Raw genomic sequence first — 230,686 nt, 5'->3', positions numbered from 1 at the left:
AGAGCGCTACCTTACACTCACACCTCAGATTGGGCAAGATTGCTACCGATACCCCCACAATCCATACAAACCACAGAGTACTAAAAGGGGCTTAAAGCTCCGCTCTATGTAAGCCTGTTAAGATCCCTAGCTATCAGCACCGGGCTCCCGCTGAACTTTGGCCTTGTCCCAAAGTCTGTCCAGTTCCTCCAGCGTTGCCTCTGATACTTGCCGACCTTCACTGTGTAAACTGGACTCAACATAACCAAAACGCCGCTCAAATTTCCTGCTACACCCCCGCAAAGCTGCCTCAGGATCAACCTTCAGGTGGCGGGATGCATTCACACAAGAGAAAAGCAGATCCCCCAGCTCCTCCTTTGCATGCTCCGTATCCCCATTTGTCACGGCCTCCCGCAACTCTGCAACCTCTTCCTCAATCTTATCGAGGACACCATCAATATTGGGCCAGTCAAAACCGACACGGGAGGCGCGCTTCTGTAATTTGGCCGCACGCGTCAAAGCCGGAAGACCCACAGCTACTCCTGCCAGGGTTCCTGCATCCCCTTTGGCAGTGCGTTCGGCCTCTTTAATCGCCTCCCAATTCCTCTTTACTTCAGCTTCATCAAGAGCTTCGACAGAGCGGTCGCCGTAGAGGGTTCCACTTGGAAAGACATGGGGATGTCTGCGCACTAGTTTGCGTACCAAAGTGTCAACAATCTGGGGGAAATCAAAGTGGTCTTTCTCACGCCCTAACTGGGCATAAAAAATGACTTGGAAGAGCAGATCTCCGAGTTCTTCGTGCAGGTGCTCAAAGTCTTCCCGCTCAATAGCCTCTGCTACCTCATAGGCCTCTTCAATCGTAGAGGGGACAATACTGGCAAAGTCCTGTTTCAGGTCCCAAGGGCAACCGCCCTCAGGGCTGCGAAGCTGAGCCATCAAGTGGAGGAGGTCCTCCACAGAGTAATTCTTTTCCACGTTATTCCTTACTCAACGTTCAGCGCAGAATTCGCCGCTTTGCCGCTGCCACATTGGGCAGTTGATTGATCCGATGTAAAACTTGGCTCAACTCTTCAAAGTTGTGGATCTCAGCAGTCACGATCATTTCTACCGTATGCTTGTTCTTATTAGAGCGGGTTTGCATAGCGGTAATATTAATTTTCTGACTGTCCAGCATCACCGTGACATCCCGCAACAGGCCCTGGCGATCGTAGGCTTCGATCATAATTTCAACGGCGTAAAGTTCACGGGGTTTTTCCGCCCAACTTACCTGGAGTACCCTTTCAGACTCCTCAACCTGCATACGCAGCATATTTGCGCAGTCTTTACGATGTATAGAAACCCCGCGCCCAAGGGTGATATACCCCATAATTTCATCGCCTGGAACGGGGTTACAACAGCCGGCAATGTGGGTAAGCAAATTACCCACTCCGTCGATATAGACATCTGCCTTGCCTTCTCCCCGGGCAACTGGAGCCGTCAGCGATGGTACCCGAGGCACATTGTCGACCTTCACCATTCGCTGGGCTGCGTTGAGAACCTGACCCACGCCTATATCACCGGCACCCACTGCCGCATAGAGGTCCTCTAGGGAATGCATGTTGAGCTTGGCTGCCAACTTATCGAAATCGAAATCACTCAGCGCCAGCTGCTTAAATTCCCGGTCGAGAATACTGCGGCCATCGGCGATATTCTGATCCCGAGCCTGCTGCTTAAACCAGTGAATAATCTTGGCTCGGGCACGGGAGGTAGTGATATAGGCCATGCCCGAAGAGAGCCAATCGCGACTCGGCGCTTCGAGTTTTCCTGTGAGGATTTCAACCTGATTGGCTGTCTCCAACCGGTGGTTGAGCGGCACGATTCGGCCATCTACTTTAGCCCCGCGACAACGGTGACCAATTTCTGTATGGATCTTGTAGGCAAAATCTAATGGAGTTGCACCCCGAGGCAGGTCTACAACATGACCGCCGGGGGTAAATACATAAATACGTGAATCTGCCTCACTAGAGCGCAAATCATCTTGTAGTGGGTTCCCCCCCACCTCTTCATGCCAGTCGAGCACCTGACGCAACCAGGATATTTTTTGCTCGTAGCTATCTTTACTCTCGCTCTTAAGATCAGTGCCCTTGTAACGCCAGTGAGCACAAACACCGTATTCCGCCTCTTCATGCATAGCAAAAGTTCGGATCTGAACCTCGAGCACCTTTCGCTCGGGGCCAATTACAGCCGTGTGCAGAGAGCGATAACCGTTTTCTTTGGGGGAGGCGATATAATCATCGAATTCATTCGGTATGTTGCGCCAGAGGTTGTGCACTATACCCAGAACCGCATAGCAATCCCTTACTGTTGGGACAAGAATACGCACTGCGCGAATATCATAAACCTGGGAGAAGCCGATATTTTTCCGGCGCATTTTCCGCCAGATACTATAGATATGCTTTGCTCGCCCGTAGACATCACCTTCAATATGGGCGCGCTCGAGTTCAGAGCGCAATAGCTCCAATACCTCGTCGATATACTGCTGCCGAGCCAGTCTTTTCTCATCCAGCAAGCGAGCAATCTGCTTGTAATCTTCCGGCTCAAGATAACGAAAAGATAGATCTTCTAATTCCCATTTGATATGACCAATTCCCAGGCGGTGGGCAAGGGGTGCATAAACATCGGCCACTTCACGAGCAACTCTCTGGCGTTTAGCCGGCTCTGAGTTTTTTGCAGCACGAATGGCACAGGTACGTTCAGCGAGTTTGATCAAAGCGACTCGCACGTCGTCGACCAATGCTACCAGCATACGACGGATATTCTCTGAATGTTCCTCTACCGCACCACTCGGGCTTTCTTCTCCGGTATCTGCGCTGCGACTGCGAATCGCAGCCATACGCAAAACACCACGAATCAACTTGGCAACTCGCTCACCAAATTCTTTTTCCACAGCTTGCAGTGGCAGGCGTTTTTCACGTACGGCACGGTACAGCACTGCCGCGACAAGTGCTTCTGAGTCTATTTGTAAGTCGGCGAGAATCTCAGCCATCTCAAGGCCTGTGGCAAAACTGCTAGCGCCCTCAGCCCAGATATTTTCCGCCTCAATTGCGCGCTGTTCTGCTTCGGCACTCACCTCAGCTGCGCGCCGCAAAGTTACTATCGCAGAACCATCCAGGCCCGCGAGCTTCTGTACATGGCGCAACCAGGATTCAAGGTCGAGTTCACCTTCTCCACCAAAGGAATGATGCTTTCTTACTTGAACCATCTTTTAACAAGAGTCATTTGTGTTATTGGCATAATTTTGTCGTTACTTGGCTTAGCAGCACATTTACTCAGTGCTCATGCTGGATTAAGCGCTTCTCTATCATAGGTTTGAACTCACCAAAGTCCATGATTTTCTGTATACATTTCAATAAGCTGCGCGAAATTCAGCAGTTTTTCGTACCAATTTGAGTGGGAGGGTATAAGTCTTGTCCAGCTTGTTGACCTTTTAACCAACAGTAAACCTGCAAAACCAATGCCTATAGAAAACTAAAATTGTGATATTGGGGAATATCGAGAGAAGTGAACAGGTTGCATTTGTTACTTAAAAGTGAATTTCTCCACCTCTACATGAACACAAAACAAGGCTTTACCGAACTTTACAAACTATCAGTTTTTTTGTATTTACCGGCTTAGTTATTGCTTTTTTAACTGGCAATACACATATAGCAAGAGGATTAGAGGCTCCCCCCAAAAAAAGGGGCAAAAGAGATGATTGTAAATTGATTGGCGAATCACTTTACAAAGCTGCGAATCTCACAAAGTTTTTGCTAGTAGATATCAGGCACAATGCTGGAGTTAAAGCACTTTATTTCCAGCATTGATCAATAAAATAAGATAAATTAGAGAATAAAAGTAAGAGCTATTTTGGGGAGGCAAAAAGTCCTGAAGATAAATAACGATCTCCACGATCACAGACAATTGCAACAATCGTCGCATTTTCTAGCTGCGCAGATAGCCTTAAAGCACCGGCTACCGCCCCTCCAGAGGAAACGCCACAAAAAATACCCTCTTCTTTCGCCAGCCTGCGAGTCATATCCTCAGCTTCTCGCTGGCCCATATCCATGACCATATCCACTTGCTCAGGAACAAAAATCTTAGGTAAGTATGCCTCCGGCCAACGGCGAATCCCCGGAATACTGGAGCCTTCAGTTGGCTGCAATCCAACGATTTGAATATCGGGATTTTGCTCCTTCAAGTAACGCCCGCATCCCATAATGGTACCGGTTGTACCCATTGAAGAGACAAAGTGAGTCACCGTTCCAGAGGTCTGCTGCCAAATCTCCGGACCGGTTCCCTCATAGTGAGCCAGGGGATTATCGCTATTGGCAAACTGGTTCAGTACCAATCCTTTTTTATCCTCTTGCATTTGCAAAGCTAAGTCCCGCGCACCCTCCATACCTTCTTCAGCGCTAACCAATATCAACTCAGCGCCATAAGCTGTCATTGAAGCCTTGCGCTCCTCGGTAGCACTGTCGGGCATAATCAATATCATTTGATAGCCCTTAATCGCTGCAGCCATTGCCAGGGCAATTCCCGTATTACCGCTGGTCGCTTCAATCAGGGTGTCTCCCGGAGAAATATATCCTGCAGCTTCCGCATGGTTGATCATTGAAAGTGCCGGGCGGTCTTTTACCGAACCCGCAGGGTTATTGCCTTCCAGCTTGAGCAAAACAGTATTACTGGTATCACCTGGCAGGCGCTGTAGTTTAACCAGCGGGGTATTGCCTACGCAGTCAGCAATTGTTGGATAATCCATAATGCAATAAATTCCAGAAAAATCTCGCGGGGTCCAAGTGTACAGCAAGCGGTACTATGCACTAAATACCGTCTACTTTGGTCTACTCCCTACCGAGGTTATTAAGGGAGATATACCTGAAGCGGTATTATTCAGATGGCTATGTCGCGCTATCTAATCTTGGCAAAGTGAATCTTTGAGCCTCTAAAACGCGCATGTTGTGACAAAAAAGAAGCGTTTTCTGATAAGTGAATGAGTGCGCTCAGATGTACATAACGGTAAAATGAGGGAAAAATAATCGTACAAGGCCCCTCTTAACATGGCCCCAGGCAACCCTATTCTCTCAATCGAGGAACCAGAGCAACCTCGATCTTTACGAACCCTGGTATTTCGCCTTACTGTAGCACCCGCACTAATTCTGTCCTTGCTCCTCGCTCTCGTTTTCACCCTGCAGCAAATGCACGATCGTCGCCAATTACTATTAAGCCACGGTCGAGCCAGCGCCGAACAGCTAGCTGAACTAATTGAGATGAGCGGGGGCCATCCAGCTGAACTCAGAATGGAATGGCTGCGTAAAAGTTTGCTGGCGCTAATGCTGGAAAAAGATATGGTCAGATCTGTTCATGTCTACTCCACCGAACCCAGCCCAAAGCTAGCCCTCAACCCCAGCACCGGACTCAGCTTGCTGGCCAGTGTCGGGCCGCGTCCACGCACCCCCATTAGCAGGGACACCCTTAACAAGCGCGAACCCTTTATTTTTGAAGATGATGAGACCCTTCAGGTTTTACAGCCATTGAAAGGCGATATCACCACCTGCTGGATAAGTATTGAGCTACATCGCCCCTATTTCCTGGTGGGAACTTACCAAGTTTTACTCGTAGGTTTGGTGGGGTTGATTCTCTGCACCCTAGCCGCGCTGGCCTGGTCGGTCATCATGTCTGAGCGCTTTGCTCACAGCCTGATTAGAATGGGGCATACTCTGGAGGCGATTGGCAGAGGTGAGTTTGATCGACGCACCCATGAAACGGAGAATCGAGAACTCGCTCAACTGGGAAACCAAATTAACGAGATGGCTGAAAACCTGTCCAGTTACCAACAGGAATACAAAGCCAACTTGCTCCAGTCTATGGATGACCTGCGCCAATCCCTGGACAGTATGGAAGAACAAAATATTGAGCTGGACTTAGCACGTAAAAGGGCGCAGGAAGCAAGCAGGATTAAATCGACGTTCCTAGCCAATACCAGTCACGAGATTCGCACACCTTTAAATGGAATTATCGGTTTTACCAACCTGTTGTTAAAAACTGGAATTGATGAGCTACAGCAGGATTACCTGCAAACCATTTTACGCTCATCGGAAAACCTGTTGACTACCATCAACGACATCCTGGACTTTTCCCGCATTGAGTCCGGCAACCTGGTCCTTGACCATATCCCTATGGACCTTGGCTTACTACTTGAAGAGACCCTGCAAATACTGGCCCCAAACGCCTATGAGCACCATCTGGAACTGGTGCCTTTGATCGATTCTCAACTCCCTCCCACTTTAATCGGAGACCCATTACGAATTAAGCAAATACTTACAAACTTGGTGGGTAACGCGGTGCGCAGCTCGGCAAATGGCAATATCCCCGTGCGCTTGTCAGTACATAGCGTTAATAACTCAGAACTTGTACTCCGTATTTCGGTTACCGGCCTGGGTAACCGTATTGACGAGGCTGGTCGCCGTGAAATTGAGAACATCCTCACCAGCAAGTCCCCACAGCTCACCCAACAAATCAGCGCAAATGGTTTAGGGATGTCTATAGCCCGCAGCCTAGTTGAGAGGATGAGCGGCTGCACAGGTATTGAAGAAACAGCCAATGACGGCAGCACCTGTTGGGTGCAAATTTCCCTCCAGGCTGAACGCAATCGAGGCATGTATCCGCGTATTCAATATCCTGGCTGCCGAATTTTACTTGCAGACCCCAACCCAGTTACACGGACCCAGGTAGCCCAGCTACTCAGCCAATGGCAAGTGGAGCCCATAGAACTCGGCGATACCGATACTCTGCAACCGGCAATCGAGCAAATGTGGCGGCACGATGCCCTACCGGATGCGGTTATTATCGATACAGCTACTGCCAAAGGTGATTTTGATAATTTCAGTAGCAAAGTGCAGTCGCTGGTTGATACCTATCAGTGCCGCGTGATCGTACTGGGCCCACCCGCTGAATTGCGTCGCTGCTACGACCAACTGCGCACCCGCACTCTCACTTTCCTTAGCAAACCCGTCACCCGAGACAATTTGCTGCGATCCCTGAAACGAGCAGTACCACAGCAGGGGCAACAGCGGGTTAGTGGCGGGGTACAGGCGCTACCGTGGCCCGCACCACCGCGTGTGCTGGCAGTGGATGACCACGCGGCAAACCGCCGACTGGTCGGCGAACTTCTGCGAGCACAAGATGTAGAAGTCGTTATTGCAGCAAGCGGCGAAGAAGCTCTACAGCTTTGGCAGCAGGGAGCTTTCGACCTGGTATTTATGGATATTCAAATGCCCGAGATGGATGGTATCGAAGCTACACGCCTGATTCGTGAGCAGGAGACCGGCCGCCGTACTCCAATCATTGCCCTCACCGCCCACGCCGGCGCCGAAGAAAAAGCACGCCTGCTGTCTGCGGGACTGGACGACTACTTAAGCAAGCCTGTTAGCGAGGCCCAGCTCTCCCATATGATCAAGCGCTGGCTTAAGATCATCACTCCCCAGGCCGCAGAAAAAGTGAAGATTGAGGAGATGCGCCTGGTAGACATTGGCGAATGCCTGACCCTCGCCAACGGCGATGCCAAGCTGGCCAGGGACATGCTGCGCATGTTGATTGACGGTCTCAGCTCAGATGAGAGAGAACTGGAAAGGTTGTACAATCTTGGGGATTACAAGGGCATGTTCGAACTCACTCATCGCATGCACGGTGGCTGCTGCTATTGCGGAGTTTCACGCTTGAGAGAATCAACTTGCGTGTTACAAGAGGCATTGCGCACTATCCAAGGCTCCGATGCCCAAGCCTTTGACCAGCGCAAACTCAATGCTGTTCTCAGGGAGATCCGGGCGCTGCGCGAGTGGGCCTCTGAACAGGACTTGGATGCGCTCTTTGGCCTGGAGGTAGTTGCCTAGCAGGATTCAAATACGACGAATGCCAGGGCCGAGTCTTTTTCATCAGACAGGCTGAGGTGGATTCTGTCCACACCAAGTTTTTCGGCCCTCTCCTCAGCTGCGCCCGCCAGCACCACCTGCGGTGCAGCTCCCTTGCGGCGACGGACATCGATGTCTTGCCAGGAAACCCCTTCACCAATCCCAGTGCCCAAGGCCTTGGCTACAGCCTCCTTCGCCGCAAATCGCTTGCACAGATATGCAGCACGGATGGGCTCAGCCATAGCATAAAAGTCCTTCCTCTCCGCACTGTTAAGAACACGCTCAACAAAGCGATCACCAAAGCGCTGCCACGCCACCTCAATACGGTCGTAGTTACAAATATCGGTGCCAATACTAACAATCATTTTTTTCCGTAAACCTGTCGAAAAAGCTCTCTGCTCTGCAAAGGCTTATCCCCCAATACTTTCCTCAACAATAATCGTGTTAGGCGCTTTGCAGGTGCTAAAGCCTCACCTGACCAGCCACCCCCATTCATAGCGCTGTCCATCCCCAATAGTTCGGCACCTGAAAAAAAACACTCTCCCAGGCTCTCATCATTGGAGCGGTGAACAGGAATTAAACCCCACTCATCATCCAGGCGATAAACCCCATCTTTACTTACAGGGTCTCCTTGCGGGTCGCAAATATTGAGGGACGGGCAGGTACCGAGCTCCAGGAACAGTTGTAACTCAAAGCGACGAAGCGGACCTTCCAGTTCAGCGTTGGAGAGTCCCTCCAGCTGAGACAGAGATTCCAGCAGGCTCTGATAAGCTGCAAACAGCGTGTAATGCGCCTCGCCCTCGGGAAGGAGCCTTACCATCAGTTCATTGGCATAAAGGCCCGCATAAACCGCTCGGCTCTTGAGCCATAGTGGTACACCAACATTTTCTACTGGACCGAGCGTTTTAAGCGAACTCGCTCCCATCAATGTGACAAGCAACGGGGTGAAGGGCTGCAACGCTTGTTGGCGGCGCTGCTTGTCACGGCGGGCCCCACGGGCGACACAGCCCAGCCGGCCGTAATCGGGAGTGAAAAGCTCCAGGATCAAACTGGAGTCTTTATAGGGCCGCGAATGGAGGATATATGCGGGTTGAGGCGGTTGAGGCGTTTTCATAGGTGCAGGGGAAATTGCCCTGATGATTACTCGTCTCTGTAACCGAGACTGCGCAGAGCCCGCTCATCATCAGACCAGCCAGATTTCACCTTCACCCACAAATTGAGCATTATCTTGCTATCAAACAAGCGCTCCATATCTTCTCTAGCCTGGCTGCCAATCTGTTTGATTCGCTCGCCCTTATTTCCAATGATGATACGTTTTTGGCCCGCCCGCTCAACCAAAATAGCAGCGCTGATATGCAAGACCTTACCCTCTTGGGCAAACTCCTCTACCTCCACAGTAACTTGGTAGGGAACCTCGGCACCCAATTGACGCATAATTTTTTCGCGAACAATTTCTGCTGCGAGAAAGCGCGAGCTGCGGTCGGTCACTTGATCTTCGGGGAAGAAATGCTGCCCCTCAGGCAAGTGCTTCAGAATAACCTCTTCCAAAGTATCCAGATTTACGTTGCGCAAGGCTGATATGGGAACAATTTCAGCTTTTGGATGCTCCTCAGCCAGGGCTTGTAGCTGGGGCAGGAGATCAGCTTTATCCTCGAGCTGATCCACCTTGTTCACGGCGATAATTAATGGGCATTTAATACCGCGCAGCTTATCTGCCACCAACTGGTCTGCCTCACTCCAACGAGTGCGCTCTACAACAAACACCACTACATCCACGTCCCGCGCAGCGCTGGCGGCAGCTCGGTTCATATAGCGGTTAATCGCTTTTTCTTGATCGGAGTGCAAACCCGGAGTATCGACAAAAATAATCTGGTTTGGACCTTCGGTTTTAATACCGAGCATATTGTGGCGGGTGGTCTGCGGCTTGCGCGAAGTAATCGCGAGTTTCTGCCCCAGCAGGTGGTTCAACAGTGTGGATTTTCCCACATTGGGGCGGCCGACAATCGCGACATAGCCACAGCGAGAAGGTTGTTCGCTCAAGAAATTTCTCCGAAAGAGTTGGAGGTCTCCGGGAATCCCCGGAGCCAGAAGCGCCCCCAGTGATACAGGAGGCTGTCATTACGATGCGGGAAATGGATCCGGCGCGTCGTTTCTATTGTAAGGTTAGTCCTGCCCGGTGAGGAGCTTATAAGCTTCCACCGCCGCAGTCTTTTCAGCATTACGGCGACTGCTGGCTTCGCCTTTTACGGGCTGCGTAAGGCCACTGACACGGCACTCCACTACAAAATGCTGTGCGTGTTCAGCGCCAGAAACATCTACGACTTTATATTCCGGCAGAGGTTTTTTACGCGCCTGCAGCCACTCCTGCAAGCGGGTTTTGGGATCCTTCACGGTCTCTAATGATAGGCCCTGCAAGCGCAATGCAAACCACTCAAGTACCCGGGAGCGTGCAGCCTCCAAACCGGCATCCAGATAGATGGCCCCAATAAGAGCCTCTACGGCATCGGCCAGAATCGATGCCCGACGAAAGCCGCCACTTTTCATTTCACCTTCACCGAGGCGCAGGCAATCACCAATTTCCAGCTCCCGCGCAAGTTTTGCCAGGGTTTCACCGCTAACCAATTGTGCCCTCAAGCGGCTCAACTGCCCCTCGCGCCCGTTGGGGAACTGCTCGTAAAGTGCCGCGCCGATAGTGAACCCGAGTATCGAGTCGCCGAGAAACTCCAGGCGCTCATTATTACGACTCCCATGGGATCGGTGAGTAAGAGCCAACTCAAGCAGCTCGGCCTGATCAAAATCATGGCCGAGGCGCTTGCAAAGGCGTTCCAATAAAAGATCAGTCACGTTTGCGGAATTGCTCCAGATCGATCAGCGCATCACAGCAAAGCTCCGGCTTCGCAGTGTCGAGCTGTTTATTAAACTTCATCACAACATCTACGTTGTATATCAGCGGCTGGCGCAGTTCGTAATTGATGCTCACAACAGAACCCTTTGCACCGCGAACTACCTGCACAGATTTAGTAGGCTCTCCGCGCACATTGTTTACCAGGAAAAAACGGTTCAGCTCTTTTTTAATCTGACCCGTGGTCATATCTTCTAGGTTTGGGTTTTGACCGAGGGTTTTTAGCCCTTCGTTAACGTAACGAGCATCTACGTAGGCCGGTGCCATCTTGGACACACAGGTCAAAGCAAATCCCAACATCGCGATAATCAGCAGCCAACCCCAGTAGCTCATACCGCGCTGCTGCTGCAGTGAAAGGTTGAGTTTACTACCCATAACTATGCCCTCTATCCTTTATAAATAACCGGGCTAACGCCCGGCTGGTTTCTTTATTGGATTGAGCCTACACGCTTAAAGCTGGGCAAACTGAGCAACTTGTCCCAGTGCATCCAAATGGCGAAAGCTTTGCCGACGATATCCTTCTCTGGGACAAAGCCCCACTCCCGGCTATCGAGGCTGTTATCGCGGTTATCGCCCATCATAAAATAATGCCCTTGCGGCACTACACCACTAAAGTTACTGTACTGCCGGGGGCGGACACTTTTCTGCATCTCGTGGCGATAGCCATCGAGATCTTCCCACATGACTTCTGTTTGCGGGTTACTCGGCGGGATGGCCCGGATCAATTCTTGGCGAGCCATCTCACCGTTGACATAGAGCACATTGTTCTTCAGCTCTATCTTGTCACCGGGTAACCCAATCACCCGTTTGATGTAGTAAGTATCGTTATTGTGGGGTGGAAAGAACACCATGACATCGCCGCGCTTGGGCTCACCCACATCCATTACCTTGGTTCGGGACACTGGCAAGCGCACACCGTAGGCATACTTGTTGACCAGAATAAAGTCCCCGACTTCCAATGTTGGAATCATTGAACCTGAAGGAATCTGGAAGGGCTCGACAATAAAAGAGCGCAGAACAAATACGATCGCCAGAATCGGGAAGAAAGACTTCGCGTACTCGACAACGATCGGATCTTCTTGCTGGTCCCCGACATTCTTCTTGCGTTGACGGGCGAAAAACAGACTGTCAACTAACCAGATTCCGCCACTAATCACAACCAACCACAGCAGAATCAGAGGTAAATTTATATCCATTACTTTTCTCTACTATCCCTTATTTTTCGTCGTGGCGCAGGGCCGAAGCCCTACTGATCCACCTTCAGTACCGCCAGGAATGCCTCCTGCGGCACTTCAACACGGCCCAACTGCTTCATTCTGCGCTTACCCGCTTTCTGCTTCTCCAGCAGCTTCTTCTTACGAGTAACATCACCACCGTAACATTTGGCCGTCACGTTTTTGCGCAGCGCCTTCACCGTGGTTCTCGAAACTACCTGACCACCAATAGCCGCCTGGATCGCCACATCAAACATCTGACGAGGAATCAGCTCTTTCATCTTTTCCGCCATTGCGCGGCCTTTCTGCTGCGCATTATCGCGGTGGACAATCAGCGCCAGAGCATCCACCCGGTCACCATTAATCAGGATATCCAGTCGCACCAACTTGGCCGCTTCAAAGCGGACAAAGCTGTAATCCAAAGAGGCAAAGCCTCGGCTTACGGATTTGAGGCGATCGAAGAAGTCCATAACCACTTCGCTCATCGGCAGTTCATAGCGCAGGGACACTTGTGAACCTACGTATTGCATGTCCTTTTGAATACCGCGTTTTTCCACACACAAAGTGATGACGTTGCCCAAATACTCCTGTGGTACAAGAATATTTACCTCGGCAATCGGCTCCCTCATCTCTTCGATGGAGCCTACATCGGGTAAGCGCGATGGATTATCTACCATCACTATCTCACCGTCTGACTGCTCAACTTCATAAACCACGGTCGGCGCTGTGGTAATCAGATCCAGGTCGTATTCCCGCTCCAGACGCTCCTGGATAATTTCCATATGCAGCATGCCGAGGAAGCCACAACGGAAACCAAAGCCCAGGGCATCGGATGTTTCTGGTTCGTAGAACAGGGAGGCATCGTTCAGCGACAGCTTCTCCAGCGCATCCCGGAAAGCCTCATAATCGTCTGAACTAACCGGGAACAAGCCTGCATAAACCTGGGGCTTAACCTTCTGGAAGCCCGGCAGCATATCAATGTCATCAGCGCCCTTAGCATGGGTCAGCGTATCGCCCACAGGAGCGCCATGAATATCCTTGATCCCTGCCACCACAAAGCCCACTTCACCTGCGCGAAGTACACCGGTTTCGTGGCGCTTGGGTGTAAAAATTCCCACGCTGTCCACAACATGGGCACGGCCGATAGATTTGGTGACAATCTTTTCTTTGGTTTTCAGGGTGCCCTGTACAACACGCACCAAGGAAACAACGCCCAGGTAACTGTCAAACCATGAGTCGATAATCAGCGCCTGTAGAGGAGCATCGACATCGCCTTCAGGCGGTGGTACCAAGCGCACCAGATCTTCCAGTACATCCTCAACACCGAGGCCAGACTTAGCGCTGCAACGAGTCGCTTCGGCGGCATCGATACCGATAATATCTTCAATTTCTTCGGCAACCTTTTCAGGGTCTGCCTGGGGCAAGTCCATCTTGTTCAAGACAGGGATAACTTCCAACCCCTGTTCAATGGCTGTATAGCAGTTGGCAACCGACTGGGCCTCAACGCCCTGGGCGGCATCTACCACCAGTAGCGCGCCTTCACAAGCTGCCAGAGAACGGGACACCTCATAGGAGAAATCCACGTGTCCGGGGGTATCAATAAAGTTCAGTTGATAGGTCTTACCATCGCGCGCTTCATAGTCGAGCGTCACACTCTGCGCCTTGATGGTAATCCCACGCTCGCGCTCGAGCTCCATGCTGTCCAGCACCTGTTCAGCCATCTCCCGATCGGAGAGGCCACCACAGTCCTGGATAAAGCGGTCAGCCAGGGTAGATTTCCCGTGGTCGATATGGGCAATAATGGAGAAATTGCGGATATGAGAGAGATCTGTGGCCACTGCGGAATAAAAACCCTTGCAAAATCAAATGATTAGCTGGCTATAGTGCCAACTGTGTGGCGCAAGTCTAACAGAACTCATGGACAGAGGTGAGAGCTAGGTGGCCCAATGGGCCACCAATCGCTGGAAAGCGGCTAGCTTTCGATCTTAATTGTACGGAAAGTGGACTGCCCGGCCCGGAAGAAGCGAATCGGCAATAGCTCATCCTCCGGCAGATCCTTGACGACAGTTTTGTAGTCACTAATGTCGCCAACTTCTTCAAAACCAAGTTGCGCGATGATATCACCACTGCGCAAACCTGCTTTGGCACCGGGCTTGCCTGGAATCACCTGCTTCACCAGCACCCCAGTTTCCACATTCCAGCGTTGCTTCAGGATATCGGGAATTTCCTCAACCACGACCCCCAGGCGCCCACCCACTCCAGAGCTGGGATTGGCTGCCACTTGCCTCGCTTCATCTTCAGAACCCGGCAGGGTGCCGACAGTGACACTCAGGCGCTCGGGTTTACGATTGCGAATCAACTCCACCTGGGCCTGTGTACCCGGTCGAATCTGGCCTACAACGTGCGGCAGGTCACCAAAAACCCCTATCTTCTGACCATGGAAGCGCAAAATGATATCACCGGGCATAATTCCCGCTTGAGCTGCGGGCGACCCAGGGCTCACCTGATCGATCAGGGCGCCGGCGGGCTTACCAAGGCCCATGGCTTCCGCCATATTGCGGTCGACATTACTGATTCCCACTCCGAGCCACCCGCGATCCACCCGCCCTTTTTCTTTTAACTGGGCAACCACATCCTGGGCAAGGCTTGCGGGAATAGCGAAGGAGAGCCCGATAGATCCGCCACTGCGGGTATAGATCTGAGAGTTGATACCCACTACCTCGCCATCCAGGTTAAACAGCGGGCCTCCGGAATTTCCGGGGTTAATTGCAACATCTGTCTGGATAAAAGGAACGTAATTCTCGCGGCTCTCATTGGGGATACTGCGCCCCATCGCACTGACGATCCCGGCGCTTGCGGAGTAGTCCAAGCCGAAGGGAGAGCCAATAGCGACAACCCATTCTCCCACCTGCAGTTCTTCGGAATCCCCCCAGCGTACTGACGACAGGTCTTCCGCGTCGATCTTTAACAGGGCCAGGTCGGAGCGCACATCCTTGCCGATAACCTGCGCCTCGTATTCGCGACGATCAGTCAATGTAACGGTTACCTGGTCCGCACCATCGACCACGTGATTATTGGTTACGATATAACCGTCTTCAGAGATGATAAAGCCGGACCCCATACTCGCTACCGGGCGCTGCTGGCGCTGGCGCGGCTCGAAAAGGTGGCGGAAGATATCGGGAATTTCCTGTTGAAGCTGCGGCTGGCTACTGCGACTAGTGCGGTTGCGATCAACCGTGTTGATTTTGACGACTGCCGGAGAGTTATCTTCGATTAACTCCGTAAGTTCAGGCAGTCCGCGGGCACTGGCAGCCCCGGAAACCAGCAGACAAAGAACCAGTAGATATTGTGTACAACGTTTAACCATAGGTTTGTTACCCCTAGTGATCCCTTCTAATATGAAACCATTGGATTTTCGAGTCCTTTCAAGGGCGAGCCTTGGCTTGTCCAGCCCCTTAGGGACTCTCAGTAACGACTTAGTGGCGATCTAGTCACCAAAGTTCTACAACAGACTGTAAAACTGTGTAAAGAGTTAACGATGTCCGAAATGCGCCCGCGTCCAGAACGCGGTCAGTTTCACCTGCCCACTGAGCTCTACGGCCAAAGTGTTTTGGGCGCCCCCCTACTCTATTTTCCCGCGCAAACCGGTACCCACCACGGCCTCATTATGGCCGGTACCCACGGAGATGAAGTCGCCGCAGTCGTCGCTCTATCCTGCGCGTTGCGGGCCCTCTCCACCAATTCATTGAGGCATCACGTAATCCTCGCTGTCAATCCGGATGGCTGCCAGCTGGGCACCAGGGCCAACGCACGCGGCGTAGATCTCAACCGCAACTTTGCCACTGCAAATTGGGATGGCAGTGGCAATGTCTACCGGTGGAACAGTGCTGCGGAAAAACGCGATGTTCGGTTAAGTACAGGTGATAGCGCCGCCTCTGAACCCGAGACCTCTGCACTTTGCCAGCTGCTTGCAAAGCTGGGACCGACCTGGACCGTTTCCATTCACGAGCCCCTTGCCTGTGTCGAGGACCCCAGCAACAGCCCTCTGGGAATGCAGCTTGCCAGCGATTTTAAGCTCCCTCTGGTTGGGGATGTGGGTTACCAGACCCCTGGATCATTCGGCACCTGGTGCGCAGAACAAACACTGCCCTGTATTACCCTTGAATTCCCCCCAATATCAGCTGATGCGGCAAGTGAAGACTACCTGCAAGCACTAATTGATCTGCTGACTTACGACCAATAAACTCTTCCTGCCTCGAAACGCAGAGGGGGCTCCACATCGCGGGCCAGCCAGGTGGGCCCATCCAGGTCCAGAAAGCTCGCTCGACTTCCCAAGAGCCAGGCTGCTCGGATAGCCCGAGAGGTACAAAGCATACATCCCAACATAATTTCCAGGCCGAGATCAGTCGCTTCATCTGTCAGTGCCAGGGCCTCGGTAATCCCGCCAGTTTTGTCCAACTTGATATTGACCATCTCATAGCGTTTGAGCAACTTCGGCAGATCTTCCCGAGTATGGCAACTCTCGTCCGCACAAATCGTCAGCGGGTGCTCAAAGCTCTCCAAAAATTCATCTTCACTCGCAGGAAGTGGCTGCTCAAGCATCGCCACCCCCAGCTCGCTTAAATCATGACATCTCTGTAACAAGGTCTCTTTTCGCCATGCCTCATTGGCATCAATCACCAACCTGGCATCCGGTGCTGCAGAGCGTACTGCCGACACCCTTTCTTGCACATGTTGGTCATCGAGTTTCAACTTGAGAACATCAGCTCCCGCCGTCACAGCAATTTTCGCAGCACTTGCCATTGCCTCGGGACTATCAACAACTAATGTCTGTACGGTAGGGAGAAAATCCGGAGCCGGATGTAGACGCCTCGCTTTTTTAACCTCCCAATCTGCCAGCGCACAATCCAATGCATTTCGCGCCGCTCCGGCAGGCATACGCAGCTGTAATTGCTCTCGGGTCAACCCATCACTCACCTCTTTGAGCATTGGCTGCAGCTGGTGCAAAACAGAGGCAGCACTTTCTCCATAGCGAGCATAAGGCGTGCACTCACCGACGCCAGAGACTTCACCATCACTAAGCTCCACCACCACAACTTGAGCCTCAGTGCGCGCGCCACGAGAGATGACAAATGCAGTACGTAGAGGCCAGCGCTCATCAAAACAGCGAGCCCTCATTGGCAGAGCCTCCAGGCAATAAAAGGAACTCTCAGTTTAGGCCAGGGAGACGAGGGCTAGCTGGCGAAGGCGGAGGCGACGGACTATTTCTTTTGGGAGGGCTCAATCTGCAGAAGTACAGGGGTGTAGGTGGGGTTTTGCGACTGGGACCTACTGTACCAGCGAACTCCCAAAGCACCGAAGACCAGACCGATCAAGGCCCCAATTACAGCACCGGGTTCAGCGAAGAGCGAATCCCCAATCAGTGCAACTAGCACCAGGGACATCAAGGGGACGAGGTAAACCAGCAAGGCACTACTGGTCAGGGCATTCTCGGTAATACCAATTACCGCCACATCATCGAGGTGGATTTTATCTGCGGAAAAACCGTTGAGAGCTACTTTAACGCGGGTCGAAGAAGAAAACAGATCGCCCAGTAATCCGGTCCCACAGCTGGACTTGGTAGAACAGCCATTACAGGCGCTACTCTGGGTGGCCTCCACCCAGATAGCATCGGACTCTATGGCCACCACCCGACCACGCTCTTGAAGCACCTATATGCTCACTTAGCTCTTTGCGGTAATTGAGCTGGCAACACGGCGCGCTGTAGTTTCGGGGATTTCACCCACCACTGTTACAGTGTAAGCAACACCTTCAATTTCCAAGCGGTCCATATAGGCTGTTGTGGCTCCGCGGATTGCGCGGCCTTTAAAACCCTCAAGTTCTGGACCGAGGCGCTGGACAAATACAGAGAACACTCCCAGCCCGTCGCTAAACACCATCATGTCGCCATCAGATAACGGCTTGACGGATACTACCCGGAAACCATCGGGCAACCAGCCCACCTGCCAGCGGCTCTGTGAAGCCGTACACTCATTCCGATTATCGATGCGCCGGGCATTATTGGAGACCGCCTGTAGTGCGGCATCCTCTACAGGGGAGAGATCCAGTTGTACAAACTGGTAACGCTCCAGTACGCGGCCCTGGGTGCTAACCAGCATGGTCTTCAACGGCAGCCCAGTCTGTTTATCGAGACTCACTACCAAGCCCAGGCGATAGCGATCCCTCGGTCGCGCCTCAATCACAATAGCATCGCGATCCGCGATTCGCTCCTCACCCCGCAAGATAAATTGGTAGGCGCGCTGAGCCTGTTGTTGGCCCGCCGAGTTCCATGCTGTAGCACGATTTCTTGGCGAAGCACTGACATCGCAATTTCCGGCACTGCCGTGGCTGATCAACTCTCTAGGCTCACCACTGAGGTAGCGCACGCGCTCTACCTGCTCACCTTCTCGAACCGCGTGAACTACCTGCAAGGTCTCCAGGAGGCCCGCATGCTCAAAGGTCACCAGACCACTGTATTCAAGCTCAGTTACTGCCTTTGCCAACTTGGCTAGCCAATGCTCAACCTCGTTATTACTCACCACACCCGGGCTTACCATGCCGCTCTGCGCTGCAGGGTTGAGATTCGCAGGATTGAGATTAACTACACCAGATGTCACCCCCTCTTGCGCCGGCACGGTACCAACAGCGCCTTCCGGAGCTGCAGTTGCTGGATCGGCCGGTACTGCGGCAGGGCTTTCCACCTTAACCGAGCCCCCATCTGTCATAGCAACCTCCACTACAGCTGGGGCTGCTGCGGGAGCAGTACTCATATCGAGATTGATGGTGGTGGGGGCACTGGGTTCGACCCCAGTGTCAACCTGGGCAAATGACATGGGTGCCAACAACGAGGAGGCCAACAGTAGACCGTTGGCCTTGAGAATCCCGCTGAAAATTCGGCGCCCCCTGGTTTCGACTTTCGTCACACTACATTCCAACCTGTTCGCCGTAAGTGGCGCGAGCAAAGGGAACCATGCCCTGACTGCCCACATGAGCGGCTTGTTCTGAGTGCTGAATCATTACGCGATTCAGGTGGCGCATCAACTCGGGAGTCGGGGCCTGCTGAATTACGGCCTGCCCCACAACACCGGTGCGTTGTTCCGGCACAAAGCGGGGAGCCGCAGTGCTCACTGAGCGCGTGGAAGGGGCGGGCACATAGAAACCGGAAGGCTGCGGTGCAGACTGAACGACCGGCTGAGCCTCCCGTTCTACCGAAGCTACCGGCTGGTTTGCCCCCTGAATAGCGCTCTGTGGAGAATCTGTCATTTGCTGCACACCCAAAATGGCAGCAAAGGCCACCGTCGCAGCAACAGCACCACGGGACAGCGGACGCCACCAGCGATTGTTGACCAAATTGCCAGCAACCGCAGATCCCCCATTGCCGTTTTGCGACAGAGGCTCTTCCTCATCGATGGCGGCAGAAATACTCGCTGCAAGGCCGATGTCGACCGGCGCGACCTGTTCGCGGCGCATAACACTCGCCGCAAGTTGGTAACGCGACCAGCGCTCACCGAACTCTTCAGAGGCCGCGCTGGCCTTCAGAAGCCGTTGCAGCTCCAGTTCGCTGACTTCGCCATCCATGAGCGCCGAGAGCGACTCGTTAAGACGTTCCTGATGATTCCCGTGGGACATAGGGGTTAACCCTCTTGTGCAATCATTTATTCGGTGCCCACAAGCACCATATTTGGTTACATGTTATGACCGGAGTCTGAGCAGTTGGTTTCCCCGACTGGGAAAATTTTCCGCAATTTTAACTCCTGTCACCCAGTGTTTCCGGCTCGCCGGCCATCACGGCCTGGACTGTCCGGTCTATCGCCTCCCGTGCGCGAAATATCCTAGAGCGCACGGTTCCCACCGGGCATCCCATAACCTCGGCGATTTCCTCGTAGCTAAGTCCCTCAAGCTCCCTCAGCGTTACCGCTGAGCGCAGATCCTCTGGCAGTGCGCGAATAGCGCGATGCACCGCCGCTTCCAGCTGGTCGCGAAACATCTGGCTCTCAGGTGTCTCGTTATCGCGCAGCAGGTCAGCACCCGAGTAAAACTCGGCATCTTCCAATTCAACATCAGAAGATGGCGGCCGACGACTGCGGGAAACCAGGTGGTTCTTGGCGGTATTGATCGCAATCCGATACATCCATGTATAAAAAGCGCTCTCGCCACGAAAATTGGCAAGAGCACGATAAGCCTTGATAAAAGCCTCTTGGGTTACATCCTGTACTTCACTGTGGTCCTTAATGAACCGACTCACTACAGCAACAATTTTGTGTTGGTACTTGAGCACAAGAAGATCAAAAGCGCGTTTGTCCCCTTTTTGTACCCGTTCCACCAACTCACGGTCACTCGTTGACGCCTGATGCGCTGTCATCCCCAACTCCCATATCCAGCCACACTGCGGGCGCCACAAAACTTGACTGCGGGGCCACCGGCGCAGGCGTTTCTTTTACTGTGTTGATGACAATGACAATAGGACATAAGTTCCACGTCAAATCGACGAATAATCAGGAGGCGCTATACTACGCGACCCTTAAACATAATTGAAATCTATGAATGCCCAGGCAAACTACGACGTTCTCGTAATTGGAAGCGGTGCAGCAGGCCTTACGCTGGCCCTGCATCTCGCCTCCCAGTATCGCGTGGCCCTGCTCTCCAAGCAGAGATTGCAAGATGGCTCCACCTGGTTCGCCCAGGGAGGCATCGCCGCAGTGCTGGATGAGATGGATTCGGTTGAGTCGCATATTGCAGACACATTAGACGCGGGTGCAGGACTCTGCCACCCCGCTTCCGTGCGCTTTACCGTAGAAGAGAGCACCGCTGCAATCCGCTGGCTGATCGATCAGGGAGTGGACTTCACCCGAGAAGAAGAGGGCTACCACCTCACCAAAGAGGGGGGGCACAGCCACCGGCGCATTATCCATAGCGCCGATGCCACCGGCCGAGCGGTGCACAGCACACTGATCACCAAGGTACTGAACAGCCCAAATATCGACTGTTTTGAGCACCATGTCGCCATTGACCTGATTCGCCAGCCCGATCCGCAGAAAGGCCGATTCCGCTGTGCAGGCGCCTACGTGCTTGATAAAAATACCGATGAAGTTGAGCTGGTACAGGCAAAAGCTGTCGTTCTGGCCACCGGTGGTGCCAGCAAAGCCTACCTCTATACCAGTAACCCGGACGGTGCCAGCGGCGATGGGATCGCGATGGCTTGGCGCGCCGGTTGCCGCGTGGCGAATATGGAGTTCAATCAATTCCACCCCACTTGCCTTTATCACCCCAAGGCCAAGGCCTTACTGGTCACAGAGGCTTTGCGCGGCGAAGGGGCGGTGCTCAAACTTCCAGACGGCAGCCGGTTTATGGACCGCTTCGACAAGCGGGGTGAGTTGGCACCAAGGGATATCGTCGCCCGCGCTATCGACCACGAGATGAAGCGACTGGGAGCAGACTGCCTTTACCTGGACATCTCCCATAAAGATCCTCAGTTTGTGCGCGATCACTTCCCAACGGTCTATAGCAACTGCCTTCGCTACGGTATTGATATCACCCGCGAGCCCATTCCGGTAGTACCAGCAGCTCACTATACCTGCGGTGGCATTATGGTCGATCGCCACGGCCGCACCGACCTGGATCAGCTCTACGCAATAGGCGAGACCACCTTTACTGGCCTGCACGGCGCCAACCGGCTCGCCAGCAACTCCCTATTGGAGTGCCTGGTCTATGCGCGCTCTGCAGCACTACATGTTGATGAGCACCTGGGCATGGTGCAAGCGCCCCGCCCCTCACCCGACTGGGATGCCTCACGGGTTACAGACTCAGACGAAGATGTCGTGATCTCCCATAACTGGGACGAACTACGGCGCTTTATGTGGGACTATGTGGGCATCGTGCGCACCCGCAAACGGCTTCTGCGGGCCGAGCACCGGGTTAAACTGCTCCAGAAGGAGATCCGCGAGTTTTATGCCAATTACCGGGTCAGCAGCGACTTGGTGGAGCTGCGCAATCTCTCTCTGGTGTCAGAGCTGATTATCCGCTCAGCCCTGGATCGGCGCGAAAGCCGGGGACTGCACTACTCGCTCGATTACCCGCAACTGCGGGAGCTGGCTATGGACACCATTCTGGTACCGGAGAATTTCGCCGGTCAACGTCAGTTCATTTAGGTGGGCTGGGGTAAGTATTCCCCCAGCCCCATTGCCCTAGCGAGAAAAGCGCAGCGCCACTTGCAGCCTGCGCCAATCCCCAGCCTCCAGCATATCCCTGGCAAGCACCAGCCGCAGGGAGTGCCCGAAAGCATCGCGTCCATTAATCACCACTAGCCAGCGCCACAGTACCAGCTCCCCAACAAATTGAAATTCACGCTTCCCTTGCCCCTCCCGACACCAAAACCACTTGCGTTCCCGAGTCGATAACACCCCTTTCAACGCCCTGACACGGCGCCACTCAATAAGCGTATACACCAGCACTAGCGCACTGAAGAACCAGGATAGAAACAGGGGTAATTCACAGAGCCAGATCAGCAGGACCGCTAAAAAGGCAGCCAGCAATAAAAGCAGCCGTAAAAGAGGGGAAGGCGCAACGACGCAGTTCAAGCGGGCGCTGCGCTCATAGACTTGAAGAGGCGCGTTATTCCTGCAAGCCGGTGTTGTCACGGATAATCTGCACAATGCGCATCAGCTCGGGATCTTCCGGGTCCTGACGGCGCAGGAACCAGGCAAACAAATCCTGATCCTGCTCATCGAGCAGGCGGATATAGCGCTGTTGATCCTCAGGCTCCAGGGTTTCGTAAACATTATCGAGAAACGGCAGCAACACCAGATCCAATTCCAACATGCCTCGGCGGCTAGCCCAAAACAGGCGGTTGCGATCCATACTTCTTTCCAACCAGGTTAAAAGCGCAGTATACCCCCTGCCCCACCAAACTTGAAAAAGACGCTAATACCCTCCCCTCCGACCCCAGAGTCTCCCCCCTGAGATCACCAGTCTCTATTTATGGCGCTGTGACTTGTGGGCCCTTGCAGACACCCCCACCTGGAGACGATCAGGCACTAGCTCTCCCCCGCAAAAAGAACCCTTACAGCACCGCAGACCGACCCGATCAGCACACCGAGACTCCCGTTAAGGGGGTTTACTTCGACTCGTGCCCGAGGCAAATGCCCCCCATGCATGCCTGAAAGTCTATGGGTCCGTATCAATATGTAGCTTGAAGCTCTTCGCGCCCACCACTAAAAAATCAGTAATTACTGCATGAAAGTCCGAATAGTCTATTGAAAATATCGAAACGCATCGACTTACAAAAACAAAGCGCTTGCAGTGAAAAATAAATTTCCTGACGGATGCCACAATGGGATATCAAGCGACACCTGATTCACGTAGAATGAATAACTGAATAAAAAAATTTCAAGTACTTTCGGTACTAATTTGGAAGCGCCCACAACTTTGGCCGCCTGATTTATTTATAACTGACAGGAAGGATAATGCTGGACAGGTTTTATTTAATGGGGACACAGAAATCCGCTGTAAGCTTTTTCTCCAAGACAATGCTACTGACAGCGGCAGTGCTTGGCGCACTGCAATTATATTTTTTCATCGGAGAAACCTCCCAAAGAGATATGCAGGCATTCTGGCTTATCTCAGCGCTGATAGGGGGCTTTGTGTTTATGTTTTGGTTGTTCTTTTTTACGGCTCATCTTATACAGCGGAAAGTCGCACTGTTTCTGTATTTGCCAAATGGGCATAAAATTACCCTGCTATTAAATATGAACACTGAACAATACTTGATTTTTGATGCGGCAACAGTGAGGGGCTTCGATTTTCCCCAGGATACTACGGACCTTGTCTTAAAGTTTGGGGAGGACAACCAAACCGTTATCGACTTGAGACATTTTGCTTACCACCAGCGGCAGGAATTGCAGTCCTTCCTTCAAAAGCTGATTGATTATAATCAGGTACAAGGCTATCGAGAACTGGAAGGGATGAACTTGCAAGGCGGTTTGGCTGGCTGGATGTAATCCAGCCCCCAGAGAAAGACAAAATAATTAAGCGGAAAGAAAAGTGTCAGAACAGTTCATTGAAATTGATGGAAAGGGCCGGTTTATTCGACGTAGCCTGATAGCAGGTTTTGCGTCTCTTTTTTTGATGGGAGCAGCAATATCTGGATTGTTTATGCTCTCAGAGGGAGCAATATCGGTAGGAATTTTTCTAGGTGTATATATACTGGGAGATATGCTTTATAAATACTGGCGGAAGGCATACCTGATACGGGACATGCCCTTTTGCTCCTATGACAGAAGCGGACAGCGTTTGCTTTTCCCAATACTGCTGGAAGAAGAGGAGCAAGAGAAAATACCAAGTGGCCATATGGCCTGGGCAGCGCTGGACTTGACCGGAATAAAGAGCTTTCAGTTCATTGGAAAGCTAGGCGTAGTCGACTATGGAGAAGGGCAAAGTGAGTACCTGATTTTTACAGAAGCCTACACCAAAGCACAACGTAGAAAGCTGGCAAGTTTTTTCGATGATTGCTGACTCACTGCAAATATGAGGTAGAACAGTTCAACCCCCAGGTATCGCATCAAAGTACCGCAAGAGTACCAACACCCGCCACCCTGGGGGGTGCAAATTGCCAGCACTTCATACTTCCACTCTAACACCAATAGAGATCGCCACTTAGGGGTGCTCCCCTGACCCCCGAGTCTCAAGGTCCAACAAACCCCCTCCTGAAACTCCAAACTTGAAATAGGCGTGAAGATCCCCAAATATTGCCCCAATACAAATATAGGTGGCAGGACTATGGACCAGCAACAGTGGCAGGAATTTCTCAGCAATGAAGGCGCCATTTGGGAGGGCGGCAAAGCCCACTTTCCCCTTACCAGTCGCGAAGACCCACAAAGCTTACACCTGCTGGACTTAGGCCCAATCGGAGCTATTTCCATTACCGGACCCGACAGCCAGAAGTTCTTACAGGGGCAGCTCACCTGTGACTTGATCAACCTTCCCGATGAACACAGCACCCTGGGAGCTCACTGCAATCCTAAGGGGCGTATGATCAGTGCTTTTAGTGCACTGAAACTTTCGCAAAGTGAGTTCATCTTCCGGTTGCCAAAGGATTTGGCCCCCATCGCCCAGCAAGCGCTGGCCAAGTACGCCGTCTTTTTCAAAACAGAGCTGCACGACATCAGTGATGAAACCCACTGGTTAGGCCTGCAGGGGCGCGATGTGGCAGAGCGCACCTCCAAACTGCTGGGCTTCGAGCAACCCTCTGTCGGCGAGGTGAAGCTATTTGACTTCGAAGGGGAGCGCTGCATTGCCCAATGTATTACCGACCTGCAGCTAGCCATCCTGGTACCCACCAGCAAGGTCCAGCAACTGTGGCAAAAGCTATCACCAGAGTGTGAAGCTACCGGCTATGACTGTTGGCAAATGCGCCAAATTGAAGCCGGCATCCCCCAGGTGGACGCAGCCACGACAGAGATGTTTATCCCGCAGATGACCAACCTGCACCTGCTCGGTGGCGTGAGCTTTAAAAAAGGCTGCTATACCGGCCAGGAAGTAATTGCCCGTATGCAATTCCGCGGCGCCGCCAAACGTCGCCTTTACCGGGCCAGCTGCGCTTCGGGTGATCTCCCTGAATCGGGCATGGAGATCTTTGGAGATGGAAAGCAAAGTATTGGCAATCTGGTGGAAGCCTGCCATAGCAAAGAAGGCATTCAGCTACTCGCCGTACTCACCATCGCCAAAGTGGCCGCAGGTGAAACCTTACACCTGAAAGATGGCCGCACTTTGGATATCGAGGAACTCCCCTATGATGCAGATGCCGACCCGCTGGCCTAAACAGAAAAATTACTTTTAATCAAAAAGGCGGCTTTTTAGTCGCCTTTTTTGTTTATGAGTTAACAACCAGAAAAAACCTCTGGAAAGCAAAAAGGTTTGCACCACTCAAAACGCAGCTTACTACCGCTACTATATTTATAGATATTCCCCTAGGCGTCAAAATTCCAGCGTAATAAAGCAGTAGAGGGAGGCAATATTGAAAGAGTTAGACCAACTAATTGTCGTTCTTGAATGCTGTATTATTTTGGCAGGCTTTGCTGCAATAGTTGGCACGCTCCAACCCAGAAAAGGCAGAAATCTTGGCAAAGGAAGAATTGTATCCCTCGCGATGATTATTTATATCAGTTTGATCAACGCATTACTGGCTGCCTTCACCCTGACTCTATCCAATTTTGATCTCGCTGATCGCACCCTGTGGTCAGTAAGCAGTTTTGCCATGAGTGTGGCTACGTCGTTTTCTATCGGCTACCTATGGATAAAGAAACGACTCAAATCTGTTTCAATTGTTGCCAAGGTTACCTATTTCCTTCTTTTCGGCATTGCCGGCTCAGTAGTTATTATCAATATCATGAATGCGCTAGGGATCGTTTTCAACAGGGAGTATGGGCCGTATTTTTTATCCTTTGTTTGCAACCTATTTGTCGTCGGTTATGCATTTTCAAGACTGCTTATGCGCCCATTATGGGTAGCTGTTAAAGAAAATGAACTAGGCCGAACCGACAAGGAGAAAACGGCGGCGTCCGGCTGATTTTCAGCTAAAAGTGTGGCACCAACCATTGGACACCTACACCTAACAAAAATTATTAACCATATAGCAAGCGGGTTAAAATAAAGCTAATTGTGAGACGGGAAACAACTTACCAGTTCTCCATTTCACTCATATACTGTTATCAACTTTCCTATTTAACCTTTCTGCTTGGGACAATAGCGGAAGATGGAAAAACTGTCGGTACAAATCGATCAATTGCTTGTCATTATTGAAATATCCATAGTGCTGGCAGGATTTGCGGCAATGGTTGCCACTTTTCAGTCAAGGAGAATAGAGAGTATCTCTAGGGGTCATGTGGTGTCCCTGGCCATGATTGTCTATATCAGCCTATTCAGCGCACTGCTCGCCGCCTTTTCTTTGGCACTTTTGAACTTCCGTATCGATGCTGGCTATGTTTGGTCTACAAGCAGCTCCTTGATGGGAATAGCCACCACAGGCTTTATTGTCTATCTGTGGAAAAAAAGACACTTCAAATTTGTGTCTATTGTAATGAAAGTTACCTACTATGGGCTTTTCAGTATCGCTACATCGGTAGTTATCGTCAGCACCCTCAACGCTACTGGCATATTTTTCGAAAGAGAGTTTGGCCCTTATTTTTTAGCCTATATCTGTAACTTGTTTTTTGTCGGCTTTGCGTTTGCCCGGCTATTAATGCGACCTCTTTGGAAGGCCGTTGAAACCAAAAAGAGGCACCCTGTGAAGGGTCGCTAATCCAAAACAGAGAAGATTATTGAGCAATTAATATATCACCACTCAACTGGAAATACTTTCTGATTTACTCAAGCCCTATATCCACAGTCAATTCCAGCACGACTTTAGCGCCATTTTTTTACGCTCAAATGATTTTTACCTATAAATACTAATTTTCTCTATTTACAATCCGGGAGAGCTGAAAACTCTTCTTTTTTTGACTCGTACCACTTCTGCATCAATTCAGGATTCTTCATCAGTTCCTGCATTTTCTTCATGGCCAGTAAGTGCTGGGCATCATTTTTACGATACATCTCGATTCCGTGCATCTTACTGAGTTCCGCCACCTCTTCAAAACTATCCCCGTGAAACTCCAAATCGCAGGCACCCCCCAACTCCTTACAAGTCATCATTTTCATAGCAATATCACCTTAGATTTCATAAGTTACATTTTATCTGACAGATAAATAACTTCAAAAGAGCCAAAAATAGATAATAGCTCTAATTGGCTTTCAAGCCTCGATAGATTTCCATCCCAAAACACTGCCGAAGCAGAGAGTAGACGCATATAACCACTGAAAAATAGAAAAATTTTTTATCTAAAAGCCAAGAGAAGGATAACAGGAATAGAATTTTTGGCGCTCTGGATAAATACAAACCCGGATAGATAATACCTATCCGGGTCAAGCCACTAAATCTCCACAGCAATCCGCTTCAATTGACCAGCCTCTGGCAAAGCCCACTCAATTGGCTTTTCTCCACGCTGTTGCAACCAGTGATTGGCCTGGGAAAAAGGACGGGTTCCAAAGAAACCCCGGTGCGCAGATAGAGGGGAGGGGTGTGGAGCACGCAACACTAAATGCTTATTGCGGTCGATAAAGCCTCCCTTCTTTTGCGCATAGCTCCCCCAAAGAACAAAGACTAACCCTTCACGCTGTTCCGCTAGCTTGTGAATCGCCGCATCCGTAAATTGCTCCCAACCCTGCCCTTGGTGGGCGCCGGCCTTGCTGTCCTCAACAGTAAGGGTGGCATTTAGCAAAAGCACGCCCTGCTCTGCCCATGGTTGCAGGCAACCGTGGTGTGCAGGAGGAATACCCATATCGGAGTGCAACTCTTTAAAAATATTTTGCAGCGATGGGGGAATGCGTACTCCGGGCATCACAGAAAAACACAGGCCATGGGCTTGGCCAACGCCATGGTATGGGTCCTGACCCAGGATAACGACTTTTACCTGATCAAAAGGTGTGGAGTTAAAGGCATTAAAGATCTGGCCACCAACTGGGTAGATCTTCTTGCCGGCAGCCTTCTCCCCCTTTAAAAACTGACGCAATTGGGTCATATAGGGTTGGTCAAACTCCCCGCCCAAAACATCGTACCAAGAGGGGTGGATCTTTATTTTGTCCGGAACCGGCATTCTTAAACCTTCAATATCTTTTTAACATAGTGTTGTAACTCGGGCACAACTTCCTCCTCAAACCAGGGCCTGCGACGCAACCACAGGGTGTTGCGCGGGCTTGGATGCGGCAAGGGAAAGTATCCCGCTGGCAGTGCATCGCGGTAATGTCGAACATTCTCGGTAATACTGCCATACCAGTGCGGGAGGTAATGGCGCTGGGCGTATTGTCCCACCAACAGCGACAGTTGCAAGTTGGGTAATTGTGCCATTAGGCGCTGATGCCAGGTGGCGGCACACTCGGGTCGCGGCGGCAGGTCACCGCCCTTGCCGCGCCCAGGGTAACAGAAGCCCATGGGAATAATGGCAATCTGGGACTCGTCGTAAAAGGTGTCCCGGTCAATCGCCAGCCAATCTCGCAGGCGATCTCCTGAGGGATCATTCCAGGGAATACTGGTCGCGTGGACCTTGGTGCCCGGGGCTTGGCCGACGATCAGTAAGCGTGCAGATACTGCAGCCCTCAAGACTGGGTTCGGCCCCAGAGGAAGCTGTTCTTCACAGAGGCGACAAGCCCGTATTTCCTCTAGCAGTGCCGGTAACTTCTCAACTACCACCTATTTTACGCCCCTATTGTTTACCGTCGGGGAAAGCCAAATGTAACAACCGCGCGCGGCGATCCTGGGGATCACGGGCACGACTGATATTATTGTTATTGAAAACCACAAATACCCCCTGGTTATTTACAGCAACTCCAGACCCCATTCCCCCCAACCGAGACACTTCATAGGCGTGCTCCGGGGATTCTTCAATCTCACGGTAAACCAAGCACCATTCAGCTTGCAAGCTCGGCAGAGCTCTTCTACATACCGCATATGCGTTGCTTTCAAGAGTAAAAAGAGCGCCGTCATGATAATCAAGTCCTCTCAGATTCTCCGGGTGGTCTCCAAAATCCAGCCCCACTACAGAAGGCAAGGAGAAAACTTGAAACTCTCCTTTATTTCCCACCTTTAACAATCCCCTGGGTTCCCGCTCTAAAGCTACCCACAAGTCATCGCCAACCTCAACTATTCCCTCCCCGCCATTGTTGAATCCCAGCGAATAACCCAGGTGTTCTATTGCTGATGACCACTTGTTATTAATCCAGCGTGAACTCCCATCTGTGTCCACTTCTGCTATTCGATTGTGACGTTCACTCAATAAAAATGTACCGTCGTCTCTACAACATATTCCACCAAAACGCATTGCGGATTTAGGCCGCAATAAATCCATAACAAAGTGAGAAACATTATCAGCTACTCCCCTTTTGGGCGGAGGCAGGCCGCTAACTTTTAGGTATTTTTCTAATGTCGCACTCTGACCGTGCAAATTGATTCTATATATTTTTTCCGATTCTTTAGGAGATATCGTTATTAATTGGCCACAAAAACTCAAACCAGATAGACCTACACCCGAGCTATTATCTATCCAGTAATCAGCAATATCTTTGGCCAAAAAAATCTCAGCAGCCATTCCCACGGATGCTAAAAATATGAAATTAATTGTGAGGAAAACTGTCTTGATCATTACATTCCCCATTAAACACAACCCAACTATTCGAACCCCAATAATAGAAAGTCTCTATTGGTATTTAGTCAGGTTGATCTGGTAGAGCCAGATGTAATAAGAGTGCTCTGCGATCCTGAGGGTCGTGAATACGGCTGATATTATCATTGTCAAACACAATAAAAACGCCCCGCTCTCCAATAGCCAAACCATCTCCCTTGCCACCGGTCCGCGATACCTCGTAGCCGAGTTCAGAGGAGTTTTCATGTTCCCAGTAATCCAGACACCACTCAGCTTTCAAGCTGGGTAATTCCCTGCGGCAAACTGCATAGGCATTCGGTTCCAGGGTCCACAAAGCCCCATCATAGTAATAGAGGCCTGCCATATTTTCCGACTCATCACGAAAATCCAGCCCTTTTACTGGCGGCGGTGTAAAAATCTGCACGCTCCCTTTGGGGCCAAGTTTTACCAAGGCGCGTGGGTCGCGCTCTATGGCCATCCAAAAATCATCGCCCACTTTCTGTAATCCCACACCGGAGAGATTGTATCCCTGCATATAGCCTTGTGCTTTAGCCGTGTTCGACCACATATTCTCCAACCAATACCCCTTCCCTTCCTTATTTATTTCGGCTATGCGGTTATAGCGTTCACTCAACAAATAGAACTTGTCATCGGCACAGGTGATGGCTTCAAAATCCATCGCTGCGGCTGGGCGAGTAAGATCCAGTAGGAAATGCCATAAATTAGTAGGCCTATCTTTTTTCGGAACCCGGAGCCCAGCCAGCTTGATATAAGGCTCCAAGGTTGCACTCCTATCTCCTAATACTATCTGGTAGATCTCCCTGGATTGCTTATCCGACACCGTAACCATTTTTCCATCGCAAAAACTCAGTCCAGATATGCTTAACCCGGCACTATCATCCACCCAGTAATGAGCTATTTTTTTGGCGGGAATAATTTCAGCTGCCAGCCCCATGGATGACAAGAGCGCACATACGATAGTTAAAAAAATACGCTTAATCACGATCCTTCCAATTTATCGCCAAAGTGATTTAAGAACCGGGAGATTCCCTGCGGCCAACAGACACTACCAAGCTGTAAGGTCCCAATAGCTATTGGTACACAGCATAGTTACCCCAATTGCTCTAAACAATTTTAGCGCTAGTGACTAGAAGATATTTTAAAAATGGAGGGAGTTGTTGAGCGGGAGAGAACTAAAAGGATGGGATTAGCGCCGACTCCCGGAAAGTACGGCGCCAGACAGAGTCAATTATTGCTGCCTACTGGCCTCATCTGGCATTGCCAGATGCAACAACAGCGCGCGCTTGTCGTCAGGCGCCAGGGCACGGCCGATACTATTGTTGTCGAGGATAACGAAAATACCCTGCTCTCCAACTGCCAGCCCCTCGCCCTTTCCATAGCGGGTTTCTTCATAAACCCGCTCGGGAGATTCTTCAAGGGCGCGATAATCCAGGCACCACTCGGCTTCCAGGCTAGGAAGTGCCCTGCGGCACACGGCGTGGGCGTTGCGCTCCAAGGTAAAGAGTGCGCCGTTGTGGTAATCCAATCCCGCCAAGTCCTCTGAACGGCCAGCAAAGTCCAGGCCATCTACTTGAGGCAGAGTCAGTGTGCTGGCCTCGCCATCTGCATTAAGCCTCAACAAACCACGGGGTTCGCGCTCCATGGCCACCCAGAAAGTATCGTCGGCTTTCACCAACCCCTCGCTGGAAGCATTGGTCTTCTTTAGAAACCCCTGGGACCTGGCTAATGCCGACCAGCTATGCTCCTGCCAGCGTACATTTCCCTCGATATCTACGATGGCAATACGGTTGTAATGCTCACTGACCAGATAAACCTGGCCATCGCTACAGGTAACACCTTCAAAGTCCAGATCTTCTGCCGGGCGGAACAACTCCTTGAAGCCTTCCCAAGCGCTGACAGGCTCATCCTGCTCCGGTATCCCAAGGCCGATTAAGCGAAGATGTGATACCAGGTCGGCACTGTCATCGCGAAGTTCAAGCGTGTAGATCTCTTCAGAATTCTTATCGGAGACTGCCAGCAGATCTCCAGAACAAAAACTTAAGCCGGAAATATCCAGGCCTGCACTACTATCAACCCAATAGCTGGCCAGCAACCTAGCCGGGGTAATTTCTGCGGCTATCGCCAGTGGCGACAACAGCACGGATAGAACACTGAAGAGAGTACGCTTGATCACTACAAAACCAATTAATCGCGGAAGTTATTAAACTGCAATGGCTGTTCCAGCTCTTTACCGCGTAACAAGGCGATCACCTGCTGCAAGTCATCGCGCTTCTTGCCAGTAACACGCACCTGCTCACCCTGAATGGCAGCCTGCACCTTGAGCTTTTCATCTTTGATCAGCTTAACAATCTTTTTTGACAGTTCTTTGTCAAGGCCATTTTTCAGGGTCACGTCCAATTTGACCTGCTTGCCGGACTGCTCTTTATCACCTACATCCATCGCCAGTGGATCGATATCGCATTTGATCAGTGCGCCGCGCAGCATATCCACCATCTGGTCTACCTGCATGTCCACTTCAGCGCGAACTACCAGGGAGAACTCACTCATCTCCACTTCCGCATCCACACCTTTAAAGTCGAAGCGGTTGGTAATAGTGCGATTCACCTGATCCACAGCATTGGTGAGTTGGTGCTTATCCACTTCAGATACAATGTCAAAAGAAGGCATTAAGTTGTCTGCTCCTATTTCCAGGTTTCCGGAGTAATCTCCGCGTTGTTGTCACTATCAGCCAGCCAGATATGGCCATCCTGAATGGTTGCACTCAGGTCCATATTGCGCTCAGCCATAGCCGCCAATTGCTCAGTGGCATCAGCGGCTAAATGGTAGACGGTAAGGTTATCAAAGCGCTCCAATTGGCTGGCCTGTTTCTGCCACCAGATTGGTGCTGCACGGCGCCCGTAACTGTATACGATAACGCGCTTCGAGCGGTTGCAGGCTTTGCGAATTCGTTCCTCAGTGGGCAACCCCACTTCGATCCAGAGATCGATTTCCCCGCTCAGGTTTTTTTGCCAGAGATCTGCTTCCTCATCGGAGGACAATCCCCGGGTAAACTCCAGCGTTTCCGCCGCATTGTGCGCAAAAGCCAGTAGGCGCACCATCATACGCTCATCTGTTTCCGAAGGATGTCGCGCCAAAGTGAGCGGATGTTCGGCGTAATAATCCCTGTCCATATCGGATATCTGGACTTTGGCCTTAAATATTGTTGCTTTTAGCGCCATTTTGGCTCCATGGTGATGCCTTCTCCAGCGCCGGGAGTCAGGCGGACTATTCTTGATGGGTTCACGTGAGAATAAGGATATTCCGCATGACCTCTGCGCTCCCCAGCGGCTGGCCCTTATGGCAGAGCTCACTGCTACTGCTGCTGGCAACCACCCTCAGCGGCTGTGGTGTCAACAATATCCCAACCTATGACGAGCAGGTTAAAGCCACCTGGGCCCAGGTTCAAAACCAATACCAGCGCCGTGCCGATCTGGTTCCCAATCTGGTGCAAACCGTAAAAGCTTACGCATCCCACGAACGGGAAACCCTACAAGCCGTCACTGAGGCCAGGGCCAAAGTCAGCTCTCTCCAGGTTGACGGCAACCTTCTCAATGACCCAGCCAAGCTGCAACAGTTCGAAGCAGCACAAGGCCAGTTAACCAGCGCGCTATCCCGCCTTATGTTGGTGGTAGAACGATACCCCGACCTCAAAGCCAACCAGAACTTCCTCACACTGCAATCTCAGTTAGAGGGCACCGAAAACCGCATCAGTGTCGCGCGCCGGGATTATATCCAGGCTGTAGAGCGCTACAACCGCGAGATTCGCACTTTTCCAGGAAGAATCTGGCATGCCGTGCTCTACAGGGATATGCCGCTTCGAGAAACTTTCGAAGCCACCAGTGAAGATGCCGACAAGGCACCTGAGGTCAACTTCCAATAGACAGGCGCCATCGACCCCAAAATGAACCGCCCCAGTCTTACCATAACCACCCTGATCGCTCTGGTCTGTGCCTTAGCAGCCTGGGCCGATGTACAGTTTCCAGCGCTGTCCGGCCGGGTAGTAGATCAGGGAGAGTTGTTAAAGGCCGATGAGAGATACCAACTTACTGAGTTGATACAGCAGTATGAGCGCGACAGCGACAATCAGCTGGTTGTCACCACCATCCCCGAGCTTCAGGGCATCACTATAGAGGAGTATGCCAACCAACTGGCACGCAAGTGGAAGCTAGGAAAGAAAGACAAAGACAATGGAGTGCTTTTCCTGATTGCGCCCAATGATAGAAAGGTCCGTATCGAAGTCGGCTACGGCCTGGAAGGAGCCCTAACCGATGCATTGGCGGCAAATATTATCCAAACCAAAGTACTGCCAGAGTTTCGCAATGGCGATTTTAGCGGCGGAATCAATGCAGGGGTTCGATCAATTATCGCCGCGACGAAAAATGAATATGTCGCTGAACCCGTAGAAACCAAAGAGGGACGCCGAATTGCTGTACTGGTCGGCCTGTTCCTTCTGCTGGTCATGCTACACCTCTTCGGCAGTGCCGCACTGGGTTCACCTGTACAGAGCCGTATTTTTAAGCGGGGGCGCTACGGCGGCTACTATGGTGGAGGCGGATTTGGCGGAGGTCTATCCGGCGGCAGCTCTGGGGGCGGGTTTAGCGGGGGCGGCGGAGGTTTTGGCGGAGGGGGCGCATCGGGAGGATGGTAATGCTTACCAATACTTATCAGCGCCAGGTAGCAGAGGCGATCAAGGAAGTAGAGTCTCGCACCGACGCTGAAGTCATGGCTGTGGTCGCCAAGGAAGCGGACAACTACCTTTATATCTCTACCCTATGGGCCGCATTCCTAACACTGTTAGTCTCCCCTCTGATCGAATTCCTGCCGTTCTGGATCAACCTCCAACAGGCGGTGACGCTTCAGTGGATTTTATTTATTGTCCTGGCAGTAATATTCCGCTGGCGCCCCATCACCATGCGCCTGGTACCAAAGAAAATAAAATTCTGGCGAGCTTCAAACTTAGCCCGCAGGCAATTTCTGGAGCAGGATTTACACGCAACCAAGGATCGACTCGGGCTACTGATATTTGTTTCAGAAGCCGAACACTATGTGGAAATACTGGCCGACAGAGGCATTGCCCAACACATCACCAATGACAACTGGCAGAGAGTAGTGGAAAATTTTGTGCAACAAATCAAGCGGGGAAAAGCAGGAGAGGCATTACTGGTATGTATTGAGCAATGCGGAGATCTACTTCACGAAGCGATACCCACCAGCACCATTAAAGATGAACTACCGAATCATCTAGTCGTCATCAATTAAATCCCCGTATCCCCCAAAACTGGCAACACCAACTTATTCAAGTTTCAAAACGAAACTCCACGCCATACCAATCTACCCTCCTATTGTGACTTGAATCATCAACTAAGCTGCCTAAAGGCATAAAACCCATAAGTAAACTCTATACAAGAAGATGATTACGACTAAAACCCTATCGCAGCTTTTCAGTATTACTCTTCTGTTACTGGTATCTGGATTCAGTGCCGCTCTCTGGTCTCAAGAACTACAAAAGAAAAATACGACTTCGGCAATCGGGGACGGTTACTTCCCGGGCACTCGTATAGTCTCCCCTCGCCCAAAGCAAGCCACCACCTACTTCCTGCCGGCATTGGGTAACAGCGATAAATTAACATTTCATGTCGAGCATCAGTGCAGCAACCACATTGGCGATCTCGTCGCTCTCAGGGTGGAATGGGCCATCAATAACCGGCAAGTGTATTTTCTGACTTGGGACCCCAGCAGTACCAAGCCGGAGTCCGAAAAGTTACCAGCTGCCCCTACTGAGGTTGTATTCGTACCTACTATTTATGGCGGAAAAGTAATTTATACAAAGCTGTTTGGGAAAATTTACGGGGAAGTCAATGCAACCTTCGGTACTGATCTTGAATCACCAGACTAAATTAATATCCCTTCAAAAATGAACAAGGTGCAACTGATAAAATCTGCTCAACCAACACATGACTCCCGAAACGAAATTTTATTTATCATTCAACAAAATACTTATCAGCCTGGCCCTGATATTATTCATCTGTGCATTATCAACAACCAGCAAGGCTGATCTCATCAGCTTAAGTGGCGCTGAGACCGCCAACAATATTGCGGAGATTGATATACAAAAAAATCTCCTAAACATTAGATTCGAGATATCAGCAAGCGATGCCAAACTATTTTGGCCAGAAATTGAAGATACACCAGATATTTATCGACTGGCACAATCAGCAAAAATCCAGAAATCTTTCGACTTTCAAGTACTCTCTGGAAATAAGAGCATTAAGCCCAAACTCATCTCAATTCGAGTAGCCCAGAGAAAACCTAGAGTTTCTCCTTTTGCTGGGCAAACCGATCCCCGCACCGGCATAAAAATGTCGGATTTCCCAGCAGATAAAAAGATTCTTTTAACTCAGCTGAAATATCCAATCGGTGGACTTTCAGACCTGCAACTAAAACCACCCATCGGTAGTGATAAGCTGGCATCCGTGACAATTGGCTTTACCAGTCGCCACGGGCAAACACCTATCAGCGGCTTTCACTACCTATCCCAACCTGAGCCACTCATTATCGACTGGAAAGACCCATGGAATACACATTTTAAGAACACCGACATTAGTCGGCATAATCGCTACCCTCTAATGTCTTTCCTCTACGTAGAGCCCCGCCAGATACGCCATGAGATACTCGTGCGCACCAAGGACTTACTGGAGTGGACCAATCACCCTTTTGATGCCTGGCAACCATTAACACCAGAAAGTAAGGCCTTCCTGCACCACACAGTACGCAGCTATCTAAATAATAAAAATCCAACTTCTATTGATCAGTCGCCCTCACAGCCAAATAGCATTGAGACTGTTTTTCTTCGCGCAAATAATAGCGGGTACTCACAGATTTCAGAGAATGACACTATTGAAATGGGCTCAGTGATGATTGGCTACCGGGAAAAATTTTCCATCGATGCACTGCCCCAGAGTGTTACCGTAGACTGGAATATATTCACCGATACGATCAACTCCATTCCCACCCTTATTCAGGACCCCACAGGCCCATTCCCCACCCATGTAATTCCCTCATTTCCTGATATTCAGTGGCACAACTACCTATACGATTACCGACCTCCAAATAGCGATCCACTCGTAATAGAAACCCCTAGCCTGGCGGTCCCTATGGCTATCCTATTTTCATTTCTTATTATTACGATAATTGTATTGACACTATCCACCAAACACTCACTTTTAGGCCGCAAGGGTTCAACTATTATCTATACCGCCATAATAATTTCAGCTGGCGCTTTGTACCTCAATCTTCCAGAAGAATACCGGGTAAACCTCCCAGGAACCGCTAAAAAACGGGACTTGGGCCAAGTAACAGAACAGCTACTGTTAAAAGTTGCAGCCGCATTTAAAGAGCCTCTACCGATCAATCTGGAATTAAAGCTAAAAAACCTGATTACCAAGGAAGGATTCGAAAGTACCTATTCAAATCTGGCACAAATTTATCGCCCCCAAACAACGAGTGGTGGCTTGGGATCAATCAGTACTATTACAAATCTTAAAGTCGAGTACTCCAGCCAAATTAACCTGAATGGCAATAAAGGGTTCCGATTGATTACAAGTTGGCAGGCGGTAGTAGAGGACCGAAGCTGGGGACACTTTGAACAAAGACCGCAAGAAACCCGGGCCAATATCGCAATTATCCAGTCTGATAACCACTGGAAAATCTCTGGATTTACGCCCCTATCCGTACGGTAAGAACAAAAGTAGAGAAATAGTTTGAGCCATGAAAAACAGCACACTCAAGTTGCCCGCAATGATCGTTCTATACCTCCTCATATCCAGCCTCAGCGGGCAAGCACAAGCGCACTTTCTTCTTAACTTCAATGTACGGATTTTCCATATCGAGCACACAGCCAGTGGTGCCAACCTATATATGAGAGTGCCTATGCCCTATTTACTGGCAGATAAAGCAGGAAAGGGTCGCGACCCCTATACTGGCAAACTCCCGCAACCCGCGCCCTATATCAAAAACTCATTGGATCAAGGCGACTTGGTCCATTATGTGGATTTCCAGCAGCTGGAGCTAGCGCCTCTAGGACTCGGTAATATTGCAGAGAGCGCCACTTTTCTCCGCCGTACTGACAAGCAAATAAAAGGCGATGTAAAAGCCGTGCGCTTGTATCGGATAGGGAATGAACCAGGTTTTGCAACGCTGGATGAGGCACAGCAGGCATTTATGCAGCAATACTTACCTGAAGATACCAATCAAAAGTTGTATGTGGGCGACACCTTGGTTGATATTCAGATCTACTACCCTCTGGAAGCTCCCCTTGGAGAATACCAACTATCCAGCTCTCTTAACCCAGGCCTCCCCAACCAGGAAGACACCGCCAACCTGGTACTGGATTACAACCCAGGTAGGACCCAGGTATTTCGCTCACGCGGTCTTATGCAAAAGCCACTACTGATTACCCACTCCTCAATAGACGCTGTGAAGACTTTTCTGGCGGAGGGCATCGCCCATATCCTGAAGGGGCTGGACCACGTGTTGTTTGTACTCTGCCTAAGCCTCGGTGCACTCAGCCTACCGCTACTCTTGTGGCGCGCTACCGGCTTTACCATCGGTCACAGTATCACCCTCTCAGCCGGATTCTTTGGCTTTGTTCCCACAGTCAGCTGGTTCGTACCAATGGTAGAAACCGGTATCGCCCTATCCATAATCTATATGGCCTGGATATCACTACACAGGGAAGACACTAAGATCACAGGCAGCGAAAGTACAATTTTTATCGGCACCTGCATGCTCGGCCTACTCCATGGCCTGGGTTTTTCATTTGTATTACATGAAATACTCCAAGTTGACTCCCCGAATATCTGGCAAAGCCTCTTGGCCTTCAACCTGGGAATAGAAGCCGGGCAAGTACTCATAATTCTTGCCATATGGCCCCTTACCTATTTGGCCAGTCGATGGAAAAAGGAGTGGGAAATCCGGATACGTTATTCTGTTGCTGGACTCTGTAGCGCAATTGCTTTTATATGGACATTAGATGGAGGATATGAGCTTGTTTCGGCAATTTTCTAAACAGGAGAATGAGTTTTCTCTCTGGTTATTACAGCCGAGATAATACACCTAAAAATGCCTTGTATTCTCAAGATCCAGAGACAAAACTCACTCCAAAATTAATCTCCCTGTCACTACACACGTAATAATGAGTAAAAATATAAAGCGCAATAAACCAGGACGTTAAATAAATTAAGACCCAAACCCCTTGGGATGCTGCTTCCCGGCGTCACCTATTACTTCCCAAGAGGCCTTTGAGTCAACCCATAAATGATGAACCACTTTTAGATTCTCGTTACCATCTACCAAGCTTCCTGCAGGAATGTAAGTATTTAAAGCATCATTATCTCCGGGCAGAGTCGAACCGCAAGTAGCGCAAAAATTTGTATGCCAATCATGCCCGGGCTTAGACCAATACTTAAGGTTCTCCTTACCTTTAACCCAACTAAACTTCTCGGTAGGCACAATAGCTACAGTAATAGCGCCACTCCCTGTGGAACGACGACAGATTGAACAGTGGCACATATATAAATCTGTGAGGGATTCTTGTATCTCATAAGCTATCTCTCCACAATTGCATTCACCTTTAGTCAAAAAGACACTCCTTTTTAGTAATATAAAGATACAAAGCCCACATATCTGAGACATCTACACCACCTTGTATAGATTTTAACCGATCATAGAGCCCCAAAAGAGCATCTATTCGCACTGAACAATCCCTCCAGCTAATTTTAACTCCGGTATTAGCTATCTGTTCTACAATAAATGTCTCAGGCTGAACTTCCGCTCCAAATAGATAAAATGTTATCAGAAAGAACAGGCTTTTGTGGTGCGCATATCTATTTGCACAAACCTTAATCTAACCTTATTTCTCTCAACATTGATTCAAGTTTTCGATAGTTAATGGCTAATAGAGGCTGAGTTGAGTAATTTATAAAAGTCAGCGCCCACACACTTAGTGTGGCGCTCACTTTCTTATCTGGTGAAAGGATTCTATACAACTTAACAGGTTGCTGCGGAATCAACCGGGGCTTCATGTATCGTGAAGACCGGAAATATCATTAAAGAATTTAAAATTTAGCAAAATAATGATAGATACAGAGAACTAGGCGTAGCTTAGTGTAAATTTTATTTAGGTCTAAGGGCCTCAATAAACTTCGCATCTACCCACATTATTTCAAAATTCGGTGGAGTACAACGCCGACAGTAGAAAAGGTAATTCCCATCAGGTGTTACATATCCACCACCATCTTCCCCTTCTGTATTGATATTATCACCGAAGTTAATCGCCGCACCCCATGAGCCATCTTGTTGGCGAAAACTGATGTACATATCGCTATCACCATATCCACCCTCTCTTTCACTATCCCAGATAATGTAGGACTCATCAGGAGCAATAAACGGGTGAGCAGTCCACTTACCTGTATTTATCTGCTTTCCAAAGGGTTTTGGCACTTCACGCTTACCATCTAACAGACGCGAATAGCGAAGAATACCATCTCCATTTGAACCTACTTCATCAAATACAAACGTTCCTTTTGCAGAAGCCGTAAGGCGCATGATACGAAAGTCTTCAAATAGTGGCCCCAGGCTTTTAGGTTCTGACCAACCATTATCAGTGCGCTCTCTGTATCGATTTCTAGAATACATTGTTTGACCATCAGGTGAGATAGAGCCACCCCAGGCCACTTCCGATTCATACCAACGATTACCCTCAAGCTTGAATACAACTTTCGAAGACTCGCCACTTTGGTGATATCTTCTTGTAACGTAGTACTCCTGCATATCAGGCGTGAAGTAACCACCCCAATCCCGATACTCTTTCGAGGGATTAGGAGCGAATAACTTTGGAGTTAACCCAGGAGGTTTCTGTCCAAGATAGGGCCCTTCAAGAGCTGTCGGTGTATCCTGACTATAACTGTTAACACTCAAAATTAGGAGTGAGAGTAGAACCATTGAAATACAAAGGTGCCTCATGACATATCCTTGCTTAAACATGAAGTAATAAGCAACCAATGTATCTATTCAGGCTTTATAACACCTGACGCCCATATGAATTTTGTCTGATTCTTGTGAGAAGAGGTGTGATCTGCCGACTATTTGTATGAAATATACACAAAAGCGACTCTATAGCGAAGGTTCAGACCTCCCTTTTGCCCTCCATATATACTGACCTTGCGGCTCATTTAGTATTGCCAATCCACACTGAGCACTCAGTTACAGAGAGAGTTATCGGGACACGACGATCTTAAATTTATAGATACACCCTCAGATATCCACCTATTCGCTGTAAGTAAATCCACAAGTCTGTCCAAAAGAATAGATGATGATGGAAACTATGGAGTAACGAGCACTATTTTCTAATATCAATCGAATGATCAATTTTTATTCTGCGGGATTAAGAATGAGCGATACTTTAGTCCCAATGGCTGCTGCATTTTCTACCAGATAGACATCAATCTGGTAGAAAGTGCAGCTCAATTAGATACATTGCCTGAAATACACTTACTTAGATCTCTACCGATTGAAGTTAAAGTATCGTCAAGTGTATTGGTTGTCGTTAGGAAGTCATAACTAACATAGATTGATATGTTCTAGGCTAAATACATCTAGCACCAAGTCCCTTAACAGCTTTCAACCAGGAACCCTGTTGATTCTTATCAGACATAATCATTGAACCAAATAAATTAACCTCTGCTTTCGAGAAGCCGCAGTATTGAAGAGTAAATCGATCAAGCTGCTCTAATACTGGCTTTGCTTGTTCTTCTAAATATTCTGTAGGGGCATCCATTGTCAAAATTATTCTTGATGTTTTGCCTTTAAGAAGCTGTATCGGTTCTGCACTACCACTCTCAAATTTAAAGGTAGTTCCGGGAAGAAAAGATCGATCAATCAAGCCTTTTAGCTTTCCTGGCAATCCGCCCCACCAAATAGGCGACACCACAACAATATGCTGTGCCCATTTAAGAGCCTCTTGAAATTCAGATAGACAATCCTCCAATACTTGATAATCATCGTACCCAAACTCTAAATTCGAATTGAAGTCCATTTCCGACAGGTTATATCGCCGAACATTAGCCTGTCTCTTTGCTTCAGACTCATAGACATCGCTCAACTGCTTAACAAAACTGTTCTTCTTTGGATTGCCATTTAAAAGTAGGATATTTTTCATCTCGTCATACTATTGCTTAAAGACATGATGAAAAGTCTACCGTCTCCCCTTAAGGGGAGGGTCAAGGCTTTTATGACAGGAATCTATAGACGCAATACATTGATCAACCTTCTCAGCTTTATTAGAAAGTGATTCCAATTCAGCCTCAATTTTTCTTTTTACTTTCTTCAGAAAAACGCTGATTCGAGCCCAATCAACCTCTCCATTATGGTACCGAATAACATCCTTCAACTCAGCCAAAGTCACCCCAAGTACTTTGGCTTCTGAGATCAAAGTAAGAATTTCAACATCTTCTGCCGTATAGACTCTATATCTGCCCTGCCTTTTAGGAACGGCAATAAGGCCTTTTTCCTCATAAAATCTTATCGCTTTTACAGTGAGATTCGTTCTTCTTGACACCTCTCCTATAAACATACAGACCTCCTACCTATGCTCAATTTCCCGTTGAGATTACAGCCTATGAAAAATATTCATCACATGAAAGGAGCCTTCCATGAGTTTGGGACCTTCGCAGCTCTTACGGGTACCTAGTAGAAACCCATAAGAGCCGGGGCTCACTTCTTACATTCTCATGCTTTCGGCACAAACATTACGTTGGAGAACGTAAATACGCAATACCGCAAATTAAGAAGAAAAGGTCCTCTAATTTCCTGTAATAAATTCAGACGGGGAACCTAACTACGTAAATAAACTACTACTAATGGCAGTAACACCTCTATGCCGCCTCATACGCATCTGGCAAGTATGGCTAGTATCTGGACTACCTCTTACTTGATTTTCAATGGTCAGTGAGAATGTCTATTCAGAGAAACCTTAGAGACTGGTAGATTTTAATTAGAGGTACTCTACTGTATACCAAAAAGCTCTAGCTAAGTAAGTCTGGAGTTGTACCGCTCGCTTTAAGCATGTGGCCTATCCCCATGTCTTTTTGTTTCAGGTTAACAAATAGCTTTGAAGTAAAAACACCAAAGGGCATTTGAGCTACACCTGTCTCTGTACCGGTCGGCGTAACAATGGCATAACTAGGTGTTTTATAAGGCTTAGCCTTTTTACCTTTGGCTTGATTAATGATAACGCTCGCTAAGATGCCTCCTTGAACATTTGCTATATAGCCGTGCTTATTTTCATCCAGAGTAGAGCAATCACCTATCGCATAAAGGTTAGAATAACCCCTAACCCGCATATATTCGTCCACTTTAATTAATCCCATCTTATCTAACACACCGGGTAATTCTGTTTTTAGAAACTCGGTATTTGGCGACATACCTACACATTCATAAATCAAGTCTGCCTTGAAAGTTTCTTGAGTATTTATAGAACGGTAAATTGCACCTTCTTTAACTAACCGGGTATTGAGATGTACGCTAACACCCTTAGCCGTAAGCTGTTCTAGCGCCTTGTTCTGAGCTTTAGGCTTAAGATGGCCAAGTAGTACATCTTTAGAATGGACTAACGTCACGGTTTTATGGGGATAAGCGCTGCTAATTTCCCCGGCCAGCTCCACACCCACGGTACCGCCTCCTACAATCAAAACTGACTGAGATTTCGCCAGTATTTTTTGCTCATTCCGCATTTCTTGCTCACGCTCGGAAATCGTATAAGCTGATGTGGATTTAGCTATCGGCAAGGTTGGGTAACGACTGCCTGTCGCGATAACTGCCTGCTTAAAGTGGATCTCTAATCCATTTGATGACCTTGCTATCCGGTCATCCATGGAAACCACATCTGCTTGAACAAAATCGCTCTGAATAAAGTCACGATAATATTTACGTGGATTAGCAGTCAGTAAGTTAGGCGCTATCGCATTACGTAATGTGGCAAAGGTCACTTCAAAATGGTCCTTTCGGTCAACCAATACCACCTGCATACCCTGCTTAGCTAACTTTTGGGCCACAGAAACACCAGCAAAGCCTCCACCAACGATTAACACGTCTGTCCGTTTGATCATAACTCGCCTCAATATCGTTCAACTGTTCGGATAAAGCGCGACCGCTCGCAATGCCTCACGAACATGTCACTTTTGGATAAGGAGATAAGGATAAAGTTAGACTTAAGCTAATGATATTAACTATAATCTAACCTCTTGTTAGCTTTTGACTAACATGTTGGTTTAGCTGATATCGGGTGATGATACCGCGCAGGTATGTAGTAAAAAGGTGTATGCAGACTCCCAGCTTCTGCTGGCAGAAGAAAAACAAATAGCTGGTTTACGTTACTCATTCAAAATGATCAGCGGTGTTGATGCTGTCCAGTTTGCAAGCACTGGCAAATGGTATCAAGTGCAGATTACTCATGTTGTCAGCACAACAGAAAAGATGCTTCACAAAAGAAAGCCAGTTAATGGCTATTTTCAGTTTAAGATCCTCAAATATGCTGCATCAGAAACTGACCTATATTTTCTCTAAGCTCACGCCACTATGACTTTGGAACAATTACGATATTTTAAGGCGATAGTTGAAGGTGGCTCGCTAAAAGCTGCTGCCCAAACACTTCACCGAACACAGCCCACTATAAGCGCCGCCATCAAGAAATTAGAGGCGGACCTCAATCTACAATTGTTTGATCGGGACCAATACAGGAGCACACTCACAGCTGACGGCAAAGCCCTGTATGAACAATCCAAACATGTACTAGCTGAAGCCCACTCGTTTGAGAGCTTAGCTAAACAGCTAGTCGCAGGAGAAGAACTGGAAGTAGGTATTGCGTTTACTTCCGCCATACCAGTCGGCCCAATACTCAGCGCAATCCGTCAGTGCAAAATTGAGTACCCAAAAACACGCTTGGAGGTCTATTCCGAAAATGGCCTTGGGCCACTGGACTTATTGAAGGGAGGCCAGGTTTCCATAGCTATTATTCCGTGGACTGAAACTTACGACCAGCTTGAATCCATTCATCTAATGAATATGAAATTCATTTCTGTGATCGCTGGCGACTCTCCCCTACTTACCCAATACGAGGAAGTCCCAAGGCAGATTATGCTACGCCATCCCCAGGTGATCATCAGTGGTAGGAAGTCATCCACTAAAACCTACGGGGTGCTTGAAGGGGGCGATCAATGGAGAGTCAACGATTTTCCAACTAAAAAAGAAATTATTCTTCAAGGTATGGGTTGGGGTACGCTACCAGAACATATGATAGAAGCGGAGCTTGAACAGGGCTTATTAGCTCCCATTGCAGTGGAAGGGATCCCAAAACCGCAAGAACTGGAAGTACGCGTGGCAAGACAAGCTTCTAATCCAATGGGCCCCGTAGCAAGTTACCTTTGGCAATTATTCCTAAAGCTTCAGGGTTTTCATTAAAAAACACTTACGATATTTCGACCAAAATTTTTCAGATTCTTTATGTTTAATATATAGATTCTAAGAATTTGAAGCTGACCTACCAGGTGCTTGTATTTTACGAGAGAAACTCTTTGGCTCCTCATTAACTAGATAGTAAGAAAATGAATCATTCCAACCAGCTACGGCAACAGGCTGATACTCGGATAGTGCTGCAATAAGATCGCAACCGCCCTCAAAATTAAACTCATCCGCTCTTCCAAGGGAAATTCCCAGATAGTTACAGAGGGCTACAGCATCAAACTTTTTTGGTGTCTCCCTGAAGAAGTACCACTCATCGTAGCTGTCCGTAAAAAGGAATGATTCGAAATTTGGCTCACTAATGATGGGCGAAACAGCTCGCCGATTACTCGTATGCCAGCCCAAACTGATATCTTCTTTAGTGAGCCTCATAGGTTTCCTTCCAAGAACACCTGAATCAAAGGAGGTATTTATAGCTCTAGAGCCTTGAATCAAAGGATAAATTTCAAGAAAAATATCTGCTAGGGAGCCTCTGAATAACTCCGTAATGCCTCTGCGGGTCTTGAAGGCTGCAGATGTTAGGCGCAGCTCGCCGTGAATGGCCGTAGTCCTTTGCAAGAGCTGCAACGCAGCAGCTGTGGCCTTTAAGGCCCGCCCTTCGGGGCTTGCAGAGCGATTCACACTCCGCGTTGCGACTTCTTGAAAGGTCTAGACATTCCTGCGAAGCCGCGCCTTGATTGTGAACCGCTCTGCATGCCAGAGGTATCACGGAGTTATTCAGAGGCTCCCTAGATATTCCTCATTATCCTCAATCCAATAATAACTTTCGAGGATTCCTTTTCTTCGCATAGTATGCCTCCCCAGCTGCCAGTAAATGGACTTAACAACATTAGAGGCTGTTTCATAACTTGAAATCTGCCATTCTCACGCAATTACAGGGAAAAAGTGCAGCAATAGTGAGCCGATTCAAGTCAGAGTTAGCCGATGGTCAATGAAAATTGATCGAACCTTGTCTTTCTAAGTTAAAACGAGAAAAGGGAGGTCCAAAACCCATTGATAATCGAGCTTGTTTTAAAGGCATCCTGTGGGTTTTGCGTTCTGGAGCACGATGGAAAGATCCTCCTTTATACTATCCATCACCGAGTACATGCTGGAGAAGGCTTCAACTTTGGGAAGAGCAAGGTGTTTGGTTACAGGCATGGAGAAGATTCCTGGGGCTGTTGGATCAATAGTCTTTGCTTAACTGAGAGGCACCATTACTTCGACCTCACCAGCAGAAGTAAAGTTATTACACCCATTACTTGATGTTACATATAAAAATTGAAAGATTCATCGTTTAGTTTATGGTAAGGCGGCGGACTCTAATCCTCTTCGAGATAGTCTATTGTGTCCTGGAATTGACCTTATCTGGTCACACAGGATAAATAGGAAAAAAGCCTCAAGGCAGGATAGTAGAAGGCTCAGAAGGTATGCCCTCCGTTGGAAAGTTAAGCAGATTTTATGTGGCTAGTAAATTACCGCCGTTTGGTTTTTTTGAGGGGAGCGATATTTGTCCATTTATCGTGCTTTTTCTATGTTGCATGTATGTTAATTACGTTAAAGAAGTCATGGAATAGCTTCTAGTTATTTTTATAGTTTTAGTTGCCTCAATTATAAACGGCTGTCAAATTAGCTAAACACGTAACAAACAGCAACAGCATGATCACTTGAAAAACATACGGACTAGACGGGCTACACTTCACTTCGAGCTCTCTTTACAGATCTTTAGGCGTAGATAGTTACGCTAATACCATTCACAGATCCATTTAACAATATGATAATAAAATGAAGAAATTGCTCTTTTTTACAATCGCTTCTTTTTCACAATTATTCCTAATTACCACTTATGCTAAGCCAATTTTTAGCAACCTTTCTGGCATCGGTGGTGTCCGAAGAGAGACGTAAATCAATCTTGGAATGAGTGCCGACAAATCAAACCTCCGATTAAAGCGATATTGAAATTCTGCCAAATAGCGCTGTGCATATTTCGGCCTAATAGCATGGTAAGTGCTACGTAGCGCACTCTTTAAATTACCAAGTACTGTATTTACCCAATAGAACTCAGGCTCTTCAACAGAAGCTCGGCCACCACCACAAACAATTTTGTCATGTACACAACCGGCCTCCTTAATGGCATTGAAGCATGGAAGACCATCTGAGATGACTGTGCTGCCACTGCAAAGGTACTTTTTACTCCAGGTTGAAATTTCACTGCTTTTGAAGCCCTTGATAATTGAGAGCTTAATACGGGTTGGGCGTCCCTCCTTGGTTGTTTCAACGGCCGCCACAAAGGGAGTTTTACCCTTGGCTCCGCGCCCGGGCTTGCATCCAGTACGCTCACCACCGAGATAGGCATCATCTAGTTCAATAAAACCGGACAGTTTGTATCGTTGGTCTCGCTCCATCATCACTTGCATGAGTTTCTGCTTCATACGCCATGCTGCGTTGTAAGAGATACCTAGATGTCGAGATAGCTCCATAGAGGAAATGCCCTTCTTATCCTGAGTAATCAGGAAAATACCGAGAAACCAGGTGGTGAGGGGGAGCTTCGTGGAGTCAAAAATTGTACGAGAGGTAATCGATGTCTGACGCCGACAATGGTTACATTGCTTAAGCTTGCGATAAGCGAGGTCGCAATGCTTGTCATGCCCGCAGTGAGGACAACTAAAGCCATTGGGCCAACGCCACTGCGACAGTGCATCGAAGCACTGTTCCTCGCTGCCGTACATTTTGAGGAATTGGGTCAAACTAATACCCTTCTGAAACTGTACCTTGTTGCGAGCCATGGCGTATTCCCTTGCAGATCAACGAGATAGCTGTATTTATATACAGTTACGCATAACTTAGCAAGAGTGGTAATTAGGCAATTATTTTGCTAAGCTATGATGCGACCTCAATCGCAAGGTCCGATCCTAAAAAGTAGACTTTGACACATATAATCTAAAAATTTTTGTTGGGGACGCTTGCTTTCCTATGACCCGATATAAATATATAGTTAGGTTCGAGCAATCCGCATATCCCAATATTTCGATATAAAATAAATAAGGCCAACCCCTATTTTTATAAGCAAGATCCATAAATAGAAAATACGAGGCATCTAACTATGAAGCTCACCAGTGCGCGAAATATCCAAATCATAGCTTTTCTGCTGTTGGCGCTAGTAGTTACACAGGCACTCTTTACCATGCTGTATGTTGCAGAGATTAACCCCTCACGGCAACTTTTCTGGGGGCTGGAGGGCTTGCTATTTACCATTCTTTCAGCTTTTGCTGGAGCGGCCATGGTGCAGACTAAAAACCACCATGTAGGGTGGTCCGCTATTGCATTCAGCTCTGTATTCAACGTGATGCAAGTGAGCATTGGCGCCACTATGTTTATGCCATTTCGGGAGGTCGCTAGCCAATTAGAGGCGCTTGGAGCTGCGGCGGGGGCCGTTGTGGCTTTTTCATTTATGATCTATTACGCGGCGAAATTTTTGCTGGGCTTTGCCGCTCTTATTTTTGGGGTTGCCAAAATGAATGGGAGCTCCAAAGTGCTGGGAGGTTTGACTGCCTCAGTTGGCGTTATTGCAATGTTTGCTAATGCTATTTCGATTACGTTTGGACGTGATTCCTATTTACCCTCATCCGTTGCTGGAGCATCGGGTGTTCTTGCAACCTTACTCTTGGCGATTTGTCTTTTGACTATTACCCGTGAGGACTAATACACGAAATTCAATCTAATAATCAAGTCGGGCGTGACTTCACAACAGATTGCTCGGCCGCCCATTTAAGACTTATAGAAAGAGACCTTTATAGTGGATGAACTAATATATAGCAAAGAAGAGATCCTGTCGGTTCTTAGAGATATCAATGAATTCGTGGTCTCACTGGATCAAATAAATAAAGTACACCACGAGTTTGGTGAAGAGGCATGGAAAGATGAAATTATTGATTATTTTCAGAGTGCAAGGGTAAGTGATAGGCTAGCGCAAGTACGCTCGATGCTTTCAAAACCGTTTCCGAGTGAGATTGGCCCCGATGATATGGATGAGCTGGAGAGAGAAATGCAGGGGGTACAGTATTGGACTTTTAAGGAGTACCTAGCAAAGAAAAATAGCAAGGGGTAGCGTAGGGCGTTTAGCAATGTGTTCGATTACCCCCCCCAGGAAAGAACAACTCACCCCACTTTCCAGAAACCGCTTATCGAAAGCGTTAAATTTCGGTAAGGTGATCGGTTATTAATATTTAAGAAAATCGTTTCCAGCCTATCATAGGCTTTCTTAAGGAGCCATCTACAAAAAAGAGGGACATGCTCGTAATGATATTCTCAAGTAGCATCGTTACACTTTACAAGACTAGTCAACGCCATTTACTATGAGGGTTGGATCTCCATTCTTGGGCTTCGAAGGCTTAAATTAAAAACTTGCCTCTCACGGAGCGCAAAATTATTGTGTTAAACGACATGAATAAAATTCGAAGAAAAATCTTAACCAAAATTACTTTAATTATTTTCCTAACAGGTATAGCTTTCTATATGTCCATTGTATTTGGGTAGAATAAACCTGTAAGTTACATAAGGAAAAATCAATTCCGAGCTTTCCCAACAGGTAACTTATTGGTAGATGAGCCAAAATTATTTGGGCGAGATGAATTGCCAGACTTTATTTATATTTCATCTGCTACAAGCGACCCTGTGGTATTGGAAGCTTCTGTTAAATATGATGACTCCGAGTACTATAGATTGATCAGATACAGATCAGGATTTTATTCAAATGGGAAGAAATATGCCTTCGTTGAGGAGGGTAAAGGTGGCTGGTTTTCTTTGGACGGAACAATAGTTTCAAATCCTGGCTGATACACGGGTAGGATAAAATCAGTGAGCTACGAAGTAAGAATGGGCAATATATATTTCGCAAGGTAAATACTTACCAAACAAAGACACTCGATATCAAAAGTACCACTTCAAACCTCTCCACTATTCAATTGTTACACACCTATCTGTAACTTTGCCTTACCACCCTTTCTTTCTGTAAAGTAATGGTTATTTATTATACGAGGGTTATCAGTGCGAAAGGAATTCTCTAAGGCTTGGCGAAGTCCGAGTCATTGCGGCATAGAGCTTTTTCACGCCTACTTCCATAAGTTTTCCTTTGCCAAGCACTGGCATGATGAACTCGCTATTGGAATCTTCCTTTCTGGCGTAGAAAAGCTCGATTATCGCGGTGAAACAGTGACTCTTCCTCAGGGAACCCTTGCTGCGCTTAATCCAGGGGAGATTCATACCGGTTTTTCCGGAAGTGACTCCGGTTGGTACTACCGTATGTTTTACTTTGACACGGCGCTCATTGAGGAAACCCTCAGGGAACACACTCTGCTGAATCAAACACCCGTACCATTTTTGAAAGGGCCACTATTGGATGATCCTGAGCTTTTTCAGCTCCTTTACAAGCTACATAGCAGTCTTGAAATGAACGCTTTATCCCTTTCAACAGACTCTCTACTCACCCTGGCAATTAGCCAGCTCTTTGCCCGTCACGGCGACCAAAAGATCTACCCGAAGTCATCGTCTAACAAACAGGGAGTCTTGAAGGCCCGTGCTTATTTACAGGAAAACTGGCAAAGAAATGTGACACTGGATGAATTGTGCCAATTAACTGGCATGAGTCGATATCAGCTAATTCGTAGTTTTAATGCGCAGTTTGGCGTTCCTCCACATCAATTCCTAATCCTCCTAAAAACCCAAAGGGCCCGAGCATTATTTCGTACGGGAGCCCAGGTGGCTGAGGTGGCTATCGACTGCGGTTTTTTTGATCAGAGCCATTTGAGTCGAAACTTCAAGCGTGCTTTCGGTATCACACCTGCTCGCTACTTAAAGTCTGCACAGCGCAATTTCGTACAAGAACCTTCCTTCTACTCCCTTTAAGCTCCCCTATCTCTGGGAAAACAAAGCGCACCGTTAAACAGTGTGAGCTACTTCTCATAGCGATATCTCTTCTATGACATGAGTAATATATATGAGCTTAGAGTTTCTATTAGCCTGGTTGGCAGTAATGTTCCCACTAATTTTTAGCCCAGGACCTGCCAATATCACCTTTGCTGCAGCCGGAGCCAGCTTGGGTATTCGTCGCTCCTTACCTTTACTGGCAGGCATAGACATTGTATTTCTAATGAAGGCCTTATTGGTTGGCTTCGGATTTATGAGCTGGCTAATTCACTACCCTATGGTAATGACCATCTTACAGTGGACTGGTGCCATCTACTTAATTTACCTTGCTTACGTTTTTATAAAGCCTAATAAAGAGCCTGGAAAAACTGCCACCAAATCGGTAAGTATTTGGCAGGGAATGCTGATTCAAAGTATGAATATTAAAGCTTGGATGATAGTAATTACTATGTTCTCTGTGTTCGCACCAAAGCAAGAGGAGAGCAATGAAAGCAGTGTTATCACCTTGATTATTATGATCACCATACTCAACTTTGTGACACACTTTTCATGGATCGCTTTTGGTCGGACCTTATCGAAAGCACTTATCAGCGATAAAAATAGAAATCTGCAAAACAAGCTTTTTGCACTCAGTCTGCTTCTTGTCGCTGTGTGGTTAATTGCTGATAACCCAACCGCTATTAGCCTAAAGGCTGTATGACTTGGAACCTTAGCTCAAAGGTTTAATTTATGAATCAAGCGGCCACTGGTAGTCCCCTGTACCAACAAGGAGAAAAGGACCACGCCAAATACCATAGATTGAATTGTCCACCAATAGGGCAATTCAACTGGAAGAGAAAGCACCAGAGCGACCGCAATAACCCCTCGCAGCCCGCCCCAACTCATTAACAGACGCCAGGATTTCGGTATCGGGGGGCCAACAAAGCGAGTCAGAGGTGCCACTAAGAATACAGATAATGCTCTAGCTCCTAAAGCAGCTGCTGTAGCAATAACCATCGCCAGCCATTGGTGGGTAAACATCTCAAAAGTAATCACCAATCCCATAATTACAAAAATAATGCCGGTAAAAAACAGCCCCATCCACTCCCAGGTTGGACCCGCATGAGTCAAATAGGTGCTATTTTGCTTACTTAAGCACGCTCGAGCAACAATTGCACATATCATTACCGAAATGATACCTGACACATGAAAAATACTTTCCGCCAAATAGAAACTACCAAATGCAGCGATTACTAGAGTCATTAAAGCTGCACTGGGAGATCGCAGAAACAATATAACAAGAGTGGTTATCAAGCCAAAAATAAGCCCAATCGCAACGCCACCGAAAAATACCATGCAAAAATATAGTGTCACTGAAGTCGCGTCCAGCGAAGGGGTTGCAGCCCCCATCGACGAGCTTTCTACAATACCATAGGTAGCTAGCCCTAACACTAACGAATAGAGCACTACAGCTGCAGCATCATTGAAGAGGCTCTCTCCATCTACCAAGGTTAAGAGATCTTCTCCTGTTTTTTCCTGACGCAACTTATTAACTACAGAAACAGGGTCAGTAGCCGCTAAAATAGCCCCGGTCAACATGGCCGCCACCCAAGGAAACCCCTCCGGATGACCAATGCCGTAATAAGTAATTGCTGCAATAAGAACTGCACAAATAACCAAACCGAGTGTAGAGAATAACAGTACAGGTCCAATCCAGCGCTTTAAGACTTTAGGTTCCAGCTGCCAGGCAGACTCAAAAATTAATACCGGTAAAATAACAAAGAATACCAGCTCTCTGATACTGGTTGCACGCAAGCCTGTATCATATTCAATAATGGGAAGTAACAAAGCCGCCAGCACTCCTGCGACAAGGCAGCCAAGTGTATTATCAATACGTAAGATCCTTGCAATGCCCAGCCCAATAACTGCAGCGGCAGCGAGATATAGCCCCTGCCCTACAACAGTGACTATATCATTCACTTATCCACTCCCATTACCAGTGCATTCTAACTTCGGATACAGACACATCCTCACTGAACACTCCCATCTACAAGTAGAGACTTTACAAGTTTTACATAGGACTCCACATACAAGTGCGCACTCTCATGGCTAGTTAAGGGCTCACAATATCCAAATACAAAAATAGTATTTCTACTGGTGGTATACGTAATTACCATTAGCGGGTGTGCGGCATGGGTTTGTACAACCATACCTGACTCAATTTCAAAGTATCGAAGCTCTCCGGCTAGCCGCTGCATATTGCCGGCATTAGAAACACAAATACCAGAAGGAAATACAGTACTTTCTGCCGTCAATGATTTTGCAAAATTTTTCACATCATAAAATTCGTAATGAGTATCACAGCTTATTGCAAATGGAGCCTCTTTATTCAAAATCAAACCTAGCTGTTTGTCTAAGTCATTAGCTAGAGACTTTAGAGTTTTAGAAAGCATTTTTTTTGTAACACATAAATTGGCCGTAGCCGAAAAGGATCCGACTTCATCCAAGCTTACTGATGGCTTGCATAATCCACGAATATCTATCGTTACAACTATTTCAGTCTCCCCTGGGAAAGTAGGCATGTTCTGCGCAGCGCAAACGGCTACAGCGCTAAATAGTGAACTTAGTGAAACTCCCCAATTTTTAGCCGTTTGTGATAGAGCTTCTGCTACTTCAGGAGGCATCAACTTAAGAATTGAGCATCCTTTTCTGTCTTCAATAGGTGCCGCTTGCTCTACTTCCCATCTTCTACAGCTATTGGATTTCTGTATGCTAAATAAATCAACATCCTTAAACCCAGCCAAGTGAAGATACTCACCCGCACTTTTTCTTAACGGCTTAGGTTCTTGGCTAATATAGCTTCCCTCCTTCTCCAGAAATCTGTCTAAATCACGAAAAAGTGTCATTATTGACCGACCATCCAATGCAGCATGGTTACTAACAATGATGACCCACTTAACTTCACCATCCACATTAACATGCAAAGTAATCCCATAGGCGCAGTTTTCTATGTCAATAAATTGATTTTGCTGCCAAAGGTATTCACTTTCGTATTCTAAAGGTTCATTTAACTGCTTTATGATTAGAGGTACTTTTTCAAAACCGACATCACAAATCCAAGAAGGCTTGGCGCCCATTTTGATTCTCGCCCGAAGCATTGGGTGTTTTCTATGCAAAAAGATAAAGCCTCTGTATAACTGTTCGACAGTAACAGAATCGCAGAGACGAACAAACGATATTAGCTGAGCTCCACCACGAGACTCATTAGTCAATTCAACAAATAGAGCCTCTTGGGGCCCCAACTCACGTGAGAGTGGCTCATTCTCCATGCAGGCCTCGCATTTACTAATGGGTACATCACATGTAATACAAGAAGCACCCTCTTCAGTATAGGAAAATAGTTAGACTGTGTTTGTTTGAGATTGTCTACTGATACAGAGAACGGATCACTAAGACAGCTAGCACAATCACAATGCAATTAATAATCGATTTGTTCCTTCGTTTAAACAGATTAAAAGGTTAAAATAAATTGCTTATGTATAGATATCTTATCATGCCTTACCTAAATAGAATTCAACTAATTTTTATATAAAAAGTGATTATTAATGACCTCTACAAGAATTTCTTTTCATCAAACTGTCATCACCACTATGGAGAAACTCACCGCAACCGAGTACGAAATAGAAAATGCGCCTAGCAATCTATGCATCTAAATTGACAACTTAAATAACACAACACAATACAAGAATAATTTAATCTTCCTTTGAAACTCTCACTTGAAAAAAGAAAGCAACCTAGAAACCCTATATAAAAATTAAGGAGTTAGACCAACCTAAAACAACCCAATCAACCCAATCAACCCAATCAACCCAATCAACCCAATCAACCCAATCAACCCAATCAACCCACCAATAATTATCAATAAACAAAATCACTAAACAGGCACAAATTTCAAGTTAAAAATTCATTTCATTAAGTAGACTTTTAATTTACATTCAAGCAATAAAATATCAGGAAATATTATATCAAAACTTCACATACAGTCCTCCTCACATCCTAGCAGGCAGCACTCTATTTAATTAAAGCTAGGCTACGCAACCTAACAAATTAAACAGCTAGAGAAGTACCGTATTCTTTATTGGTCAATTCAGAAATCGCGACTTTTAAACCTAACTGAGATAAAATAGAGCCAGTTACTTACTATAAAAAAGTTAAGAGCACTATCTCTGAGAGACAAGAATACGTATGATCTCTATAAATCGATCTGCGTAATTAACGGCACTTTTATGGCTGAGTAATGGCTCACAGTAACCAAAAATAAAACTGGAATTACGATTGGTTGTATATGATATTATTGTTAAGGGGCTCAAACCATTTGTCTGTGTAACCATTCCTTTTTCAACTTCAAATATTTTCATTTTCCCGCCCAACTTATCCAAGCTACCTAAATTTGATACACAAATTCCAGCCATAAAGGATTCATTCGCAAAAGTGGTTTTTGCAGCCATATTCTCTATGTCAGAAACCGTATAAACGGATTCTAACTTCTTAGCTAGTGGAGTCTTTTTAGATAGAGCAGAAAGCACCTGAAACTGAAAATCTTCTGCAAGGTCTAGAAAATCAATCAAGGCAGCCCCCTTGTGAACCTTCAAACAAGTGGTATATGAAAATGAGCCCACATGCTCAAAGGAAATCGGGGGATCACAAAGCCCCCTAACATCCATAGCTAAAACAATCTCCGTTTCTTTTTTGAGGCCAGGCAGCGTCTCTGCAGCAATAGAGGCAACTGCACAAAGCATCGAAGTAATTCTTATATTCCTAGGCTTACCAATTTTTGCCAGTGACCGAATAATATCTGGATTTAATAAGCGAGCTATCGCATTAGCCCTTCGCTCACCTACAGGTGCAGGTGTCTCTACAAGTCGACTATAAGAATTCTCTTCTCCCCCATGAAAAATATGTTTCTCCCCTACATATCCTGCATCCCCCAATCTATTTACTATACTTTCCTGCAATGGTAAAGATTCGACCTTTGCTTCCATATAGTTCTCAAGCAGCAGCCTATCTAATTCCAGATATATAGTCATGATAGAGCGGCCATCCATCACGGCATGGATATTATTAAATACCACCCACTCTACCAACCCCTTGTCATTTGTGAAAATCGTAAGGCTATATGCATACTTCTCACTATCCAAATAGTTCTCCGCTTGACGGGCATATTCCAACTCAAAATTTAAAGGGTTATTTAGCTGGAGAATTTTAATAGGAATGTCTGAAAATTTCACATCACATACCCATTTGTAGTGGGCATTCTTTACAACCCTCGCCCGCAATAGGGGATGGTGCTGATGGAGCACAGCAAACCCCTTACATAGTGACTCGGGGGTAAGAGGTTCACATACCTTAGTGAAGGTAATTAATTGCAATCCGCCTTTTGACTGCTTGGTCAGCTCAACGTAAAGCGCTTCTTGCCGCCCTAATTCACGAGAAAGCACTCTTGAATTCATGCTAAAAAATGTCACCTTATAGCGCGTATAAGCACTTAGTATAGGCAACATTATTTAGTAATTTGTGTATTAGAAAGCTGAAGAGCAGCCTCTACTAGAAACTTGATCCCAATTGATTTACCAAGGAAACAGTATATGGTGATATATACGATATGCAGCTTTATGGTGCCCTCAGCAGAGGGCCAAATCATCATATTTACGTCTTATCTTTTGACACAAAAGCAAAACGACAGCCCTCAGATTAGAAATATCGGGTAAGAATTATCGCTAATTTCGCAGCGACAGAACTTCAGAAACACTATTCCATAGTGTTTTATTTTTAATTTTGTACTTTTCCCGATTGATTGCTCTGAGTTTCTAATGAGTTATAATATTCATGCATCAACTTAATGAGCGAATATTAAGACTAAAACTTAATAAAGCTATATTAGCAAACATATCGATGATAATTTACTCTTCTACATAACAATCAAACTTTCTGTGACGTAGCAATAGGTACGAACGCCCCACGGTCTTTCTTGCACAGCTGAGATCAAGCTCACATTTCTTTACTGACATCAGTAGAAAAAGGGATTAAGCTCAATTCCAATATTAAGAACATTAAGAGCACGAGAGTAATAAAATCAATTAAGTATTAGCGGCAAACGTCAGCTAGTACGCTTTCGCAAAGTCCCAGCAGTTTGACTTCATACTTAAAAAGCAAGGAGATGAGCATGAAAGACAAGCTTCAAATTCAAAAAGTAGTAGATGAACTTTACAGCGGTATTTCCGGACCTGCAGGATTTCAACGCGACTGGGAAAGACAGGCATCATTATTTTCCCCTGATGCAAAAATGATACGCACATTTGAGGATAGCAATGGCAAGCCCCAGTCTACGATCCTCAGCGTCCAAGAATATCCAGAAAATTTTGAAAATCTAATTGCAGATCGTCCTTTCTATGAAACTGAAATACACAATATTATCGAGCAATTTGGAAATATTGCTCACGTCTTCAGTATTTATGAGGCCTGGAGCGATAAGGAGAAAACCCAATTCCTAAAAAGAGGGATAAATAGTATCCAGCTTTTGAACGATGGCGAATCCTGGAAGGTAGTGCATATGATTTGGGATGACGAAAGACCCGGGCTGACAATGGAATCGAAATATAACCCCGCAGTCACTGCCTAAGCAGTATTTACGAGCACAATTAGACCCTAAGAGGCATTGCCTCTTGGGGAAACCAAATCCAGACTTATTTTCCTCTCCAGGTAAATCCGCTAAGGCTTGCAATCCTTCAAAATTAAGGCGTAAACTGTACATTAATACAGTTATCGCTAAAAAAATGTCAGATCATCCTTCCACTAAAGCGCCATCCCCATGCAAGGGCCGAGGAACCGCTTCTAACCTCCCTGGGCGCTTTGCTGAACTTTCCAGCTCCCGTGAAACTGATGGCTGGCAAGTGGAGCCTGATCAGCCGGTGAGACTAATAACCTCATCCATTGAGGAAAAGGCGAAAACTATTATCTCGACTAATCAATCTCCAGATATCCCTTTCTCCCAATCGATAAACCCCTACAGGGGATGTGAGCATGGTTGTATCTATTGCTATGCCCGCCCAGCCCATGCCTACATGGATTTATCGCCAGGGCTCGATTTCGAGACCAAGATTTTCTACAAGCCAAATGCTGCTGAGCTTTTAGAGAAAGCACTACGAAAGAGCAGCTACCAGTGCAGTCCCATCGCTCTGGGAGCCAATACCGATCCCTATCAACCTCTGGAACGAGAGAAAGAGATAACCCGTAGTTTGTTGGAGCTTATGCAGGAGTTTCGCCAGCCGGTAACCATTGTCACCAAAAGCCAGCTAATCTTGCGAGACCTCCCACTGCTGGCAGAAATGGCACAAGATAACTTGGCCCAAGTCGCCATTAGTGTGACCACGCTAGATAATGCCCTTAAGCGTAAGCTTGAGCCAAGGACCGCTGGCCCTGCTGCTCGTCTGCGAACAATTGAACAGCTGAGTACAGCGGGCATTCCTACCGCAGTACTCGCTGCGCCTATGATCCCCGCTCTCAATGACTGTGAACTGGAGTCGATTCTTGCAGCTGCGCGGGAATCAGGGGCTGTAAGAGCCGCATATATCCTATTGCGCCTCCCCTATGAAGTTGCCCCTCTATTTCGGGAATGGTTAGAGGTACACTACCCAGAAAGAGCAAAGCATGTCATGAGCCTGGTGCAGCAAAGCCGTGCAGGTAAGGACTATCAAAGTGAATTTTCCCAAAGGCGAACTGGCACTGGCATATTTGCTCAACTACTCCAGAGACGCTTTCAAGTGGCAATGAAAAAGCTGGGTTTGGATCATCGGCGCCTTACCTTGGATTGCTCACAGTTCAAGCCACCGCCTCGCACTAATGAGCAGCAGGATTTATTCTCTTGAATCTATGGGCTATATAAAAAAGAAGGAAGGGCTGAGGGTGAATTGGTTTCTCTATCTTATTCGAACGGCCAGAGGAACACTCTATACCGGTATAACCAATGATTTGGAGAGGCGTTTTGCTGAGCACTGTAGTGATGGCCCAAAGGCGGCAAAAGCACTACGAGGTAAGGGGCCCCTTACGCTCGTGTTCTCTGTGGGGCTACCCGATAAATCAACCGCCTTGAAAATGGAAATAGCCATTAAGAAGTGGCCAAAATCAAAAAAGGAAAAACTAATACTTGGCTCTCATTCCCTGCCAGAAATTTAGCTTGTTGAGAAAGCCATTATCACTTTGGTGTTAACAACCATGCCTCTTCTCTTGCGGGAACCTTGCCTTTAAGCCCACCAACAACGTCTCTTGTCGCTAATACTTGTAGGCTATAATCGGCATCGTAATATTCATAAATCAAACGGCTCCCAACAGAAAAAGGTGGGCCAGGCATCTGAGCTTGTTCATACTCGAAGGATACGAGGAGTTGAGGTGCGACCTGGGTAATAGCCATTAAGTGTCTGACATATTGCTCACGAATATCTGTGGGGAGGGCTACCAGTGCAGCCCGATCATAAATCGCTACAACCGGCCCCAACTCCTCTCTACCCAAATCGAATATATTGCCAACAAAAATATCGATGTTGGCACCAGAGTAGCACTTCAGATTACCTACCTGGCTTACCTGTGGGGTTACTGCCATTTCACTGAAGAGCTGCTTCACGGCCTCCTCATTGAGTTCACAGCCAACGACTGAGATATTCTGTTCTAATAACCAAGCAATATCTTTCGTTTTGCCACATAGCGGCAAGAAAATCCGATCACCCGGAGACAGAGAGAGACTGGAAAAGAATTCGGTCAACAACGAATTGCCGGCCGCCTCGTGAAAGCCAATATCATTTCTTTTCCACTTATCGTGCCAAAATTCTTCCTTCACAACTGGCTCCTACAATCCAAGGTAAAAAAATAGATAAGAAACGAATTACATCAATGAAGAAGTGTTCTGTAGTATTCCATTTCGATACTACTTTCAGACTCATAGGGTTCAGTAAACGCCAAAGCCGCAACAAATACCATTGCTGTAGATAGCAATATACGTTTTACCATTGAACTACACCTCTATTCAATCTTACTGAACCCCTTACAACCCTTTCCCTAAAGCACTCAGATTAATCTTTCAACAAGTCCTTACTGCTCGTTGCTGACGCGGCCATAAAATATCAATCAGGCCGGCAAATACTGCACCGATAGATACCGTTGCAATCAGTTGAAAATAGGTATCCAAGGTAATGTCCAACTGCGCAAGAAACGCAATAATGATACCAATGGCATAGCTGGTGACGTTCCGAATACCGGTCACCATTCCCATTGCCCATACACTGATAATCGAGAAGAGAAGTGCAATCGGCCCAACCAGGATACTTGGGTCAATTTGCCATTTATGTGCCGCTGTTTGAGCGCCCAACCCCAACCCCAGCCCGGTCACCACACATGCGAGATTGTAGGCACCTGCCCGCCAATCACGCCCCCTGGAGTAATAGGCAATAACACCCAACACCGCTACCCATATTGGCATTCCGCCCAGATAACCGACGAGTGCCGCAACAATGAGAATTGCAAGGATTGGTGACTTCAGTAACTGGGGGGACAAGCTTTTACGCTTGGTTAAAACACTGGGCCACTTCATGATTTCCACTCCTTCGAGGACACCCTGATAAGAGGTAAGATTCCTTGCCTAAAACGTAAAACCCGCCAACACTCTGAAAGGATCTATCAGAACCATTCCTTGATATGAAGCTATTTTCAGGTAGTTCCCACTCTGGGGGATAGAAAACTTCTTCCGTATTCTTGCCCAATCTTGCAATCAGCAGGCAGTAGCACGAAGCAGACAAAACAGACTCACCCGCCGGCCATGTGCAAAAAGTTGAAATGCATAAATTCGACTGATCAAGGCTACTCAAGCGACCTCGTATTCAGGCCGGCAGAGTGTGGGAGCTGCATTCTATTAGATTCTCAAAGGAGTTTTGTCACAGCCCATTACAAGCGTTACCAGGGAATTTCTGTCCCGTCATAGTTATAAAATCGACCCGTTTTTGCTGGCGTTACTGATAAAAGCAGCTTTTTTAGTCCGCCGACACTTTCCTCAGCAGAAATCAGTGCTCCGGGGCCGCCCATAGCCGTTTTTACCCACCCCGGATGCAAAGCGAGAACCGTGATTCCTCTCGGCTCTAAATCGACAGATAAGCTTTTGACGACCTGGTTTACGGCTGTCTTTGAAGTTCGGTAGATATATCCCCCGCCAGAGCGATTATCAGCGATACTCCCAACCTTGCTGCTCATCACCGCGATTAGCTTGTGCTCGCTGGCCGCAACATTGTCACAAAAAGTTTCTGCCATCATATAGGGGGCGATAGTGTTGGACTCTAAAACTCGACGCCACTCTGCGCGGTCAACAGCGCCAAATCCCACGCCCTTCGGCCCGTAGTAACCTGCATTGTTGAGCAATATGTCTATCGGCTCTCCTTGAAAGGCCTTACCTAGAGAGATCATCTGTTCGTAGTCGGTCACATCTAGGCGAATCAACTGTATCGAGGGGTAGCGTTCTTGCAACACCGCGAGCTCAGCGGCTTTCTTCGGTTCCCGGCAACAAGCCAGGACTTTCCAGCCAATTTCGGCAAACTGGGCACACAACTCAAGTCCAATTCCCCGATTGCAGCCAGTAATTAAAATCGTGCCGGACATTGGCGCTCCTTAAATGGTATTCTTGCGGGAAAGCGATCATAGCAACTGTATAGCAATGTATTACACTCTCAGCGACATACTGTGGCTTTCCCTGTTCTTTGTGGTTCTTTGGTATATCTGGGCCAGTATGGCCGCTAAAGAGCACGTCCGGCGAGCCGCTTCTGATCACTGCCGACAGCTCGGTGTCCAACTGTTAGACGACACCGTGCTTTTGGTTCGTACTCGAATCAAAAAGGATAAGAGGGGGTTTTTCAGCCTTCACCGCAGTTACAAGTTTGAGTTTACTTCTACAGGCGAACATCGCTATTCAGGCACTGCTGTACTTCACGGGAATCGCATCCAACAGTTACAGCTTGCCCCCCACCACGTAAGTTAGAGGTACCCATGCAACGCGGCCTATATCGTCACTACAAAGGAAATCTGTACGAGGTTTTACATACCGCAAAACATAGCGAATCCGAAGAGGTTATGGTTGTGTACCGAGCCCTTTATGGAAGCTATGGCGTCTGGGTGAGACCCCAAAGAACATTTAATGAAACAGTTTCTAAAAACGGCGTTAAATCTCCACGCTTTGAATTAGTCCAGGCATTTGACATAGCTGCCTGACCTGACTGAAATATAATTAATTTTGGAGGGGCCATGCTTCCTCCAAAGTCACTTTATCTGCCTATTATTTTTTCCAATAAGATAAGCAACTTTCTTCAGTTATATCTGCACCCAATCCAACTCAATCTTTTGTCTAACTTGCTGGTACTTAGGTGTACTATCAGCTTACAACTGACCCCGAAAACCCCCAGCGTTTATTAATCGAATTACTTATAATTTTGATTTGGAATAATTTTGCGCCAACTATTCGTTGGATCTTTCAGCCTTTGAAATAAGCTCTTTCATTCTATTCTTCCCGCCTGGTCAAGATTTCATTATTGCGACATAAATCGGTCAAGTCCGTGCAATAATCGATTTGTAACTTGTCGGCATGCGAGGCTTACCGATGAATCTAAAGAGTTTTGATGTGTCCATAGTGCTGTATATGGTTGAGCGGGCATCACGCCCCAGCTCTCGCCGGCGCTATCTGTGGCTATCTAAATCTGGGGATGGGTGGGCAGCCGGGGCACTTTTATTCACCTATGTATGGCTCAATTCAGCCATTCAACTGCTGTACTTGGCATGTACCGCAGTTGCCTTGGAGCGCGGATTGTACTGGGGGATAAAAAACACGACACGGCGACTTCGCCCGCCCCAAGCAATCCCGGGCATGCGTCCCGTAATTGTGGCGCACGATCGTTTCAGCTTACCGTCGGGCCACACCTCATGCGCCTTCCTATTTATAACCGCGATGTCTATACAGGTGAGCCCCATGTGGAGCTTCGGTTATATCTGGGCCACCGGTGTCGGAGCCGCCAGGGTTGGCCTGGGAGTTCATTTCCCGTCTGATATTTGTGCCGGCGCTATTTTGGGGACCAGTGTCAGTTTAATTGTGAGTGCTGCCTTTTTATGAAGATACTTTACGGCGTTCAATCCACGGGTAATGGGCACATCAGTCGCTCCCGTGCGCTGGCTAAGCAATTCGAAAAGTATCCAAATCTCGAGGTCCAGTGGTTATTTTCAGGCCGTCCAAGAGAAAGCTTATTTGAGATGTCTTCTTTTGGAGACTATTGGTGGCGGGAGGGAATGACTTTTATCCACAGTCATGGCCGCTTGAATAGTTTCGCAACACTACGAAACATCAATGCAGTAAGGTTCATCAAGGATATAAGAACACTGCCGGTTAATAATTTTGATTTAATTATCAGTGACTATGAACCTGTTACGGCCTGGGCAGCGAAATTTAAGAAAAAACGCAGCATCGGTATCGGCCATCAATACGCCTTTGAATTCCCGATCCCTGTACCTCGCAATAAGTGGGCATCCCGCACAGTACTAAAATCATTTGCCCCAACACAAGAGAGTATCGGTTTGCATTGGCACCACTTCGGCAACCCAATACTACCGCCAATCGTCCCTCAGAAACCTGAACTCTCCCAGGAGTTGGGTGAACATATTCTAGTTTACTTGCCTTTCGAACAGCCTATTCCGATGCTGGACGAACTTTCCAGGCTGCCCTATCGGTTTATCGTCTACGGTATACCCCACAATTTACCTACCTCTAGTAATATTCAAGTTAAGGCCCCCTCAATTAATGGCTTTCAGAAGGATCTGGCAACCTCTAAAGCAGTAATCTGCAATAGCGGATTTGAATTATTGGCTGAAACCCTGGCTCTGGGAAAACCCATTCTCAGTAGGCCTCTCGCCAATCAATTTGAGCAGGAAGCCAATGCCAAAGCGCTCGATCAGCTCAAACTGGCCACAATCGTAAAACAGATAAATGCCTATACGATCGACAAGTGGCTAGCCAACTGCCCCCCTCCACTTCGGATAGTTTGGCCTGATGTGGCTCAATCACTGGGCAACTGGATTGCTTCCGGGTGCCGACAAAGCCCAGCTGAACTATCCTCCCAACTGTGGCGCAAGGTGGTACCAAAGCCCGTTGCAGAAGCAGCACCAGTATTTCAAAGAATATCCGAGTAAAAGCACTCTAATAATCGCCAAGTCTATTCATAGAATCAGTCATTGCCCAGTGCACCCTCTCCACGTTTACATATACACTTGAATCGTAGAGTTCCAGCATAAAAATATTCAATGGAAAACTACCTGGAAATTAAACGGATTACCCAAAAAGAATAATGTAAGAGGTAAACATGGCCCATCAGCTGCTCAACGAGCGTGAAATCGATTTTTTACTTTATGAATTTTTAGATACCGAAGCCCTAATCAATCGCCCTCGGTACAGTGATCATTCCCGTGAAATTTTTGATGCAACACTGAATACCGCACACACCATTGCAGAAAAATTTTTCGCTAATCACAACGCCAAAGGCGATGAGATTGAACCGAGCTTTGATGGTGAAAACGTCAGCGTTATCGAAGAAACCAAACAGTCCTGGGATGCTTTTGCCTCTGCAGGATTTCTCGCCGCTCACTGTGATGCAGAGGAAGGCGGACTACAATTGCCAGAAGTTATTCTGCGCACAGCACTCGCTTATATGGCCGCAGCAAACGTTGCCAGTGCTAGCTACCCGTTCTTGACCATTGGCGCGGCCAATCTGGTACGCACTTTCGCCAGCGAGTCGCTTAAAAAGCAATTCCTTCCACAAATGTTGGACGGACGTTTTGCCGGGACTATGGCACTAACTGAACCGGATCAGGGCTCCGCGCTGTCAGACATTCGCACTAGCGCCTTACCAGAAGAAGACGGCAGCTACCGTATTCACGGACAGAAAATGTATATTTCTGGTGGCGATCAAAACCTCACTGAGAATATCGTTCACCTGGTTCTGGCAAAAATTAAAGGCGCACCCGCAGGTGTGAAGGGAATATCACTTTTTCTGGTTCCCAAATTCCTTCTGGACGAGCAGGGGAAACCGGCAAAACGCAATGATGTAAAACTCGCAGGCCTGCTACATAAAATGGGTTACCGCAATACCACATCAACGGTATTGAGTTTTGGTGAGGACGGTGGCGCTATAGGCTACCTGATCGGTGAACCCCACCAGGGCCTGAAGTATATGTTCCAAATGATGAATGAAGCCCGTATCAGTGTGGGAGCTGGCGCTTCTGTACTTGGATACCAGGGGTACACTTACTCTCTTGAGTACGCCAAGGGCCGCCCACAAGGACGTATGCCCTCTAACCGAGATCCTGAATCCAAACAGGTCCCTATCGTCCAGCATGCCGATGTTCGCCGTATGCTACTGATGCAAAAAGCCTATGCTGAAGGTGGCTTAAGCTTGAGTGTTTATGCCACCTCACTTTACGAGGATGAGCATACAGCCCCTACAGAAGAGCAGCGCAACAATGCTGCAACACTGCTCGATCTGCTAACTCCCGTAGTAAAATCCTGGCCCTCCAAGTACTGCCTAAAAGCTAATGAGTTGGCGATTCAGGTTTTGGGGGGAGCGGGTTATATTCGTGAATACCCGGTAGAGCAGTTGTATCGAGACAATCGCCTTAACGCAATTCACGAAGGTACAGAAGGCATCCATGCCCTGGATTTACTGGCCCGGAAAGTACCGTCAAAAAATCTTGCTGGCTACCAACTGTTACAGGCAGAGATCCGCAATACGATTATGCAGGCCAGGGATAAACCTAAGCTCGAATCTATGGCCAAAATGCTGGAAGAAGCCCTGGAAAAATTGGATGAGACAAGTTTTGCATTATTCTCCCAGCTTCAGGAAGATGTGGATCGCGGCCTGGGTAATGCCACCCTATACCTGGATTTATTTGGCTGTACCGTAGTCGCCTGGTTGTGGCTGCAGCAGGCAGTTATCGCAGAAAAAGCACTGGAAAAGAATCCTAACAGTGAAGCTCAGGATTTTTACCTGGGTAAATTACACACTGCGAAATACTATTTTGAATGGGAGCTGCCAAAAACAGAGACAGCTATCGCACTGCTGAAATCAGGCAATAGCGTTCCTTTCGACATGCAGGAAAATTGGTTCTAGTTAAACGACTTGTCGAGCAAAACGGAAATTACAGTTGTACCGTAATTTCCGTACCTCCCTGAGGAAGAGGGGCTGCATGTATTTGCCCTTCATAGCTCTCAACAATATCCACTACCACGGCAAGTCCAATACCCTGCCCAGGTTGCTGTTCATCGGCGCGAACGCCCCGCTGGGTAACCGCTTGCCATTTCTCACTGTCCAGCCCTGGGCCATTGTCTTTAATTCGAATAGACAGTTTGCGAGTATCTTCCATATTCTCAACGGCAACCGATAATTTCCCGTCACCATATTTATAAGCGTTATCCAGCAAGTTACCCAGGACTTCCATCAGGTCACCTTCGTCACCATAAAACAGGGTGTTTTCAGCACAGGAACTTTCGACATCACACGGCTTACTGCGATACACCTTTTCAAGCGCATCCAGTATTTTATGGAGCAGTGGCGCGACCGGTGTCCCCCGTATAATGGATTTCGGCGAACTGGTTACTGCCCGCTGCAGTTGATAGCTGATAATACTGTCCATCCGCTGCACCTGATCCGTTAGCGTCTTGCCGGCGGTTGTTGAATCTCCAGAAAATTTGAGACCTTTCAATACCGCTAGTGGCGTCTTCAGGCTGTGGGCCAGGTCAGCTAATGTATGCCGGGTTTTTTCTCTCTGGCGGCGCTCATTTTCAATCAACAGATTTAAGTTATCTGTCAGTGGGCGCAGCTCCCGAGGAAAATTACCCTCCAATCGATCAGCACCCCCACGCTGCATTTCCTGAAGCGCATTAGCCAGGGCTGTCAGCGGAGAAAACCCCCAGCGCAGAACCAACCACTGTGCAAGGATTAATAACAATGCTCCCAACCCCAACCAGTGCCACATGGTTGAGCGAAACTGCCCCACTTGAGCCTGTAGCGGGGCCGCATCCTCGAGCACTGCAAAGGTAAACAAATTTTCATCTTCCAGCCCCCAGGCAACCCCTTGGCGGAAACTGCTATAACTTCCCTCTTCTCCCGGAACCGATACCTGCGAATAGGACTCCTGCCCCTGGGAAAGCGGATAGAACTCCAGCTGCGGCATTGCCAGGGCTGACTCCGAACGCCAGATAATCTCACCCTCCCGATCAATAACAGCGCCCACCAAACCGGAATCAGGCTGGTTGAAGCGTTGTTCGGGCAAACTCGGGGGCAGAATCAGGGTTTTGCCTTCCGGCTCAGCAACCGCCAGCAGGGTGTAAATGTAGACCTGCAGCTCCCGCTGCTTGGCTTCATTCAGGGACGTGCGGTAGGCGTGCTCGAGGACTCCAGAGATAAGAAGAATAAAGCCGACCAGCACAAGACTGGTAACCAGGGCCAGACGCCCCTTTAAGGAACCCAGAATATAAGAAAGCAGGGGGAAATTGATGGATCTCACTGCGGAATCACAAAGCGATAGCCGCGCCCGCGCAGAGTCTCGATAGGCTTAAGCTTGGCTGCCGCATCAATTTTTTTCCGCAGGCGTCCAATAAACACCTCTATCACATTGCTGTCCCGGTCACAGTCCTGTTCATAGATATGTTCTGTCAGGGTGGTTTTTGACACCACTTCATCCGGATGTAGCATCAGGTATTCAAGTACCTTGTACTCAAACGAAGTCAGGTCCAATTCAACTTCATCCACACTAACCCGTTGCGCACTGGTATCCAGAACGATAGGTCCAGCTTTAATCGTCGGTGATGAGAAACCTGCGGAACGGCGCACCAGGGCATTCAACCGTGCGAGCAGTTCTTCAGTATGGAAGGGTTTTACCAGGTAATCGTCCCCGCCAGCTTCCAGGCCGGAGACCCTTTCCTGCCAGTGTCCCCGAGCCGTTAAAATCAGAATAGGAAAATGCTTCTCTTCACGGCGCAGTGTTTCAATAACCTGGATACCATCAATTTTGGGTAAACCCAGGTCCATTACTGCCACGTCGTAGGGATATTCCCTTCCCAGATACAGTGCCTCTTCTCCATCGGGGGCTTCGTCAACGGTGTACCCGGCCGTGCGCAGGGACTCTGCCAGCTGCTGCCGCAGTAATGCTTCATCTTCAACTAATAGTGCGCGCATAGTAATTACCTTATTGCGGCTCGCAATTATTCTGCTATCGGGATATACGGCCGCTCTGTTTATCGACAAACACCACATAAACCTGGCTTTTGGCCGACAGTCCCTTCACCCGATACACGGCTCGCCCCTGTTTTTTGGTCTCAGAAATGGCGAGAATTTTTCCACCAAAGCGTTGTTTTACGATTGAAGCAGCCCGATCCCTTGAGATTTCTCCCCCTTGAACACGAAGAAAGTGGGGCTGGAAACTCTCCCGCTCATAAGCGGGGTAGCTGTGTACCGTGGCACTGCAGAGCGCCGGCAAAAACACAGCGGTAAAAGCAATAAAGCCAAGTAAGGTACGATTCAGTTTCACGGTGCGGCTCCTGTGGATATCCAATTTTCCACCCTTTATAAACTCCCTGCCGCCCTCAACCGGGCTCAAAGAGCCGGTGAGACGTCGACATGGACCCGGATTCTATCGCCCGGATGATGGTCAGTGCGAGTCAAGTAAACTTGCCCATTATACCGATAGCGGACATCGTATCCGACTAATTCCCTTCTTGTAGAGTATTCATCTACAACATGGCAACGGGACTCTGTTGCATAGTGGACTGGAGCATTGGCACGGCTGATCTGGTTACCTACCAGGGCGCCCACCAAAGCCCCTGCGATTGTGGCGCCGCCACGATTGTGACTGCGATGATAACCGTAGCGTCCACGGTGGCCGTGATCGCCTAAGTTATTGCCGATTGCAGCACCTATAAGTCCCCCCACTACAGTACCTGCAGGGGAAGTCGGCTCGCGATAGGCAACCTGTTCATCGCGACACTGAGTCGTCGGTGTAACAACCTGAACATCGGTGTAGACGGGAGTAACCTCGGTAACTCGCGCATAATCATAGCCACCCGCAGCATAGCCTCGGGGGCCCGCGCTGGCAGTAGAACTTAGACCCACCAGTGCCGCAACTGCCGCACCCGCGATTAGCTGTTTGTATAGTTGCACGATATATCTCCCGCTAGTCATCAACGGGAGCCAGATTACTTAAGATGATCTGAATAGACGCTGAATTACACTGTCGTACCAGCGTAGCAGCGAGGTAAAACGATAAGCCAGCCTCTCAGGATTGGAATTTGAATGGCAGGGCACTATTCAGGAGCCCCAGATGAACTATCAGTCTCCTCATCACCCTCTCGTCGGTCACTGGCCTCTCGATCACGCCTAGGCCGAGAATCCTGGTGCCTTCTCCCCCTTTCGTGCTCCCTTCTGGGCCTATCTCCTCTCGCCCGGTCGCCCCTTGGTCGGTCTTCTCTGTGCCGGTTTCCCCTAGGTCTATTCTCATCGGACCTATCCCTCCTAGGCCCATCTTCCCTGAGTCTATCCCCTTGCGCTCGCTCTCCCCGAGCCCTATCACCTCTGGGCCTTTGCGGTTCACTCCTATCGCCCCTAGCTTCCCGCCAGCGCTCGCGCACTTGCTCTCTCTGTTCGGGGGACATCTGCCGATATCTCTCACGAGCCTCACGGATACTCTCACGCCTGCCTTCCGGCAGGGCGCGGTACTGTCGATAAGATTCCCGCAGCTGATTACGGCGCTCCTGGGGCAGAGACTGCCATTTTTCATAGCGCTGCCGAGCATTGTCACGCTGCTCAGGGCTCATTGAGTTCCATCGACGCGCACCCCGCAACAACCTCTCCTGCTGGCTATCAGACATGTTGGGCCAGCGCTCTTCCATGCCCTGTAACAGCTTGCGATCACTATCACTTAGGTTTTTCCACTCCACAGACCACGCCATACCAGCCCAAAGCAGAGAGGCTGCCATCAAACAAGTTGCGACCAGGGTTTTAATCATGACTGTCCCCCGGCCATATATCTTTGCTTTTGGTGCCTTCTTGGGTTTGCCCGGGACCTTGAACCAACTCGGGATCTTCAGGGATAACGACATCACCTTGTTCATCGACCCACTCTTCCAGGAATAACAGGAATTCCTCCGGCAGAGGCTCAGCTTCCTCCGCCTCGGTAGTACCTGGAAATACGAGCGCACACATAGATATGATGAATAAAACACTACGAAGAGTGCCCATCCAGCTCCTCCGCCAACCACTGATAAAACTCCATATCCTCAATCATCTCGATATCCATATCTTCATCCAGCAGCCAATCACCACTCACTAGCAGCTCTGTACGACTTTCATTATTGATAACAGAACTGGGCCACCATAGAGCAAGAAATAGCACTGCGGCAGAAGCCGCTGTAACTGGAAGGTATGGATACAAGGTGTTGAGTGAAAAGTACCGTTTTTTATTATTTTGATCTTGCGCTTCGGAGCGGATTCGCCGCAACTCAGCCAGGGTTTCCGTATCGAGCGATCTCTCTCTACGTATAACAGCGGCACTGGCCGCTCCGAGTATACGCTTCTCGTTAGTCGATGAATTGTTTTCTAAATTACTCATTCCATCGCCTCCAAATGAACCCGCAGGCTGCGCAATGCTCGAGAGAGGTGAGTCTTCACACTTCCCTCGCTACAAGCCATAGCCCCTGCTGTCTCACTGACATTAAAGCCTTCAACGCAGCGCAACAAAAAAGCCTGCTGTTGACGCAGAGGTAACTTTTCAATGGCGCGGTCAATGGCATCAATCGTACGTTCACCGATTAGGACACTATCCGGGCTGCGGCCGTTGGGGTCGGGAAATTCACTCAGATCCCATTCATCGCCTTCGCTATTAATAGGAAGTTTATCTTTCAACAGCTGCCAACGGGACAGGTTTTTCTTGCGACGATGCCAATCGGTTATGCGGTTATTAAGAATGGTAAAAAATAATGGGCGCCACTCCGCACGGTCTCGGCAGCTATAGCTTTTGACGAGTGCAAGCATAGAGTCCTGAACGATATCCAGCGCATCATCACGGTCCCCTACAGCATATTTCGCCATAGTGAATGCCCGCTTTTCTACTGAAGCGAGAAACTGATCCATAAAAGCCGATTGAGGTCCCTTGACGAGGATGCAATCCTTCTACGGCTATTGCGGAGCCTCTAAATAATTCCGTGATATTTCTTTGGCTGTCAGGGCAGCTCACAGTCTAGGCGCGGCTTCACAGGAGTGTTTAAACCTTTTGAGAAGTCGCAGCACAGAGTATGAACCACTCTGAAATCCCCGTAGGACAGACTTAGAAGGCCCCAGCTACTGCATAGCTCTTGCAAAGGACTAAGCCCTTTATCAGCAGGCTGCGCCTAGCGACTGCAGTCTTCCAAGACTATAGAAATATCACGGAATTATTCAGAGGCTCCTTAGTTTGCCGCAACCCACTAGATAATGCCTGCTACAACCAACAATCACTAATCGTTATTGTTGTCACGGGATCTACGATGGTGCTTTTTTGTCCGCTCGCCGCGTTCGTTCTTCCGATCGTATCTATTATCTATTCGCTCGCCTTTTTTATCGAGGCGCTCGTTTATTTTCTCACCTTTGTTATCCAGGCGCCTATCGATACGATCACCTTTTTTATCTAAATGTGCAGCTAATTTATCTCTCCCATTAGCGGCAGCCTGCTCAGACCGCTGGTCCAGGCGCTCATTAATACGATCACCTTTATCATCAAGGCGCTCTTCAATGCGATCCCCCTTTCGATCGAGACGATTTTCAATACGGTCGCCGCGATCATGTCCATTATCCTCACTGCTTTCAGCTTGCAGCGAGAGGGGAAAACCAAGGCTAAGCGCCAGTACTGACAGTCCTATCAGTTTATTCATAAGTTGCTCCAGTTCCGTGAACAAAAAACTCAATGCATTAACAGCACTGACTATAACGTCAGGCACTGGAGCTGGTTGACAGGACTCCTATGAAAAATCAGCGAAATCAGAAGACAAAAATAATCGGTGCACAAAGTACCATTCTCTGTTCAACCCTCTACAACTTCCGGGCCGGGCACTTCATCGCCGAGCCAGCGTTGTGTCAGGGTGCCAGCAGTCATAGCGCCGTTAACATTCAGCGCTGTTCGCGCCATATCAATCAGGGGCTCAACAGAAATTAGCAGAGCCGCGATAGTAACTGGCAACCCCATTGCCGGCAGTACCACCAAGGCTGCAAAGGTCGCCCCGCCACCAACGCCCGCTATACCGAAAGAACTGATCATTACAACCGCCACTAAAGTAGCAATCCATACTGGGTCCCATACATTGATCCCCATCGGCACTGCCACCATCACTGCCAGCATGGCCGGATAAATGCCGGCGCAGCCGTTTTGCCCAATAGTCGCACCGAAAGATGCAGAGAAATTGGCAATTGCTGGAGACGTACGCAGCTGGTCCACCTGAGTCTCGACATTCAGGGGAATAGTTGCAGCACTGGAGCGGGAGCTAAAGGCAAAAACCAGCACCGGCCATACCTTGGTGAAATAGTGCAGCGGATTGATACCATTAATCAGTAGCAGCAGACCGTGCACCAGGAACATCAAACCAATAGCCGTAAAGGAGGCCAGCACAAAACTCAATAAGTTAAGAATATCTCCCATACTGGATTTAGCGATCAGGCCGGTAACCAAAGCCATCACGCCGTAAGGGGTAAAAGCCATCACTAGTCGCACCAGCTTCATAACCCAGACTTGAGCCACATGAACGAAGCGCTCAATCGCTGCGCCCTCTTCGGGAAATTCACGGCGAACCGCCAAGGCTGCCAACCCTAAAAGCACCGCGAATATAACCACCGCTATAACAGAAGTAGAGCGAGCCCCGGTCAGGTCCAGAAAAATATTGCGCGGCACAAAAGAGGTAATAATCTCAGGAATGGAAAGGTCTGTGACCTTGCCAATGCGCTCATTCAGCACTTCCACTCGCGCAGCTTCCCTGGAACCCTCAACCAATCCCGCAGCCGACAAACCAAATAGCTCGGCCATAGCCACGCCAATTAGAGCGGCCACCGCCGTTGTTCCCAATAGCACCCCCAGGACTGAAATACTGATTTTGCCCAGCGCCTGGGTATGGCTGACTTTAACTACCGCCACTAATATGGAAGTCAGCACCAGGGGCATCACGAGTAAATACAATAGATTTACGTAACTGTCCCCTATCATCTCTACCCAAGGTATCACCTCTGCGGGTGCAGCCCCCCATCCGCGAGACAGTTGCAGGGTGCCTCCAAAGATAACTCCAAGAATCAGGCCAGCCAGCACTGCTGGTGCGAGGGAGTCACGGCCTCGCTGCCAGCGAAAAAGTCCGTATAGAAAAACAATAAATAGAAGCAGGAAAGCAAATGAACTGATATGCATAAGGTCTGGGTCCCACCCGGAACAAAAGGGGAAAGTGGCGGCATGCTATCAGCGATCCGTCACAAGCCTATAGATGTGTTAGTTATAGTTTTATAAAGTTTGGGAGCTTCTAATAATCCACTGTTACCCCGCCGGCTTTTACCAGCACTCCATTAGTACTCGCTATAGATTGAGAGCCGAAATAAAGTCGTCTCTATCCTGCGGCCCAACCAATGTTTTATGCCAGCGTCCATCGGTACCAATAATGAACGTAGAAGGCAGCACCTCCGGCTTCTCCTGCCCCCAGCGCCCTTGCGGTTCGGCCACTAGAACGGGAAAAGTAATACCCAACTTATCCGCCTGTTTTTGTATTTCCGCAATCGGTAAATTGTCGAAGTTCACCCCAACAACAACGACATTGTTGTTACCGTCGGCCAGTTGGTTAAGGACCGGGATCTCCTCTCGACAGGGCTTACACCACTCTGCCCAATAGTTAACCAGCAAAACCTTACCCGATACATCCAACTCTTCCCCATCAATGGCTAGAAGCGATTTATCGTCTTTAGCGCAGGCGCTTATTCCGCATACCAACAAAAGAAAGGTGACCGCTGCTGCTCTTGTCATCTTCACTTTGACTATTTTCATCAGGCCCACTTTCTCCCCCGCTTTCAGAGTTTGTTTGCTTATCATCAGTCCCGCCGTCGTGGCCCAGCTCAAGGGGCTTACCTTCAGCCTCTTTTTGCTCGGTCTCCAGGAACAACTCCCCAACAGTAATACCTAATTGCTCCCGGGTTGACTCTCTGGCATTGGCAAAGCGTTGCTCTACCTCTCCATACCAGGGCAATCCATCCAGGCTTGCGGGAACCCCACTGGGCATCCACTCCACACTCAACCAACCCGCCAATTCAACCAGGGACACCGTATTCAGGTCCCTTAGCAAAACATAATCATTGCGATCAGTTTGGGTCACCATACGATTAACCTGAAGGATATTCCGCAACCTTCGCCACTGAACAAACTTGATTCCCATACGGGAAATATCGCGCTCCTTCAGAGGCCTCCCCTGCGCGCATTTCTTATACATCTGCCAGAGAACAATAAGGAGGGCAACCAGGTCAGAATGCTCCCGCTCCTGGGTCGCAGCGTGATAAACCGATAGTGTGCGTACCAACACACAGCCGGCCAATACCAGTATCCACATCAGATAAATCCAAAGCAGGAACAGGGGAACAACAGCGAATGCCCCATAAATTGCCTGGACTGAACTCCGCGCTACCAACAAGCCGAATAAGTACTTCATAACCTCGAAAGCAATCGAGATTATGATCCCCCCCTCTATTCCGTGGCGCAACGGGACATAGCAATTGGGCACAGCTATGAACAGTAGGGTAAAAACTATGGAGCTGAAAATAAACGGCAGAACCCTGAATAACAACGAAGTTACCTCAAAGGAATCGGCTCCACCCAAGAAAAATTTTTGTGAAAAGACAAAAGTACTTGTCGCCAGGCCCGCCCCTAATAGGATTGGACCGAGACTTAATATCGCCCAGTACAAAAGAAAACTCGAAACGCCGCTGCGGCCTTTTTGGACGTCCCAGATAGAGTTAAAGGTCCCCTCGATACCGCGAAGGGTCAAACCCGCAGTAATAATCAGCATCGCGATACCAACGCCCGTCAAACGCTGTGCCTGTTCGGAAAAACTGCTGATATATTTTTGGATCTCGCGCCCACTCTGAGGCAAAAAGTGGGTGAACAGTTGGTCCTGTAACCTACTCTGCAAGCCGGCAAAGTCGGGAAACAGTGACAACATGGCGTAGCTCACCGTCACCAGGGGAACTATGCCAAACAGTGTCAGGTAAGTGAGAGCAGCCGCGCGTTGCCGACAATCCTTTTCATCAAACAGTTTCCACAGTGACGTCGCAAAGCGCAGCCAGTGGTTTCCCCAATCCTTAACGGTGCTTCTCATTGTGATCTCTCTATGCCTGGACATCTCGCCCAGGCCGCAGTATTACTGCCCCAATTAGCCAAGGAGCTCCCGAAAACCCCGCAGAACTTTGGGAGGATTATTCAGAAGCGCCTTAGAACTCCGCAACATTCTTCGGTTAGAATACGCCAAACAGTAACAGGATGCCGCCACAATGTGGACGATTTACCACAACCCCCGCTGCTCAAAATCCCGCCAAACCCTACAGTTATTGCAGGATAACGGTATTGAACCGGAGGTGGTTCTCTATCTACAAACCCCACCTTCTGCCGAGGATATTCAGCAGTTGCTACACAAACTGAATATTGATGCACGACAGTTGTTGCGCACTGGTGAAGAACCCTACAAGCAGTTAAACCTGAAAGACAAAGATCTGGCAGAATCCCAGTTAATCGACGCAATGGCTCAAAACCCTATTTTGATCCAACGCCCGATCGTTATAAAAGGTGACAAAGCAGTGATAGGGCGGCCCCCTGAAAATGTACTGGGATTGATCTGATGGATCGGGACAACGAAGGCTATGTCCTCATCCTCTACTACAGCCGCACCGGCGCCACAGCGCGCATGGCCACCGAACTGGCTCGCGGCGTAGAGGCCAGCGGGATTACCGCTCGCCTGCGCACCGTGCCCGGCGTATCCCCAGACACCGAAGCCAGCGAGCCGCCGGTACCCACCGAAGGTGCCCCCTACTGTACAATCGAGGACCTGCGCAATTGCTCCGGTTTACTGATGGGCAGCCCCACCCGCTTTGGCAACATGGCCTCTCCGCTGCGCTATTTCCTTGACCAAACCAGTGATATTTGGCTCGATGGCAGCCTTACCGGTAAGCCGGCTGCGGTATTTACCGCAACTGGCAGTCTTCACGGTGGTCAGGAAACTACGCTGGTATCCATGATGCTGCCCCTGCTGCACCACGGCATGTTAATCGCCGGCATCCCATACTCCGAAGCCGCCTTAATGCGCACCCGCACTGGCGGCACACCCTATGGTGCCTCACACTGGTCCGGTGAACACGCCACATCGCTTTCCGATGACGAAGTAACCCTGTGCCGAGCACTGGGCAAGCGAGTCGGCAGCCTGGCACAGACGCTGGATAATGCACATAACGGCGACAACTAGAGGATAAAGTGTGAACGATTCTGTACAGCGCAAGCTCAAGATAGCGCTGCGAATTAACTGGATTTGTTATATCGGCATGCTCGTACTGTTTGTCGTCTGGAATCTATTCCTCGAAGGCGGCTCATTGTTCCTGTGGTGCTTGCAGACCATACCACTGCTGTTGGTACTACCTGGGTTACTAAAGCAGCACTATCGTAGCTATCTGTGGCTCTGTTTTATTCTTTTGCTGTATATCACTGCCAGTATTGTCGACGTAATGATGCCTACACGCGGCTGGCAGGATGGCGTACTGGTAGTCCTTAGCCTTATCCTATTCTTTTCATCAATGATGAGCAGCCGCTGGCATCGCATGCAATAGCCACCGGCACTACTCACATTGCTAATGATTTTGTAACTGATAAATAGACAACGCTTGCCCCTCAGCGCACTAAGGAGTTTTGAGGTTTGACTGATTCATCCAATGAGAAAGGACTGTTCCGCAGCTTTTTTGGTGCCATTGGCGGCTCAATTACCTGGCTGAGGCGAGTGTTTACCAACCTGGTGTTCCTGTTAATACTGGTATTCCTGGGTATCGCAATTTTTGGCAAGGACGAACAGCTGGTAGTCCCACAAGGCGCGGCCCTGCGCGTGGCTCCGAGTGGATTTCTGGTAGATGAGCTCAGCCAGCCCAGCGGATTACCGATTTTCTTCGGCGGCTCCCAGGGGCCAGCGGAAATCAGGGTTAAGGATCTTGTCGACTCTATCGACAAAGCCGCACAGGACAAACGCATTTCCGCACTGGTGCTGGAGCTCGACAATATGGTCGGCGGCAGTCTCAGCAAGTTAGACGAGATTGGCGCAGCCCTGCAGCGCTTCAAGGCTGCCGACAAGCCCATTTATGCGGTGGGTGATAACTACACCCAGGCGCAATATTTCCTCGCCAGCCACGCCGACAAGGTGTACCTGAATCCAATGGGTTCCGTGATGCTCACCGGCTTTGGCGTCTATCGGAATTACTATAAAAGCGCCCTTGAAAAGCTCAAAGTCAATTTCCACGTGTTCCGCGTTGGCGACTACAAGGATTTTATCGAACCCTATACTCGCGACGACATGTCTCCGGCTTCTCGTGAGAATAACCAGCGCTGGCTGCATGAACTCTGGAGTGAATACACCGAACAGGTGACTGGCCTTCGCAACCTGCCAACTGAAAGCATCGATCTATTTATCGACGAGTTACCCCAGAAACTGCAGCAGCATGAGGGCGACTGGGCACGTACTGCTCTGGCCAATAAACTGGTCGACCAACTCGCCAACCGCAACTTGGCTGTTCAAGAGCTACGCAAAACCATTGGTGAAGATGAGAACGATGAACGCAGTTATAAAGCCATCGATGCCCTCACCTATTTGCGCAGCCAAAAACTCAGCGAAGTCGCCGCCAAGAAAGAACCCAATAAGATTGCCTTAATCACGGCAAGCGGTTCTATTGTCGATGGCCGTGCCCCCGCCGGCAGGATCGGCAGCGAAAGCCTGGGAGAACTAATCGCACAGGCGCGCAAAAAAGAAGTTGATGCACTGGTTCTGCGCATTGACAGTGGCGGCGGCTCCGCCTTCGCGTCAGAAGCAATTCGACAAGAGTTACTCGCCACCCGCGAAGCCGATATCCCTGTCGTTATCTCCATGGGCAGTCTGGCCGCATCTGGTGGCTACTGGATTGCTACCGGTGGCGATCGAATCTGGGCCTCTCCCGCAACCCTGACAGGCTCCATTGGCGTATTTGGCGCCTTCCCGACCTTTGAGGATTCCCTCGAGGCACTGGGTATTTATACCGATGGTGTGGGCACTTCAGACCTGGCCGGCAGCATGCGCTTGGATCGTGCCCTACCCGAGGCAGCCGCCAGTATCCTGCAACAGGGAGTGGATAATACCTACGCCAGGTTCCTGAGAATTGTGGCCGAGTCCCGTGGCAGCACTCCCAAGGAAGTGCACAAAATTGCCCAGGGCCAGGTCTGGACCGGGCGCGCGGCTAAAAACCTGGGGCTGGTAGACGATCTGGGCAATCTCAACGACGCCATTGCCGACGCCGCACAGCTTGCTGAGATCGAAGAATACGATGTAATAGAGATCCAGCGCGAGCTGACTCCCGGCGAAAGATTCCTGCGCGCCCTGAGCGATAATGTGGATGCACGTATCGCCGCCAGCCTTGAGGCAAACCTGCCACTCGGCGCCTGGTTAAACAGCTTACAACCGGTTTTGGCACCAATCGGCGAACTGCAGAGCTTCCGCGACCCGCGCGGACTCTACGTGCGCTGCCTGCCCTGCCTAGCCCCCTAAAAGACTTCATCGCCTCTAGCCTGCGCCGGCTCAATGCCGACGCGGGCGCCCATAAAGCTCACGCAATTCATTTTTCGCGGCCTCCAGGATTCTGCGCCTGCGCGCAGGTAAATGGTGACCCGCACGATTGATATAAAAAGTGAGCATAGACATGGCTGAACGGAAAGGCTCTGATTTGCGCTGCTGACTGGCCTCAGCTGCACTCTTCAGGGATTTGGCTATCGCTTTTGGATCATCCAGGTTAAATACACCGGCTTCAAGGTCCAGCGCATGGCTGTTTGTCGTGACTCTCTGTGACCATTTGGCACTTTTTACTGATACCAAACCCCACCTCAATAACCGCAGTTCCCTATTAAATATATGGTGGCTCAACCGGATTTGGTCGTTGCGGGATTCCTAAGGAGCCCCTGAATAACTCCGTAATGCCTCTGCGGGTCTTGAAGGGTGCAGGTGTAAGGCGCAGCTCGCCGCGAATGGCCGTAGCCCTTTGCAAGAGCTGTAACGCAGCAGATGCGGCCTTCAAGGCCCGCCCTTCGGGGCTTGCAGAGGTATCACGGAGCTATTCAGAGGCTCCCTAAACCTCGCTATCGGAAATTTTAACCTGCCGTAGAGCCCCACTCATGGCAACCAGTGCGAATGCCAATAAGCTCAGGATTCCCGCCCACAATAGTGTCGTCAGAGGCGCTGCAACCTCACTCAAAACACCCGCTGCCAGGGCTCCCAGCGCCGCAGAGCCAAATAGGGCAAATTGATAAATGGAGATAATGCGACTGCGATAATCCGCCGGCGCCAGCAATTGCACGATGCCTCGCCCCAACCCAGCGGAGGCTGCCGCAACCGCCCCCCAACACAGACACAACAGGATCAACCCAAACTTTGTTGGCCCCAGGCTGATAGCAATCAAGAGTGCAGCGCTGTAAAGCAAGCACATCAAAATTCCCCGCCCTGGCTCCTGTCCCTGGCCCCGTCTCAACATAGTCACCGTCGCGATCACCGTGCCCGCTATAAATGCCAGCTGCAGGGTCGCGTAGTAACCGGCACCGCGACCGTAGTCCTCGGCCAGTAACGGTAAGACCACCAGGAAAACCCCGATATGCACAAAGCCATTGAATGCCATCAATGCAGTCAGCTCCCGCAAAACCGGGTGTTTCCATGCCTGACTGAGACCATCCAGAATCAGGGTGTGGGGTCGCTTCTCTGGTGCCTTTTGACGCTCTTGAGGCTGGCGCAAGGAGAAAAGCAATAATGAAGCCACTAGCACAACGGCAATCTGTACACCCAGCAAGTGCTGCAAGCCCCACTGGTCAAATCGACTCGCTAGCAACATTCCCACTGCCTGGCCGCCGTACTGCGCCAACATCATCCAGGTTACGGTTTTTTGCACGCCCCGCTCAGTGGCCTGCCCCTTGCGGTTGCGGGCACTGCGCTGCACCAAGTTATCCCGTGCCGGCTGTAAAAAAGCGCTGCACACCCCCAGGCAAATTCCGTAAACCATCAAGGTGGATAAATTCAGGACATGGAAGGTGAAATACAACAACAATGCGGTATGACAAAGCGCCAGGCCCAAACAGGCTAGAGCCGACACCAGAGCCGGGTCTCGCCTATCCGCCAAAGCACCGCCAAACAACAGGAATACCAGGTTTGGCAGCAATACTGATGCCTGAATCCACCCCAATTGCAGGGCCGGAAGATCCACGATCGTCAGCGCAATCCAGGGCAGCAATATCACCTGCAACCCGGTTGCCAGGGAGGTGCCGCTATAGCCCAACAGAAACCTTTGCAATTGGGTTGGCATTCTAGATACGAAATAACTCAATGATTAATAACCTGCCAACTCACGCTTGTGCGGCGTCATATTTGCCGAGTGCCGCAACCAGAAATACCAGCTTGATAGCTTCCGAAGTGTTCTTAGCCCAGAGCCATCACCACCATAGGCGGCAGACTCAAAAGCCTCTGTCACTGCTGCGGCATAACCAGACACCTCCGGTTTTTCCTCGGCAATCCGGCGGGCATAGGATCCTGCAGTCTCACCGGAATGCCGCTGGACCCCATTGCGGGCCATGCGCCGGCAAAAGCGCTGGTAGAGCTTCTCCGCAGGCGCCAACTTGGGTCCTCCTGCGGAGCGGGCCGCCCATAAACTGATCCCCAACAAAAGCACAAGAATCGGCGCCCCCAGTAATAGGGCGATACGCATTGGAGACAGATCACCAAATAGCCGCTGTAACAAATTCTGCTGTCGATCGGCATCAAAGCTCACTACGGTTTGATACCAACGGTAGTTGATCATATCCCACTGTAAGCGCAACTGGCTGAGAATGCCGATACGGTGCAAGGGAAATAGGGAGTCCTGCATAAACTCTTCACCCGCCGCACTCTCCAGACCGTCGCGCACCCGCTCCGGAGCTACTGCCGCTGTGGGGTCTACACGCTGCCAGCCTTGGCCGTCGAGCCAAATTTCTGCCCAGGCATGGGCGTCGTACTCTCGCACCAATAAGTACTCTTCTCCACTGACCCACTCACCGCCCTGGTAACCAGCCACTACTCGCGCCGGTATCCCCGCTGCGCGCATAGCAAACACATAACTACCGGCAAAGTGCTCGCAGAAGCCCTGCTGGCTATCGAAAAGAAACTCATCAATAGTATCGCCGCCCAGTGCTGGAGGCTTCAGGGTATAAGTGAAAGCACTGTGGAAGTGCGACAGCAGCTGGGCGGAAACCGCCTCAGCACTGAGCCCCTGATCTCGCAGGGAAGCCATCCACTGACGAGTACGGCTATTGCCGTAACTGGGAAGTTGCAAATTCCTGCGCCGCTCCGCATTGCTGAGAGTAGCACTGAGTGACAGGGTTTCTCTCGGCCAGGAACTTACTTGGTAAGAAAAGCGGTTGAAAACCGGGGTCCGTTTTACCAGGCGATCATCCGTTGTCTCTCCCACACCCGCGCTCTCTGAAGCCGGTTTTGCCATAGCGAATAGCCAGGGACTGCGGCTCGCTTCCTGGATAACCTGGTAGCGATAACGGGGACCCACTTGCGGAAGCACCTGCTCACCACTTCTCCAATACACTCGCCCGCCATTTCGAGGGTCAACACCATAGCCCTGGCGCCAGGTACGTCCATCAAATTCCGAGTACACCAAGCCCCTCCAGTAGCGCTGCTCAGGCGGGGGGACAGGTCCATCAAAGGAGATACGCAAGGTCGGCTTGCTGGATTTGGAAAGCTCAGTAAAGTCTCCCGGGGCCATCGAATCACTGACACCAGTACGCCCAGCGGAGGTATTCTGCGGCACAGACCAAAGGGGCCCCAGCCTAGGTATAACCAAAAACAACAACACCATTAACGGCGTGGCCTGTGCCACCAACCGCAGGGATAACCCCAGAGCCCGGCGCGGGCGCGCACTAAAGTGTCCCAGCTGCGCCGCCATGGCTGCAGTAATTACCAACACACTCAGTAGACCGTAAAGTGCATAGGGAATGGTCTGCTCTTGCACAAACAGAGTGGCGGCTACGAAGTAGGCCAGCAGTAGACTGACAAAGGCATCCCTGCGGCTGACCAGTTCGAGATTTTTCAGGGTGAATGACAGCGCCAAGAGTGCAATCATCGGCTCCAAAGCAAACAAGCGCCGATAGGACAGAGCCAGTCCCGCCACCGTCAATAGAATCACTGTCAGTTTAAGAGCGCGGCCGGGTAAATCTCTGCGCCCGCGAAAGACTTCCAGGCGCCAATAAACCGCAAAGGCCCAGGCAAAAGCCACCCACAGTGGCAGCATTGTGAATTGCGGCAAAAGGGCGACAAACTGGGCAGCAAAAATCCACAGCAAACTTTCCCTGGGCAATAAATCCTTATTCGCAATCATCACTGTCCTCGCCCGGGGTACAGGGCCAATGCCTGCAAGACCTGCTGCTGATGCTCGGGACCGAGCGAAGGCTCTATTGAAATGCCAGGCAGGCACAAACCATATGCAATGCCTTGCTTTTCCGCTTGTAGGGTCCAGTCACAGAGATTGCTCAGGCGCATCTCTATATCCCTACCATCGAGTAAACCCCAGTCGAGCCACAAGCGCGTGTCAGTTTTGCGCTCATAGTCCTTGCTGTAAAGATCGCGTCCGGCCGCGTATTGCTTCCAGGCTACATGGCGTAACGAGTCACCCGCTTGATAGGGTTTTAGCGCGGCAAAATCATCTCCCCCCCGCTTCACCTCACCAAACTCCCCCTCGGCAACAGTCTCTCCTAGCGGTAAAGGACCCGCAGAAATTGGACGGGGGTAAACCAAAAATTCAACATCCAGGTCAATGCGGCTCCAGCAGCGAAATAACCCGAGAGGGAAACGACTTTCAACCCTCAACCGAGGTGCCTGCACTCGCCCACGTTTTACTACCGGCATAGAGATACAAATATCCGCACTTTTCTGCTCGCACAAATCCACGCGACTGCCCTGCTCCGGTGGCCAACTCAGCTCGAGCCATTCCCGCTCCCGCTTGCCCTCACAACTGACATTAATTTCCGCCTCGGCAAAATCACCAGCAAAAGCTGCTCGGGTATCCACAAGGCGCAAGTGCACGCCACTTAAATTGGCAAAGGTGTGTAGTGGTAGCACCGCCAAAATGCTGACCAACAAAAATGTCAGAGCGAAAACCAGATTGTTTTCATAATTGGTGCCCAGCAACCACAATAATGCCACCACTATTAGGAAACCTAAGCCTGCGCGCGTGGGCAGGATAAATAATCGGCTGTGGTTCAAGGTAATCGCTCGGGCCCGCGGTGCCCGGCGACTAAGCCAGCGCTGCATAAGGTTGCGCCAATACCCCACCAGTAGGTATATCGGATTGCGGGAAGGGTTCTGACGCTGGGGGTGACTTACACTCATCGATTCAGGCCGCGATCACATCCACTTGGCGCATCAGACGCTCAACTAACTGCTCGCCGTTGCTGCCATCGCTCTGTAATCGGTGTCCTGCCACCGCCGGCAACACAGCCTGGATATCCTCAGGCAAAACATGGCCGCGATTGTGAATCAACGCCCAGGCTTTGGCTGCGCGCAAAAGGGCCAAAGCGCCTCGGGGTGATAAACCCACTGCGCAATCCGGGCTCTGGCGGGTTTGCAAAACCAGTCGCTCAAGGTAATCCAGCAGACTGTCAGAAGTTTTCACCTGCCCAACCAGGCTTTGCATTTTTCCGAGTGTGGCAATATCAATTCTGGGTTTTAGTTTCGCCAGCTGCTGCCTCGGATCGGCCCCCATAAACAAAGCCCGCTCCGCCTCCCGGGTGGGATAGCCGAGACTGATACGCATCAGGAAGCGATCCAGTTGGGATTCCGGCAATGCAAAGGTGCCCGATTGTTGCATCGGGTTTTGCGTGGCAATCACAAAAAATGGCTGGGGCAGTGTGCGGGTCTCACCATCGACACTCACCTGGCGCTCTTCCATGGCCTCTAGCAGCGCACTCTGGGTTTTTGGCGATGAGCGATTAATCTCATCCGCCAATAACACCTGGCTAAACACAGGTCCCTCGTGAAAGTGAAATTGGCTGGACTCCCGATCAAATATCGAAACACCAAGAATATCTGCCGGTAACATATCGCTGGTGAACTGCACCCGCTTATACGTTAGCCCCAGCACCTGTGCGAGTGCATGGGCCAAGGTGGTCTTACCCATACCCGGTAGATCTTCGATTAACAAGTGGCCTTTTGATAACAAACAGGCCAGCGCCAACTTCACCTGGCGCTCTTTACCCAATAAAACGCTGCCGATATCAGACACTATGGCGGAAACTATTTTTTGCACGGCAAATCCATTACTGCTCAATTTTTCTAAAGGGGGCTATTTCTGCATACCGACAGGGGCGCGACAAAATGCAAACGCTACCGGTAGCAGCGGACAGTATTTCACTGTCCGCTAATAATCATAGGTAGCTGGGCGCTTACACCAGCGCTTATAGTTGGGATAATCCACGCATCAGGTCGCGCTTGAGGTCCTCAACATTTTCCAGCCCTACCGAAACACGAATTAAATTTTCGGTAATTCCGGCGCGAGCCTTATCTTCATCACTAAGGCGGCCGTGGGTTGTCGTGGCAGGGTGCACAATAGTGGTTTTTGCATCCCCCAAGTTGGCGGTGCAGGAGAGGATTTTACAATTGTCGATCACTTTCCAGGCAGCTTCGCGACCACCGCGCACAGTAAAACTCAGCACTGCACCAAAAGCGTCTTGCTGTTCCCGCGCTAGGCGGTGTTGGGGGTGTTTAGGCAAGCCAGTGTAATTTACCTTCTCAACCATCTCCTGCTCATCGAGCCACCAAGCCAAGTCGAGTGCATTGGTGCAATGCGCCTGCATACGCAGCTTTAAAGTTTCCAGGCCTTTGAGGAATACCCAGGCATTAAACGGGCTCATACTCGGTCCGGCAGTGCGCAGGAAAACCACCAACTCATCCATTACTTCCTTGCGACCAACAGCAACACCGCCCAGGGCCCGGCCCTGGCCGTCGAGGAATTTGGTTGCGGAGTGCACCACAATATCAGCGCCCATGGATAGGGGGCGCTGCAGTGCCGGGGTACAAAAACAGTTGTCGACCACCAGCATGGCACCAGCGCTGTGGGCGACCTGTGCCAACGCGCGGATATCGGCTACTTCACACAGAGGGTTGGAAGGCGTCTCCATAAACAGCAGCTTGGTGGAACCATCTACGGCCTGCTTCCAGGCATCCATATCGGTCAAATCAACATAGCTCACCCGCACGCCGAACTTTTCCATATAGCGGCCAAATAAAGCCGTAGTTGTGCCGAAAACACTGCGGGAACAGATAACGTGGTCGCCACTTTTCAGTAACGCCATACAAATACTGAGAATGGCAGCCATGCCGCTAGCAGTGGCTACCGCAGCTTCACCACCTTCGAGAGCAGCGATGCGCTCTTCAAAAGTACGCACTGTGGGGTTGGTATAGCGGGAGTAGACGTTGCCGGAGCTTTCGCCAGAGAAGCGTGCAGCAGCCTCTGCAGCGGAGGGGAAAACATAACTGGAGGTGAGGTAAAGTGCCTCGGAGTGCTCTCCTTCCGGTGAGCGAACCTGGCCGGCGCGCACCGCCAGTGTTTCCAGAGCGTAACCGTCGTCTTCAAACATATACCGCTTCCTGGTCAGTATTTTTGGAAGCAGCCATCTTAACCGAAACGATCTTAACTGGCGCCCTCTTCTGCCGCGAGAAAAGGACGCTTACGCTTTTTTACTATTGGCAGGCTACAAAAAACGGTTTTTTGCCGCCCGCCAAATCAGGTGAGGGATATTTAGATATTCCCCCAAAGGACGAATTACAAAGCGTTGGCGTCGGCCTTTTTACGCTTGGCCGTATCATTGCGCTGAGCGTGCAGATCGTTTAGGTATTCCTCGTCCACATCACCGGTGATGTAATTGCCGTCGAATACAGAGCAATCAAAGCGATCAATTTTTTGCTTGCCACCACTGGAGCTGACTACCAGATCTTCCAGCTCCTGGTAGATCAACCAGTCTGCGCCAATCTCCTCACAGATTTCCTCGGTGGTGCGACCGTGAGCCACCAGCTCAGTGGCGGAGGGCATATCGATACCGTAGACATTCGGGTATTTTACCGCTGGTGCAGCACTGGCGAAGTACACTTTGGCAGCACCGGCATCGCGGGCCATCTGGATAATCTGCTTACAGGTAGTACCGCGCACAATGGAGTCATCTACCAGCAACACATTCTTGCCACGGAATTCCAGCTCGATGGCGTTGAGCTTCTGGCGAACCGACTTCTTGCGCTGCTTTTGACCGGGCATGATAAAGGTCCGGCCGATATAGCGGTTCTTCACCATACCTTCACGGAATTTCACCCCCAAGCGGTGGGCTACCGTCTGACCTGCCGTGCGGGCAGAATCCGGGATCGGGATAACCACGTCGATATCGTGATCCGGGCGCATGCTGAGAATTTTGTCCGCCAGATGCTCACCCTGACGCAAACGCGCCTTGTGTACCGATACGCCATCCATAATGGAGTCAGGACGGGCAAAGTACACATGCTCAAAAATACAGGGAGTCAAAGACGGGTTATCTGAACACTGCTCGGAGTGCACAGTGCCATCCAGTTCGATATAGAGCGCTTCGCCAGGAGCGACATCGCGCACCAAGGTGTAACCCAGTACGTCCAGAGCCACGGACTCGGAAGCCACCATATATTCGGTGCCCTTCTCGGTTTCACGCTTGCCGTAAACCAGTGGGCGAATTCCGTTGGGATCGCGGAAAGCAACAATGCCGTAACCGACAATCAGGGCAACGCAAGCGTAGGCGCCGCGCACGCGCTTGTGTACAGAGCGCATCGCACTGAAGATATCTTCGGCTTTCGGCTGCAGCTTGTGCAACTTGTGCAGCTCGTGGGCGAACACGTTCAGCAAAACTTCCGAATCAGAATCTGTATTGATATGGCGCAGGTCCTGCTGGAAGATCTCATCGACCACCTCGTGCACATTGGTGAGGTTGCCGTTGTGAGCCATGGCGATGCCGTAGGGAGAGTTCACGTAGAACGGCTGAGCCAGCGCCGGGCCGGAGCTACCGGCAGTGGGGTAGCGGACGTGACCAATACCAAAATTGCCTTTCAGACGCTCCATGTGGCGCGCGCGGAATACGTCGCGAACCAGACCATTGGCTTTCTGCTGGTTCAGGCGATCATCGTCACAGGTAACGATACCGGCGGCATCCTGTCCCCTGTGCTGTAGCAGAGTGAGCCCATCATAGAGCTGCAGATTGACGTCACTCTTACCGACGATACCGACGATACCACACATATATTTGACCCTATTGACTCGAGAAGAGCGCTTTTGGCGCTCTATTTAAAACAACTTTACGAAGAATTCCTTAACGGAGCCCGCCAGCTCCCGCGCACTATCCTCAAACTCGAGGAAATGGGGAATCAGAACAGACTGACTCCACCAGCTGTCCTGTTCCACCGGCACCAATGCCGGGGCCAGGATCAACAGCGCCATCACGACAATGGCTCCCCGCACCAAGCCAAACGCCATTCCCAGCACTCTATCTGTACCGGATAGCCCAGTTGCCTCAACAAAGGCAGAAAGCACCATGTTGAGACCGGCGCCAGCGAGTAAGGTGCCGATAAACAGGATGCCAAAAGCTGCAATCATTTGGAGGGAGGGGGTGTCGACGAGGTTGGATAGCATTGGCGCCAGCTGGTCGCGAAACATCATGGCGACGATAAAGGCGGCAATCCAGGTAAGCAGAGACAAGGTTTCCTTGATGAAACCTCGACTAAGGCCGATAAGCGTGGAGATACCCACAATAGCCAGAATGATCCAGTCAGCCCAATTCATTCAATCCTACCTGCGTGGCGGCTGCTGCCGCGAAGAGCGCGCATTCTAACTGAAGGGACTAAGCGCGTGAAGCCGTAGGCCAACCGATTGGAATTTATTACTTGTAGTACCGCTTTCCCTGGACGTTTGGCGCAGTGGCAATCGGTTAATTGCGAATAAAAGTGCAAAGTGGAAGTCTGCCAGCGAGTTACCACCATCCTCCTCGGACTGAAATGGTGGCAACCTGAAGCCAAAGGCCCGATCAGGCCTTGAACTGAAGCACGAGAGTCTGGGCTTTCAGAAGGGTATCCAGTTCTTTTTTCAGCTGATGGGCATCAGCCTTGTTGACCTTTGGCCCAACAAAGACCCGCACCAGGCGACCCTTGTCTGTATCCACTGCCCGAGTATAGGCACTGTAGCCCTCGTTCATCAGGCGCAAACGCAGCTTGTCCGCATTGGACTCATCCCGGTAGGAAGCCACTTGAACCACCCAGGCCACAGGCAGGCCATAGGCATCCACAAGGGGCGAGGCCCCCTTTTTCGGCGCGGCCAGTTTTTCCTCCGGCTCATCACTCTTGGCGATCTCTGACCGCTCCTCTCCCTCATCAGCTACTGGAGCCTTCGGGTTGGAGAAGTTCTCTGGCAGGTCCGGCTGGAAAGCCTCACCCGGCGCCGGTGCAGGCATAGCATCCGCTACCGGTTGCGGCTCGGCAATTTCAATAGGGCGTATATCCGGCTCCGCCGGAATCTGGCTGGTTTCACTGATATTGCCTGCGGCCTCCCGGTCCAACAGGCTGGGCAAGAAAATAACGGCAAGCGCAGCTAACACCAGCGCACCGACAATGCGCTGCTTAAATCCGTCGTTCAATCGCCCTCGGCGGGAGGGTTTACCCTCGCAATTCTCCATTACCTTCGTCTCGCATCTGCTGCAGAACCTCAGCCACAGTAAAGAAGGAACCAAATACAAGCAACCTGTCTTGTGGACCAATGGTCGGCAGCAGCTGTTGTAAACCATCGGCGACGCTTGGACAGCGGCTATCGGCGTTCGTTGCCTCAACACCTGCTGCGGCCAGACCTTCCAGCAAGGTCTCTCCGCTCGCAGCGCGGCTATTACCTGGTAACTCTGCGGGGTGCCAAGCATCCACCACATCCCGCAAAGGCGCGAAGAGTCCCACCAAATCCTTATCGGCCATAGCCGCTACCAGCGCATGGGTCTCACCATCTACAGGGTGATCTGCAAGCCATTTAGCCAAGTGTTCGGCCGCTGCCGGATTGTGCCCCACATCCAATAGCAAGTTGCGCCCCTGCCATTGAACCTGCTGACAGCGCCCGGGCAGGGCAATTTCAGCCAGTGCAGATTCTATCCCACCCTGGGGCAATACATTGAGCAGAGCCAGCGCGGTAATCCCAGCAGCGATACTTGGGCGCGGCAAGCTGATCGGGGGGATCACAAGTTCCAACTTACCAAAGCGGTAAAGTTCTTTTTTACCCTCTCCCAAATTAAGAGAGAAATCCTGACCTATAAAGTAACTGGAACTGGACAATTTTTCTGCCGCAGACAGCACAGATTGGGTGGGATTGCTATCAGCACAGACAAAAGGCGCCCCGGCACGCAGGATACCGGCTTTCTCACGGCCGATTATTTCCCGGTCACTGCCAAGCCAGTCCTCGTGATCAATGGCAACACTAGTGATAATAGCGAGATCCGCATCCACCAGGTTAACTGCATCCAGGCGTCCACCCAGGCCAACTTCCAGAAGTGCAAACTCGACGCCTACCTTTTGAAATAACCAGAGCGCCGCCAGGGTGGTATATTCAAAATAGGTCAGGCTGGTCTCACCGCGAGCAACCTCGATAGCCTCAAACGCCAGCACGAGATCTTTATCGGCAACCTCTTCACCCCCGATACGCACCCTCTCGTTAAAGCGCAGAAGGTGTGGGGAACTGTAAGCGCCTACGGAGCGCCCCCCCTTACACAGCAGCGCCTCCATAGTCGCCACGCAGGAACCCTTACCATTGGTGCCCGCCACAGTAATCACTGTCGGTGCCGGTTTCTGGATACCCAGTGCATCGGCCACAGACGCGACGCGCTCAAGACCTAATTCAATTTCGGAAGGGTGCAGCTGCTCCAGGCGGGAGAGCCAATCTTGCAGTGAAGGCATAGTTGAAAACATCGATGATGGGGGCTGCAATCAGCGGAAATTAAGCTGATCACAGCATTACCCCAAGGGAATGGAAATCAGTTGCCGGTCAGTTTACCCAATATGCGGGACACTGTAGAGCGCATTTCCTTGCGAGGAATAATCATATCAATTGCGCCGTGCTCCAGCAGGAACTCACTGCGCTGGAAACCTTTCGGCAATTTCTGGCGAATGGTCTGCTCAATAATATTCGGGCCGGCAAAACCAGCGCGCGCTCCGGGCTCCGCCGCGTTGATATCACCCAGCAGGGCCAGGGATGCGGAAACACCACCGTAAACCGGGTCAGTCATAATGGAGATATATGGCACGCCGGCCATCTTCATTTTTTCCAGCACCGCCGAGGTTTTGGCCATCTGCATCAGGGAGATCAGGGCCTCCTGCATCCGGGCACCACCGGTAGCAGAGAAACAAACCAACGGGATACGCTGCTCCAAGGCACGCTGAGCGGCACGGGTAAAGCGCTCACCGACCACATAGCCCATGGAGCCACCGTGGAAAGCGAACTCAAATGCTACCGCTACCAGGGGGGCACCATTCAGGCTGCCCTGCATGGCGATCAGGGCATCCTTCTCACCAGTGGACTTTTGTGCCTGTACCAAGCGGTCTTTATATTTTTTAACGTCTTTAAACTTCAGGCGATCAACCGGCTGCACATCGGTGGCCAGCTCTTCACGACCTTCCTCGTCGAGGAAGATATCCAGGCGGCGACGGGCGCCGATTCTAAAGTGGTGATCGCACTTGGGGCACACATCCAGATTGCGTTCCAGCTCCGGGCGATAAAGCATCGCATCGCATTTGACGCACTTCTTCCAAACCCCCTCGGGGACCTTGCTGCTGCCGGTGCGACGCTCTGTGCGAATTACCGCAGGGACAATTTTTTCTAACCAGCTCATCTCGTTTCCAAATCCGGAGGCTTTCTTTGGGCCGGCACATTTTACCGACCAGTGGGTTTCAGGCTAGGAATTAAAACACTAAGCTGAACAACAAACCCGGCCAGATCAGCCGCTATTTTTGGCTTTCTGGCCAGCTTTGTGCTTAGACCTATAGCTGCTTTTAGCGATCCAGGGCTTCGCGCATCTCGCTGACAATGGCCCCAACCGCTGCTTTAGCGGCTTCCAGGTCTGCCGCCGCATCTACTGCCGACACCAGCACGCTACCGACCACAGCACCGTCGCCATGGGCACTGACCTGGCGGGCCGAGGTACCATCTTTGATACCGAAGCCAACACACAGGGGCAGATCGGTAAACTGGCGAATATGGTCCAGATTGTCACGCACTGAATCCAAATCCAGGTGGCCTGCTCCGGTAACCCCCTTCAGGGATACATAGTAAACAAAGCCACTGGCGACATCGGTAATTTCACGAATACGCTCTTCAGTGGTGGTAGGCGTTAGCAGGAAGATATTGCGCAGGTTGCGCTCCGCCAAAAAGGCATTCAGGGAACCGGACTCTTCAGCCGGCAGATCTACGGTCAGGGCACCATCGACACCCGCAGTGGACGCCGCTTCAGCAAACTCCAATTCACCCATACGCTGAATAGGGTTGGCATAGCCCATCAGGATTACCGGGGTGTCACTATCCGACTGACGAAATTCTTTCACCAATGCCAAACATTTGCGCAGCGAAGCCCCATTGGCCAGTGCGCGCTCATGCCCTTTCTGAATTACCGGGCCCTCTGCCATGGGGTCGGAAAATGGCACCCCCAGTTCAATAACATCGGCCCCGCTGGCCACCAACTGATGCATCAACGGCACAGTATTTTCCAAGCCGCCATCGCCAGCGACAATATAAGTTACCAGCGCCTTGCGGCCCTCATCGCGCAACTTGGCAAAGCGGCGATCAATTCTATTTTGTTCTGTCACAGTTTATTCCCTGAGCTACTCCTGGCAAAAAGCCAGCTCAATTATTTGATCCTCACCCATTTTGCCCGCCTCAGAGGCGGGCGGTGATATTGCTACACCTCGATACCGTCGATAGCGGCAACGGTGAAAATATCCTTATCGCCTCGGCCGGAGAGATTCACCAGGACATTCTGCTCAGGGCTCATGGAAGCCGCCAACTTGAGCGCGTACGCGACTGCATGGCTGGATTCCAATGCCGGCAAAATACCCTCAGTGCGAGTGAGACGGCGGAAGGCATCCAGGGCTTCATCATCATCGGCCGTGACATATTCCACCCGGCCGATATCTTTCAGCCAAGAGTGCTCAGGGCCAACACCCGGGTAGTCGAGCCCCGCAGAAACCGAGTGAGTCTCGATAATCTGGCCGTCATCATCTTCCATCAGGTAGGTGCGGTTACCGTGCAGGACACCGGGAATACCATCATTCAGTGGTGCAGCATGCTTACCGGAAGCCAGGCCTTCACCGCCGGCTTCGACACCAAACATTTTCACTTCAGCGTCATTCAGGAATGGGTGGAACAGGCCGATCGCATTGGAACCACCACCGACGCAGGCCACCAGCGCATCGGGCAACTGGCCAAAGCGCTCCAGACTCTGGCGACGGGCTTCACGGCCGATAATAGAGTTGAAGTCGCGCACCAATTGCGGATAAGGGTGCGGACCAGCCACAGTGCCGATAATGTAGAAAGTATTATCGACATTGGTTACCCAATCGCGCATGGCTTCATTCATGGCGTCCTTTAGGGTCTTGGAACCGGATTCCACCGGCACCACTTCTGCCCCCAGCAGCTTCATACGGTATACGTTGGGGGATTGGCGCTTAACGTCTTCCGCACCCATATAAACCGTACACTGCAAACCGAGACGCGCCGCCACGGTTGCCGTAGCCACACCGTGTTGACCAGCGCCGGTTTCGGCAATTACGCGGGTCTTACCGCTGTGTTTGGCCAGAAGTGCCTGGCCCACCGTGTTATTTACCTTGTGCGCACCGGTATGGTTCAGGTCTTCCCTCTTAAGCCAGATTCGCGCACCGCCCGCCTGCTCAGTCAGTCGCTCAGCAAGATACAGCGGCGATGGCCTGCCTACGTAGTGCGCCAGATCGTGATCAAAGGCAGCGACAAAATCCGGATCATCTTTCAGGCGGCTATACATTGCCTGAAGCTCATCCAATGCGCTGATCAGCGTCTCCGATACAAAGCGACCGCCGTAGGGACCAAAATGTCCGCTCGCATCCGGGAAGGTGGAAAAATCGATAGCACCTGGCTTACTCACACTCATACTCCGTGGGTCACGTGGGGTTAAAACTTTCTTTCTGTTTACCTACTGTTTGAATAGTTCTTCCTGAACTATTCAAACGTCGCCAGAAAATACTGGCGCAGATGCGTCGATCTGCTGGTATTTGCTGGCTCGCGCCGGCCAGGCCGGCGGGCGGCACTTCCCTGTGCCGCTTCAATACTATTAGCCGTAGTTCTCCCTGAACTATTCAAACGTCGCCAGAAAATACTGGCGCAGATGCGTCGATCTGCTGGTATTTGCTGACTCGCGCCGGCCAAGCCGGCGAGCGGCACTTCCCTGTGCCGCTTCAATACTATTAGCCGTAGTTCTCCCTGAACTATTCAAACGTCGCCAGAAAATACTGGCGCAGATACGTCGATCTGCTGGTATTTACTGGCTCGCGCCGACCAGGCCGGCGAGCGGCACTTCCCTGTGCCGCTTCAATACTATTAGCCGTAGTTCTTCCTGAACTATTCAAACGTCGCCAGAAAATACTGGCGCAGATGCATCGATCTGCTGGTATTTACTGGCTCGCGCCGGCCAAGCCGGCGAGCGGCACTTCCCTGTGTCGCCTCAATACTATTAGCCGAGGTTCTTCCCGAACTATTCAAACGTCGCCAGAAAATACTGGCGCAGATGCGTCGATCTACTGGTATTTACTGGCTCGCGCCGGCCAAGCCGGCGGGCGGCACTTCCGGTAACGCCTCTAAATCTATCTCTTCGCCGCGCTGACAAACGCAAAAACTTTTTCTCGATCCTTGCGTCCCGGCTGACGCTCTACACCTCCGCTCACATCCACCCCTTGTGGGCGCGCAGCTTCTACTGCTGCAGTTACATTCGCGGGATTCAAGCCACCGGCAAGAACGATCGGGCGACTGCTATCCTGGGGAACCCTGTCCCAATCAAAGGTCTCTCCGGTGCCACCGGGGATACCGGGCCTGTAAGCATCCAATAGAAAACCCCGGGCTTTGGGGTGCTCAGTCATTGCGGCTTTGACATCGAGGTCATCTTTCATCCGCAACGCTTTGATATAGGGGCGCCGGAATTGTTCGCAGAAACGGGCTCTTTCATCGCCGTGGAATTGCAACAGGTTAAGCGGCACCGATTCCAGTACAGCGTCCACCTCACTCTGTGCCGCATCGACAAATAACCCCGTCAGGGTGACAAATGGGGGAACTGCTGCTGCAACTTTAGCTGCCATATCAAGATCGATATAGCGCGGGCTCGGCTTATAAAATACCAGGCCCAACGCGTCGGCACCCGCATCTACAGCCATCAGGGCATCTTCTATACAAGTGATGCCGCATATTTTTACTTGCATCGTGTAACCTGGACTCAGCCGGCTGGCCGATCAAAAGAGGGAACCACGGATACTAGCAGATAGTCAGAAGGCGCGAAATGCACGCCCTCTCCCAGATTTGCTTTAGCCTCGAAAAATTCAGCAGTCTAACTGGAAAGCAAAGCACCCAAAGGCTGTGGCACCAGCAGTGGCCCAGGCTCACATTGGGGAAGCTGGAAATGATCCGGGTAGCGCACATCAACGAGATACAAGCCAAACGGCGGCGCAGTAACACCTCCAGCGGAGCGGTCCCGCTGATCCAGCACCTCTTTTACCCAAATTGGTGGACGCTCCCCTCTCCCCACAGCCATCAAAACCCCGGTGATATTGCGCACCATATGGTGAAGGAACGCGTTAGCACTAATCTCCAAGGCAATCAGCTGACCCACTGGGGCAATATCCAGGCGGGTAATTTCACGCACCGGGCTCTTGGCCTGACACTGAGAGGCGCGGTAGCTGGTGAAGTCGTGGCGGCCGATCAAGTAGCTGGCTCCCTCACGCATCGCCTCCAAGTCCAGTGGGTGCTGGGTCCAGGTTACCTCAGCGGTGCTGTGGGCCGAGCGGGTTGGTGCACTGTGGATCAGGTAGCGATAACTGCGTGCGTGAGCGGAAAAGCGTGCATGGAACTGCGCCGGCATTTCCCGAGCCCAGCGCACCCGCACTGAATCCGGCAACTTGGTATTAACTCCCTGCACCCAGGCGCGGTCCGGGCGCTGCGCTCGGGTATCAAAATGAATGACCTGATTGGTAGCATGAACGCCCGCATCGGTACGCCCGGCACAAACCAGGGTCACAGCCTCCGCTGCAATAGTGGATAAAGCCCGCTCCAGATGAGCCTGGACAGTCTCCGATGCAGACTTCTGCTTCTGGAAACCGTGCAACTTGGCTCCGCAGTATTCAACGCCCAAGGCCATGCGGCGCAGCCCTTCGGGCAGCCCCTCACCTTCAGGGACCTCCCCATTGGGCTTGTAAATATATTCCCTCTGCGTCACCTGACTCATATCACCAAAACCACTTGCTCTCCCCGCTGCGACTGCGCCGGGTAAAAATCACTGCCGGGAACTTCCCGGTAAAAATAAAAAAACCTCGCAACCAGTGCGAGGTTTTTTCAAAAACGGAATATGCTGCTAGCTTACACCATCCGCTCCAGCATTTCCTCGGCGCGGTCTTTGTGTTCACCGCCACCATCCTGGGCGACCTCTTTGAGGATATCCTTGGCGCCCTCTTCGTCACCCATATCCATATAAGCTTGAGCCAGCTCCAACTTGGTTGCCATCTCATCGCCGCCTTCCAGCAAACTCAACTCTGAATTGAGATCGCTTTCCAGGTTGAAGTCGAGGTCACCAAAGTCAGAATCTGACGGCTTTTCGACAATCGCCTCAACCTGCTCTATCGCTTCAGGCTTAGCTTCAACCAGGGGTTCTGGCTCAAGAGTCAAATCACCCTCAGTGGATTCATCGATGAGAGCCAGCTCATCCTCCAGGGAGAACTCCTCTTCGATTGCATCCGCATTGAAGTCCAGGTCGCTAGCCCCGGCCAGCTCCATACCTGCCGCATCGAGAGTATCCAGGTCAGCATCGAGGGATAAATCTGCTGCCGGCTCACTGCTGGCCGCGGCTACCTCTGCCGAGGGCTGCTCAGTTGCGTTGAGATCCGCAGCAATATCATCCAGGTCGATACCGTCGAGATCCAGATCGGAATCCAAGTCGCCGCCGATCATCTCCAGATCGCCATCAGAGAAGTCATCCATAGATAACTCTTCTGCAGACTCCCGGGCAGAGGCGACTCCTTCTGTCAGGGAGATTTCCTCGCTCAAACCGCTGTCAACGGAATCCAGCTCCAGAGCATCATCCAATTCAAAGGCCGTATCCAGCTCAACCGAGGTCTCTTCTTCTGTCTGGGGCTGAATCTCTTCCTCCATCATGGAAAGATCCAGCTCAAAATCCAGGCCCGGAACGGAACCACCGCTGGTAGTTGCCTTTTCTTCCAGCTGGGCCTCAACTGAGGCCTCAGAGTTTTCTTCTGCCGCCGGCTCCAGGTCGAGGGAATCCAGATCCAACTCAGAGGTATCGAATTCTATTGGAGCATCGACACTCTCTTCTGTGTTATCAGAAAGCTCAAGCCCCAAATCGTCTTCAATCAAAGCGGGCTCTTGATTACTTGAGCCCAGATCACCCAGGTCCAACTCACCCAAATCAAGTTCATCAAGATTTAAGTCGTTTTCAACTTCTGGTTCCGATACTTCAGCAGTAACTTCCTGGCTGTCTCCGTCGAGAGCACTGTCCAGGTCCAAATCATCCAGATTAAACTCGGTATCCAGCGACTCGCTTTGATCTGCGCTCGCCTGCAACGGCTCTTCAATGCTGCTATCCAACTCCAGGTCCAGGGACAGCTCTTGCTCAGAACCAGAGCTCTCCTGATCCAATGACAGATCCATAGTCAGGTCATCGAGGAGAGAGGTATCGGGCTCCAGCGCGTCACCGCTACCAACCAGTCCCGGCTCGGCGCTGGTGAAGTCATCGTCCAGGGCCGCGCCGATATCGTCGAGCTGCGCCGCTTCGAAGGACTCATTGGAAAGACCCATAGCCGGGGCTTCAAAATCCGGCGCACCAGCAATGGATTCACGCAGGCGGGCGGCGCGATCGGCAGCAGGACCGTCGCTGATGCTAAGCAGCTGGCGGTAGTGATCGTCAAACTTTTCAACGTCCTGGTTGTGGGCGTAAACTTCCATCAACATCAGGCGCGCATCGACTACCTGCGGGTCCTTTTCCAGGCCCAGCAGCAGCTTGCTTTCCGCTTCCTCATACTGCCCCAGGGACAGGTGAATCTCCGCTTCAGAAATTGGGTCATCAGTGCCTACATCGCCGAGATCGCCGAGATCGAAGGTATCGTCTGCCTCCATGCTCTCAACTGCAGCGAGAGTTTCATCGGGTTCGGCAATATTCTCAGGAATATCCAGCGGCTCTTGTTCCATAGCCATCTGCTGTTCAAGTTCCTGCTGCGCCTCTTGTTCAGCCTTGCGGCGACGCCAGGTGAACAGGCCAAATATAGCGGCCAGCAGACCCGCACCACCCAGGCCAATCAGCATTCCGTTATCGGCCAGCTGCTCCATAAAGGTTGGCTTGGGCTTGGTTTGAACTTCAACTACACGGTTACGCGTCTCTGCTGGAGCCGGTTCTGCTTCAACAGTTTCTTCTTCCGTATCAGCAGCAACATCAAACTCTTCGCTGTCTTCAACAGTCAGGCTGTCATCTAAAGACTCTACTTCAACGTCATCCGCCTCAGTGGGGTCGAGCAACACGTCTGACTGCTCCGCGGCGGCCTGCACCGCAGCCAGTTCCTCATTGGAAACATCAATCAGCGTATCCATGGTATCGATCTGCTCGTCGAGCTCGGCGATACGTTCACGCAATTCAGTGTTTTCGAGCTTGGACTTATCCAGCTCTTCCTCAGCTACTGTGAGATCGCCTTCCAGCGCCTCACTGTCATCAGTGCCGACTCCAGAACCGGAAGTAACGGACTCATTGTCCCCCGGTGCAGCCAGGCTAACGCGCCCTTCAACCGTTTCGCTGACATAGGACTCCTCCTCAACCGCACGGGCATCCAGCGGTGCGCCAGTAGCCACTTCCACTTCGGAGCGCTGGCGCCAGGAGTCATTCTGTTGAGCCACCTCAGAAATCGCCTCCGTCATAGTCAGAGTGCGCAAATCCTCGGTGTTGGGCAGGCGCAGTACGGCACCTTTCTTCAACAGGTTGATATTGTCATTAATAAAGGCTTCTGGGTTCAGCCTTTGAATCGCCAGCATGGTCTGCTGAACAGAGAACTCGCGACTGGCGCGATTTTGCAGCGCGATTTCCCACAACGTATCGGAGGAACTTACCGGGCCATATACCTGGCTATTGCTTTCACTGGTGTCTGTAGTCGTATAACGTGGCTGCGGACGAGAGGGCTCGCGAGTTTCTGGGGCAGCCCTTTCAGTTGGGGCTGGTTCGGCCGGTGCCTGACGAGCAGCCGGGGCCGGTGTTGTGCGAGGCTGGGGCTGTTGAACTGGGGCAGTGCGACGCACTTGCTGCCGCTCACGCTCAGCTGCGCGCACGGGTTGCTGCGCAGCCGTTGGGGAAAACGCCGGCAGGTCCATCAGCAGCGTATATTCGCGCAGTAGACGGCCACTGGGCCAGCGAGTCTCAACCAGGAAATTCAAAAAAGGTTCGCGAATGGCGTCGCGACTGGAAATGCGAATAACCGGCTTGCCACCGGAGTAGTCCACTTCAAAACTTAAAGATGTAAGGAGGTAAGAGCGCTCGACACCAGCGCGTTCGAATTCTTCAGGACCTGCGAGGCGAACCCTAATTTCGGTATCTTCCAAACCGCGAGTCTGCAGCAGTCCGATTTCCGCATCGAGAGGCTGGTTAAGGGTCGAGTTGAGCTTGATCTCACCTAGTCCAAGCGCCAGAGCCGCGTTGCTTCCCAGTGCACCGACTAGACCAACTGCAAGTGCCAACTTACGCACACGCATATCCGATTCCCTTTATTGTTAGAACCTTCCCAGGGTTTCCGAAAAGCGCGCCTTCAGAATATCCCCATTACTGAACGGTAATCGTTCAACTAATTAGCCGCCGTTTAGGCAGCCGCCAACTATGGCGAATTTTTCGCCAGTCTCAGCCAGGCCAAAGTTAAGATTACACCTTCACTATGGCCGCTAAGTATTAAATATCAGTAGTTTTTTAGCAACAAGTGGGCAATTTGTGCACAGTTTATTGCTACATCTTTACGCAGGTTGTCAGACACCGCACAAAGATTTAACTGTCGCTTGTTGAGTAGACTTTGGCGCAAGCGGCCGATGATTGTCACGTCACTGCCCACCGCACTTTCTGCCGAGGGCTGCTCCGCCATTTTGAGGCCAGCGCCATTTGCCAGCAGCGCACGCACTTTTTCCAGATCGACATCTTCAGTTAAAGCGACGCCCAAATTAGCTAGCTGACCGTGGAAAACAGAGACCGTATTGATGCTGGCATCGACTGCTACCGCGTCTCCAAATAAGCGGCGCAGGTCGTGAACCAAAGTCAGCTCACTGAGGGTGTGGCCACTGGCGAGCAGAGCCTCGCAGGCACTGAGCTGGTTAAACGCCAATCGGTGGCCAATCTCAGGATCAATTTCTGCGTCCTGGCCACTAAACATCCGCGCGGTTTGTGCCGCCATAGCATCAATTGCGGCCTTGCCCAGAGCAGACACCGGCTGATTGAGCTGTACCTCTACCGCTTGCAGTTTATCTTTCAGGGGCGCCAGGGCTTCCGCCACCATGGAGGCGCCGGCACTTGGCAGCGCAACAACGCGGCGCTCGGCAGAAGCGAGTTCACCGCTGTTAAACATTGGGTGTACCAGGGCAACACTTTCATCGCCACGGGTGTTGTTGGCCACGTCTACAATCCAGGCGCCATTTTGTTCTGCGGCAGCCATGGCAGCTTCAATGGCATCGCCGGCGCTCAGCAGAATCACGACCTGCTTATCGTTAAATGTAAATTTCTCCAGGGACTCCACCGGAATATTGCGATTGGCAAATACCTGGGGGTCTACTTCCCGTTCGTCAGTCTCCAGCAAACTCAGCTGCTCGGCGGAAATTACTTCACGCTCTTCGAGTACTTCCAGCAGGGGACCAAAGGCAGCGTTATCAACACCGACAATGACCAGTTCGCGGGTGGCTTCGGACATGGCAAATCACTTCATTGAATTGGAAAGGGAAAATGAGGGGCGATTATACCCGTGGGGAAAATTCGAAAAAGGCGCTATGACAAACAGTAGCCGTTTTTTACGCGAAGAAGTTCACAGCTTGGCAAAAAGTCCTCCACTAAAGTGGCCTATTTCCACTCTTAGTAGAGGACTTACTCAGGTCCGTACCAGTTACAGTTTGCCGAGTAAAATCAGCAGGATTCTACGCAGGGGCTCTGCGGCGCCCCATAGCAGCTGATCCCCTACAGTAAAGGCGTTTAAGTACTCTGGACCAACGCTCAATTTACGCAGTCGACCGACAGGAATATCCAACTTTCCGGTAACTGCTGTTGGCGTCAGGTTCTGCACCGTAGCCTCACGCTCGTTGGGCACTACATTCACCCAGTCGTTGGCACCATTTAACAATTGTTTAATGTCGGCAAGTGGCAAATCTTTTTTCAATTTTATGGTGAAAGCCTGGCTGTGACAGCGCATGGCACCGATACGTACGCAAGTACCGTCCACAGGAATCGGGGTTTCGGTCTGTAAAATCTTGTTTGCTTCAACTTGCGCCTTCCACTCTTCGCGGCTCTGGCCATTCTCCAATTGAGTATCGATCCAGGGCAACAAACTGCCCGCCAGTGGCGCGCCAAATTCTGCAGTGGGGAATTCTGCTGAGCGCATATCTGCTGCTACTTTGCGATCAATCTCCAGAATGGCGCTGGCGGGGTCGGCCAGCTCTGTTGCCACACCATCGCGCAGCGCACCCATCTGCGCAATCAACTCGCGCATATTGCGCGCACCGGCACCGCTGGCGGCCTGGTAAGTCATGGCGGTAACCCACTCGACCATGCCCGCCTTAAACAGTCCACCCAGAGCCATCAACATCAGGCTCACGGTGCAGTTGCCACCGATAAAGTTTTTCTGTCCGGCATCAATCGCGCGATCAATCACATCGCGATTAACCGGGTCCAGCACAATCACAGCATCGTCCTGCATTCGCAGGCTGGAAGCCGCATCAATCCAGTAACCCTGCCAACCGGCCTCGCGCAAACGGGTAAAAACTTCCTTGGTGTAATCGCCACCCTGACAGCTGACAATCGCATCCAGCTGGATCAGTGCATCAATATCGTAAGCATCGCCCAGTGGCGGCAGGGGCCTGCCGATGTCCGGCGCCGTGCCTCCGGCGTTGGAAGTTGAGAAAAAAACCGGTTCGGCGATATGGGCAAAGTCGTCCTCTGCTCGCATGCGCTCCAGTAATACCGAGCCGACCATGCCGCGCCAGCCGATAAAACCTATTTTTTGCATTGCGGTGTCCTGTATGTGAGGTGGTCAAAGTGCGCCGCCGGGAAAGCGGCGCGATAGTGGAATCGAAACTTAAAGTGCGGCTACAACGGCAGCACCCATCTCTGCGGTAGAGACTTTCTGGCAGCCGTCGGTATAAATATCGGCAGTGCGCAACCCCTGCTCCAACACCTTGCTCACTGCTGTTTCAATCGCATCTGCGGCCTCGTTCATATCGAGGGAATAACGCAACATCATGGCAGCAGACAAAATAGTCGCCAGCGGGTTGGCGATACCCTGGCCAGCAATATCCGGAGCGGAGCCATGGCACGGCTCGTAAAGACCAAAACCGCTTTCGTTCAAGGAGGCGGAGGGCAACATACCAATGGAACCGGTAAGCATGGCGGCAGCATCGGAGAGGATATCGCCGAACATATTGCCGGTTACCATCACATCAAACTGCTTGGGCGCCCGCACCAACTGCATCGCCGCGTTGTCCACGTACATATGGGACAGCTCTACATCGGGGTATTCCGGAGCCAGACGATCCAACACCTCGCGCCAGAGCACTGTTACTTCCAGTACATTGGCTTTGTCTACAGAACAGAGTTTGCCATTGCGCTTTTGTGCCGCCTCAAAGGCAGAGCGGGCAATGCGTTCAATTTCTGATTCGCTGTACACGTAGGTGTTAAAGCCTTGGCGCTCACCATTTTCCAGTGTCTTGATACCGCGCGGCTCACCAAAGTAAATGCCGCCGGTCAATTCGCGCACAATCAGAATATCCAAGCCGGCGACCACTTCAGGCTTTAGCGAAGAGGCATCGGCCAGTTGCGGGTAGAGAATTGCCGGGCGCAGATTCGCGTAGAGGCCCAGGCCGCTGCGAATTTTTAACAGGCCTTTTTCCGGGCGAATTTCCCGCTCCAGGGTATCCCACTGGGGGCCACCTACCGCACCGAGCAGCACCGCATCGCAGTCACCCGCCGCCTTCAGAGTTTCGTCGGTCAGAGGCTCACCGTGGGCATCGATAGACGAGCCACCAATCAGGCCCTGCTCAAAACTGAGCCCCAGATTGAATTTTCCCGATGCAACTTCCAGCACCGCCATGGCTTGTTCAACAATTTCCGGACCAATGCCGTCACCCGGCAGAATCATTACTTTTTTCGTCACAGGAATTTCCTTTAATTACTGAACCGCATCAAAAAGCCAGGGGGCTTTCTCTCGGCGCGCCTGCTCATAAGCGCGAATATCGTCGGCGTGCTCCAGGGTCAGACCGATATGATCGAGACCATTTAGCAAACAGTGCTTGTAGAAGGCATCCACTTCAAATGGAATCAGCTCGCCACAGGGCTTGCGCACATGCTGCTGTTCCAGGTCGATGGTGAGCGCATAGCCCTCCTGCCCGTGTGTTTCCTCAAACAACTGATGCACGACATCTTCCGCCAGGACAATCGGCAAAAGACCATTTTTAAAACAGTTATTGAAAAAGATATCGGCAAAGCTGGGCGCGATAATTGCGCGGAAGCCGTGATCTTCCAATGCCCAGGGCGCATGCTCACGGCTGGAACCGCAGCCAAAATTCTCCCGTGCAATCAGCACTGAACCACCCTGGTAACGGGGGAAATTAAGGGGAAAGTCCGGATTGAGCGGACGGCCGGAACAGTCCTGCCCGGGAACCCCCTCATCCAGATAGCGCAACTCATCAAACAGGTTCGGGCCAAAGCCAGAGCGCTTAATGGATTTCAAAAACTGCTTGGGGATGATCAGGTCGGTATCCACATTGGCCCGATCCATCGGTACCACGAGACCTTCGTGCTGGGTAAACGCTTTCATCAGACCATCTCCTCTTCCAGCTGTACCGGTGCCATCTCCCGCACATCGACAAAGTGGCCGGCAATTGCAGCCGCTGCCGCCATACTGGGACTCACCAGATGCGTGCGACCACCGTAACCCTGGCGCCCTTCAAAGTTGCGGTTGGAGGTGGAAGCACAGTGCTCTCCCGCCCCCAGCTTGTCCGCATTCATCGCCAGACACATGGAGCAGGACGGTTCGCGCCACTCAAAACCGGCTTCAACAAAAATCTCGTGCAACCCCTCGCGCTCAGCCTGGGCTTTTACCGCCTGGGAGCCCGGAACAATCAGCACCTGCTTGACGCTATCCGCCTTGTAACGACCCTTGGCAACTTCTGCTGCTGCGCGAAGATCTTCAATCCGGGAGTTGGTGCAGGAGCCGATAAATACGCGATCCAGTTTGATATCGCTGATATTCTGCCCGGCGTTCAACCCCATATATTCCAGCGCTCGCTCCATGCCCGTACGCTTGGTGGCATCGCTCTCGTCACTGGGGGTAGGCACCTGGGCGCTGATCGGCGCCACCATCTCAGGGGAAGTGCCCCAGCTGACCTGCGGCTCAATATCCTCACCGACCAATACCACGACTTCGTCGAATACCGCATCGTCATCGGAGTGCAAGTGGCTCCAGGCCTCAACTGCCCGATCCCACATTTCGTCTTTCGGCGCGTAGGGCTTGCCTTTCACGTAATCGAGAGTGATCTGGTCTACCGCCACCATCCCCGCGCGAGCACCGCCTTCAATGGCCATATTGCACACGGTCATACGGCCTTCCATGGACATATTGCGCATCACTTCGCCACCGAATTCAATCGCGTAACCGGTACCGCCAGCAGTGCCAATTTTGCCAATGATCGCCAGCACCACATCTTTTGCAGTGACACCTGGGCGCAGCTGGCCGTCGACGCGAACCAGCATATTCTTCATTTTCTTCTGGGTAAGGCACTGGGTAGCCATCACATGCTCCACCTCAGAAGTGCCAATACCGTGGGCCAAGGCGCCGAGCGCCCCGTGGGTGGAGGTATGTGAGTCGCCACAAACCACCGTCATACCCGGCAGTGTCGCACCTGTTTCCGGGCCGATCACATGCACAATACCCTGTCCCGGCTCATTGATGCCGAACTGGACTACATCAAAGTCACGGCAGTTTTCATCCAGGGTCTGTACCTGGATTCGGGAGATATCATCGCGAATACCACTGACGCCAGCGGCGCGCTCGGCTGCCTCGGAAGGCACATTGTGGTCGGGAGTGGCGACTAGCGAATCCTTGCGCCAAGGTTTGCGACCGGCCAGACGCAGGCCTTCAAACGCCTGGGGGGAGGTCACCTCGTGAATCAGGTGGCGGTCGATATAGATAAGTGAGGAGCCATCATCACAGTTCTTGATCAGGTGGTCCTGCCAGAGTTTGTCGTAGAGTGTTTGCCCTGCCACAGCCATTCCTCTCAGTAGTTAAGAGCCTGAGTCTACCCAGACCCACCAAATAACACCAATTTATATTTATTATCTAAAGTATTCCTAAATGGAATTCGAAAGCCAAACTGAGGTAATATCCATCTTCTGGCGTCTCTGCCATTTACACAGGGGCTCAATCGGAACCTTTACTGACAAACCAGCTCAGGGGAAACAGCTTGGAACTACAGTGGCTGCGGGCATTTCTGGCGATCGCCGAACAGGGCTCTGTATCTGAAGGCGCTGAAAAACTGCACTTGACCCAGCCCGCGATGAGTAAGCGCCTGGCCGCCCTGGAACAGCAACTGGGCTCTCCGCTGTTCGATCGTATTGGACGGCGATTGCAGCTCACCGATGCCGGTCGCGCCCTGCTGCCCCGCGCCCGCCATATACTTAATGAAATCAGCGACACCGAGCGGGAATTGCGCGCTTTGAGCAACTCGGTCAGCGGCAGCTTGCGTATCGCCACCAGCCACCACGTGGGTCTACATCATCTACCCCCAGTGCTGAAAGAGTTCAGCTTTCGCTATCCACAGGTTGCATTAGACATCGATTTTGTCGACTCGGAACAAGCTTACGAAGCCCTGATGGCCGCCAAATATGAATTGGCCGTGGTCACCCTGGCACTTAAGGAGTATCCGCACCTGAATGCCGAAGTGATCTGGCCCGACCCCTGTGTTGTGGTGGCGGCCCCGGATCACCCCCTGGCAAAGCTGCCGGAACTGGAACTCACCGACCTCGCCAACTATCCCGCCATACTGCCGGATATGAATACCTATACCGGGCGCCTGATCAAAAGAGAGTTTGATGCCCAGGGGTTAAAACTCACCGCGAAGCTGGCAACCAACTATCTGGAAACCATTAAGATGATGGCCTGTGTCGGTCTCGGCTGGAGTGTTCTGCCCCACACATTGGTGGACAGCAGCTTGGCAGTGCTGCCAGTCAAAAAGCTGCAAGTACTGCGAAACCTTGGCGTGATCAGTCACCGAGGCCGAACACTGAGTAATCCCGCCAGCGCGCTACAACAGATGTTGTTCGAAGCAGCTATTTAAGAGAGGCAGGAAAAAAGCGACCAATTTACTAACAGGCAATACCCAAACGCACCATTTTTACCAGTGCAAAACGTTAAAGATTTGTAAAAATGTGCAACTTAGCCACGGCACGGGAAAAATTTATCTGTAAACTCCGCGACAAATTCATCACGGAGTGAAGTCAATGAAGAAATCCGCACTTGCCTTGAGTACCCTCCTCGCCTGCGGCACCGCAAGCGCAGATACTATCCTCGGCCTTGATGCTACTGCCGGCGCATGGCTGCCAGGCTATAGCGGTAATATCGGTACCGACGAATACAAGCTGGATAACCTGTCCCTCTCGGAAGATAACATTACCTTCCTGCAGGTTGCCCTGGAGCACCCCATTCCCCTGGTGCCCAATGTGCTTCTGGCCCACAGCAATATCGATTCCGACGGTGACGATATCCTGGCCACCTCCGTTACTTTTGATGATGAAACCTTCACTGCCAATTCGGAAATCCGCACAGATCTGAACCTCACCCATACCGACGCTACCCTTTACTACGAAATTTTGGACAACTGGGTAAACCTGGATGTCGGTTTGACCGCGCGTATGTATGACGGTGAATTTACCGCAGTGAGCGATACCCAGGCAGAGACTGTCGACCTCACTGGCTACCTGCCAATGGCCTACGGCATGGCGCGCTTTGACCTGCCATTTACCGGCTGGTCTGTAATTGCCCAAGGCAATGCAACAGCCTACCGTGGCGATACCCATACCGACCTGACAGCTAAAGTGCGCTGGGATTTTGTACCGGCTGTCGACTTTGCTATCGAAGCTGGTTACCGCGTAATGACTCTCGACCTGGAAGAGCTCGACGACTTGCAGAGCGATATTGAAATCAAAGGACCATACATCGGTTTCAACCTGCACCTGTAAGCAATCCACCTAGGATTGCTGTTCGCGCTCCCCAAAAACTTTTGCAGCAGTAACGCCTGCGAGGTATAGCTACCTCGCACAATCTGCACTAAGGTGGCCCAGAAGGGGAGCGCAACTCACAGGCAGGGCCATGAATCCATTACTCGAAAAACTCGGAATTTCCCATCCTATTTTTGCAGCACCCATGGCCGGGGTATCCACACCCGCTCTCGCCGCCGCTGTATCCAATGCAGGAGGACTCGGCTCACTTGGACTCGGCGCCTGCTCAGTAGAAAAAGCCGCAGATGAAATTCGTTGTACTCACGACCAGACCGAGCACCCCTTTAATGTAAACCTCTTTTGCCACCAGCCCCCGACAAAAGATCCCCAACGGGAACAAGCCTGGCTTTCCCATCTCGCCCCACATTTTGCCGCCTTCGATGCACCGGTTCCCAAGCTGATCAATGAACCCTACTCAACATTTATCAGCAATAAGGCCATGCTGGAAGTTTTGCTCGAGCAAAAGCCACCGGTTGTCAGCTTCCACTTTGGCCTACCGTCAGAAGAGTTTATCGCCTCACTAAAAGGTGCAGGGATTATCTTGATGGCCACGGCAACCTCTCCTCAAGAAGCCAAACTGGCTGAGGATGCTGGTATCGATGTTTTAATTGCCCAAGGTATTGAAGCTGGTGGGCATAGGGGGGTCTTCCACCCAGAGAGCGACCAGGAAATTGGAACTCTGGCCTTGGTGCGATTGCTGTGTTGCCACAGCAGCTTACCAATCGTTGCTGCGGGTGGCATTATGGATGGCGCTGGCATTCGCGCTGCACTATCTCTCGGAGCCAGCGCCGTGCAAATGGGAACCGCATTTGTCCTCTGTCCGGAATCTGCGGCCTCCGACAGCTACCGCAGCGCCTTGCAAAGTGAGCGCGCACAGCACACAGAGATCACCGCCAATATTTCCGGGCGCCCCGCTCGCGGTATCAGTAACCAATTCTATAAAGCACTAGATAAGGGCGCTCCCCCTCTGCCGGATTACCCGATCGCTTACTCCGCGGGCAAAGCCCTGGCTCAAGCAGCTGCAAAAGCGGGCAATGACGAATATGCCGTTCAATGGGCCGGACAAGGAGCCCCTCTCGCACGAGCCCTGCCCGCAGCCGGATTGGTGACAGCTTTAGTAGCAGAGCTGGAAGCGAGTAAATGAAGGGAGCTATTGGCCACTACCATTTATAGAGCTGCACAATTAAAGAGATACAATCTCCGAACACCACCCTTCATCGTCACGCTCAACGCAAACTAGTTGGCTGGCTGTATCACTCGCGCTGACAATCTCACCTTCGGGACCCCAAGCTGCACTACAGCCGGCTGTGGAATAACCACCTGTCGGCTGATTAAAGTTCGCAATAGCCACCAATAAATTGTGCTCCAAAGCATAATTTGCCAACTGTTGACTATCCTCCGGGTATCCCGTCGGAGTAATCAATACCCCCGCCACATAAACTGAAGCCCCCTGCTTTTCATAGGCGGCAACATGACCTGGGTTACACACATCTGCACAAATAGCCAGAGCTACGGTCTCACCTTCGATGTTCAGTGATAGATATTCAACTCCGGGAACAAACCACTTTTCTTCTCCAGGGTGCAAATGTATTTTCAAATAAACAGAAATCTCACCCTGAGGAGAAAATACGAGCGAACCGATCGCAATACCATTCTTCTGACGAATAGGCGCACCCACAACTAGCCAAACACCACTGTCAGCTGCCACCTCCGCTAGAGGGCTTAACTGTGGATCGTCGATCTTAAGCGCTAATTGTTCAGCCAGATCCGGCTCATAACCAGTTAAAGAAAGTTCAGGAAATACCACAATAGAGGCCTTTCTCCTTACTGCGACTTTTACAGCATGGATATGTGACTCAATATTGCGTTCTATATTTCCTTTCACTGACGGCAACTGTGCCAATGCCAGTTTAAACCTGCCCATCACCCCCCCTTCAGATCACCACTTAAATACAACATGAACCGAATAAATTACTGTATATGTTACACCACAAGTAATAAGCATCGATTCTTGATTGTGTTAATTTTTAAGTTTCTTCCAGCTATAGAATCCCTATCCTTAAATAAACAACCTAAATTTTCTTCAGGTATCTATTTAAAAAAAATAGTTGACTGAAAAAATAAAAACCAGCCAAGATAAAGATTTAGACTCTAATCTTAGAGAGTTTGCATTAAGAGCAGCGGAGACAAGAATCAATCCACAGCAGCTAGCAGTGACAATTGGGAAACGGCAGGTTACTGAGTCAGCGCTCTTTTCCAGCAAGCGTTGCATCAACCATCTCCCCGCATGATCCAAGATAGTTATGAGGGTCAAGAAGTTGATCTAACTCCGCATCAGAGAGAGCCCCCGACACCTGTTTATCTTCCTTTAACAAGTCAGAAAAAGGACGACCCGTCTCCATTGCCTGGCAGCAAATCTGGTAAACCAAATCGTGGGCATTCTCACGCCCCAGTTTCGGTCCCAGTCCCATCATTACAGCCTCAGAGAGCACTAAACCTCCTGTCATTTCCAAGTTTCGCATCATTTTTTCTGGAAATACCTGAAGTCCTTCTAGCGCAAAACGTGCCTGGGATAATATCGATGCGGTAAGGCAGAATATTTCCGGCAGAACAATCCACTCTATCTCCCACGGGCCCGTAGCCCGCTCATGGTCTTCAACCATCGCTTCCAGCAAAGAGGCAACCTGCTGTCTAACCACTGGGACAGTACCGCTGATAAGAACTGCTGATAGAGGGTTGTGCTTTTGGGGCATTGTACTAGACGCTCCCCGGCCAGATATAAGAGGCTCCGCCACCTCCCCGACTTCTGTCTGTGCCATTAGTTTTATATCGAAGGCTATTTTTCCCAAGGTGCCAGTAATCAGCCCCAATAGACAAGCCACTTCGGTAACGCGATCTCTCATCGTATGCCAGGCGATACAAGGGACTCCGAGATCGAGTTCCTGCATAATTCCTCTTTGAACTTCTAGCCCCTGATGCCCCAGGGAAGAAAGATTACCCGCCGCACCACCAAATTCCCCTACAAACGCCCGAGACTTTATCTCTTTTAAGCGCGTTTGATGGCGATGAATACCAGCCAACCAAACAGCCGCCTTGTAGCCGAACGTTATAGGTACCGCCTGTTGAAGATTACTGCGCCCAACCATAGGCGTATCCCTGAAACGCTTGGCCAGGCTCGCTAAAGCATCTGCTATCCCATTGACCTCCGTCTCAACAATTTCAAGCGCCGCCCTAATCTGTAAGACGGTTGCCGTATCCGTAATATCTTGAGTAGTAGCCCCCCAATGACACCACTGACCTAAATCTCGACTACACAGTGCCACTAGCTGCTCTACAACACCCAGCACCGGATAACCAATCAGCTCCGTTTGCTCCTTGAGCTTTACAAAATCTATCTGCTTGGCGTCACAGTGTTGAGTAATGTCCTCTGCAGCCTCTGCAGGGATTATTTTTAACCGGGCCTGTACTTTGGCCAGCGCCGCTTCAACATCGAGATAGCGCTGAACACGCTGTTCATCCGAGAAAATCTTCCGCATTGCTGAAGTACTAAAAATATCGCAAAAAACGACAGAATCAATCGCGGTTGCTCTCATATCAAATCACGCTTAACAAGATGCCTAGACGCCAACAGGATCAAAACCACAACAACATCAGATTAGCTAAGGAAGAGATATTCTAAAAAATTAACCTAAGAATCGAGGCGCCAAGAATATGGGGAACTAGAGGCGCCGCTAATCAAGCACATCAATCCAACCTAAGAGAATTGAATACAACAAGCTAAAACATACTCCTGATTACATTACCCCCTATCTAAACAGCATCCTAAAGCGAATTTAATCCATTAAATTCAACCCCAAAAAATAAGTTTTATTTGACATATATCAACTCTAAAAACATAAGTACTGCTAACCTGAGCCGGCATGAAAAGTATAAATAAAATGTGAATTATGAATATTCCACCTCAAAGAAAAGACCTTGACGCTCCTCCTCCAGCTTTGCATACTCAACTAAGCAACAAAACCAAACAATAAAAAACTGCCAGCATGCCCACCCAAAATAAGCTGCAGAATACAAAAAACTACCAAATGGACTTCCTGGTAACGACTAATTTTATATATTTAAAATGCTAGCCTTATCAAAACAGCAATTAAACTTAAATAATTAAAGCCGCAAATACCTAAAATTTCACCAGCCATGTAGTAAACACCAATACACACACCACTGCATAGCATACTTTATCCCTAAAAATTGAAGGAGCAGTTCGGGATGAACTTACCACTATCAACTGAAACCATCTATAACAAACAAGCTCGCAGCTGGAACCGCTCTGAGAAAATCCTACTCAGTGATTTCACCGCTCGCCCCAAAGTTTTGGAAGCAATCGGAGATATCTCCGGGAAAAACATATTGGATATGGGCTGCGGTGAAGGCTATGTATCCAGGATGCTACTTGATAAGGGAGCAGGTTCAATCTTTGGTGTTGACTCTTCCTCAGAGATGATTTCCCAGGCAAAGAAAACGGCTTCTGCTGGAAACTTGACGAAAGCAGAATATGCAGTTGGAAATGCCGTTACATTTACAGAATTCCCTAGAGATAAATTTGACCATGCTATCGCTGTATTTCTTTTCAACTATCTAACCATAGAAGAAATGACAAAAGTGATAAGCAAGGTCAAGAATCTACTAAATAAAGGGGGTACCTTTATTTTTACAGTGCCTCACCCTTGCCTTCCGTTCATGAGGGAAGAAGTTCCTCCATTCTACTTTCAACACGGCAACATGACTTATTTAGATGGTATAGATCAAACATTTGAAGGAAAAATATGGCGCAGAGACGGCAAGCCAGTTTCAGTACGATGCGTGCATAAAAATTTTTCACACTATTTTGAAGCTCTGGCTCAAGCTGGTTTTAAATCCCTGCCAACCGTTCAAGAACTCTCAGTGACTCAAGAGCACCTCGACCTAGATCCAGATTTTTTCTCACCACTAGCCGGCTATCCACTACACGTATTATTTAAGGTGCAAGTAAATGACTAACTTAGCCCCAAGTGAAGTAGTTCAAGCTCAAGCCTGGACTGCTAATGATATGACCGCAACTTCCAACTGGAAGTTTCTGTGGCCTTCAAACTGGAAATCTGAAGTCGAGGCTTTGGAGAGCTGGGCCAAACAACAAAACAACCCGATTGATAATCTGATCCAAGAATCAGTTGCCACACCTGAGTTCGACCAGCTTGCCAACCAGATAAAACATGAAATAGAACATGGTAGTGGTGTGGCATGGATACAGGGCGAGGAATCATTAAGCAAGCCAACGCTTAACCTACTATTTCTAAAGCTTAGCCTGGCAATGGGCAATACTATAGATACTTATGGCCGGCTTTATGGGATTCTCGACACAGGAAAAGACTACACTAGCGAAGCTATTCCTGTATCTCAGACAAATGCACCCACTGGCGTTCATACTGATAGCTCACAACGTACCGTACAACCAACGATACTTGGATTATGCTGCCTTACTCCGGCAGTTGAGGGTGGAAAATCGAAAATCGTCTCTGCGGCTCAAGTTCATGAAAACTTACGAAAAACTGCCCCACAAAAACTAGAGATCCTGTACAACAACTATATTAGGGATTTAGTTACTCCAGGCAGTGACAAAAACATAAAAAGCATACTTGAGAACTGTTTTCCTATTTTCGAATATTCAAACGAAAAGCTCAGTATTCGTTATATGCGGTACTGGATTGAGAAAGGCCATCAACGCGTGAACCAGCCTTTATCAAAAGAAGTACTTAAGGCTCTGGATATACTAGATAAGGAATTAAACAGTGCGGAGAATACATTAAGCTTCTACATGAACTCTGGAGATATGGTCTTCGTTGACAACACCAAAGTCCTACATGATCGGGATGGATTTATTGATACTCCGGATCAGAAGCGGGTTTATACCAGGGTATGGATTGATTAGGCTCCATCTAATCAACCCATAAACCATATACTCTTTAGCAGAACGCCATCACTTTGTGAGCTAATAATTTGCGAAATGCTGATTGGTAGCCTAAGAAAAACTGGAGAAGTACTTTAAACACTTCTCCAGCTTTAACGGGTGAAAGATTTCCCCGCAAAAATTTCAATTAACTTCCAATTAAACCTAACGATACCGGATACCTACTATAGGCAGGCTAGTCATTTTATTAACATCTCAAACACCGGACTTATGAAGTTGGAGGATTTTTTGGGCAAAACTAGGCCAGCTTTTCAAAGCTTCTTGTTTTAACTTACATGGCTTCCCTTGCCTGATTTTTACCCCTGCATGCAGCACTTGCTGATATGGAGCTACAAGGTATCACAAACGCTGTATTTGAACGTGCTGAATTTTACCGCCATATACAACCACATCTTCCAAGCCGGAATACTCTACTTTTTCTCCAGCATGTGTTTCACCTGTAAAGTTAAAATTGAAATGAACTATCCCGGGTTTGGTTTCTGTAACACTGCATACTTCCCACTCAAGCTTTGAAAACATACCATGATGAAGCCTCTGCATAGACATAATGTCATTCACACCTAAGAATAGATCTCCTTTTCCTGACCTGAATGTGGAGCTTTCACAAAATAGCTTTGTGATTTCATCAAAGTTACTTTCGTTTGAGAGTTTGAAATAATACTCTGCCACTTCCAAAGAACTCATCATCTTTTATTCCTCTCGATTACACATATCTGAGTTGTAGCATAGACCTACTCATAAGCGCAACGCTTTACTCAGGCCATCACCATGGTAAAGCTGCTTTGGTCTACAGCACAAAGCGAGCAGAACATAGGATTCAGCAATTTGTTATGCTTTACTCCAAATAATTGAAAAAACAACCCACATGAATATAGGAGTATTGATTCCTAGTGATAAAACACCAAAATGTTGAAAACATTTAAGCTTGGGCTTCCATCTGCTTTTGTAAATTTTACTAAATCGAAACGGTTCGTCAATTTCCTTACTTGAAATAAACATCGAAGTTATCATTATCAAAGCAGCGACAACCAATATGATTGATTTTATCAAACCACTCAGTTGAGTAAAAATCACAACCCACCAAGAAACCGGAACTACACACCCAACAAAAAAACCTAACGCAAATAATGCTCTATATTTCATCCGACCTTTTAAAAATATAACAATTCAAACACATGTGTGCGTTAGCACGTCTGTCAGATTTGATTTGATTTACTAAAGCTTGGGCAGACCTTACACACAACACCCCAATCAGCCGACTGAATTAGTGGTCGACAGCTTTAAATTGTTATGACCTTTCGCACACAGAAAATATGCCCACGCAATTAGTATGATTTGCAGTGGCGCACGTAATAACAAATAAACAGGCCCCCATTGATGCCCGCCAAGACCAATACCGTTTAATGCCGCATAAATATTTGCAGGAAAGAAAATAATGAAAACTACAATAGCAAGCCATGCAGCATGGAGTTGATATCTTGGCACAAAAAGAGCAATACCTATCAATAGCTCAATCAATCCAGTGAGATAGATTATCGCTAGGCGAAAAGGAACCCAAGACGGTAACATTTCCACCATGCCCTCCGTTTTAACAAAGTGCCCAACGCAGAAGAATATGAAGGTTATTCCCAATCCCCAATAGGCGTACTTTTTAACATTCAGAGGCATGCCGCTAAACTTTGAATAAATAAAAGAGATACCTAAGGGACTAGACAACAGTAAAAGAATAATTATTGGAGTTACCATAGTTTCCTCATAACGCTAAGCTCACCCACAGAGACGCATTCGCGCTGGAGCCGGTGACAGCGCCTTGTGTGGTTGTTCTTGCCCGATTCTGATATTGAAAGTACTTTTCGCTAACGGGTAAATTGGGAGCCATCTTCGGTGGCCACCGAAGACCTTGTTAGTCACAGTTCATTGCTAAACCGATTAGTTTATATAGACCATTAAAGAGTACGAACGTGACAGATATCCGCAAGGCACAACTAAGATAGTTATGTGTATCTCAAGCCCAAATAGCAAGGTAGAGATAGCTTATCGCATGGAACCTCAACTGATCAATATCGGAATTGATACCGGTAATAAATAACTCGATATTCATGTAAGATCTACAGGCCAATTCTTTAGTGTCACCAATATAAATTTCATTAAGTCATTAAGGACGCCTCTCAATCTCAAAGAATATTAGCAGAGTCTACAGAAAGACTCGAATTAGAGTTTATTTGCGCACGGAGAAAGCAGACTCCCCCCCTAAATACGATCGTGAAAAATAACACCTACCGGGATAAAAGTATGGCTTAAAAAATTGACGAGTAACCATAGTCATTTGCTATGAGGGCCTCTCACTGCGATGTAATCCCAATGACCGAACTGATTGAGAGTGATTGTTTACAGCTGGGGGATACTCCCTCTGAGCAGCAATACTGGATAGTTATCGCCGTATAATAACCCGATGCGGGCATATGAAGTAAAACACTGGGTTGCTCACTGCCGACTTTATAATCCATAGAAGAGCTTGAAATTTTCTTTTTATCAAGCAATAGAAAGGTTTGAACCCGTCCCGCTAAGCAACTTTCGAGTTTGTTAGCAAACTCAAGCTGATATAGAAAAGTATTAACACTTCCAGAATCTATTTTTCCAACTTAATAGACAGCAAGTCAGCATTTACTCGTGTTACTTAAGTATTTTTAGGTGGGCAGAGGCCATACATTCGCCACAAAGCGCTAAAAATAAAAATTTTAGAACATGCTTAAACATAGCTGGTTTAGCTCATAATGGCGGATTCAGGCTCGCCAGGAGCGAAGCGCCACCTGTGTATTAAGGGGAGCGCAGCAACCTTACACTCAAAAGTACGTAGCTTTGGGTGTCGACTGGAACCCCTTGTTGTGTAGGAGGATTACCATATGATACTTGTAATTACTATTACTGCTACAATATACAAAACACCATTAATCGCAGTACGAATAGTTAACGGTGGGTCAGATTCTCTAGCGCTCAATTTCTTATATAGATACTAGCGGGGCAGAAATAATCAGTACACCCTGGTAATATAAACTGCATGAAATACGATGCCAGAAAACTTAGTACTGAGGAGCAGCACCTCATACGTAAAATTGCTGTTCAGCGAGTATTTGATGGAGAATCTGCGGCGGAGGTTAGTCGTAGCTTAGGGCTGGGGAGCAGAACTATTTTCCCATGGTTAAGGACTGCTCGGGAGAAAGGTATTGAAGCGCTATCTCCAAAAATTAGACCTGGACGCGGTAGAAAACTGTCAGCTATTGAAGAAGAGGAAGTCAAACGATGGATTATTGGTGGCGATCCAAGGCAATATGGCTTTGATTTCGGATTGTGGACACGTCAGATCGTATCGGATTTGATTTTTGAGAGATTCAAAATTGAACTTAGCGTTTCTAGTGTCGGCACACTTCTACATCGACTGGGCCTGACGCCACAAAAGCCTCTACGAAGAGCTTACGAGAGAGATGAGAAGGCGGTGAATAAATGGGTAAAGGAAGTCTATCCAAAGATTAAATCTTATGCGAAAAAAACTGGTGCAGAAATATTTTGGCTGGACGAGGCTAGTATCAGATCAGACGATCCACTCCAAAGGACATGGGGAGAAAAAGGAAAAACTCCAGTGGTAAAAACGAGTGGTCAAAGACAGTCAATCAATGCGATCTCAGCTTTATCGAATAGAGGTGGCTTCTGGTATCATATTTATAGTGGAAAGTTCACGGCAGAAAAGTGCGTAGAATGCTTCAAAAATTTCCAGAGAAGTCAGAAAAGACCAGTGATTCTCATTGTTGATGGGCACCCAGTACACAAATCGAAAAAGGTATTGGAGTATGTCGATTCACAGGATGGAAAGCTTGAAATGGTGTTCTTACCGCCATATGCACCAAACCTAAATCCAGATGAGTTGGTCTGGAATCATATGAGAAATATAGGGACTTCAAAGAGGCCGCTGAAAAAAGGTGAGACACTACTGAGTCGTGCAAATGCAGATTTGCAGAGCATCAAGAAAAATAGAAAACTTGTGAAATCATTTTTTCAAGAGTCGACTGTATTCTTTGCTGCTGCCTAGGTAGTAAATACTACTTAAGCTAACAAATACACATATCGTAGCAATTACATAATCTTGAACGCTAGGCACTGTCTTGTCTGTAAGAATATATGCAAAAAAAAGCAAAATACCTGATATAGGAAGCCCTATAGCTGTATATGCACTTAGCAGTACGTTTTTTGTTTCACTATTCACTCTTCACCTCGAACAAAACACTTAAATTAGGTAGTTCTTAGGCGTCATCTGGGTTTACAGGTTGTATGAATTTACTTGATATTATTCTGCCTCTTAAACCTGCGCACCTTTGTGCGGATATTTTTCATTGGAGATGAGGTATTAAACTGGATCATCCTCCCAAGGGTGTAACTTTTATACCAACTGTGCCCATAAAGTTCATCATTGCTCAATGAGTCTACAAGCTTCAGTATTTTTTGTATTGTAAACTGGAATTCTGTCAGCAACTGTTTATAAGACCAATCCTTATAGGATGCATGAAAGTGCTGCGCTAGCTTCCCAAGCTCATTCCAGCTGTAACCTTTTTCTGGAAAATCTACTTCGAGATTATTTGCCCTAAGCTCATGCCACTTTAGGACAAGATTCCCCCAACCGATCAGGTATGAAATAGTATCAGAAACGCTTATTTCTGTATTTTTTATATTACCCTCAACACCAGTCTCTCTCGAAAGATCCTTGGGAACTCCCATATAATCAGCAAATAAATTTTCATAAGAATTTTCAATCGAGGAGATTAATTCTTCTTTATTTTTCGAAATTGAAGACATAGCTATCAATGGTTACTCGATTACAGAGTATTTACATAACATTCGCACTTGCAGCGGGGGAAGCGTAGCGTAAGCCATTCGACCGCGATAGCGGCAAATAATATGTGCTTGTTCAGTGATTTAACACCCACCATCACCATCGCCTCCATCTCCACCACCAAAATTTCCTGAATATCCACTGCCAAGGTAAGCGCCAGAGCTAGAGCCCTGAGTTATTCCAAACTTTACAATAAACCACAGCACACTGGAAATTAGGAAGCCAGTGAATACTAACGGGGCAAAAACTGAGTTAAGCAAATTTTCGGAAGTAAGATCGACTATATACCAAGATCCGACTAGGCCGAGAAAATTAATTATGAATGATTTCATTTGCTCCCCTTGTACCACTTAATACCTTGCGGAGACCCATAGGGCCGTAGACTCGCTGCCTGTGATTGTTATTTCCGTATACACTCGCCGTCCAGATTGTAGCTTATTTTGAGCTTCACGCCATGAACTGGGGCAGTTACACCTATTAATTCCCTAGGCACTAACTTGTATTTCATAAGAGCTTTTCTAGCTGCCTCATCAAATACGCCTTCAGGATAAGAATCTATGATTTTAACATTTTCAAAAAAATCACCAGGCATTACCGTCACTTCGAACTCGCCCCAACCCTCTATACAATTTTTAAGTGCCTCTAAAGGATAATTTGGCTTTACATAAATTATCCTAATTACCACTCTTGCTAAGTTATGCGTAACTGTATATAAATACAGCTATCTCGTTGATCTGCAAGGGAATACGCCATGGCTCGCAACAAGGTACAGTTTCAGAAGGGTATTAGTTTGACCCAATTCCTCAAAATGTACGGCAGCGAGGAACAGTGCTTCGATGCACTGTCGCAGTGGCGTTGGCCCAATGGCTTTAGTTGTCCTCACTGCGGGCATGACAAGCATTGCGACCTCGCTTATCGCAAGCTTAAGCAATGTAACCATTGTCGGCGTCAGACATCGATTACCTCTCGTACAATTTTTGACTCCACGAAGCTCCCCCTCACCACCTGGTTTCTCGGTATTTTCCTGATTACTCAGGATAAGAAGGGCATTTCCTCTATGGAGCTATCTCGACATCTAGGTATCTCTTACAACGCAGCATGGCGTATGAAGCAGAAACTCATGCAAGTGATGATGGAGCGAGACCAACGATACAAACTGTCCGGTTTTATTGAACTAGATGATGCCTATCTCGGTGGTGAGCGTACTGGATGCAAGCCCGGGCGCGGAGCCAAGGGTAAAACTCCCTTTGTGGCGGCCGTTGAAACAACCAAGGAGGGACGCCCAACCCGTATTAAGCTCTCAATTATCAAGGGCTTCAAAAGCAGTGAAATTTCAACCTGGAGTAAAAAGTACCTTTGCAGTGGCAGCACAGTCATCTCAGATGGTCTTCCATGCTTCAATGCCATTAAGGAGGCCGGTTGTGTACATGACAAAATTGTTTGTGGTGGTGGCCGAGCTTCTGTTGAAGAGCCTGAGTTCTATTGGGTAAATACAGTACTTGGTAATTTAAAGAGTGCGCTACGTAGCACTTACCATGCTATTAGGCCGAAATATGCACAGCGCTATTTGGCAGAATTTCAATATCGCTTTAATCGGAGGTTTGATTTGTCGGCACTCATTCCAAGATTGATTTACGTCTCTCTTCGGACACCACCGATGCCAGAAAGGTTGCTAAAAATTGGCTTAGCATAAGTGGTAATTAGGTAAATTATTGTTGCCGACGCAATTCCGGACATGAGAGAAATAGTGAGAGTGAATATTATTGGAATGCTCTTCGTGTTCTTATTCTCATAGCGCTAAGATCAGCGGCGGCTTGCTTAGTAAACATTTAACATACATATTGGAGCGCAGCAACGGTATAAAAAACGCACAAAATAAAACGTCAACTATATTGCCTTGTTAAGGCTTTTGCCTGCCAAACGTAAATTTATTGCCATTTTCTACCAGCCCTCTAAAGAAACCCTTATCAATCTCGGCAATATGAGCCTTTACCATATAAGAACCATCCAAGCGAAGAATGAGAGTGTTACCTATTAACTCCCAAGCTCCTTCAAAAGGTAAAACCAAACAGCCTAGTTTTGGATGATTTGTACACTTAAAAGTGTTGTCATATCTCAACTCACACTCGTCCCAGCCTGACTCACCACCAAATATGCCCCCACTCCTATCCTCCTAGGTGCCTAGGTGCCTACTAGATCCTGAGCTAAGCAAGTATTGTACTTAGTAACAATAGAGTGATGAGCTTATTCATGGAGAACCTTAACGCCTTTAGTATGTGCGGCCGCGTAGCAAACGTCACACGTTTAATTTTATTATGTGCATTTACCTACTGCCTTAATTGAAAAATGTACTGTACCTGCATGACTTGTCTTTTTATATAGGCACAGCTCTGAGCCTATTTTTACTTGGCCAGGAGAGCTTACCCCCACATGAGCCAAGTTGCCGTTAGCTAATTTGACCAAGAGCTTAGGCTCATTTCCAGTTTGACTGCCATCATAAACCTGAGCATGCGCGACACCTGAAACAAGCTCAGTGCTTTTAGGAAAACCGACATATAGGAAGAGCACTCCAATTCCTAGCGTAACCAAGATTGCGAACAGAATGCCTTTGTGTTCGCAATACCAGAGTTCAACTGTCGCAAATATGGCTCGTTTATCTTTCATAGTCTAGAAAATGCTGCCATTGCTTGTTAGCTTTTTTACTGAAAGTCCCCACGAGCTTTTAAAATACCATTTTTCTTCTAAAGAAACAGCTTATCGATATAGTTGCCGTAAACTACTACAGCAAAACTTCCCTCTATTTTGTAGTAAGGCTCAGAGAACTCGATCTTCACTGGCTTGATCTTCGTGTTCTTATTATATGAATGGGCATAGTCATAAGCGGCATATGGAAGCCACGCAGTGGCTGGAACGAACATCACCTACTTGTTAGCCTTTGCCACCAAGCTCGAACTTCTGATGCAACTCATAGATTTGCTCCGTAAGGATATTATTACAATTCTGAACCGAAATCCGAGCGCCTGACTTATCTCCGATAACCACATATCTTATCCCGACTTGAAAGTCGTATTTGCACGTACAGGCTGTATCAAGCTTCAGATAGATTTTTTCAATCCTATTTCCATTAAGATCTTCGACCTTATCAAATAGAACTTCAATAGACTCTATTCTTTCTTCATGCCCCTTTTCTTGCGATACGATAGCCTTTCGATATTGAACCTCTCCACGAAAGGTAAAATTCGACTCTTCTATTCTTTCAGATAATGTTTTCTTCGTATATTCAATCCAGCAGCTTGCCAGCCCACTTGGCGAGCATATCAATAGAGCTAAGACTACTAAGAATTTATTCATGACTTAGAGACTAACTTTGGGCGCTTTATGTGCAAAAATGGGAGCGTAGCGACCGCGCATAAAGTGCACAAAGTTAGACATCGGCCTGCAGCGCATTGTTAAATTTATTCTCCGCCGGCGCCTGAATCGGAGGCATCTGCACCGGCGGCCAGTATGCGCCCAGGAGCCTTACCTACCAGCCACAAAGTATTACAACAATAACAATACTGGTAAATCGGATCTCCAGGGACTTTTCCATGTGGCTCTATCTTCCCTATACGCAATCGGCAATTTGGACACTTAAATACTTTAAATCTCAAATTGTTGATTGCGACCAGTATTAAGAAGAAAGATATTAACAGAAGTATCACCCCTCCAATAAATTTTCCTGCTTTTTGTGGGCCTACATGTGTATAAAGTTGACCCAACAAGAAAAAATGCAAAGCGCCAACAATTGCTATCGCCAGGAATATGGACCCATTACTTTTATTTGCCGTTTTTATTCGTGGTTCGTTCATGGTGAAATTGGTCTTGCCCACAAAAAGTAGACACTCTAACTATGCGTATTTTCGCTCATACTCTGCTGGACTTACAAAGCCCAATGCAGAGTGCCTACGAACCCTATTGTAGAAAATCTCAATGTATTCAAACACCGCAGATTTTGCTTGCTCTTCGCTTTCGAATGCTCTGGCATAGACCATCTCGACTTTTAGCCTGCTAAAGAATGATTCCATTGCCGCATTATCCCAACAGTTAGCCTGGCGACTCATACTCGGCTTGCACTTACTTTCAGACAAGAGATCCTGATATTTCTGCGATCGATATTGCACACCCCTGTCAGAGTGAACTATTAGTCCAGACTTTATTTGTCGTCGCTCTAGGGCCATTTTCAACGCTCGATGTGTCAACTCATCGGTCATCTGGGAGTCAAATGCCCAACCTACAATACGTCGAGAGTACAGATCCATAACTACCGCGAGGTACAACCACCGCTCCAGAACCCAGATATACGTAATGTCACTGGTCCAGCGGCAATTTGGTCGATCCACATCGAAGCAACGCTTAAGTAGGTTGGCGGCGACATTGATATTCCTCTCTACTGGCTGACTATATCGAAAGCCTTTGCCGTTTCTCGCTTTAATATGCTCCTGTTGCATAAGCTTAGCGACGTAGTTCCGCGAGCATGACTCGCCTAATTCTTGAAGCTCGCAAGCGATTCTAGGCGCCCCATAACGACCTTTAAACTCAGAAAACGTCTCTCGGATTTTCTCGATTGTTCGTATCTTTCTAATCGTGCGAGCAGATGGCAATCGCCCCCGCCATCGATAATAGCCCGATCTTGAGACATCTAAGCACCGGCACATCAAGCTAACCGGGAATGACCCTACATGCTCTTGTATCAATGCGTACTTTACTCTTGGTGGTTCGCAAAGTACGCAGCTGCCTTTTTTAGAAACTCAACCTCCTGACGAGCTTCATGCAGCTCCTTCTTGAGCTTGCGAACTTCAGCGCTTTCCTGTTTGGAATAGTCGACACCGTCTAAACTATTGAACTGCTTATCAGACAGTCGATTAAATTGACGACGCCAGTTGTAGATCTGCTGTGCGCTGACGCCTAGTTCTCTTGCCACAGAAGCCGTTGTTACTCCAGGCTTTTCTGCTCTCTTAACTGCTTCTCTACGGAACTCCTCCGTATACGCCTGAGTTCTTTTCTTACCCATGATACACCTCCGTGTTAGGCATAAACCTAACTATACAGGGTGTCTACTAAACGTGGGTAAGTCTTACACAGTAGTGGTAGGACAGCCGGTTACCCTAACTGCCCCCACGCAGATCCGGACGTGCGGAACTACCGCATCCGGCTCTTCAGTAATATATTCGCTCGTGTAAAGCACGAACCCTAATACCAGTCCACAAGTATACTGCGTTTGTATACTCGCGGTGGCTTTAGCCCAAAATATCCCAGCATTTCCTTTAGACCATTCCAGTTGTAACTCTTGCGCTGACTCCGCCGGTTGAGCCATTTGTGTATGCTGTGTAAAACATAGCTGTACAAACGGGACAAGCTTCGACTGTTGTCTGGTAGACCGAAGTAGTTCTGGAACCCCTGTAGCTTGCGCTTCAGTGTGGGCAGCCATTCTCTCAGACGCTCACTGCGCTTGGCTTTGATCCAGTGGTAGAGCGCTTCCATTGCGCCCTTCTGTTTCTGTGCGGCAGTCCGGCGCCTGAGCCTGGGGCGTTTGTTGACGTCCAAGCTCCAGTAGAACTCAAAACCCAGAAACTGGAACTGCCGTTTTCGGCCCGGATGGAAGCGGCTAAAGCGCTTCAGGTGCGTTTTCTCGGGGGCTAACTGCAGGCCAAACTTGTTCAGCCGTTGCGGTAGTACCCGGTAAAAGCGCTCTGCATCCGTTTTCAATTGGAAAGCCACTACATAATCATCGGCGTACCGGATTAGCATGGCTCTGCCACGCATACGCGGCTTAACTTTCTTCTCGAACCACAAATCCAGGACGTAGTGCAGATAGATGTTCGCCAGTACCGGACTGACCACACCTCCTTGCGGGGTGCCTGCTGCCGCTTTACTGAACTTACCATCTGGAGTTTGCACGCGTACTTTCAGCCACTGCTTAATCAGTGTCAGCAGGGCTTTGTCGTCGATACGAAGGGCTAGCATCCGCAGTAACCAGTCGTGATCCAGCTGATCAAAGAAGCCTTTAATATCGGCTTCAACGATGTAGCCGTAGCCTTTGAATTGCAGATTTAAGCCAAGACTGTGTACGGCTTGGTGGGCGCTTTTCCTGGGACGGTAACCGTAGCTGAAGGGCAGAAAATCCTGCTCCCAGATACTTTGCAGTAGCTGCGCTACGCTCTGCTGCACCAGTTTGTCTTCCACCGTAGGCAGCCCCAGTGGGCGCTGCTTGCCGTTGCCTTTGGGAATCAATACCCGCTTAATCGCCTGGGTGCGGTAGCGTTTGTCACACAGCCGTTGATGTAGGCATTGAATATTTTGCGGCAGTCTTTGCCGGTAAACTTCGGTAGTTACTCCGTCGATACCGGGGCGGGCCTGCTTATTGAGCTGGCCCCAGCTTTGATACAGCAGGTTGGAATTTAGCAGTCCGTATAAATTCTGAAACCTGTGTCTGGGGTGGCTCTGTGCTTTAAATGCGATGGCGTGCAAGGCGGTTGTCATAGTGTCTCCAGCCCTACTTTGTCTGGACTATGTTTCTGTTGCACACCGATATTACTGTCAGCCCCTTCGCCATGTAAGCGGCTTTCCCGCTCTCGGACTACTATGAGCTGATCCGACTTCCGAGTGGTCTTCGTTGGTTTCGCCATTAGGCTTAACGTCTCTACCTGCTCCTTCAGGAACCTGCTCGGATCTCTCAAGTTCTCAATACTTCTCTTTCTACATGCCACGGCTTAATAACCCCGCCGATCCGCAACAACCTTACCATTACGGTTGCATTGCCTGGACTTCGATGGCGTTACACATCTCGTCAATCGGAGCTCACTTTATTATCGGAGCGATACCAGCACTTCAGGATCACGATAATCCCTATGGCCTATAGAATTCTCTGTGTACGCTTCACATAGTTTGTTCACAGTTGAAAAAAAAAGATAATTATATTTTCTTTCCCTTCTGTTCCGCCCTACGCGCAACACTCGATACAGGTGGCTGGTTAGGCCTTACCCGACAGGGACTTCCACCCTGCAAGAAGCATCAAGCTTAGCTTGACGCACTAACGCCTCAATAACCGGCAGCTGGAACGAAGCGAAGCGTAGTGTAAGCTGTCCGGCGCTGAAGGCGCGAAGTTCATTGATTTGTTAAGTATGTCTACGCCTACCATTCGCAGTAATTCTCAAAATCACTAGAATCAGGATCTAATATCTGTACATAAAAGCCTGACTCGAGATTAAGTTTTTGAATAACAGCCCTAACCTCAGATGAGGTTACTGCACTCGAAAAATCAAAAAGGAAAGGTAGAATATCATTATCTTTTTTCCATTCACTTTCGAGATCTTTAGCAACTTCCAAACCAGAGTCCCAGCCGCCCTCATACATGTTCGCATAGTCATAAAGGCCCCATGCTGCAATGTCATCGGTGGCAGCATTATCACCTGACTCGTAAAAAGATATTTCCACTTTAGCGTGCCAAGGAAACACCCCTATATCTATGAGCTTTATTTTCTTATCTGATAGGCCTTGCCTGTTTATTTCAAAATATTCCAGCAGCGCTTTCTCGATTTTCTCAATACTATATTCCATAGCCACCTTAATACTTAACGCCTTACGCAACAGAAAAACTGGAGCACTAGCGGAAGGTTTTTCTGTTGCCGTAAATTGTTAAGCATTTTTATACTCTGACACTAGCTCGAAGAAAGTTTCTACAGATGCTTTATGCTGAGCATCTGTAGCATTAGACGAATAGTTCCCCCAACTTATCTCGCCAGGGTTTAGTCCTAGTTCTATTGCAAGAATCATATTTTGCCAGCCTGCGGTTGACTCATAAAAACCATACTTTTTAGCGACCCAATTATGGAACCCCTGAAAGTTACTCAAGAAACCTTCTATTTCTGAGCCTTCATTAATAGCAAACGTGTAGCCATCTAAAAATGACCTGACATTGGAGAGTTTAGACTCACCAGTATACATTGCCGTTCTAACACGAATCTTCTCTATGAGATCGTATATATTTTCCATACTTAGTTTACGCTTAACGCCGTGCCTGTGTTTTATACACATTATTTAAATCCATTTAACACCTCCGCTGCTTCAATATAATGGAGTAACTTAGCATATCCTTGCCAAACAGTTTTAACCCCTGGCTCGCCATCCCCTTTACGTCCTAGAAATCCCCCTAGGCCTGCCAACATACGCGTTATATCTCTCATGCTTGGAGGTATATTCGGTGGGGAACTTTTATCTCGCATCATCCATACCATGCGCCATTCTTTTTCAGAATAAGCACTCGTACATGGTTCATCAGGAAGACTTCTTGCTTGTGTAGTTATCGAATGTAGTCGCCATCCAATAATCATATAGATCGCAATACAATTCAACATTCGCTGCTCTGTTCTAAAACGATTACTTTCTATCTGGCATCCGCCTTTTACCACCCGAAAATAGGTTTCAATTTCCCACCGGCTTCGATACCACTCAATGATAACTCTCGCCTGCTTAAAGTCTTCAACTGGAAGATCAGTTAACAGCATCCACTCAATGCCTTTTTCACCCTCTGGTGGGGTTAATTCTTTAGCCAATACAGCATAGAGAGAAAGTGGTCGTTTAGATTTTCCTTTTCCTAGCAACCGTATCTCAGTAGTGGATACGTTGACCTTGGCTTTTCTTCCAGGCTCTCCATTCCGTTTGGGAATATCTACCGTGTATAGACCGACAGATTTCTGCTCATTCATATGATCCCAAAGCAAAACCGTTTCTTCTCCATCGAGCTCTAAAGTGCGATTGGCCTTAGCTCGAACGATATAGCTCGCCCGCCGCTGTTCACTTTGCTCTTCAGCCAGCTGAAACCACTCATGAATATCACCCTCTCTATCAGCAATACTCACAATTGTGCTTTCAGGGCAGTGCTCTTGTATCTGACAAGCCGTTTCGTAATGGTCTAGCCAGCGTCGACTCTCCTTATCCTTTATCGACTTGGTATAGCGGGAATTAGAACTTGATTCCTTATCTCTCTGCCACATACTACCTTCAACAACACCCAAATTAACTCTGGATGGTGTTATCGCGATGGAGGTGTGCAAGAGTTGTTGGTTGGTCTCTTTACGCCTAAGTGTTCCCATCTCTTTACTTTCTAGGTCAGTGGCAAAATTTAGAAAGGTAGTATCTTGTGGGATAAGAACAACAGGCTGCACTTTGATTCTCTCAAGAGTTGCCGATTTATGACCGCTCATAATAGAGTCAAAGTTGACTTTATCATTTTCTATAAAGCGATAAGCTGCAAACGTTTCTGCCCAAGTTTTGTTTGCACAAGGAATGCTATTGTTTGGGTCTGAACTTAAATTACTGAGAATATTAGACAAGCGCTTATTCAAGCGTGTATCACCCATAACCTGATTTTTTACTTCGTCCATGACCCAGTCCTGCATAATTATCCAGCCAAATCTGTAACTCTTACTAGGCCAAACTGTAACTTATTGATTTACATAATAAAACTTAAAAAACTTGTGTATAAAACTTAGCGCCTCAAACACCGGCTTGGTGAAGTTGGCGGCTTTTTTGGAACAAAAAAGGTGACAGCTTTACCAAGTCCGCGTGCTTTGATTTGTTAGCACTAGTCCTCATCTTCAACCCATATACTCATTGCTGAATTCTTGCCTACACATAAAATGCCACCATCAAATGTAGAGCTAGTGAAAGGGCTTAAACCGAAGGAACTTGCACCATGGTATTTATGCCACTCTGCATTTGTATAGAAAGTAGATTCAGCCGGTGCCATAGAATAAACCAAATACTCTGAATATTTCTTTGCCTCTTCTCTTGGCATGATTTCACCACTATACGCGAGATCTCGCCAAAGTATTGCTTCTACGATCTCACTGGCAATATCAATTGATATCTCTATGAGGTTCTCCTCATTCGGAAAAAGCCCAAAGCCACTTAGAATTGACTTAATAGGATAATTCCAATTTGGTGAGAAATTGATTCTTAGCTCACCACAATCTCTTTTCTCGATTATTTCTGTAATGCTCATAGTACGTATAGGGTGCTAACGCCCAGGTCATCAGCGCTGAGCTGATGGTTTTTTATGTGTGAAAATGAAGCGTAGCGCAATGCACATAAAAAAGCAGCTGGTTAGCGTCTGATGCACCGCCTGGTTAAGTGCCTCACTGGCACACAATTTGACCATTGGGATATACCCCCTCCCAACCACATGGTATTTCATTTTTCGAATACAACTTGGCAGTATGCTTTATATAAAAAAGAGGAGCTCCATCAAATTTTTGAAAATAGCTTTCTATATATAGATGCAACAGATCCCACTCCAAATAAGAAGCTAAATCAGCATTTATTCCCTGTTCTTTTGCCAACACTGAAACATAAGCCTTTACCTTCGGCCTATACTCCCCAGCCAATCTGTTCCAATTATCACGATATTCATCTTTTTGATGATGAGTTAACCAGACGGTAAGATCCCCTTGCCGCTCTAATGTAAAATCATCCCATCCGCTATCAATCATTTTCGAATGTATAGATGCCCACTCTTCCGGGGATTTATGTATGGTAAATTCTTCAATCATATTGCACTTAACGCTTAGATAACCTGCACTGCAGGCGGTAAAAAAAATGACCTGGCATTGAATTTAGGCCGAACTAAAGAGGCCCATTCCTGCAGTGTCTGGTTCATCGCCATGTTGTACATTCCCGCCGGCACTATCTTGCCGAGCCGCCCCCTTTATAAAGGAAATTCCTTTTTTCGCCTTAGACCACACTCTGCCAGTCAACTTTGTAGATTCATGGCACTGCCCACACTCTACCATCAGATCTTGGATTTGCAATCCAGCTGGGAGTCGTTGATCTTTCATTAAACCCACTTGATTACTACATAGATCGTGCTTTTTCTTATTGCACCCAGCATATAATCCATAACTCCGTACCATGTGTTTTCCTATTGGAGGTATGTGCTGCAAGACACGTCTTAAGAACTCCTGAGGCTTTAACCGAAGTTGCATACGTCGCTGGTCACGGTGATCAAAATAACGAAAATCCAGCCCCTTATGATCCACGTTTAATATCTGCTTTGGCTTAAGCGGGCCACCTTTGATGTAGCGTGAAAAATACAGCAGGACGCCTTGACCATGCTCATATCGTTCTTGAATACGAACCGACCATTCCTTGCGATAGCAAGCTTTAAAGAGGATATCAAACTGGCCAATTGACCAACTGGGAGGAAGCTTGAGTAACCCGGCACGATACTGTTCTAATAAAAGCGCTTGAAATTTTCCCCTATAAAGACTCTTAACCACTCGCACAGGCAATAAATATTCACCTGTTTCTTTCCACTTTTCCCTTAAAGTCAAGCCGCCAGCAGTTATCAAACAGTGTATATGGGGATGTAAAGTTAACTGTCTTCCCCAAGTATGCAGAGCCATAAGCATCCCGGGAGTTACTCCGTGATAGTCTTTACTCGCCATTAATTCAAACAGGGTTTCTTTACTCGACAAAAAGAGTATATCTGTAAGCTTCTCTTCGTTGTATTGCCATAACGGCAGATACTCATGAGGTATAGTAAAGACCACATGAAAATGTTCTGTATCAAATAATTTACGACGCTGCTGATCAACCCACTGGAGCTTTTTTCTGCCTGAGCAGAGGGGGCAACTTCTATGCCTACAAGAATGATGCTGTTCAGTGACATGGTTGTGCTTACAACGATAATAACTGCTTCCCATCGATTTTGTACGGCATTCTTGTATCGAGGAGATAGCCTTTAAATTTTTTAGTGGTTGCGCGGTTTTAGATAAATAACCACTGTACGCAGAAAATATATTTTGCAATACCCGGTTATGCATTTTCTAAAATGCCTCTTATAATTTAAAAGTGGCACCACTCCCGCGTAGCGGGTTTGTACAACGCCGCTATCATTTGCGACAAAAAGCGCAGTGAGTGAAACGAATGAAGTTTTTTGACGTCAAATGCATAGCCTGGTTCTACTCGTTACGCGCAAAGACTTCACGTATTTTGGATTCAGATATACGATTGAAGTCATCCTCGTAATAATCTCTTCCCCATTCGATATAATTTTCTGGTGAAACTTTTATAGCCGAGAGTAACCAACCAGATCCGTCATCTTCATTATTTGTAAAAACAACTGGCCCCCTTTTCCATTCTTCGCTTTCGGAATCTCTCCATAGGCAAAATGTTACATCCTCTTTTTCAAATGCCTCATCATCTAATACTTCCAAAAGCATTGAAGGGGCGCCGTCATACATGCCGGGCCAAACGCCATATTCATCTTGAGCATGCGGACTGACTTCTGATTCATGATCAAAGCCCTTTATGAGAACACTGCCTTGATGAAACACGATGACCAAATCATCACCGCCCCCATTTTCGTATGTCGCCACTTGGATATTTTCGGACCATTCAGGATAAAACCGATAACAACGGAGATGCTCCTCCTCACAAAGCTCAATATCCAAATCGGCACAGGACTTAAAATTTGAAAGGATCTCAGCATTTGATAGGTTGTTAATATTCATAAGTTCCCGTTATTAGTGGAGTAGAACGTTGCCAGCAAGGGCAGCCGAAGCAGAGCGTAGGCTGTCCAGCCCAGCCTCCGGCTGGGCGAGCTTGCCTGGCCTGGTTATAGCTGGCGCGCTCTGAACAACCTACTTGCTCTTTGCCAGCCACCTTTGGCTGGCCACTGCCCAATAAATTTACTGGGAAAAATACCATACTTTCCCCACCAGTTAACTAACTGACTGGCACTCCACAATGCTGCTGCTAGCTTGCAGAACTTGTTGGCTTAAAACGAAGACACTTGAACGGAACTGCGGTGCCAACCTGCAGGAAAACTCTCTGGAGAAATGTGCTCAGGAAGAGATTGGTGCTTGCAGCAACTTCAAACTACCTAAAAAATGACAGCCACAATAACGCCCAGCACAGCGGCTGGCAAAGCTGGCACGTAATTGCGAAGCAATTTGAGTGACAGGTTTGACAGTCCGTTGCTGCTGCTTGTTAGGCATTTTTTACTAGACCTTTCTCGAAAGCGAACTTTTCAAGCCGATCTCCGAGTTCATCTGTATCTGTATAAAACTCATCATCTAGTTTATCTAAAGACTTTTGGATTGCATCGCTATCAGTGGCTATCTGTCTAAGCTCTCTATCAGTTGGCACAATATCTGAACCAAATACTTGAGCTTTTGCCTCACGCAACAATCTTAACGAGTTAGTAGCACCAATTTGGATAAGGCCTAGCTCTGCATATTTGTAATGCTCACCCGCTGAATTGTCGAAATATTGAACGAGACCTCCGTTGTAAACTTCGCCACTTAAACAGTTAACCGCATAATAGGTTTTTTCATCATCTGTTAATGTGTGAAAACCTAGTTTTTCATCGTACACCCTAGAAACAAGATCTCGCCAAAAAGCTCTGAACGGGCATGTTTTATCTAGTTCTCTTTGATTTTTGTAAAACTCTTTAGATTTCTCTAGGTTTTTTCGAATTCCATTTTTGCAAGCCATGCATAAGCCACTTGTTCGTTCCGCTGTACTCGGAAGAATTAGAGCTTGGCATTCTTTACAGGGTACTTTTTCGCTCATAGTAACTTTCTCGATGGTGCCTAACGCCCGCGTCAACTGCCGGAGGCTACTGGTGCCTTTTGTGCGGTTTTTTTTGCACAAAAGGTGACAGTGGCCGGAGGTCAGATTGCACGCGCTTGTTATGCATTCTACCAATCTCGTGTAGCTATTAATTCTTCTATATCAGCATCAAAGCCGTATATTGTTGTTAGATTACTAAAATCTACGCCAATACAGTCTCTAGCTGCAGTCTCGATTTCACTTTCATTTTCTTCGAACTCTTCTTGAAGCTCATTGAATTCTTCTGTTGATTGATGAGTTAACTTATAAAGCTCTTCTAGGCTATTTGGCTGTTCTTCCTCAATCTTTTGACATAAACGAACAAGAATATCTTTCCCTTTATCAACAAGGAAATTGGGGAAATATCCATCATCATACATTTCTTGTAAAAATTTATAGTCTGATGCTTCTTTATTCTTCAAATTCATACATTCTTCCTAAATTTAACTTTGCATAACGCCCCGCACAGGGGCTGACAAATAAGCGCAGCGTTTTGGCTGTCCCAGCGACCAACGAGAGCGACTGCTGCGGTTTGTTATGTGTTTGGTAGTAAGTAGACATATAAAGGGACGGTTAACCAGAAACCACCAAACATACCGTTTTTACTTAGCCTACCGAAAAGCCCACCTTGTGACCCCAAGTAGGCTGCTAAAACCAGTATCAAAGCTGCAACAAAAAGAACCCAAAACTTGCTAACGAATAAAACTGGCCAAAGAATACAGATAGTACCTAATGTTGCTTGGAGCACCCACTTAAGAGATTGAACCTTATCTTCTTTATCTTTAGTCGTAAGCCAAACCATAAGAATGTATGAGCTGACACATAGAGTCGTTAACAGCAGTAGTTTCATAGGGGATTACACATAACAGTTAATTCAAAAGCAGCGTCTATATATCACCCTTCTATATAATTCTACCGCCCTCAATCAAAGCCCGCTTAAAAACCCAATAAAATCAAAAAAATACATTGAGTGTCACGAAACGAAACAAGTAGATATAAAGCAGCGTCTTTATAATTCCGCGCTCTCCCTGCTTTATATCATTTTTCACATCCTTTAAAAATCAACAAGTTATAGAATTTTCCCCAGAAATAGGAGCAGCGTCTTTTGAATTCTGATATACGAAGCAGGACTGAGTTATCAGTACTGTATTTCATCAGCCTACTATGCACATATGTCCCAGCTGGAGGGATGCGCTACCGCGTAAAGAATTGGCTTGCTTAGTACTCGACCTTACTGAGTCAGGTATCTTTTTTGTTGAGTTCAGCAGCAGACTCATTAGAGCAAAGAAAAGTGACGGTCCTTACCTCAAAGACGAAAACGTCCCGCTTCCCTACAAGGCTCTCATAAAATCACAGGGTCGCTGCTGGCCATTCCACTTGCAGTTGATAAGCCATCCATAGTGGTTTGCCCCCCACTCTGCTATTCTGCGCCCCCTATAAAGAAGCCCTTCGAACTTTAGCCTGGACCTTTCTGTTCAGACCTATCCCGATTGCATGCTTCAAGAACATCAGGTTTGGGCTTGCCGTTCATTATTTGATCGAACGCTTCTGCTTATTAAGCCCCCGAGGAAACCTGCCCCCTACCCCAATCTGAGCCGGCCGCCACTCCTGCGGGGCTCTTGGGGTTTGCGAACACTTTTGTAACTTACTGATTTTCTTAGAAAAAATGCCAAAAACCGCAAACAAGACCAAGGCCGCGAAACCCGAACACACCCCCATGATGCAGCAATACATGCGCATCAAGGCCCAGCATCCCCAAGAGTTGGTGTTCTACCGCATGGGGGACTTTTACGAACTGTTCTTTGATGATGCCAAGAAGGCGGCTGAGCTGTTGGATGTCACCCTTACTGCCCGTGGAAAGTCCGGGGGTGAGCCTATACCCATGGCCGGTATTCCATACCATGCAGCTGAGGGCTACTTGGCGCGGCTGATTAAAGCTGGTGTTTCCGTTGCCATCTGTGAACAAATCGGTGATCCCGCCACCAGCAAGGGGCCGGTTGAACGCCAGGTAGTGCGTATTGTTACCCCTGGTACGGTTACCGACGAGGCACTTCTCAACGATCGCCGCGATAACCTCCTGGCTGCTATTTCACACTTGGGCGATGTATTTGGCCTGGCACTGCTGGACCTGGCAACCGGTCGTTTTGTGGTTCAGGAAACAGATACTCTGGAAGCCCTGACCGAGCAGGTGCAGCGCCACAATCCCGCTGAACTGCTTGCGCCGGAAGACCTTAGCCTGCCGGTTGAAATCGAGCGCCGCGCGGGCGTGCGCCGCCGCGCACCTTGGGAGTTCGAGCTGGAGAGCGCTTTGCGTCTGCTCAACCAGCAATTCGGCACCATGAACCTGGAGGCCTTTGGTTGTAGCCATATGCACGGTGCTGTTATCGCTGCCGGCTGTTTGCTGCAATACGCACGGGACACCCAGCGTACCGAGCTGCCCCATATTCGCGGCCTGCTGACGGAAAGTGGTAATGAGACAGTCGCCTTGGATGGTGCCAGCCGCCGCAATCTGGAGATTGATCTGAACCTGAACGGTGGCGATGACAATACCCTATTGTCGGTCTTCGATAGCTGTAAAACCGCTATGGGTAGCCGCTTATTGCGCCGCTGGTTCAACAACCCCCTGCGCCAGCTGACCACCTTGCGCAACCGCCAGGATGCCATCGCAGCGTTAATTGCCGATTATGGCTTTGAGCCTCTGCGTGATGCCCTCAAACCTGTAGGCGATATGGAGCGAATCCTGGGCCGTTTGGCACTGCGCTCTGCACGCCCTCGGGATTTGGCTCGCCTGGGCCAGTCCCTAGCTCAATTCCCGGAAATCCAGCAACAGTTGGCGGAATCTGACGCAACTTTATTGAGTGAGTTGTGCAGCCAGATCGGCGAGTGGCCTGAAACAGTAGAGCTTCTGCAAGATGCCATTATTGAAAACCCTCCGGTAGTAATTCGCGACGGTGGCGTTATTGCTACCGGCTACGACGAAGAACTGGACGAGCTGCGCGCTATCAGTGAAAACGCCGGCGATTACCTGGTGCAACTAGAGCAGCGGGAAAAAGAGCGCACCGGTATCCCCACCCTTAAGGTGGGTTACAACCGGGTGCACGGCTACTTTATTGAAATCAGTCGCGGGCAAAGCGATAAGGCGCCAGCTGAATATATTCGCCGCCAGACCCTGAAAAATGCAGAGCGCTTCATTACTCCCGAGCTAAAGGAGTTTGAAGACAAGGCGCTCTCCGCCAAGAGCCGCGCGCTAGCTCGTGAAAAGGCATTGTACGAAGAGCTGATCAATCAGCTGAATGAGTCCCTGGCAGAGCTCCAAGCCGCTGCTGCGGGTATCTCCGAATTAGACGTGCTGGCATGCTTGGCCGAGCGCGCTGACGATTTGCGCCTGTGCCGCCCAGAACTGGGCACTGAGCCTGGTCTGCATATTACCGGCGGGCGCCACCCGGTGGTGGAGCAGGTATTGGACGAGCCCTTTGTGGCCAACGATATTGAGTTGCACGACGACCGCCGCATGTTGGTGATTACCGGTCCAAACATGGGCGGTAAATCTACCTATATGCGCCAGACAGCATTGATTGCCCTGTTGGCCCACTGCGGCAGTTACGTGCCCGCCGACAGTGCCCAGATCGGCCTGCTCGATCGTATCTTCACTCGCATCGGCAGTGCCGATGACCTGGCCGGTGGCCGCTCCACCTTTATGGTGGAAATGACCGAGACCGCCAATATCCTGCGCAATGCCACCGAGCACAGCTTGGTACTGATGGATGAGATTGGCCGTGGTACCAGCACTTACGACGGCCTGTCCTTGGCCTGGGCCTGTGCCCACTACCTGGCAGGGGAAGTGCGCGCCTTTACACTGTTCGCCACCCATTACTTTGAACTGACTGACCTGCCCAGCCAATGCTCTGAGGCCGCCAACATCCACTTGGATGCCACCGAGCACGGCGAGGGAATTGTCTTCCTGCACCGCATCCAGGAAGGGCCCGCCTCTAAAAGTTACGGGTTGCAGGTGGCCAAACTGGCCGGTATCCCCAGTGATGTATTGACCGAGGCCCGCGCGCGCTTGGCAGCATTGGAAGCCGGCGCCCAGTCGGTAGATGTGCCAGCTCCTATTGCTACGCCTGCATCGGCCCCCAAACAGGAGCCGGAAGAAGCCGCTGTGCCAATGGCTGCGGGCCCTGGTTCCCCCCAGCAGGTAGATCTGTTTGGCAGCCCGAGCCACCCGGCCGTGGATGCCCTTGAGGAGCTTGATCCAGACGATTTGACGCCACGCCAGGCACTGGAAGCGCTCTATTCTTTACGCAAGTTACTGAAGTAAAAGACCGGGCGATCCTGGTCGCCCAATTCATCCTGTTATAAACAGTGAACTAAATCGACTGAAAAGCCACTACAATTCGCGCCAGTAATTGATAAAATCCGCTGCACGAAGAATTCAGTGGCACTATCGAGGGACAAACATGACATTCGTAATTGGGGAAAACTGCATTAAGTGTAAATACACCGACTGTGTAGAGGTTTGCCCGGTAGACTGTTTTTACGAAGGCCCCAACTTCCTGGTAATTCACCCAGACGAGTGTATCGACTGCGCCCTGTGTGAGCCGGAGTGCCCCGCCAACGCGATTTTCTCTGAGGATGAGGTTCCGGACGATCAGCAGGAGTTTATCGAGTTGAACGCAGAACTCGCCGAGGTATGGCCCAATATTACTGAAAAGAAAGACCCATTACCGGATGCCGAGGAGTGGGACGGCAAGAAGGGCAAGCTGGACCAGCTAGAGCGCTAAACAAGTTCAAAGAAAAAAGCCGTCATTGACGGCTTTTTTTCTATTTGTGGAAACCCCAAAAAATGAAAATAATAATTAATGCTATTTGCATTTGGCTTTTTGTATTTTCAACCTGTGCCCAGGCAATTACCGGCAAGGATAAATGGGTAGCGCTTATTTTTGATGAGGGGCCCTCCCCCGACAAAACCGAGCCACTGTTAAAGCGGCTCGAATCTTTGGACGTGACCGCCACTTTTTTCCCTACAGGGCAGGAAATGGAAAGGTACCCGGAGCAGACCCAGGCAATCATTCAGGCTGGACATCAGTTAGGCAACCATGGTTACTCACACACAAACCTTTCCCAGATGCCTTTGAGTAGTGCCAAGGAAGAGATTAAAAAAACCTGTCGGCTACTACAAAGTAATGGCTATACCAGCAAGCCCATGTTTCTCCCTCCTCACGGAAAGATGTCTGACGAGCTGGGCACGCTTTTAAGCGATCACCAGTTCAAGATTGCTCACTGGGATATCGATCCTACTGAGCAACTGCAAGCAGGCGGCGCTCAAGTCGCAGCTGACTATATATCCCAAAAGGCAAAAGACGGAAGTGTAGTTCTGCTGCACCCCATGTATGGTCAGCACCATCAGGTAATGGAGGCCCTGCCCCTCATTACTGCGCAACTCAGGCAAAAGGGCTTCCAGTTTGCCACACTGGAGCAACTAACCCTCATGAAAGCAGGCGACCATTTGGAACCTGTGGAGCGGGACTCTATCAATTAGCGGAACGGGAGCCCAAGGCTCCCTCCACTCTATTGGGAGCCTCTTATGTTGCGCTGGGCTGTCACCTTTCTGGTTATTGCGCTGATCGCCGCCTTCTTTGGCTTTAGTGGCATCGCTTCGACCGCAACTGAAATAGCCAAGATTCTCTTCTTTATTTTCCTTGTGATGTTTGTGCTGGCACTGATTTTCGGCAGACCCAAGTAGAACAGCCGCCTAAGGGCGCCTGTTATTACTTCTTGTGAGGCACTCGGGTCGGCGCCAGGCTGAGCACTTCAGCAATGTGATTGGCCCCCAGTACCATCTCCATTACGCCCAATGCCTCAAGAATCTCATCATCACCGGCACCGAGCTTTCGCGCAGCGGCAATCAGGTGCTCGCGATGGTCATCAGGGGCGCTGTTGGCATTGCGCGCCAAGTCAAACAGGGCGTGCTCTTTTTCAGAAAAGTGCACATGCTTGGGGTCAGTGCGAATCCGCATCACTTCATCCGTTTCCACCCCAAGCATTTGCAGGGACATACTGTGATGGTAAATGCCATAGTCACAGTGGTTATCGGCTGAGACTGCCAGGCCAATGGCTTCTTTCAGCTGAGCCGACAAACAGCCGTGAATCATCACCGTCTTAAACTTGTACCAGTTTGCCTCAAGTAATCCCGGGTGTTGGGCGTAGACACGGAACAGACTGGGGATTCCCCCCAACTCGTCATCAATCTCAGCAAAAACCCTGGCTACATCATCGGAAGCTGGGTGCTCGACCAACGGAATACTGCTCATTATTCACCTACCTGTCATCGCCGGGTGTCCAAGTGGCATAAATTACTTTCTGGCACGACATAACACTGTATATAATCACAGCATGAGAAAGATTATCCACTGTGATTGTGACTGCTTCTACGCTTCGGTCGAAATGCGTGACGACCCCAATCTCCGTGGACGCCCCTTGGCCGTTGGAGGCAGTAGCGACCGCCGCGGAGTGATCTCTACCTGCAACTATGAAGCCCGCAGCTATGGGGTTCGCTCCGCAATGCCTACCGCCCAGGCCAAGAAACTGTGCCCTGATTTGATTGTAGTACCCGGCAACATGGCTAAGTACCGAGAGGTCAGCGGGCAGATACGGGAGATATTTCTCGACTACTGCGATGATATTGAGCCCCTATCCCTGGACGAAGCCTTCCTGGATGTCACCGACAGTGGCCGCTGCCACGGCAGCGCTACCCTAATCGCTGAGGAGATCCGGCAACGGGTGCACGACACCCTGGGTATCACAATTTCTGCCGGGGTGGCCCCGAATAAATTCCTGGCCAAAATTGCCAGTGATTGGCAGAAGCCTGACGGATTGACAGTCATTACGCCGAGCGAGGTCGATCAATTTGTTTTGCGCCTGCCTATCAACAAAATACACGGCGTGGGACGGGTAACCGCAGAGAAAATGCATCGACAAGGCATTCGCACTTGCGCGGATTTACGCAATTTTTCGCAAGTTGAACTGAGTAAGAAGTTTGGCAAATTTGGCCGCCGCCTTTACGACCTTTGCCGTGGTGTTGACGATCGCCCGGTAAGCGGCGATGGCTCCCGCAAGAGTGTTAGTGTCGAGCGCACCTTTCGCGAAGACTTATCCAGTTTTGACGAATGGCTGGAACAGCTGACAGAGCTGTATATGCGTCTGCTGGAGCGGCTGGAAAAACTCGGCGATCGTTACGAAGTAAATGGTGCCACCGTTAAAGTAAAGTACGCAGATTTTACTACCAGCACCCACGAGCGCAGCAGCCGTGCCGGGCGCATTTCTGAATTCCGCCAGCTACTGCAGGAGTGTCGGGAAAAACGCCCTGCTCCCATCCGCCTTCTTGGGGTAGGCCTGCGACTCACAGACCTCCGGGCGGGGCAAGGCCCTGTTCAATTACCACTACCCTTGCCAGAGCAAGCCTCTTTTTGACGTTTGATTGCTTAATTAGGCGCATCATCACTTATTGATAAATCTGGCGTTGGCCCTTACCCGAGCAACCACCTCTCAAACCAGGGGCAACTATACTTCGCAAGCCCGAAGATTCGTATCTGTCGTACCGTGACATCGGCTGAAATTATAAGTACTGGCCAGAGAATAATTGCGACGCAGAACCATACTACAATCTTCTTTATTGACGCCGCATAAACCAGTACTCGGCCAGTGGTTCGAGGCGGGATAATTTGCGTACGGAGGCTCAAGACATTGTCTCTCAAAGAGTTACGCCAGCTATCTGACGAGGCGCTATTCCAATACTACAAGGAGTCGCGCAAACCTGCTGTGTTCCGTCAACTCTACGGCCGCCATAAAGATTCCCTGTATCGCTACTGTATGCAAATGGCGCCGTCTTCATCCACTTTACTCTTGCAAAAACTCTGGCGTGGTCTTTTGGAAAATCCGCCAGAATTGCACGGGCGTCTGCTTAAAAGTTGGCTTTACATCCAAGTCAATAAATTGCTCAAGCTTGAGGAATTTTCCAGTTCGAAGAAATCCGCGCAAGAGTCTCCCCAGCAGAATAGAATTCTCGCAGCGATTCAAAATTTACCTTCTCAATTGCGCAATGTTTTATTACTGCATATGGAATGCAAGCTGCCACTGGCAACCGTGGCCGATATCGAGCAGCTCTCTCTCAATAAATGCCGCACCCTATATCATCGCGCCCGAACCGCACTGGACGAAGCGATATACGGTTCGGAGAGAAGACCTTGGCAAGTAGAAGTTATCGAAGAGTAATCGAGTTAATGCTATGAGCAATTGGGAAAATCAATATTTTAAAGAAGCCGAGACGTTGACTTCCCCGCAGCAGCTGGATGACGATCTATATAAAACAGCCCAAACCTATAAGCCGAAAGTAAACGTCAATCATCTACTCTCTCGTGCAACAGTAAGTTGTAGCTTGGTAACCGCCTTGCTATTGCTTCTTCATCCAGCCCAACACCTAGGTGCCTTCACTCACAAGGCAAATTCCACCGAGCAGCATTTGTACGAGCCGGCGTTAAGGGATTGGAAAGAAACTGTGATGGCAGTTACCCCAGCGCCAGATCCCTGGCTCGCACTACGCAATCAGGTAAATAGTGGCGAGTATGTTGCCTTGTGCCACTTTTGGCGGACTGAACAGCAGGATGGAAGTGAAGAATCCCTGCCCGATGAATTACGTAAAAGTGCTAAGCGTCACTGCCGAATTTTATCGAGCACGGCTTCAAGGAGCTAGAAACAACTGATATCAAGTTCAAGCGGCCAGTTCGAATTCTCACTTCCTATACAGTCTCAACTTAGCCACTACACTGTGGTAGGCATCTACGGTGCCGGTGGTCCTTCTGCCGGAGAAAATCCGGTACTAAAGTCGGTAATCAACCAACTTCATGGGCGGATATTCTCCCACACTCGAAAGCCCACTATTTACCATTACCTTAAAAATGAGGTTTCGCGCAAAAAAGCAGCGATATTGTTTGGCTACAGCAGAGGGGGAAATGCTGCGGTAAAAATCGCCAATGCACTTGGTCGGCAAGGCATCTCTATACAATGCCTGGTGATATTTGATGCCCACAGCATCAATGACAAAAGAAAATTCAAACTCAAATATGACAATATCAAAAGGGCTTACAACTTCTTTCAAAGAAACCCCAGAACCGCTGGAAAATATGGCTGGTGGGGTATAAACCCCTACTGGGGATGCACCCTATTCTCACCATTTATTGAAGTCCAACAATTTGACTTTACTGGCGAGTACTACAAAAAAGGTATTCCCGCTTCTCACTTGAATATTGTTCGCATGGGTCTCAACACCCTTAAACAGGAAAAAACGTTTATATAAACTCGCCTTAAATAACTCTCAAACAGATCGAAACCACCACTTTCCACTACGGCTTAGAAAAATGGTGGTCCAACCTTATACCGACCCCACTAGGTAATCTGCAGAAAAATCCACTCTGCAACTAAAGCTGGCTTCGCCTCGCCCTCTATTTCCATAGTTACCATCAATTTAATTTGATACTGGGACTCTTTTTTCTCCGTAATATCCAGTATTTTCCCAAATACGCGCACCCGGCTACCGGTCTTTACCGGGTTGATAAAGCGGACTTTATCCAAACCATAATTCACCCCCATATAAGCACCTGTAACCGTTATCTGTAGAGCCCCTACAAAATAAGGCAGCAGTGACAATGAGAGAAAACCATGGGCAACCGTTCCCCCAAAAGGTGTTTTGGCGGCGGCCTCTGGGTCTACATGGATGAACTGTCGATCCAAGGTGCACTCAGCAAAGCTATCAACTCTCTGCTGGTCAATTTCAAACCAGTCTGTGGGCTCTGTTTCAAAGCCAATGTAATAGCCGAGGCTATCAGGTGAAATTTCTACAGGCATCGAAGGCTCCTTTTCGATTCTCTATTCGCTTTCTCAGCGACTCCCAACCTCAATAGGCCGAGAGACCGCCATCTACCGCTAATGCCTGTCCGGTAATGTAAGTCATTTTTGGGGAAACCAGCATCAACATGGCCGCTACGACTTCTTCCGGCTTGCCCAGGCGTTTCATCGGGCATCCCTCAGCGAGAAACGCTTGAACTTGTTCAGGGCTGGCATCTTCAGTTGCAATATCGGTAACCATCGGGGTGAGGCAATAGAAGGGGCAAATCGCGTTTACACGGATACCGTACTTGGCGTTTTCCATCGCTGCCGTTTTGGTCAGGCCGATCACACCATGTTTTGCCGCGGCGTAGGAGGCAATCTTGGGAGCACCGCCCAGCCCTGCCATAGAGGAAACATTCAGTACAGCTCCGCTGGTCATCTTCAATAGGGGCAACTGGTGTTTAAGCCCCAGGAAAACCCCCTTAAGGTTAACGTTGTACTGAAGATCCATCATGGCCTCATCTGTCTGCTTAAGAGACATCATCGGAGGCGCGATTCCAGCATTGTTAACAGCGATATCCAGCTGTCCAAACTCTGACTGAGCCAGTTGCGCCAGAGCAGCGCAATCAGACTCTTGGGAAACATCACAGCGCTGGGCGCGCACAGCAATATTTTGGCTTCCCAGTTTGTCCGCCAACTGCATCAAGGCCTCTTCATTGATATCTCCCAATACCAAACGAGCGCCCCGAGAATCAAGTTCCTCGGCCAATAATTTTCCAAATCCACTGGCAGCGCCGGTAATCAGTGCGACTTTATCGCTAAAATCGAGAATTGGATCATGCATGGTTAAATCCCCCCACAAGAAGTCAAACCACCATCCACAACGACACATTCTCCAGTCGTATAACTGGAGGCATCGGAGACCAAGTACAAAACTGTACCCGCCATCTCTTCCGGCTCCGCATGGCGGTGCATGGGAATATGACCAACCGCAGCTTTATAAATATCCTCGTGGGAAAACAATGCCCCGGCGAATTTGGTTTTTGTAAGCCCTGGTAGTAAAGCATTCACCCGGATATTAAATTGCGCACACTCCTTGGCAAACGCTTTGGTCATATTGACCACCGCCGCCTTGGTAATTGAGTAAATACCCTGCCCAACACCCGGCTGCAAGGCATTCACTGAGGCGGTATTTACAATAACGCCACCACCCTGCTCTCGCATCAATTTGCCGGCTTCTACCGACATAAAGAAATAACCGCGTATATTGACCTCTACCGTCTTTTCGAAGGCCGCTAGATCAGTATCAAGAATATGGCCAAAATAGGGATTAGTCGCCGCATTGTTGACCAAAATATCCAAGCGACCAAATCGCTCGCGAATATCGCCAATAACCTGCTGGATATTATCCATGTTGCCAATATGGCAGGGGATCGCATCGGCACAGCCACCAGCATCCACAATTGCATCGGCTACGGCCTGACACCCCTCAATTTTTCTGCTGGAAACCAAAACATGGGCACCCTGCTCAGCCAAAAGTTTTGCAATGGCCTCACCAATACCTCGACTGGCACCCGTCACCAGGGCAATTTTTCCCGTGAGATCAAAAATATTCTTTGCCATTTCTTATCCTTATAATTTCAGAAGTTAACCGTTAGCAGCGATATCCAATGCAGCTTGTGCGAGGGGTTCTACCAGAGCTCCCAGTTTCGCCGCATTTTTATTGGAGGCATTGCCGTCTTTTGCACGCTTTACCACCCCCTGAACAATCGCTGCCAGGCGGAAGAAGCTAAATGCCAAATAAAACGGCCAATTATCAATCCCATCAATACCCATTCGCTGGCAGTATTTGGCCACATACTCTTTTTCGGAGGGGATGCCCAAGGCCTCTATATCCAAGCCTAATAGGCCGGACATTTTGTCTTTGCCTGCAGGCATTCGCATTTGCATACACTGGTAAGCGAGGTCGGCATAGGGATGTCCCAGTGTGGAAAGTTCCCAATCCAAAAGCGCTATGACCTTGGGCTCCTGAGGATGGAAAATCATATTGTCGAGCCGGTAATCACCGTGCACCAATGCGATACGCCCATCATCATCCGGTAAAACGTCACCCAACCAGGCCATCAACTCATCCATTGCGGCAATGGGCTCCAGCTCAGAGGCTCGATATTGAGTGCTCCAGCGGTCCAACTGCCGCTGGAAGTAATTACCTGGTCGGCCGTAATCCGAAAGGCCTACGGCATTAATATCCAAACTGTGCATGGCCGCCAGTACACGATTCATTTCATCGTACATAGCGCTACGCTGCTCGGCGTCAACTTCCGGCAGTGCCGCATTCCAGAATATCCGGCCCTCACAATATTCCATTAAATAAAACATAGAACCGATCAGGTCCCGGTCCTCACAGAGGTGCAATACCCTGGGCACCGGCACATTAGTATCGGCGAGTGCTGACATTACCCGGTACTCCCGATCTACGGCATGGGCAGATTTCAATAACTTGCCGGGAGGTTGGCGCCGCAATACATAAGATCGCGCCGGGGTCTGCAACTTGAAAGTGGGGTTAGACTGGCCACCGGGAAATTTGGTGACCGTTACAGGCCCATTGAAACCGTCGACTTTGCCGGACAAATATTCTTGCAGTCGCTCAACAGGCAGCTCTTCCACAGAGCTGCGCAAATTGTTTACCGTCTCAGTCACTGAGTCCTCCATGATTTTCTGCGGCGGCATAGTGAGCTGCCAGGTTTCTGCCCAACTGCATCATATGAACTTGATCGGGACCATCCGCCAGACGGATGGTCCGAGCATAAGCATAGTGGTGGGCGAGACTGTAATCCTGCCCCAATCCCGCAGCGCCGTGAATCTGTATGGCGCGATCTATCACCTTACAAGCCATCTGTGGCGCAACAATTTTTATCATTGCGATTAAATCTTTGGCCGCCTTATTACCCAACCGATCCATTTGCGCAGCGGCCTTCAGAGTCAGCAGGCGTGCCTGCTCAATTTCGCAGGCGGATTTGGCAATATCTTCCCGCACCGATCCCTGCTTGCTCATCGGGCGACCAAAAACAATGCGCTGCTCCGCGCGTGCCGACATCATCTCCAGCGCTCTTTGAGCCTGACCAATTAAGCGCATACAGTGGTGTATCCTGCCCGGCCCCAAGCGTCCCTGGGCAATTTCAAAACCGCGCCCCTCTCCAAGAATTAAATGGCTTGCGGGCACCCGGACATTTTCAAAAATCACTTCCGCATGCCCTTCCGGTGCATCGTCATAACCGAATACCGTCATCGGGCGAACTATTTTGACTCCAGGCGTATCAGTGGGTACCAGGATTTGCGATTGCTGCTGGTGACGATTGGGATTTTCCGGGTCGGTCTTACCCATCACAATCATCACTTTACAGCGTTTATTCATCAGGCCACTGATATAAAACTTGTGGCCGTTAATAACGTAGCTATCGCCATCGCGGATAATCGACGTTTCGATATTAGTGGCATCGGAGGAGGCAACCCGGGGCTCGGTCATAGCAAAGGCAGAGCGAATTTTTCCATCCAAAAGCGGAGTTAACCATTGTTCCCGCTGGGCCTCAGAACCGTACTGAGCCAAAACTTCCATATTGCCGGTATCCGGGGCATTACAATTAAATACCTCCGATGCAAAAAGCACTTTCCCCATTTCCTCAGCCAGGGGCGCATACTCCAGGTTATTGAGCCCGGCACCGTAACGGGAATCCGGTAAAAACAGATTCCAGAGTTCCGCTTCCCGGGCTTTAATTTTTAATTCTGCCAAAATCGCCGGCTCTCCCCAGCGATCCTCCTGCAACTGCTGCATAAATATCGCTTCGGCGGGATAGATATACTCCTGCATAAAATTTTGCAGGCGTTCCAGCAGTCCTTTTACTTTGTCTGAGTATTCAAATTCCATCGCTACCTGCCCGATCAACTGTAAGTGATATGTTCGTGACGCCCATCCCGATCCAGGTGCGGCACATGATTGAAACTGTGCAGACTGATATTTTCTGCACTGAAAAATAAACGGCTAACGGCTGTGTTTTGGATTTGCATATTGAGATTGGCGACGGTGGAAATTGAGCCGCCCAATATTTGCGTCAACATCATGGCAATGGCACCACCCGAACTAACAACCAGGGTTCGGCTGCCTTTGGGGCTATCGCAAATGTTTTTAAGCGCATCTGCGATTCTGGCTTCAAAATGCGACCAGGTTTCCGGTGGACTGATCTCACCGGCGGCCCAAGCCAGCATCCCCTGCTTCAGGAATCGATAAAAATCGGCGCGACTGGCACCTGCTCCCGGTGCCCGATCCGGGTATAGTTCGCTGTAATGCTTGGCAACCGCTAGAAAATCAAATTCATTAAGCTGGGTGAGTACACTGCGGGTATTTTCACCGGGGATTTCCAGCCCCTCGCAAATGCCGTCCAAAGTTTGCCGGTGCCGGGTTAGGTTGCCACACAGCAACCGGTCGAAACGAATACCCTTATCCCGCCAGTATTCACCCAACCAGCGCGACTGTTGCCAGCCGGTATCGGAGAGATTGTCATAGTCATCGGCCCCAAATGAAGCCTGTCCGTGACGTACCAGAATAAATTCAGCCACCTATTTCCCTCCCCTTTTGATCTCCCCAACCCTATCTCCAGCATTTGAATCATCAAAGTTTATTATGCGAATATTGAATCATTCATGAGAGTGATGGTGGTGACAGCAATGCAATTACAGCGGATCGACATGAACCTCTTTCCCGTGCTGGAGGCGATATACACAACCCGAAACCTGACTCGTGCCGCTGAGCAACTGCATATCACCCAGCCGGCTGTCAGTAATGCTCTCGCGCGACTTCGCCGTACGTTAGACGACCCACTATTCACTCGCAGCCCCACCGGTATGGCACCGACGCCACTGACTGAGAGCATTATGCCGAAGGTCCAGGAAGCTCTTTCTCTACTGGGGGCAAGCCTTAGCGAGCAGCGTCATTTTGTGCCACAGGAAGCCAGAAAAACCTTGCGGCTCTCCATGAACGATATGGCGGAGACTTTCCTTTTACCTAGGCTGCTGGAAGTGCTGGAGCAGGAGGCCCCAGGTATCACTGTCGAGTCTTTCCAGGTCCCAAGGGAGCAGCTGGTCAAGGAACTGGCCGCCAACACCCTGGACTTTGCCCTGGATGTTCCCGTACCCACTTCCCCACAGATAAAACAACAGCGACTGATGAACGATCGCTACCTGTGTATGTTGCGCCAGGATCACCCCTTGGCGGATTCCGCCAGCCTTACCCTGGAACAGTACCTGAAGCTGGAACATATCCATGTCTCCAGCCGTCGGAGTGGTCCTGGCCTGGAAGATATTGCCCTGAACAAGTTAGGGCGCCGTCGCAATGTGAAATTGAGGGTCCAGCACTACCGGGTCGCACCGTTAGTGGTATTGAGAACCGACCTGGCACTGACAGTCCCCGCCAGCCTGGCGCGACAGTACTCAGCCCGATTGTTTGAGCTTCCGTTTCAAATACCGCAAATGGACTGGCACCTGCTGTGGCATAAAAATCAACACGACGACCCAGCCAATCAATGGCTGCGAAACAAGTTGGTAAGCTTGGTAGAGGAGTAAATGAGCCTCTGTATACGTCGAGACAGGGAACCCTTAAAAAACACTTTATTTATAGATGAGAATGGGACGCATCAAGGTTAGATGGGGCCCGTAATTGATCACTGAATTCGACCGGTTAAGTCACTGTTTCACAGTGGGCCGTCTTGTTATCCTGCTGGGCAACGATATGCACTTTTTTGCATATACATAAATGAACCCTAAAGGTTACAAGAAGAGAAATTTGCCATGTCCCAAGCCTACCCTAATATGCTTGCCCCCCTGGACCTGGGCTTCACCACCCTGAAAAACCGGGTGCTGATGGGCTCCATGCACACCAACCTGGAAGAACACCCCAATGGCTTCACCCGTTTGGCGGCCTTTTTTGCCGAACGTGCCCGCGGTGGCGTTGGCCTGATTGTAACCGGTGGTATTGCCCCGAACGAAGAGAGTGGCGTATTCCAGGGCGCTTCGAAGATGACCACTTCGGAAGAAGCCCAGCAGCACCGCGAAGTCACCGATGCTGTTCACGCTGAGGGCGGCAAGATCTGTATGCAGATCCTGCACACCGGCCGCTACGCCTACAACGAAAACCTGATTGCACCCTCCCCCATCCAGGCGCCGATTAACCCCTTCACCCCGCGCGAATTGACCAGCGAGGAAATCGAAGGCCAGATCGATGACTATGTTCGCTGCGCCACCCTGGCTCGCGAAGCCGGCTACGATGGTGTGGAGATCATGGGCTCCGAGGGTTACTTTATTAACCAGTTCATCGTGAAACGCACCAACAAGCGTACCGATGAATGGGGCGGTTCCTTCGAAAACCGTATCCGCCTGCCGATCGAAGTTGTGCGCCGCGTAAGGGAAGCCGTCGGTGAGAACTTTATTATTATTTACCGCCTGTCCATGTTGGACCTGGTAGAAGATGGCAGTGACTTCGATGAAGTAGTGGCTCTGGGCCAGGCTATCGAAAAAGCTGGCGCCACAATTATCAATACCGGCATCGGCTGGCACGAAGCGCGCGTTCCCACTATTGCCACCAGTGTTCCCCGCGCGGCATTTACCGATATCACCGCCAAGGTGAAAAAGCACCTGTCTATCCCGGTAGTCGCCAGTAACCGTATCAATGTGCCGGAAGTCGCCGAAGAAGTTCTGTCCTCCGGCCAGGCTGACATGATTTCCATGGCACGCCCCTTCCTGGCAGACTCTGAGTTCGTCAACAAAGCCGCCGAAGGCCGCGCCGACGAGATCAACACTTGCATTGGCTGTAACCAAGCGTGTCTGGACCACACTTTCCAGCTGAAACTGACCTCCTGCCTGGTAAACCCCCGCGCTTGTCACGAAACCGAATTGAACTACCTGCCTACCGACAACGTGAAAAAGGTAGCTGTAATCGGCGCCGGCCCTGCGGGCATGGCCGCATCTACCGTTGCCGCAGAGCGTGGACACGAAGTAACCCTGTTCGAAGGCAGCGATAAGATTGGTGGCCAGTTCAATATCGCCAAGCAGATCCCCGGCAAGGCAGAATTCCAGGAAACCCTGCGCTACTTTAAGCGCCGCCTGGAAGTCACCGGTGTTGAAGTAAAACTTAATACCATCGCCACAGCGGAAGATCTGCAATCTTTTGATGAAGTGATTATTGCTACCGGTATCGAGCCGCGCACTCCACCGATCCCCGGCATTGAGAGCGATAAAGTCCTGGGTTACCTGGATGTACTGAAGCACAAGAAGCCGGTTGGCGAGAAGGTTGCCATTATCGGAGCCGGCGGTATCGGCTTTGATGTAGCGGAGTACCTAACCCACGATGGGCCCCACTCCACAGAAGATGAAGTGGTCGCCAGCGATAAGGAAGAGTTCTTCAATGAATGGGGTGTCGATATTGCCCTGGAGAATCGCTCCGGCCTGAAGCCACGCGAAGCAGTAAGCTCTCCGCGCCAGGTATATTTGTTGCAACGCAAAACCACCAAAGTGGGTGCAGGCCTGGGTAAAACCACCGGCTGGATTCATCGCGGAAGCTTGCAGCATCGCAAGGTAGAGATGATTGCCGGTGCCCTTTACGACAAAATTGACGATAAAGGCCTGCATATCCGCGTTGGTGAAGAGGAAAAGGTACTGGAAGTCGACAATATTATTGTCTGCGCCGGTCAGGAGCCTGCACGCAAGCTATACGAAGCTCTGCAAGAACGCGGCGTAACCACCCATCTGATTGGTGGCGCTGATGAAGCCGCAGAACTCGATGCCAAGCGCGCTATCGACCAGGGCTCACGTCTCGCTGCCGAGATCTAATTTCCCGGCGATCACAAAATAAAATACCCCCGTTGACCAGAGTTGGCGGGGGTATTTTTTTGCCCTTAAATTCTGTATCCCGTGCTAGGAGACATTGGCGACTCGATCCGCGACTACCGTTCCCTCAGGCTCAGGCCACTCAGGGCGAGACAGATACTCGGTAAGGCGATAGAGCACGAACACAACTCCACATAACGCCACTAACAAGCCGTATAAGGCCGGGCCACTCCACCATTGAATAATCACTCCACCAATTAATGGCGCCATCGACCAGCCAATGGCATAAAAGGAAGAGGCCCCAAAATAGGTACCGCGTAAATGGGATGGTGCCAGCCGGTCAATTTGAATGCTCATGGTTGGAAACAAAATTGCCTCAGCCAGACTCAAAATAAAAGTCGCTCCGAGCCAACCCCAAAACCAATCTACCGGATTTAGGGCATACCAAATCTGGGAGATCGACAAAATACCCAACCCAATCACAATACGGGTGTTAATGGCCAGCGGCCCCATTAACTTCATAATGGGAAACTGCAGTAATACTATCGTCGACGCATTAACAAAGATCATGCTGGATATCAGCTCTACCAATCCCGGCGCTTCAGCGCGGGTGAGGTATTGCACCAAGCTTGAATCCATATGCGCGTAGATAAACAGCGTTAAAATATTCGCAATAATCACCACCAGAAATACCTGATCACGGCGCAATACCGAGAGCGTATTTCCCAGAGATACGCCCGCATCCCTTTGCTTACTCGCTAAACGCCCGCTCTCGGTTCTGGCAAAACCCCAAACAAAGGCCAGGGCTAAGAGTAAGTAGCTGATAGAGGTGAGCCCAAAAGTGGATTGCTGCGCACTCAAACCAGCCCAGACACCCACAATCGGCCCCAGCGCGGCCCCCACATTAATCAGGAAGTAGCGGAATTGCAGCGCCAATTCACGGCTGGCTTGATCGTCAATTAAGTCGCCTATCAGCGCACTCGCCGGCGGCTCCCACACCGCGCGACCAATAGCACACAGGGTCATCGCACAGATAAATCCTACCAAGGTTTGCGTCACAGCCAACAAGGCAAAGGAAAAAATACTCACAATACAGCCAAGCAATAGCATATTGCGACGCCCATAGCGATCCGATAGCGCACCGGTAAAGAAGCCCAGCACAGCAGCACCAACGGCAGATGCACTTAAGATCAAACCAATTTCAGCCGCGCCGAGGTGAAACTTTTCAAATAGAAGGATGGCCAGGAAAGGCCAGACCATAAAATAAGTTCCACGGCTAAAAAAACTGCCAATTAAAATAATCCAAACTAACGGAGGGAAGCTCCCCAAGCTTCTCCACCACTTCCCATTCATGGTTACTACTCCAATAGATTCACTGCCAACAATTCGATAGAGGCACCTGTCCTGTATGGTTTAAGTTGGCTGGTTCCAGATAAAAGAATGGCGCTAAGGCCACTCGGCGAGTGCCCGCAAGACATTGGTACAAATGCAAACCCGGAAGGTTCTTTCACTATTCGGCCAAGGTACCCATCTTTCAGGGGAGGGCAAGCAGCCTACCTCAGAAAATTAAGAGGTAGACAAAGAAGAGTTTCAGTAAGCAAGATGAATTTGAGACAAACAACCTTTATTTACCGACAAAAAAACCCGAGATGATAAGATCCCGGGTTTCCTTCTTGGCAGAAAATGCTCCTGCCCTACGGCTAAACCTTGGTATTAACCCACACTGTTAATTACAGGTTAATAGAGAATAATCTGAGTGAGTTGCACAACAATCATTCTGAATACGGTTACCCAATACTATCCGACAAGATTTGTTTTGAAAACCCAAATTGACAGATAAAACAAAAAAATATTTGCCACACACCACCCCAGTACAAACCACTAAAAGCAGAATCTTCCCCCCCGTCTATACTCGTTCAGGAAAAGCACCCGAGCCGACCAGCAGAAAAAATACTGCCACGCTTTTTTAATAGAGAGATAAGTCGCGACATGTCCCTATCCAACATGCTCGTTCAAGTGCGTGCTCAGGTTGAGCAGGCACTGGGTAAGCAACGCCCCCCCTATACCTTGTTTTTTTCAATTAGTGATGCCAAGCATCGCGCCATCGTGAAGCATAAAACGGCGGCGGATATTTCGGAAGCCTGGCAAGCCTTAGCAAAGACAACCCAAAGGGCAGCAAAGTCGCACAAGATGGAACCCTGTTGGTTACGTGTCGATTGGGTCACCCAAAAAAGCACAATGACATTTGCAGGCTTGGAAGAAATCCTTAAAGACACCAAGAGGTCGTATTTCCGCTATGGCCTCGCACTTGATATGGACTGCGAAATAGCATTCCTGGAGCAAGAGCTAAATGCTAATGCCATGCTCTATGGCGGAAATCAGATTGATCATGTCATTATTAATGAGAACAATTTTCTTGCCTACGCTAAGCAAAGATTCGGAATAAATACCGAGCTGGATTTTTCAGAAGAAAAGACTGTGCTTCTGCTTTCAACTCAGGGAATTTTCTGTGAATCCAAGCGCCAGCCCGTTTGCCTCTACGGACCCGGTTTAGATGCCGGCCGACGTGTCATAGAAAAATTAGATACTAATACTGTCTCTGATTTGATTAGAAACAGCAGTAACTACTTAAGCTCTCAAGTCAAAAAGAATGGCTCCTTCCACTATGGTTGGCACGCCTGTTTCGACCGGAAGATCGATACCTATAACAACTTACGACATGCCAGTAGTACTTATTCGATGATTGAAGCCTGGGAGGTTACTGGCGACAAAGCTCTAATGAGCTCCATACATCGATCACTGGAACACCTTACAACAGAGCTAATTCAGACCGCCACCCTCCCCTCAGGCGCTGAGGGAGCTTTTTTGGTAGAGGCAAATAATGAAATAAAACTAGGTGGCAACGCAGTATCACTGTTAGCCCTGGTAAAGTACTCTGAGGCAACGAAAACCGACAAGTATTCCAAACTGATGGAGCAATTAGCACTTGGGATAGAGTATATGCAGGACTCAATCACCGGGCAGTTCTCCCATGTTCTTGAATTTCCAGATCTTCAAGTTAAAGATAAACATAGGGTCATCTATTACGACGGTGAAGCTGCCTTTGGCTTGATGCGCCTCTATGGCTTTACTAAAGATTCACGCTGGCTAAATTTGGTTGAAAAGGCATTTGATTATTTCATTCAAGCCAATCACTGGCGCGCCCACGATCATTGGTTAAGCTACTGCGTTAATGAATTAACCCTTTATCGCCCCGAAGAGAAGTACTACCAGTTCGGTATTCGAAACTTCGCCAGCTATTTGGATTTTGTGGAGAATAGGATAACCACATTCCCTACTCTGCTTGAATTGATGATGGCAGCTGAAAAGATGGTAACTCGCTTGGGCAAAGAGCCCGAGTTCCAATATTTACTTGATCAGGTAGACCTAAAACACTTTTACAGAGCACTACATAAGCGTGCGATGTACCTTCTAAATGGGTATTTCTGGCCTGAATTCGCCATGTATTTCAAGAATCCCAAACGTATATTGGGAAGCTTCTTTATCCGGCACCATGCCTTCAGAATCCGTATTGATGATGTCGAGCACTATCTATCTGGTTTTGTCGCTTATCGAAAGTACCTGCTTACGCCCAAAAATGCACCCGAGGATATTGATGAGGCATACCAAGAGATGACCGTCGAGCCAACTGCCGACTCCCACAAGTCACTACCAGTGCTCGCTTGGGGAGGAGATGTTAACTTAGCCCGGAGGCAGCATTACCGTACGGCCCAATTTGGCACCGAAAAAGTACTCGGCACAATCATTGCCCTAAAAAACGCAGATATAAGCGTCGTTAACTTAGAGTGTGTAGTCGGAACTGAGGGTGAGCAAGGGATCAGTAAAGGCGAATCGTCCCCATACTATTACCGAGCCCGACCCGAAATGCTTTCGGTATTAATGGAAGCCGGTATTGATGTTGTTGTCACTGCAAATAATCACAGTGGAGACTATGGCACTGCTGCGTTAATGGAACAGCAGTATTGGCTCAACGAAACCGGTATCGGGCACACAGGCTCAGGCATCAATATCGAAGAAGCTCTGGCCCCAGTATATCGCCCGGCAGGCCGACTTAATATAGCCATTTTTTCTCTTGATGCTACACAACCCCGATTTGCAGCAGGCCCAAATACTCCCGGATGTGCACACTTGCCACTAACCATGCCCAGTCTCTGGTTCGACAATTTGAAGCCTCGAATTGAGGCCGCGCGAGAGAAAGCTCATATAGTACTTGTCGCTGTTCACTGGGGAGGCAACAGAGAACCCGAACCCAGCGAAGACGAAATCGCTATTGGTCATGCCATTATCGATGCAGGGGCAGATGGTATTCTGGGTACCAGTGCGCATAACCTACAAGGTATTGAAGTCTATAAGAATCGGCCAATCATCCATGACGCCGGGGATCTATTATTTGATGCAGTTCGGCGAAGCTTGGCAGATAGTGGAGTCTTTCGGCTTTACTTAAGTGAAAAAGGAGTAGAAAAGGTTGTCTTTGTACCTGTAGGTGTCGGATTTGGCTTTAGCAAGCAGTTGAGTGGAGATAGCGCAAAAGAGCTTACCCAACGATTTTCCAAATCCTGTTCAGCTCTGGGAACAAACCTAGTACCGAATTCAGATGGTAGCGGAACCATTTTGCTTTCGCCTCCGGATAGACAATACCGTAAATTACCACATCTCTTTAAAACCCATTACAAACGGAACCCGATTAAGCAGCAGCGTCCATTGAGTCCAAACTGGACAGTAGATCAAGTACCCCTGGATGCACAGATCCCTCCGCTTGAATGCGGACCGCTTAAGTTATTAGGTGTCAGGTTTTATCCCCGTGAAATAAAAACTCGCCAGATGCTGTGGGTAGAATCCTTCTGGACTACCGACGAGAAAGTACAGGAAGATTTTCGCCTGGACTTTCGAGCTATCCCCATTAAGGAAACATCTATGCCTTATTGGGGAAAATCGATGGACCATGATCCCTGTGATTGGCAGGTACCCACCACAAAATGGCAGCCGGGGGTAATCTACCGAGACCTGTATGGAATAAGAGCACCAGCCAAGAATGAACTTCAACCTGTACATTTACATTTAGCCGTAGGCCTAATTTCAAACACCACCCAGATTAAACCCATACTCGTAGGGGGAATGATTACCCAACTGAATCTACTGGGGAAGAAGCCCTCCACACGTCCCAGAGTCCCCAATTATATGACCGAGTTCCCATCGGTTATTTATCAACATCATCCAGGTCAAACTTGGAACGAAGAACAAATTAATGCAATTGCAGGCGGCAGATGGTTGGTCCCTCCCCCAAAGGGATGGTTTGTCCGAAGCGTAATCTCAGGGAGTAGCTTTATAGAGGAGTCTCTTGACCCTATTCTATTCGTTGCACACACTAACCTTGATCGAGCTTACCATGAACAAAGCTCAAAAAAGCCAACTAAATTTTGGGATTTCCACCAGAAGCTCCCTTCTTTTGCCGATCAAATTGCCGGAGTAATTGTATCCAAACCCGTTGCTGGACTTCCAAAAGATCTCCCTGTACTCCAGGTAAAAGACCCAATCAAAGTTATTGTCGAATTAGGTTTAGCGGCAAGAGAGCGATTTACTGGTGATGTAATAGCGATTACTGGCACTGCGGGAAAGTCAACAACATTAAAGATGATTACCCAAATGCTGGGAACAAGAGAAAAAATACTTTCCAGTATGGGAAACTATAACTCTCGAGTAGGTGCGCCGTCGATGATGGCTAGCCTGAATCAAGATCATGAAGTCGCAGTTATAGAAGTTGCTCAAAGTGCCCTATGGATGAAACGTGGCCCTATTACACATCAAGTAAAACCCACTATTGCCTTAATAACCGAAATTGGAATGTCCCAAACTAGTCACCACGTAAAATGTGTCGAAGATACTGCTCGTTGGAAGTCACGAATTTATGATGGTCTTACTGGCTCCGCTATCGCTATTGCTGGAGAGCATCTAAAGTGCTTTGACTATGTATTGAAGAAAGCCAAGAAACATGCAAAGCGAATCATCATCTTTGGGGAAAGTCCTAATGCTGAAGTTCGTATTCTGGGAGTACGTACCGATGAATCTGGTAGCTGGGTCCAACTGAAATTTCCTAAGCGGGAATTGGAACTTCGCGTTCCTGCTCCAAGTATCGGTATGCTACACAATGCTGTCGCCTCCATTTGCGCAGTCTATGCCTTGGGCAGAGATATCGATGCAGCGGCATTAAAACTACAAGAACTACAGTTAGATGACAGCCACCTACAGCGCACACGTATAAAAGTACATGGGAAATCCATTAGTCTGATCGATGATAGTTGGAATGCTACTGTTAGCTCAATGCTTAATGCTTTTTCCGTATTTGCACAAACTGAAACTCAAGATAAAGGAAGAAAGATTGCCGTTCTAGGCCGAATCGTTCATTTAGGCGAAAAAGCCAAGGAGCTTCATGAGAGCCTTGCTGGACCTCTTATTCAAAGCCAGGTAAATTGGGTAATAACCCATGGCGAGGAGATGAAGTATCTTCGCAAGGTGCTACCTGATGAATTATTGGGCCCTCACTTTTCCGAAGCTCCCGCCTTGGTAAGTTATCTAACAGACTTTTGCCAGGATTCAGACCTTATCCTTTTAAAAGGCTCAAGGCGGGATTCAGATTTTGGCTCTATTCCTGCACTGCTAGATAAACTCCAAAAAACCGGGCAGACTTTGGAAACCGAATAAAATTCAGTCTACAAAATATATCAGAACAAGTAGTCGCTATTGTAAGCTCCACTCAATAGCGACCTTTGTTTGATCTACATTCCCCCTGAATTCTTTAGGCCACAAATTGGACCACACCCAAGTAAAATCGCGGGTAAGAGTAATTTTACTGAGCTGTCCTCTACCAAATCCATATCCAAATCGAGACTCCTGAGCCAAATTAGGATCTACCGGCATCCAGCGTCCATTCATGTAGACTTCAGCAGCATGATGATTGGGTTGTTTAAATTGCTTTCTTTTGGTAAAAAGAAACTCAGAAGTGACCCTTGCTGGATAGCCCATTGAACGGGCCAAAGCAACAAAAAGAGCTGCATACTCTGTACAATCGCCCTTTCTTGACTCGAGTGCCGCAAGTGCGCCTTTTGTCGGTTGGATTTTATATTCGATAACAGCTTGGGGTAAGAGAAATGCAGCTCGCAATCGCCCCTCTTCATCAGAAAACGTATTCTGAATTTCCAAGGATAATTTTTTTATTGCCAAAGCATCTGATTCAATATACTTTGCTGGCTGAAGATATTTTTTAGCCGGATAAGGCTCACGACCTCGAGAAATCTTGGCATAATCATAAGAACTCAACAAAAGGTCAAAATGAAATTTCCGCTTAACGACCTTTCCTGCAGGTATGTCTAGCCTTACTTCTAAATACTTGGAATCTCCCTTCTTATGATCCTTGATAACTAAATTTTCAGGGTATTCGTATCTTATCTCTTTTAATGACTGCTGCAATCCAGTTTCAACTGGCATCGACAATCTGTGAATATACCCTATGACATCACGTTCAGAGTGATTTTCTATAGTAACTTCTGCGGACAAGGTAACCTTCTTGCTATCAGCTACTGCACCGCGCCAAAGACCAAAAAGGCCGAGAAAAATACAAAACACCGAAAACGCGATTTTGCTACCAAGCATCAATTCCCACCGCTATCTCTCTCGCAAAGCTTCACTTGCTCTGTTAATCGGCTTTAACAGATAATCAAAGATGGTTTTTGATCCTGTTTTGATATCCACCGTAGCAATCATCCCAGGCACAATTGGGAATTTCTTTCCAACTTTATTTATCAAGGAATCTTTTTCAGTTAGGATAAAAACCCGATAATAATACTCTCCTGGTGTAAATTCATCTTGTATTGTATCTGGAGATATAGTCGTAACCTCACCATCTAAGCCTCCATACACTGCATACTCATAAGCTGTTATTTTTACCTTGGCAGCCTGCCCAGGACGAATAAACGCCACATCTCTAGGAGATATTTTTGCCTCAATTAAGAGCTGATCGTCCAGAGGGACTATCTCCATTAATTTTCCATTGGGTGGCACAACTCCGCCTATTGTCGTAACTTCAATAGCCTTAACGATTCCCCTCACAGGAGATCGATGAGTCAACCGGGTCAAAGAGTCAGACCGCCCTTCTTTTACTGAAGAAAGTGACTCAACTTCTGCTCTGACATTGGCAAGCTCTTCTCGAGCCTTGACCATATAATCGGACTTGATTTCCAGAATTTTGGTTTCCAGCTCTGACTTCTGCCGTTGCAGACGCAACACATCGACACTACTAGCCGCCCCAGAATCAAGTAAAGAAGTTGTTATAGTTAGTTCCTTGTTAACCAACTCTAATGTTTCTTTTGAACCACGGAGGGATTCCGCCAGACCTCGCTGTCTTATGTCAAATAACTTCTTTTCTGTGGCAATAAGTTCGGTGAATTCTGTAAGTTCTTCCGGGAATTTTATTGGTGTTCCATTTACTTCGGCATTTAAACGGGAAACGCTAGCAAGTGCAGCTCTATATCTTGCTGAAATTTCATCTACATTTGAGCGAAGCTTTGTCGGATCCAGTTGTGCTAACACCTCCCCTTTCTCGACAATGTCTCCCTCAGATACTTTTAAGTCAGCAAGTATGCCCCCCTCCAAAGACTGAATAATTTGTGAACGTGAAGTTGGCACTACTTTTCCACTACCCGATGACACTTCATCCACTTTGGCGAGATATGACCAAGTCACTGACGCTGCAAGAAGTAGGAAAAATACCCAAACAATTCTTCCAGAACGAACCAGAGATGCATCATCAACATCATCGCCATACTGCTTTTCGTCATTTTGAGAGTCTATATCTAGGAGGGCAACGCGTTTTGGTTCTCGCCGAGGGTGTGATAGCAAATCGTGACCATCTGCGTTTGACATGGCTACCTCGCCAAAATTTGTCTATGAAACCTTCTCACCCTGTTGGGTATCTTTGCCTTTTTGTCGTGACAATATGGAAATCGCCTTATCTTTGGGCTCATCTAAAGCAACTCTGCCGCTATCTAAAACTATTACGCGATCCACAAAATTTAGAATACTTGTTCTATGAGTAGCGACTACAACTGTCCGCTCAGCACTCCACTGTGAAAGAGCATGAATAAACCGCTTCTCAGTAGCTTCATCCAGGGCTGACGTTGGCTCATCTAACAAAAGAACATTTGGTTGGCGTAGAAGCAGGCGGGCTAGAAGTAGAGATTGCTTTTGTCCTCCAGAGAGTCCAAACCCTCCTTCCTGGATCAAGCACCCCAACCCTTTTGGAAGCTTGTTAACAAAAGCCTTGGCGCCTGTCATATCAAGCGCCCACATAATTTCCTCATCACTGGCATACGGGGCGCCTAGCACCAGGTTTTCATAAATAGTGCCATGGAAAAGGCCTGTTTTCTGACTAAGCAGGGAAACATCACGCCTGACATCAGCAGGATCTATGTGGGCAAGGCTCACATCATCAAGCCGCAACTGCCCCCTGGCTGGCTCAATGTATCCCGATAAAGCATGTAAAAAGGTTGACTTCCCTGACCCATTTCTGCCCAGGATCGCAATTCGCTCACCTTGATGTATTTTTAGGTCGGAAATAATCAGTGCCGGTTCAGCAGCACTATCTCCGTAGTTATATACCGTTTGCTGAAAGTGATAATTGCCCTGGATAACTGATTTTTGTACTTTTTTTTCATTTTCAGGATTATCAACCGGCAGCTGCATAATTTGATCAATACCCTGCATCGCAAACCTAGCCTGCTGCCACCGACTAAGAACTTGGGTGATGTTTGCCATTGGCGCCATCATTCTGGAGCCCAGAATCGAGGCCGCTACCAAAGCACCGGTCGTCATACCCCCTTCCATTACCATCGGCGCCCCAAAAAGAACAACAACAGCAAAAACCGATGATTGAACATTGTGAGTCCAACTCAGTAACAGCCCTACCAAATACCGCAATTTAAGACTGGATTCGGCGGTAATGGCATTGAAGTGATTCCACTGCCCTTGAAATCTCTGCTCTGCCTGCATGGCTTTTATATCTTCAAGTCCCTGCACTGTCTCAATTAGCATGGCATTGCGCAGAGCACCCTCTCTGATTGATTCTTTGGAGAGAGTTGCCAATTTTGGCTGAAGTAGCAAACCAGGAATTATCAGTAGGAAGACTGCTACCAAAGGAATTAATGCCAGGCTTCCTGCAATCCACCACATAACAAACAGAAAAAGTATAAAAAATGGAAGGTCCGCGAGTGCCAGTATTGTCGAGGATGTAAACAACTCTCTTATTCTTTCAAGATCTCTAATTTGTGAAATAAAGGTCCCTGTAGACTTTGGCCTTGCCTGATCTTTGACCCGAATAGCATGGCCAAAAACTAAATCTGACATACGAATATCCGCACGTTTTCCCAACAGATCCGTTACCCTGACCCGCATGGTTCTCATAATGAAGTCAAAAACAATGGCAACCACAACACCACTAAAAAGGACATAAAGTGTTGGCAATGACTCGGCGGGGATTACTCGATCATAGACTTGCTTGGAAAAAATGATGCCTGCTAACGCCAATGAATTAGCGATTGTAGTAGCAATCATCACATGAAAGTAGGGTTTTAAGTCCCGTAATATAATACGTCGAAACCAATGTTTATCGTGGGGCTTAATATACTCATCAATTCTAGAATCAGTCGCTGTACGCCTAGGCCGGAATATTGCCAAACTTAAAATTTGACTCTTCAACTCACACAGAGGCACACTCGTTTTTAGGCCTTTATCGCCACAGTAGGTAACACTCAGTTGCTCTTGCTTGGATACAGAATCGATGACAATCAACTGTCCATCTATCGTTTGTGCTACAACAGGCAATCTCCAAGAATTAATCGCAGACTCTGTGAATGGGCAAAATTTAACCGTTAGGCCTGCTTGCCGCGACATCTGACGAATAACACCTTCTACCGAATCGCAGCCCCCCCAATTTCCCGCTATTCGTACTCTCTCAGCCGAACAGTCGATACGATAATGTCGTGCAATGGCAATAATTGCCTCACACCATGGATCAAAGTCAGATGCCATATTGGAGGCATCTAAAGATGAACCCTCACCATCATTAGTACTTTCAATTTGGTTATTATTCAAGGCAACACCTCCACGCCCTGAATTTGAATACCTTCTAGCTTGAAGGCTTCACGCATACCGCCACGACTATGTAAGCAGTCAATTTTTAATAAATGCAAATCAAAAATCGTATTATTTTTTTCCAGACGAGCAAGGTGTAATTCCTGCTCTGAATTTAGCAAATCAATTAAAGTTCTTGTTCCCAAGGTGGAGTATTGCTGCTTATAGAGATCCCTTGTTTCTGCAATTGCACTTTCCCTGGCACTAAGCGCCCCCAAACTTCGCATTAACCCTTCTGCCTCCTCTTGTGCCTCCCGATACTTTTGGGTTGCTGACAGCTGAGCTGAATCCCGAGCAGCATCCGCTGACTGTAAGGCATAATTAGCGCCTTCTCGACCAGCAGATATTTTTCCGCCTTGGTATATAGGCATGGAAACATTTAGGAAGATGGCTTTTTCATTTTCATTGAGGGCGTTGGCATCTACATAGTTTTGATCCAAATATTGATTTACATTACCGTCCAAAGTGAATGTCGGCCAAGTGTTTGCTTTTGCCAACTTTAGTTTCGCTTCTGCCTCAGCTCTATCTGCTTCGGCAACCAGAACCTCTGGAACAGAGGACAGATTAAACGATTCAACGTCACAAGCTTGGGCGACATCTTCCGGAACATACATAGCAACCCGAAAAGGGGACTGAAAACCTGTTAATTTTTGTAGCGTGCTACGCCATCGACGCAACAGGGCTTCAACCTGTTGCTTGGCGGCGTGCGCAGCATCTACTCTAGACTGAGCTTGTAAAACATCTGAGCGAGAACTCACCCCTCGTTCTTTTCGAATTTGCACAAGTCTGGCAATAGCAGATACACCTTGAACTTGTGCATCAGAAGTAATTAGAAGTGACTGGTAACGTTGAACTTCAATTGCAGCTTTTGCAGTTCTCCTTGCAACTTCATCAATAGATTGGAGAACTTCAGCTTGCGATCTTTGCACCCCTGCTTGGGCAACAGAAACGCTACTGGATACTTTGCCAAAGTCGTAAACCATCTGTGAAACATTCATCTGAAATGCGTGACCATCACCTTCACGCTTATATTCAGAATCATGTCCAGCCACAACACCAGCACTCAACTGCGGGAAATATCCTGACCTTGCGGAACGGACGCCCTGCCTCTGCTGGTAAAGACTACCTATTGCTTCTGTAATTAGGGGGTGCCAACCCACCGCTTGATGCACGACTTCAAGGATATTAAGTTCATTTCGTTTAATTCCCCTTTCATACTCACTAAACGATAACTGCCTAAGTGAATCATTCACTTCGACATCCATTTTACTTGGACTAATTACTTCAGCTGTGGGAGACGAACCAAAGAGGTCAGCTTCAGCAAGGAGAGCCCAAAATGCCAGAGCAAATAGCATTGACATTTTCCATAGTCGTTTAAACACTTCCACTATGTTCACTTTTCACTGATTATTGGAGAGATAAAACACGCACTCACCGCTAGACATCAACGGTTTCGAAGAGTGGCTACGAAAGTCTAGCCAAAAAAAACCGGGCCTTGCGGCCCGGTAAATAAGTTAATGAAAGGCTATCTGATCTAGGTGTCACTCAAGCCATTTTGTTGCCACATATCTCCAACAGGATCTTCAAACGCCGCTGCATTATCTGTCGCTGTCAGGGCATCAGTGCCACCAACCATGCCACTGGAATCTAAGGTCGGGCTCACACCCTCCTCATTTTCACTCGACTCAAATACCTGAGCATCTTCACTCGTTGACTCAAGTAGCTCATCGATTGACAGGTTAGAACCGGCACCCAGCATACCTTCGCCCGCATCTGCAGTAACGTCGATATCGAGGAACCCATCAGATCCAACGGTTGAATCAGAACCGATATTGATGATGGTGATATCAATATCAATGTCGATATCAAGGTTGATATCTATGTCGATATTTATATCGATGTCTACATCGGCATCGGCGTCTGCATCTGCGTCTGCATCTGCATCTGCATCTGCATCTGCGTCTGCGTCTGCGTCTGCGTCTGCATCAGCGTCTGCATCAGTGTCAGCGTCTGCATCTCCATCGGGCACCCAAGCGAACAACGCATCGGACGACGTTCCAGCTTCGCTATCGAGAGCTTCTACATCGCTGTCTTGCAGTTCACCAGGCTCTTGCGAATCCGATCCGATATTGATGATGATAATATCAACGTCAATATCAATATTGATGTCGATATCAATATCAATATTTATGTCGATATCGACATCTGCATCTGCATCTGCATCTGCATCTGCATCAGCATCCGCGTCAGCATCAGCATCAGCATCAGCATCAGCATCAGCATCAGCATCGGCATCCGCATCCGCATCCGCATCCGCATCCGCATCAGCATCAGCATCAGCATCAGCGTCAGCATCGGCATCGGCATCGGCATCGGCATCGGCATCGGCATCGGCATCGGCATCGGCATCGGCATCGGCATCGGCGTCGGCGTCGGCATCCGCATCCGCATCCGCGTCAGCATCGGCATCGGCATCCGCGTCGGCATCCGCGTCGGCATCGGCATCGGCATCGGCATCGGCATCCGCGTCGGCATCCGCGTCGGCATCCGCGTCGGCATCCGCGTCGGCATCCGCGTCGGCATCCGCGTCGGCATCCGCGTCGGCATCCGCGTCGGCATCCGCGTCGGCATCCGCGTCGGCATCCGCGTCGGCATCCGCGTCGGCATCCGCGTCGGCATCCGCGTCGGCATCCGCGTCGGCATCCGCGTCGGCATCCCCATCGGGCACCCAAGCGAACAACGCATCAGACGGCGTTCCGGCACCGCTATCGAGAGCTTCTACATCGCTGTCTTGAAGCTCACCAGGCTCTTGAGAATTTGATCCGATATTGATGATGATAATGTCAACGTCAATATCAATATTGATGTCAATATCAATATCAATATTTATGTCGATATCGACATCCGCATCTGCGTCGGCATCCGCATCAGCGTCGGCATCCGCATCGGCGTCGGCATCGGCGTCGGCGTCGGCATCTGCGTCAGCATCCGCATCGGCGTCGGCATCGGCATCGGCATCGGCATCGGCATCGGCATCCGCGTCAGCATCGGCATCGGCATCCGCGTCAGCATCGGCATCGGCATCGGCATCGGCATCCGCGTCAGCATCCGCGTCGGCGTCGGCATCCGCATCCGCATCCGCATCCGCGTCAGCATCGGCATCGGCATCTGCATCTGCGTCAGCATCCGCGTCGGCATCCGCGTCGGCATCCGCGTCGGCGTCGGCATCCGCATCCGCATCCGCATCCGCATCCGCATCCGCATCCGCGTCAGCATCGGCATCGGCATCTGCATCTGCGTCAGCATCCGCGTCGGCATCCGCATCGGCATCTGCGTCGGCATCCGCGTCGGCATCCGCGTCGGCATCGGCATCAGCATCAGCGTCGGCATCCGCATCAGCGTCGGCATCCGCATCAGCATCAGCATCAGCATCAGCGTCGGCATCGGCATCGGCATCCGCATCCGCATCCGCATCCGCATCGGCATCGGCGTCAGCGTCGGCATCCGCGTCAGCGTCGGCGTCGGCGTCGGCGTCGGCGTCGGCGTCGGCGTCGGCGTCGGCGTCGGCGTCGGCGTCGGCGTCAGCATCGGCATCCGCGTCGGCATCCGCATCGGCATCCGCATCGGCATCGGCATCCGCATCAGCGTCGGCATCCGCGTCGGCATCGGCATCGGCATCGGCATCGGCATCGGCATCGGCATCCGCATCGGCATCGGCATCGGCATCCGCATCAGCGTCCGCATCGGCATCGGCATCGGCGTCGGCATCGGCATCGGCATCGGCATCGGCATCGGCATCGGCATCGGCATCGGCATCCGCATCTGCGTCGGCATCGGCATCGGCATCGGCATCCGCGTCAGCATCGGCATCGGCGTCCGCATCCGCATCCGCATCCGCATCAGCATCCGCATCGGCATCGGCATCGGCATCGGCATCGGCATCCGCGTCAGCGTCGGCATCCGCATCAGCATCAGCATCAGCGTCGGCATCGGCGTCAGCGTCGGCATCGGCGTCAGCGTCGGCATCGGCATCGGCATCGGCATCGGCATCGGCATCAGCATCAGCATCAGCATCGGCATCGGCATCGGCGTCCGCATCAGCATCCGCGTCAGCATCCGCGTCGGCGTCGGCATCCGCATCCGCATCCGCGTCAGCATCGGCATCGGCATCTGCATCTGCGTCAGCATCCGCGTCGGCATCCGCGTCGGCATCCGCGTCGGCGTCGGCATCCGCATCCGCATCCGCATCCGCATCCGCATCCGCGTCAGCATCGGCATCGGCATCGGCATCGGCATCGGCATCGGCATCGGCGTCGGCATCGGCATCGGCATCCGCATCAGCGTCCGCATCGGCATCGGCATCGGCGTCGGCATCGGCATCGGCATCGGCATCGGCATCGGCATCGGCATCCGCATCTGCGTCGGCATCGGCATCGGCATCGGCATCCGCGTCAGCATCGGCATCGGCGTCCGCATCCGCATCCGCATCCGCATCAGCATCAGCATCAGCATCAGCATCAGCATCAGCATCAGCATCAGCGTCGGCATCCGCATCAGCATCGGCATCTGCGTCGGCATCGGCATCTGCGTCGGCATCGGCGTCAGCATCCGCATCAGCGTCAGCATCTGCATCGGCATCGGCATCAGCGTCGGCATCGGCATCGGCATCGGCGTCAGCATCCGCATCCGCATCCGCATCCGCATCAGCGTCGGCATCGGCATCCGCATCGGCATCCGCATCCGCATCGGCATCCGCATCCGCATCCGCATCGGCATCGGCATCGGCATCGGCATCGGCATCGGCATCGGCATCGGCATCGGCGTCAGCATCCGCGTCGGCATCGGCATCCGCATCCGCATCCGCATCCGCATCCGCATCCGCATCTGCATCTGAGTCAGCGTCGGCATCAGAATCAGGAATAAAAAAACGATCGCCGTTATTGTCATCGTCATCACTAGCCGCGACAGCTATAACAACAACTCCAAGGGCAATTAATGCTGGAATCCACCAAGAAAAACCGGGATTGGCCGGCGCTGGTGCGGGATAAGATGCACCACCAGCCGCAGCAAAGGCGGAGATTAAGTCTCCATTAGAAGCTAACATAAGAGGCTCTTCAGCCCCTGTTAGCACTAGCTCACTATGGTCACCTTCTTCATCTAACAGGTAAAACCCTGAAATAATGATGATTTGACCGGACTTTAAAACAATAACAAGGTCTACTCCGTCCTTGGAAAAAGACGCAATATCCTCAGGATCTGCGGGCATTTCGACAAGACCAGGAGAGGTCAAAGATAGCCCCTCCAGTGATCGCTCGTCGATTGAGCCCGTGGATTTGTCAAAGATTTTCGCAATCATGCTCTCACCAACTTCAAACGGTGCAACTTCCTAAATACACAGTTCATGGCCTGAGCTTAAAGACGGAAAATACCCCACTTTGAGCCCATCCGTGACTAGATTCACTAATACATAGCCTTACTAATTTCCCTCCATAAAAAAACAATTACGCCAGTACGTTTTTACGCGCACTACTTTTGTATGGACGTAATTCAAAACGTTTTCAAGGAGGAGTTAGGCAGCGGCAGGAGAAAAACAGTTTTCGTGCTAACTTCAGCAAGATTAGGAAGTTACAAATGACTACAGACCCGGAAATTGGCAGGCACTTAAACAAAAAACCTACCCCCGTTGTTGATACGCCTGCCGGGCCAATCATCGGAACCACAGATGAGGAAACTGGCGTATATAAATTCTTGGGTATTCCCTACGCTCTCCCTCCTGTAGGGAATTTACGTTGGCTACCACCGCAAGAGTTAGACCGCTGGAAAAATCCTTTCCAAGCGCATAGCTTTGGTTCACCAGCAGCGCAAAACTCATCCGCCCTAATGGAAGTTCGAGATCAAAACGGGAATCTTCCTGAAAGGGAGGAATGCCTCTATTTGAATGTATTCTCTCCCGCAATGTCGCAAGGAAAAAAGCTGCCAGTAATGTTTTGGGTTCATGGCGGCTCTTTTTACATGGGATCAGGATGCCAAGAAATTTACAATGGTAAATACTTGGCAGCTAGCGGTCGGACAATTGTTGTCACTATAAACTACCGTTTAGGCGCCCTGGGATTTCTGCGCCTAAAGGATATTAGTGATATACCATCAACCGGCAATGAAGGGCTTTTAGATCAAATAGCCGCCCTACAATGGGTTCGGAAAAATATCTCAGCATTTGGCGGAGATCCAAACAATATCACTCTTTTTGGCGAATCAGCCGGGGCAATGAGTATTGCCTCCTTACTTGAAACTCCACAATGTAAAGGCCTTATACGGCGTGCAATTGTCCAAAGTGGGCACCCAAGAGCCTCTCACTCCCAGCAAAGCGCTAACCATGTTGGTAAGACTTTCATTCAACAATTTGAGAAAATCTCTGGTGGCATCTCACTAAAAAATTGTCCGACCAAACTTCTTCTGAAAACCCAAAAAGCAATACTCTCTGACACGTCTATGACAGCAAAATGGGGGCAACTGCCATTTAAACCTGTCGCAGACAGGGAACTTTTTTCCCCTAAAAAAAAGCTCTCCCCGACACACCAAACATCCCTTTTGTTAGGGAACAATTTGGAGGAATGGAATCTCTTCAGCGCGATAAACCCTGAAAGCTTTAACATGGACTACCGGCAAATATGCACTCATCTCGAATGGCTTATCCCAGAGTCCGAGTTAAAGCCCCTACTCAGACATTACTATCAACTAGCAAAAAAAATGACAGACAATCCCTGGCCAGAGTGGAGTCGAGCCTGGAACCTTTTGCTCACTGATATGGTATTCACCTTGCCTGGGCTGAGACACCTACAAAGTCATCAGGGGGAAAACTATCACTATCACTTTGCACAACCTCTCGCTGCACAGCCTTTACTAGGGGCCTGTCACGCCGTTGAGCTTGGCTATGTATTTGGAACCCATAGCGATCAGTCCTTGAAAACACTATATGGCGCTGAAGAAAACCCCCATTTATTAAGTGCCTCAATGCAACAAGCTTGGCTGAATTTTGCTGAAACAGGGAAACCCGGCAATGATTGGCCAGAGTTTTCAGGAAAACACAGTAAGCGATTTGGCAATCATCCCTCAGCCAGGGCGTTTAACTCACCAGAGCTTCTCAGTTTATGGCAACATATACCCGACGATAGGTTGAATGGTTATCTTTAGGTTGGCATAGATGGCAAGAATTTTTTTAATCAGGCATGGAGAAGCAGCGAAAGGGGAGCACATCCCCGATCCAATACTCACAGACGAAGGTTACAAGCAGGCAGAAGAGCTAGCCCTAAAACTTTCCTCTCTCGAGAAAGTTCAATTAATAAGCAGCCCCAAACTCCGTGCACAGCAAACAGCAAAGCCCTTGGCCGAAGTTTGGGATATAGAGGTTGTAATTGAAAATGCAGTGACGGAAATACCTACACCAGAGGAAATACCCAAAGCTCAACGCCTAACCTGGTTACGAACATTACTTACTGGAGAGTGGGACCCCTGCGACAGAGAACAAAAAGGTTGGCGCGATGGCATAATCAGGTATTTGGAAAGTCTTTCAGAGGACACCTTTATCTTCTGCCATTTTATGGTCATCAATTCAGTTGTTGCACATATCCGAAACCACCAAAAAGTACAACAATTTAGGCCCGATTACACTTCAATCACTGAGCTAAAAAATGATGGAAACAAGCTACATTTAGTCCAGCTAGGCGAAGAAAAAGATAACAAAATTCTATAAGAAAATGGGGTATGTGCAGCATACCCCAAGCGGGCATTTATTTTAAATCAAGCTTTTGCTGACTACCTCAAACAAATCCTTAGATAGGTCTCCCGAATCAGCAATCCTTTGCAGGGCAACTTTCATCTTCTCACCCAGGCTACCAGAGTATTTTTTCCAACGTGTGATCGGTATAACCAGTCTTGCTGAAATTTGTGGATTTAGCTTGTCCAAGGCCAGAACCTGATCGGCAACAAACTCAAACCCGCTACCATCGCTCTTATGGAATTGCTTAAAATTACGATTAGCAAAACCACCTATTACAGACCTTACTTTATTGGGGTTTTTCATTTCAAAAGCAGGGTGATCCATAAGTGCACGAATATTTTCCAATGTACCGCGCTTGGGACTACAACTCTGCTGACTCAGCCATAGCTCTACGACTTGAGTATCGGTTTTCCAGCGCTCATAAAATTGCTCAATCAACCCCCTGGCTCGATCTTCCGGTGCATGATTAATAATAACAGCGAGAGCCGCCGCACTATCTGTCATATTACTAGCGCTCTCAAACTGAACCTGGGCTATATTTAACGCCTCCTCAGTTTCTGTTATGCACATATAGGATAAACAGGTATTTTTAAGTCGTCTTTGCGCAATATCTAACGCATTCGGTCTATAGGGCTTAGTCGTATTCAATTCTAGATAGCGCGTGCGAAATTCATCAAATAATTCACCTGCAATTACCTTCCTTACAAATTCCCTCGCAACAATTATTGCTTCCGCATCAATAGATGATGACTCTTCAGCGATAAACTGCTCGCTGGGCAACTGCAAGATCTCTGCAACCAGCGCTAGATCGAGATCAACATCCTGTAAAACCTCTTTATAAGCACTAATTAAACTTGGTTGTACCTGTAGTTCCTCACCTTTACGAAAAGCCACCTGAAGCTCACACAAAGCATTTAATGCTAGGCGCTGACTTGCATCCCAGCGGTTAAACGTGTCCTTATCCTTCCTCATTAAAAATTGAAGCTGCTCATTACTATAGTTGTACCTTATTTTTACTGGAGCGGAGAAGCCTCGTAGCAATGAGGGTAAAGGCTTCTCCGCAAGTCCGGAAAACTCAAAAGATTGCTCATCTTCTGTTAACTGTAAAACAGTTTCAGTATCACCCTGCTCATTGAGTACAAGCTCTGCGCCATCAGCCCCCAGCAATCCAATTCTTATTGGTAAGTGGAAAGGTAACTTCTCTTCCTGACCTGGCGATGAAGGGCAAGACTGGCGAATAGTTAGACTATAAGTGCCATCAGTTTCATTAAAGCTATCTGTCACATCAAGTATCGGCGTGCCTGCTTGGCTGTACCAGTTGCGGAATTGCTTCAGTTCAACCTTGTTAGCATCTTCCATCGCCTTGACGAAATCTTCACAGGTTACCGCGCAACCATCGTGCTGCTGAAAGTACAAGTCACTTCCTTTGCGGAACCCTTCTGCACCTAAGAGTGTATGAATCATCCGTACAACTTCCGCACCCTTTTCATAAATTGTCAGAGTGTAAAAGTTTGAAATTTCTATATAAGAATCTGGCCTGATAGGATGGGCCATAGGGCCGGCATCTTCAGCAAACTGGGTAGTACGCAAAAGGGATACATCTTCAATACGCTTAACCGCTCGGGAATTAAGATCAGCGGAGAACTCCGCATCACGAAATACGGTAAAACCTTCCTTCAGACTCAACTGAAACCAATCCCGGCAAGTAACCCGATTGCCGGACCAGTTGTGAAAATACTCATGTCCTACAATAGACTCAATCCGCTGAAAAGCTGAATCCGTTGCTGTTTCTGGGCTAGCGAGCACACAGGCCGAATTGAAAATATTCAATCCTTTGTTTTCCATAGCCCCCATATTGAAATGATCAACAGCAACAATCATAAAGATGTCTAGGTCATATTCCTTTCCGTAAGTTTCCTCATCCCAACGCATCGCATTTTTAAGTGAGCGCATAGCATGATCACACTTCCCAATATTTTTCGCTTCCGTAAAGATCTGTAACTTAACCTTTCTACCAGAGGCTGTTGTGAAGCTATCTTCCACATGCTCCAAGTCCCCGCCTACCAACGCAAATAAGTAAGCCGGCTTGGCGAATGGATCTTCCCAAGTTACAAACTGACGACCATCTTCATATCTACCCCTTTCAACTTCATTGCCATTTGAAAGTAGTACTGGGTGGTCCATCGGCGCGACGATGGTGGTGGTAAATTTGGACATAACATCCGGCCGGTCAGGATAGAAAGTTATTTTTCTAAACCCTTCAGCTTCGCATTGGGTGCAATACATACCATTAGAGAGATATAATCCCTCTAGAGATGTGTTTTCCTCCGGATTTATCCGATTGCGGATTTCCAGCAGAAATTCTGGTTTCTCTACAGGGATAGACAGGCCCTCAGGTAGAACCTGATAATCAGATTTAGACAACAAAACTCCATCCAAAGAAACCGAAAGTAATTCCAGCTCGACACCATCCAGCACTAAAGGCGGCAGCCCTGCACCCGCTTGCGGATTTCTGCGAATATTCAAACGAGATTTGACCAAAGTTGCCTTGGGTTCCAGCTCAAAATGTAAATCAGTAGCATCCACCAGGTAATCTGGTACTTGATAGTCTTTCAGGTAAATGGTCTTTGGCTGGCTATCTTTCATTATTGAAACACCTTCAGTCATTCTATGCCCTTCCGGGGCAGTATGAATTCGATTAATTGGACCAACAATATCGTTACCCGGGCTAATACTATTTATCACCCAAGTTAAAAACCGGACTATAGCTTCCCAGCGCGATTGGTGCCACGCATAGATAAGTTAGATTACTGCTTGCCCTTGCAGCCTTGCCCACAGCCACTCTTGGCACATCTGCCTCCACAAGCACAGAGGTAACATCGACGGAGAAGGCAAAAACTATCAGTGCACCACCTTAAATAAATTAACGCTATATAATAGTGGTCGATTATATACCCATATAGAGCACTTACTGTCTGCCCTACCCCACAGCACAGTAGATACTGACCAACATGGTGAGAAATTGCAGCCAGTATAATTATCCAATCTGGTAAACTCGTCATAAGGTAGAAGTAAGGAAATAAAGTACTCCTACTTCGCCCTTTCGTAACGAATAATAGATTTAAGTTTGAGCTAATCTCTTGCGGGAATTCCGAGGTTCAGTGTGCGTAAACTCCGTATCTCCATCATAACTCTATCTTGTTTTTTAGCTGCCCTCATAGCAGCTAGCTGGTGGAAAAAGGATATCGTTGCCTCTCAGCTAATCAATATTTTCTCAGGAGAGGTAGTTATTCAGGAGCTGACAGGACTACGACTGGGTTTTAAAGAAGTTTCTATCCAGGAAGTTCGCCTAAAGTCCAGTGTAAATAGTATTATCCTCCTCGAGGGAGTAAAAATTGTCTATCCTTTCCATATTATTTATGACCGAGATAACACTCAAAAAATTGAACTATCAATAGAAAAGCTAACCAGGAGCATGGAAGCTGAAGATATCGTTACCAAAGCCCATATCGACGAGCAGCTCCCGGAAAATAATGTCAAGACAAATAATACATTATCGTTAAGTACCCTAAGCCAAAGTCTAACCCGCTTTTTGCCAGGCAAGATATCTGTTAAGCAAATAGTACTCGATAGCCAATTGATTGGCGGTCCACTAAATATAGCTCGCGACAACACAAAAATTCATGCCGAGACTCCCCTTAAACACCCCCAGTTTGGCGAGCTTAATTTATATTTTGAGGCTTATTTAGGTTTGTCAGAAATCAAACTAAAACCCAGAATACTAACTAACAACTCAAAGATTCTGTCTGAAGCTGATATAACTATTGCTAAACTAGAAACTGACACATGGGTTTTAAACAGTGAACTTGTATCAGAGCTGGAATCTATAGCCCCACTGATAGAGATATTTGAACCTAAAGCTAGCTCCACAACTAAGCCGACAGTATCAGGCAAAATTATAGCTACCACCGCGATTAGCTTGCCAGACAATCTGCTATCCATTTCAAGCTACCGAGAAATTGACATTCAACTTAATGGCAATGATCTAAAGGCCACAATCCCATACGCTCAACCAAACTCCAATATAGAAGCCAAATTATCTATAAGCAATCCAATAAAAATAACACTTGAATCACTATTTCCGTTTAAACCTCGACATATCAAGGGGAGTGGCGAGCTTGATATAGCTTTAGGTACTGATAAAAACACCAATACCCCGCTATTAAGTGCGGACTTTAGCTCGAGCACATCGGCGACATCTCCCGAATTAGATATCGAAGGTACTTTTCATCTAACAAGTGCAAATACTATAGTTAATTCCCCCCTATATCTCAGACACTTGCCAGCACTACCTATTGATAGTGTTAATGGAGATGTGACATTTAAGGGTAAACTTCAACTAAGTTCGCTTAACAATATTAACTCTCCAGAAGTAAATAGCTTTCAATTAGAATTGATACCAAACCAAACTATTCAATTGGATATTTCAGCTTCCACTTCAGGAAAAAACTCTCCTTTAATTACTACTGGATTACATCAGAGCAAGATACAGGCAAGCATTAAAGATCTTATCTCCATTACAGGTGACCTGACCAATCCCAACCAAAGAGATATTAAGATCGAACAAGGATCTCTAACTGCAACGATACAAGGCTCCAATGGGGACTCGACAGTACAGTTAACCGCTAGCGACATACAATGTCACTTCTCTGATATCAGTGCCTGTAACTTTGAGCTGAAGACAAAAGTATCCCAACTTTATGAGCGGGCCAGAGAATTAGCAGTTACCAATCTAAGTTCAACGGCCAAGGCAAAGATTGAAAGCAATCTTAAAGGTCAAAAATTCACTCTAGAGAACATTAAAGTATCTGGAGAAAAAATAACAACCAAAACATTGGAGGCTGACAGAGTAAACTTAGATATACCAACAGTACACTGCGAAGTAACAGAACCTACAATCTGTACTCTCCCAGAAATAAGCAGTCAGTTTGGAATTATCAACACCGAGCAATTTTCCCTTTCTGGAGACCTCAATTTTCTTGATAGTATTGTTACCATCAAAAATGGTGCTACAGCGCTGGACAGTGAATTTAATAGTAACAATTTAGAGATTGAGACACCGGAAAAGTACAAGGTTAACTCTTCAGCCAAAGGCAAGCTATCCCTGCAACACAATAAGCTAACAAGTCATAGTCAAATTAAAGCAGGTGCAATTAAAATTGATTTAAGCGGCTCTTACGACTTATCAAAATCCTCAGGTGGAGTTGAATTTTCCGTTCCTGAAGTGACCTTTAGTACGGATCGCTCTCTAAACGATACGATCCAGGGCCTTCCCCTCAATATCGTCTCGGGCAGACTTTCTGCCGGTGGTTCTGTGTCTTTGCCCTCCCAGTCCAAAGATAGTATCCATGTTTTATTGGACGATATTGCAGCAACCTATAAAGATAGTTTTGCCACCGGAATCAGTGGAGATCTAAAAGTAGAAAACGAAGATGGCCACTGGATCACACCTACACCATACCCACTATCGATAGAATCTATTAACGCGGGCTTACCAGTGAAAAATATCCAGTTATCACTGCAACTGGACAAACAGAAAGATATTACATTGCATAATTTTTCTGCTGATTTTTTGCAAGGCAAGGTTACTTCATCAGCCCTTATTTGGAATCTCGCTGAAGAGACTCGAAAAAGCATTGTACATGCACAAGGTATTTCTCTAAAGGCTTTAGCTCAGGAGACGGACTCAGAGAACTTTGAGGCCAGCGGGCTAATTAATTTGGAAATCCCCATTGTAACGGGACCTGAGGGTATCACTGTGGAAGCCGGCCACCTTCAGGGTGAAGCTCCAGGCGGACGCTTACGCTACTACGGAGCCTTTTCTCCGCAGATGCTGGCAAGCAACCCCCAACTTAAGCTGATAGCCAATGCACTGGAAGATTATGAGTTTCAAACACTGGAAGGCAGCATAGACTATCCAGCCAGCGGAGATCTCCAACTACAGCTAAAGCTGGTTGGTCGAAGTGAGGCTATCGATTCTGATCGAGACCTGGTGATCAACCTGAACCTTGAAAACAATATCCCAGATATGCTGCGCTCATTGCAAGCCAGTCGTGATTTGACTGAAACCCTGGAAAAGCAGCTGGACCAATAGGTCAGGAGTGAAGTAGCCTTTATTGGTATGTACAAGCCTGCTTGGTTCATCACCGGTTAAGGTTGACTCAATAAAATACTTGGGTCTGCCGGCATCCAACTCACCTGCTGAACCAGGCAGGTAACACGGGCTAGGTACAAAAAGTAAAAGGGTACCAAAGAGGTACTGTGAGGAGTGTCAGATGAAAGCCAGCCGACTGATTCCTATGGGGCTGCTATACGCTATGGTTGCTACAGGGTGTACACCCACTGTAGCGGTCAAGGCTCCCAGTGAGCCAATTACAGTAAACCTGAATGTGAAAATTGAGCATGAAATTCGGGTCAAGGTCGACAAGGACCTGGACAACCTGTTTGAAGACAAGGAAGGGATTTTCTAAGGAGGCAAATATGAAGACATTAATGAAAGCCTTTTTGGCACTGAGCTTATTAATCGCCCTGCCTGCAATGGCAATTTCCCTGAATGAAGCCAAAAGTAAGGGCCTGGTTGGTGAAGCCAATAGCGGATACATCGCTATCGTAGATGCCAGCTCACCAGAACTGGAAAAACTGGTCAAAGAAGTGAATGCCAAGCGAAAAGCTGCTTACGCTCGAATCGCTGAACGCAATAAAATTGATATAGCCCAAGTGGCAACACGCGCCGCTGAAAAGTTGGAAGCCCGCTTGTCACCCGGAGAATACTACCAGGACAACCTGGGACGCTGGGTAAGGAAGTAACTCATAGCCCGAAGACTTCAGCTCAGTAAGAAGAGATGATAAAAAACCCCACAGCCAGAAACTGGCAGTGGGGTATTATCAAGGAGTAGAGGCTACAAATTGCCAAATAGTGAATGCCCGTCGAGCCCCTGCTTCTCCATAACCTCTCTTAAACGTTTCAGTGCATCCACCTGTATCTGCCTGACCCGCTCCCTGGTGAGACCGATTTCACGCCCTACTTCTTCCAGGGTGCTCGCTTCAAAACCGCGCAAACCAAACCGCCTAGAGACCACTTCACACTGCTTGTCAGGTAACTCTCCCAACCAGCGGTTGATGCTGTCAAAAAGGTCCCTGTCCTGTAAAAGCTCTGCTGGGTCAGATTCCTGCTGATCGGGGATGGTATCTACCAAGGTCTTCTCAGAAGAGGGCCCAATGGGAGTATCTACAGAAGTAACCCGCTCATTGAGCCCCAGCATACGCTCGACATCTTCGACTGGCTTCTCAAGGAGGGTGGCAATTTCTTCTGCAGATGGCTCGTGATCCAGCTTTTGCGCCAACTCTCGAGATGCACGCAAGTACACGTTTAACTCTTTCACGACATGGATGGGCAGGCGTATGGTCCGGGTCTGATTCATTATGGCCCGTTCTATCGTCTGACGTATCCACCAGGTGGCGTAAGTGGAAAAGCGAAAACCTCTCTCTGGATCAAACTTCTCAACTGCTCGAATCAGGCCCAGATTGCCTTCCTCAATAAGGTCCAGCAGTGCCAAACCTCGGCTAACGTAGCGGCGAGCAATCTTTACAACAAGGCGAAGATTGCTCTCGATCATTCGTTTTCTTGCCGCAGCATCTCCACGCAAAGCCTTGCGCGCGTAATACACCTCTTCTTCTGCGGTCAATAGGGGGGAGAATCCAATTTCATTGAGATAGAGTTGAGTAGCGTCGAGATTTTTCTGCAAATGGCCATCGCCATCCAATCTACAAACTCTACTTTTCTCTGCCTGGGAGGGTGCGGAACTCTTTTTAGCCGCAGATTTCCGCGTGCGACTAACACCTGCTTCAGTTGAACCTAATTTCTGCTCATCATTTTCAACGTCTAACTCAGGAGGAAAGTCTTCTGCCTGGCCAGCCATAGACTGGTCTTGCCGTTGTGCTTCCATTTCCCCTGCTCCTTGTACTTTGCCAATTTCAGCCGCACAACACACTCGGACATTGATAACACAACTATCAATGCCGCAGGTATGTGGCGACAGCCACTGAATCGGCTGACCCTGGGATGGCCACGATTACAGTGACTACCTCAAGTGGTACTAGTTAAAAGTCCATTTTTATTTGCAGAGCTTTACTGCGGCCGTGAACTTACGGTAAGTAGGCAAGAGGGTCTACTGGCTGACCGTTTTTGCGAATCTCAAAGTGGAGCTTGTTGCGGTCGGTACCACTCGAACCCAGTTCCGCTATCCTTTGCCCCGCCTTTACCCTGCTGCCCTCCTTTACGAGCAACCGGTGATTGTGTGCATAGGCACTGAGGTAAACCTCGTTGTGCTTGACGATCAGCAGCTTTCCATAACCTCTCAAGGCGCTTCCTGCGTAGATCACGGTGCCATCAGCCGCTGCCAGTACAGACTCACCCTTTTCACCCGCGATATCAACTCCCTTACGCAATGGGTCCCCAGAGCGGAAGTGACTAATCACTTTCCCCTTGGCGGGCCAGCGCCAGTTGACCGATCCGCTCCGGCGAGATGCTGTTGATTGGCGCTTTGGGCTTGGTGTTAAAGATTTTTTAGCAGTGGTCGTTTGTGTTGTTTTCGGTTTAGCTTTTGCGACTGGCACTTTTTGCTTCTTTTGCGTGCTGGCAGTGCTCTTGGTTGGCACTGAACCCGTCAGCCTGATTCTCTGCCCAGGATATATTTGATAAGGGGAGCGGATACCATTTATCGCCGCCAATTGGCGAAAATCCTTGCCGTAACGCCAGGCTATCGAATAGAGGGTATCTCCTTTACCAACTGTGTGGTGGGTAATTTTGATACTCGGGGGCTGGCGTAGGGAGCTTGAGGGGGCTTTGTGGCTGGAACAGGAGGAAACGGCCTGCAGCAGAACCAGCAAGCCTAATATTTTAAACACCCCCCACAAACAATGACCGATTTTAGGGAGTTTGTTCCGCCAACATCGGCGCTCAAGAGGTTGCAAAAGATGACATTCCATTATTCTCTTTTTACATCAGACCACGGCATTTATGGAAAAAGTGTCTAAAGAAAAGCTCCAAAAATCTCTGGAAAAGTTTGATAAAACGCTGCCATACCGAGATTTTCCAGATCTTATTGCGGAGTGGCGCAAGACTTCTCTCTGTGCACCTTGCCAAAGAAGTCTACAGCGAGAACTAAGAGCGCTGCCACTAGAGCCGCAACAATTGCGCCCCCCAAATGAGCACTGTCGCCGGTTTGCTCGACATAAGTTAGCGGAGAAGTGTTGGATAGCAAAGGGGCCAATTTGCTTGATGCTTCGATTTCCCCAGGCATAGGCAGTTTCCAGGGCCAAATAATCTTCAAACTACCCAACAAAACCCCGGCAAGAAATGCCAATGTCCTGGCTACATATTTGTGCATCAGCCAAGACAACAACCGACTGAAGAGCATCAGACCTATTGCCGCTCCTGCCGCAAAGCACAATAGGTTTGAAATTTGGAGTTCATGAACTGCAGCTAAAACCTTGGGGTATATCCCGATTAATAACAGCAGGAAAGCGCCGGAAATTCCCGGCAGTGCCATCGCACATATTGCCAAAGCACCTGATAAAAATAGTGTAAGTGGAGTTGCCGGTATCTCCGAAGGCCGCATCTCGCTCACTGTTACTGCAAGCGCAATACCCAGTACGAGAAAAACCAAAACAGATGGCGACCACCGGGGGATATTTCTCACAATGGGAACAATAGAAGCGATAACCAAACCGAAAAAGAAAGACCACACAACAATTGGATAATTTTGCAGTAAGCCACTAATCAGGTGGGCCAAGCTAAAAACGCTCAACAATACCCCAAGGAAAAGAGAGAGCAGAAAGCTCCCATTAATATAGCGCCAAGTGGATAGAAACCCCTCCTTCCGCCATACTGTAATACAATGCGGGCCTATTCGACTGAGGGAGTCCAAAAGCTCCTGGTAGATGCCGGTAATAAAGGCAATAGTTCCCCCGGAAACACCGGGTACCACATCGGCAGCCCCCATTGCCATTCCCCGCAGAAGTACTCCGGGGTAGCGACTTTTTAGAACCTCAGTAAATCTCATCGAACCACGCCACCGAGTAAAGGCACGAAACGTACCGCTTCCAACTTTTCCACATCAAACTTATTACTATCCTCACGACGAGTCACCATCGTCAGGTATTGCTGCTCAGCCCCCACCGGAATTACCAAAACCCCATTGGGAGCCAGCTGTTCTCGCAGCTCATCGGGAATCATTGCAGGTGCTGCTGCAGCCAGGATTGCATCGTAAGGACCCTCGTCTTTCCAACCAAAGCCCCCATTGCTGAGCTTGTACTCTACATTGCTATAACCCAGCTCCCCCAACCGATGGCGAGCGGTTTCCAATAGAGGTTCGACACGCTCGACGGAATAAAGTTGTTCGACCAAGCGAGCAAGAATGGCCGTTTGGTAGCCAGAGCCCGTACCCACTTCCAGAACTCGGTGTAGAGACTTGGCTCTACTCAGTAGGAGTTCAGTCATACGGGCGACAATGTATGGCTGGGAAATAGTTTGGCCATACCCTATGGGCAAAGCAGTATCTTCGTAAGCCCGAATAGCCAGGGCTTCATCCAGAAAGAGGTGTCGAGGAGTGGACGCCATTACATCCAGCACCTCCTCGTTGGATATCCCCTCTTCCCGCAATCGCTGGATCAAGCGATTACGGGTTCGCTGGGAAGTCATCCCCAGACCTTCTTGTCTCAAGCGATCCATATTCTTTTCTTGTCCATGATTTGTGCAACAGTGCCAGTCACCTAAATACAAATTTTATGTGCACTGTTTAACATTGACCAGCTGAGCTATCTCCCGTAGCAAAGCCGTAGCAAAAGTACCCGGTGGCAAGGCAAATTCGACGATTAAATGATCACCTTCCCACTCATAGCGAAACGCCTCCGGGGATAAAATCATGGCCCGGCGCTCCTGGCTAAGACCGCAGTGCTCCAGCCAGTTGCACCAAGGCTGCCACGGAGACAACACTTGCTCTTCCAACAGCCCCAGGGCATCCGTTGACAGATTTCTGCCACGCCCCCAAAGAGGCCCAGTTGGGTAATCTTCAGGTTCTCCAACGAGAGGGCTCTGCCAGGTTCCGGTGTTGATTCGTTCAGCCAAAACCTGGTTGAACAGCCAGCTTCGGGCAGCAGACATGGCGAAGGCCTTTTCGCTTTTGCGGCAGCGACCGTCCTCTTCAGCTAAGTTTTTTGCCAGGCTAAGGTTATTGCCATCAATCCCAAAGCGCTGCTCACCGAAGTAATTGGGCACCCCTTTGGGAATCAGCTGAAGTACTTCTTCTGCTTTGTCCCGATCACCTTCTACATTTCGCAGCCGAATCTTGAAGCGATTCCCCATATGCTCGCCACGACGCAACTTGCGTGGCCCCCGGAAGGCCTGGAGCAATGAAATCTCATCGCTGTTAATTTGCGACCAGTCTGCTTCTGGCTTTTGTCCGAGCCATACACTGAACCATTGAGTGGTAACAGCATGTCGGTCTTTCAAGCCATAAAAGCTGACATCCCGGCTTTGCACCCCGGCTAACTTCGCCAATTCCTTGGCAACCCAAGCGGTATTTGCCCCGCGCTTTTTAACCTGTAAGTAAACATGCTCACCATCTTTATCAGCCGGTGGCATAGCCAATTCATCGACAATAAAATCTTCTGGTTCTGTGCGAAAATCACCAGAAATTACCGCACCCCCAAGCGCTCGGGGCCAATCCAGGTTCCAAACTTCAGACATCTTTGCGCTCTAATAAAACAGTAGCTTGCGCGGCGATACCCTCACCGCGACCAGTAAATCCAAGCTTTTCTGTAGTGGTTGCTTTGACACTGATCGCATCGCAATCAACACCACAGTCAGCGGCAATATTGACTCGCATTCCATCGATATGCGGAGCCATTTTGGGGGCCTGGGCAATCAACGTCATATCCGCATTAACCAGGCGATACCCTTTACTATCGATTAATCCAACAACATGTCGAAGCAGGTTTCTACTATCCGCTCCGGCAAATTGTTCATCGTTATCGGGAAAGTGTTTACCGATATCTCCCAGGGCCAGAGCACCCAGTAAGGCATCCGATAGGGCGTGCAGTAAAACATCCCCATCAGAATGAGCTACCAAACCATACCCATAGGGGATTTGTACTCCTCCGAGCACTACATGATCACCTGGGCCAAATGCGTGCACATCAAAGCCCTGGCCTATTCGAAAACTCACTATCGCTTATCCTCGGTCGGGGAGTAGCGCAGACGTAAAATAGTTTCTGCAATTATGATATCGGCGGGGTGCGTCACTTTAATATTGTCACTTTCACCCGCAACCAATTGCGGTGAATGGCCAAAAAACTCCAGTGCACTGGCTTCATCGGTTACAGCAACCCCTTGTTCCAGGGCTTTACCAAGGCATGAGTGCAGAGTACTGAGAGGGGCCCGCTGTGGGGTTTGCGCCAACCAAATACTTTCGCGGTCAACCGTTTCTTCCACACAGGCTACACCGCCAGTCATATGACTGCGCTTTAATGTGTCGCTTGCGGGGCGCGCCAAAAGTGCCATCGGTGAGACTTCGTCACTGAGTAAAGCGCAAATATCGCGCTCAGACACACAGGGTCGTGCAGCATCGTGGACTAAAACCGGAGTATCGCCGCTTTCTCGCTCCGCCAGGAAATCCAGGGCGGACTGAACAGAGTCTGCTCTCTCAGCTCCACCAATGACGGTGTGTACCAAGGGGTGGTTTGCTTCTTTCAGGTGAGGGAAGTAGGTATCCTGCTCCGATAGCGATACTACAACGCCAGCCAAACCTGGCCACCCAAGAATATTTTTTAAAGTCAGGGATAGCAGTGGTCGCCCGAGCAATGGCAGGTACTGTTTCGGGCGATCAGCCCCCATACGTTTGCCAACGCCGGCAGCGGGTACAATGACCCAATAATCCTTAATCAATTTTCAGCCTCTTCCTTATCCAGGAAGATAAACAGTGTTTCCCCTTCCTTGATCAGTCCCAGGTCATAACGGGCTTTCGCTTCCACACCATCAGTGCCAACTTTCAAACTGCGGACTTCCCTAAACAGTTGACGGTTTTCCCGCACCAGCGCGATATTTTTTTCTTGCTGTTGGGCTAATTGACGCTTGAGACGGGTAACTTCGGCGAGACTACCTTCACCAACCCAAAGTCGGTACTGGGTGGCGAGGAGCATAATGGTGAGTATTGCCAGCAGCCATTTCATACGAGATTACGATATTTCGCTTGTTCGTATTTATAGTACTACAAAGAGGGGCTAGCCCCTCTTTGTAGTACTTGCACGCTAATTCAAATAATGGATTACTTGAATTCAGCGCGGCCGCGATAAGGAGCGGAGCCATTCAGCTCAGCTTCGATGCGCAACAGACGGTTGTACTTGGCTACGCGGTCTGAACGGCAAAGGGAACCGGTCTTGATTTGACCAGCAGCAGTCGCAACCGCCAGATCCGCAATAGTAGTATCTTCGGTCTCACCGGAGCGGTGGGAGATCACAGCGGTGTAGCCCGCATCTTTAGCCATTTTGATCGCATCCAGAGTCTCGGACAGGGAGCCGATCTGGTTGAACTTGATCAAGATAGAGTTACCGACACCTTTCTCGATACCTTCCTTCAGGATCTTGGTGTTGGTTACGAACAGGTCGTCGCCTACCAGCTGTACTTTTTCACCAATTTTATCGGTGAGTACTTTCCAACCGTCCCAATCACTCTCGTCCATACCGTCTTCGATAGACAGGATCGGATAGTTGGCGGACAGATCGGCCAGGTAGCTGGCAAAACCTTCGCTATCGAACTGCTTGCCTTCGCCAGCCAGATCGTACTTGCCATCTTTGTAGAACTCGGAAGAAGCGCAGTCCAGAGCCAGGGTAATGTCATCACCCAGGGTGTAACCGGCCTTCTCTACCGCTTCAGCAATCACTTTCAGCGCTGCTTCGTTGGAAGGCAGGTTCGGAGCAAAGCCTCCTTCATCGCCAACTGCAGTGTTCAGGCTGTTGCTGGACAGTACTTTCTTTAGGGAGTGGAAGATCTCAGCACCTTGGCGCAGAGCTTCGGCAAAAGATTCAGCCTTAACGGGCTGAACCATAAATTCCTGAATATCCACATTGTTGTCAGCGTGTTCGCCGCCATTGAGGATATTCATCATCGGTACCGGCATGGAGTACTCGCCCGGGGTGCCGTTTACCTCAGCAATGTGCTGGTACAAGGGGATTTTTTTGGAAGCGGCAGCTGCTTTAGCGGCAGCCAGGGAAACCGCCAAAATAGCGTTGGCGCCGAAGTTCGCCTTATTTTCAGTGCCGTCGGCATCAATCATCGCCTTGTCCAGGGCGCGCTGATCAGTAGCATCCATACCCTTGAGCAGGTCGGCGATAGTAGTGTTGATATTTTCAACCGCTTTCAGGACACCCTTGCCCAAGTAACGGCTTTTATCGCCATCGCGAAGTTCCAGCGCTTCACGGGAGCCTGTGGAGGCACCGGAGGGGGCGCAGGCGGAGCCAATAGAACCATCCTCCAGGATTACATCGGCTTCAACGGTAGGGTTACCGCGAGAATCCATTACTTCAAAGGCTTTAACAGCGACAATCTTGCTCATTTACAATGGGCTCCGTATTGGTACTTACTGAAAATAGGTTTTCGTAAATCAGACTTTACGCACTTTTTGCTACAGCACTCAGGCTAAATAGCAGAGGGGAAAGTGCCGCGCGCCCAATCAGGGCGCGCAAAAATATTTCTTTTTTATTTCGTATCCAGCGGCTCAAAACCTTTAATCAGGTCATCTACCGCTTTCATCTGCGCCAGGAATGGCTCCAGCTTTTCCAGTGGCAATGCACTGGGGCCATCACACAATGCTTTGTCTGGACTCGGGTGTGCTTCCAGGAACAGGCCGGCAATACCGATAGCCAGACCTGCGCGGCCCAGCTCAGTGACCTGTGCACGGCGACCACCAGAAGCTGCACCGGAAGGATCGCGCATTTGCAGTGAGTGGGTGACGTCAAAAATCAGCGGGGCACCGCCGGAGGCGTTGATCATGGTGCTAAAGCCCAGCATATCGACAACCAGGTTATCGTAGCCAAAGCAGGCACCGCGCTCACACAAAAGAATATTTTCGTTGCCACACTCAGCGAATTTCTCCACCACATTTTTAACTTGCGGCGGGCTCATAAACTGGGGCTTTTTGACGTTGATCACTGCACCAGTCGCTGCCATAGCCGCGACCAGATCAGTTTGGCGGGCCAGGAAGGCCGGCAGCTGGATAATATCCACGACTTCGGCAACCGGAGCAGCCTGGTGTACTTCGTGGACATCGGTAATCAAGGGAACCTTAAAGGTATCTTTGATTTCCTGAAAAATCTTCAGGCCTTCTTCCATTCCCGGTCCGCGATAGGAATTGATGGAAGAGCGATTGGCCTTGTCAAAAGACGCTTTAAAAACATAGGGAATACCCAGTTTTTCAGTGACTTTTACATAGTGCTCAGCCACCTGCATCGCCAGGTCGCGGGATTCCAGTACATTCATACCGCCAAACAGCGCAAAGGGCTTATCGTTGGCGACCTGAATATTTCCGACTTCAATTGTTTTCACTGTCAGCTCCCTGTCATCTCACCCCCAGTCACAGAGACCGGGGGCGGATTACTGATTAACCCTGGTTTTCACGCTGCTTCATTGCGGCGGCAACAAAGCTTTCGAACAGCGGATGGCCGTCGCGCGGGGTTGAAGTAAATTCCGGGTGGAACTGGCAAGCAACGAACCAGGGATGGTTCGGCAATTCAACCATTTCTACCAGGGTATCGTCTGCAGACCAGCCGCCAATTTTCAAACCAGCTTGCTGCAGGCGATCAACGTAGTTGTTGTTCACTTCGTAGCGGTGGCGGTGGCGTTCTACAATGACGTCTGCGCCGTAGATATCGCGAGCCTTGGTGTCTTTAGCCAAACGACACTCCTGGCCACCCAAGCGCATGGTGCCACCCAGGTCGGACTGCTCGTCGCGCTTCTCGATATTGCCTTCGCTATCGATCCACTCTGTGATCAGGCCGATAACAGGGTGCGGGGTTTTAGTATTGAATTCAGTACTGTTGGCACCTTCGAGGCCGAGCACATTGCGCGCGAACTCGATAACCACAGACTGTAAACCGAGGCAGATGCCCAGGTAAGGAATATTGTTTTCACGAGCGTAGCGAACAGATTCAAGCTTGCCCTCTAAACCGCGCTCACCAAACCCACCTGGAACCAGGATTGCATCGGCATCCTTGATCAGGTCAATGCCGTTCTCACCCTCAACGTCTTCAGCGTTGATAAAGTCGATATCCACTTTGCAGCGATGCTTGATACCCGCATGGGTCAGGGACTCGATCAGGGACTTATAGGCATCCAGCAACTCCATGTATTTGCCAACCATGGCAATTTTCACTTCGTGCTGCGGGTTCAGCTTGCCATCGACCACTTCGTCCCACTCGGAAAGGTCTGGTGCCTGGCATTCCAGCTGCAGTTTTTCCACAACGATATCGTCGAGGCCGTAACTGTGCAGAAGACGCGGTACGCCGTAGATGGTCTTGGCATCGGGCAGCGGTACAACAGCGCGCTCTTCCACATTGGTGAACAGTGCGATCTTGCGGCGGGAGTCCTCATCGATCTCGCGCTCGGAACGGCACAGCAGAATATCCGGCTGCAAGCCGATAGAACGCAACTCTTTAACAGAGTGCTGGGTCGGCTTGGTCTTGGTTTCACCAGCAGTGGCAAGGAAAGGCACATAGCTCAGGTGGATCAACAGGGCGCGATTGGTGCCCATTTCCACACGCAGCTGACGCACAGATTCCAGGAACGGTTGGGATTCGATATCACCTACGGTGCCACCGATTTCAACAATTGCGACATCGACATCGCGGCCACCTTCTACAACGCGGCGCTTGATCTCGTCGGTAATATGGGGGATCACCTGTACGGTGCCACCCAAGTAGTCACCACGGCGCTCTTTGCGCAGTACGGTTTCGTACACGCGGCCGGTGGTGAAGTTGTTACGCTTGGACATCCGGGTACGGATAAAGCGTTCGTAGTGACCCAGGTCCAGGTCAGTCTCGGCACCATCCTCGGTGACATACACCTCGCCGTGCTGGAAGGGACTCATGGTACCCGGGTCTACGTTGATGTAGGGGTCCAGTTTGAGGATGGTAACCTTGAGGCCACGGGCCTCGAGAATGGCGGCCAAAGAGGCGGAGGCGATACCTTTCCCCAACGAGGAAACCACGCCACCAGTTACAAAAATATAGCGCGTCATGCAAAACCTTGGTCAGTTGAGCGCTCGATGAATGTCGAGCTTACAGGGCTGGCCCGGGCGGATAATCCAGCTTCTCCCGGTGCCTTTTAGACGGGGCGCCAGGGTAGCAGAAACCCCCTTAACACTCAATCGAAAAACCGCCAGCCGGGTGGTTCATCCGGGATGGCGCAGCCTGCTTTGCATGAAAAGAGCCCCGCGACAGCCACCAGATCATCCCCCAAAAATACCAATGGGACACGATCCCTGAGCCAGGGCTCAAGGGCCCACTCCTGCAAGAGCTTCTTAAGCGTTTGTGACCTGGAGCGATTTACCGGGTGCGCACGCTCCCCCCCCCTGCGATAACACACTCTATAGTCGTCCACTGGCCAATCCGAAGAGGGCCGAAGAATGCCACCCGCTGGCAGAGCCAGATTAGAGCGGCCATCCCAGTGCCAACCTTTATCGGAGTTATTGGCAATTGGCGCCAGCTCAGGGGTCAGGTAAAGGCGATTCCGAAAACGCCGCACCACTTGCCCACCCAAATTAACTTCAAGCTGTGCATCCTCTGCCGCATGAGTCACCTGGGAAAGCGCCTGATTTAATAGGGCCGACTCTGGCGGCTGCCCCCCTTGGCGCAACACCCAATGCCGCACAAGGTTTTTACGGCGCCCCTCGCTAAGGCTGAAGAAGCGAGGCAGGGCCAGACTTTCGCCAAATCGCTCCACCTTTAAATCAGCCTCCTCCAGGTCTGCAAGTGCCAACTCAGACAGCAAGTCCGCAGACTCCCTCAGGTTCTCCGCTGCCCGAGCGATCTGGCGACTCACTCCCCAACGCTGGTTGAGCAGTGGCACAACTCGATGCCGCAAAAAATTACGCTCCAGGGCCTCATCCGCATTGCTGTCATCTTCAATCCAGCTCAATCCGTGAGCCTCAGCCCACTGCTCTAGCTCTTTTCGCCCCGCCCTGAGTAGAGGGCGCAGTAAGTACTTATTATCTCCGATAGTTCGACTCTCGGACATACTGGCCAATCCCAACACGCCCGCGCCCCGCATTAAGCGCAGCAGGAAAGTCTCAGCTTGGTCATCCGCGTGGTGACCGAGCAGAATTTGATCACCTTCGGACATCACCTGATTGAAGGCCGCATATCTCGCCCGGCGAGCCCCCTGCTCCAATCCGCCATCTTTGTAATCAACAGCAACCTGGATGGCTGTAAAGGGTACCGCCAGATTTTCAGCAAACTCTTTACAGTGAGCCAGCCAAATGTCCGCATTTGTATTTAGGCCATGGTGAATATGAAGCGCACGCACGGGAACCTGGCAAGTTACCAGAAGGTGCAGGAGAACAGTGGAGTCCAGACCACCAGAAAACCCCACCCACAACTGGCCGCTGGCAGGGTGGGACTTTAGTAATCCCTTTATCAGAGTTGGGAGTTTTTCTGGGGGGGCTACGGGTTTCACAAGGGGTCGAGCCAGAATCAAATTTTCAAAAGTATACCGCCAAACCCAGCAAAGGCGGCTAGAGCCCTTTAGCTGGGCTCTATAGTACCCTTCTCACTGCCAGCCCTGGCTTCGCAATTAAGCCGGCGGTACTCGGTCGGCGTCATACCCACCATTTTCTTAAAAAAGGAGTTAAATGTAGCCTTGGTGTTAAAGCCCGAGGACAACATTACCTCCATCACGGTGAGCCCCGCATTTTGCGGCTCCCGCAACATCCGTCTTGCCTCATCTATACGGTAACGGTTTACAAACTCGAAGAAGTTGCATTGAAAATGACGATTAATAGTCTGTGAAAGCAACCTGCGTGATACCTGTAACTGCCCGGACAGCTGCTCTAGTGTAAGGGCTGGAACCAAGTAAGGCTTTTCTTCCCGCATATAATTTTCAATTTGGGCTGCCAACTCCAGATCAATCTCAGGCTCCCCATTAGCATCCTGTTCCTGGTCAGAACTTACATCTTCCCCGGACTTCTCCACTTTATGCCCATCGCCCTCAAACATTGAGGAGTAACTGAGACTAAAGAAGATCATGGCGCTAACCAAAACAAATACGGCGTAGTTACTAAACAGCCCCATCGCTCCAATATCCAACTGGAGCTGCCACTCCTGCGCCAGCCCAACCGCCAGGTTAATCATCAGAGCCCAAATACGAACCAGCAAGAAGCCCCAGATCAACACCAGCAGCCAAGTCAGGTCAATTTTCTCAATACTGGAATGATTATCTCGAATCTGCCTGCGGCATCGACGCACCTCAAAAAGACACAAAACACCGAAAAGTACCCGAAGCGATTCACGAGCCAATCCCAACAAGTGATCGAACACTGAGCCAGTTGTTAAATTCTCCCCACGCAGCATGGCTGTCTTGGTTTCGCTATCAAATTGCCAGTAGGAGAAATATTCAAACACGACTGCCAGTAAAAAAGGCAGCAGGTACCAAAGGTCCCGCCTGGAAATCCTAAACCCCTCGCGAGTTAAGGAGCGGGTATACCAAAGTAACAGGGGACCTTCTAACCAGTAGGCTGCGCCAAATACAAAAAACAAGTTCGGGGAGGTCTCAATGGACCAACTGCGGAAACCCTCACCAAAATTAATCAGGATATCCAGGGGAATAGCGGCTTGCGAGAACAGAAATAGCGCCAACAAGGTATTGCTGAAACGCCGCTCACGACGAATCACTAACAACAACAGTGCAAAAAGAGCGCACTGATAACTGGTCATTATCAGAACAATATCGTGGAAATTGAATAGTAAAGCGTCCATTGATACTCAAATAGCCCTTCTACCTTCTTGAAAGGTCTAGACATTCCTGCGAAGTCGCGCCTTGATTGTGAACCGCTCTGCATGCCAGAGGTATCACGGAGTTATTCTGAGGCTCCCTAGAAAGATATTACCACTAAACCACCATCGACCCGTCCAAATGAGGGGTAAAGCTTTAGGTAATACCTGAATTTGTACGTCCAGATTTGGGTATTACCACAAATCAAGACGACGAGCTTGAGCCCCGAAGACAAAATCTCCCTACCAGTATCGATTCACCAGAAAAGAACTAACTCTTCAAGCAACAAGGGGAGACCGGGATGATAAACCGTCGGAAATTTATTCAAGGACTGGCCACTGTGGGCGGGACCTCTCTGGCCCTAACCTGCACAGAGCAGCAAGCTCTTGCGGCAGCAGATAATTTTTTCAAATCGCGAAGAACTGACGCCTACCGGGCACGGCTTTTCTCTATTGAACAACTCACCACCCTGCACAAAATCTGCTCCCACCTGATACCCGCAACGGATACTCCCGGCGCAGCTGAAACAGAGTGCCATTTATTTGTCGATCACTATTTAACCGACTGCATAGAAGAGCAGACCCAGCTAAAAACCAAAAAGCTCTTACATGAGTTGGATGAGCGTGCCACCACCCGGTATGGACACCCCTTTATTCATCTTGCCCCAGAACAATCGGTTGCTCTACTCGAATCACTCGATACCGGAATAGCCCCCTTTAACCCAGACTTACAGCAAGATTTCAGGAATCTTAAATTCCTGGTGTGCCTTGGCTACTACACCAGCTTTACCGGAGCCACCCGTGAGCTTGCTTACCAAGCAATTCCCGGTGGATTCAAAGGTTCAGTTCCATTGGATCAAACCGGGAAGGCCTGGGGTTCACTGCCACGTATTTAAAGGAAAGCACTATGCAAAATGATGAATTATTGATCCAAAAAGAAAGCCAGATATTTGACGCGATTGTTATAGGATCAGGTATTAGCGGCGGCTGGGCAGCAAAAGAACTAACCGAACGGGGATTAAATACCCTGATGATAGATCGGGGCCGGATGGTAAAACACGGTCAGGACTACCCCACAGAAAACAAGGGACCTTGGGAATTCCCGCTCCGTACTAAAATGAACCTGAAAGAGAAAAAAGAAATCTATCCGATACAAAGTCGTAGTATTTTTCTCAATGAAAGCACCAAGCATTTTTTCTGCAATGACAACGAACAACCCTACTCCACAGAGCCCGGCTCAGACTTTACCTGGATTCGCGGCAATCAAGTAGGAGGCAAAAGCCTTCTCTGGTTCCGGCAGTCATATCGATTTAGTAACCACGACTTTCTCGCAAACAAACGTGATGGCGTAGGAGTTGATTGGCCCATTCGCTACAAGGATATTGCACCCTGGTACAGCAAAGTCGAACGCTTTGCCGGAATCAGTGGCAATACGGACAATATTGAGCAACTGCCAGACTCCGAATACCAACCACCATTTGAGATGTACCAGTGTGAACTAGACATCAAGTCCAGGTTTGAAAAGCAGTATCGTGATAAGCATTTCATTATTGGAAGAGCTGCTCACCTGACCAAACCAAACCGGGAACAGGTAGCCCTAGGCCGATACAACTGCCAAGCTCGTAACCAGTGCCAACGAGGCTGCTCATTCGGCGGCTACTTTTCTACACAAAGCGCCACCATGCCAGCCGCAATGAGAACCGGCAAACTACAAATTGCCAGTAATAGCGTGGTACACAGCCTTATTTACAACTCGCAAAAGAACCGAGTAGCTGGCGTAAGGGTAATCGACAGCGAAACCCTGCAACAACGAGAGTATTTTGGCCGAATCGTTTTCCTCTGCGCATCCACATTGGGCTCAACCCAAATACTCCTCAACTCAGCCAACAAGCATTTCCCCAAGGGGCTCGCCAACAGCTCTGGTGTACTGGGCCACTACCTTATGGACCACAATTACAATGCCTCAGCCCACGGCTTTATTGATGGTTATGAAGATGAGTACTTCTCCGGGTGGAGACCAACCGGCATCCTGATTCCCAATTTCCAATATCGCCCCGAACTTTACCGAAAGCACTACAAGCGCGGCTACCAGATTTCAGGAAGCGCCTATCGGCAGGACTGGCGGACAATGGCTGCTTCCGAGGGGATTGGAAAATCTTTCAAAGAAAAACTGCAACAACCTGGGCGCTGGGGATTTTGGATCGGTGCACAGGGAGAGATGTTACCGAGGCACGAAAACCAGGTCAGCCTCCACTCCACCAAAAAAGATAAGTGGGGAATCCCGCAACTACATATCAATTGCCAATGGTCTGAAAATGAGCGCCTAATGATGGAGGATGCCTGTGAGACCATGCAAGCTATGCTTAAGAATTTGGGACTAAGTGAAGTTAGTGGACAAGTCACTAGTGATAAATACCCCCCTGGAAGTGCCATCCATGAGGTAGGCACAGCACGAATGGGTAGTGATAAAACCAACTCAGTTTTAAATGGGCACAACCAATCGCACGATATACCCAACCTTTTTGTAACCGATGGCTCCTGCTTCGCCTCTTCAGCAGTTCAAAACCCCTCTCTAACTTTTATGGCATTAACTGCTCGAGCCGCAAACTATGCAGCCAGCGAACTTTCTGCGGGGAGATTATAAAAGTGATAAGCCTACGAAATTTATCTCGCAATCTGTTTACAGCTCTTCTCTTGACAACTTTACCCACCTTAAAATCAGTCGCAATAGAAGTGAATATGACTACTGAGAAAATTGAACCCCAACTCGGGGTTCAACTATGGTCTGTTCGCCATGAGTTAAACCGGGACTTTTCAGGCACCCTAAAAAGACTAAAAGCAGCAGGTTTTAATGCGATAGAACTGGCTACGGAACTAGGGCCGTACAAAGAAAAGCCAAAGGAACTCCGCTCTCTACTGGAGCAATTAAAGCTAAAAGTGAGCGGTGCACACGTTTCTATTACCCAGCTGCTCCCGGAATCAATTGATGCAACGGCCACTTATTACCAGACCCTGGGTGCCGAATACCTAATTGTTGGCTGGGACCCGAGAAGCTGGGACCCTAACGGGGTAGACAAGTTAATATCGCAGCTTCGCAGTGCGCAATCCGTTCTTTCCAAGTACGGTTTGAAAATGGGATTTCATAATCACGATAAAGAATTTTCCACTTACCAAAACACAACTTTCTGGGACTATATATCCCAGTCTACTGATGACAATTTCATTTTGCAGTTAGACATCGGCTGGATTTCTGCGGCAGGCAAAGATCCTATCAGCTATCTAAAACGATATCCGGGGCGAACCTATACCACTCACTTTAAATCCTGGGTTCCTGATGAGAATATTAACAATAAAGCTAGGGAGCCTCTGAATAACTCCGTGATACCTCTGGCTTGCAAAGCGGTTCACAATCAAGGCGCGGCTTCGCAGGAATGTCTAGACCTTTCAAGAAGTTGCAACGCGGAGTGTGAATCGCTCTGCGAGCCCCGAAGGGCGGGCCTTGAAGGCTACAGCTGCTGCGTTGCAGCTCTTGCAAAGGGCTACGGCCATTCGCGGCGAGCTGCGCCTAACATCTGCAGCCTTCAAGGCCCGCAGAGACATTACGGAGTTATTCAGAGGCTCCCTATAATCGGCATGGATCTAATAGATTGGCCTTCAATTATTGAGGCCAGTATCGAAGTCGGCGGCAGCCAGTGGATTATTCTTGAGCAGGAGACTGCGCCAAAGGGTATGGAAACAATAGAGGCGCTTATAAAATCAAAAGCAAATCTTCAGCAATACCTTTCATCGTATATGTCCACTAGAAAGGATATAAAATCATGAAATACCTATTCCCCGCCCTATTGACTTTGATACTTCAAGCCAGCAATTGCATAGCAATGACAGCCGCCCCAGAAACTTACGACTATTTAAGAATTCCTTATCCGCTGGAAAAACAGCACACCATTCAAGAACCAAGTATCGCACCTTCAAAAATCACCATCACCGCCACAAAAGGCAGCGATTTATTCACCAATGCCGACAACTCTTATCAAATAGACAATGCCCCAAGGTTACTTTTCGCACCGAAAACTGACTTTATTTTTTCCGCAAAAGTCTCTGTAGACCTTGAGAAAAACTTTGATGGAGCCGCTTTAATTGTTTATGCAGACGAGGGAAACTGGGCAAAACTTCTACTTGAGAGGTTTAACTCTGGCAAAAATGGCATAGCGTCTACCGTCGTTTATAAAGGTGGTGACGATGCCTATCATATAGAAACCCAGAGGGAATACAGATATCTAAAAATTGCGAGGAAAGGGACTACATACTTCTTTTATCACTCAGAGGATAGCAGACACTGGTCATACCTTCGATCATTTTCCCTGCAGACCTCCAAGTCCACCAGGATTGGTTTTCTTGCCCAATCACCTACAGGCCCCGAAGTACAAGCTTTGTTTTCTGACATTAACTTTGAGGAAAAAACAATTACAGACTATATGCAGGGAACCTAACGACCCGACTATCATCTCGAAGAAAAAACTTCGCGAGAACACTAATAACAGCCTTCGAGATACATAGCTATGACAAGCGCAACTTCTGTCATAGCTATGCATCTCGAGCCACCCGGGAAATGCTTGTCATCAAGCAGTCCGCGCCAAGGGCCTGTTTATACCAAGAAGATACCCAGAGAGAAGCTGATAAAATTCTTCAGGCTTTTCCAGCATAGGGCTGTGGCCGCAATCATACACTTCACAATAATCCAAATTATCATTCTGGGAGGCCAGCGATCGCCAGGATTCAGCCGGTGTTATTTGATCGAACTCTCCCCATATTAACTTGATCGGGCATCTCACTTTCTTCAGACTGCCATAAACATCATACTTCCTACTTATATTCAGCCATTTAACCACTGATTTAAACGTTTCGTTAGTGGAGAAAATAGTATTGATATCGGCGACGCCCTTTTCGTAGTCCGGTTTCGGCAGGCGGTTAATATCTCGGAAGACCCGCTCACAAAGTATATTTGCTGCTCCAGGTACCGACCCGCGTAAATCAGAAAGGGAAACTCCTGCCTCCAATTCCTCAAGCCCCGGGGCTCCACTGATAACCACCCCAGCCACCAATTCAGGATATTTTGCGGCAAAATCTAACGTAATAAGCCCACTCATCGAGTTGCCGACCAAAATATTATTATCCATATCTCCATTTAACTGGAGACACTCTCTAATCATTTCGTGCGCCGAATCCAACTTACCCATAAAAACCTCGGGGATAGATGGCTCGATAACAGTTATTTTATGCCCCTGCTGCCGACAAGCGTCTGCAACCTGGTTCCAGATCCATCCACGCGCGAAAAGTCCTGGTAAAAAAACGATATGACAAGGTGCCATTAGTTCCTCCAATTCCATTTCAAGTTAATTTATCCGCACCATCCCCGGCACCACCATGGCCGAGGACCTCAAAATGCACAAAAATCAAATAGGGAACCAACCCACCATAACCGCCATAATTCAATGGAAGGCCAGGTCTGAAAAACAAACACTCGAAAAATAACCAGCAATAAGAATGCCAACTATCCAAGAGCCCTAATTTTGAGAGCGAAGTCATACTAACCTGAGAGGAATGGCAGCTTCATTTCAAATCAATTACCTTTCTGTTCCCGAGAAAATGGAACCTGCGCAAAGCCTACCCCACTCCAAAATTTAAATAAGATTAGAAAATAAAATTTATTGAATTATCTATTTGCCTGCACGTTTGCAGTGCCTGACAACTCAATACAGCACCAATAGCGGCAATAATTTTGTGACAAGTAATACTATGAAGGCGTGAAATAACAAAAATCAGGAGAGGTAGATTTATCGTGGGGTAACGCTATCCAATATACTAAAAATGGAGAAGGAAATAGGACCCTATGAGGCATGGATGCCGATTAGGAGCTTACAGGGATGTATTCACAGCGTGTCTCGAGTGAAGTGTATTCTTTCCTTCCACCCCAGTAGTAAATCTATGGGATAAAAGAAATAGTAATATCTGGAAAGAAGAGATTGGCGGGTAAAAAAGTGCCAAGAGGATAGAACATCACACTGGCACCGTTCCTGTGAGAACAAATTGTTTCAGCCGCTAACCGGAACCAAAAAACAGGCTCCGGTTAGAACTGAGGGTAATTAGCCCTTTAAGTGTGTTGTAACTTAACCGTCACAACGAATATCAGCAGATACTCCAGCTTCCGGGGTCAACTTAACGTTGGCAACCGCAATAGCCATCGGAGCTTCACTCTCCAAGCCAAAGGCACTAAACACCTTGCCGAAGTCCGCACCGGCTTTTACAAAGCACTGCAGATCTACAGAAACCCGAGTCCAGCTTTTCTGCTCCATGGATTTCAGCGCAGACTCCAGCGGTACCTTGGCAGAACAGCCATCACCACAGTTCATGGTAGCCACCACCGGCTTTTCAATTGGCTGATCGACACGGATATTCAGTGTCAGCGCAGATTTCTCTTCCAGGTAGACATTCAGGTCCTGCATATATTCAGCAGACAACTGAACTGCACCAGGACGCAGGCCTTTCCAGGTAATCAGTCGAGCATCTTCCTGGGAAGACATATCGATGGAGCTGACAGTGATGTTTTTATCGTCTCCGCTAACCGCGAAGTTACCGTGTACAGGTACAACCTCTGCCCCAGCTTCAGCGATATTCAACACCCAGGGAGCTTGCGGGCGGGATACCAACAGCCAGGCTTCTTCCAAACCGCCACCGGCACTGGATTCACTGGTCTCCGGCAATTCGTTACTCACCAGGGATTCCTGTTCAGCAGCCAGGCCATAGCCCAACTCAAACAGTGGCTCGTAATTGTCGTGGTATGGATTCAGGACATTCTGATAGCTGTGCATTGGCCAGCTAAATGGCAGCTTGCCGGTAAAGTCGTAACGGGCTTCCCCATTGGCGTCTTTAATCAGCACATCCGCAACACCAGCACCTTCAGAGCCAGGCAGCCAGGCGGCAACAAAGGCATCGGATGCATTCAATTCACTGTTAATCCAGAGAGGACGGCCTGAAAGGAACACACTGACTACCTGAACACCCTGCTCACGTAGTTTTTTCAGCAGTGCCAAGTCCTTCTTATTACCGCGTTGATACTCCAAGTTGGTAATATCGCCGTGCCACTCTGCATAGGGCTCTTCGCCAAATACAACAATAGCAACCTTGGGCGCCTTGCCATTGGCAAAAGTGGCATCTGAGAAACTGCCATCAGCACTCAATACAGCTTCACCGCCAGCGGCTTTAACCGCCGATGAAATGCCTTCAAAGATTGAAGTGGCACCGGGGAAATCTGCGCGCGTGTTGCCGGTACCCTGCCAGGAAATCGTCCAACCACCACTCTGCTTGGACAGGTTATCCGCACCATCGCCGGCAACCAGAATATTCTGATCCGCAGCCAATGGCAGCAGCTTGTCGTTATTTTTCAGCAATACCAGGGATTTGCGTACCGCTTCACGAGCGATTGCGCGGTGCTCCGGATTGCCCAGGATGCCGTCTTTGCCTGCCAGCGGCATATTGCGGTCAAACAGACCTGCACGGATCTTCACTCGCAAGATACGGCGAACAGCATCATCGATACGCTCTGCACCGATTTCACCGCTCTTGGCCTGGGCCAGGGTGTTGTTGTACAGGGCTTTCCAGTCCGCCGGCACCATAAACATATCGAGGCCGGCATTAATCGCCGCTGCACAGCTCTCTACGGTGCAACCGGGCACGAAACCGTGGCCATTCCAGTCGCCCACAACAAAGCCATCAAAACCGAGGCGCTCTTTCAGAACGGTGGTCAGAAGGTATTTGTGGCCGTGGAGTTTTTCACCGTTCCAGCTATTGAATGAAGCCATCACGGTCTGTACGCCAGCCGGCAGAGACGTCAGGTAACCCGCCGCATGGACCTCTGCCAGTTCTTTTTCCGGAACCGCGTTATCACCTCGGTCAATTCCTCGATTCGTACCACCGTCACCGACAAAGTGCTTGGCAGTGGCAACCAGGTTTTCGCCGCGCAGGAATTCAGCGCTGGATTTTTCGCCCTGGAGCCCCTTCACCATTGCCTCGGCATAATCCGCAACAATCTTGGGATCTTCGGAATAGCTCTCGTAAGTTCTGCCCCAGCGGTCATCGCGGACTACCGCGACGGTAGGAGCGAAAGTCCAATCGATACCGGTCACTGCTACTTCGCGGGCGGTGGCGCTGCCAATACGCTCAATCAGCTCCGGGTCTTGGGCGGCACCCAGACCAATATTATGCGGGAACAGGGTCGCACCGATCACATTGTTGTGGCCGTGAACCGCATCGGAACCCCAGATCAGGGGAATCGCAACACCGCCATCGGAAGTGTCCATAGAAGCCTTAAAGAAGGCGTCAGAAAGGGCCAACCAGTCTTGCGGCGTGGCAAACTTATCGTTGTTCGGGAAGGCGCCACCACCATTCAATACGGAACCCAGGTGATAGGTCTTCACATCTTCAGGAGTAACGCTGCGGATTTCCGCCTGGATCATCTGACCCACTTTCTCTTCCAGAGACATGCGGGACATGATTTCAGTGATTTGGGCTTCCAGCTTTTCATCGCGTGGTAAGGCTGGCTTGAGTTCAGGCCAGTTGTCGATGCCCTCGGCGGCACTGGTGCCAGTATCGGCCTGCGCTTTATCGGCTTTTGGCTCAGTTTGTTGGCTCTCGGAATGACACCCGGCGAGCACAGAAGCACAGAGCACAAAGCCCAGCGAAAATCGCTTACTAAAATTCACGAATAACTCCCAAAATTATTCCACGCTTGTTAACTGGCTCTACGAGTTGCGCTCAGACAAACTTCAGAGGAAATATCTCCAAAGCCTTACGCACAGCGCGACCTACTATCGCCATATTTATTATGCCGCACATCACCTGCCCCGGCAGTTGTGCACGGTCTGCCTCCACCGAGCTGAAATATTAGAGATAACTCCAGATCCAGCTCTCGTCGGAATCATGTTCTGCGAATGCCGTATGCACCGAACGGCCATAAAACTAAGTCATGGCTACCCTGTGGGCATAGTTCGCAATGACAACAAATTGCAGTACTTGTCTCTACAGGCCAATAGAAATCCGATGGGCTGGTCCAAATTGCAGACAAGGCGGAAAGGATAAATGAAGGTTCTACTCCACCGCGCTACCGCGCAGGGTTCGTGAAAAAGCCCCGTAATAAACGATGTAGCAGTAACACACCAGAGGCACCAAAAATGAATACTGTATACCGGCGCTATCAGCCAGCATTCCCTGGAAAAGAGGAATAATTGCACCGCCTACAATTGCCATGCATAAGATACCGCTACCCTGGCTGGTATGTTTGCCCAGCCCGCGCAAGGCCAGGCTGAATATAGTCGGGAACATGATCGAGTTGCACAGGCCCACTGCAACTATGGACCAGACCGCGATCGGGCCTGACGTCATCATCGCGATTGCTATAAGTACCACCGAACCCAGGCCACAAACCGCCAGGGTTTTTCCAGCAGAGACAAAGCGCAGCAAAAAGGCCCCGGCAAAACGCCCTATCATCGCTCCGCCCCAATAATAAGAGACATACTTTGACGCTTCAAAAGGAGCCATCTTTGCCACTGATGGTTCACCAAAGAAACTCACCAGAAAACTGCCAATAGCCACCTCTGCACCTACATAGGCAAAAATACCTACAGCCCCCAGGGTCAAGCGGGGGAAACGCCACAGAGAAAACACATCGTGACCATCCGCTCCGCCACCCTGTTGGTGCTCGGGAATAGCCGGCAACCTGATCCAGGAAAAGAAAGCGACCATCACCAGTAGTAGAACCGCTAACCAGAAATAAGGGGTCTCCACCAAAGCCGCTTCGCGGGCCCTGAACTCAATAATACTCGCCGCTGTATCCGGGTCAGCGGTAATAGTAAGTCCCGCAAAGAAAACTGCGCCGCCAATCACCGGTGCCAAGGTGGTTCCCAGGGAGTTAAAAGCCTGGGTCAGATTCAGTCGACTGGGCGCCGTGCGAGCACTGCCCAGTGCGATAACATAGGGGTTTGCGGAAACCTGCAGCAGGGTAATTCCGGAAGCCAGAACAAACAGCCCCAGCAAAAAGACTTCGTAGATTTGCAGGCGGGCAGCGGGAATAAAGACCAGGCAGCCCGCACAAGCCACCAAAAGCCCGAGCACCAGACCAAGCTGATAACCAACCCGCCTCAACAACATGCCTGCCGGCACAGATACCAGGAAATAGGCAGCAAAAAAGTAAAACTGCACCAAGACAGCCTTGGTATAACTCAGCTCAAAAACATTTTTCAGGTGTGGTACCAGCACATCGTTCAGGCCGGTAATAAATCCCCAAATTAGAAATAGGGACGTAAGTGCAATTAAATTGATATAACGCGGGGCAACACCGGCCGCTACTCCGGCACGGGCATCAGTGTCATATTTAGCCATCTCGCTCGAGGAGAACCCCGATTCGGGCAACATCTGGCTCATCGGAAACCGATCCCCAAATCTAAACTATTTCTTTCTAGCGGTTGGTCCATTCACCCGGAATTTTTTCCGCCACCACATGATTTTGCGCAAAAGTTAGTACCACCTCTGCGACTGTGGATTCATTCAAGCCGTTAAAGGCCCTGCACATTTTTACCACAATTATTGGCAACTACCTATCTACTCAACCAAATTTCAAATTACCGTTTTTGACCAGATAGACAATCTAATAGTGTCGAGCTGGATAAACAGAAGTACCACTGAACTTTAGTCTCAAAGAAGTCCGGGCTGATTAACTCGCATTTAAAAATAGAGAGGAGTTGTCTTCTGAATCGAGATTGCCGAAAATTACTCGACTATTCACCCCGAAATCAGATAAAAAGGACTTTCTCGGGGACAAGCCGGAAGCGTGGCGCTATCCCCTCTGGCGGGTCACGTTTCTGCAAGGTAATATTCTGCGGATAATAATGAACGCGACGATGAGCGTCTATCCCGTCCTTTTCACAATACTAAATATGCGGGAAATCATGCAGTACTCGACCCGTCTAGATACGAGACCGAACACTGAAATTCAGTCGACCCGCTGGTTTTGGAAACTGCAGCTGGTCAGCTGGGTTGGCATACTGCTGGTCACTTTTCTTTCACTGACCCTGTGGCACTCCCCTACCGAGTGGCCTCACTTCGAGCCTGTCAATACAGTATTCCAGTGCGCTATTGCATTTTTATTATCCCTGTTTCTAAAACCGATTTTTGATGTCGCCTGGGAATCAGAGCTCGCTTTCCGCACCGTGATCTACCTTTTGGCTGTCGCTGTTATTTCGGGAATATGGACCCTGGTTCGAATGGAGGCCTATATACGCCTCAGTGGTGAACACTCGATCTGGTCTGAGTTCGGCGGCTGGTATTACGCTTCTTTATTTGTATTTTTATTCTGGAGCGCCCTGTACTGCGGGGTAAAATATCACTTCCTACTCAATGAAGAGCACAAGAAAATGCTGGAGGTTGCAGCAGTACATGAACGGGAGCAGCTCCGCAGACTTCAAGCAGAGGCCATTGCCAATGAAGCGCAACTAAAAATGTTGCGCTACCAGCTCAACCCCCACTTTCTCTTCAATACGCTCAACTCCATTAATGCCCTAATTCGATTCCAGCAAGCTGATGAAGCGCGGGAAATGGTTGTGCGCCTCAGTGATTTTTTAAGGCTCTCCCTAAAAGAAGACCCGATGCAGAAAGTTGAGCTTGAACGAGAGATCGAGGCGGTATTGCTCTACTTGGAGATTGAAAAAACCCGCTTTGCCGACAGGTTGTCCGTAGACCTGTCGATCGATGAAACCGTACGCCGCGCACAAGTGCCCAGCATGTTGCTGCAACCACTGGTGGAAAACTCGGTAAAATATGCCATAGCCCCCAACGAAATGGGGGGCACTATCGGTATCCACGCACACAACACCGATGATCGCCTGGTGCTGGAAGTCTACGACACCGGTTGCCCAGATCACTTTGCCAGCGAATGTGACCCGGAATCCTCCTCAACAGGAGTGGGCCTCAAAAACGTACGCGAGCGGCTATCGACGCTCTACCCGCAAGATTTCAAAATAGAACAAAACAAAAACTCTGATGGCGGTATGCAAGTACTCATCAATATTCCACTGGAAATTTCCAACCAATCAACCCACCTGACACAGGGAGAAGTTCAATGAGCAAACTCAGCGTCGTACTGGTGGACGACGAGCCCCTGGCTTTACGACTACTGAAAAGTATGCTCGAAGAACGCAAGGACCTGGATATTCTCGCCTGTTGTCGCAATGGCCGGGAAGCTGTCCAAGCAGTTTCAGAGCACAACCCGGACCTACTCATTCTCGATGTGCAGATGCCGGGAATGAACGGTTTTGATGTGGTGCGCAACTTGCAGGCTGACACCATGCCCCTGGTAATCTTTGCCACAGCCTACGACCAATACGCCCTTAAGGCTTTTGAAGTCCATGCAGTTGACTATGTACTCAAACCACTGGACCCGCGCCGACTGGAAACCGCCCTCGACCGAGCCCGCCAGCGCCAGGCACAGATGATATCCAAAGGAGAGGATGGCCATCAGGAAGAGAAAAATCGCCTGATGCGATCTTTCGAAAGCAGTGCCGGCAAAGCATCAAGCGGAGAGAACGCCGCTACTTCAACCCAGCGTCTCGCCATTAAAGACCGGGGCAGTATCACCATGGTTAGCCAACCGGATATCGAGTGGATCGATGCGGCGGGTGACTATATGTGTGTGCATGCCAAAGGGGAAACCCATGTAATGCGCAGCACTATTAAAGACCTGCAAAAACAACTCTGCCCAGACACTTTTAAACGCATTCACAGGTCCACACTGGTTAACCTGAACTTTATTGTGCATATCAAGGTTTTAACCAAAGGCGAGTACTTTCTCACCCTGAGCAGCGGTGCAAAACTGAAAGTAAGTCGCAACTATCGCTTACCGATCAAAGAGTTTCTCGACTCCAACAAACAGTCTGATCTAACTGCCCCCCAAGCTTCCTAACCCCCAACCTCTCTAAAACTGGCAGGGATCGCCGGTACCCCCTCCCCCCACAATCAAATACATTTCAAATTGGCCATTTATTCCGGACACAAAAAAGCCGGCATAAAAATGCCGGCAAACGAGCTCAGAAGAGAAGAAAAGAAAACTTAAGCGCGTTTATCTGTACGGTGTCCTGAGAGACCGTAGTAGAGAATATAGAGGTAACAGAAGATCGGCAGAACGAACGCCAATTGGATACCAATTTGGTCAGCCAGAAGCCCCTGTAACAACGGCACAATGGCACCGCCTACAATGGCCAGGCATAAGATTCCGGAGCCCTGACTGGTCGATGGGCCCAGCTTGGCCAGCGCCAAACTAAAGATAGTCGGGAACATAATAGAGTTGCACAGACCCACAGCCAGTACCGCCCACATCGCCAGATAGCCGCTACCCGTAACAGTAATCAACAACAATACACAGGAGCCAATAGAGCAGATTGCGAGCACTTTGCCAGCAGAGATAAAGCGCATAATTAAAGCCCCGGCAAAGCGACCAACCATAGCGCCACCCCAATACAGGGAGATATAGAAGGCAGCTTCAGACTCTTCCAAACCGGCGATGGAATCCTCAGCGATAAAGTTCACCAGGAAGCTGCCGATAGAGACTTCGGCACCTACGTAGACAAAAATAGCGATCGCGCCCAACACCAAGTGACGGTAGCTCCAGGCGGAAGCGGCTTCAGTATTGGAAACAGACTCAGAAGTTGCACTACTGACAATTGCTGGCAAATTCAAAAATGCAAAGACGATAGCCAGGATCGCCAGCGCGGAGGCCAGGATCAGGTAGGGAACTTCAATAACAGCAGCGCTGGCAGCACCCGCTGCAACACCGGCAGCGGGTAAAATCAGCAATGCACCAAATTGGGGGGCGATAGTGGTGCCCAGGGAGTTAAAGCCTTGGGTCAGAGTCAGGCGGCTGGGCGCCGTGCGCTCATCGCCCAGTGCTGTCACATAAGGGTTGGCGGAAACCTGTAAAATAGTAATACCGGAAGCCAGAATAAACAGTGCACCGAGGAACAGTGCGTAGACTTCCATTCTTTCAGCGGGGATAAACAGCAAACAGCCAACCACCGAAATACTTAAGCCGGTCACAATCCCTTTCTGATAACCAATTTTACTGACCAGAGCACCGGCAGGCAGGGAAACGAGGAAATAAGCACCAAAAAAGCAGAACTGCACCAGCATTGCCTGGGCATAGTTCAGCTCGAAAATTCCTTTCAAGTAGGGAATCAAAATATCATTCAGGCAGGTGATAAAGCCCCACATAAAAAATAGTGAGGTCAGCGCCACCAGGGCAAACCTGTGCCCCGACTGGTCACCCGTCGGTATCTGCGCAGCATCCGTTGCTGTATTACTCTGCATTATTGCCATAATTATTAATCCTGAGACTTCAGCTCACAGGCCTCTCCGGTCGATATTTTTATCCGGGCAAACCTGTGCCTATTGCACCAATCTTTATTGTTGGTACTTTCTATCATGGAGGTAGCGCCGCCTCAGAGGGCTTTTCGATAAGGGGGTTCAAAATGGAGGCAGCGTGGACATACAGCGGCCGTCAAGCTCCAGACTGTCTGCTATCGGGCCAGCTAAACCGCTTTCTCAACGGCTTCACCCGAAAGAGGAGATCGACCTGTTTGAGTACTTTATTTCCCACTAAGACTTCCCGGGAGTCCAATAACCTATCTGTATTGACGAGACTGTCCACAAGGCAGCCCTGTAAATAGTGGTTTTTTCAGGCAGAGGGACAGCGAAAGGGAAAACTCAATCTCGCGGAAAATGATACACAAGCGCAATTATCTATGAGTAGGGAAAGAAGGGACTAGGAAGGAAACACCAACCGCGCACAAGGACAATAAGTTTATACACTTGGCACGGCAGGAAAAGGATCTAGGGAGCCTATGAACAACTCCCTATAGCAAAAAAGCAGCTTAGGAAACGATATTGCCGTAGCTCATCAGGCGCTGATAGCGCTTCTCCAGCAGCTCATCAATGGGGATGCTGCTCAGCTGGTCCAGTTGCTCACTGAGACGGTCTTTGAGGTTATTGGCCATTGCATCCGGGTCACGGTGAGCGCCACCGAGAGGTTCGGGGATGGTTTCATCCACAATACCCAACTCTTCCAACACGCTGGAAGTCACCCCCATCGCCTCAGCGGCCAAAGGCGCTTTCTCGACCGTTTTCCAGATAATGTTGGCGCAACCCTCAGGGGAAATCACAAAGTAGGTGGAGTACTGCAGCATGTTCAGCTGGTCACCCACACCGATCGCCAGTGCACCACCGGAGGAACCTTCACCAATCACGGTACAAATAATCGGCGTGCGCAGGCGGGACATCACTGCCAGATTCTGGGCGATGGCTTCACTGATACCGCGCTCTTCACTGTCGATACCCGGATAGGCTCCCGGGGTGTCGATCAGGGTCAGCACCGGCATTTTGAAGCGCTCGGCCATTTCCATAACACGCAGGGCTTTGCGGTAACCCTCCGGCTTCGGCATACCAAAGTTACGCGCAACCTTCTCGTTTACAGAGCGGCCTTTCTCTTCACCAATCACCGCTACCGGCTTGCCATTTAAGCGCGCGATACCGGCGATAATCGCCTTGTCATCACCAAAGTGACGGTCGCCGTGCAGCTCATCCCAATCGGTAAACAAGCGTTCAATATAGTCCTTTGAGTATGGACGTTGCGGATGGCGGGCTACCTGTACGACCTGCCATGGGCTCAGGTCGGAGTAGATGGACTCGGTCAAAGTTCTACTCTTCTCCCGCAACCGGGTAACTTCATCGGCGATATTCAGCTCGTTGTCATCACCCACAAGCTGCAGCTCTTTTATCTTGCCTTCCAGCTCTGCAATTGGCTGCTCAAACTCGAGAAAATTAAAATTCATGAAATCTGCGCCTTTAACTCTTTTTGTTACCACCGGGCTATCACAGCGGCATAGCTTAACTGTACAGAACCAGCCAGTCGAGCCCGGTAGATTTTAACGCCGTTGTGCGTATTGAAGCGCCACCTGCTCACGTCCCAACAGTTCCCTGAGAGACTGGACCATCTGGTCGTTTGGTTCTACGTTCCACTGCGGCGGCAGTCGGTACAAGCCCCGGGCATCGTGGCGGGAAACCTCAAGGCTGACCCCGCACTGACCACCGGTATAGGGTTGCAGGCAAGCGGCCAGCCGCTTGGCCAGCCCCGGTGCCACACTGCCGCTATCCACTCGCAAACGCACCCCGGTCACCCGGCTCTGGCGCAGCTCATCGAGCGTGGAAACGCTGTTTACTGTCATCTTCAGGCCGCCGCTGTAATCGTCAGTGGCAACCGGTCCATCCAATACCAGCAGAGCATCCTTGGCCAACTTGTCTCTATGTTCGCCAAAGGCCTCGCTGAACATGGCCGCTTCAATACGGCCACTGCGGTCATCCAGGGTAACAATAGCCATGGAATCACCGCGTTTTGTTTTCATTACCCGCATCGCCACAACCAGACCCGCAACTTTTTGCGATTCCCGGCCGGGTTTCAAATCGGCGATTCGCGCCTTCACCAGGTGTTTTAACTCACCGGCATACTCGTCAATCGGGTGCCCGGTGAGATACAGGCCCAGGGTGTTCTTTTCGCCCTCCAGGCGCTCGCGGATACTCCAGCAGCGCGTGCGGCGGAAATCCTCGTACACATCGCCTTCAGATGCCTGAGGCACCACCTCACCAAACAGGTCCATCATGCCCGCATTGGCATTGGCCTTTTGCTGCTCCGCCGCTTTTACCGCTTCATCCAGCGCGTTAAATAGCACAGCGCGGGAGTAATCCAGGCCGTCGGCACCATTGGTATCCGGGCCTATGCTATCCAGTGCCCCAGAGCGCACCAGTGCCTCCAGCGCGCGCTTGTTCACCTTGCGCGGGTCAACCCGCGAGCAGAAGTCGAACAAATCGGTAAAGGGACCGCCCTCTTCCCGCGCCGCAATAATATTTTCAATCGGACCTTCACCCAGGCCCTTAATCGCACCGAGACCGTAGATAATGCGATTGTCGATATCCACCGAGAACTGGAAGCTGCCCAGATTCACATCCGGCGGCACCAGCACCAGCTCCATGGCTCGGCACTCTTCGATAAAGGTCACCACCTTATCGGTCTTATCCATATCCGAAGACATGGTCGCCGCCATAAACTGGGCAGGATAGTGCGCTTTCAGCCAAGCGGTCTGGTATGACACCAGTGCGTAAGCCGCAGAGTGCGATTTGTTAAAACCATAGCCTGCGAACTTCTCTACCAGGTCGAAGATCTTAATCGCAAGTTCGGGGTCAATTCCTTGCTCTTTTGCCCCATTTTCAAAAGTGGCCCTCTGTTTGGCCATTTCCTCCGGTTTCTTTTTACCCATCGCCCGGCGCAACAGGTCGGCGCCACCGAGGGTATAGCCCGCCAATTCCTGGGCGATCTGCATCACCTGTTCCTGGTAGACAATAACCCCGTAAGTGGGCTCCAGGATCGGTTGCAGTTTTTCGTGCTGGTATTTGGCATCTGGGTAGGCCACCTGGGCGCGACCGTGCTTACGGTTAATAAAGTCATCAACCATGCCCGATTGCAGCGGGCCCGGACGGAACAGGGCCACCAGGGCGATCATATCTTCCAGGTTGTCCGGCTGTAGGCGCTTGATCAGGTCCTTCATACCCCGGGATTCCAGCTGGAATACCGCCGTGGTCTCTGCCCGTTTGAGCATTTTGAAGGTTTCTTCATCGTCCAGCGGCAGCGCGGCAATATCCAGGGGCTCCTCACCCTCGCGCGCACGGGTCTCGTCCACCATGCGCTTGGCCCAGTCGATAATGGTCAGCGTCCGCAGGCCGAGGAAGTCGAACTTCACCAGGCCCGCATCTTCCACATCGTTTTTATCGAACTGGGTTACCAGACCCGCACCGGTCTCGTCACAGTAGAGCGGCGCAAAGTCGGTGAGCTTGGTGGGGGCGATAACCACACCACCGGCGTGCTTGCCCACGTTACGGGACACACCTTCGAGTTGCAGGGCCATCTCCCAGATTTCCTGGCCCTCATCATCGTGATCGAGGAATTCCCGCAGGATCTCTTCCTGGTCGAAGGCCTTTTGCAGGGTCATGCCCACATCGGGGGGAATCATTTTGGACAGCTTGTCGGCGAGGCCGTAGGACTTGCCCTGCACCCGCGCCACATCTCGCACCACCGCCTTCGCGGCCATGGTTCCGAAGGTGATAATCTGGCTCACCGCTTGGCGTCCATAGTTATCCGCAACGTAGCCAATTACCCGGTCGCGCTTCTCCATACAGAAGTCGATATCGAAGTCGGGCATCGACACCCGCTCCGGGTTCAGGAATCGTTCGAACAGCAGATCGTATTGCAGCGGGTCCAGATCGGTAATATCCAGCGAGTAGGCCACCAGGGAGCCGGCACCGGAACCCCGCCCCGGGCCCACCGGGATATCGTGGTCTTTGGCCCACTGGATAAAGTCCATTACGATCAGGAAGTAACCGGGGAATCCCATCTGGATAATGATATCCAGCTCAAAGCGCAGGCGGTCTTCGTAGACCTGGCGGCGCTCGGCATAGTCTGCAGCGGATTTGTCGAGGATGGTGGCGAGACGCCGCTCCATACCTTCATAGGAGACCTTTTCGAAGAACTGGTCTTCGGTCATACCCTCGGGAATCGGGTATTCCGGCAGGAAGTATTTACCCAACTGGATCGGTGCGGAGCAGCGCTTGGCGATCTCCACGGTATTTTCCAGGGCTTCGGGGATATCGCCAAACAGCTCCCACATCTCCTCCGGTGTGCGGAAATACTGCTGCGCGGAATAGCGGCGTTCGCGGCGGGGGTCATCGAGAGCGCGGCCTTCGTGAATACAGACGCGCACCTCGTGGGCCTCGAACTCGCTCTCGTCCATAAAGCGCACGTCGTTAGTGGCGACCACTGGCAAGTTCAGGTTCTGGGCCAACTTCACCGCCGAGTGCAGGTAGTCCTCATCGCCGGCGCGACCGGTGCGCTGTAACTCCAGGTAATAGCGGCCGGGGAATAACTCCGCCCACTCCCGTGCCAGCTCCTCCGCCTGGGCGCGGCGCCCCGCTACCAATGCACGGCCCACATCGCCGTACTTGGCACCGGACAGCATCAGCACCCCTTCGCTGTACTCCTTAACCCATTCGCGCTTGATATAGGCATTACCGTGGTACTGGCCTTCCATCCAGGCGCGGGAAATCAGCTCGGTAATATTGCGATAGCCATCGGCGTTCATCGCATAGAGCGTGATCAGCGTAGGCTTGCCCTCACCGCCTTCGCTGAGCCAAAAATCCGCTGCGGTAATCGGCTTGATACCGGAACCCAAACAGGCCCGGTAGAATTTGATCTGCCCGTAGAGGTTGCACTGGTCGGTAATCGCCAGGGCCGGCATTTCCAGCTCCTGGGCGCGGGCGATGGCCGGCTTGATTCTTACCAGGCCATCGATCAGGGAAAATTCTGAGTGAATTCTTAGGTGGACAAAGGGTTGGGTCATAGTCGCATTTAGTTCCGGGCCCTGCGAGGCCCGGCCCCGACAAAGCGCTATCGATTGTTTACCAGATTCGGCCCATTTGCCGCGCGCGCTCGGTGCAGAGCTTTAACACTGCACGGCGCTCATCATTGTTCATGGAGCCCCAGCGGCTGATTTCGTTACCACTGCGAAAACAGCCCTCGCACAGGTCCTGTTCATTCAGGGCACATACGGAGATACAGGGGGATTTCACCGGGCGCTCTTTCGGCTGCACGGTTTTTACCGGTTGTTCAGACATCTTTAGCCTCAAGCGGGACCAGCTCACTGGCGAAATGTTTGCCGTTGGCCGCATAGTGATCGCTGCTGGCTTTGAGCAGCTCGTAGGTGGCGGGATCGAGAGATTTTACTACCTTGCCGGGAGAGCCCAGCACCATAGAGTAATCGGGGATTTCTGTACCCTCGGTCACCAGCGCATTGGCGCCAATGATACAGCACTTGCCGATTTTGGCCCGGTTTAAGATCACGGCATTGATACCAATCAGGCTGTAATCACCAATGTCACAGCCGTGCAGCATCACTTTATGGCCTACGGTGACACCGGTACCGATGGTTAATGGCACACCGACATCGGCATGCAGAACCGAGCCATCCTGTACATTGCTGTATTCACCGATAGTGATCGGCGCACAGTCACCGCGCACCACCGCGTTAAACCATACGGAACTGTGCGCAAGCATACGCACATCTCCAATCACATGGGCACCCGGCGCAATATAGTGGCCCTCACCTTCCAGTTGTGGCTGCTTATCCCCCAATCTGTACAGCATTTGGCCTCCGGCTCGATATGATTATGAACCGCTTATTATCTCGCGCCAAAGAGGCCGTGGCTAGGGAGAGATGATTGCGCTTTTCCCAATATTACCCGTTAGAGCAGCTCGCCCTGCTGGACAAAGTTGGCGCCCTCAAGGGTGAGCAAGCGCGCTTTCAAAGACAGGCCGCCGGCGTAGCCGGTAAGGCTGCCATTGGCTCCGATTACACGGTGGCAGGGAATAACGATAGCAATCGGATTCGCACCATTGGCCCGCGCCACCGCGCGAATAGCCCGTGGCTGGCCCAGCCACTGGGCTTGCTGGCTGTAACTGCGGGTTTCGCCAAAAGGAATTTGCAACAGCGCATCCCAAACCCGGCGCTGGAATTCAGTACCCTTTGGCGCCAGAGGCAGATCGAAACTTTTGCGCTGGCCGGCGATATATTCCCGCAACTGCTGAGCGGCCAAATCCGTCAGCTCCGAGGCGCCCCGCTGCCAACCGGCCCCCAAACGCAATGGTCGTTCCTCGTCATAAAACTGGAGTGCAACTATACCTCGGGAGAGACCCTCTCCCTCTTGCTCGCAGGCCGCGATGGCAACATCCCCCAATTCCGTGGTGTAACTCTCATAGACAATCATTTTTTCTCTCCAGATTTCAGGGACTGCCACAACAAAATGGCTCCATATGCCCGCCAGGGCCGCCACTGCTCTGCCCGCTCCAGGGCCTGCTTGGGTTTTGCCTTTTCACCATCACTGCCCAGGGCTTGCAGAATACCCAAATCCGACGCGGGGAAAGCGTCCGGCATCGACAGGCCGCGCATAGCGATATAATGCGCCGTCCAATCGCCAATACCCGGCAGTGCTGTGGCTTGGCTGCACCAATCCTCCAGGGACTGATCGGCAAAACTCACACGGCCATCCAAAGTTGCGGCGACAAACTCCTGTAGGGTTTTCATCCGAGCCCGAGTCAAGCCCAGATCGGCAAAGTCTGCCTCAGCGAGACGCTCCGCCGTTGGGAATAAAAACCGCTCCCTGCCAGCATCGTCCACAAACGACTCCCCGTAGCGGGCCACGATACGTCCGGCAATAGTGGTCGCCGCCGCGACACTGATCTGCTGACCGAGAATCGCCCGCAGTGCATATTCGAATGGGTCCCAAGCACCGGGCAAGCGCAGGCCCGGATTCTTCGCCAACTGATCCGCCAGCAGTGGATCTTCATTTAATACCGTTTGGATCTCCTCAATATCCGCATCCAGATCAAACAGCCGGCGCAGGCGCTGGTTCAGTAGATATAACCCTGCCCCACCTTCCTGGCCAAATATCTCCACCACCAGGCGATTGCGTTGCGGATCATGGGAAACTTCCATCACACCGCGACAGGCATCCAGCTCGAAGCTGCGTGAATAGACCTCCCCCTCCACCTGCTCTACCCCGGCCAAAGCGCGAGTTCCCAAAAAAGCCAGGAGCTGTTGCCAATCTAACGGCGGGCGGTAATCCAGGTACAACCGCACCCGTGTGGCACTCGCCTTTTCCGCGCGCGCTGCGTGTGCCTCCCTGCGCACCTCGGATGGAGTGCGCTGATAGATCTGTTTGAATACGCCGTTAAAGCGTCTCAAACTGTTAAAACCAGACTCGTAGGCAATTTCAGCAATAGGCAAGTCCGTATCCCGCAGTAAGCGAAAAGCAAACAGTGCCCGCTCGGTTTGCCAAACCGCCAAGGGGCTTACCCCCAGATGCTCAGAGAACAGGCGGCGCAAATAGCGGCTGCTGACCCCGAGACGCTCTGCCAGCCGCTCCACAGATTGAGGCTCGCGCTCACTGCGCATCAGTTTTAAAGCGCGCTGCACGGTAGTCGAAACCAACCCCCAAGCTGGGCTGCCCGGCGCAGAATCGGGGCGACAGCGCAGGCAGGGCCTAAAGCCCGCATTGGCCGCCTCCGCCGCAGTCTCAAAATAAGTAACATTGCGCTCCAGCGGTGGCCGAGCGGGACAGATCGGGCGGCAGAAAATGCCGGTTGTTTTCACTGCGGTATAAAAGCGCCCATCAAAGCGCCGGTCTCGGGCCAATCGCGCACTGGAGCAAACTGCTGCATCAATCTTCATAAGTCTCTCTCGTTTCTGACTACCAGTGTATGGATTGGACGGTATCGGAACTAGTCAAAAACGGAACTGACCATTTTGCTCGATAGACTTTTGAGTCAGGCAGCCGCGGCCAGAGAGAGGGAAACCAATTAGGTGCTCTTGAATACCTTACGCAAAAAGCCCCTCGGCCGATAAGTCTCAACTAAGGATTATTCTTTAAGTAAATTGATAAAACCGAGGCTTTTGACCACTCCAGGGAGGTATTCATAAGTGGATTAAACAACCCTGGAATAGCCCTACTCTCCATCAAGAACGCTAATTGATACAAACCCTGAAACGTAAATGCTCAAGGCTATCTATAACGCAAGGCAATCGCAACGGAGCCACTCATTCTATGCGCACCTTGAAGGCTACAAGTAGTAAGCGTAACTCGCCGCAAATGGACCTAATTCTTTGCAAGCCTCGTAATGCAGCGGCTATCGCCTTCAAGACACACCCTTCGACGCTTGTAGAGTTACTAGCAACCTGTACCACGACGTTGTAATGGCCCAGACATTTCCGTCGAACCGCGTCTTGATTGGGAAACGCCCGGTTAGCCAGAAGTATCATGAAATTAATCAGCAGCACTATAGATTTGAAATACCCAGGCCATAGCTGTTGCTCAATTCCAGCCCTATTTGCACTAACGGTCGCTAACAATTAATGGGCATACAGAGATATTTTTGATCATCTTGACTGTTATTTTTGAAGAATAGCTTTATCAGGAAAAAACTTGATGAAATACAACGAGTTACAAAGGTAGTCTTTTTTGGGGATAGCAGTCAAAGTGATCATTTTTACATTTGGTACGACTGACATAAAAGAAAGTAATCTTTTGATTTGAATAACATTTTTTAGCCGAGACGTAAGATTGATTCCAGGATAGTAATCAGGATAATAGTGATCATAATGATTACTATATAGCTGTTAGGCAATGATGAAGGAATACCATGGATTTTTTTGATGGCTATCCGGTAAAAGAAGGATTTAAGGGAGATGGTTGGGAGCTTGAGAATTGCAAGCTGACTCATGAGGCTAACCCGGAAAGCTTTGAAATCCCAAGTAGTGAAGAAGCATCACTGGTTAAAATTGGCGATTTACTTCGTTTGCATTTCACACTCACAGGCGCTGTTGAAAAGGGCGTTCCTCGAGCAGAAAGAATGTGGGTAGAAGTCTGTATAATTCAGGAAAATTGCTTCTACGGACATTTAACAAACGAACCTATTGCAATTGAGTCATTAACACCAGGGGATGTAATACAGTTCAATTGGAGTCATGTTGCTCAAATTTACATCAGGAGAGGCGACCCTCGACACTCCGAAAATGCCTAACAATCACGGGCAGTGAAGCTACGGCCCTTCGGGCCTTCGCGGGACGGCGTACCTCATGCACGTTTTGCGCTGGTCGCTACGCTCCCATTTTCGCGCAAATCGCGCATGAGGTAAGCCGCCCCTGCCGTGGGCGTTAAGGCTCAATTATGAAAATCGTCATTTTCCTGATACTGCCGATATTAATTGCTCTTGCGTGGAAGTATATAAGTATTGCAAGTGAGACTTTGAGGCAGCTCAAGCTGGGGAAAGATCCAGAGATTGACCCAATGCAGAGTGCGATATTGCCTGAAATAATAGCCATGCTAATTTTAAGCTTTGTGTCTTACGTAATTGTAAATATATTTAGCCCTGCAAATAGCGTTAAATTTGTCGCATCTGGGCAGCTGGTATTCTTAATATTTCTTGCTCCTTTCGCAATAAAACATTGGTGGGGGCTTAGGCGGGTTCAGTCTTAACAAAGCCAGCAACGGTGATAGCTTTTCCGTTGCTGGCTTTGTGGCTTAACGCTACCACAAGATAATCAACTGCAAAGCTGCGCATTCTGGCGGTAGGCTTTATTGATTTTTGCAGTCATTGAAGCTTTAGTGCCACTAAATAGCCCCGGTATTGAGCAACTTTACTGATTACTATTTAATCAGTTTCACTCCTAGAGTGTTCGCTCAGGTGCTGCAAAAATGGGCAGTCCGCTGCAATTTCGCGGAGTGCCAGTAAGATAGGAATCGGTTGGGGGAAGTGCGGTACTCTTCCCTCGCAAATATTGGGTAGCGGCCAGCCAAGCTGTGGCTGGCAATGTGCCAGTAGGTAGTCTCGAGCGCGCCAGCCATAACCAGGCTAGTCAAGCTCGCCCAACCCCTTCGGGGCTGGGCTGGACAGCCTACGCTCCGCTTCGGCTGCCCTTGTTAGCAACGTTAGCTCTCTACAAGCCTCCACTGAGAAAGTATTGCAATGGATGAAAAAACTTATTTCAAAGGAAAGACAGCACTCATTACTGGTGGTGCTTCCGGAATTGGAGCTTCGCTTTCTCGTCTGCTTGCAGAATACGGCTGTCACGTAATTGTCGCTGATATACAAGAAAAGCTTGCCGCTCAGGTTGTAGACGAAATCAAAGCCTCAGGGGGTGATGCTCACACAGTTACCCTGGATGTGCGAGATTTCCAAGAGTTTAACCAGATCGTAAATGATGTGGCTCATCTTGACTTTCTTTTTAATAACGCAGGAGTTGGTGTTGGTGGCTATATGTCCGATCACGAACTGGAAGACTGGAAAACAGCCATTGATATTAATTTGTATGGCGTAATTCACGGTGTTCGTTACGGTTACGAAATTATGAGAAAACAAGGTTCTGGACATATCATCAATACAGCATCGATGGCAGGTTTGGTCCCATCACCAGCGATGGCGGCGTACTCCGCATCAAAGAGTGCAGTAGTTTCACTATCCAAAACACTACGATCTGAAGCGGCTGAGTTTGGTATAAGGGTTAGTATATTATGCCCCGGTGCTGTAAATACACCGATTCTAGAAGGGGGTGGTATTAATGGCAGAATGCCAACAGCAATACCACTAGAACAGCAAGCCGCGATGTTTGAATCTCTTGGACCTATTTCATCTGAAACTTTTGCGAAGCAAGCGCTGAAGAAAATTGCAAAGAATAAAGAGGTAATTATTGTTCCCTCAAAGCTCAAGTTATTATGGTGGCTAGAACGGCTTTGGCCATCCATGCTCGTTAATGTAGCATTCAAACAAATGCAAAAAATGTTACAACCACTGAATCTGCAAAGGTAACCTTGCTTTGTGTATCAGAGCTAACAAGGGTGTGAAAAATCGCCCGCAAAAAACGCGGGCTGGACTCGCTAACGCTCGCCTTTTACACCGGCGTTAAATGCTTCTATGAATAAAGTTGAGAGTACATTCAAACTTACAAAGGAAGGTAAGCTTCCTTCCCGAAGTAATATGGAATGTGAGAAGCACGGTATTTACGCATTCCTACACAAGGGTTCAGTTATACGCTTCGGGGAGAGTGCGTCAGGGTTTGATCGGATTAGAAAAGGTTTCAATCATCAGCTTCGCAAGGCCAACGGAAAGAAGAATTACCTAGCCTACCATTTCAGAGAAGGGTTCAAAGATGAAGAAATTGAAGTTCGTTATTATTCTGTAAATCGGTTATTGGATTTACCTGAAGAACGAAGAGCAATAGAAGCCGAGCTAGCTTACCAATTTAGGGTGAAAACCGGCGCATGGCCAAGAGTAATGGTTGAAATTCATTTTTCTAATAACATGTGTAAGAACAGCACTATTTTTGTAAACCGTGTGCTGGAAGACTTATGCATTTAACAAGCAAAGGCAGCATTGCCCTGCGGGCTGGACTCGCTAACGCGCGCCGCTGCTTTGGGCGTTATGGCCCTTAAAGGATTATCGTGGATCTATCAAAATCTCTCGAAGAACTACACAAAGAAAAATGGGGCAGGCCTGACTTTGGCTCAAGTCTAGCCGCTGAATGTCGCCGTTTATGGTCAGTTCCTTTAGCGGAACTTTCGGTCGAAAACCTACGCATACTAATTGGTCAAAAAATTGGTTTAAGGTTTCTGGTTCCCGTTGCTCTTGATATTCTTGCTGTAAACCCATTGGCCGAAGGTGACATGTACAAAGGAGATTTACTGGCAAATATTGCTGTTATGCCTGATAACTTTTGGCAGCAGTATCCAGAGTTCAACAACCAACTCGTAGAAATCAAAAGCGAATTAGAAATAATAATGGGTACAATCACAGAAGAGCTTATTCCACCTTTGAACTCTCGAGTTTACAAATAAATGAGCCACAACAAGGCGCGCAATGCTCGGCCAACAAGCTGGCCTGGACTGTCACTGCTACGCAGCGCCAGCCCATTCGCTTGGCGTTAACGGCTTGAGAGAGTCATGAAACTGAACCACCCAAAAAGCGCGATGGCTTTTGAGCCAAATCCAGGATGGCTTCTCGGTCCATTTGACATTTATGATCGAGAGGAGTCTTTGGGGGAAAAGCTCAACAAGTATGATCCGCTTGAGTCCGATCAGCTACAAAGTTTATTTGATGAATACTTCTTTAAAGAATGTGGGTACACAACTAAGCATAAAGCAGCGATGGTTAAGTGTCTTGTTGAAGCACTGAGCGATGATGTATACGATTTTTCAATACACCTGCCCAACTATGAGGATGAAGAGAACTATTTTTTCCTTCCATCGAGTTGGGAGTTTTCTCGACCTAGGTATATTTTTGAACAAGCATATATAGCTTCAATTAGGCACTGGGGCAGTGAAGTAAAAAAGACAGGTATGGAGCTTCCTGACGCTGACCAGTTGGGAATCATAAAATGCAGTTAACAAGTGCAGGCACGATCGCACCTTCGGTGCTGGACCTTCGCGGCTCCGGCCCGTGCTGCAGGGCGTTAGGCATCCAAATAGAGGGAGAATAACTATGGATTCAGAGCTAAAGCAAATAGTTGAGGCGGCTCTCAGTAATGGGTTGTCTGCCGGAATTTTTGTGACTTGTATAGCAGGATTAATTGGAGCTGCAATTGGCAGCTATCTCAGCGCATATCTTAAAACGCGGGTGAACAAAAGAGAATTGCGGAAAAATACGACGAGATATTATTGCAGCTAAATACTCAAACAAAGATGACTGAATCAATAAAATTTAATTTTAACAAAGAGGTTGAAAGCATCAAGCATAAATTGGCACTAAATGCAGAAGAAATTAGAAAGATGGAGGAATTAAAGCTTGGTGCTTATGTGGATTTTGTTAGAGCTTCATCTGGTATAGCAATGGCACAACGATTTCGAGACAAAGAATCCGAGCATCAATCAATGGCACTATTACTTGATTCAAAAATAAGAATCGGTATTTACGGAGATTCTGATGTTGCTAAAGCAGTAGGTGAGTTTTTTGAAGAATATGGCAATTTTACGAAGCTTGAGGACAGAAGAGCTTTCACAAACCTAATGTTAACTATGAGAAATAACGCATTGGGATCGATCCAGGATTGTGATCGTAGATCTATTAGCCAAATTTTGTTCTCTGAAGCTATAGAGTCTGAGTTAGAAACCACTGCCTAACAATCGGTTGCTTAGGACAGTCTAAAGCTCCGCTGAACTCCACTTTAGCCTGCCTAAGAATCGGGCGTTATAGCTACACAGTAGCCAAGCAAGGAGATATAAATGGCTTATATAGAGCAACACTTCGGACACTTTTATGCCGCGATTGCTCCGTAATCACTGTAGCGATCATAAATATAGCTGACTTTTTCACAATTTCGGTCCGGGCCTAAGCTTTATGGGATCTAGATGCCAACCACTCCAATCCACCAACTCCAAATAGTGGCCCATCTGAAAGGTAAACCTTTTGGCATATTTAAGCGCTCATATCCCACAAACGGCAGCAAACTATTGGGCTGCTCAGCGGTGATTGCAGAGCGAATACGCAGTTGAATAGAGGTGAGTCGTGCAAACCGCGTAAATGCATAGGATCAAAATTCATATTGTTTTCTAAACTTTTTTAGCCCCTGTGGCGTAAATTGAATAGCTCTGGAATCTAGATCCTGTTTAGCCCATCCTGTCTTTATTGCACTTTCTAACACCCACTGCCCTAAATGCCCTGCTAGGTGACTCCGTCTTTCACTCCAATCTAAACAAGATTTGCACAAAGGTCTTTTTCCATTACTGAACAAATTAAAATCTACTCCCAACCTACTGAAGCTAGATTGCCCTCTGTCCGTTAATTCGACATACTCGTCAACTTCTTTTATCCAGCTATTATTAATTAGAGCATCAAATAATTCTACACCAAGCTCACCTGCCAAATGATCGTAACAAATTCGAGACTTTCTCAATCTATTATTAGACGGCCCTGTAACAACACTAACATCAGAAACAAGAGGGCTAAGATTTAGCAATTGTTCAATCAGATCTGCAACTTGTTTATTCTTGAGCTGGAAGTATTTGTGTCTACCTTGCTTCCTAACTTGTAGCAATTCCCCTTCAAGTAATTTGGTAAGGTGGCTGCTAGCCGTTTGAGGCGTGACGTCAGCTACAACAGAGAGTTCAGTTGCAGTAAGGGCTTTACCACTCATTAACCCAATAAGCATTTTAGAGCGAGCTACATCTCCAATTAAACTTCCTATGTATGCAATGTTGGGTTCCATGTTTTCGGTATTTTTTAAGATAGTTGTCGCCTTTCTTTGTTATGCAGCGGCCTAAATTTTCGGTTCTATTCTCTGTGGACTTACGGCCACTGATTCTACCGGCCTCCAGTTCCTTATATTTCCCGACCAGCGTGATGGATTTCTCTCACGCGCTAACAGGTAGACCTAATCGCGATTCAACAGTAGACCTGCATCCTTGCCTGCATATCGGTCTACCGGAGTGACATAGCGGATGCCATTGTGCAAATGCTCATGGTTGTACCAGCGCAATCGGGACACAATTGTCAGAGTGCAGTACTGGAGGGCTAGTAAAGCACTGCTCTCGGAGTACGGCCCTTTCGCTGTATGTTCACCAGATTCACACTCATGCATCCCCCAGGCCACTCCCTTGCCGCTTTAGATATCCCTCACCAGATACAAGTAGTAATATTGCCCCTTAACTCTCGATGACAGATAAGTTATACCCCACGACCAAACCTGGTTAGGTACTTCTGCTACATCAGCGGCGACAGTTTGCCAATCTTCTTCCGCCAGCCTATTTTTCGGCATTGGGCGTTGCGCACTGGGGCGAAGATCTTCCTCTGATGTCCCTTCGCCTCTCCAGCGCGGTAAAGTGCGCAGACTGATGCCGGCCTAATTACAAGCTGGGGCTTTACGGGCACCGGCTGCCACAGCTTCTTCGATCCAGCCCATAAGTTGACGCCGCTCTGGGGCCGGGGTCAATCGTCCCCGCTGTCTACCTCTCCCCTGAGGGCATTCAACTATTTTCTAAGTGCCAGCAGCGCCGCTGTCTCAGCTAACCCTTTCTCCTTGCGCCTGAGATCCCGCTCCAACCCCTTCGCCTCTTCCTGTTCCCCCTTGCGGCTATCTGCATCAGATAGCGTCCGCCTGTTATCCAGGCCTGTGCCAGTTCAGGGTACAACCCCTTGCTACGACAGTAGTCACTTAGCTCAGCCTCACTGAGCCTTGCAGTTTCAACGACGAGAGCAAACTTGGCTTCTACCGACAAATTTCACCCTGCTTACCACTACCCGGCACAGCCCCCCTTTTCTTTGGCTTCATGCCGCCAATTGCACAAGGTGGCTTCACTAATGCCTTCCTCCCTAGCAACTTCTGGAATAGACCGGTTATCCGGTGGCAGTAGTTTCTTAAGTACTGAAGCTTTGCGCTCTATTAAGTAACGTGGCATCTGCTCCTCTTACCATCCCCTCACTTACTTTTCCATTTTAAAGAAGCGATAGCTATCCTGACACAGCGGACTTCTTCCACGCTACGACCACCGTCGAAGTATTATCCTTTAATTAGAAATAGACTTCAAAAAACATAGGAGATTAACATTGAAAATCACTTGCTTTATTGAATACCAGATCGATCCATTCAGCCTAGATAAATTTGAAGAATATGCTGATAGGTGGGGAACAATTATCCCTGAATGTGGCGGTGAACTCTTGGGCTACTTTTTACCTCACGAAGGCACTAATGATACAGCTTATGGATTAATTAGCTTTGATTCATTAGCTCAATATGAAGCTTATAGAGTGAGATTGCGTCAGTCTGCCCTTGGTAAGGGTAATTTTGAATACGCTCAAAGGGAGGCATTTATCCTAAAAGAAAAACGTACGTTTTTGCGTGCAGTGCCGTCTACCTACATGCAACAAGCGAAGAGGTAACAATGATAGCAGTGATTTTTGAGGTCATACCAAATCCAGAAGGTAGAAATAGCTACTTTGATATTGCAGGGCTACTAAAACCAGCGCTTTCTGAGATTGAAGGGTTTATTTCAGTGGAGAGGTTCCAGAGTCTATCTAATAAGGATAAATATTTATCGCTTTCATTTTGGGAGGATGAAGCCGCAGTTACTCAATGGAAGATGAATACAGAGCATCAGTTGGCGCAAAGTAAAGGTAAGCATGAACTATTCAATAAATTCAGAATTCGCGTTGGTAGCATCCTCAGAGATTATGGAACCTAAACTGATTACATAGTGGTAATAATATAAAATGAATATTGAACTTGTTCTTGGCTATTGCGCGATCATTGCTGTATTACTGATCTCTCCCGGCCCATCAGTACTTCTATCAATTAATAATGGCATCAATTACGGAAAGAAAATCGCTGCTATTGGTGTTTTGGGCAATGTATTTGCTTTTCAGATATTAACTTTAATTGGTGCCAGCGGTCTAGGAATCGCCCTAACAACATTCACAGGCACATTGATAGCAATTCAATTAATTGGTGCCGGCTATCTTTGTTATTTGGGTTTAAAAATACTCTCATCCCCTGCGATCAAGCTGAGTGCGAAAGGGGTTAAATCTACTTTTAAGCCATCCCCTTGGAAAATATTTAGGCAGGCTTTTCTAGTCACATCATTAAACCCAAAAGCACTTATCTTTATTATTGCACTACTACCTCAATTTATAACGGATTCAGAAAAGCTCACACCACAAATTGCAATACTATGCATTATTAGTGCTTCGATTCATTTTGCAATTTATTTTGGTTATGCCCTTCTTGCCGAGAATGTTGCACAAATATCAAGCAGCGATTTAGGGAGAAAAGTATTTGATAGATTAAGTGGTATTACTTTTTTGATTTTCGGTATTGGTCTAGCATCAACCAATATTGCAAATTAAAAACATTGTAGATTTTCATTCTGCAATCAGAATGCGTGAAACTTAAATAGGCAAGCAACAAAAGGTCAGATATTCCATCTGGCCTTCACACAAGAAATAATGGGCAATCCCATACATTATGCTAAAAAGTCAATGGTGTATTGAAATAATCACAAATAGGACACCCATGTATCATGTGCCCATGAATCATGTGGGAGAGGGAGAAATCGGAAAAATAAAAAGCCATGCTCACCAGAGGAACATCGAGGCACAATTGTGCAGAGTATTTTGTCTATTTTTGGTGTCCAGGGCTTTCAGCACACAGGGCGAACGGGGATCGATCAACGGGATTAAAAATGATTCAATTTAGTTGAGATGAAGGGTAAGAGAGAAACTTCTGGCAATCATGCACACCTCGGGCCCAGCACTTATTCAATAAGTCACACGCTTTCCGTACTGCTTCAACCGACCCCACCAAACCTTTAAATCGATTTTTAAAATTTCGATTGAGGTAAAGCCAGTGCTCAGATGAAATACGCAGGCGTTCAAGTATAGGAGGGGTATTCTCAGCGATAGTGCCGCGCTTTCTGGGATCTAGATGCCGACCACTCCAATCCACCAACTCCACATAGTGGCCCAGCTGAAAAGGTAAACCTTTTTGGCATATTTAAGCGCTCATATCGCACTAACAACAGTAAATTTTTAGGTTGCTCAGCGGTGATTTCAGAGCGAATACGCAGTTGAATAAGGTGTAATCAGAGTCTTCAGGCGTTTTGGCAATATTAGCGCGGTTAAGGTTTAGGTCTACATAGGCCATACCGGATGTCATAGGACTAATATTTTTGCAGAACAGCTTCATCAGAAAAAAATTAATGAAATACAACAAGTTACAAAGGTAGCCTTTATTTGGGATAATAGTCAAATTGACTATTTTTATATTCGGTACAGTCGACCCAATATTAGGTAATTTTTTGACTTAAGTAATGCTTTCTGATCACGACGTCGGATTGATTCCAGAGTAGCAATCAGGATAATAGTGATCACGATGATTACTATATATCTGTTAAGTCTCACGAGGTAGCCTAGTGTATAAATTAATTTTAATAGTACTTTTGCTCATCTCCTCTAGCGTACTTGCCAATAAAGCAAGTGTTCATGATGAGCTGACGCTTACCCTAGAAAATATTCGGGTGAAAAATGATATCCCATCTATGTCTGTAGCAGTAATCACATCTGGCGAAGTAACTTACATCAAAGGTTTCGGCTTTATTGATGAAGAGCAGAAAAAACCTACAGACTCAGAGTCATTGTTTCGTACAGCTTCAATTTCCAAGCTATTTACTGCTCAAGCTACAATGCAATTAGTAGAGAATAATAAGATAGATCTACCTAATTACCACTCTTGCTAAGTTATGCGTAACTGTATATAAATACAGCTATCTCGTTGATCTGCAAGGGAATACGCCATGGCTCGCAACAAGGTACAGTTTCAGAAGGGTATTAGTTTGACCCAATTCCTCAAAATGTACGGCAGCGAGGAACAGTGCTTCGATGCACTGTCGCAGTGGCGTTGGCCCAATGGCTTTAGTTGTCCTCACTGCGGGCATGACAAGCATTGCGACCTCGCTTATCGCAAGCTTAAGCAATGTAACCATTGTCGGCGTCAGACATCGATTACCTCTCGTACAATTTTTGACTCCACGAAGCTCCCCCTCACCACCTGGTTTCTCGGTATTTTCCTGATTACTCAGGATAAGAAGGGCATTTCCTCTATGGAGCTATCTCGACATCTAGGTATCTCTTACAACGCAGCATGGCGTATGAAGCAGAAACTCATGCAAGTGATGATGGAGCGAGACCAACGATACAAACTGTCCGGTTTTATTGAACTAGATGATGCCTATCTCGGTGGTGAGCGTACTGGATGCAAGCCCGGGCGCGGAGCCAAGGGTAAAACTCCCTTTGTGGCGGCCGTTGAAACAACCAAGGAGGGACGCCCAACCCGTATTAAGCTCTCAATTATCAAGGGCTTCAAAAGCAGTGAAATTTCAACCTGGAGTAAAAAGTACCTTTGCAGTGGCAGCACAGTCATCTCAGATGGTCTTCCATGCTTCAATGCCATTAAGGAGGCCGGTTGTGTACATGACAAAATTGTTTGTGGTGGTGGCCGAGCTTCTGTTGAAGAGCCTGAGTTCTATTGGGTAAATACAGTACTTGGTAATTTAAAGAGTGCGCTACGTAGCACTTACCATGCTATTAGGCCGAAATATGCACAGCGCTATTTGGCAGAATTTCAATATCGCTTTAATCGGAGGTTTGATTTGTCGGCACTCATTCCAAGATTGATTTACGTCTCTCTTCGGACACCACCGATGCCAGAAAGGTTGCTAAAAATTGGCTTAGCATAAGTGGTAATTAGGTAAAATTATGCTGTTTGGTTCTCAACCATACAATGCTCCATACACTACCGAAGAGCTTGTTATTTTGTTTTTTACATGTGCCTTTAGCTATCTCTGGTCAGGCTTTATAATCTCCAAAATATCCCGAAAAGGCAAATTGCTTAATCCGATTATCGTCTCTTCAATAATATTGGTATTAGCTCTCTTTCCTGCTCGTGAAGTACCCTTTTGGTATATTTTACTATCTGGTTTTCTAGCGCCACCACTTTTCTACTATGGTGCTAATTTCCATCTGAGAAGGCTAGCCAGGTGCTCAAGCAAAGAGGTCGTAAACGGCGCTGCTTAACTTGGCGTTGGGCCTGCAGCCTTACACGGGACGACCAACGCTCCAGCTGCTCCTGTTGTGGTCATTATGCTCTGTTCAGCTCTCTAACATCAGTAAATAATAAAAAGGAATCAACGAATGATTGAAGGTGCCCAAATAATTCAGCCTGTAATTGCCTTGATAGCTTGGTCAATGGTTATGTGGTTGTGGATGTACGCAACAAGATTGCCTGCTGTAAAGAAAGCTAAATTAAAGCTTGATCCGAATGCACCTCGCGGAGAGCAAATGTCAACCCTGCCTCCCCATGTTCGTTGGAAAGCTGATAATTATAATCATCTCATGGAGCAACCAACTATTTTCTATGCTTTGGCAATATCACTTGCCCTCCTTGGTGCAGGAGATGGTATAAATTATATTCTGGCATGGGCATATGTCGCTATTCGAGTAATTCATAGCATTGTGCAAGCAACTTTCAACAAAATTGAAATCAGGTTTTTAATATTTGCACTATCAAACATTCCATTAATAGCCTTAACAGTGAGCGCTTTGCGAACCACATTTATGCAATAAAACCAGTAGGCGTCACAAAACGTCGGCGTTCGGCAGCAAGCTGCCCGGGACGCCTACGGCGCCCCACAACTTCGTGTTAGCATCGTATATGAAAGTACATATACCTTATGAAGAAAGATCTGGAAGAAATCCGGATTTTGTAGTCAAGTACAAGATAGACTTATCTGAAGAGAATAAAAATGCCAAGCCGGGACAAGGAATGAGAGTGGATTTTCTTTATAACGGGGATGATCCGCAAGTTGAAGGTATACACATGATCTGGCCAGAGATTCTTGATGAAGATGGCAGAGTCATAAGGGATACTACTCCGGGCAATATTCCCAATGAAGGCTTTGCCAATATGTGGATATTAAATGAAGAGCGCCGTGAGCATCACCATAAAAGGCTTAAGATTGGTACAAAAGGGACTTGGTGGCGCGGTGGTCGCATTGCAAATGTCACGGTAGTTCAGATCAATGCTGTTAAATAGCACTTACAAATTGTGGCACAATCGCCCACATAGGATACAGGCTGGACTCGCTACACGTCGCTCCACTCGCCTGTGTATAAGGCGTTAAAAGTTATGAAGTTAATCGCAGCATTAATTTTGACTGCTCTATCTTCTAGTGCCTTATCATATCAGGCACTTTCAACGGCCGTCAGTGCTCTATTGGAGTCAGGAAGTACAGATAGATTTGTTCACGTCGGAAACAGCACACAGTCAGAATTCAATAAGCGGCGAAGTATTGCTTCATCATGCGCCCTCAACATTCTAGAAGGTGATGGTAGCGCTAGCAATCATGCTCTTATTATCTGCCCTGGCTTTAGAGCTCTCGGCGTTCGTTTAAAACCTGAAGAGTCCGGCAAATACCATATATTGGGTTACTGGTCCCAGTGAGCTTTTAACAAGTTGCTGAATCCCACCACCTATACTCCGTTCGCTTTGTGCTATACGCTACGCTAGCACAAAGCAGCTCCATTCCAGCGACACCTGTGCAAGGCGTTATGCGTAAGGAAGAATCGTGGATGTAACTACACTGAGAGAAAAGCAGGAAGAGTTTTTTCAGTCAGGTAAAATCAACAAGGCTGAATACAATGAGCTCTCATCGATTCACCAGAGGATATCTGAAATGTCATCGAAGGCTGAAATTAGCCCAGAGGAAGCTGACAAGATAGGTGAACTATTGCAATCTAGCTCAAACATTCTATTAAAAGATGCTATCGAAATAGATACCACCTTTACTCAAAAGTTAACAAAACGAAGTAATCAAAGATTCAAACAATTTATCACTATATTACTTATATCCACATTTATTAGTATATCAATTATAATTATTAAAGGGCTTTAAACACATAATAAGTTAAGGGGAAGGACTTGCAAGCCTGTCACCTAATTTTATTTGCGATTACGTGCCAATTTCATCAGCCCATGTTCACAGCATTATGCGCCATTAAACATAGAGTATTAATTGAAAAATGAGTAAAGATCAACCAAATAATCCGCTACACGGTATTACTCTTGAGAAAGTTGTTACACGTTTGCAGGAACATTATGGCTGGGATGGTTTGGCAGATAGGATCAATATCAATTGCTTTAAGAGCGACCCATCAATTAAGTCTTCGCTCAAGTTTTTACGCAAAACCCAGTGGGCAAGAGATAAAGTCGAGGATTTGTACATCTCAACTTTTGAAAATAACTCTCCGTGGACTAATCGTAAATAAGCACTATTTGGTAACCACATAGATGTCACTGTGATTAGGCAGGGATAGGCGCATAAATCGGGTAGCCGGTAGTTTTAGCTACCGGCCCCCACACCACATATCGTGCCAGTTCGCAATGGTCGCTAGTGGGTTGGGCCTATTTATTAATCAGTGTCCACGCTGACAGCCTCATAGCAGCAGGCTAAACTGATCTCTCCAGATAAGAACGTAAACTTCACTACATAGCTGCATCATTTGCTCTACCCGTTAGGTCACCTGGCTTCAGTGTCCTTGGCCGCCTCCCCTCCAGGCTAAGCCTTATATGATTTTTCTGTTCGTTAGCTCATAGTCTTGCTAGCGACTTCCTCCCTACAAGACCTCATGGTGTTACAGTTGCCATTCGCTAGTAGTTAGCATTTAATGGTGATCTTCCTATATGGGGCTTTCACCCCATTAGTTCACGCCCATGCTGGGCGGGCGTACCAAGTCAAGGTTATCGGACGCTCCGCTCCGCAGCTTGAGGCATTAACTGCTTTATTAGCAATTTTACTTGCAAGTGGAAAGTCAAGAATACAAAAAGAGGAATTTCATTGAAAACTATATTCTCATTAGTAATATTCTTAATATTTACGACATTTGAAACTGTTGCTGAAGAAGTTGATACAAAAAAAGATTATCACACCTTTGTTTTGGTACATGGTGCTACAGGCGGTGGATGGGACTGGAAAGAGGTTGGTAAACAACTTAGCGCTAAAGGTCATACCGTCTACAGGCCAACACTGACGGGGTTAGGTGAGAGGCATCATCTTTCCTCTCCTGATATTAACTTAACCACACATATCAACGATATCGTTAACCTGATTACTTTTGAAAAATTGAAAAATGTGGTACTTGTAGGTCATAGCTATGGTGGAATGGTAATCACCGGAGTTATCGATCGTATTCCAGAGCGAATTCATCATGTTACATTTTTAGACGCGAAAGTACCTGAGGATGGCATGTCAATGATGGAGGGGCAGCCAATACCTGCGGAACATAAAGTGGTAAATGGTCAAGTTCACTTCTCATGGATTGATGTTAATTCCGAATTTCCACGAGATGTTACGCAGCCATTAAAAACACTTACGGAACCTGTATCGTATAAGAATCCTCTGGCCAAAAAACTTAATGTCACTTATGTAGCTTTTATTCCTGAGGGGGTGTCGAAAGCCGATAGAGCTAAAGATCCTTCTTGGCATCGGGCAGTAGAGCGGAAATGGACAATTCGTACATTTAATGGTGATCATGTGATTTATCGGGCCAAGCCCAAAGAATTTTCAGAGATGCTTGAAGAAACCGTAAACGATACAAATAATATTTAAATATAGTGAAGAGGATCATTTAAAGTCAAGACTGGACGAGTTGCATGAAAGAGTGGCTGAGCTTGAATCTCGTTTGGAAATATCTCTGAAGGTACAAAGGAAAGACAAAGGGTGATTGATAAAGGTTAATCAGATCTAAAGGTTTACCTCAAAGGCATATGGTATAAAACACTCTACACGAAGCTCCTTAAAACAATAAAGAAAATATTGAAGTCAAAAGAAGGTCGAGAAATGCCAGCAGATATAGCCAAGAAACTATTGCAGTAAATGTTTAACAATGTAAATTAAGCGGACAGCCTTGTCATTGTTTGTGGAGTTCAGGCTGTAGAAAACTAATGTATGTCTTTGCCTCCTCAAGCAGGATCGAATATCAACCATAAATGGTGATTCTACTTGAATTCTGATTTAGCCTTCACCGATAAGTAGGCTATTTCTCATATAAAAACAAAACACGAAAAGCGGGCTGAGTTTTCCTGCACCTTCATTAGCACTAATTTGGGACAACCAATGAAAACGACATTACTTTTACTGGTGTTACTTGTTCTTTGTGGATGCTCTAGTAACAAGGTAATTGATAGAACCGAAAACGGTGTACTCATAAATAGCCGAGAAAAAACAGATGGCGGTGTTTCGCTCATTTTTGCTTCAATCGACGGAAAAAAACTTCATCCCGGACCATGGACGGCGCCAATTGAGGCAATCTTTCCAGTTCCGCCAGGACGGAGAGATATTGGTGTAAGAGTTGTATTTACACCAGAAAAAACCACAGCGCAAAAAATAGGTTTTCAACCCCCTTTTCACTATGTCCTTGAGTCAAATACTGAGCTATTGGCCGAGGCAGGAAAATCGTACATGTTGAAAGCTAAAAGGAGTGGAAATTTAGCTACTTTCTGGATCGAGTCAGAATCTGGGGATATCGAGTCAGAGATTAAAACTGGCCCAGTGAAAAAAGTAACAATTATTCCAGTATTCTATTAAATTAGAATCTGTAGGTAACAGTGCTAACAAAGCACAACAGAAGGACAATTTTCTTTATGTGGGCAAGACCACACACAATAGGAGCATAGAGTGAAATTAAGAATTTTTATTATATGGTTCATAAGTAGTACTGCTTTCGCAAGTGAACACCTTGAACCTGAGGACTCTCAGTTTTCGAGAGAGTTCTTTGGCGGATATACGCATCTTGTCTTAAGTTATCTTGGTTCAGCATATGAAGAAGATGTAATAGTAAGGCTTATTGGATTCCCTTCCTTTTCTCCTGAATACGTCTTGGGTATAAAGCAAAATGATAAAGAAAATTATATATTTTTTGAGTCCCCTAAAATGCAATTATGGGGATACCAAATGATGCCTTTGATGGAAGAAGGTTCTGTGAAGGTTATGAATGATGAGGGTGAATTCGTTAAAGATGAAGCAGGGCTTAAAGAACTAGAGTCCCAGTACCCTAAATCTCCCCAAGAAATTCCACGAATAAGGTGTAAAAAAGAAATTCGTCAAGAGTTAGCAGATAAAATTCAGTATGTTTGGCAAGAAATGCTGTATGAAACAAGGTATCCACGAGATTTTTCTATGGGAGCAGACGGTCAAACTTACCACTTCTCAGCAAAAATGTTTGGAAACTTGAATTACGCTGGTAAGGTATGGTCACCTTCGCCAGAGAGCAAAACAGGTAAACTCGTTAGAATATCTGATTTAATGGTGGACTACTGTCTTGAAGGCAAGAGGAGAATTAGGAAAGAGCTAGAAAAAAAAGTAAGCACTTTTAAAGTAGAATTAGAAAACATTAACAAATCAATCCAATCGTCCGCTAACGCATCAGTTGATTGAAGTGTTTTAAGTATAAATAGGTGGGAAGATGTTACAGGCTGCAATAATTGCTTTGATATTGATAGGCATCTACAAGCTAATTGACAGAAACAAGGCACAAAGTAGTGATCCAGATATTGACTGGTGGGTTGCCTTTACCTTCGTTTTTGTACCTATGATTCTTATATTTATAATCAGCTTAGTAGTCATAGGAAATGCTTTTTCGGAGATCATTATTTTATCGGCCTATTCCTTATATTTTATTATTCCGTTTATCTATTTAAAGAAGATTCTAGGCTATTCAGCAAAAAAATCACTAAAGTATTCAGTATGGGTTCCAGTTACAGTGTTGGCTATAGAAATTCCATATACTTTGTTTTTCGGCCTACACAATGTTTAACAAGCTTGTGTTGTCGCCTCCGACTTGAACAGCCTACTGCATAGGTTCTCATAAAAAGGCGTTATGACCCATAGAAAATGAATATATTGCCGGGTATTGGAATAGGTAAAATTAGGTACGGCATGATAGAGAAAGAAGTCATTTCTTTCTTGGGCAAGCCAGATCGAGTTGAGGAATCCGAATATGTTGAAGGCAAAGGTGGTTGGCATAGAAAATTATGGTATTCGCATAGAAACTTAACATTTACTACCTAGGCAGCAGCAAAGAATACAGTCGACTCTTGAAAAAATGATTTCACAAGTTTTCTATTTTTCTTGATGCTCTGCAAATCTGCATTTGCACGACTCAGTAGTGTCTCACCTTTTTTCAGCGGCCTCTTTGAAGTCCCTATATTTCTCATATGATTCCAGACCAACTCATCTGGATTTAGGTTTGGTGCATATGGCGGTAAGAACACCATTTCAAGCTTTCCATCCTGTGAATCGACATACTCCAATACCTTTTTCGATTTGTGTACTGGGTGCCCATCAACAATGAGAATCACTGGTCTTTTCTGACTTCTCTGGAAATTTTTGAAGCATTCTACGCACTTTTCTGCCGTGAACTTTCCACTATAAATATGATACCAGAAGCCACCTCTATTCGATAAAGCTGAGATCGCATTGATTGACTGTCTTTGACCACTCGTTTTTACCACTGGAGTTTTTCCTTTTTCTCCCCATGTCCTTTGGAGTGGATCGTCTGATCTGATACTAGCCTCGTCCAGCCAAAATATTTCTGCACCAGTTTTTTTCGCATAAGATTTAATCTTTGGATAGACTTCCTTTACCCATTTATTCACCGCCTTCTCATCTCTCTCGTAAGCTCTTCGTAGAGGCTTTTGTGGCGTCAGGCCCAGTCGATGTAGAAGTGTGCCGACACTAGAAACGCTAAGTTCAATTTTGAATCTCTCAAAAATCAAATCCGATACGATCTGACGTGTCCACAATCCGAAATCAAAGCCATATTGCCTTGGATCGCCACCAATAATCCATCGTTTGACTTCCTCTTCTTCAATAGCTGACAGTTTTCTACCGCGTCCAGGTCTAATTTTTGGAGATAGCGCTTCAATACCTTTCTCCCGAGCAGTCCTT

General features: G+C 48.9%; 221 protein-coding genes (1 of these 221 running past the window's edge). 85 read left to right on the top strand and 136 right to left on the bottom strand.

Going from position 1 to position 230,686, the window contains the following annotated elements; all coding sequences use genetic code 11:
• Window positions 1-126: 126 nt before the first annotated feature.
• From mazG to cysM, 3 genes are all read right to left on the bottom strand, one after another.
• Window positions 127-954 (bottom strand): nucleoside triphosphate pyrophosphohydrolase, encoded by an 828-nt coding sequence (gene mazG, locus ACJJIQ_RS03760; protein WP_445363751.1) that lies wholly within the window; start codon window positions 952-954, stop codon window positions 127-129.
• A gap of 19 nt (window positions 955-973) precedes the next feature.
• A complete protein-coding gene (gene relA, locus ACJJIQ_RS03755; RefSeq protein ID WP_444911202.1) occupies window positions 974-3,220 on the bottom strand; it encodes a GTP diphosphokinase in 2,247 nt (748 codons plus the stop codon).
• 639 nt (window positions 3,221-3,859) lie between these two features.
• Entirely contained in the window at window positions 3,860-4,756 is an 897-nt protein-coding gene (cysM, locus tag ACJJIQ_RS03750) for a cysteine synthase CysM (RefSeq protein ID WP_445363750.1), read from the bottom strand.
• A gap of 298 nt (window positions 4,757-5,054) precedes the next feature.
• Between cysM and ACJJIQ_RS03745 the strand changes: the two genes are divergently transcribed.
• Entirely contained in the window at window positions 5,055-7,886 is a 2,832-nt protein-coding gene (locus ACJJIQ_RS03745; protein ID WP_413662740.1) for a response regulator, read from the top strand.
• Here ACJJIQ_RS03745 and acpS read toward each other — a convergent pair.
• The 8 genes from acpS to ACJJIQ_RS03705 all read right to left on the bottom strand — a co-directional run bounded on the left by acpS (window position 7,883) and on the right by ACJJIQ_RS03705 (window position 15,387).
• The gene (acpS, locus tag ACJJIQ_RS03740; RefSeq protein WP_282931967.1) at window positions 7,883-8,269 is read right to left on the bottom strand and encodes a holo-ACP synthase; all 387 of its coding nucleotides are present in this window, start codon (window positions 8,267-8,269) and stop codon (window positions 7,883-7,885) included. The genes ACJJIQ_RS03745 and acpS overlap by 4 nt on opposite strands.
• Window positions 8,266-8,952, bottom strand: a complete 687-nt coding sequence (gene recO / locus ACJJIQ_RS03735; protein ID WP_445363749.1) for a DNA repair protein RecO — start codon at window positions 8,950-8,952, stop codon at window positions 8,266-8,268. The genes acpS and recO overlap by 4 nt, the downstream gene beginning before the upstream one ends.
• Before the next feature lie 92 nt (window positions 8,953-9,044).
• Window positions 9,045-9,944, bottom strand: coding sequence for a GTPase Era (era, locus tag ACJJIQ_RS03730; protein WP_282931965.1), 900 nt, complete (start codon window positions 9,942-9,944; stop codon window positions 9,045-9,047).
• A 123-nt stretch (window positions 9,945-10,067) separates the two neighbouring features.
• On the bottom strand, window positions 10,068-10,748 hold the full coding sequence (gene rnc / locus ACJJIQ_RS03725) for a ribonuclease III (protein WP_413662743.1): 681 nt from the start codon (window positions 10,746-10,748) through the stop codon (window positions 10,068-10,070).
• Window positions 10,741-11,181, bottom strand: a complete 441-nt coding sequence (locus ACJJIQ_RS03720; protein WP_413662744.1) for a DUF4845 domain-containing protein — start codon at window positions 11,179-11,181, stop codon at window positions 10,741-10,743. The genes rnc and ACJJIQ_RS03720 overlap by 8 nt, the downstream gene beginning before the upstream one ends.
• A 53-nt stretch (window positions 11,182-11,234) precedes the next feature.
• A complete protein-coding gene (lepB, locus tag ACJJIQ_RS03715) occupies window positions 11,235-12,002 on the bottom strand; it encodes a signal peptidase I (protein ID WP_445363748.1) in 768 nt (255 codons plus the stop codon).
• 50 nt (window positions 12,003-12,052) lie between these two features.
• A complete protein-coding gene (gene lepA / locus ACJJIQ_RS03710) occupies window positions 12,053-13,858 on the bottom strand; it encodes a translation elongation factor 4 (protein ID WP_413662746.1) in 1,806 nt (601 codons plus the stop codon).
• 134 nt (window positions 13,859-13,992) lie between these two features.
• Entirely contained in the window at window positions 13,993-15,387 is a 1,395-nt protein-coding gene (locus ACJJIQ_RS03705; RefSeq protein WP_413662747.1) for a Do family serine endopeptidase, read from the bottom strand.
• 171 nt (window positions 15,388-15,558) lie between these two features.
• Between ACJJIQ_RS03705 and mpaA the strand changes: the two genes are divergently transcribed.
• Window positions 15,559-16,263 (top strand): murein tripeptide amidase MpaA, encoded by a 705-nt coding sequence (mpaA, locus tag ACJJIQ_RS03700; protein ID WP_445363747.1) that lies wholly within the window; start codon window positions 15,559-15,561, stop codon window positions 16,261-16,263.
• On the opposite strand, the gene ycjG is transcribed toward mpaA, so the two are convergent.
• From ycjG to rpoE, 5 genes are all read right to left on the bottom strand, one after another.
• Window positions 16,251-17,198, bottom strand: a complete 948-nt coding sequence (gene ycjG, locus ACJJIQ_RS03695) for an L-Ala-D/L-Glu epimerase (RefSeq protein ID WP_445363746.1) — start codon at window positions 17,196-17,198, stop codon at window positions 16,251-16,253. The genes mpaA and ycjG overlap by 13 nt on opposite strands.
• 83 nt (window positions 17,199-17,281) lie before the next feature.
• Window positions 17,282-17,731: a SoxR reducing system RseC family protein gene (locus tag ACJJIQ_RS03690; RefSeq protein WP_445363745.1), complete on the bottom strand. Its 450-nt coding sequence runs from the start codon at window positions 17,729-17,731 to the stop codon at window positions 17,282-17,284.
• A gap of 12 nt (window positions 17,732-17,743) precedes the next feature.
• Window positions 17,744-18,982 carry a MucB/RseB family sigma factor regulatory protein gene (locus ACJJIQ_RS03685; RefSeq protein WP_445363744.1) on the bottom strand — a complete coding sequence of 413 codons (1,239 nt, stop codon included), beginning with the start codon at window positions 18,980-18,982 and terminating at the stop codon, window positions 17,744-17,746.
• A 1-nt stretch (window position 18,983) separates the two neighbouring features.
• Window positions 18,984-19,688: a sigma-E factor negative regulatory protein gene (locus ACJJIQ_RS03680; protein WP_444898008.1), complete on the bottom strand. Its 705-nt coding sequence runs from the start codon at window positions 19,686-19,688 to the stop codon at window positions 18,984-18,986.
• Between the two features lie 118 nt (window positions 19,689-19,806).
• Window positions 19,807-20,421, bottom strand: a complete 615-nt coding sequence (gene rpoE, locus ACJJIQ_RS03675; protein ID WP_108733945.1) for an RNA polymerase sigma factor RpoE — start codon at window positions 20,419-20,421, stop codon at window positions 19,807-19,809.
• 178 nt (window positions 20,422-20,599) lie between these two features.
• Here rpoE and nadB point away from each other — a divergent pair, with 178 nt between their 5' ends.
• A complete protein-coding gene (nadB, locus tag ACJJIQ_RS03670) occupies window positions 20,600-22,207 on the top strand; it encodes an L-aspartate oxidase (RefSeq protein WP_445363743.1) in 1,608 nt (535 codons plus the stop codon).
• Window positions 22,208-22,243: 36 nt separating this feature from the next.
• On the opposite strand, the gene ACJJIQ_RS03665 is transcribed toward nadB, so the two are convergent.
• Window positions 22,244-22,696 carry a protein YgfX gene (locus ACJJIQ_RS03665; RefSeq protein WP_445363742.1) on the bottom strand — a complete coding sequence of 151 codons (453 nt, stop codon included), beginning with the start codon at window positions 22,694-22,696 and terminating at the stop codon, window positions 22,244-22,246.
• Window positions 22,671-22,916, bottom strand: a complete 246-nt coding sequence (locus ACJJIQ_RS03660; RefSeq protein ID WP_445363741.1) for an FAD assembly factor SdhE — start codon at window positions 22,914-22,916, stop codon at window positions 22,671-22,673. The genes ACJJIQ_RS03665 and ACJJIQ_RS03660 overlap by 26 nt, the downstream gene beginning before the upstream one ends.
• Window positions 22,917-23,602: 686 nt before the next feature.
• Between ACJJIQ_RS03660 and ACJJIQ_RS03655 the strand changes: the two genes are divergently transcribed.
• The 5 genes from ACJJIQ_RS03655 to ACJJIQ_RS03635 all read left to right on the top strand — a co-directional run bounded on the left by ACJJIQ_RS03655 (window position 23,603) and on the right by ACJJIQ_RS03635 (window position 27,354).
• A complete protein-coding gene (locus ACJJIQ_RS03655; protein WP_445363740.1) occupies window positions 23,603-24,055 on the top strand; it encodes a hypothetical protein in 453 nt (150 codons plus the stop codon).
• A 43-nt stretch (window positions 24,056-24,098) separates the two neighbouring features.
• Window positions 24,099-24,569: a hypothetical protein gene (locus ACJJIQ_RS03650; protein WP_445363739.1), complete on the top strand. Its 471-nt coding sequence runs from the start codon at window positions 24,099-24,101 to the stop codon at window positions 24,567-24,569.
• Between the two features lie 264 nt (window positions 24,570-24,833).
• Complete coding sequence (gene ygfZ, locus ACJJIQ_RS03645; RefSeq protein WP_445363738.1) at window positions 24,834-25,874, top strand: CAF17-like 4Fe-4S cluster assembly/insertion protein YgfZ; 1,041 nt, start codon at window positions 24,834-24,836, stop codon at window positions 25,872-25,874.
• Window positions 25,875-26,070: 196 nt separating this feature from the next.
• Window positions 26,071-26,622 carry a hypothetical protein gene (locus ACJJIQ_RS03640; RefSeq protein WP_282931950.1) on the top strand — a complete coding sequence of 184 codons (552 nt, stop codon included), beginning with the start codon at window positions 26,071-26,073 and terminating at the stop codon, window positions 26,620-26,622.
• A gap of 186 nt (window positions 26,623-26,808) precedes the next feature.
• Complete coding sequence (locus tag ACJJIQ_RS03635) at window positions 26,809-27,354, top strand: hypothetical protein (RefSeq protein ID WP_445363737.1); 546 nt, start codon at window positions 26,809-26,811, stop codon at window positions 27,352-27,354.
• A 158-nt stretch (window positions 27,355-27,512) separates the two neighbouring features.
• Here the strand turns inward: ACJJIQ_RS03635 and ACJJIQ_RS03630 are convergent, their stop codons facing one another.
• The 8 genes from ACJJIQ_RS03630 to ACJJIQ_RS03595 form a co-directional block, all read right to left on the bottom strand.
• Window positions 27,513-27,752 carry a DUF1059 domain-containing protein gene (locus tag ACJJIQ_RS03630; RefSeq protein WP_445363736.1) on the bottom strand — a complete coding sequence of 80 codons (240 nt, stop codon included), beginning with the start codon at window positions 27,750-27,752 and terminating at the stop codon, window positions 27,513-27,515.
• A 272-nt stretch (window positions 27,753-28,024) separates the two neighbouring features.
• The gene (ung, locus tag ACJJIQ_RS03625) at window positions 28,025-28,747 is read right to left on the bottom strand and encodes a uracil-DNA glycosylase (protein WP_445363735.1); all 723 of its coding nucleotides are present in this window, start codon (window positions 28,745-28,747) and stop codon (window positions 28,025-28,027) included.
• Between the two features lie 2 nt (window positions 28,748-28,749).
• On the bottom strand, window positions 28,750-29,340 hold the full coding sequence (locus ACJJIQ_RS03620) for a uracil-DNA glycosylase family protein (protein WP_445363734.1): 591 nt from the start codon (window positions 29,338-29,340) through the stop codon (window positions 28,750-28,752).
• A gap of 13 nt (window positions 29,341-29,353) precedes the next feature.
• A complete protein-coding gene (locus ACJJIQ_RS03615; RefSeq protein ID WP_445363733.1) occupies window positions 29,354-30,289 on the bottom strand; it encodes a YjiK family protein in 936 nt (311 codons plus the stop codon).
• A gap of 64 nt (window positions 30,290-30,353) precedes the next feature.
• Window positions 30,354-31,292, bottom strand: a complete 939-nt coding sequence (locus ACJJIQ_RS03610) for a hypothetical protein (protein ID WP_445363732.1) — start codon at window positions 31,290-31,292, stop codon at window positions 30,354-30,356.
• A gap of 246 nt (window positions 31,293-31,538) precedes the next feature.
• Window positions 31,539-32,483, bottom strand: coding sequence for an SdiA-regulated domain-containing protein (locus ACJJIQ_RS03605; RefSeq protein ID WP_445363731.1), 945 nt, complete (start codon window positions 32,481-32,483; stop codon window positions 31,539-31,541).
• 11 nt (window positions 32,484-32,494) lie between these two features.
• On the bottom strand, window positions 32,495-32,977 hold the full coding sequence (locus tag ACJJIQ_RS03600) for a YajQ family cyclic di-GMP-binding protein (RefSeq protein WP_108733959.1): 483 nt from the start codon (window positions 32,975-32,977) through the stop codon (window positions 32,495-32,497).
• A gap of 14 nt (window positions 32,978-32,991) precedes the next feature.
• Window positions 32,992-33,528, bottom strand: a complete 537-nt coding sequence (locus ACJJIQ_RS03595) for a YaeQ family protein (RefSeq protein ID WP_282931942.1) — start codon at window positions 33,526-33,528, stop codon at window positions 32,992-32,994.
• 86 nt (window positions 33,529-33,614) lie between these two features.
• On the opposite strand from ACJJIQ_RS03595, the gene ACJJIQ_RS03590 reads away from it, so the two are divergent.
• From ACJJIQ_RS03590 to ACJJIQ_RS03565, 6 genes are all read left to right on the top strand, one after another.
• A complete protein-coding gene (locus ACJJIQ_RS03590; RefSeq protein WP_445363730.1) occupies window positions 33,615-34,229 on the top strand; it encodes a LemA family protein in 615 nt (204 codons plus the stop codon).
• Between the two features lie 21 nt (window positions 34,230-34,250).
• Window positions 34,251-34,997: a TPM domain-containing protein gene (locus tag ACJJIQ_RS03585; RefSeq protein WP_445363729.1), complete on the top strand. Its 747-nt coding sequence runs from the start codon at window positions 34,251-34,253 to the stop codon at window positions 34,995-34,997.
• Complete coding sequence (locus ACJJIQ_RS03580) at window positions 34,997-35,608, top strand: TPM domain-containing protein (protein WP_445363728.1); 612 nt, start codon at window positions 34,997-34,999, stop codon at window positions 35,606-35,608. The genes ACJJIQ_RS03585 and ACJJIQ_RS03580 overlap by 1 nt, the downstream gene beginning before the upstream one ends.
• 151 nt (window positions 35,609-35,759) lie before the next feature.
• Window positions 35,760-36,245 (top strand): hypothetical protein, encoded by a 486-nt coding sequence (locus ACJJIQ_RS03575; protein ID WP_445363727.1) that lies wholly within the window; start codon window positions 35,760-35,762, stop codon window positions 36,243-36,245.
• A 58-nt stretch (window positions 36,246-36,303) separates the two neighbouring features.
• Window positions 36,304-38,088: a hypothetical protein gene (locus ACJJIQ_RS03570; RefSeq protein WP_445363726.1), complete on the top strand. Its 1,785-nt coding sequence runs from the start codon at window positions 36,304-36,306 to the stop codon at window positions 38,086-38,088.
• Between the two features lie 28 nt (window positions 38,089-38,116).
• Complete coding sequence (locus tag ACJJIQ_RS03565) at window positions 38,117-39,415, top strand: HupE/UreJ family protein (protein ID WP_445363725.1); 1,299 nt, start codon at window positions 38,117-38,119, stop codon at window positions 39,413-39,415.
• Window positions 39,416-39,586: 171 nt separating this feature from the next.
• On the opposite strand, the gene ACJJIQ_RS03560 is transcribed toward ACJJIQ_RS03565, so the two are convergent.
• From ACJJIQ_RS03560 to ACJJIQ_RS03540, 5 genes are all read right to left on the bottom strand, one after another.
• Window positions 39,587-39,988: a GFA family protein gene (locus ACJJIQ_RS03560; RefSeq protein ID WP_445363724.1), complete on the bottom strand. Its 402-nt coding sequence runs from the start codon at window positions 39,986-39,988 to the stop codon at window positions 39,587-39,589.
• A 534-nt stretch (window positions 39,989-40,522) separates the two neighbouring features.
• Window positions 40,523-41,410: a TolB-like translocation protein gene (locus ACJJIQ_RS03555; protein WP_445363723.1), complete on the bottom strand. Its 888-nt coding sequence runs from the start codon at window positions 41,408-41,410 to the stop codon at window positions 40,523-40,525.
• Window positions 41,411-41,993: 583 nt separating this feature from the next.
• Window positions 41,994-42,566, bottom strand: coding sequence for an NAD(P)H-dependent oxidoreductase (locus ACJJIQ_RS03550; RefSeq protein ID WP_445363722.1), 573 nt, complete (start codon window positions 42,564-42,566; stop codon window positions 41,994-41,996).
• 36 nt (window positions 42,567-42,602) lie between these two features.
• Complete coding sequence (locus ACJJIQ_RS03545) at window positions 42,603-42,980, bottom strand: MerR family transcriptional regulator (protein WP_413662780.1); 378 nt, start codon at window positions 42,978-42,980, stop codon at window positions 42,603-42,605.
• Between the two features lie 451 nt (window positions 42,981-43,431).
• Window positions 43,432-44,514 (bottom strand): NAD(P)/FAD-dependent oxidoreductase, encoded by a 1,083-nt coding sequence (locus tag ACJJIQ_RS03540; protein WP_445363721.1) that lies wholly within the window; start codon window positions 44,512-44,514, stop codon window positions 43,432-43,434.
• A gap of 208 nt (window positions 44,515-44,722) precedes the next feature.
• On the opposite strand from ACJJIQ_RS03540, the gene ACJJIQ_RS03535 reads away from it, so the two are divergent.
• On the top strand, window positions 44,723-44,971 hold the full coding sequence (locus ACJJIQ_RS03535; RefSeq protein ID WP_445363720.1) for a hypothetical protein: 249 nt from the start codon (window positions 44,723-44,725) through the stop codon (window positions 44,969-44,971).
• Window positions 44,972-44,983: 12 nt separating this feature from the next.
• The gene (locus ACJJIQ_RS03530) at window positions 44,984-45,865 is read left to right on the top strand and encodes a LysR family transcriptional regulator (protein ID WP_445363719.1); all 882 of its coding nucleotides are present in this window, start codon (window positions 44,984-44,986) and stop codon (window positions 45,863-45,865) included.
• Window positions 45,866-45,925: 60 nt separating this feature from the next.
• Here ACJJIQ_RS03530 and ACJJIQ_RS03525 read toward each other — a convergent pair whose 3' ends face one another.
• A complete protein-coding gene (locus ACJJIQ_RS03525; protein ID WP_445363718.1) occupies window positions 45,926-46,546 on the bottom strand; it encodes a hypothetical protein in 621 nt (206 codons plus the stop codon).
• Between the two features lie 317 nt (window positions 46,547-46,863).
• Between ACJJIQ_RS03525 and ACJJIQ_RS03520 the strand changes: the two genes are divergently transcribed.
• Window positions 46,864-47,097, top strand: coding sequence for a transposase (locus tag ACJJIQ_RS03520; RefSeq protein ID WP_445363717.1), 234 nt, complete (start codon window positions 46,864-46,866; stop codon window positions 47,095-47,097).
• A 651-nt stretch (window positions 47,098-47,748) separates the two neighbouring features.
• On the opposite strand, the gene ACJJIQ_RS03515 is transcribed toward ACJJIQ_RS03520, so the two are convergent.
• A complete protein-coding gene (locus ACJJIQ_RS03515) occupies window positions 47,749-48,690 on the bottom strand; it encodes an IS1595 family transposase (RefSeq protein WP_445362153.1) in 942 nt (313 codons plus the stop codon).
• A gap of 317 nt (window positions 48,691-49,007) precedes the next feature.
• Between ACJJIQ_RS03515 and ACJJIQ_RS03510 the strand changes: the two genes are divergently transcribed.
• From ACJJIQ_RS03510 to ACJJIQ_RS03490, 5 genes are all read left to right on the top strand, one after another.
• On the top strand, window positions 49,008-49,607 hold the full coding sequence (locus tag ACJJIQ_RS03510; protein ID WP_445363716.1) for a thiamine biosynthesis protein ThiC: 600 nt from the start codon (window positions 49,008-49,010) through the stop codon (window positions 49,605-49,607).
• Window positions 49,608-49,700: 93 nt separating this feature from the next.
• Window positions 49,701-50,012: a hypothetical protein gene (locus tag ACJJIQ_RS03505; RefSeq protein ID WP_445363715.1), complete on the top strand. Its 312-nt coding sequence runs from the start codon at window positions 49,701-49,703 to the stop codon at window positions 50,010-50,012.
• A 488-nt stretch (window positions 50,013-50,500) separates the two neighbouring features.
• Window positions 50,501-50,740 carry a hypothetical protein gene (locus tag ACJJIQ_RS03500; protein WP_445363714.1) on the top strand — a complete coding sequence of 80 codons (240 nt, stop codon included), beginning with the start codon at window positions 50,501-50,503 and terminating at the stop codon, window positions 50,738-50,740.
• Window positions 50,741-50,950: 210 nt separating this feature from the next.
• Window positions 50,951-51,808, top strand: coding sequence for an AraC family ligand binding domain-containing protein (locus ACJJIQ_RS03495; RefSeq protein WP_445363713.1), 858 nt, complete (start codon window positions 50,951-50,953; stop codon window positions 51,806-51,808).
• Window positions 51,809-51,899: 91 nt separating this feature from the next.
• Entirely contained in the window at window positions 51,900-52,529 is a 630-nt protein-coding gene (locus ACJJIQ_RS03490) for a LysE family translocator (protein WP_445363712.1), read from the top strand.
• 14 nt (window positions 52,530-52,543) lie between these two features.
• Here the strand turns inward: ACJJIQ_RS03490 and ACJJIQ_RS03485 are convergent, their stop codons facing one another.
• From ACJJIQ_RS03485 to ACJJIQ_RS03475, 3 genes are all read right to left on the bottom strand, one after another.
• Window positions 52,544-53,788, bottom strand: coding sequence for a cation:proton antiporter (locus tag ACJJIQ_RS03485; RefSeq protein WP_445363711.1), 1,245 nt, complete (start codon window positions 53,786-53,788; stop codon window positions 52,544-52,546).
• A gap of 50 nt (window positions 53,789-53,838) precedes the next feature.
• Complete coding sequence (locus ACJJIQ_RS03480; RefSeq protein ID WP_445363710.1) at window positions 53,839-55,137, bottom strand: hypothetical protein; 1,299 nt, start codon at window positions 55,135-55,137, stop codon at window positions 53,839-53,841.
• Between the two features lie 891 nt (window positions 55,138-56,028).
• Complete coding sequence (locus ACJJIQ_RS03475) at window positions 56,029-57,318, bottom strand: hypothetical protein (RefSeq protein ID WP_445363709.1); 1,290 nt, start codon at window positions 57,316-57,318, stop codon at window positions 56,029-56,031.
• 713 nt (window positions 57,319-58,031) lie between these two features.
• On the opposite strand from ACJJIQ_RS03475, the gene ACJJIQ_RS03470 reads away from it, so the two are divergent.
• The 3 genes from ACJJIQ_RS03470 (at window position 58,032) to ACJJIQ_RS03460 (ending at window position 60,040) form a co-directional block, all read left to right on the top strand.
• On the top strand, window positions 58,032-58,487 hold the full coding sequence (locus ACJJIQ_RS03470; protein ID WP_445363708.1) for a Cif family virulence factor: 456 nt from the start codon (window positions 58,032-58,034) through the stop codon (window positions 58,485-58,487).
• A 154-nt stretch (window positions 58,488-58,641) separates the two neighbouring features.
• Window positions 58,642-59,733: a PA0069 family radical SAM protein gene (locus tag ACJJIQ_RS03465; RefSeq protein ID WP_445360055.1), complete on the top strand. Its 1,092-nt coding sequence runs from the start codon at window positions 58,642-58,644 to the stop codon at window positions 59,731-59,733.
• Window positions 59,708-60,040 (top strand): GIY-YIG nuclease family protein, encoded by a 333-nt coding sequence (locus ACJJIQ_RS03460; protein ID WP_445363707.1) that lies wholly within the window; start codon window positions 59,708-59,710, stop codon window positions 60,038-60,040. Before ACJJIQ_RS03465 ends, ACJJIQ_RS03460 begins: the two co-directional genes overlap by 26 nt.
• 19 nt (window positions 60,041-60,059) lie before the next feature.
• Here ACJJIQ_RS03460 and tmpT read toward each other — a convergent pair whose 3' ends face one another.
• From tmpT to ACJJIQ_RS03445, 3 genes are all read right to left on the bottom strand, one after another.
• Complete coding sequence (gene tmpT / locus ACJJIQ_RS03455; RefSeq protein ID WP_445363706.1) at window positions 60,060-60,698, bottom strand: thiopurine S-methyltransferase; 639 nt, start codon at window positions 60,696-60,698, stop codon at window positions 60,060-60,062.
• A gap of 240 nt (window positions 60,699-60,938) precedes the next feature.
• Entirely contained in the window at window positions 60,939-61,448 is a 510-nt protein-coding gene (locus ACJJIQ_RS03450; RefSeq protein ID WP_445363705.1) for a DUF1097 family protein, read from the bottom strand.
• 359 nt (window positions 61,449-61,807) lie between these two features.
• Window positions 61,808-62,503, bottom strand: a complete 696-nt coding sequence (locus tag ACJJIQ_RS03445) for an SDR family oxidoreductase (protein ID WP_444905910.1) — start codon at window positions 62,501-62,503, stop codon at window positions 61,808-61,810.
• 13 nt (window positions 62,504-62,516) lie between these two features.
• Here ACJJIQ_RS03445 and ACJJIQ_RS03440 point away from each other — a divergent pair, with 13 nt between their 5' ends.
• From ACJJIQ_RS03440 to ACJJIQ_RS03420, 5 genes are all read left to right on the top strand, one after another.
• Complete coding sequence (locus ACJJIQ_RS03440; RefSeq protein ID WP_413664979.1) at window positions 62,517-62,879, top strand: DUF3301 domain-containing protein; 363 nt, start codon at window positions 62,517-62,519, stop codon at window positions 62,877-62,879.
• Window positions 62,880-62,887: 8 nt separating this feature from the next.
• On the top strand, window positions 62,888-63,109 hold the full coding sequence (locus ACJJIQ_RS03435) for a DUF1653 domain-containing protein (protein ID WP_413664978.1): 222 nt from the start codon (window positions 62,888-62,890) through the stop codon (window positions 63,107-63,109).
• A 385-nt stretch (window positions 63,110-63,494) separates the two neighbouring features.
• Window positions 63,495-64,001, top strand: coding sequence for a phosphatase PAP2 family protein (locus tag ACJJIQ_RS03430; protein WP_413664977.1), 507 nt, complete (start codon window positions 63,495-63,497; stop codon window positions 63,999-64,001).
• On the top strand, window positions 63,998-65,071 hold the full coding sequence (locus tag ACJJIQ_RS03425; RefSeq protein WP_445363704.1) for an MJ1255/VC2487 family glycosyltransferase: 1,074 nt from the start codon (window positions 63,998-64,000) through the stop codon (window positions 65,069-65,071). The genes ACJJIQ_RS03430 and ACJJIQ_RS03425 overlap by 4 nt, the downstream gene beginning before the upstream one ends.
• 170 nt (window positions 65,072-65,241) lie before the next feature.
• Complete coding sequence (locus ACJJIQ_RS03420; protein ID WP_445363703.1) at window positions 65,242-67,044, top strand: acyl-CoA dehydrogenase; 1,803 nt, start codon at window positions 65,242-65,244, stop codon at window positions 67,042-67,044.
• A 28-nt stretch (window positions 67,045-67,072) separates the two neighbouring features.
• On the opposite strand, the gene ACJJIQ_RS03415 is transcribed toward ACJJIQ_RS03420, so the two are convergent.
• The 12 genes from ACJJIQ_RS03415 to ACJJIQ_RS03360 all read right to left on the bottom strand — a co-directional run bounded on the left by ACJJIQ_RS03415 (window position 67,073) and on the right by ACJJIQ_RS03360 (window position 76,295).
• Window positions 67,073-68,440: an ATP-binding protein gene (locus tag ACJJIQ_RS03415; RefSeq protein WP_445363702.1), complete on the bottom strand. Its 1,368-nt coding sequence runs from the start codon at window positions 68,438-68,440 to the stop codon at window positions 67,073-67,075.
• Entirely contained in the window at window positions 68,437-69,111 is a 675-nt protein-coding gene (locus ACJJIQ_RS03410) for a response regulator transcription factor (protein WP_282931897.1), read from the bottom strand. Before ACJJIQ_RS03410 ends, ACJJIQ_RS03415 begins: the two co-directional genes overlap by 4 nt.
• 34 nt (window positions 69,112-69,145) lie before the next feature.
• A complete protein-coding gene (locus ACJJIQ_RS03405; protein WP_282931896.1) occupies window positions 69,146-69,463 on the bottom strand; it encodes a PepSY domain-containing protein in 318 nt (105 codons plus the stop codon).
• Between the two features lie 65 nt (window positions 69,464-69,528).
• Window positions 69,529-70,092 (bottom strand): glycine zipper 2TM domain-containing protein, encoded by a 564-nt coding sequence (locus ACJJIQ_RS03400; protein WP_413664972.1) that lies wholly within the window; start codon window positions 70,090-70,092, stop codon window positions 69,529-69,531.
• A 143-nt stretch (window positions 70,093-70,235) separates the two neighbouring features.
• Window positions 70,236-70,937, bottom strand: coding sequence for a DUF3106 domain-containing protein (locus ACJJIQ_RS03395; RefSeq protein ID WP_445363701.1), 702 nt, complete (start codon window positions 70,935-70,937; stop codon window positions 70,236-70,238).
• On the bottom strand, window positions 70,930-71,169 hold the full coding sequence (locus ACJJIQ_RS03390; RefSeq protein WP_445363700.1) for a hypothetical protein: 240 nt from the start codon (window positions 71,167-71,169) through the stop codon (window positions 70,930-70,932). The genes ACJJIQ_RS03395 and ACJJIQ_RS03390 overlap by 8 nt, the downstream gene beginning before the upstream one ends.
• Window positions 71,153-71,539: a hypothetical protein gene (locus ACJJIQ_RS03385; RefSeq protein ID WP_445363699.1), complete on the bottom strand. Its 387-nt coding sequence runs from the start codon at window positions 71,537-71,539 to the stop codon at window positions 71,153-71,155. Before ACJJIQ_RS03385 ends, ACJJIQ_RS03390 begins: the two co-directional genes overlap by 17 nt.
• Complete coding sequence (locus tag ACJJIQ_RS03380) at window positions 71,536-72,060, bottom strand: RNA polymerase sigma factor (RefSeq protein WP_444912518.1); 525 nt, start codon at window positions 72,058-72,060, stop codon at window positions 71,536-71,538. The genes ACJJIQ_RS03385 and ACJJIQ_RS03380 overlap by 4 nt, the downstream gene beginning before the upstream one ends.
• Before the next feature lie 362 nt (window positions 72,061-72,422).
• A complete protein-coding gene (locus tag ACJJIQ_RS03375; protein ID WP_444915971.1) occupies window positions 72,423-72,836 on the bottom strand; it encodes a hypothetical protein in 414 nt (137 codons plus the stop codon).
• 149 nt (window positions 72,837-72,985) lie between these two features.
• Window positions 72,986-74,350: an L-cystine transporter gene (locus ACJJIQ_RS03370; protein WP_444927243.1), complete on the bottom strand. Its 1,365-nt coding sequence runs from the start codon at window positions 74,348-74,350 to the stop codon at window positions 72,986-72,988.
• Window positions 74,351-74,512: 162 nt separating this feature from the next.
• A complete protein-coding gene (locus tag ACJJIQ_RS03365) occupies window positions 74,513-74,974 on the bottom strand; it encodes a TlpA family protein disulfide reductase (RefSeq protein ID WP_444912516.1) in 462 nt (153 codons plus the stop codon).
• Window positions 74,892-76,295, bottom strand: coding sequence for a YihY family inner membrane protein (locus tag ACJJIQ_RS03360; RefSeq protein ID WP_445363698.1), 1,404 nt, complete (start codon window positions 76,293-76,295; stop codon window positions 74,892-74,894). The genes ACJJIQ_RS03365 and ACJJIQ_RS03360 overlap by 83 nt, the downstream gene beginning before the upstream one ends.
• A 172-nt stretch (window positions 76,296-76,467) precedes the next feature.
• Between ACJJIQ_RS03360 and arsC the strand changes: the two genes are divergently transcribed.
• The 4 genes from arsC to sppA all read left to right on the top strand — a co-directional run bounded on the left by arsC (window position 76,468) and on the right by sppA (window position 79,742).
• Window positions 76,468-76,812, top strand: a complete 345-nt coding sequence (arsC, locus tag ACJJIQ_RS03355; protein WP_445363697.1) for an arsenate reductase (glutaredoxin) — start codon at window positions 76,468-76,470, stop codon at window positions 76,810-76,812.
• The gene (gene wrbA, locus ACJJIQ_RS03350) at window positions 76,812-77,432 is read left to right on the top strand and encodes an NAD(P)H:quinone oxidoreductase (protein WP_413664963.1); all 621 of its coding nucleotides are present in this window, start codon (window positions 76,812-76,814) and stop codon (window positions 77,430-77,432) included. The genes arsC and wrbA overlap by 1 nt, the downstream gene beginning before the upstream one ends.
• Before the next feature lie 10 nt (window positions 77,433-77,442).
• The gene (locus ACJJIQ_RS03345; RefSeq protein ID WP_413664962.1) at window positions 77,443-77,790 is read left to right on the top strand and encodes a DUF2069 domain-containing protein; all 348 of its coding nucleotides are present in this window, start codon (window positions 77,443-77,445) and stop codon (window positions 77,788-77,790) included.
• 86 nt (window positions 77,791-77,876) lie between these two features.
• Complete coding sequence (gene sppA, locus ACJJIQ_RS03340; protein ID WP_413664961.1) at window positions 77,877-79,742, top strand: signal peptide peptidase SppA; 1,866 nt, start codon at window positions 77,877-77,879, stop codon at window positions 79,740-79,742.
• 30 nt (window positions 79,743-79,772) lie between these two features.
• On the opposite strand, the gene ACJJIQ_RS03335 is transcribed toward sppA, so the two are convergent.
• The 13 genes from ACJJIQ_RS03335 to trpB form a co-directional block, all read right to left on the bottom strand.
• On the bottom strand, window positions 79,773-80,066 hold the full coding sequence (locus ACJJIQ_RS03335) for a DUF3175 domain-containing protein (protein ID WP_445363696.1): 294 nt from the start codon (window positions 80,064-80,066) through the stop codon (window positions 79,773-79,775).
• 250 nt (window positions 80,067-80,316) lie between these two features.
• The gene (locus tag ACJJIQ_RS03330; protein ID WP_445363695.1) at window positions 80,317-81,537 is read right to left on the bottom strand and encodes an MFS transporter; all 1,221 of its coding nucleotides are present in this window, start codon (window positions 81,535-81,537) and stop codon (window positions 80,317-80,319) included.
• Between the two features lie 24 nt (window positions 81,538-81,561).
• Window positions 81,562-83,592: a transglutaminase TgpA family protein gene (locus ACJJIQ_RS03325; RefSeq protein ID WP_445363694.1), complete on the bottom strand. Its 2,031-nt coding sequence runs from the start codon at window positions 83,590-83,592 to the stop codon at window positions 81,562-81,564.
• Window positions 83,592-84,524: a DUF58 domain-containing protein gene (locus tag ACJJIQ_RS03320; RefSeq protein WP_445363693.1), complete on the bottom strand. Its 933-nt coding sequence runs from the start codon at window positions 84,522-84,524 to the stop codon at window positions 83,592-83,594. The genes ACJJIQ_RS03325 and ACJJIQ_RS03320 overlap by 1 nt, the downstream gene beginning before the upstream one ends.
• Before the next feature lie 82 nt (window positions 84,525-84,606).
• Entirely contained in the window at window positions 84,607-85,518 is a 912-nt protein-coding gene (locus tag ACJJIQ_RS03315) for an AAA family ATPase (protein ID WP_445363692.1), read from the bottom strand.
• A 148-nt stretch (window positions 85,519-85,666) separates the two neighbouring features.
• Window positions 85,667-86,848: an O-succinylhomoserine sulfhydrylase gene (locus ACJJIQ_RS03310; protein ID WP_282931879.1), complete on the bottom strand. Its 1,182-nt coding sequence runs from the start codon at window positions 86,846-86,848 to the stop codon at window positions 85,667-85,669.
• Between the two features lie 185 nt (window positions 86,849-87,033).
• Complete coding sequence (purF, locus tag ACJJIQ_RS03305) at window positions 87,034-88,521, bottom strand: amidophosphoribosyltransferase (RefSeq protein WP_282931878.1); 1,488 nt, start codon at window positions 88,519-88,521, stop codon at window positions 87,034-87,036.
• A gap of 45 nt (window positions 88,522-88,566) precedes the next feature.
• Window positions 88,567-89,061 (bottom strand): CvpA family protein, encoded by a 495-nt coding sequence (locus tag ACJJIQ_RS03300; RefSeq protein ID WP_282931877.1) that lies wholly within the window; start codon window positions 89,059-89,061, stop codon window positions 88,567-88,569.
• 241 nt (window positions 89,062-89,302) lie between these two features.
• A complete protein-coding gene (locus ACJJIQ_RS03295; protein ID WP_444935390.1) occupies window positions 89,303-89,947 on the bottom strand; it encodes an SPOR domain-containing protein in 645 nt (214 codons plus the stop codon).
• Window positions 89,928-91,202 (bottom strand): bifunctional tetrahydrofolate synthase/dihydrofolate synthase, encoded by a 1,275-nt coding sequence (gene folC, locus ACJJIQ_RS03290; RefSeq protein ID WP_445363691.1) that lies wholly within the window; start codon window positions 91,200-91,202, stop codon window positions 89,928-89,930. The genes ACJJIQ_RS03295 and folC overlap by 20 nt, the downstream gene beginning before the upstream one ends.
• A 77-nt stretch (window positions 91,203-91,279) precedes the next feature.
• Window positions 91,280-92,134 carry an acetyl-CoA carboxylase, carboxyltransferase subunit beta gene (gene accD / locus ACJJIQ_RS03285; protein ID WP_282931874.1) on the bottom strand — a complete coding sequence of 285 codons (855 nt, stop codon included), beginning with the start codon at window positions 92,132-92,134 and terminating at the stop codon, window positions 91,280-91,282.
• Window positions 92,135-92,294: 160 nt separating this feature from the next.
• Entirely contained in the window at window positions 92,295-93,104 is an 810-nt protein-coding gene (gene trpA, locus ACJJIQ_RS03280; protein WP_445363690.1) for a tryptophan synthase subunit alpha, read from the bottom strand.
• A 92-nt stretch (window positions 93,105-93,196) separates the two neighbouring features.
• Window positions 93,197-94,420 carry a tryptophan synthase subunit beta gene (trpB, locus tag ACJJIQ_RS03275; RefSeq protein ID WP_108732438.1) on the bottom strand — a complete coding sequence of 408 codons (1,224 nt, stop codon included), beginning with the start codon at window positions 94,418-94,420 and terminating at the stop codon, window positions 93,197-93,199.
• A 500-nt stretch (window positions 94,421-94,920) separates the two neighbouring features.
• Here trpB and ACJJIQ_RS03270 point away from each other — a divergent pair, with 500 nt between their 5' ends.
• A complete protein-coding gene (locus tag ACJJIQ_RS03270; RefSeq protein ID WP_445363689.1) occupies window positions 94,921-95,118 on the top strand; it encodes a hypothetical protein in 198 nt (65 codons plus the stop codon).
• An 11-nt stretch (window positions 95,119-95,129) separates the two neighbouring features.
• Here ACJJIQ_RS03270 and ACJJIQ_RS03265 read toward each other — a convergent pair whose 3' ends face one another.
• The 8 genes from ACJJIQ_RS03265 to leuC all read right to left on the bottom strand — a co-directional run bounded on the left by ACJJIQ_RS03265 (window position 95,130) and on the right by leuC (window position 106,024).
• Window positions 95,130-95,738 carry a phosphoribosylanthranilate isomerase gene (locus ACJJIQ_RS03265; protein ID WP_444916533.1) on the bottom strand — a complete coding sequence of 203 codons (609 nt, stop codon included), beginning with the start codon at window positions 95,736-95,738 and terminating at the stop codon, window positions 95,130-95,132.
• Between the two features lie 125 nt (window positions 95,739-95,863).
• Window positions 95,864-96,757, bottom strand: a complete 894-nt coding sequence (truA, locus tag ACJJIQ_RS03260; protein WP_445363688.1) for a tRNA pseudouridine(38-40) synthase TruA — start codon at window positions 96,755-96,757, stop codon at window positions 95,864-95,866.
• A gap of 131 nt (window positions 96,758-96,888) precedes the next feature.
• Window positions 96,889-100,272, bottom strand: coding sequence for a motility hub landmark protein FimV (locus ACJJIQ_RS03255; protein ID WP_445363687.1), 3,384 nt, complete (start codon window positions 100,270-100,272; stop codon window positions 96,889-96,891).
• A gap of 197 nt (window positions 100,273-100,469) precedes the next feature.
• Window positions 100,470-101,465: an Asd/ArgC dimerization domain-containing protein gene (locus tag ACJJIQ_RS03250; protein WP_445363686.1), complete on the bottom strand. Its 996-nt coding sequence runs from the start codon at window positions 101,463-101,465 to the stop codon at window positions 100,470-100,472.
• A 189-nt stretch (window positions 101,466-101,654) separates the two neighbouring features.
• Window positions 101,655-102,770 (bottom strand): aspartate-semialdehyde dehydrogenase, encoded by a 1,116-nt coding sequence (gene asd, locus ACJJIQ_RS03245; protein ID WP_445363685.1) that lies wholly within the window; start codon window positions 102,768-102,770, stop codon window positions 101,655-101,657.
• A 69-nt stretch (window positions 102,771-102,839) separates the two neighbouring features.
• On the bottom strand, window positions 102,840-103,898 hold the full coding sequence (gene leuB, locus ACJJIQ_RS03240) for a 3-isopropylmalate dehydrogenase (protein WP_444928216.1): 1,059 nt from the start codon (window positions 103,896-103,898) through the stop codon (window positions 102,840-102,842).
• A 30-nt stretch (window positions 103,899-103,928) separates the two neighbouring features.
• Entirely contained in the window at window positions 103,929-104,576 is a 648-nt protein-coding gene (gene leuD, locus ACJJIQ_RS03235; RefSeq protein WP_108732431.1) for a 3-isopropylmalate dehydratase small subunit, read from the bottom strand.
• Entirely contained in the window at window positions 104,576-106,024 is a 1,449-nt protein-coding gene (gene leuC / locus ACJJIQ_RS03230) for a 3-isopropylmalate dehydratase large subunit (protein WP_444916529.1), read from the bottom strand. The genes leuD and leuC overlap by 1 nt, the downstream gene beginning before the upstream one ends.
• A 197-nt stretch (window positions 106,025-106,221) precedes the next feature.
• Between leuC and ACJJIQ_RS03225 the strand changes: the two genes are divergently transcribed.
• From ACJJIQ_RS03225 to ACJJIQ_RS03215, 3 genes are all read left to right on the top strand, one after another.
• A complete protein-coding gene (locus ACJJIQ_RS03225; protein ID WP_413664945.1) occupies window positions 106,222-107,094 on the top strand; it encodes a LysR family transcriptional regulator in 873 nt (290 codons plus the stop codon).
• Between the two features lie 163 nt (window positions 107,095-107,257).
• On the top strand, window positions 107,258-107,995 hold the full coding sequence (locus tag ACJJIQ_RS03220; RefSeq protein ID WP_444905933.1) for a TIGR04219 family outer membrane beta-barrel protein: 738 nt from the start codon (window positions 107,258-107,260) through the stop codon (window positions 107,993-107,995).
• A 130-nt stretch (window positions 107,996-108,125) separates the two neighbouring features.
• The gene (locus ACJJIQ_RS03215; protein WP_445363684.1) at window positions 108,126-109,178 is read left to right on the top strand and encodes an NAD(P)H-dependent flavin oxidoreductase; all 1,053 of its coding nucleotides are present in this window, start codon (window positions 108,126-108,128) and stop codon (window positions 109,176-109,178) included.
• Window positions 109,179-109,217: 39 nt separating this feature from the next.
• Here the strand turns inward: ACJJIQ_RS03215 and ACJJIQ_RS03210 are convergent, their stop codons facing one another.
• Together ACJJIQ_RS03210 and pcaB are read right to left on the bottom strand one after the other, a co-directional pair.
• Window positions 109,218-109,958 carry a carbon-nitrogen hydrolase family protein gene (locus tag ACJJIQ_RS03210; RefSeq protein ID WP_444957131.1) on the bottom strand — a complete coding sequence of 247 codons (741 nt, stop codon included), beginning with the start codon at window positions 109,956-109,958 and terminating at the stop codon, window positions 109,218-109,220.
• A gap of 319 nt (window positions 109,959-110,277) precedes the next feature.
• Window positions 110,278-111,627 (bottom strand): 3-carboxy-cis,cis-muconate cycloisomerase, encoded by a 1,350-nt coding sequence (gene pcaB, locus ACJJIQ_RS03205; protein ID WP_445363683.1) that lies wholly within the window; start codon window positions 111,625-111,627, stop codon window positions 110,278-110,280.
• 673 nt (window positions 111,628-112,300) lie between these two features.
• Here pcaB and ACJJIQ_RS03200 point away from each other — a divergent pair.
• Together ACJJIQ_RS03200 and ACJJIQ_RS03195 are read left to right on the top strand one after the other, a co-directional pair.
• On the top strand, window positions 112,301-113,071 hold the full coding sequence (locus ACJJIQ_RS03200; protein WP_445363682.1) for a class I SAM-dependent methyltransferase: 771 nt from the start codon (window positions 112,301-112,303) through the stop codon (window positions 113,069-113,071).
• Window positions 113,064-113,999, top strand: coding sequence for a TauD/TfdA family dioxygenase (locus tag ACJJIQ_RS03195; protein WP_444912506.1), 936 nt, complete (start codon window positions 113,064-113,066; stop codon window positions 113,997-113,999). Before ACJJIQ_RS03200 ends, ACJJIQ_RS03195 begins: the two co-directional genes overlap by 8 nt.
• 378 nt (window positions 114,000-114,377) lie before the next feature.
• Here the strand turns inward: ACJJIQ_RS03195 and ACJJIQ_RS03190 are convergent, their stop codons facing one another.
• Complete coding sequence (locus ACJJIQ_RS03190; protein ID WP_444898083.1) at window positions 114,378-114,725, bottom strand: hypothetical protein; 348 nt, start codon at window positions 114,723-114,725, stop codon at window positions 114,378-114,380.
• A 564-nt stretch (window positions 114,726-115,289) separates the two neighbouring features.
• Window positions 115,290-115,784, bottom strand: a complete 495-nt coding sequence (locus ACJJIQ_RS03185) for a DoxX family protein (RefSeq protein WP_444898084.1) — start codon at window positions 115,782-115,784, stop codon at window positions 115,290-115,292.
• A gap of 1,312 nt (window positions 115,785-117,096) precedes the next feature.
• On the opposite strand from ACJJIQ_RS03185, the gene ACJJIQ_RS03180 reads away from it, so the two are divergent.
• The gene (locus ACJJIQ_RS03180) at window positions 117,097-118,122 is read left to right on the top strand and encodes an IS630 family transposase (protein WP_445362554.1); all 1,026 of its coding nucleotides are present in this window, start codon (window positions 117,097-117,099) and stop codon (window positions 118,120-118,122) included.
• Between the two features lie 245 nt (window positions 118,123-118,367).
• On the opposite strand, the gene ACJJIQ_RS03175 is transcribed toward ACJJIQ_RS03180, so the two are convergent.
• From ACJJIQ_RS03175 to ACJJIQ_RS03165, 3 genes are all read right to left on the bottom strand, one after another.
• On the bottom strand, window positions 118,368-118,883 hold the full coding sequence (locus tag ACJJIQ_RS03175) for a ClbS/DfsB family four-helix bundle protein (RefSeq protein ID WP_445364787.1): 516 nt from the start codon (window positions 118,881-118,883) through the stop codon (window positions 118,368-118,370).
• Window positions 118,884-118,903: 20 nt separating this feature from the next.
• The gene (locus tag ACJJIQ_RS03170) at window positions 118,904-119,068 is read right to left on the bottom strand and encodes a hypothetical protein (protein WP_445363681.1); all 165 of its coding nucleotides are present in this window, start codon (window positions 119,066-119,068) and stop codon (window positions 118,904-118,906) included.
• Window positions 119,069-119,320: 252 nt separating this feature from the next.
• Window positions 119,321-119,605: an energy transducer TonB gene (locus ACJJIQ_RS03165; RefSeq protein WP_445363680.1), complete on the bottom strand. Its 285-nt coding sequence runs from the start codon at window positions 119,603-119,605 to the stop codon at window positions 119,321-119,323.
• A 66-nt stretch (window positions 119,606-119,671) separates the two neighbouring features.
• Here ACJJIQ_RS03165 and ACJJIQ_RS03160 point away from each other — a divergent pair, with 66 nt between their 5' ends.
• Complete coding sequence (locus ACJJIQ_RS03160) at window positions 119,672-120,613, top strand: IS1595 family transposase (protein ID WP_445362153.1); 942 nt, start codon at window positions 119,672-119,674, stop codon at window positions 120,611-120,613.
• 620 nt (window positions 120,614-121,233) lie between these two features.
• Here ACJJIQ_RS03160 and ACJJIQ_RS03155 read toward each other — a convergent pair.
• The 15 genes from ACJJIQ_RS03155 to ACJJIQ_RS03085 all read right to left on the bottom strand — a co-directional run bounded on the left by ACJJIQ_RS03155 (window position 121,234) and on the right by ACJJIQ_RS03085 (window position 133,001).
• Complete coding sequence (locus ACJJIQ_RS03155; protein WP_444915947.1) at window positions 121,234-121,584, bottom strand: hypothetical protein; 351 nt, start codon at window positions 121,582-121,584, stop codon at window positions 121,234-121,236.
• A gap of 264 nt (window positions 121,585-121,848) precedes the next feature.
• Window positions 121,849-122,271 carry a hypothetical protein gene (locus ACJJIQ_RS03150; RefSeq protein ID WP_445363679.1) on the bottom strand — a complete coding sequence of 141 codons (423 nt, stop codon included), beginning with the start codon at window positions 122,269-122,271 and terminating at the stop codon, window positions 121,849-121,851.
• A 104-nt stretch (window positions 122,272-122,375) separates the two neighbouring features.
• Window positions 122,376-122,789, bottom strand: a complete 414-nt coding sequence (locus tag ACJJIQ_RS03145; RefSeq protein ID WP_445363678.1) for a hypothetical protein — start codon at window positions 122,787-122,789, stop codon at window positions 122,376-122,378.
• A gap of 18 nt (window positions 122,790-122,807) precedes the next feature.
• Window positions 122,808-123,653 (bottom strand): IS3 family transposase, encoded by an 846-nt coding sequence (locus tag ACJJIQ_RS03140; RefSeq protein WP_445363677.1) that lies wholly within the window; start codon window positions 123,651-123,653, stop codon window positions 122,808-122,810.
• Between the two features lie 8 nt (window positions 123,654-123,661).
• Window positions 123,662-123,970 carry a transposase gene (locus ACJJIQ_RS03135; protein WP_444926030.1) on the bottom strand — a complete coding sequence of 103 codons (309 nt, stop codon included), beginning with the start codon at window positions 123,968-123,970 and terminating at the stop codon, window positions 123,662-123,664.
• Window positions 123,971-124,149: 179 nt separating this feature from the next.
• A complete protein-coding gene (gene ltrA / locus ACJJIQ_RS03130) occupies window positions 124,150-125,439 on the bottom strand; it encodes a group II intron reverse transcriptase/maturase (protein WP_444925282.1) in 1,290 nt (429 codons plus the stop codon).
• A 651-nt stretch (window positions 125,440-126,090) separates the two neighbouring features.
• Window positions 126,091-126,516: a hypothetical protein gene (locus ACJJIQ_RS03125; protein ID WP_445363676.1), complete on the bottom strand. Its 426-nt coding sequence runs from the start codon at window positions 126,514-126,516 to the stop codon at window positions 126,091-126,093.
• A 78-nt stretch (window positions 126,517-126,594) separates the two neighbouring features.
• Complete coding sequence (locus tag ACJJIQ_RS03120) at window positions 126,595-126,951, bottom strand: hypothetical protein (RefSeq protein WP_445363675.1); 357 nt, start codon at window positions 126,949-126,951, stop codon at window positions 126,595-126,597.
• 41 nt (window positions 126,952-126,992) lie between these two features.
• Window positions 126,993-128,357 (bottom strand): IS4 family transposase, encoded by a 1,365-nt coding sequence (locus ACJJIQ_RS03115; protein ID WP_445363674.1) that lies wholly within the window; start codon window positions 128,355-128,357, stop codon window positions 126,993-126,995.
• Between the two features lie 185 nt (window positions 128,358-128,542).
• Window positions 128,543-128,962 (bottom strand): hypothetical protein, encoded by a 420-nt coding sequence (locus ACJJIQ_RS03110; RefSeq protein ID WP_444896860.1) that lies wholly within the window; start codon window positions 128,960-128,962, stop codon window positions 128,543-128,545.
• Between the two features lie 133 nt (window positions 128,963-129,095).
• Complete coding sequence (locus tag ACJJIQ_RS03105) at window positions 129,096-129,509, bottom strand: hypothetical protein (RefSeq protein ID WP_445363558.1); 414 nt, start codon at window positions 129,507-129,509, stop codon at window positions 129,096-129,098.
• A 63-nt stretch (window positions 129,510-129,572) separates the two neighbouring features.
• The gene (locus ACJJIQ_RS03100) at window positions 129,573-130,781 is read right to left on the bottom strand and encodes an IS91 family transposase (RefSeq protein WP_445363673.1); all 1,209 of its coding nucleotides are present in this window, start codon (window positions 130,779-130,781) and stop codon (window positions 129,573-129,575) included.
• Window positions 130,782-130,919: 138 nt separating this feature from the next.
• Window positions 130,920-131,471, bottom strand: coding sequence for a hypothetical protein (locus tag ACJJIQ_RS03095; protein ID WP_445363672.1), 552 nt, complete (start codon window positions 131,469-131,471; stop codon window positions 130,920-130,922).
• A 478-nt stretch (window positions 131,472-131,949) separates the two neighbouring features.
• Window positions 131,950-132,534 (bottom strand): DMP19 family protein, encoded by a 585-nt coding sequence (locus ACJJIQ_RS03090; RefSeq protein WP_445363671.1) that lies wholly within the window; start codon window positions 132,532-132,534, stop codon window positions 131,950-131,952.
• A 128-nt stretch (window positions 132,535-132,662) separates the two neighbouring features.
• Entirely contained in the window at window positions 132,663-133,001 is a 339-nt protein-coding gene (locus ACJJIQ_RS03085) for a DUF5713 family protein (protein WP_445363670.1), read from the bottom strand.
• 1,238 nt (window positions 133,002-134,239) lie between these two features.
• Here ACJJIQ_RS03085 and mutS point away from each other — a divergent pair.
• From mutS to ACJJIQ_RS03065, 4 genes are all read left to right on the top strand, one after another.
• The gene (mutS, locus tag ACJJIQ_RS03080; RefSeq protein WP_445363669.1) at window positions 134,240-136,891 is read left to right on the top strand and encodes a DNA mismatch repair protein MutS; all 2,652 of its coding nucleotides are present in this window, start codon (window positions 134,240-134,242) and stop codon (window positions 136,889-136,891) included.
• Window positions 136,892-137,030: 139 nt separating this feature from the next.
• Window positions 137,031-137,354 (top strand): ferredoxin FdxA, encoded by a 324-nt coding sequence (gene fdxA, locus ACJJIQ_RS03075; protein ID WP_108732342.1) that lies wholly within the window; start codon window positions 137,031-137,033, stop codon window positions 137,352-137,354.
• A 62-nt stretch (window positions 137,355-137,416) separates the two neighbouring features.
• Entirely contained in the window at window positions 137,417-138,112 is a 696-nt protein-coding gene (locus ACJJIQ_RS03070) for a polysaccharide deacetylase family protein (protein WP_445360100.1), read from the top strand.
• Between the two features lie 45 nt (window positions 138,113-138,157).
• The gene (locus tag ACJJIQ_RS03065; RefSeq protein ID WP_282931841.1) at window positions 138,158-138,316 is read left to right on the top strand and encodes a DUF1328 domain-containing protein; all 159 of its coding nucleotides are present in this window, start codon (window positions 138,158-138,160) and stop codon (window positions 138,314-138,316) included.
• A 25-nt stretch (window positions 138,317-138,341) separates the two neighbouring features.
• Here ACJJIQ_RS03065 and ACJJIQ_RS03060 read toward each other — a convergent pair whose 3' ends face one another.
• Window positions 138,342-138,884: a carboxymuconolactone decarboxylase family protein gene (locus ACJJIQ_RS03060; protein WP_413664916.1), complete on the bottom strand. Its 543-nt coding sequence runs from the start codon at window positions 138,882-138,884 to the stop codon at window positions 138,342-138,344.
• 82 nt (window positions 138,885-138,966) lie between these two features.
• Between ACJJIQ_RS03060 and dinB the strand changes: the two genes are divergently transcribed.
• The 4 genes from dinB (at window position 138,967) to ACJJIQ_RS03040 (ending at window position 141,925) form a co-directional block, all read left to right on the top strand.
• On the top strand, window positions 138,967-140,043 hold the full coding sequence (gene dinB / locus ACJJIQ_RS03055; RefSeq protein WP_444927146.1) for a DNA polymerase IV: 1,077 nt from the start codon (window positions 138,967-138,969) through the stop codon (window positions 140,041-140,043).
• Window positions 140,044-140,316: 273 nt separating this feature from the next.
• Window positions 140,317-140,844 (top strand): RNA polymerase sigma factor, encoded by a 528-nt coding sequence (locus ACJJIQ_RS03050; RefSeq protein ID WP_444912463.1) that lies wholly within the window; start codon window positions 140,317-140,319, stop codon window positions 140,842-140,844.
• A 13-nt stretch (window positions 140,845-140,857) separates the two neighbouring features.
• On the top strand, window positions 140,858-141,322 hold the full coding sequence (locus tag ACJJIQ_RS03045) for a hypothetical protein (protein WP_445363668.1): 465 nt from the start codon (window positions 140,858-140,860) through the stop codon (window positions 141,320-141,322).
• A 75-nt stretch (window positions 141,323-141,397) separates the two neighbouring features.
• Window positions 141,398-141,925: a hypothetical protein gene (locus ACJJIQ_RS03040; protein WP_445363667.1), complete on the top strand. Its 528-nt coding sequence runs from the start codon at window positions 141,398-141,400 to the stop codon at window positions 141,923-141,925.
• 89 nt (window positions 141,926-142,014) lie between these two features.
• Here ACJJIQ_RS03040 and ACJJIQ_RS03035 read toward each other — a convergent pair whose 3' ends face one another.
• Genes ACJJIQ_RS03035 through ACJJIQ_RS03010 form a run of 6 tightly spaced genes read right to left on the bottom strand, consistent with a single transcriptional unit; the run spans window position 142,015 to window position 147,069 of the window.
• Window positions 142,015-142,473, bottom strand: a complete 459-nt coding sequence (locus ACJJIQ_RS03035; RefSeq protein ID WP_445363666.1) for a MaoC family dehydratase — start codon at window positions 142,471-142,473, stop codon at window positions 142,015-142,017.
• A 49-nt stretch (window positions 142,474-142,522) separates the two neighbouring features.
• Window positions 142,523-143,299: an SDR family NAD(P)-dependent oxidoreductase gene (locus tag ACJJIQ_RS03030; RefSeq protein WP_445363665.1), complete on the bottom strand. Its 777-nt coding sequence runs from the start codon at window positions 143,297-143,299 to the stop codon at window positions 142,523-142,525.
• A gap of 2 nt (window positions 143,300-143,301) precedes the next feature.
• Window positions 143,302-144,078 (bottom strand): SDR family oxidoreductase, encoded by a 777-nt coding sequence (locus tag ACJJIQ_RS03025; protein WP_445363664.1) that lies wholly within the window; start codon window positions 144,076-144,078, stop codon window positions 143,302-143,304.
• A gap of 24 nt (window positions 144,079-144,102) precedes the next feature.
• Window positions 144,103-145,155: a phosphotransferase gene (locus tag ACJJIQ_RS03020; RefSeq protein WP_445363663.1), complete on the bottom strand. Its 1,053-nt coding sequence runs from the start codon at window positions 145,153-145,155 to the stop codon at window positions 144,103-144,105.
• A complete protein-coding gene (locus tag ACJJIQ_RS03015; RefSeq protein WP_282931831.1) occupies window positions 145,148-146,380 on the bottom strand; it encodes an acyl-CoA dehydrogenase family protein in 1,233 nt (410 codons plus the stop codon). Before ACJJIQ_RS03015 ends, ACJJIQ_RS03020 begins: the two co-directional genes overlap by 8 nt.
• A gap of 14 nt (window positions 146,381-146,394) precedes the next feature.
• Complete coding sequence (locus ACJJIQ_RS03010; protein ID WP_444898127.1) at window positions 146,395-147,069, bottom strand: histidine phosphatase family protein; 675 nt, start codon at window positions 147,067-147,069, stop codon at window positions 146,395-146,397.
• Window positions 147,070-147,177: 108 nt separating this feature from the next.
• Here ACJJIQ_RS03010 and ACJJIQ_RS03005 point away from each other — a divergent pair, with 108 nt between their 5' ends.
• Together ACJJIQ_RS03005 and ACJJIQ_RS03000 are read left to right on the top strand one after the other, a co-directional pair.
• A complete protein-coding gene (locus ACJJIQ_RS03005) occupies window positions 147,178-148,071 on the top strand; it encodes a LysR family transcriptional regulator (RefSeq protein ID WP_444898128.1) in 894 nt (297 codons plus the stop codon).
• Window positions 148,072-148,296: 225 nt separating this feature from the next.
• On the top strand, window positions 148,297-150,333 hold the full coding sequence (locus ACJJIQ_RS03000) for an oxidoreductase (RefSeq protein ID WP_413664906.1): 2,037 nt from the start codon (window positions 148,297-148,299) through the stop codon (window positions 150,331-150,333).
• Window positions 150,334-150,417: 84 nt separating this feature from the next.
• Here the strand turns inward: ACJJIQ_RS03000 and ACJJIQ_RS02995 are convergent, their stop codons facing one another.
• On the bottom strand, window positions 150,418-151,683 hold the full coding sequence (locus ACJJIQ_RS02995) for an MDR family MFS transporter (protein WP_445363662.1): 1,266 nt from the start codon (window positions 151,681-151,683) through the stop codon (window positions 150,418-150,420).
• A 636-nt stretch (window positions 151,684-152,319) separates the two neighbouring features.
• Between ACJJIQ_RS02995 and ACJJIQ_RS02990 the strand changes: the two genes are divergently transcribed.
• A complete protein-coding gene (locus tag ACJJIQ_RS02990; RefSeq protein WP_445363661.1) occupies window positions 152,320-157,089 on the top strand; it encodes a CapA family protein in 4,770 nt (1,589 codons plus the stop codon).
• A gap of 36 nt (window positions 157,090-157,125) precedes the next feature.
• On the opposite strand, the gene ACJJIQ_RS02985 is transcribed toward ACJJIQ_RS02990, so the two are convergent.
• The 5 genes from ACJJIQ_RS02985 to ACJJIQ_RS02965 all read right to left on the bottom strand — a co-directional run bounded on the left by ACJJIQ_RS02985 (window position 157,126) and on the right by ACJJIQ_RS02965 (window position 166,927).
• A complete protein-coding gene (locus tag ACJJIQ_RS02985) occupies window positions 157,126-158,037 on the bottom strand; it encodes a transglutaminase-like domain-containing protein (protein WP_445363660.1) in 912 nt (303 codons plus the stop codon).
• Window positions 158,038-158,049: 12 nt separating this feature from the next.
• Window positions 158,050-159,306 carry an HlyD family type I secretion periplasmic adaptor subunit gene (locus ACJJIQ_RS02980; protein ID WP_445360105.1) on the bottom strand — a complete coding sequence of 419 codons (1,257 nt, stop codon included), beginning with the start codon at window positions 159,304-159,306 and terminating at the stop codon, window positions 158,050-158,052.
• 21 nt (window positions 159,307-159,327) lie between these two features.
• Window positions 159,328-161,532, bottom strand: a complete 2,205-nt coding sequence (locus tag ACJJIQ_RS02975; protein ID WP_445363659.1) for a type I secretion system permease/ATPase — start codon at window positions 161,530-161,532, stop codon at window positions 159,328-159,330.
• Window positions 161,529-162,926: a TolC family outer membrane protein gene (locus ACJJIQ_RS02970; RefSeq protein ID WP_445363658.1), complete on the bottom strand. Its 1,398-nt coding sequence runs from the start codon at window positions 162,924-162,926 to the stop codon at window positions 161,529-161,531. Before ACJJIQ_RS02970 ends, ACJJIQ_RS02975 begins: the two co-directional genes overlap by 4 nt.
• Before the next feature lie 179 nt (window positions 162,927-163,105).
• Window positions 163,106-166,927, bottom strand: a complete 3,822-nt coding sequence (locus tag ACJJIQ_RS02965) for a BapA/Bap/LapF family prefix-like domain-containing protein (protein ID WP_445363657.1) — start codon at window positions 166,925-166,927, stop codon at window positions 163,106-163,108.
• Between the two features lie 275 nt (window positions 166,928-167,202).
• Between ACJJIQ_RS02965 and ACJJIQ_RS02960 the strand changes: the two genes are divergently transcribed.
• Together ACJJIQ_RS02960 and ACJJIQ_RS02955 are read left to right on the top strand one after the other, a co-directional pair.
• Window positions 167,203-168,762 carry a carboxylesterase/lipase family protein gene (locus ACJJIQ_RS02960; RefSeq protein ID WP_445363656.1) on the top strand — a complete coding sequence of 520 codons (1,560 nt, stop codon included), beginning with the start codon at window positions 167,203-167,205 and terminating at the stop codon, window positions 168,760-168,762.
• Between the two features lie 10 nt (window positions 168,763-168,772).
• Complete coding sequence (locus ACJJIQ_RS02955) at window positions 168,773-169,321, top strand: histidine phosphatase family protein (protein ID WP_445363655.1); 549 nt, start codon at window positions 168,773-168,775, stop codon at window positions 169,319-169,321.
• A gap of 42 nt (window positions 169,322-169,363) precedes the next feature.
• Here ACJJIQ_RS02955 and pepN read toward each other — a convergent pair whose 3' ends face one another.
• Window positions 169,364-172,015, bottom strand: a complete 2,652-nt coding sequence (pepN, locus tag ACJJIQ_RS02950; protein ID WP_445363654.1) for an aminopeptidase N — start codon at window positions 172,013-172,015, stop codon at window positions 169,364-169,366.
• A 496-nt stretch (window positions 172,016-172,511) separates the two neighbouring features.
• On the opposite strand from pepN, the gene ACJJIQ_RS02945 reads away from it, so the two are divergent.
• The 3 genes from ACJJIQ_RS02945 to ACJJIQ_RS02935 all read left to right on the top strand — a co-directional run bounded on the left by ACJJIQ_RS02945 (window position 172,512) and on the right by ACJJIQ_RS02935 (window position 176,215).
• Window positions 172,512-175,502, top strand: coding sequence for an intermembrane phospholipid transport protein YdbH family protein (locus ACJJIQ_RS02945; protein WP_445363653.1), 2,991 nt, complete (start codon window positions 172,512-172,514; stop codon window positions 175,500-175,502).
• A 181-nt stretch (window positions 175,503-175,683) separates the two neighbouring features.
• The gene (locus tag ACJJIQ_RS02940) at window positions 175,684-175,878 is read left to right on the top strand and encodes a YnbE family lipoprotein (protein WP_282931815.1); all 195 of its coding nucleotides are present in this window, start codon (window positions 175,684-175,686) and stop codon (window positions 175,876-175,878) included.
• A gap of 10 nt (window positions 175,879-175,888) precedes the next feature.
• Window positions 175,889-176,215, top strand: a complete 327-nt coding sequence (locus ACJJIQ_RS02935; protein WP_282931814.1) for a YdbL family probable chaperone protein — start codon at window positions 175,889-175,891, stop codon at window positions 176,213-176,215.
• A gap of 92 nt (window positions 176,216-176,307) precedes the next feature.
• On the opposite strand, the gene rpoS is transcribed toward ACJJIQ_RS02935, so the two are convergent.
• From rpoS to ACJJIQ_RS02870, 13 genes are all read right to left on the bottom strand, one after another.
• Window positions 176,308-177,354, bottom strand: coding sequence for an RNA polymerase sigma factor RpoS (gene rpoS / locus ACJJIQ_RS02930; protein WP_413664895.1), 1,047 nt, complete (start codon window positions 177,352-177,354; stop codon window positions 176,308-176,310).
• A gap of 199 nt (window positions 177,355-177,553) precedes the next feature.
• Window positions 177,554-178,315 (bottom strand): peptidoglycan DD-metalloendopeptidase family protein, encoded by a 762-nt coding sequence (locus tag ACJJIQ_RS02925; protein WP_444915906.1) that lies wholly within the window; start codon window positions 178,313-178,315, stop codon window positions 177,554-177,556.
• A 194-nt stretch (window positions 178,316-178,509) separates the two neighbouring features.
• A complete protein-coding gene (locus ACJJIQ_RS02920; RefSeq protein WP_444898139.1) occupies window positions 178,510-179,472 on the bottom strand; it encodes a DUF368 domain-containing protein in 963 nt (320 codons plus the stop codon).
• On the bottom strand, window positions 179,469-180,140 hold the full coding sequence (locus ACJJIQ_RS02915; protein WP_444898140.1) for a protein-L-isoaspartate(D-aspartate) O-methyltransferase: 672 nt from the start codon (window positions 180,138-180,140) through the stop codon (window positions 179,469-179,471). Before ACJJIQ_RS02915 ends, ACJJIQ_RS02920 begins: the two co-directional genes overlap by 4 nt.
• A gap of 54 nt (window positions 180,141-180,194) precedes the next feature.
• The gene (gene truD, locus ACJJIQ_RS02910; RefSeq protein ID WP_445363652.1) at window positions 180,195-181,157 is read right to left on the bottom strand and encodes a tRNA pseudouridine(13) synthase TruD; all 963 of its coding nucleotides are present in this window, start codon (window positions 181,155-181,157) and stop codon (window positions 180,195-180,197) included.
• Complete coding sequence (gene ispF, locus ACJJIQ_RS02905) at window positions 181,150-181,635, bottom strand: 2-C-methyl-D-erythritol 2,4-cyclodiphosphate synthase (RefSeq protein WP_202862866.1); 486 nt, start codon at window positions 181,633-181,635, stop codon at window positions 181,150-181,152. Before ispF ends, truD begins: the two co-directional genes overlap by 8 nt.
• The gene (gene ispD / locus ACJJIQ_RS02900; protein WP_444898142.1) at window positions 181,635-182,354 is read right to left on the bottom strand and encodes a 2-C-methyl-D-erythritol 4-phosphate cytidylyltransferase; all 720 of its coding nucleotides are present in this window, start codon (window positions 182,352-182,354) and stop codon (window positions 181,635-181,637) included. Before ispD ends, ispF begins: the two co-directional genes overlap by 1 nt.
• Complete coding sequence (locus ACJJIQ_RS02895) at window positions 182,351-182,638, bottom strand: septum formation initiator family protein (RefSeq protein ID WP_282931806.1); 288 nt, start codon at window positions 182,636-182,638, stop codon at window positions 182,351-182,353. The genes ispD and ACJJIQ_RS02895 overlap by 4 nt, the downstream gene beginning before the upstream one ends.
• Before the next feature lie 95 nt (window positions 182,639-182,733).
• Entirely contained in the window at window positions 182,734-184,020 is a 1,287-nt protein-coding gene (eno, locus tag ACJJIQ_RS02890) for a phosphopyruvate hydratase (RefSeq protein WP_444898143.1), read from the bottom strand.
• A 143-nt stretch (window positions 184,021-184,163) separates the two neighbouring features.
• Window positions 184,164-185,009: a 3-deoxy-8-phosphooctulonate synthase gene (gene kdsA / locus ACJJIQ_RS02885; RefSeq protein WP_444912445.1), complete on the bottom strand. Its 846-nt coding sequence runs from the start codon at window positions 185,007-185,009 to the stop codon at window positions 184,164-184,166.
• Window positions 185,010-185,064: 55 nt separating this feature from the next.
• Complete coding sequence (gene pyrG, locus ACJJIQ_RS02880) at window positions 185,065-186,699, bottom strand: CTP synthase (protein WP_252085084.1); 1,635 nt, start codon at window positions 186,697-186,699, stop codon at window positions 185,065-185,067.
• Between the two features lie 125 nt (window positions 186,700-186,824).
• Window positions 186,825-188,135 carry a tRNA lysidine(34) synthetase TilS gene (gene tilS, locus ACJJIQ_RS02875; protein WP_445363651.1) on the bottom strand — a complete coding sequence of 437 codons (1,311 nt, stop codon included), beginning with the start codon at window positions 188,133-188,135 and terminating at the stop codon, window positions 186,825-186,827.
• Window positions 188,136-188,203: 68 nt separating this feature from the next.
• Entirely contained in the window at window positions 188,204-189,433 is a 1,230-nt protein-coding gene (locus tag ACJJIQ_RS02870; protein ID WP_445363650.1) for an AraC family transcriptional regulator, read from the bottom strand.
• 317 nt (window positions 189,434-189,750) lie between these two features.
• Between ACJJIQ_RS02870 and ACJJIQ_RS02865 the strand changes: the two genes are divergently transcribed.
• The 4 genes from ACJJIQ_RS02865 (at window position 189,751) to ACJJIQ_RS02850 (ending at window position 193,938) form a co-directional block, all read left to right on the top strand.
• On the top strand, window positions 189,751-190,344 hold the full coding sequence (locus ACJJIQ_RS02865; RefSeq protein ID WP_444927121.1) for a gluconate 2-dehydrogenase subunit 3 family protein: 594 nt from the start codon (window positions 189,751-189,753) through the stop codon (window positions 190,342-190,344).
• 11 nt (window positions 190,345-190,355) lie between these two features.
• The gene (locus ACJJIQ_RS02860; protein ID WP_445363649.1) at window positions 190,356-192,092 is read left to right on the top strand and encodes a GMC oxidoreductase; all 1,737 of its coding nucleotides are present in this window, start codon (window positions 190,356-190,358) and stop codon (window positions 192,090-192,092) included.
• A gap of 95 nt (window positions 192,093-192,187) precedes the next feature.
• The gene (locus tag ACJJIQ_RS02855; protein WP_445363648.1) at window positions 192,188-193,270 is read left to right on the top strand and encodes a sugar phosphate isomerase/epimerase family protein; all 1,083 of its coding nucleotides are present in this window, start codon (window positions 192,188-192,190) and stop codon (window positions 193,268-193,270) included.
• Window positions 193,267-193,938, top strand: a complete 672-nt coding sequence (locus ACJJIQ_RS02850; RefSeq protein ID WP_445363647.1) for a DUF1349 domain-containing protein — start codon at window positions 193,267-193,269, stop codon at window positions 193,936-193,938. Before ACJJIQ_RS02855 ends, ACJJIQ_RS02850 begins: the two co-directional genes overlap by 4 nt.
• A 129-nt stretch (window positions 193,939-194,067) precedes the next feature.
• Here ACJJIQ_RS02850 and ACJJIQ_RS02845 read toward each other — a convergent pair whose 3' ends face one another.
• The 3 genes from ACJJIQ_RS02845 to ACJJIQ_RS02835 all read right to left on the bottom strand — a co-directional run bounded on the left by ACJJIQ_RS02845 (window position 194,068) and on the right by ACJJIQ_RS02835 (window position 199,924).
• Window positions 194,068-194,817 (bottom strand): alpha/beta fold hydrolase, encoded by a 750-nt coding sequence (locus ACJJIQ_RS02845; protein ID WP_444927117.1) that lies wholly within the window; start codon window positions 194,815-194,817, stop codon window positions 194,068-194,070.
• A 798-nt stretch (window positions 194,818-195,615) separates the two neighbouring features.
• Window positions 195,616-198,207 (bottom strand): glycoside hydrolase family 3 protein, encoded by a 2,592-nt coding sequence (locus ACJJIQ_RS02840; RefSeq protein WP_445363646.1) that lies wholly within the window; start codon window positions 198,205-198,207, stop codon window positions 195,616-195,618.
• A gap of 385 nt (window positions 198,208-198,592) precedes the next feature.
• A complete protein-coding gene (locus ACJJIQ_RS02835; protein WP_413664879.1) occupies window positions 198,593-199,924 on the bottom strand; it encodes a sugar MFS transporter in 1,332 nt (443 codons plus the stop codon).
• Between the two features lie 524 nt (window positions 199,925-200,448).
• Here ACJJIQ_RS02835 and ACJJIQ_RS02830 point away from each other — a divergent pair.
• Both ACJJIQ_RS02830 and ACJJIQ_RS02825 read left to right on the top strand, forming a co-directional pair.
• Window positions 200,449-201,621 carry a sensor histidine kinase gene (locus tag ACJJIQ_RS02830; protein WP_444906000.1) on the top strand — a complete coding sequence of 391 codons (1,173 nt, stop codon included), beginning with the start codon at window positions 200,449-200,451 and terminating at the stop codon, window positions 201,619-201,621.
• Complete coding sequence (locus ACJJIQ_RS02825) at window positions 201,618-202,457, top strand: LytR/AlgR family response regulator transcription factor (protein ID WP_413664877.1); 840 nt, start codon at window positions 201,618-201,620, stop codon at window positions 202,455-202,457. Before ACJJIQ_RS02830 ends, ACJJIQ_RS02825 begins: the two co-directional genes overlap by 4 nt.
• Before the next feature lie 146 nt (window positions 202,458-202,603).
• Here ACJJIQ_RS02825 and ACJJIQ_RS02820 read toward each other — a convergent pair whose 3' ends face one another.
• The 7 genes from ACJJIQ_RS02820 to ACJJIQ_RS02790 form a co-directional block, all read right to left on the bottom strand.
• Window positions 202,604-203,866 carry a sugar MFS transporter gene (locus ACJJIQ_RS02820; RefSeq protein ID WP_413664876.1) on the bottom strand — a complete coding sequence of 421 codons (1,263 nt, stop codon included), beginning with the start codon at window positions 203,864-203,866 and terminating at the stop codon, window positions 202,604-202,606.
• Window positions 203,867-204,420: 554 nt separating this feature from the next.
• A complete protein-coding gene (locus ACJJIQ_RS02815) occupies window positions 204,421-205,377 on the bottom strand; it encodes an acetyl-CoA carboxylase carboxyltransferase subunit alpha (protein WP_282931792.1) in 957 nt (318 codons plus the stop codon).
• Between the two features lie 93 nt (window positions 205,378-205,470).
• Window positions 205,471-208,989, bottom strand: a complete 3,519-nt coding sequence (gene dnaE, locus ACJJIQ_RS02810; RefSeq protein ID WP_445363645.1) for a DNA polymerase III subunit alpha — start codon at window positions 208,987-208,989, stop codon at window positions 205,471-205,473.
• A gap of 58 nt (window positions 208,990-209,047) precedes the next feature.
• A complete protein-coding gene (locus ACJJIQ_RS02805) occupies window positions 209,048-209,263 on the bottom strand; it encodes a DUF1289 domain-containing protein (protein WP_226646208.1) in 216 nt (71 codons plus the stop codon).
• Window positions 209,256-209,792: a gamma carbonic anhydrase family protein gene (locus ACJJIQ_RS02800; protein WP_252085074.1), complete on the bottom strand. Its 537-nt coding sequence runs from the start codon at window positions 209,790-209,792 to the stop codon at window positions 209,256-209,258. The genes ACJJIQ_RS02805 and ACJJIQ_RS02800 overlap by 8 nt, the downstream gene beginning before the upstream one ends.
• A gap of 98 nt (window positions 209,793-209,890) precedes the next feature.
• A complete protein-coding gene (locus ACJJIQ_RS02795) occupies window positions 209,891-210,412 on the bottom strand; it encodes a methylated-DNA--[protein]-cysteine S-methyltransferase (RefSeq protein WP_445363644.1) in 522 nt (173 codons plus the stop codon).
• Complete coding sequence (locus ACJJIQ_RS02790) at window positions 210,409-211,875, bottom strand: AlkA N-terminal domain-containing protein (protein WP_445363643.1); 1,467 nt, start codon at window positions 211,873-211,875, stop codon at window positions 210,409-210,411. Before ACJJIQ_RS02790 ends, ACJJIQ_RS02795 begins: the two co-directional genes overlap by 4 nt.
• Window positions 211,876-212,843: 968 nt before the next feature.
• On the opposite strand from ACJJIQ_RS02790, the gene ACJJIQ_RS02785 reads away from it, so the two are divergent.
• The 5 genes from ACJJIQ_RS02785 to ACJJIQ_RS02765 all read left to right on the top strand — a co-directional run bounded on the left by ACJJIQ_RS02785 (window position 212,844) and on the right by ACJJIQ_RS02765 (window position 216,034).
• Window positions 212,844-213,224, top strand: coding sequence for a DUF2314 domain-containing protein (locus ACJJIQ_RS02785; RefSeq protein ID WP_445363642.1), 381 nt, complete (start codon window positions 212,844-212,846; stop codon window positions 213,222-213,224).
• A 146-nt stretch (window positions 213,225-213,370) separates the two neighbouring features.
• A complete protein-coding gene (locus ACJJIQ_RS02780; RefSeq protein ID WP_445363641.1) occupies window positions 213,371-213,679 on the top strand; it encodes a hypothetical protein in 309 nt (102 codons plus the stop codon).
• A 490-nt stretch (window positions 213,680-214,169) separates the two neighbouring features.
• Window positions 214,170-215,009, top strand: a complete 840-nt coding sequence (locus ACJJIQ_RS02775; RefSeq protein WP_445363640.1) for an SDR family NAD(P)-dependent oxidoreductase — start codon at window positions 214,170-214,172, stop codon at window positions 215,007-215,009.
• 105 nt (window positions 215,010-215,114) lie between these two features.
• Window positions 215,115-215,558 (top strand): hypothetical protein, encoded by a 444-nt coding sequence (locus tag ACJJIQ_RS02770; protein WP_444927111.1) that lies wholly within the window; start codon window positions 215,115-215,117, stop codon window positions 215,556-215,558.
• Window positions 215,559-215,641: 83 nt separating this feature from the next.
• Complete coding sequence (locus tag ACJJIQ_RS02765; protein WP_445363639.1) at window positions 215,642-216,034, top strand: contact-dependent growth inhibition system immunity protein; 393 nt, start codon at window positions 215,642-215,644, stop codon at window positions 216,032-216,034.
• Window positions 216,035-216,120: 86 nt separating this feature from the next.
• On the opposite strand, the gene ACJJIQ_RS02760 is transcribed toward ACJJIQ_RS02765, so the two are convergent.
• A complete protein-coding gene (locus tag ACJJIQ_RS02760) occupies window positions 216,121-216,213 on the bottom strand; it encodes a DUF2759 family protein (protein WP_445363638.1) in 93 nt (30 codons plus the stop codon).
• Between the two features lie 19 nt (window positions 216,214-216,232).
• Here ACJJIQ_RS02760 and ACJJIQ_RS02755 point away from each other — a divergent pair, with 19 nt between their 5' ends.
• From ACJJIQ_RS02755 to ACJJIQ_RS02745, 3 genes are all read left to right on the top strand, one after another.
• Window positions 216,233-216,583 (top strand): hypothetical protein, encoded by a 351-nt coding sequence (locus ACJJIQ_RS02755; protein WP_445363637.1) that lies wholly within the window; start codon window positions 216,233-216,235, stop codon window positions 216,581-216,583.
• A gap of 94 nt (window positions 216,584-216,677) precedes the next feature.
• On the top strand, window positions 216,678-216,863 hold the full coding sequence (locus ACJJIQ_RS02750) for a hypothetical protein (protein ID WP_445363636.1): 186 nt from the start codon (window positions 216,678-216,680) through the stop codon (window positions 216,861-216,863).
• Entirely contained in the window at window positions 216,854-217,315 is a 462-nt protein-coding gene (locus tag ACJJIQ_RS02745) for a hypothetical protein (RefSeq protein ID WP_445363635.1), read from the top strand. The genes ACJJIQ_RS02750 and ACJJIQ_RS02745 overlap by 10 nt, the downstream gene beginning before the upstream one ends.
• 410 nt (window positions 217,316-217,725) lie before the next feature.
• Here the strand turns inward: ACJJIQ_RS02745 and ACJJIQ_RS02740 are convergent, their stop codons facing one another.
• The 3 genes from ACJJIQ_RS02740 to ACJJIQ_RS02730 form a co-directional block, all read right to left on the bottom strand.
• Window positions 217,726-218,400: an ArsR/SmtB family transcription factor gene (locus ACJJIQ_RS02740; RefSeq protein WP_445363634.1), complete on the bottom strand. Its 675-nt coding sequence runs from the start codon at window positions 218,398-218,400 to the stop codon at window positions 217,726-217,728.
• A gap of 165 nt (window positions 218,401-218,565) precedes the next feature.
• A complete protein-coding gene (locus ACJJIQ_RS02735) occupies window positions 218,566-218,772 on the bottom strand; it encodes a hypothetical protein (RefSeq protein ID WP_445363633.1) in 207 nt (68 codons plus the stop codon).
• Between the two features lie 655 nt (window positions 218,773-219,427).
• Window positions 219,428-219,589, bottom strand: a complete 162-nt coding sequence (locus ACJJIQ_RS02730) for a transposase (RefSeq protein WP_445363632.1) — start codon at window positions 219,587-219,589, stop codon at window positions 219,428-219,430.
• Window positions 219,590-219,737: 148 nt separating this feature from the next.
• On the opposite strand from ACJJIQ_RS02730, the gene ACJJIQ_RS02725 reads away from it, so the two are divergent.
• From ACJJIQ_RS02725 to ACJJIQ_RS02665, 13 genes are all read left to right on the top strand, one after another.
• Window positions 219,738-220,070 carry an NIPSNAP family protein gene (locus ACJJIQ_RS02725; protein ID WP_444927106.1) on the top strand — a complete coding sequence of 111 codons (333 nt, stop codon included), beginning with the start codon at window positions 219,738-219,740 and terminating at the stop codon, window positions 220,068-220,070.
• Between the two features lie 2 nt (window positions 220,071-220,072).
• Window positions 220,073-220,372: an antibiotic biosynthesis monooxygenase family protein gene (locus ACJJIQ_RS02720; protein WP_444927105.1), complete on the top strand. Its 300-nt coding sequence runs from the start codon at window positions 220,073-220,075 to the stop codon at window positions 220,370-220,372.
• A 28-nt stretch (window positions 220,373-220,400) separates the two neighbouring features.
• Window positions 220,401-221,033 carry a LysE family translocator gene (locus ACJJIQ_RS02715; RefSeq protein ID WP_445363631.1) on the top strand — a complete coding sequence of 211 codons (633 nt, stop codon included), beginning with the start codon at window positions 220,401-220,403 and terminating at the stop codon, window positions 221,031-221,033.
• Between the two features lie 1,064 nt (window positions 221,034-222,097).
• Window positions 222,098-222,421, top strand: coding sequence for a serine hydrolase domain-containing protein (locus ACJJIQ_RS02710; protein ID WP_445363630.1), 324 nt, complete (start codon window positions 222,098-222,100; stop codon window positions 222,419-222,421).
• Between the two features lie 57 nt (window positions 222,422-222,478).
• Window positions 222,479-223,420, top strand: a complete 942-nt coding sequence (locus ACJJIQ_RS02705; RefSeq protein ID WP_445362153.1) for an IS1595 family transposase — start codon at window positions 222,479-222,481, stop codon at window positions 223,418-223,420.
• Between the two features lie 454 nt (window positions 223,421-223,874).
• Window positions 223,875-224,306, top strand: a complete 432-nt coding sequence (locus ACJJIQ_RS02700) for an MAPEG family protein (RefSeq protein ID WP_445363629.1) — start codon at window positions 223,875-223,877, stop codon at window positions 224,304-224,306.
• A gap of 88 nt (window positions 224,307-224,394) precedes the next feature.
• Window positions 224,395-224,775: a hypothetical protein gene (locus ACJJIQ_RS02695; protein ID WP_445363628.1), complete on the top strand. Its 381-nt coding sequence runs from the start codon at window positions 224,395-224,397 to the stop codon at window positions 224,773-224,775.
• 532 nt (window positions 224,776-225,307) lie between these two features.
• The gene (locus tag ACJJIQ_RS02690; protein ID WP_445363627.1) at window positions 225,308-225,634 is read left to right on the top strand and encodes a hypothetical protein; all 327 of its coding nucleotides are present in this window, start codon (window positions 225,308-225,310) and stop codon (window positions 225,632-225,634) included.
• A gap of 127 nt (window positions 225,635-225,761) precedes the next feature.
• Window positions 225,762-226,007 carry a VF530 family protein gene (locus ACJJIQ_RS02685; protein WP_445363626.1) on the top strand — a complete coding sequence of 82 codons (246 nt, stop codon included), beginning with the start codon at window positions 225,762-225,764 and terminating at the stop codon, window positions 226,005-226,007.
• 569 nt (window positions 226,008-226,576) lie between these two features.
• A complete protein-coding gene (locus ACJJIQ_RS02680; protein ID WP_445363625.1) occupies window positions 226,577-227,347 on the top strand; it encodes an alpha/beta hydrolase in 771 nt (256 codons plus the stop codon).
• Window positions 227,348-227,854: 507 nt separating this feature from the next.
• Window positions 227,855-228,325, top strand: a complete 471-nt coding sequence (locus ACJJIQ_RS02675) for a hypothetical protein (RefSeq protein ID WP_445363624.1) — start codon at window positions 227,855-227,857, stop codon at window positions 228,323-228,325.
• A gap of 90 nt (window positions 228,326-228,415) precedes the next feature.
• Window positions 228,416-229,174 (top strand): hypothetical protein, encoded by a 759-nt coding sequence (locus ACJJIQ_RS02670; protein ID WP_445363623.1) that lies wholly within the window; start codon window positions 228,416-228,418, stop codon window positions 229,172-229,174.
• Window positions 229,175-229,202: 28 nt separating this feature from the next.
• Entirely contained in the window at window positions 229,203-229,553 is a 351-nt protein-coding gene (locus ACJJIQ_RS02665; RefSeq protein ID WP_445363622.1) for a hypothetical protein, read from the top strand.
• 250 nt (window positions 229,554-229,803) lie between these two features.
• Here ACJJIQ_RS02665 and ACJJIQ_RS02660 read toward each other — a convergent pair whose 3' ends face one another.
• Window positions 229,804-230,686, bottom strand: the 3' portion of a protein-coding gene (locus tag ACJJIQ_RS02660; RefSeq protein ID WP_445362554.1) for an IS630 family transposase. Its footprint extends 143 nt past the window's final position; 883 of the gene's 1,026 nt are visible here — the last part of the coding sequence; its start codon lies beyond the right edge, outside the window; its stop codon occupies window positions 229,804-229,806.

The organism is Microbulbifer maximicatervae (SeqCode) (genome assembly GCF_052468295.1).
Note: the sequence above shows the minus strand (reverse complement) of the source record. Positions and strands in the feature narration are given on the sequence as shown.

What these genes read in the sequence shown, in the direction of transcription:
- ACJJIQ_RS03210 (WP_444957131.1), bottom strand. Translation starts at nt 109,958, where the DNA reads ATGGGCAGGTTTAAACTGGCATTGGCACAGTTGCCGTCAGTGAAAGGA.
- ACJJIQ_RS03070 (WP_445360100.1), top strand. Translation starts at nt 137,417, where the DNA reads ATGAAAATAATAATTAATGCTATTTGCATTTGGCTTTTTGTATTTTCA.
- ltrA (WP_444925282.1), bottom strand. Translation starts at nt 125,439, where the DNA reads ATGACAACCGCCTTGCACGCCATCGCATTTAAAGCACAGAGCCACCCC.
- pcaB (WP_445363683.1), bottom strand. Translation starts at nt 111,627, where the DNA reads ATGAGAGCAACCGCGATTGATTCTGTCGTTTTTTGCGATATTTTTAGT.
- ACJJIQ_RS03295 (WP_444935390.1), bottom strand. Translation starts at nt 89,947, where the DNA reads ATGGAGAATTGCGAGGGTAAACCCTCCCGCCGAGGGCGATTGAACGAC.
- ACJJIQ_RS03465 (WP_445360055.1), top strand. Translation starts at nt 58,642, where the DNA reads ATGTCAGATCATCCTTCCACTAAAGCGCCATCCCCATGCAAGGGCCGA.
- ACJJIQ_RS03090 (WP_445363671.1), bottom strand. Translation starts at nt 132,534, where the DNA reads ATGAGCGAAAAAGTACCCTGTAAAGAATGCCAAGCTCTAATTCTTCCG.
- ACJJIQ_RS03110 (WP_444896860.1), bottom strand. Translation starts at nt 128,962, where the DNA reads ATGAGCATTACAGAAATAATCGAGAAAAGAGATTGTGGTGAGCTAAGA.
- ACJJIQ_RS03435 (WP_413664978.1), top strand. Translation starts at nt 62,888, where the DNA reads ATGCAACGCGGCCTATATCGTCACTACAAAGGAAATCTGTACGAGGTT.
- ACJJIQ_RS02685 (WP_445363626.1), top strand. Translation starts at nt 225,762, where the DNA reads ATGAGTAAAGATCAACCAAATAATCCGCTACACGGTATTACTCTTGAG.
- ACJJIQ_RS02940 (WP_282931815.1), top strand. Translation starts at nt 175,684, where the DNA reads ATGAAAGCCAGCCGACTGATTCCTATGGGGCTGCTATACGCTATGGTT.
- ACJJIQ_RS03390 (WP_445363700.1), bottom strand. Translation starts at nt 71,169, where the DNA reads ATGGGCACTCTTCGTAGTGTTTTATTCATCATATCTATGTGTGCGCTC.
- ACJJIQ_RS02865 (WP_444927121.1), top strand. Translation starts at nt 189,751, where the DNA reads ATGATAAACCGTCGGAAATTTATTCAAGGACTGGCCACTGTGGGCGGG.
- eno (WP_444898143.1), bottom strand. Translation starts at nt 184,020, where the DNA reads ATGAGCAAGATTGTCGCTGTTAAAGCCTTTGAAGTAATGGATTCTCGC.
- ACJJIQ_RS02790 (WP_445363643.1), bottom strand. Translation starts at nt 211,875, where the DNA reads ATGAAGATTGATGCAGCAGTTTGCTCCAGTGCGCGATTGGCCCGAGAC.
- ACJJIQ_RS02775 (WP_445363640.1), top strand. Translation starts at nt 214,170, where the DNA reads ATGGATGAAAAAACTTATTTCAAAGGAAAGACAGCACTCATTACTGGT.
- leuB (WP_444928216.1), bottom strand. Translation starts at nt 103,898, where the DNA reads ATGATTCTGCCGGGTGACGGCATTGGTCCGGAAATTGTTGAACAAGCC.
- ACJJIQ_RS02985 (WP_445363660.1), bottom strand. Translation starts at nt 158,037, where the DNA reads ATGCTTGGTAGCAAAATCGCGTTTTCGGTGTTTTGTATTTTTCTCGGC.
- purF (WP_282931878.1), bottom strand. Translation starts at nt 88,521, where the DNA reads ATGTGTGGTATCGTCGGTATCGTCGGTAAGAGTGACGTCAATCTGCAG.
- lepB (WP_445363748.1), bottom strand. Translation starts at nt 12,002, where the DNA reads ATGGATATAAATTTACCTCTGATTCTGCTGTGGTTGGTTGTGATTAGT.
- fdxA (WP_108732342.1), top strand. Translation starts at nt 137,031, where the DNA reads ATGACATTCGTAATTGGGGAAAACTGCATTAAGTGTAAATACACCGAC.
- ACJJIQ_RS03445 (WP_444905910.1), bottom strand. Translation starts at nt 62,503, where the DNA reads ATGTCCGGCACGATTTTAATTACTGGCTGCAATCGGGGAATTGGACTT.
- ACJJIQ_RS03745 (WP_413662740.1), top strand. Translation starts at nt 5,055, where the DNA reads ATGGCCCCAGGCAACCCTATTCTCTCAATCGAGGAACCAGAGCAACCT.
- ACJJIQ_RS03515 (WP_445362153.1), bottom strand. Translation starts at nt 48,690, where the DNA reads ATGGCTCGCAACAAGGTACAGTTTCAGAAGGGTATTAGTTTGACCCAA.
- ACJJIQ_RS03220 (WP_444905933.1), top strand. Translation starts at nt 107,258, where the DNA reads ATGAAGAAATCCGCACTTGCCTTGAGTACCCTCCTCGCCTGCGGCACC.
- ACJJIQ_RS03330 (WP_445363695.1), bottom strand. Translation starts at nt 81,537, where the DNA reads ATGCCAACCCAATTGCAAAGGTTTCTGTTGGGCTATAGCGGCACCTCC.
- ACJJIQ_RS03045 (WP_445363668.1), top strand. Translation starts at nt 140,858, where the DNA reads ATGAGCAATTGGGAAAATCAATATTTTAAAGAAGCCGAGACGTTGACT.
- leuD (WP_108732431.1), bottom strand. Translation starts at nt 104,576, where the DNA reads ATGAAAGCGTTTACCCAGCACGAAGGTCTCGTGGTACCGATGGATCGG.
- ACJJIQ_RS03585 (WP_445363729.1), top strand. Translation starts at nt 34,251, where the DNA reads ATGAACCGCCCCAGTCTTACCATAACCACCCTGATCGCTCTGGTCTGT.
- ACJJIQ_RS03595 (WP_282931942.1), bottom strand. Translation starts at nt 33,528, where the DNA reads ATGGCGCTAAAAGCAACAATATTTAAGGCCAAAGTCCAGATATCCGAT.
- ACJJIQ_RS03200 (WP_445363682.1), top strand. Translation starts at nt 112,301, where the DNA reads ATGAACTTACCACTATCAACTGAAACCATCTATAACAAACAAGCTCGC.
- ACJJIQ_RS03470 (WP_445363708.1), top strand. Translation starts at nt 58,032, where the DNA reads ATGAAAGACAAGCTTCAAATTCAAAAAGTAGTAGATGAACTTTACAGC.
- ACJJIQ_RS03160 (WP_445362153.1), top strand. Translation starts at nt 119,672, where the DNA reads ATGGCTCGCAACAAGGTACAGTTTCAGAAGGGTATTAGTTTGACCCAA.
- ACJJIQ_RS03250 (WP_445363686.1), bottom strand. Translation starts at nt 101,465, where the DNA reads ATGTCCGAAGCCACCCGCGAACTGGTCATTGTCGGTGTTGATAACGCT.
- ACJJIQ_RS02855 (WP_445363648.1), top strand. Translation starts at nt 192,188, where the DNA reads ATGACTACTGAGAAAATTGAACCCCAACTCGGGGTTCAACTATGGTCT.
- ACJJIQ_RS02965 (WP_445363657.1), bottom strand. Translation starts at nt 166,927, where the DNA reads ATGATTGCGAAAATCTTTGACAAATCCACGGGCTCAATCGACGAGCGA.
- ACJJIQ_RS03270 (WP_445363689.1), top strand. Translation starts at nt 94,921, where the DNA reads ATGCATCGATCTGCTGGTATTTACTGGCTCGCGCCGGCCAAGCCGGCG.
- ACJJIQ_RS02895 (WP_282931806.1), bottom strand. Translation starts at nt 182,638, where the DNA reads ATGAAATGGCTGCTGGCAATACTCACCATTATGCTCCTCGCCACCCAG.
- ACJJIQ_RS02800 (WP_252085074.1), bottom strand. Translation starts at nt 209,792, where the DNA reads ATGCTGTACAGATTGGGGGATAAGCAGCCACAACTGGAAGGTGAGGGC.
- ACJJIQ_RS03545 (WP_413662780.1), bottom strand. Translation starts at nt 42,980, where the DNA reads ATGTTTATAGGAGAGGTGTCAAGAAGAACGAATCTCACTGTAAAAGCG.
- ACJJIQ_RS02960 (WP_445363656.1), top strand. Translation starts at nt 167,203, where the DNA reads ATGACTACAGACCCGGAAATTGGCAGGCACTTAAACAAAAAACCTACC.
- ACJJIQ_RS02740 (WP_445363634.1), bottom strand. Translation starts at nt 218,400, where the DNA reads ATGGAACCCAACATTGCATACATAGGAAGTTTAATTGGAGATGTAGCT.
- folC (WP_445363691.1), bottom strand. Translation starts at nt 91,202, where the DNA reads ATGCCTTCACTGCAAGATTGGCTCTCCCGCCTGGAGCAGCTGCACCCT.
- ACJJIQ_RS03490 (WP_445363712.1), top strand. Translation starts at nt 51,900, where the DNA reads ATGAGCTTAGAGTTTCTATTAGCCTGGTTGGCAGTAATGTTCCCACTA.
- rpoE (WP_108733945.1), bottom strand. Translation starts at nt 20,421, where the DNA reads ATGACAGCGCATCAGGCGTCAACGAGTGACCGTGAGTTGGTGGAACGG.
- ACJJIQ_RS02920 (WP_444898139.1), bottom strand. Translation starts at nt 179,472, where the DNA reads ATGAGATTTACTGAGGTTCTAAAAAGTCGCTACCCCGGAGTACTTCTG.
- ACJJIQ_RS03705 (WP_413662747.1), bottom strand. Translation starts at nt 15,387, where the DNA reads ATGGTTAAACGTTGTACACAATATCTACTGGTTCTTTGTCTGCTGGTT.
- ACJJIQ_RS03060 (WP_413664916.1), bottom strand. Translation starts at nt 138,884, where the DNA reads ATGAGCAGTATTCCGTTGGTCGAGCACCCAGCTTCCGATGATGTAGCC.
- ACJJIQ_RS03565 (WP_445363725.1), top strand. Translation starts at nt 38,117, where the DNA reads ATGAAAAACAGCACACTCAAGTTGCCCGCAATGATCGTTCTATACCTC.
- ACJJIQ_RS02735 (WP_445363633.1), bottom strand. Translation starts at nt 218,772, where the DNA reads ATGCATGAGTGTGAATCTGGTGAACATACAGCGAAAGGGCCGTACTCC.
- ACJJIQ_RS03380 (WP_444912518.1), bottom strand. Translation starts at nt 72,060, where the DNA reads ATGGATCAGTTTCTCGCTTCAGTAGAAAAGCGGGCATTCACTATGGCG.
- dnaE (WP_445363645.1), bottom strand. Translation starts at nt 208,989, where the DNA reads ATGACCCAACCCTTTGTCCACCTAAGAATTCACTCAGAATTTTCCCTG.
- trpB (WP_108732438.1), bottom strand. Translation starts at nt 94,420, where the DNA reads ATGAGTGTGAGTAAGCCAGGTGCTATCGATTTTTCCACCTTCCCGGAT.
- wrbA (WP_413664963.1), top strand. Translation starts at nt 76,812, where the DNA reads ATGGATCGGGACAACGAAGGCTATGTCCTCATCCTCTACTACAGCCGC.
- ycjG (WP_445363746.1), bottom strand. Translation starts at nt 17,198, where the DNA reads ATGAGGGCTCGCTGTTTTGATGAGCGCTGGCCTCTACGTACTGCATTT.
- ACJJIQ_RS03005 (WP_444898128.1), top strand. Translation starts at nt 147,178, where the DNA reads ATGCAATTACAGCGGATCGACATGAACCTCTTTCCCGTGCTGGAGGCG.
- nadB (WP_445363743.1), top strand. Translation starts at nt 20,600, where the DNA reads ATGAATGCCCAGGCAAACTACGACGTTCTCGTAATTGGAAGCGGTGCA.
- truA (WP_445363688.1), bottom strand. Translation starts at nt 96,757, where the DNA reads ATGAGTCAGGTGACGCAGAGGGAATATATTTACAAGCCCAATGGGGAG.
- ACJJIQ_RS03310 (WP_282931879.1), bottom strand. Translation starts at nt 86,848, where the DNA reads ATGTTTGAAGACGACGGTTACGCTCTGGAAACACTGGCGGTGCGCGCC.
- ACJJIQ_RS02750 (WP_445363636.1), top strand. Translation starts at nt 216,678, where the DNA reads ATGGATTCAGAGCTAAAGCAAATAGTTGAGGCGGCTCTCAGTAATGGG.
- ACJJIQ_RS03540 (WP_445363721.1), bottom strand. Translation starts at nt 44,514, where the DNA reads ATGATCAAACGGACAGACGTGTTAATCGTTGGTGGAGGCTTTGCTGGT.
- ACJJIQ_RS03135 (WP_444926030.1), bottom strand. Translation starts at nt 123,970, where the DNA reads ATGGGTAAGAAAAGAACTCAGGCGTATACGGAGGAGTTCCGTAGAGAA.
- ACJJIQ_RS03015 (WP_282931831.1), bottom strand. Translation starts at nt 146,380, where the DNA reads ATGGAATTTGAATACTCAGACAAAGTAAAAGGACTGCTGGAACGCCTG.
- ACJJIQ_RS03460 (WP_445363707.1), top strand. Translation starts at nt 59,708, where the DNA reads ATGAGCAGCAGGATTTATTCTCTTGAATCTATGGGCTATATAAAAAAG.
- ACJJIQ_RS03680 (WP_444898008.1), bottom strand. Translation starts at nt 19,688, where the DNA reads ATGTCCCACGGGAATCATCAGGAACGTCTTAACGAGTCGCTCTCGGCG.
- arsC (WP_445363697.1), top strand. Translation starts at nt 76,468, where the DNA reads ATGTGGACGATTTACCACAACCCCCGCTGCTCAAAATCCCGCCAAACC.
- ACJJIQ_RS02815 (WP_282931792.1), bottom strand. Translation starts at nt 205,377, where the DNA reads ATGAATTTTAATTTTCTCGAGTTTGAGCAGCCAATTGCAGAGCTGGAA.
- ACJJIQ_RS03615 (WP_445363733.1), bottom strand. Translation starts at nt 30,289, where the DNA reads ATGATCAAGACAGTTTTCCTCACAATTAATTTCATATTTTTAGCATCC.
- ACJJIQ_RS03580 (WP_445363728.1), top strand. Translation starts at nt 34,997, where the DNA reads ATGCTTACCAATACTTATCAGCGCCAGGTAGCAGAGGCGATCAAGGAA.
- ygfZ (WP_445363738.1), top strand. Translation starts at nt 24,834, where the DNA reads ATGGACCAGCAACAGTGGCAGGAATTTCTCAGCAATGAAGGCGCCATT.
- ACJJIQ_RS03095 (WP_445363672.1), bottom strand. Translation starts at nt 131,471, where the DNA reads ATGAATATTAACAACCTATCAAATGCTGAGATCCTTTCAAATTTTAAG.
- ACJJIQ_RS03115 (WP_445363674.1), bottom strand. Translation starts at nt 128,357, where the DNA reads ATGCAGGACTGGGTCATGGACGAAGTAAAAAATCAGGTTATGGGTGAT.
- ACJJIQ_RS03375 (WP_444915971.1), bottom strand. Translation starts at nt 72,836, where the DNA reads ATGAATAAACTGATAGGACTGTCAGTACTGGCGCTTAGCCTTGGTTTT.
- ACJJIQ_RS03025 (WP_445363664.1), bottom strand. Translation starts at nt 144,078, where the DNA reads ATGGCAAAGAATATTTTTGATCTCACGGGAAAAATTGCCCTGGTGACG.
- ACJJIQ_RS03065 (WP_282931841.1), top strand. Translation starts at nt 138,158, where the DNA reads ATGTTGCGCTGGGCTGTCACCTTTCTGGTTATTGCGCTGATCGCCGCC.
- ACJJIQ_RS03030 (WP_445363665.1), bottom strand. Translation starts at nt 143,299, where the DNA reads ATGCATGATCCAATTCTCGATTTTAGCGATAAAGTCGCACTGATTACC.
- ACJJIQ_RS03600 (WP_108733959.1), bottom strand. Translation starts at nt 32,977, where the DNA reads ATGCCTTCTTTTGACATTGTATCTGAAGTGGATAAGCACCAACTCACC.
- ACJJIQ_RS03185 (WP_444898084.1), bottom strand. Translation starts at nt 115,784, where the DNA reads ATGGTAACTCCAATAATTATTCTTTTACTGTTGTCTAGTCCCTTAGGT.
- ACJJIQ_RS03155 (WP_444915947.1), bottom strand. Translation starts at nt 121,584, where the DNA reads ATGAAAGATAAACGAGCCATATTTGCGACAGTTGAACTCTGGTATTGC.
- ACJJIQ_RS03440 (WP_413664979.1), top strand. Translation starts at nt 62,517, where the DNA reads ATGGTATTCTTGCGGGAAAGCGATCATAGCAACTGTATAGCAATGTAT.
- ACJJIQ_RS03430 (WP_413664977.1), top strand. Translation starts at nt 63,495, where the DNA reads ATGAATCTAAAGAGTTTTGATGTGTCCATAGTGCTGTATATGGTTGAG.
- mpaA (WP_445363747.1), top strand. Translation starts at nt 15,559, where the DNA reads ATGTCCGAAATGCGCCCGCGTCCAGAACGCGGTCAGTTTCACCTGCCC.
- ACJJIQ_RS02860 (WP_445363649.1), top strand. Translation starts at nt 190,356, where the DNA reads ATGCAAAATGATGAATTATTGATCCAAAAAGAAAGCCAGATATTTGAC.
- ACJJIQ_RS03300 (WP_282931877.1), bottom strand. Translation starts at nt 89,061, where the DNA reads ATGAATTGGGCTGACTGGATCATTCTGGCTATTGTGGGTATCTCCACG.
- ung (WP_445363735.1), bottom strand. Translation starts at nt 28,747, where the DNA reads ATGCCGGTTCCGGACAAAATAAAGATCCACCCCTCTTGGTACGATGTT.
- ACJJIQ_RS02825 (WP_413664877.1), top strand. Translation starts at nt 201,618, where the DNA reads ATGAGCAAACTCAGCGTCGTACTGGTGGACGACGAGCCCCTGGCTTTA.
- ACJJIQ_RS03125 (WP_445363676.1), bottom strand. Translation starts at nt 126,516, where the DNA reads ATGGAATATAGTATTGAGAAAATCGAGAAAGCGCTGCTGGAATATTTT.
- ACJJIQ_RS03425 (WP_445363704.1), top strand. Translation starts at nt 63,998, where the DNA reads ATGAAGATACTTTACGGCGTTCAATCCACGGGTAATGGGCACATCAGT.
- ACJJIQ_RS02935 (WP_282931814.1), top strand. Translation starts at nt 175,889, where the DNA reads ATGAAGACATTAATGAAAGCCTTTTTGGCACTGAGCTTATTAATCGCC.
- ACJJIQ_RS03530 (WP_445363719.1), top strand. Translation starts at nt 44,984, where the DNA reads ATGACTTTGGAACAATTACGATATTTTAAGGCGATAGTTGAAGGTGGC.
- ACJJIQ_RS02705 (WP_445362153.1), top strand. Translation starts at nt 222,479, where the DNA reads ATGGCTCGCAACAAGGTACAGTTTCAGAAGGGTATTAGTTTGACCCAA.
- ACJJIQ_RS02970 (WP_445363658.1), bottom strand. Translation starts at nt 162,926, where the DNA reads ATGCTATTTGCTCTGGCATTTTGGGCTCTCCTTGCTGAAGCTGACCTC.
- acpS (WP_282931967.1), bottom strand. Translation starts at nt 8,269, where the DNA reads ATGATTGTTAGTATTGGCACCGATATTTGTAACTACGACCGTATTGAG.
- ACJJIQ_RS02955 (WP_445363655.1), top strand. Translation starts at nt 168,773, where the DNA reads ATGGCAAGAATTTTTTTAATCAGGCATGGAGAAGCAGCGAAAGGGGAG.
- ACJJIQ_RS03000 (WP_413664906.1), top strand. Translation starts at nt 148,297, where the DNA reads ATGTCCCAAGCCTACCCTAATATGCTTGCCCCCCTGGACCTGGGCTTC.
- ACJJIQ_RS03085 (WP_445363670.1), bottom strand. Translation starts at nt 133,001, where the DNA reads ATGAATTTGAAGAATAAAGAAGCATCAGACTATAAATTTTTACAAGAA.
- ACJJIQ_RS03215 (WP_445363684.1), top strand. Translation starts at nt 108,126, where the DNA reads ATGAATCCATTACTCGAAAAACTCGGAATTTCCCATCCTATTTTTGCA.
- ACJJIQ_RS03100 (WP_445363673.1), bottom strand. Translation starts at nt 130,781, where the DNA reads ATGCATAACCGGGTATTGCAAAATATATTTTCTGCGTACAGTGGTTAT.
- ACJJIQ_RS03190 (WP_444898083.1), bottom strand. Translation starts at nt 114,725, where the DNA reads ATGATGAGTTCTTTGGAAGTGGCAGAGTATTATTTCAAACTCTCAAAC.
- ACJJIQ_RS03105 (WP_445363558.1), bottom strand. Translation starts at nt 129,509, where the DNA reads ATGATTGAAGAATTTACCATACATAAATCCCCGGAAGAGTGGGCATCT.
- ACJJIQ_RS02915 (WP_444898140.1), bottom strand. Translation starts at nt 180,140, where the DNA reads ATGGATCGCTTGAGACAAGAAGGTCTGGGGATGACTTCCCAGCGAACC.
- ACJJIQ_RS02675 (WP_445363624.1), top strand. Translation starts at nt 227,855, where the DNA reads ATGAAAACGACATTACTTTTACTGGTGTTACTTGTTCTTTGTGGATGC.
- ACJJIQ_RS02700 (WP_445363629.1), top strand. Translation starts at nt 223,875, where the DNA reads ATGATTGAAGGTGCCCAAATAATTCAGCCTGTAATTGCCTTGATAGCT.
- truD (WP_445363652.1), bottom strand. Translation starts at nt 181,157, where the DNA reads ATGTCTGAAGTTTGGAACCTGGATTGGCCCCGAGCGCTTGGGGGTGCG.
- rpoS (WP_413664895.1), bottom strand. Translation starts at nt 177,354, where the DNA reads ATGGAAGCACAACGGCAAGACCAGTCTATGGCTGGCCAGGCAGAAGAC.
- ACJJIQ_RS03360 (WP_445363698.1), bottom strand. Translation starts at nt 76,295, where the DNA reads ATGAGAAGCACCGTTAAGGATTGGGGAAACCACTGGCTGCGCTTTGCG.
- pepN (WP_445363654.1), bottom strand. Translation starts at nt 172,015, where the DNA reads ATGACTGAAGGTGTTTCAATAATGAAAGATAGCCAGCCAAAGACCATT.
- asd (WP_445363685.1), bottom strand. Translation starts at nt 102,770, where the DNA reads ATGCAAAAAATAGGTTTTATCGGCTGGCGCGGCATGGTCGGCTCGGTA.
- ACJJIQ_RS03325 (WP_445363694.1), bottom strand. Translation starts at nt 83,592, where the DNA reads ATGATTGCGAATAAGGATTTATTGCCCAGGGAAAGTTTGCTGTGGATT.
- ACJJIQ_RS02770 (WP_444927111.1), top strand. Translation starts at nt 215,115, where the DNA reads ATGAATAAAGTTGAGAGTACATTCAAACTTACAAAGGAAGGTAAGCTT.
- accD (WP_282931874.1), bottom strand. Translation starts at nt 92,134, where the DNA reads ATGAGCTGGTTAGAAAAAATTGTCCCTGCGGTAATTCGCACAGAGCGT.
- ACJJIQ_RS02980 (WP_445360105.1), bottom strand. Translation starts at nt 159,306, where the DNA reads ATGTCAAACGCAGATGGTCACGATTTGCTATCACACCCTCGGCGAGAA.
- mutS (WP_445363669.1), top strand. Translation starts at nt 134,240, where the DNA reads ATGCCAAAAACCGCAAACAAGACCAAGGCCGCGAAACCCGAACACACC.
- ACJJIQ_RS03320 (WP_445363693.1), bottom strand. Translation starts at nt 84,524, where the DNA reads ATGCAGCGCTGGCTTAGTCGCCGGGCACCGCGGGCCCGAGCGATTACC.
- ACJJIQ_RS03180 (WP_445362554.1), top strand. Translation starts at nt 117,097, where the DNA reads ATGAAATACGATGCCAGAAAACTTAGTACTGAGGAGCAGCACCTCATA.
- ACJJIQ_RS02760 (WP_445363638.1), bottom strand. Translation starts at nt 216,213, where the DNA reads ATGTCAAATGGACCGAGAAGCCATCCTGGATTTGGCTCAAAAGCCATC.
- ACJJIQ_RS03255 (WP_445363687.1), bottom strand. Translation starts at nt 100,272, where the DNA reads ATGCGTGTGCGTAAGTTGGCACTTGCAGTTGGTCTAGTCGGTGCACTG.
- relA (WP_444911202.1), bottom strand. Translation starts at nt 3,220, where the DNA reads ATGGTTCAAGTAAGAAAGCATCATTCCTTTGGTGGAGAAGGTGAACTC.
- ACJJIQ_RS03450 (WP_445363705.1), bottom strand. Translation starts at nt 61,448, where the DNA reads ATGAAGTGGCCCAGTGTTTTAACCAAGCGTAAAAGCTTGTCCCCCCAG.
- ACJJIQ_RS03395 (WP_445363701.1), bottom strand. Translation starts at nt 70,937, where the DNA reads ATGATTAAAACCCTGGTCGCAACTTGTTTGATGGCAGCCTCTCTGCTT.
- ACJJIQ_RS02845 (WP_444927117.1), bottom strand. Translation starts at nt 194,817, where the DNA reads ATGGCACCTTGTCATATCGTTTTTTTACCAGGACTTTTCGCGCGTGGA.
- ACJJIQ_RS02830 (WP_444906000.1), top strand. Translation starts at nt 200,449, where the DNA reads ATGCAGTACTCGACCCGTCTAGATACGAGACCGAACACTGAAATTCAG.
- ACJJIQ_RS03410 (WP_282931897.1), bottom strand. Translation starts at nt 69,111, where the DNA reads ATGCGCGCACTATTAGTTGAAGATGAAGCATTACTGCGGCAGCAGCTG.
- ACJJIQ_RS02665 (WP_445363622.1), top strand. Translation starts at nt 229,203, where the DNA reads ATGTTACAGGCTGCAATAATTGCTTTGATATTGATAGGCATCTACAAG.
- ACJJIQ_RS02780 (WP_445363641.1), top strand. Translation starts at nt 213,371, where the DNA reads ATGAAAATCGTCATTTTCCTGATACTGCCGATATTAATTGCTCTTGCG.
- ACJJIQ_RS03480 (WP_445363710.1), bottom strand. Translation starts at nt 55,137, where the DNA reads ATGGAGAATGAGCCACTCTCACGTGAGTTGGGGCCCCAAGAGGCTCTA.
- ACJJIQ_RS02695 (WP_445363628.1), top strand. Translation starts at nt 224,395, where the DNA reads ATGAAAGTACATATACCTTATGAAGAAAGATCTGGAAGAAATCCGGAT.
- ACJJIQ_RS03720 (WP_413662744.1), bottom strand. Translation starts at nt 11,181, where the DNA reads ATGGGTAGTAAACTCAACCTTTCACTGCAGCAGCAGCGCGGTATGAGC.
- ACJJIQ_RS03660 (WP_445363741.1), bottom strand. Translation starts at nt 22,916, where the DNA reads ATGGATCGCAACCGCCTGTTTTGGGCTAGCCGCCGAGGCATGTTGGAA.
- ACJJIQ_RS03570 (WP_445363726.1), top strand. Translation starts at nt 36,304, where the DNA reads ATGACTCCCGAAACGAAATTTTATTTATCATTCAACAAAATACTTATC.
- ACJJIQ_RS03385 (WP_445363699.1), bottom strand. Translation starts at nt 71,539, where the DNA reads ATGAGTAATTTAGAAAACAATTCATCGACTAACGAGAAGCGTATACTC.
- ACJJIQ_RS02995 (WP_445363662.1), bottom strand. Translation starts at nt 151,683, where the DNA reads ATGAATGGGAAGTGGTGGAGAAGCTTGGGGAGCTTCCCTCCGTTAGTT.
- ACJJIQ_RS02835 (WP_413664879.1), bottom strand. Translation starts at nt 199,924, where the DNA reads ATGAGCCAGATGTTGCCCGAATCGGGGTTCTCCTCGAGCGAGATGGCT.
- ACJJIQ_RS03265 (WP_444916533.1), bottom strand. Translation starts at nt 95,738, where the DNA reads ATGCAAGTAAAAATATGCGGCATCACTTGTATAGAAGATGCCCTGATG.
- ACJJIQ_RS02785 (WP_445363642.1), top strand. Translation starts at nt 212,844, where the DNA reads ATGGATTTTTTTGATGGCTATCCGGTAAAAGAAGGATTTAAGGGAGAT.
- ACJJIQ_RS02720 (WP_444927105.1), top strand. Translation starts at nt 220,073, where the DNA reads ATGATAGCAGTGATTTTTGAGGTCATACCAAATCCAGAAGGTAGAAAT.
- ACJJIQ_RS02820 (WP_413664876.1), bottom strand. Translation starts at nt 203,866, where the DNA reads ATGGCAATAATGCAGAGTAATACAGCAACGGATGCTGCGCAGATACCG.
- ACJJIQ_RS03120 (WP_445363675.1), bottom strand. Translation starts at nt 126,951, where the DNA reads ATGGAAAATATATACGATCTCATAGAGAAGATTCGTGTTAGAACGGCA.
- ACJJIQ_RS02850 (WP_445363647.1), top strand. Translation starts at nt 193,267, where the DNA reads ATGAAATACCTATTCCCCGCCCTATTGACTTTGATACTTCAAGCCAGC.
- ACJJIQ_RS03635 (WP_445363737.1), top strand. Translation starts at nt 26,809, where the DNA reads ATGGAAAAACTGTCGGTACAAATCGATCAATTGCTTGTCATTATTGAA.
- ACJJIQ_RS03175 (WP_445364787.1), bottom strand. Translation starts at nt 118,883, where the DNA reads ATGTCTTCAATTTCGAAAAATAAAGAAGAATTAATCTCCTCGATTGAA.
- ACJJIQ_RS03035 (WP_445363666.1), bottom strand. Translation starts at nt 142,473, where the DNA reads ATGCCTGTAGAAATTTCACCTGATAGCCTCGGCTATTACATTGGCTTT.
- ACJJIQ_RS03370 (WP_444927243.1), bottom strand. Translation starts at nt 74,350, where the DNA reads ATGCATATCAGTTCATTTGCTTTCCTGCTTCTATTTATTGTTTTTCTA.
- ACJJIQ_RS03510 (WP_445363716.1), top strand. Translation starts at nt 49,008, where the DNA reads ATGAAGCTCACCAGTGCGCGAAATATCCAAATCATAGCTTTTCTGCTG.
- ACJJIQ_RS03195 (WP_444912506.1), top strand. Translation starts at nt 113,064, where the DNA reads ATGACTAACTTAGCCCCAAGTGAAGTAGTTCAAGCTCAAGCCTGGACT.
- ACJJIQ_RS02795 (WP_445363644.1), bottom strand. Translation starts at nt 210,412, where the DNA reads ATGATTGTCTATGAGAGTTACACCACGGAATTGGGGGATGTTGCCATC.
- ACJJIQ_RS02990 (WP_445363661.1), top strand. Translation starts at nt 152,320, where the DNA reads ATGTCCCTATCCAACATGCTCGTTCAAGTGCGTGCTCAGGTTGAGCAG.
- ACJJIQ_RS03420 (WP_445363703.1), top strand. Translation starts at nt 65,242, where the DNA reads ATGGCCCATCAGCTGCTCAACGAGCGTGAAATCGATTTTTTACTTTAT.
- ACJJIQ_RS03575 (WP_445363727.1), top strand. Translation starts at nt 35,760, where the DNA reads ATGATTACGACTAAAACCCTATCGCAGCTTTTCAGTATTACTCTTCTG.
- ACJJIQ_RS02805 (WP_226646208.1), bottom strand. Translation starts at nt 209,263, where the DNA reads ATGTCTGAACAACCGGTAAAAACCGTGCAGCCGAAAGAGCGCCCGGTG.
- cysM (WP_445363750.1), bottom strand. Translation starts at nt 4,756, where the DNA reads ATGGATTATCCAACAATTGCTGACTGCGTAGGCAATACCCCGCTGGTT.
- ACJJIQ_RS02870 (WP_445363650.1), bottom strand. Translation starts at nt 189,433, where the DNA reads ATGGACGCTTTACTATTCAATTTCCACGATATTGTTCTGATAATGACC.
- ACJJIQ_RS03550 (WP_445363722.1), bottom strand. Translation starts at nt 42,566, where the DNA reads ATGAAAAATATCCTACTTTTAAATGGCAATCCAAAGAAGAACAGTTTT.
- ACJJIQ_RS02730 (WP_445363632.1), bottom strand. Translation starts at nt 219,589, where the DNA reads ATGCCACGTTACTTAATAGAGCGCAAAGCTTCAGTACTTAAGAAACTA.
- dinB (WP_444927146.1), top strand. Translation starts at nt 138,967, where the DNA reads ATGAGAAAGATTATCCACTGTGATTGTGACTGCTTCTACGCTTCGGTC.
- ACJJIQ_RS03475 (WP_445363709.1), bottom strand. Translation starts at nt 57,318, where the DNA reads ATGAATTCAAGAGTGCTTTCTCGTGAATTAGGGCGGCAAGAAGCGCTT.
- ACJJIQ_RS03590 (WP_445363730.1), top strand. Translation starts at nt 33,615, where the DNA reads ATGACCTCTGCGCTCCCCAGCGGCTGGCCCTTATGGCAGAGCTCACTG.
- pyrG (WP_252085084.1), bottom strand. Translation starts at nt 186,699, where the DNA reads ATGACGCGCTATATTTTTGTAACTGGTGGCGTGGTTTCCTCGTTGGGG.
- ACJJIQ_RS02715 (WP_445363631.1), top strand. Translation starts at nt 220,401, where the DNA reads ATGAATATTGAACTTGTTCTTGGCTATTGCGCGATCATTGCTGTATTA.
- ACJJIQ_RS03365 (WP_444912516.1), bottom strand. Translation starts at nt 74,974, where the DNA reads ATGAAAATAGTCAAAGTGAAGATGACAAGAGCAGCAGCGGTCACCTTT.
- ACJJIQ_RS03630 (WP_445363736.1), bottom strand. Translation starts at nt 27,752, where the DNA reads ATGAAAATGATGACTTGTAAGGAGTTGGGGGGTGCCTGCGATTTGGAG.
- ACJJIQ_RS03150 (WP_445363679.1), bottom strand. Translation starts at nt 122,271, where the DNA reads ATGAATAAATTCTTAGTAGTCTTAGCTCTATTGATATGCTCGCCAAGT.